Below are 200,882 nucleotides of genomic sequence, written 5' to 3'. Positions count from 1 at the left end.
GTGATCTGAACCAACTTTTGGGGTGGTTGGGTGTGTCGGCCCACCCCCACGCCACATTGGAGCGCTTCGAAGCAGGGCGAGGAGAACCTACCCCGCGGTGCCTACTCCTCCTTGCCCGACTGCAGGCCGGAGGAGATCAGGTCCATCACCGACGAGTCCGCGAGCGTCGTGACGTCGCCGATCGCCCGGTTCTCCGCGACGTCGCGCAGCAGGCGGCGCATGATCTTGCCCGAGCGCGTCTTCGGCAGCTCCGGCACGACCATGATCTGGCGCGGCTTGGCGATCGGGCCGATCTCCTTCGCGACGTGGTTGCGCAGCTCCTGCACGGCCTCGTCACCACCATCGACGGCGTTGCCGCGCAGGATCACGAACGCCACGATGCCCTGCCCGGTCGTCGGGTCGGTCGCGCCGACCACGGCCGCCTCGGCCACCGTCGGGTGCGAGACCAGCGCCGACTCGACCTCGGTGGTCGAGATGCGGTGGCCCGACACGTTCATCACGTCGTCGACGCGGCCGAGCAGCCAGATGTCACCGTCGGCGTCGTACTTGGCGCCGTCGCCGGCGAAGTAGAAGCCCTGGGCGGCGAAGCGCGACCAGTACGTCTCGCGGAAGCGCTCCTCGTCGCCCCACACGCCGCGCAGCATGCCCGGCCACGGCTTGTCGAGCACCAGGTACCCGCCCCCGCCCTTGCCGACCTCGTTGCCCTGGTCGTCCACGACCTTCGCAGAGATGCCCGGCAGCGCGCGCTGGGCCGAACCCGGCTTGGTGGACGTGACGCCCGGCAGCGGCGAGATCATGATCCCGCCGGTCTCGGTCTGCCACCACGTGTCGACGATCGGTGCCTTGTTCGCGCCGATGGTCTCGCGGTACCAGATCCACGCCTCGGGGTTGATCGGCTCGCCGACGCTGCCGAGCACGCGCAGCGACGTGAGGTCGTACTTCGCCGGGATCTCCGCGCCCCACTTCATGAACGTGCGGATCAGCGTGGGCGCGGTGTAGTAGATGGAGACCTTGTACTTCTGCACGATCTCCCAGTGCCGGCCCTCGTGCGGGGTGTTCGGCGTGCCTTCGTACACGACCTGCGTGACGCGGTTGGCCAGCGGCCCGTAGACGATGTAGCTGTGGCCGGTGATCCAGCCGATGTCGGCCGTGCACCAGTACACGTCCTCGCCCGGCTTGTGGTCGAACACGTTGTGGTGCGTGTACGCGGCCTGCGTGAGGTAGCCGCCGGAGGTGTGCAGGATGCCCTTCGGGCGCCCGGTGGTGCCGGAGGTGTAGAGGATGAACAGCGGGTGCTCGCTGTCGAACGCCTCGGGCGTGTGCTCGGCCGACTGACCGTCGACGAGCTCGTGCCACCACAGGTCGCGCCCGTCGGTCCACGGCACCTCGCCCGCGAGGTCGCTGCCGGTGCGGCGGACCACGATGACCTTCTCCACGGTCTCGGCGCCCTCGAGCGCCTCGTCCACATTGGCCTTCATCGCGGCGGCCTTGCCGCGGCGGTACTGGCCGTCGGAGGTGATCACGATCTTCGCCGACGCGTCGTCCACGCGGGCGCGCAGCGCGGTCGGGGAGAAGCCGCCGAACACCACGTTGTGCAGCGCGCCGAGGCGGGCGCACGCGAGCATCGCGAAGATCGCCTCGGGGATCATCTGCAGCTGGATCGCCACGACGTCGCCGGCGGTCACGCCGAGCGAGGTCAGCGCGTTGGCGGCCTTGGAGACCTCGTCCTTCAGCTGCGCGTAGGTGATGTCACGGGTGTCGCCGGGCTCGCCGACCCAGTGGATGGCGACCTGGTCGCCGTGGCCGGACTCGACGTGCCGGTCGACGCAGTTGTAGGCGACGTTGAGCTTGCCGCCGACGAACCACTTCGCGAAGGGCGCATTGGTCCAGTCCAGTACCTGGGTCCACTTCGTGTCCCAGCTCAGGCGCTCGGCCTGCGCGGCCCAGAACTGCTCCCGGTCCGCGTCCGCCTTCTCGTACGTGTCGGCCTTGGCGTTGGCCTGAGCGGCGAACTCGTCGCTCGGTGGGAAGGTGCGGCTCTCGGTGAGCAGGTTGTCCAGCGCTGGGGACTGCTCGGTCATGGTGCAAGGCCTCCTGTAGTGCGAACCCGCGGCTCACGGCACGCTAGCGACGTTAGTCCGCTCACGACAAGGATGCAGCCGTGTGGGCGAGCCCTCAGGCGAGGCGGGCGAGCAGCCGGGCGCGTGCGCCGGGCCATTCAGCTTCCGTCATCGAGTACACCACCGTGTCGCGCGAAGTGCCGTCCGGACGGATCCGGTGGGCCCGCAGCACGCCCTCGCGCAGTGCGCCGAGCCGCTCGATGGCCCGTTGGGAGCGCAGGTTGCGGCTGTCGGTCTCCCACGCCACGCGCTGGGCGCCGAGGGCCTCGAAAGCGTTGCGCAGCAACAGGAACTTGGCCTCGGTGTTGAGCGCCGTACGCTGCCACGGGGCGCCGATCCAGGTGTGCCCGATCGACAGGATCCGGTGCTTCGCCGCGACCTGGTAGTACGACGTGGTGCCGGCGACGAGGCCGGTGGCGACGTCGATCTGCGCCCACGCGCGGCGGTCGGGATCGGCCGTGGCGGCCTCGACGAACCGCTCGGCGTCGGCCGGGGTCTCGAACTGCCGGGTGCTCAACCAGGCCCAGATCGCGGGATCCTGGCCGGCCTCGAACAGGCCCTTCGCGTGGTCCGCGCCGAGGGGCTCGAGGCGCACGTGGGTGCCGGACAGGGTCGGGTGGTCGTTCCAGTCGCTCACGGAACCCAAGCTACGGCGTCAAGTGGTCGTGCTCGATAGCCATTTCTCGATCATTTCTCCAGGCCACTTCCCGGTTGCTTATGCTCGCGGGAACGACCTAGGAGAGGCATGGGCATGGCTGAAGACGGCGCGGCGCGGGAAGAGCTCACCTGGGAGTTGTTCGGCACCGCCAGCAGGGAGCTCGCCGAGCAGGTCGCCGCCGACGGCTTCGAGCCCGACCTCATCCTCTCCATCGCCCGCGGCGGGCTCTTCGTCGCCGGCGCGCTGGGCTACGCGCTGGACGTGAAGAACCTGCACGTGATGAACGTGGAGTTCTACACCGGGGTCGACCAGCGCCTCGACCTGCCGGTGATGCTGCCGCCGGTGCCGAACGTCGTGGACCTGAGCAACAAGCGGGTGCTCGTCGCCGACGACGTGGCCGACACCGGCGCCACGCTCAAGCTCGTGCGCGACTTCTGCGCCGACCACGTGGCCGACGTGCGCTGCGCCGTGATCTACGAGAAGCCGCATTCCACGGTCACCAGCGAGTACGTGTGGCGCCGCACCGACCGCTGGATCAACTTCCCGTGGTCGGTCCTGCCGCCGGTCGTCAAGCGCGCCGGGCAGGTGCTCGACGCATGAGCGACCCGCTCAAGCCGCTGCTGGAGCTCGACGGCGTCGCCGCCGCGGCCAAGGCGGCGCAGGACGCGGTGTTCGCCGTGCACCGCCTGCCCGCCAACCTGCGCGGCGGCGCGGAGACGGCCGCCGAGGCTTCGGTTCGGGCCGCGCGAGCGTCCGCCGGCATCGACGGCGCGAACCCCGAACTGCCCGCCGACGGCGCGGTCGCCGACCCCCTGCTCGCCGGCGCCCTGCGCGTGGCCGAGTCGCTGGAACCGCTCCTGCCAACCTGGCGGCGCGCGCCGCTGCAGGCGCTGGCCCGCCTGCACGTCCTGGCCGCGGCCGACGTCGTCGACGATCCCGACGCGCTCGGCCGGCCCCGTGCCGGAGGCGAGCGCCTGGAGCTGCTGGCCCAGCTCGTCACCGGCGCGACGTCCGTGCCCGGGCCGGTGCTCACGGCCGTGGTGCACGGCGAGCTGCTGGCCCTGCGCCCGTTCGGCTCGGCCGACGGCGTGGTCGCCCGCGCGGCGGCGCGCCTGTCGATGATCGCGACGGGCCTGGACCCGAAGGCCCTGACCGTGCCGGAGGTGGCGTTCTTCCGGCGCGTGCCCCGGTACGTCGAGCTGGCTGCGGGCTTCGCGGCGGGGACGGCGGACGGGGTGCGGGAGTGGCTGCTGTTCTGCTGTGAAGCGTTCGAAGTGGGAGCTCGGGAGGCGCGGAGTATTTCGTCTGCCGCCGGTTAGGGGTGTGGTCCGGCCACACTGGATCTTGCTAAGCTGTGGTGGCCGGACACATGGTCGGCGAGGTGGGCGAGTCCTAACCTCGTAGCCCATGACCAGTGGGGTACGTCACATCTCACGGGGCGACCTTGATGGCCGCGTCGCCCTCGTGACCGGCGGTGCGAGCGGAATCGGGCTCGCCTGCGTTCGCGCGTTGGCCGCGGCCGGGGCGAAGGTGCACATCGTCGACCTCGACGCGCGCGGTGCCGAAGCGGCCGCGGCCGAGATCGGCGGCTGGGCGCACGTCGGTGACCTCACCGACCCCGCGGTGATCGACGCGTTGCCCGCCGAGCTGGACGTGCTCGTGAACAACGCCGGGTTCCAGCACGTGGCCGCGCTGCCCGAGTTCCCGCCCGAGCAGTTCGCGCGGATCCAGGCGCTGATGGTGACGGCGCCGTTCCTGCTGATTCGCCGGTCGCTGCCGGCGATGTACGCGCGCGGCTGGGGCCGGATCGTCAACGTCTCCAGCGTGCACGGCCTGCGCGCCAGCCCGTTCAAAGCCGCGTACGTAACGGCGAAACACGCCCTCGAGGGACTGTCCAAAGTGGCCGCTCTCGAAGGCGCGGAGCACGGCGTGACGTCCAACTGCGTCAACCCCGGCTACGTCCGCACGCCGCTCGTCACCGGCCAGATCGACGCGCAGGCCGCCGAACACGGCCTCGACGCCGACGAGGTCGTGGAGCAGGTGCTGCTACGGCGCGCCGCGATCAAACGGCTCATCGAACCGGCGGACGTCGCCGACCTCGTGGTGTGGCTGTGCGGCGAGCACGCCGGGCACGTCACGGGCGCGTCGCTGCCCCTGGACGGCGGCTGGTCGGCCGCCTGAAACCCCGTCCCCACAACGAAGTGGAGTGTGCAGTGACAACACCAACCCGGGCCGGCCTGCTGCGTGTGGTCGGCGCGAGCCTGATCGGCACCACCGTGGAGTGGTACGACTTCTTCCTCTACACCTCGGCCGCCGCGCTCGTGTTCAACAAGCTGTTCTTCCCGAACGCCGACCCGCTCACCGGCACGCTGCTCGCACTGCTGACCTACGCGGTCGGTTTCCTCGCGCGACCCGTCGGCGGGCTCGTGTTCGGCCACTTCGGCGACCGCATCGGGCGCAAGCGCCTGCTCGTGGTGAGCCTGGTGATGATGGGCGGCTCGACGTTCCTCATGGGCGTGCTGCCCACGTACGGCGCGGTCGGCGTCCTCGCCCCGATCCTGCTGACGCTGCTGCGGCTCGTGCAGGGCTTCGCGCTCGGCGGCGAGTGGGGCGGCGCGGTGCTGCTCGTGTCCGAGCACGGCGACGACCGCCGGCGCGGCTTCTGGGCGTCGTGGCCGCAGACCGGCGTGCCGGCCGGGAACCTGCTGGCCACGGCGGTGCTGGCGATCCTCGCCTCCGTGCAGTCCGACGCGACGTTCAACGCGTGGGGCTGGCGCATCCCGTTCCTGCTGTCGGGCGTACTCGTGGCGATCGGGCTGTGGGTGCGGCTGGCCGTCGCGGAGTCGCCGGTGTTCCTCGCCGCGAAGGCCGCGGCAGGGGAGGAGGAAGCCACGCCGATCGTCGACGTGTTCCGCGGGCACCTGCGCGGGCTGGTCGTGACGTTCGGCGCGCGGCTAGCGGAGAACGTGTCGTACTACGTGATCACGGCGTTCATCCTCGTCTACGTCACCACCGGGCTCGGCCTGCCGAAGGCGACCGGGCTCACCGCCGTGCTGGTCGCCTCAGCCGTGCACTTCGTGACGATTCCCTTGTGGGGCTTGCTGTCCGACAAGATCGGCCGCAAGCCGGTGTACTTGTTCGGCGTGGTCGGGATGGCCGCGTGGGCGTTCGGCTTCTTCTGGCTGCTGGACCTGCGCACGACGGGCGCGGTGATCGGCGCGGCGACCATCGGGCTCGTGGTGCACGGCGCGATGTACGGACCGCAGGCGGCGTTCTTCGCCGAGCAGTTCCCCACGCGCGTGCGCTACACGGGCCTTTCGGTGGGCGGGCAGCTGTCGTCCATCGCGGCGGGCGCGATCGCACCGCTCGTCGCCGTGGCGCTGTTCCAGGCGTACCACTCGACGCTGCCGGTTTCGGTCTACGTCGCCGCGATGTGCGTGCTGTCGGTGCTGGCCCTGCTCGCCGCGCGGGAGACTCGCGGTGAATCGCTGGAGGAGGCTCCCGCCGAACGGCGCTCAGTGACAGCATGACCTGTGTGGATCCCTACCGCCGGTTGCTCGAGCTGCTCGCCGCCGGGGCGAGCAGCGAGCAGCTGGCGCACGCCGCGCGCGAGTCCGGCGCCGATGCGACCGAGCTCGCGCTGCGCGTCCGCGAGACGCTCACCGAGCACCAGCGGCGGGAAGCCGAGCTCACGGCGTTGTTCGACACCGCGAGCGACCTCGCGCGGCTGCGTGACCCGGACGCGGTGCTGCGCTCGATCGTGCGGCGGGCGCGGACCCTGCTCGGCGTCGACGTGTCGTACCTGAGCCTGAACGACGAGGCCGCCGGCAAGACCTACATCCGTGTCACGGACGGCTCGGTTTCCGCGTTGTTCCAGCAGATCGTGCTCGGCATGGGCGAGGGGCTCGGCGGGCTCGTGGCCCAGACCGCGCGGCCGTACGCCACGGCGGACTACTTCGCCGACGCGCGCTTCCGCCACACCTCACCCATCGACACCGGCGTGCTGGAGGAGGGCCTCACGGCGATCCTCGGCGTGCCGCTGGCCATCGGCGGCAAGGTGCTGGGCGTGCTCTACGCGTCGGACCGCGCGCCACGCGAGTTCTCGACGGCGGAGGTCGCGCTGCTGTCTTCGCTGGCCAACCACGCGGCGATCGCCCTGGACAGCGCGCACCTGCTCGACGAGACGCGCCGCTCGGCCGCCGAGCTCAACGCCGTGAACGCGACCATGCGCCGCGCCGACGAAGCCCACGACCGCCTGATGGACCTCGTGCTCAGGGGCGGTGAGCTGCCGGAAGTCGCCGCGGAGGTGGCGGGCGTGCTGCGGGGCGAGATCGCCGTCCACGACGCTTCGGGGGACTTGCTGGCGGGCTCGCTGCTGTCGTTCGACGCGCCGGCGGTGGCTTCTTCACGCGGCAGCGGGCGCGCGGAGTCCACATCGGACACCTGGGTGTGCGCGGTGCGGGCCGGCCAGGAGCTGCTAGGCAGCCTCACGCTGGCGGGCCGGCCGGAGCTGGCGGGCGCGGACCGGCGGTTGTTCGAGCGCGCGGCCGTGGTCACGGCGTTGCTGCTGATGCTGCGCCGGTCCGTGGCGCAGGCCGAGGACGAGGTGCGTGGCGAGCTGCTCACGGACCTGCTGACGGCACCCGCGCGCAACCCGGCCTCGTTGACGGCCCGCGCGCGACGGCTGGGTGTCGACTTGTCGGCGCCACACGTGGTGCTCGTCGCCCACGCGCCCGGGATTTCCCGCCGTGGCCTCGCATCGGCGTGCGCGCGGTACGGCGACCTGGTGGGTGTGCACGCGGAACAGGTGGTCGCTCTCGCGCCGGACGGCGTCGGGGCGGCCAAGGTGGCGCGTGAGCTTCAGTCCGTTGTGGACTGTCCGGTGACGGTCGGTGCCGCCGGCCCCGCGAAGGGTCCCGCCGCGCTCGCCCACGCGTACGCCGAGGCGGTTCGTTGCGTCAGCACGCTGCTCGCCCTGGGCCGCGAAGGCGACGGCGCGGCAATGGCCGAGCTGGGCTTCCTCGGCGTGCTACTCGGTCGCCACGCCGACCTGCCCGCCTACGTCACGGCCGCGCTCGGCCCGGTCCTGGACTACGACTCCCGCCGCGGCACCGATCTCGTCGGCACGCTGCGCGCGTACTTCGCGGCCGGCGGCAACCTGGCGCGCGCCAAGGACGAGCTGCACGTCCACGTGAACACCGTGGTGCAGCGCCTCGATCGCGTCTCCGCGCTGCTGGGCGACGACTGGCGCGAGCCAGAACGCGCGTTGGAGATCCAGCTCGCGCTGCGCGTCGCGCGGCTCAGTGGTCAGTGAGCCGCGCCGACCACTTCTCCTCGATGCGCCCGAACCGCCACACGGCGAGCGCGACCAGCCAGGTGAGGATGAACAGCCCGACGATCGCGAACCCGACGTAGTCGAGGTCCACGTCGGCGATCGCCGCGAGCGGGCCCTGGGTGATGTCGAGCTGGTCGGCGAGAATCGACACGAGCTCGATCGTGCCGATGACCAGCGCCACGGCCACGGAAAGCGCCGTGACCGTGATGTTGTAGTAGATCTTGCGGATGGGCCGCGAAAACGCCCAGCCGTAGGCGAAGTTCATGAACACGCCGTCGGCGGCGTCGAACAGGCTCATGCCCGCGGCGAAGAGCACGGGCAGCACGAGGATCGCGTACCAGGGCAGCGCAAACGCGGCGGCGCCGGCCGCGAGCACCAGCAGGCCGATCTCCGTGGCGGTGTCGAAGCCGAGTCCGAAAAGGACACCCACGGGGTAGATGTGCCACGGCTTGCGCACGGCCTTCGTCGCGCCGCGCAGCAGGCGGTTCATGAAGCCGCGCTTGTCGAGTTGGCGTTCCAGCGCGGCTTCGTCCAGCTCACCGCGGCGCATCCGCGCGAAAACCCGGACGATCCCGACGAGCGCCACGAGGTTGATGATCGCGATCAAATAAAGGAAAACGCCCGAGACAGAGGTACCGATGAGACCGGTGGTCTGGTGCAGCGTCGACGAATCGTCCTGAAGCTGGCCGGCGACCGCGCGCACGCCCAGCGAGAGCAGCAGGCAGAGGCCGAACACGATCGTCGAGTGCCCCAGCGAGAACCAGAACCCGACCGACAGCGGCCGCTGGCCCTCGGCCATCAGCTTGCGCGTGGTGTTGTCGATCGCCGCGATGTGGTCCGCGTCGAACGCGTGGCGCATGCCGAGCGTGAACGCCGTGACCCCCAGCCCGATCCCGAACACACCAGACGCCCCCAGGTCGTAGTGGTGCGGCGCGATGAACAGCACGAGCACACCCCAGCCCACGAGGTTCAGCAGCAGGATCACCGCCGCCATCCCGGAGAGTGACCCCCACTCGCGCCGCGACAGCGGCTGCTTCGCGCGGGTCCGTTCCGTCACCTCGGTCATAGACCTGCCCTCACTCGCAGACAACACCTGAGAGAGTAGGCAGGTGAACAGGTGAACCGCAATAAGCTCAGGTTCACAAAAGAGCCCCTCACCAGGAGATGAGGGGCTCTTGCCCGATTTACGTCATTGGCGTTTGGCCGACCACCACGCGGGATCGCGCCGGCTTCTGGACTGAGCGATGTGCTCGGCCCCTCGGGCCGAGCACATCGGGAGGGAAGAAGCCGGCTTGAAGCGATCTCGCACGCCTCGGCGGAGCCGAGGCCGAAGACTCAGCCCGCGCGCAAGTGCAGCGAGGCGAGTGCCTTGCGGACGTGGCCGCCGCTGGCCGCCAGCGCCGCCGCGGAGCGTTCGACGTCGGAGCCCGACAGCAGGTGCACGAGGGCTGTCTTGAGGTCGCCGCCGGCCTCGGTGAGGGCGTCGGAGCAGTCGGCCATGGTCAGGCCCGTGGCTTCCTGCAGGATGCGGATCGTGCGGCCGCGCAGCTTCGCGTTCGTGGCCCGCATGCTGACCATCAGGTTCGAGTAGGTCTTCCCCAGCTTGATCATCGTGGCCGTGGAGAACGCCGTGAGGATCAGCTTCTGCGCCGTGCCCGCCTTCATCCGGGTCGAGCCGGCGATCACCTCCGGGCCGGTGGCCACGGCGATGAGCACGTCGACGCCGGCCGGCTTCGACGCGCGCGGGTTGGCCGAGACCAGCCCCGTGTGCGCGCCGAGGCGGCTTGACGCCTCGAGCGCGCCGAGCACGAACGGTGTGCGCCCGGAGGCGGCGAGGCCGAGCACGAAGTCGCCCGGCTGCACCACGGCAGCGAGCTCGGCCGCGCCGGCCTCGTCGTTGTCCTCGGCGTTCTCCACCGCCTGCCGCAGGGCCTTCTCGCCGCCCGCGTGGTGCGCGACGAACAGGTCCGGCGGCACGTTGAACGTCGGCACGAGCTCGGCCGCGTCCAGCGTCGCCAGGCGACCCGACGTGCCCGCCCCGACGTAGTGCACGCGGCCGCCGCCCCGCAGGGCTTCCACGGCGTAGTCGACCGCGCGCGCCAGCTGCGGCAGCACCGCGGCCACCGCGTCGGGCACCCGGCGGTCCTCGGCGTTGATGGCGCTGAGGATCCCCATGGTGGACATCAGGTCGATGTCCACCGTGCGGGGGTTGCGCTGCTCGGTCGGCGAATCGACGTGTACCGCCTGCGTGGGGACGGACATCATGCGCCTCGTTTCTCGGTTCACTTACCGGTTTCCCGCGGACGGCGGCGACCGTCGGGCCTGACCCCGAGCCGGTGCGAGCCGACCGCGTCCCTCGTCGCGTCCAGCGCGCTGACGGAGGCGTCCATGTGCCGCTGCGCGACCCCGATGAACAGGCAGTCGATCACGGTGAGCTGCGCGATGCGGCTCGCCGTGGCCCCGGAACGGAAGGTGGTTTCCCGTGCGGCCGTGGTGAGCACGTGGTCGGCGACCTCCGTGATCGGCGAACGCGGGAAGTTCGTGACGGCGACGGTGACCGCGCCGTGCTCGCGGGCGACGCGCAGCGCCTCCACGGTGTCGGTGGTCGCGCCCGTGTGGGAGACGCCGATGGCGACGTCGCCGGGGCTGAGCACCGCGGCCGAGGTGAGCATGATGTGCGTGTCGGACCACGAGAAGCTCACGCGGCCGATGCGGTGCAGCTTCTGCTGCAGGTCGGCGGCCACGAACGCGCTCGCGCCCACGCCATAGACGTCCACGCGGCCGGCCTCGGCCACGAGGTCGATCACGCGCTGCATGGTCGCGACGTCGAGCTGGTCGGCCGTCTCCTCGACGGCGCGCGCGTCGGCGAAGCTGACCTTCCCGATCACGGCCGCGAGGTCGTCGTCCGGAGCGATCTCGCCGCCGAGGTTGCGCGTGGTTCTGGCTTCGGTGCGCGCGGTGTCCGCGGCCAGCGCGATGCGCAGCTGCGGGTACCCGCCGACGCCGACGGCCTTGCAGAACCGCGTGACCGTAGTCTCGCTGGTGCTGGCGGCGAGGGCGACCTCGGTGATGCTCCGGCGCGCCACCGACGCGGGGTCTTCCAGCACGACCTTCGCCACGCGCTGCTCGGCGCGGGCGAGCCCGGGCAGCAGTGAGCGGATGCGGACCAGCGGGCTCGCCTCGGCGTCACGCACAGTGGTCTGAGCTGGGGTTTGCTCGGACGGTGCCGGGATGGTTACGGAATCGGCATCGTCCACCGTCGGAAAGTTACTAACCGTTGGCATTTGCGACAAGGCTACCCACATCCTTCGGCAGGATCGCAACCCGTCCGTGTCTGCGGACTTCGTTTTGCGATTAATCGTTGACCAGAAAGTCGCTAACCAGGTCGACCTTGTTAACGAGCTCAAGCTAACGACTTGGCAACTTAGTGTCGCCCCGCAAAAGGCTTCGGATCGCTGAGTGGGAGGGCCAGTTCGGCGTTGTGCGACAGCCCGGTCACCGAGCGCTCAAAATCCACCCGGTCGCGGTGAGTGTCGACGGATTCCGCTCACCATCGAGAACTGTCCGGCCGCGTTCGGTGACTTTCACACCGTCGACAGAAACTCCGCGTCCGGTGTAACTCGCGTCGGTGTTGTAACGCCAGCGCAGGGTCGTAACGCTCGAGGCCGGTACTTCTGCCGTCACGCGCCACCAGGCACGGTGTCCGTGACCTGAGAGCGACGTCACCTGTCCGGGGGGTGCGCCTGCTCCGTTTGCACGAACGGCGACCGGTTGCCAAGTAACGCCGTCGGAGGACGATTCCAGCTGGAGTGGATCAGTCGGGCCTTCCGTATCCACAAAGGCGTAGAAGGAGACCTGCAACGGGCCTCCGGATCGCGGTGTCAAGGGCTGCGTACTCAGCGTAGCCGCCGACTTGTCGCCGAGGCCCGCGAACCACGCGTCGCGGCCCTGCGCGGGCTTCACCGTCATGGCTTGGGCCAGCGAAGTGGCCCAGACCTGGCGGGCCGTATTGATGGATCCCCAGTTGCGACTCGGGTGCACTCGGTTGGTCAGCAACAACGCGAACGACCGCGATTCCGGATCGATGACCAGGGTCGTCCCGGTGAATCCGGTGTGGCCCGCCGTGACCGGTGAGGAAAGCGCACCCATGTACCAGGGCTGGTCGAGCTCGAACCCGAGGCCGTGGGCGTCGTCGGGGAAGCGCTGGTTGTAGTTGGTCAGCATCGTCTCGACGGTGTCCGGCCGCAGGATGCGCTTGCCCCGGTAAGTGCCGCCGTTGAGGATCGTCTGGCAGAGGATCGCCAGGTCGCTCGCGGTGGAGAACACGCCGGCGTGCCCGGCGACGCCGCCGAGGGACCACGCGTTCTCGTCGTGCACCTGGCCGCGCACGAGCCCGCGTGGCGGGTCGGCCTCGTACTCGGTCGCGGCGACGCGGTTCAGCTTCGACGCGGGCGGGTTGTAGCCGGTGTCGACCATGCCCAGCGGCGCGGTGATGCGGTCGTGCACCACCTTGTCCAGCGTCTGCCCGGTGAGCTTCTCGATGACGAAGCCGAGGGTGAGCATGTTGAGGTCGGAGTAGAGATAAGTGGTGCCTGGCGCGTTCTTCAGCGGGCTGTCGAGCACGGCCTTGCGGCGCGACGGGATGTCCGGATAGCCCTGCCACAGCGACGGCACGGGGTCGGCGTCGAAGCCGGACGTGTGCGTGAGCAGCTGCTCGATCGTCACGGCTTCCTTGCCGTTCACGCCGAACTCGGGCAGGTAGCGCACGACGGGTGCGTTGACGTCGAGTTTGCCCTGCTCCACCAACTGCAGCGCGGCGATCGAGGTGAACAGCTTCGAGACCGACGCCATGTCGAAGATCGTGTCGTTCCGCATCGGGACCTGCTGGTCCTTCGGCAGCTCGGTGCCCGCCGCATCGGCGTACCTCAGCGCGCCGCCGACGGCGTAGCGGTCGACGACCACGCCGTCGTGGGCGAGCAGGCCGACGGCGCCGGAGAAGTGCGGGTGGCCGGACGCGTCGGGCTGCGTCCAGCTCGCCAGGAACTGCTCGGCGGACTTGATGGGGCCGGCGTCGAGCCCGACGTCGGACGGCTTGCCTTCTCGCAACGTCGTCGACGGCGCCGCGAAGCCGTGTCGCACCACGTCGAAGCGCCCGGCGAGCGGGTCGTGCTGCGTCGTGGTGGCGATGGCGGCGGCTCCTGCGGTCGACGTTGCCGCGACCAGCACAACGACCGTCGCGGCGAGCACCTTCCTAGCACGCATGACCGCTCTCCTCAGCGATAGATCAGGTAGGGCCGGCGTTTGCGGTCGAACGCGGCGAGCTCGGCGCGCCAGGCGCCGGTGACCTCGTCGACCCCGGCGCCGGCGTCGATCATGGTGCGCAGCCGGTCGGAACCCGACAGCAAGTCGATGGCGTGGTCGGGCCGCCAGCCAAACGTTTGCGGCGCGACCTGCTTCGCGGTCACGAGCATCGCGACGGCCGTGGTGATCGCGTCGAACGCTCCTCGATCGGTCACGGTGAGCTGCACGCCGCCGCAGGTCTCGTTCACGAACTTGCTGAACGTGGGGACGAAATACGTCTCGCGGAAGCGCGCCCCCGGCAGGTCGAGCGCTTCGAGCTTGTCGCGCCAGTGCCAGTCGACCCCCGGCGCGCCGATGATCTCGAACGGCCGCGTGGTGCCGCGGCCCTCCGCGAACAGCGTGCCTTCGAACAGACAAGTGCCGGGGTAGACGATCGCGGTGTCCGGCGTCGGCATGTTCGGGCTCGGCATGACCCAGTCGAGACCGGTTTCGGCGAAGAGCATGTCTCGCCGCCAGCCGCGGACCTCGACGACGTCCAGCTTCACTGGCTTCACGCCTTCGCCGGGCAGGAACTCGGTGTTGAACAGCCGCGCCAGCTCGCCGACGGTCATGCCGTGCTGCTGCGCGATCGGCTTGCGGCCGACGCCGGAGGCGAACTTCGGGTCGAGCACCGGGCCGGCGAGGCGGCCGCCGATCGGGTTCGGCCGATCGAGCACCACGAACGCTGCGCCGACCTTCGCCGCCGCGACCATCGCCGTGTAGAGCGACCAGATATAGGTGTAGAAGCGGGCGCCGACGTCGGCGATGTCGAACACGACGGTGTCGAGGCCGGCCTTGGTGAACAGTGTCGCGAGCTTCGCCGCGTCGGCGCCGTACGCGTCGTATACGGGGATGCCAGTGCGCGGATCCGTGTAGTCGCCTTCGGAACCGCCGGCCTGCGCGCTGCCGCGGAAGCCGTGCTCGGGGCCGAAGGCGGCGACGGGGCGGACCCCGGCGGCGACCATGTCGTCGACGATGTGGTCGCCGCTCGCGAGCACGCCGGTCGGGTTGGACAGCACGCCGAGCTTGCGGCCGGTGAGCGGGCGCCAGTGCTGGGCGGTGAGTTGTTCGGCGCCGGTGAGCACTTTTTGGTGGTGCGCTGCCGGTGTTGCTTGCGCGACGGCCGAGCCGCCCGCGAGCACCGGGACGGCGAGCGCGGGGACGGCGAGGAACTTCCTGCGGTTGATGTTCACCAGCTCAACCCGTGTCCGAAGGGGTACTTGACGGTGTTCACGTCGGCGCCCGCGGGGACGTCGACGGGCAGCTTGCCGCTCGGCTTCGTCTCGCCGAGCACGACCTTCGCGAGCGCCTCGAGCGACGGCGTGATGTAGCCGTAGGTCGCGAGCCACGTGGGCACGGGGTTGGCGTACCCGGCGTCGTACGGGATCTGCGCGGCGACGGCGACCACGGGCTTGCCGGTGTCCATCAACGCCTGCAAAAGCTTGTTCTGCAAGGGAAATCCGCCGAGGTTGTTCGTGAGAACCACGACGAGGTCGGTCTTCGCGGCGGCCGCGGCGGCCTGGGCGATGAGGTCGTCCGACGGGGTCTGCCCGGTCTGCAGCGCCGTCGCCTTGGTGCCGTGGGCGGTGAGGCGGTCGGCGAGCGTCTGCGTGCTGGCCACGCCCCAGCCGGTGACGAGCGCGGTGGCGGGCTTCTGCTTGAGCGGCAGCACGCCCGCGTCGTTGGCGATCGCGGTGAGCGAGCGGTCCGCGATGCCCTGCGCGGTGGCGAGGTGCGCCGGAGTGCCGACCTTCTTCGCGACGAGCGCCGGGTTGTCGAACGGCGAGGTGAGGATGCCGCGCTTGAGCTTCAGCTTGAGCACCCGCAGCACGCTCTGGTCGATCCGCTGCATCGGCAGGTCGCCGGACTTCACGGCGGAGATCACGGAGTTGATCGCGAGGTCGAGGTGCACCGGCATGAGCAGCTGGTCGATGCCCGCTTTCAGTGCCAGCACGGGGATTTCGGCGTCGCTGTGGAGCTCGCGGACGCCCTGCATCTCCAGCGCGTCGGTGATCACCACGCCGTCGTAACCCAGCTCGTTGCGCAGCTTGCCGGTGATGATCGGCTTCGACAGCGTGGCCGGCTCACCCGACGGGTCGAGGCTCGGGAACTGGATGTGGGCGCTCATGATCGAGTCGATGCCCGCGGCGATGGCGGCCTTGAACGGCGGCACGTCGATCTTGCGCCACTCGTCCTCGGTGCGGTCGATGCGCGGCAGCCCGGTGTGGCTGTCGGTGGCGGCGTCGCCGTGGCCGGGGAAGTGTTTTGCCGTGGAGGAAACGGTTTCGAACGCCGGGCCGGAGTTCTGGTAGCCCTTGACCTCGGCCGTCACGAACTGGCTCGCAAGCCCCGGCTGCCCGGCGAACGAGCGCACGCCGATCACCGGGTTGGCCGGGTTCGAGTTCACGTCGGAGTCGGGCGCGAAGTCCTGGTTGATGCCCACGGCTCGCAGTTCGTGGCCGATGATCGTGGCCGCCTGCGTCGCGCTGTCGGTGCTGCGGCCGGCGGCGATGGCCATGGAGTTGGGGAACTCCGTGGCAGGAGCGCCCATCCGGGTGACGGTGCCGCCCTCCTGGTCGGTGCCGATCTGCAGCGGGATGTGGGCGCCGCTGGAGATCGCGGCCTGCTGCAGGCCGTTGGAGAGCTTCGCGACCTGGGTCGGGGTGTCGAAGTTGTCGCGGGTGTCGTTGTTGAAGTAGATGACGCCGCCGAGGTGGTACTTGCGGACGACCTCGGCGGGCGTGTCGACGCCGAAATCCGTCTGGTTCTTGGGGTTGACCTCATCGGCGGACTTGCCGTTCACCCAGGTGACGAACAGTTGCCCGACTTTTTCCTCGAGGCTGAGGCCGTGGAGCGCCTGCTGGGCGGCGGCGTCGAGGGCGTTGGTGTTCATCGAGCTCGCGGGCGTGCTGCCCGAGGCGGTGGCGCCGAGACCGGCGATGGCGAGGAGCCCCGCGAGGGGGACGGCGAGCGCATGGATCCTCCGCGGGCGCGTACGCGCGAGTCGGGTCGTCACGAAAGGGCCTCCCAGTGTCGTGCGCCGCGGGTGGTGAGAAGTCCACCTGGCGGCGCCGGTATCGGGAAGCTACTCACCGGCTTGGGCGTTGTCCATCGGCCGAGCGCAGGAACGTGGGGGTTGTAGTGCAGGTTTTTAGAAAACAGTCTCTGGAAAAAAGTCTCTGGAAACACTGGCGGCGCCCGTCGGCCGAAGCCGGCGGGCGCCGCCTGCAAGCGCGGAACATCTCGGGCGACCAAGCGTGCAACTCTGGTCGTACCTTCATGGACTCGGCGTCCGGCGTCCCGGTACGCAGTCCCTAGACGACGAGCCTCCCGCGGCGCGCTGCGCGTGGGTACCCGGAGTCCGCGCACGGAGGTTGCCCGGGGTGACAGAGGCTTCTCTTCTACCTCTGCCCTGGCCGGCTCAACGTCCGCACCTACTTTCTACGCCGTGAGCCCGGTCACTTCAAGAGTGTGGACGGGTGCACCGGTAAAAGAGGCTCGATCCGGTGATGCACACACCCTGAGCGACGGCCGATTCCGCTCTACGCTTGAGAAAACGGGTCGCGGTACCGCCGTGTGGGTGCCTAGCGCGGGGGCGTTCGGAACCGTCGGCGACGACTCAGGCTGTACCAGGTGGCGCCCGCGGCGAAGGCGCCCACGCCGAGCGCGACCATGCCCGCGGATCGGGCCGGGATCCGGCTGCGCAGTGACATGGGGCGTTCGAACGCGAGGATCGGCCAGCCGCGTTCGCCGGCTTCGCGCCGCAGGAGCTTGTCGGGGTTCACGGCGTGCGGGTGGCCGACGGTCTCCAGGAGCGGGATGTCGGTACTCGAATCGGTGTAGGCGAAGCACTCGGCGAGGTCGTACCCGTACGTCGCGGAGAGCTGCTTCGCGGCGACGGCTTTGTTGTCGCCGTAGCAGTAGAAGGCGACTTCGCCGGTGTAGCGCCCGTCGGCGATCTCCATGCGCGTGGCGACGCAACGCGTGGCGCCGAGCATCGCGGCGACGGGTGCGGCGACCTCTTCACCGGTGGCGGAGAGGACGACGACGTCGTGGCCGTCGGCGAGGTGGCGGTTGATGAGATCGGTGGCCTCGACGTACACGAGGGGGTCCACCACGTCGTGGAGCGTTTCTCGCACGATCGCGGAAACCTGGGCGACATCCCAGCCGGCGCAGAGCTTCGAAACCTCGGCGCGCATGCGTTCGGTCTTGTCGGCGTCGGCACCCGCTAGGGAGAAGACGAGTTGTGCGTACGCGCTACGTAAAGCGGATCGGCGGTTGATCAGCCCTTCTCTGAGTAATGGTTTGCTGAACGCCAGCGCGCTGGAAGAAGCGATGATGGTCTTGTCGAGATCGAAGAACGCGGCGACGGCTCGCCGGGGTTCTTCGGGGTGGGATTCGCGCGGCGGCGCGGTGCTGGGTTCGGCCACGTGATCAGGATAGGAGAAGCGGCGCCCGCGTACTCGCGTTGATCGAACACCGGCGCGCCCTCCCGGCGGAAAATCCATGACAGGACAGTGCATCCGGCTTTGGATGCCGTTACCGAATCGTAGGTGTCGATTGCGGCGCCAACCGGTGCCCGAGGGAGTTACAGTGTGGGAACCCGGTGTCCAACCGGGCCGGTTCAGTCCGACCCCCCGGGGCTGAACCCACGGCGGCCCTCGTCCCTCCCCCCTGGCGAGGGCCGCCCTCTTTTCTGGGGGTAGTGCATTTTTTCCTCCGCGTTCGCGGATCGCCAGGATGTTTTTCGTGGCAATTACGAGATTGCCTGGAATTCCCCGGTTCACGGGTCGCGGCTGGTCGCGCATTGTGCCTCATCGATCCGACCGGAACTCCGCGCCGAGCCGTTTCGGCGGGAAGTTGTCCACAAGCCACAGGTTGTCCACAGGCTGCGCGGTTGGCCATTGCCGTCGCGTCCGGGCCGGGTGATCTTGGTGGGACCCGGTCCACGTGGCCCGGGTTCCGCTCCGCAAGGGGGAGGCCTTCATGAGAACCGCACGTCCACTTGTCGTCGCCGCCGACGGCGCGGTGCTCGACGAGATCCTGCGCGTCGCCGCGGTCGCCGGCTGCGAGCTCGACCGCGCACCGGATCTCGCGGCCGCGCGTCCACGCTGGACGCGGGCACCGCTGGTCGTGATCGACGAGGACTCCGCCGACGACCTGCACTTACCTCGTCGTGACGGCGTCTTGGTGGTGTCGAAAGGCGCGGTGGACGTCGAGTCCTGGCGCCGCGCGGCCCTCGTCGGCGCCCGGCGGGTCCTGTGCCTGCCCGACGACGAATCAGACCTGACAGTGGCTTTGGCCGACGTCGCCGACGCCCCCGCCGAACACCCCGGCCCGGTCCTCGCCTTGCTCGGCGGACGCGGTGGCGCGGGTGCTTCCGTGCTGGCGGCAGCCACGGCCGTCGAAGCGGACCGAGCCGGCCTGGCGCTGCTCGTCGACTGCGATCCCCTGGGCGGCGGCCTGGATCTCCCACTGGGCTTGGAAAACACCCCCGGCCACCGCTGGCCCGACGTCCGGTTGTCCGGCCGCGTCTCGCTGCCGTCGCTGGTCGACGCCCTCCCTCGCCGCGGCTCCCTGCCCGTGCTGGCCTGCGGCCGCACTGGCCCTGGTCCCGACCCGCGCGCCCTTTCCGCCGTCGTCACCGCCGGCCGCCGCTCGGGCCGCACCGTCGTCTGCGACCTGCCCCGCCACCTCGACGAGGGCGCTTTGGCCGTCGCCTCTCTCGCGGACCTGGTGGTCTTGGTCGTCCCGGTCGAATTCCGCGCCTGCATGGCCGCACGGCAAGTCCTCGACCTCCTCAGGCCCCACACCGACCGGCTCGCCATCGTCGCAAGTGGACACCCCTACGCCGGCGCACCCCCGTCCCGCACCACGGCGCTCCTCGGCCCGCCCCTGCTCGCCACCTTGCCACCCGAACGCCGCGTCGCCGCCACCCTCGAAACGGGCGAGTTCGACCTCCCGTCCAAGGGGGCCCTGGTCACCGCGGCGCGCGCCGTCCTCGCCGAACTCCACCCATCGTCGGCCGCTCTCCCCGCGGCGGCTTGAGATGGGGCCGACGTTGCAGGGGGCGGTCGAGTACTCCGTAGGCGGCGGCGTGCTCGCCCGACGCGATTTGCCGAAATCCGATCTCGGCTCATCTCCGCCTTGGCGCGCGTGCCGTGACCTTGCCGTCAGGTTGAGGCACCCGCTGCGGTGCGGACCGTAGCCCGAGCTGCCGTGTGAAGTAAGTCGTCCTTCGTTCCGGTCGGCGCCCGCTCAGTGCGCCCGACATGGCTCGCCTGCACTCGGCAGATCGCGTGGTCCTTCGCCTTTCCCTTTACCACCAACCCATCCATCGTGCGTCGCCTCTGGAGCCCAGCCATGCCCACTTACCCGAAGCCGCCGACATGACCACCGAATTCGTCGAGCGTGTCCGCAATCGGCTCGCCGGTGAGAGCCGCCTCGCGGACCCCGTCGCCGTCGCGGAGGCCGTGCGCGCGGAAGCCGGCGGCACCCTCAGCCACGACGCGGTCCTCGACGCCGTCCGCCAGGCCCACGACGAGTTTGTCGGCGCCGGTCCTCTCGCGCCGCTCCTGGAGGACCCCACCGTCACCGACGTTCTCGTCACGGCGCCCGACCAGACCTGGACCGACGGCGACTCCGGCCTGACCCGCACCGACGTCCGATTCGCCGACGAAGAAGCCGTCCGCCGGCTGGCGCAGCGCCTCGCCCTCGCGGCGGGCCGGCGCCTCGACGACGCGCAGCCCTATGTGGACGGTTGGCTCCCCGTCCCGGGCGGGCATGTCCGTGTCCACGCCGTCCTGCCGCCGATCGCGCCCCACGGCACCTGCCTGTCCCTACGCGTCCTTCGCCCCGCGACGCACACGCTCGACACCCTGACCGCACTCGGCGTCGTCAACGAAGAAGGCGCCGACATCCTCCGCTCGATCATTACGCGCCGCCTCGCGTTCCTGGTCACGGGCGGCACCGGTGCCGGCAAGACGACCCTCCTCAGTGCACTCCTCGCCGAAGTCAGCCCGCGCGAACGCATCATCTGCGTCGAGGACGCCGGTGAACTGCGCCCCGCGCACCCGCAGTTCGTCAGCCTCGTCGCGCGCCCGGCCAACGTCGAAGGCGCCGGCGCCGTCGAGCTGCCCGAGCTCGTCCGCCAGGCGCTGCGCATGCGCCCCGACCGCCTGGTGGTCGGCGAAGTCCGCGGCGCCGAAGTCTGCTCCCTGCTCAACGCCCTCAACACCGGCCACGACGGCGGCGCCTGCACCCTCCACGCCAACTCACCCTCCGAGGTCCCCGCACGCCTCGAAGCGCTCGCCTCCCTGGGCGGCCTCACCGGCGACGCCCTCCACAGCCAGCTGGCCGCCGCCATCCGCGTCGTCCTCCACCTCCGCCGCGACCCCACCGGCGCCCGCCGCCTCACCGAAATCGCGACCCTCCACCGCACCACCGCGACCACCCACACCACCCCCATCTGGCGCGACGGCCACTGGACCCCCTACCGCCCCCTCTTCGAGGAGACGACCGCGTGATCCCGACCTGCTCGCGCGCGACCAGACCCTTCAGCGCAGAGGAGAGGACCGCGTGATCACCGCCTGGCCGTTCCTGTGCTTCGGCACCGCCCTCCTCACCTGGCCGACCCTGCCGACCCGGCTGCTGGCACCACCGCGGCGACGGCTCACCATCCCCACGCCGCCGCGCCAAGCCGTCTGGGTGTTGCCGACGCTCCTCGCTCTTCCGCTCGCCGGAGTCGGAGCCGCAGTGGCGACCGCGTTGATCACCGTGGCGGCAAGGCAGGAATGGCGCAGCAGAAGGGAAACCTCCGCGGCACTCGCCCGAGCCGAGCAGACCTCGGCCGCCCTCCGCACGATGGTCGCCGAACTGCGGGCCGGCGCTCATCCGGTACTCGCGGCGGAAGCGGCAGCCGAAGCCGTCCCCGCTCTGGCAGGCGAGCTCACCAACCTGGCCACCGCCGCAAGACTCGACGGCGCACTCGAATCCCCGGAACTCCCGGAACTCGCCACGGCCTGGACCCTCGCCCGCAGGCACGGCCTCCCCATCGCCGACACCCTCGACGCCACTCGCCGCGACGTCGACGCCGCCACCATGTACGCCCGGCGGTTGCACGCCAAGATGGCCGGCCCGCGGATGAGCGCGACCGTGCTGACCGGGCTGCCCGTCCTCTGCCTCGCCATGGGGCAGGCCATCGGCGCCGAGCCGCTGACTGTGCTCGCCCAGACCGTCCTCGGGCAGCTGTTCCTGGTGGCGGGCGCCGCACTGCTCTGGGCGGGCACCGCGTGGTCCCGCGTGCTCACCGGCCGCCGGGAGGTCCGATGACGCCGTACGTCCTCGCCGCCGTCGCGCTCCTCGTCTGGCCCAGCGCGCCGAAGCCGCGGAGCCTCGCGTCACCAACCACATGGCGACCGACACTCCCGAGCCTCGGCACGAGACACGTCCTCGCTGCCGCAGTGGCCGGGGCATCGGTAGCCGTAGTCGCCGGAATAGCGGGTGGCGCACTGGCGGGAGCAACAGCCTGGTGGCTCCTCCACCGCTCCCGCCGACCGAAACCCTGCGACGACGTCACCGAACGCCTGAACTCCGCCGCCACCCTCGACCTCCTCGGCGCCTGCCTCCGCACGGGCCTGCCGGTGCCGACGGCCCTCGAAGCCGTCAGCGCCACCGCGCCCGAGCACACGTCGACGGCCATGAAAGCCGCCGCAAACCTCCTCGCCCTCGGCGCGGGACCGGCCGAAGCCTGGGCCCAGCTCAAAACCCGGCCCGGGTTCGAGGAGCTGTCAGTCGCCGCGACCCGTACGGCCCGGTCCGGCGCGGCGCTCGCCGCGACGGCCGACGAAGTCTCCCGCCGCCTGCGCGACGGGATCGGCGTCGAGGCCGAGGAACGCGCGGAACGGGCCGGGGTCGCGCTGGCGCTGCCGGTGGGACTCTGTTTCCTCCCCGCGTTCTTCGTGCTCGGCGTGCTGCCGGTGGTGCTCGGCCTGGCCGAGCGAATCGGGAGTGTGTTGTAGATGAATCCACAATGGACAGAAAGGACCGACCATGCACTTCCTCCCCGGAGACGAGGGCACCACCACGGCGGAGTACGCCATCGGCACGGTGGCCGCGGCGGCGTTCGCGCTCGCGCTGTTCGTGCTGCTCAGCGGCGACTCGATCAGCACGGCGCTGTCGGGTCTCGTGCAGCGGGCCCTCACGGTGGCGACCTGATGGCCGGCCGTCGCCGGGACGGCGGCATGGTCACGGTCGAAGCCGCCCTTTCGCTGGGCGCGCTCACGGCCGTGGTGGCTCTGCTGCTCGCCGGCCTCGCCGCGGTGCTCGGGCACATCCGGTGCCTCGACGCCGCCCGCGAAGCCGCGCGCCTGGCCGCCGCCGGACAGCCCGGTGCGGCCGAGGCCGTCGTGCAGACGATCGCGCCCCGCGGCGCGCGCCTCACCATCCGCCGGTCCGGCGACGGCATCACCGCCGAGGTCACCACCGACACGCTCACCGGCTTCCACCTGGACGCCACCGCCTACGCCGTCGCCGAACCCGGAGCGCAGCAATGAAGGACAACGACGACGGCGTCGCCACCGTGTGGACGGCCATCGTGATCGCCGCGCTCGTCGGCCTCGCCGCGGCGGGCTGCTGGCTCGGCGCGGCCGTGGCAGCCCGGCACCGAGTGGAAGCCGCCGCTGACCTCGGCGCGCTGGCCGCAGCCGCGCACGCCGCCGACGGGCCCGCCCGGGCATGCGACCGCGCTCGCGAAGTGGCCGAGCATGAGGGCGCGGTCGTCATCGCCTGCAGTTGGCACGAGCGCGACGCCCTCGTCGAGGTGCGAGCGGCGAGCCCGCCCGTCCCCGGCTTGCCGCCGCCCTCGGCGCGGGCTCGGGCCGGCCCCGTCGGACTCCCGGAGTGACGCCCGCCACCGCTCGTCCACCCGCCGTTACGACGAGTGGCGCCCGGTGTTGATCATCGCCGGAGCAATCAGACGCACTGTCTCGACGAGCGGCGAACCGCCACGAGCAGCGGTAGCTGACGCACGGCGAGCGGTTAAAGCAGCTGGTCAACGGCCTAAACGACGTGGTGCGCCACAGTGGCCGCGAAGGGCGGTGAAAGTGTCAACCCGCGTGCTGGGGGACCTCAGCGGGGGCTCAACGGCCGATCATCGGCTGTCCGTTATCGGCCGAGCGGTGGGCTACCGGGCGTTCATCGCCCAGTAACCACCGGTTGTCGCGCGGCTCTTCCGCGCAATGTGCAAATTGCCGTTTAGTGAGACGTGCGCCACCAACGGCCCCGACCCGGGTGGCGCGAAACCGGACCTTGAAGGCAGGAAAGCAATGTTGGACGCGAATTGGCCGGACAGCTGGCGGAGCGCCTTCCGCATCGAACTTCGTGCGGAGGCGATCGGCCTCGCCTGGCGCGGCTGGCCGGTGCTCCCGGGGGCGACCCCGGCGCCGATCACCGGTGAGGGCGACGACCTCACGTGGCGCCGGCCGGTGCCGGTGCGGGACGACTGGCGCGAGCTGGTCGGCACCCACGCCCACGAGGTCGCCACCTGGTTCTCCAGCCGCACCCACAGCCTGCTCGTGGCCACGGGCACGGTCGTCGACGCCATCGAGGTCGGTGACGAGCTGGGCAAGCGCGCCGCCCGCCTGCTGCGTGCTCTCGGGCACCCCGCGCCGATCGTCGCGATGCCCAACGGCCGCTGGCTCTTCCTCACCACGCCCGCCGACGGCATCCCGGCCGAGCTCGCCGAGCAGGCGTCCGTGCAGTGGCACGGTGCCGGTAGCTACATCCCGCTGCCGCCGTCGCCGTTCCAGCACGGTGTCGTGCACTGGCGCGTGAAGCCCGAGGTGTGCGGCTGGCAGCTGCCCGACCCGGCCGAGGTGCACGACGTGCTCATGCGCGCTCTCGCCGACGAGCACGCCCCGCTGCTCGCGGAGACCACCGCTGCCTGACCGGTTCGACCCCGGCAAGCAGCGTCGACAACTGAAGAGATTTCACGCACCACCGTGGCCGCACTGCTCCCCGTGCTGACGCAAAGCCCCAAGCACGGTATCCAGTACGGCCACCGCCCCTGCCTTGTCCAGCGGTTCGTTGCCGTTCCCGCACTTCGGCGACTGAACACAGGACGGGCAGCCCGTCGGGCACTCGCAGGAGACGATCGCCTCCCGCGTTGCGGCCAGCCACGGGACAATCGCGGCATAACCGCGGTCGGCAAATCCCGCACCCCCGGGATGCCCATCGTGCACGAACACCGTCGCCTCCCCGGTGTCCTCGTGCCACGCGGTAGACACCCCGCCGATGTCCCAGCGGTCGCACGTAGCGAACAGCGGTAGCAGGCCGATCGCCGCGTGCTCGGCGGCATGCAGGGCACCGGGGACGCGCGCCGGAACCAATCCGGCGCCCCCCGGTGCTCTGCCAGCACCCCCGGTCCCCACCGGCGCCCCACCCTCGGCCCCGACCCGAGCGCCCCCGGTCCCCACCGGCGCGACGGCCCCGGCCCGAGCTTCAGCACCAGCCCCGCCCTCAGCACCCCCGGTCCCCGCCGGCGCGACGGCCGCAGCCGCGACGTCGCCCAGAGCACCCCCGGTCCCCACCGACTCCACGCTCTCGGCCCCGACCCGAGTGCCCCCGGTCCCCACCGGCGCGACGGCCGCAGCCGCGGCTTCGCCCAGTGCACCCCCGGTCCCCACCCGATGCGCAGGGCCGAGCAAGTCGCTCGTCACCGTGTACCAGACGGCGCGCGTGTGCAGGCTTTGTTCCGGCAGGTCCAGCGGCGTGTGGTCCAGGACCTCACCCGACGGCCGGCGGCGCAGGTAGCCGACGACCTGCGACGTCACCGCCACCTCACCCAGGCACACCGTGACACCGCCGTGGGAGCACTGTTCTTGCGTGGACAGCACCGAGATGTCCACGACCTCTCGCGGCGACGTGTGCCAGTCGGGGTCCTCGGCGTGCACGAGGGCGAGGCCGGTCTCGAGGTCGAGCTCGTCGACGACGTACGACGAACCCTGGTGCAGGTACACCGCACCCGGGTGCACGGCGTAGCAAGCCGAACCCGGGTCAACCGTGCCGAGCATGCGGCCGGAATCCGCCTCCACCACCGCGATCTGGTCGCCGCCCGAGCCTCGGATGCCGACTTCCGCGTGGGGGCGTTCGCGAGCGGTCCAGTACCAGCCGCTGGAACGGCGGCGCAGCAGCTTCTCCTCAGCAAGGTCCGCGAGCACGGCGCGCGCGGCCGGACCGCCGAACGTTTCCAGCTCCGGTTCCGTCAACGGCAGCTCCGCCACCGCGCACGCGAGCTGCGGCCCGAGCACATAGGGGTTCGTCGGGTCCAGCACGGCCGTCTCCACCGGACGCTCCAGCAGCGCAGCCGGGTGGTGCACGAGGTAGGTGTCGAGTGGATCGTCGCGCGCCACGAACACGACCAGGGCCTCGTCGCCCGAGCGGCCCGCGCGTCCGGCTTGCTGCCAGAACGACGCCAGCGTGCCCGGGTAGCCGGCGAGCACCACGGCGTCGAGGCCCGCGATGTCGATGCCGAGCTCCAGCGCGTTGGTGGTCGCCACCCCCAGCAATCGGCCGGACAGCAAAGCGGCCTCCAGCGCCCGACGCTCTTCGGGCAAGAAGCCGGATCGGTACGCAGCAACGGTTTCCGCCAACGCCGGGTCCACTTCGGACAAAAGGCGCCGCGCGCCCAATGCCGTGAGCTCCGCCCCGCGGCGTGAGCGCACGAAAGCCAGCGAACGCGCGCCCTCCACCACCAGGTCCGTGAGGATCCGCGCCGTCTCGACACCCGCCGACCGTCGCACCGGCGCGCCGTTCTCGCCCGTCAGCTCGTCGAGCAGCGGGGGCTCCCACAACGCGACCGTCCGCGCGCCCCGCGGCGAAGCGTCTTCAGTGACCGCCGCGCAGGGCAGCCCCGTCAGCCGCGAAGCGAACTCCGACGGCGAAGCCGTGGTCGCCGACGCCAGCACGAACACCGGCGACGCCCCGTAGTGCGCCGCCACCCGCCGCAGCCGGCGCAGCAGCAGCGCGACGTGCGAACCGAACACCCCGCGGTAGCTGTGGCACTCGTCGACCACCACGTAGGCCAGGTTCTTGAAAAACCGGGTCCATCGTGAATGCGAAGACAGGATCCCTCGGTGGAGCATGTCCGGGTTCGTGAACACCCAGTTCGCGTGCGCGCGCACCCAGTCGCGCTCGGTCATCGGGGTGTCGCCGTCGTACGACGCCGACCGCACCCCGGGGACGTCCAAAGAGGACACCGAACGCAGCTGGTCAGCGCCCAGCGCCTTGGTGGGCGAGAGGTACAACGCGGTCGCCGCGGAGCCCGTGGCCAGTGAGGACAGCACCGGCAGCTGGTACGCCAACGATTTCCCCGAAGCGGTGCCCGTCGACACCACCACATGGGACCCCGTGTGAGCCAGCGAAGCCGCCTCTACCTGGTGTTTCCAGGGAGTCTCCACTCCGGAACCCGCGAACGCCGACACGACCGACGGCGCGGCCCACTCCGGCCACGCCGCGAAACCGGCTGCCCGCGCGGGAAGCTCGGCCACGTGCGTGACCGGATTCTCGTTCACCGGGACCCCCGCCGTGACCCGGCTGAGCAGCCTCCGTCCTCGCTCGACCACGTGCCGAAGCTTCGCACAGGGCACCGACAGAACCGGCGCGAGATCGATCAAGTGAGCAATCACACAAGGTCACGGAACGTACCGTGACCGGGACGCGTTGCAGGCCCGCTGAGCACTACCAATACACTCCCGCAATCCACACCCTCTGTGGCGATCGTCATGTGAGACGTGCATTGCCCGCACGGCTAGCGTGTCGCTCGGTACAGATCCATGCCAGTGCAGGCACGCCGGGTACGACGAGTCCGCATTGGCCAACGGCGTTCCCAGGAGGACGAATGTCCCGGCAGTTCCTCGCGGAGGGCGGTCTCACGCTCTCCGGGGGTGGCTACACCATCGTAGGTGTGGTCGCCGTGGTCGCCCTTGCCGCACTCGCCATCGGTTACGTGCTGCTCAGGGAGGTGCTGGCCGCGGGCCAGGGCACCGCCAAGATGCAGGACATCGCCAAGGCGGTGCAGGAAGGTGCGGCCGCATACCTGAAGCGGCAGCGCAACACCCTCGCCATCTTCGGCGTAATCGTGTTCCTGCTGCTCTTCGCGCTCCCCGCCGACGACTGGAACGAGCGCATCGGTCGCTCGATCTTCTTCCTCGTCGGCGCGGTGTTCTCGTTCACCATCGGCTACCTCGGCATGTGGCTCGCGACGCAGGCGAACCTGCGCGTGGCAGCCGCTGCGCGCGAGGAAGGCGGGCGCGAGATCGCGATGCGCGTGGCGTTCCGCACCGGTGGCGTGGTCGGCATGATCACCGTCGGCCTCGGCCTGTTCGGTGCCGCGATCGTCGTGCTCGTCTACACGGGTCAGGCCCCGAAGGTGTTGGAGGGCTTCGGGTTCGGCGCCGCGTTGATCGCGATGTTCATGCGTGTCGGCGGCGGCATCTTCACGAAGGCCGCCGACGTCGGCGCGGACCTGGTCGGCAAGGTCGAGCAGGGCATCCCCGAGGATGACCCGCGCAACGCCGCGACGATCGCCGACAACGTCGGTGACAACGTCGGTGACTGCGCCGGCATGGCGGCGGACCTCTTCGAGTCCTACGCGGTCATGCTCGTCGCCGCGCTGATCCTGGGCAGCTCCGCCTTCGGTTCCAGCGGCCTGATCTTCCCGCTCATCGTGCCGGCCATCGGTGTCATCACGGCCGTCATCGGCGTGTACATCACGAAGGCGCGCGCGGGCGAGGGTGGTCTCGTCACGATCAACCGCTCGTTCTACATCTCCGCGGTGATCTCCGCGGTGCTGTCGGCCGTCGCGGCGTTCGTGTACCTGCCGAGCAGCTTCTCCGACTTCGGTGCGGAGTTCGCGGGCAACACCGGTAACCCGGCGGTTATCGCCACCGTCGCCGTGATCATCGGCATCGTGCTCGCCGCGATCATCCTGAAGATCACGGGTTACTACACCGGCACCGAGCACAAGCCGGTGCAGGACGTCGCCAAGACGTCGGAAACCGGTGCCGCCACGGTGATCCTGTCGGGCATCTCGGTCGGTTTCGAGTCCGCCGTGTACACCGCGCTCGTGATCGGTGCCGCCGTGTTCGGTGCGTACCTGCTGGGTGGCGGCGTCGCGCTGTTCGCCGTCGCGCTCGCCGGCACCGGCCTGCTGACCACCGTCGGCGTCATCGTCGCGATGGACACCTTCGGCCCGGTCTCCGACAACGCGCAGGGCATCGCCGAGATGTCGGGCGACGTCGACGAGAAGGCCGCGCAGATCCTGACCGAGCTGGACGCGGTGGGCAACACCACCAAGGCCATCACCAAGGGCATCGCGATCGCCACGGCGGTCCTCGCGGCCACCGCGCTGTTCGGGTCCTATTCGGACGCGATCACGAAGGCCGTGGGCAGCACGGACGAGTTCATCGCCAACATCGTGAGCCCGAAGACTCTGGTCGGTGTGATCGTTGGCGCGGCGGTGGTGTTCCTGTTCTCGGGCCTCGCCGTGAACGCGGTTTCGCGTGCGGCCGGCGCGGTGGTGCAGGAAGTGCGCCGCCAGTTCCGCGAGATCGCCGGGATCATGGAGGGCACCACGCGGCCCGAGTACGGCAAGGTCGTGGACATCGTCACGCGCGACTCGCTGCGTGAGCTCGCCACGCCGGGTCTGCTCGCGGTGTTCGCCCCGATCGCCGTCGGCTTCGGCCTTGGCACCGAGGCGCTCGCCGGTTACCTGGCCGGTGCGATCGCCACCGGCACCCTGATGGCGATCTTCCTCGCCAACTCCGGTGGTGCCTGGGACAACGCCAAGAAGCTCGTCGAAGACGGCAACCACGGCGGCAAGGGCTCGGCCGGGCACGAGGCCACCATCATCGGTGACACCGTCGGTGACCCGTTCAAGGACACCGCGGGCCCGGCCATCAACCCGCTGATCAAGGTGATGAACCTGGTCTCCGTGCTGATCGCGCCGGCGGTCGTCAGCCTGACGCTGGGCGGCGGCGCCAACACCACGTGGCGCATCGTGATCGCGGTCGTCGCGGTCGCGGTCATCGTCGCGGCGATCGTCGTGTCCAAGCGGCGCGGCACGGTCATCGAGAACGCCCCGGCGGAGGCGAAGGCCTGATCCGCTGTTCACTGCGAAACCCGTCCGGGGCCCGGCGCGCTGCTCGCGCGCCGGGCCCCGGCGTGTCGGGAATTCTTCCCGCACTCCGGTGGGTGACTTGCGAATGATTCTCGGATCGGTACGGTCGGGGGCACCTGGACGTCGACGGGCAGGAGGTGTCGCGGTGCGGCCGCGGTCGACCGTTCTAGCCGCGCTGGTCACGGCACTCGGGATCGGCCTTGCCGCCTGCGGGCAGCAGCCGCCGGTGCCGCAGACCCACAGCGGTGGGCAGGCCGACACCTCCAGCCAGGCCGATCCGGCCGCGAGATGGGCCGACGGCTACTGCTCGGCGGTCACCCACCTCGTGCGCACGCTCGCGAACCTGCCCGAGATCGACCCGAGCTCGCCCGAACAGGCTTCCCGCACGTCGAGCCGGCTCCTGTCTTCTGTCGTCGACGGCATCGACCAGACCGTCGACGGCCTCGACCGCGTCGGCCCGCCACCCCTCCCCGGCGATGACCAGGCACGCGGCGACCTCCTCAAGCAGTTCGCCTCCGTCCGCTCGCGCGCCGACACCGCCCGCGAACGCCTCGACACGGCCACCGACGCCTCCGCCACCAAAACCGCTCTCGGCGACGCCCGGGCCACCCTCGACGACGTCGCCGCCCTCAACGTCCTCCAGGGCCTCAACGCAACGCCGGAGCTCTCGGCCGCGGGGAAGCGGGCGCCGGACTGCCAGCAGCTCGTGGTGCCGCCGGCGCCGCGCTGACGGGGCTTTCAGCGAGGCGTACGGGGAAGTCGGCGGTCAGCTGCTGCTCCGGTCGCGGTGACCTCGTTCAACTTCCGCCGCTGCCACCCGTGCGACACGTCGAGCGGCTCTGGTCCGCTATCGGTGAGCTGCGGCGACGGGCCGTCGACCCTGGCCCAAGGTGTCGTGAGGCGTCACCGGCTGCGATCGCGCGGACGATGCGCCTGGCGCCGAATGTGTGGCGCTGACGGGGTTTTCGGTCAGGCGCACGAGGGAGCCCGGCGAACCGCCGCTGCAGACCTGGTGGTGAGGTCGTTGAACGTCCTGCGCTGCTACGGGGGCGACGTGGCGATGACCTCGCGCCCACTGTCGGTGAGCACCGGCGACGCCCGGCGGCGACGGGACTCGCTAACTCTCCAGGTCGAGCTCGCTCGTCAAGCGAATCAGGTAGCCGGCGAAGCGTTGCCGGTCGGTGGGCGACCAGGTGGCGGTGAGGTCGTTGAACGTTCTGCGCTGCCATTGGTGCGAGGCGTTGAGCAGTTCGCGCCCGGTGTCGGTGAGCTGTAGCGACGCGCGCCGCCGATCCTTGCCCGAGGTGCCGCGCGTGAGGTAGCCGGCGGCGGTCGCGTCGCGGACCATGCGGCTGGCGCCGGAGTGGTCGAGCCCGAGGTGGTGCGCGACGGTCGCGACGGTCACTTCGTCGGTGTGCTCGCTGCTCGTGTCGACGGCCTCGACCGCGAGGATGTGCTGCACGTGGCGCATCTCGCCCGTGAGCTCGGTCGACGTGCGCAGGGTCCAGCGCCGGGACCAGTGCCTGACCAGGCGGAACAATGCGGGGCCGGCTTCGGTGAGGGGTGGCGTCACGGCTTCCACCCTACCTTGACTGTGTGCGATCCGCATGCATAACGTGTGCGATATGCATGTACTTCCCCGCGGTCGCGACGCGGCCTTCGCCGCGCTCGTGCTGGGGCTGCTGATGGCTTCGCTCGATACCAGCGTGGTGGTCGCGGCGCTGCCGTCCATCGGAGCTGACCTGGGCGATCCGGGTGCGGTGGGCGGGGTGACGGCGGCGTACCTGCTGGCGGTCGCGGTCGCCACGCCGGTGCAGGGCAGCCTCGGCGACCGTTGGGGACGGCGGCGCATGTTCGTCGGCTCGGTAACAGCGTTCGCCGTTGGGTCGGTCGCGTGCGCCTTGGCGCCGAAGCTGGCCGCGTTGGTCGCGTTTCGCGCGGTGCAGGGGCTGGGTGGGAGCGGGCTGATCGTGGCCGCGGTGGCGGCGATGGCGGAGCTGTTCGATCGAGCCGAACTGGTGCGGCGGCAAGGCTGGCTGACAGCCGTGTTCGCGTTGTCGTCGATCGGTGGTGCTCCGCTGGGCGGCCTGTTGGCGGCCGTCGCGGGCTGGTGGTCGATCTTTCTGATCAACCTGCCGATTTGCGTCGTGGCTCTGTTTCTCGGGGTGCGTTCGGTGCCGGGCACGTGGCGCGCGGGCCGAATCCGGTTCGACTGGACGGGCGCGGTTCTGGTCGCGGTCGTCGGTGGTTGTGTCGTCGTGCTCAGCAGTGGTGCGGCGCTGGGGTGGGCGCCCGTGCTGGTGGCTGTCGCACTAGCCGCGACGGTTGCCTTCGTGCAGGTCGAACGGCGTGCGGCCGCGCCACTGGTCCCGCCGCGGCTGTTCGCCGACGCCCGCCTCGCGAGGGTTGTCGGCGTCACCTTCCTGTCCGGCGTGGCGCTGTTCGGCAGCTTCACCTATGTCCCACTGGCCATCGGCGTCGCGCGTCCGGCGGCCACGGGCCTGCTGCTCGTGCCGATGAGCGTCGGGCAGGTGCTGGTGACCAGCGGATTCGCGCTGCTCGCCCGCCGATGGCCGTGCGTCACGGTGTGGGGTCGGTTCGGCCTGGCCCTCGGCGTGGCCGGACTCCTTGCCACGGCGGCACTCCCGCTCCTTCAGTCCGGCCCGACGCGGTTGGTCGCCGTCGTCGTGGGGCTCGCGTGCAGCGGTGCAGCGCTCGGGCTGTCCATGCAGGCCTACACGCTGCTGGCGCAGACGTGGGCACCACCGGACATCCTCGGCGCCGGGATGGCCACACTCACCTTCGCGCGCCAGATCGGCGGCTCGCTCGGGATCTCGATCTTCGGCCTGCTCACGCTGCCTGCGGTGTTCCTCGTGGCCGCCGCCGCGATGCTGGTCGCCGTGGTCGCCGCTCCCCGCGCCGCCGACGACCGCGTGGCGGCATGATCGCCCGATCGGCGAAAATCCGCCGCCTAACCCTCGCCTCCGATCGAACTTGTGTTCTATCATGATCCGCGTGGATCGGACGATCTCGCTGTTCTCGGCGGAGGCGAGCGGCCCGGGGCTTGCGGACCTGGCCGGCCTGCTGTGCTGCCAAGGACAGATCACCGGTTTCGGCCGCACGGCAGCGCGGCTGTCCGTGAACGTCGACGAGCAGTGGCGCGCCCGGGTGCTGGCGCGCGAGTGCCGCCGGCGTGGGGCTGACGCGCAGGTGGCGGTGAGGGAGTGCGGGCGGCCGCAGGTGCGCACGTCGTTCCGCGTCGACCTCCTTCCGCTGTCCGTGCAGTGGCTGCGCCGGGGCTGCTCGGGTCCGTCCGAAGACGATTCGGGCAAAGCGCTGCCCGAAGGCTTCCGGCTGAGCGGCGCGATGCTGCGCATGTGGGCCCTGGCGGCGGGGCGGCAGGGGCCGTCGGGCTACCTGCTCGGCATGGACCCGCTGGCGCCGCACCTGCACGACGATCTGCTGGCCGCGCTGGCGCCACTGGGCGTCCACGCGCGGTTGCTGGGGCCGAAGGCCGAGGAGCCCGCCGCGCGGTTGACCGGGCGGCGCAAGCTCGACGGGCTGCTGGAGCTCATCGGCGAGGCGCCCGCGGGCGCGGAGGACGCGTGGCCCGAGCTGCCGGAACTCCGCGAGGAAACGCGGCCAGAACGCACCGAAGGGGACTCACGCCGCGGCGGAGGCGGCGGGAGTCCCCTTCAGTATTTGCTGGGTGACGTCCTTGAGGCAGTCGGTTAGGGCTTCGGCAGCGTGCAACCCGCCCGGTTGAGGTCGATCTCGCTCGCCGTCGTCAGACACGCGGGAATGCCGAACGTCTCCTCGCCGTACTTGGTGCCGGGATGCACGGTCACGTTCCCGGACCCGTCGACCTCGCACGGGTTGTCGAGCGTGCAGCGCTGGCCGTCGTCGTTCGACGTGTTGTTCACGCCGATGACCTTGCCGGTCGCGGTCTCGACGATCGGGGAGCCGGACGTGCCGCCGACGGTTTTGCACTCGGGCGTGTAGCGGATCGAGTCCTTCCACACCCAGCCGTTTTCGTGAAGCTCGTTCACGAACCCGTCGATCGAGCAGGAGTAGATGGTCTTCCAGTAGCCCGAGACCACGTCGATGTGCGTGCCCGCGGTCGGGTGCGCGGAGACGAGCTCGAGCGGGGAGACCCGGTACTTCTGCTTGATCTGGGCGTAGGTGGTGTCGAGCTGGTAGAGCGACACGTCGGTGTCGGTCATGGTCGCGTACACGACCTTCTTGGCCTTCAGCGTCCCGAGTGAACTTTTGCCGTCGGACGACAGAAGGCTGAAGGTGCGAGTGGACCGCTGACCGACGATGACCTCGCCGGGATCGGGGAAACCCGACTCCAGGCAGTGACCGTTGGAAAGTACGAGTGCGGGCGCTGTGTCCGGCGTGCCGGCCGGTTTGACGACCGAGCCGGAGCAGTTGGACAGTGCCACCGTGCCGGAGAACGTGGTGGTCGCGGCGCTCGCCTCAGGGGCGGTGACCAGGGCGAACGCGGCCACGGCCACGGCCACGGCACCGAGCAGACGTCGGGTCATGGTGGTTCCTTTCGGCTCGACGAGGTAGTAAGTGAAGCGGTGCCGACGTCAGGTCCACCACCGTCGAACGGAGGGTATCGGCGTGATCGCGAGATACCCTGCACGGCACGTGTCCGGAATCACGTGCTAGGTGTGGAGAGGAAACATCGCCGAGGTCAAAGGCGATCCGACGGGCAGGGGCCCGGCGGCGTGTCAGGCCACCTAGCCGCTGCGCGGCCGGTGCGGGCGTGCACACTGGCAGGTCGAAGACGCGGGCGCAGCACCCCTCGCGGAGGGGTAAAGGAGTGCCGCAGCCATCGAGGGCGATGGCGCGGGGATGAGTGGAGAGCAGGGCAGCGTGGCAGGAGCACGGACCAAGAAGGACGGCACCGGGACGAACGGCGCCGGGACTCGGCGGCTGGTGATCGTCGAGTCGCCTACTAAGGCCCGCAAGATCGCCCCGTACCTCGGCGGCAACTATGTCGTCGAGTCCTCCGTCGGGCACATCCGCGACCTTCCGCGCGGCGCGGCCGACGTGCCGGCCCAGTACAAGGGCGAGTCGTGGGCGCGCCTCGGCGTGGACATCGACAACGACTTCAAGCCGCTCTACATCGTCACGCCGGACAAGAAGTCCAAGGTCACGGAGCTCAAGGGCCTGCTGAAGGACGTCGACGAGCTCTACCTCGCCACGGACCCCGACCGCGAGGGCGAAGCCATCGCGTGGCACCTGCTCGAGACGCTCAAGCCCAAGGTGCCCGTGCGCCGCATGGTGTTCCACGAGGTCACCGAGCAGGCGATCCGCGCGGCCGCCGACGCGACCCGCGAGCTCGACGTCGACCTCGTCGACGCGCAGGAGACCCGCCGCATCCTCGACCGCCTCTACGGCTACGAGGTCTCGCCGGTGCTGTGGAAGAAGGTCATGCCGAAGCTCTCGGCGGGCCGCGTGCAGTCCGTGGCGACGCGGATCGTGGTCGAGCGTGAGCGGGAGCGCATGCGCTTCACCTCGGCGTCGTACTGGGACATCTCCGCGACGATGGATGCCGGCGAGGACGCTTCGCCGCAGACGTTCCCGGCGCGCCTGGTCGGCGTCGACGGAGCCCGCCTGGCCACCGGCCGCGACTTCGACTCCAACGGCCAGCTCAAGGGCACGGCCAAGGAGATCCGCGTGCTCGGCGAGGCCGCGGCGCAGGCCCTGACGCAGGCGCTGGCCAACCGCGACTTCACCGTGTCCAGCGTCGAGGAGAAGCCGTACACGCGGAAGCCGTACGCGCCCTTCATGACCTCGACGCTGCAGCAGGAAGCAGGCCGCAAGCTGCGCTTCACGTCCGAGCGCACGATGCGGATCGCGCAGAAGCTGTACGAAAACGGCTACATCACCTATATGCGTACCGACTCGACCACGCTGTCGGAGTCGGCGATCTCGGCCGCCCGCAGCCAGGCGACGCAGCTGTACGGCAAGGAGTTCGTGCCGTCTTCGCCGCGGCAGTACACGCGCAAGGTGAAGAACGCGCAGGAAGCCCACGAGGCGATCCGGCCGTCGGGCGAGGTGTTCCGCACGCCGGGCCAGGTCGCGGGCGAGCTGGACTCCGACGAGTTCCGCCTGTACGAGATGATCTGGCAGCGCACGATCGCGTCGCAGATGGCCGACGCGAAGGGCACCACGATGTCGGTGCGCATCGTCGGTACCGCGACGTCGGGTGAGGAGTGCACCTTTGCCGCGTCGGGCCGCACGATCACGTTCGCCGGCTTCCTGAAGGCCTACGTCGAGGCTGTCGACACCGAGGCCGGCGGCGAGGCGGACGACAAGCAGAGCCGCCTGCCGGTGCTGGTGAAGGACCAGGCGCTGACCGCCGCCGACCTGTCGGCCGACGGCCACACCACCTCGCCGCCCGCGCGCTACTCCGAGCCGAGCCTCGTGAGCAAGCTGGAGGAGCTCGGCATCGGCCGCCCGTCGACGTACGCGTCGATCATCAAGACGATCCAGGACCGCGGCTACGTGTGGAAGAAGGGCTCCGCCCTGATTCCCTCGTGGGTCGCGTTCGCGGTGATCGGCCTGATGGAGCGGCACTTCGAACGCCTGGTGGACTACAACTTCACCGCCGGTCTCGAAGACGAGCTCGACCGCATCGCCAACGGCGACGAGCACCGCGTGCAGTGGCTCTCGAAGTTCTACTTCGGCGGCGACTTCGGCGTGGAGGGCTCGGTCGGGCGGCTCGGCGGGCTGAAGAAGCTGGTCGACGGCAGTGTCGAGGGCATCGACGCGCGCGAGATCAACTCGATCCCGCTGTTCAACGACGCCGACGGGCACAAGGTCGTCGTGCGCGTGGGCCGCTACGGGCCGTACCTCGAGCGTGAGGTCGACGGCCAGTCGCAGCGCGCCAACCTGCCCGAGGACCTGCCGCCGGACGAGCTGACGTCGGAGATCGCGGAGAAGCTCTTCGCGACGCCGCAGGAAGGCCGTCAGCTGGGCGTCGACCCGGTGAGCGGGCACGAGATCGTGGCGAAGGAAGGCCGCTTCGGCCCGTACGTCACCGAGGTGCTGCCCGAGGCCGAGCCGCTGCCCGAGGGCGCGACGGCTGCCCAGAAGAAGGCCGCGAAGGCGAAGGCGCCGAAGCCGCGTACGGGCTCGTTGTTCAAGTCGATGACCATCGAGACGATGACGCTCGAGGACGCGCTGAAGCTGCTGTCGCTGCCGCGCGTGGTGGGCAAGGACCCGGAGTCGGGTGACGAGATCACCGCGCAGAACGGGCGCTACGGGCCGTATCTGAAGAAGGGCACGGACTCGCGCTCGATCCAGACCGAGGACCAGCTGTTCTCGATCACGCTGGAAGAGGCGCTGAAGATCTACTCGGAGCCGAAGCAGCGCGGCCGGTCGGCCACGGCGAAGCCGCCGCTGAAGGAGCTCGGCGACGACCCCGTGTCGGGCAAGCCGATGGTGGTCAAGGACGGGCGCTTCGGCCCGTACGTCACCGACGGCGAATACAACGCGACGCTGCGGAAGTCCGACAGCATCGAGGAGCTGACGGCCGAGCGTGGCGCGGAGCTGCTGGCGGAGAAGCGGGCGAAGGGCCCGGCCCCGAAGCGCCGCACCACCACGACGCGCAAGGCGCCGGCGAAGTCCACGGCGGCGAAGTCGGCTTCGGCCACGAAGTCGGCCGCCGCGGCGAAGTCGACGACGGCCAAGAAGGCGCCCGCGAAGAAGGCGAGCGCCGCGAAGGCCAAGTAGCAGGCGGAGTTTCCGTCGGGGCCACCCGAGACGTTTCGGGTGGCCCCTTCTTCGCGTCTGGGGGGCGTATTCGATGCAGGAGACGCGGCGTGCGCGGGCGGCCGTTTCGGTGGTGTTCGCGGTGTGCGGGGCGGCGTTCGCCACGTGGGCCGCGCGGATCCCGGCGGCCCAGGCCCACGCGGGACTGAGCGCGGGGCAGCTGGCGATCGGCCTGTTCGGCCTTGCGGCGGGGTCCGTGGTCTCGCTGGTGGCGGCCGGGCCGTTGCTCACGAAGGTCGGCAGCCGTCGGGGTGTCGTGGTCGGCGCCACGGTGCTGTGCGCGGGCCTGCCGCTGGCCGCGCTGGCAACGAACCTGGTCGCTTTCGTGGGTGCGCTCGTGGTGCTCGGGATGGGCAACAGCCTGCTCGACGTGTCGATGAACGCCCACGCCGCGCGCGTCGAGGAGGCGTACGGGCGGCCGATCTTCGCCGGGTTCCACGCGTTCTGGAACATCGGCGGGCTGCTGGGTTCCGGCGCCGGGGCGCTGCTGGAGCGCGTGCCGATCGGGCTGCACTTCACCGTGACGGGCGTGGTGCTGCTGGTGGTCGCGCTGGCGGCGTCGACGCGGTTCCTGCCGGGCGCCGACCGCGGCCAGGGCGACGCGGCGTTCGCGCTGCCGGGCAAGGCGCTGATCCCGCTCGGGATAATTGCGTTCTGCGGGTTCGTCGCCGAGGGGACGGTGAACGACTGGAGCGCGGTTTACCTGCGGGAGGTCACGGTCGCGTCGGCTGCGTTGGCATCGCTGGGGTACTTCGCGTTCTCGATCACGATGATCGCGGTGCGGGTGGTGGCCGACCGGCTGGTGGAGCGGTTCGGCGTGGTGCCGTTCATGCGGGTGGCGACCTTGGTGACCGTGGCCGGGTTCTTGCTGGTGGTGGCGGTGCCGGTGCCCGGGTTCGCGGTCGCCGGGTTCGCCGTGGTGGGGCTCGGGGTGTCCGGCATGGTGCCCCTGGCGTGGAGCGCGGCGAGCCGCAAGCAGCCTGACGCGCCGGGCCGCGCGATCGCCGCCGTGGCGGCGTGCGGCTACTTCGGCTTCCTCGTCGGCCCGGTCCTCGTCGGTGCCCTGGCCGGCGGCATCGGGCTGCACTGGACTTTGGGCGTGGTCGGGGCGCTGGTGGTGTCGGTGTACTTCCTGGCTCCGACCATGCGGCCGGCCCCGGTTCCGGCCCGCTGACCGACCGTTCGGCGCAACGTCGCGGCGAGTCGAACAAAAGTTCGAAAAATTGTCGGTGCCAGGGTGTTCAATGCAAGGGTGAGTTCAGCGACCGCAGTCTTCGACGTCATCGACGAAGTCATCGCGCCGCTCCGGGCCGAGGTACCGGAGCGGCCGTCGGTGATGGAGTTCTACGACCCGCAGTTCACGGTGCCGCCGGTGCTGGAGGGGGTGGGTGGTTCTGGTTCAGGTGGTTCAGGGCCGCCTGGGGGTCGGGGTCCTCGTGGCTCGGGGTCCCGTGATGGTTCGGGGTTTCCGGGCTCGGGTTCTCGGGGCTCGGGCCCTCGGGGCTCCGGTGGTCCCTTCGGTGGCCGGGGTCCTTCGCGCAGTTCGGGTTCAGGGGGAGATCAGGAGGCCTCTGGAGGTTCGGGCTCCGGTCGATCGGGCTCTCGAGGGGGCTCGAGTGCCGATGGTGGCTCGGGCTTCTTTGGCGGCTTGGAGTCTCAGGGCGGCTCGGGTTCGTCCGGTAGTTCGGGTGGTCGGGGTTCGGAGGGGCCGGGGCCGTCTGGCGCCTGGGACTCTCGGGGCGCCTCTGGACCTGGGGGCAGTGGGGGTTCTCGCGATGGCTCGGGTCGCTCGGGCGAGTCCGGGTCGCGGGGTGACTCGGGAGCTTCCGGGGCCGGCGGCGCTGAGGGCTCGTCGGGTTCTTCGGATTCTTCGGAGTCGGAGGAGCTGAGCCTGGCCGACCAGGTGCGGCAGTCGTTCGGGCCCACGCTGGTGCCGGCGTTGATCGAGGAGATCGAGCAGTACACGCGGTTCGTGGCGGGTATGTCCGAGCTCGGCCTGGTGCCCGAGGGCGAGGTGACGCCGGAGGCCGTCGGGCTCTACCGCGTGCTGCGGGGCGGCTTCATCCGCGGCGTGGTGACCGGCGTCTTCCCAGCGCGCCCGGAGCCGTGGGAAGTCCGCTTCTTCGGCGACGAGGACTACACCACGGTGATGAGCAAGCTGGGCCGTCGCGCGCGGCTGCGTTCCGGCCTGCTCAGCGCCCTGCCGGGCTGGGTGTTCGACGGGTTGCCGGACCGCCCGCCGGGGCCGGGGCCGGCCGTCCGCATCGAGACCGACCGCAGTGGCCTCGTCCCGCGCGCCGCGTGGGGCTCGCTCGACGTCATCCGCGCCGCGGTCGCCCGCCCGCGCCTCGGCACGGTCCTCGTCGACCTGGCCGTCCGCGACGCCGTCCTCGCCGAGTACCCGCACGGCGCCTTCGGCCTCGTCGACAACGACCAGGGCCGCTACCAGTTCCGCGCCGCCGCCCGCCCTGACGGCGGCTGGCTCATGACCTGGCAACCGGCCACTCGCAGCACGGCGGAGGCGTGGATCGTCGAAGCGGTGCGCAACCATGCCTGACCGACACGACGCCCGACCTGGGCATCCGGAGACCGGGAACGGAGGTGATGGCCGCCGGCTTTGAAGGGCGCGTCGCGGCTGAGCCGCTGGAACCAAGCGCGCGCCGCCGCAGCGCTTGGCATGTGCTTCGCGGTCGGCTCGCCGGTGCTGGCCCGGCGGAGTTCGCCGCGCCGGCTCGCGGACGGGCAAGGCGTCCACCTGAACCGGCGCCGCAGAGCCTCGCGGAGCAGGGTTCGCCTGGCGGGCGAGCTCGGCCCCATCGCTGGCCGAACCGGCGGCGCGGACTGGCGTGGAGCGGGGCCAGCCAGGCGGGTCAGCGCGGCCTGATAGCCGGCCGGGACGGAGCGGCCGACTGCCGTCGCGCCGAAAATGGCTCGCCGGGCGGGCGTGCCCGGCCGCATCGTCGGCCGAACCGGCGCTGCCGACCGCCGTCGCGCCTGAAATGGCCCGCCGGGACCCAGTGCGTCAGCCACGATCGATTACGAAGAGTGCCCGATCTCGTGACCGGTATCACCCCTGGACGTCGCTTTCGGCGGTCGACCCGGGTGGCCGTGGCCTGCAAACTGCTGCGGGACCCGTCCGGTCGGTGGCGTGGGCGCGAGCGTTTCTGCGGCCATTGGGCGGATGCGGGAGCCGGTAGTGTCGCCGACACTGGAAGGCGAGGACATTCCGTAGTGAGGTGGTCACCATGAGCACGAGCGGTGGGGCTCCTTTCTTCAATGCCCCCCAAGGCACTCAAAGCGCCCCCGGCATCAATGCCCGCAGCGCCCCGCAGCCGGAGCGCGATGGGACATTGGACGGCAGCATCGGCGGGGAGCGGTTCGCCGATCCGCTCGCCGGGCTGGTCACGGCGGCCGAGGCGGCGCCCGCGGTCGACGAGGCGCGGCCGTTGCCGACCGCGCGGCCCGTGCAGCACGACCCCGAGGCCGTGAAGCGGATGGTCGAGGCCGCGCTGCGGGAGGAGGCCGCGCGTACGCCGCAGCCGATCCGGCCGGCCGAGGAGAAGCCCGACGGTGTGCCGCTCGGGTTGCTGCCGCGGCAGCGGACGTGGCCCACGCGTGCGCCGCAGCTGCTCAAGCGGGTGACGCGGCCCCGGCCGAAGGCGAAAGCCGAGGTCGCCGACGATGACATCGAGGCCGAACTAGCCGAACGGCAGGCCAAAAGGCGTGGTCTGCCGAACATCGGGATGCCGAACCTGGGCCGTCCGTCGACGAGCGCGGCGGGTGTGATCCTCGCGGTCGTGCTGCTCGTCGTGTTCGTCGTGATCGCGCTGTACATGGTGTCGAGCCTGGTCAGCAGTGTGACGGGCCTGTTCAGCTGACGTCGCTCCACCGCCGCCACACCCGGGCCGGTGCCGTGTCCGGATCGGCGATCGGGCTACCCTGACGACACGGTCGGGGGATCCGAAACTGGGTTTCCCGACGCCGCCGTGACGAGTGGGGTGGGCGTATCAGCGAAGGCGTGCGGTCGGTACCCGGCGCCGGATCGGACGGTTCGGCGAGTGCCGAGGCGTCCACGATCCACCGCGTCCGTCGGGTGCTGGCGATCAGACCATTCCGTCGGCTGTGGGGCGTCACGTACCTGTGCAGTGTCGCCGACTGGCTGAACCTGCTCGCTCTCACAGCCCTGAGCACGAAGCTGCTCACCAACTACACCGCGCAGAACTTCGCGTTCGTCGGCGTGGTGCTCACGAACCTGCTGCCCGGCCTGCTGTTCGCGCCCATCGGTGGCCTCCTGGCCGACCGCTTCGACCGCCGCAAGGTGATGATCGTCTGCGACTTCCTGCGCTGCGGTTTCCTGCTGTCGATCGCGATCGTCGGCGCGCCCTGGTGGCTGTTCGTCGCGAACTTCCTCGTCGGCTGCTGCTCGATCATGTGGATCCCGTCGAAGGACGCGGCGGTACCGAACCTGTTGCGCCGCCCGGACCAGGTCGAGACGGCCAACCAGCTCGGCCTCGTGATGACCTACGGCCTCGCCGTGATCACCGCCGCCGGCGCCAACGCGCTCATCCTCGGCGCGAACACCACGTTCCACCTCTTCCAAGGCGCCACGGCCGACCTCTACATCGCGAAGATCGTGGTGGTCATCAACGGCCTGCTGTACTTGACCAGCGGCATCCTCATCGCCACGCGGATTCCCGAGCTGTCGTTGCGCGACGTACACAAACTGCCCGACCAGAAGGTCAAGAACGCCGACGAGGAGAAGTTCGGCCTCGGCGAAATGGTGCGCGACGGCCTGCGCTTCATCAAGAGCACGCCCTTGGTGCGCGGGCTGCTGATCGGCGCGTTCGGAGCGTTCGCCGCGGGCGGGGCCGTGGTCGCTTCGGCCAAGCCGTACTCGTCGTCGCTGCTCGCGGGTGACGCGGCGTTCAACCTGCTGGTCCTCGCCGTGTTCCTCGGCCTCGCCACAGGCATGGCCCTCGCGCCCAAACTCGCGCGGCGGCTGCCGCACGACCGGCTGTTCGGCATCTCGATCGTCGTGGCCGGGCTCTCGCTGGTGATCATCGCGCTGTCGCCGCACCTCGCGATCTCCGTGATCGCCGTGGCGCTGACCGGCTTCTGCGCCGGCATCGCGTTCCTCACCGGCGTCACGATCATCGGCTCGCGGGTCGAAGACGCGATCCGCGGCCGGGTCAACGCGATCTACCAGTCGATGCTGAAGATCGTGCTGTTCGGCTCGACGATCGTCACACCGGCGCTGATCGGCCTGGTCCGGCCGCACCAGATCAACGTGTGGGGCAGCCCCGTCACCATCGACGGCACGCGCCCGGTGATGATCGGCGGCGGCCTGCTCGCGGTGCTGCTCGGCGTGATCGCCTACCGGCAGATGGACGATCGCCGCAGCGAGAAGATCCTCGCTGACCTGCGCAACGCCCTGCGCCGCGCGCCCCGGCGCGTCAACGGATTCCTCATCGCACTCGAAGGCACCACGGCCATCAACACCGCCAGCCAGGCCGCGCGCCTTTCGCGTTGGCTCGGCACCGGCACCCGGCCCGTGGTGCTCGCCGCCGATCCCGCGCTCGACGATCGGCGGTTCCGTTCGCTGATCTCCGACGCGTCGCTCACGGGCGCGCGGGCCCAGGCGCTCGTCGCCGCGGCCGTGCGCGCCGAGCTGGTGGAACGCGAGATCCAGCCGGCGCTCGACGCCGGCTCGGTGGTGGTGATGGAGCGCTTTGTCGACTCGCCGCTGGCGCATCTATGCGCGGTTGCGGGCCTCGACGCCGGCGAGCTCGAAGGCCTGGCCGACTGGGCCACCGGCAAGCTGCGCCCCGACCTCACGGTGCTGCTCGACGCCGAACCGGGCCAGCACGACGAGAACCCGCCGGCGTCGGTCAACGACCAGTGGCGCATGCAGCACCTGCTCGCCGAGATGGCCGCGGCCGACCCCGACCGCTACGTGGTCGTCGACGCCGAAGGCGCCGACGACGAGGTCGCCGCACGCGTCCGCACGGCCGTGCTCGCGGTGTTCGTCGGCCGCCTGTCCGGGCTGGCGCCTTCGGAGCCGGCCGAGCGTCCGGAGCTGGACCACAGCACCCACGCGGTGGCGACGGCCGACGTCGTCGAAGGCGAGTTCGCGGAAGCCGAGCTCGCGCCCGCGCAGGAAGTGTCCGAAGTGGACGCCAAGTGACCGGGCCGATCGGCGTCTGGGCCAAGCTCGTGGGCCAGGAGCCGGCGGTCGAAACGTTGTCATCGGCTTCGACGGCGGCCGCGAAGATCGTGGCGGGGGAGCCTGCTCCGCCGGGCGCGATGACGCACGCCTGGCTGATCACGGGCCCGCCGGGGTCCGGCCGTTCGGTCGCGGCGCGCACGTTCGCGGCCGCGTTGCAGTGCAGCACCGGCACCGGCTGCGGCGCGTGCCCCGGCTGCCGCACGACGATGGCGGGCACTCACGCCGACGTCCGGCTCGTGGTGCCCGAAGGCCTGTCGATCTCGGTCGCCGAGATGCGCGCGCTGGTGCAGGCCGCCGCACGGCGCCCGACCACGGGCGAGTGGCAGATCGTGATCATCGAGGACGCCGACCGGCTCACGGAGGGCGCGTCCAACGCGCTGCTCAAGGCCGTCGAGGAGCCGCCGGAGCGCACGGTGTTCCTGCTGTGCGCGCCGTCGGACCACCCGGACGACGTGTCGGTGACCATCCGCTCACGCTGCCGTGTGGTGACGCTGCGGACGCCGCCGCCCGAGGCCATCGCGCAGGTGCTGGTCGCGCGCGACGGCGTCGATCCCGAGCTCGCGCAGTGGGCCGCGTCGGTCTGCGGCGGCCACGTCGGCCGCGCGCGCCGGCTCGCCACGGACGATTCCGCCCGCCAGCGCCGTGCCACCGTGCTGCGGATCCCGACGGGCCTGCGTCGCCCCGCCGACGTCTTCACCAGCGCCGACCAGCTGATCAGCGCCGCGGAGGCCGACGCCGGCGAGGAGAGCAAGGCCCGCGACGAGAACGAACGCTCCGAGCTGCGCACCGCCATGGGCGGCGACGGCATCGGCAAGGGTGTCGCCGGAGCCAAGCGGGCCGCCGAGGCCGCCGTGAAGCAGCTCGAAAAACGCCAGAAGTCCCGCGCGACCCGCACCCAGCGCGACACGCTCGACCTCGCGCTCGTCGACCTCGCCGGCTTCTACCGCGACGTCCTCGTCACCACCACCCACTCCGGCGCGACCCTCAACCACCCGGACCACGTCGACGACATCCGCGCCGCCGCCGGGGCCTGGACGCCGGAATCCACGCTGCGCCGCCTGGAAGCCGTCCTCGAATGCCGCGAGGCGATCGAGCTGAACGTCAAGCCGCGCATCGCCGTGGAAGCCATGGTGACGACGCTGCGCCAGGGCTGACTGCGCAGCAAACGACAACGGCCGCAGCGGACGACAACGGCCCGGTCACCCACGAAAGGTGACCGGGCCGTTCTCACGAACCCTCGGGGATCAGTCGCGCGGATGTGGTGACGGTTTGCGCGGGGCGTCGTCGGAGTGGAGTTTCACCGGCGCGGTGATCCGGCGGCGGTTGGGGAAAGCCGCGACCATCACGACGCCGAGCAGCAGCATGGCCGTACCCGCCCAGAAGAGCGGCACAGTGTCGTACGCCGTGCCCGTGTACGCGAGGTTCTTGATCGGGCCCTTGGGTGCCGGGCCGCCAGCCGCGGGCGGGGGTGTGGTGGCCGTGCCGCAGACGACGCCGCCGGTGGGGGCGTAGGCGCGGGCGACCTGTTCGCCAAGGGACAGCTGCGCCAGGGACGAAGGGAGGTTGTCGCCGGCGCCGGCGGGGAGCAGGGTCTTCAGGTTCTTCGTCGGGAGCACCTGGAGGTCGAACAGCCGCGCCGAGGCGCCGAGCTGGTAGCCCTTGTACGGCGTCGTCGCGACGGAGCCCTTTTGGTCCAGACCGGCGATCGACAGCCGGAGGACGCCGAGGTCGAGGACGGTGCCCGCGGTGTCGCCGACCTGCTGGATGCCCTTCGTCAGCGTGGACACGAGGCCGCCGACCACGGGGATCGAGTTGAGCTGCCCGAACTTGTCGCTCAGGCCCGCGAGCGGCAGGCCGATCGGGATGTCCTTGGTCGGGTGCGCCGCGTCGAGCGTGTACAGCGTCTTCCCGCCGGCCTCGATGGTCAGCACGGGCGCGGTGTAATCGACCTTCGAGGTCTTCTCGTCGCCGGTCGAGGTGACCGTCAGCGTCGGCTGGCTGGCGACCTTGATCGACAGCTCCAGCGGCGTGCCCTTGAGGATGTCGATGTCGGCGGCCTGCAGCGTCGAGGTCGACTGCACCGCCTTGTTCTTCGACCCCGGAATGTCCACGAGCTTCACCTGCGAACGCGACGCCAGCGTGTTCGGCAGGCTCAGCAGCGAACCGGTGCCGTTGGCCGCGGTCTGGCCACCACCGGACAGCAGGCCGCCGAGGCTCTGCAGGCCCTTGGCCGGGTCGAAGCCCTGCGCGAGCTGCGTGCCCTGCGGCAGGTTCAGTCCACCCTGGCCCAGCAACGGGATCTGCGGCAGCGACGGGATCACGTTCAGCAGCGAAAGGCTCGCCACCGACGTGCTCGCGTCGGCGATCGTGTCCACGCACGGGCCCAGCGAGTCACTCCAGCGGGCGTGCGCGGTGCCGTTCAGCACGCCGATGTTCAGCAGCGGGTTCGACGGCGCGTTGAGCCCACCGGACAGCGGCTGCGGGTTGTCCGGCAGCGCGGTCTGCACCACGGAGCCCGGCGTCTGCGGTGCCTGGCCCCCCACGGCCACCCCGAACGGCGACGCCTGCGCGATCGACTTCTCGTACGCCAGGTACGCCTCGGAGTTCGCCGACGCGCTCGACAGGCCCATCCCGGCTTCCAGCGCAGACTGCTTCGGCAGCGTCTGCCCGTAGCCGGGCAGGATCGTCGACGTCGGCACGGAGTTCGGCAGCAGGCGAAGCACGCCCAGCGCCGTGCCCGCGTCGCCCACCGCGTGGCCGAGCGGCTGCGGCCCGATCGGCGCGGACGCCGGGGGCTGCGACGGGTTCGCCGGCTGCGGGATCGGCGTCGTCGGGATCTCCTGGGCGCTCGCCGGCGCGGCGATGAGCAGCAGCAACGTCGCTGCCGCGGGCAGGGCCACCGTGCGGGGCAGTCTTCGCCGCATGTGCCGAGTCCTCCGGGTAGGCCGATCGGGGAGTGAGACCGAGGTCATAGGACCCTAACGACGCGGCCCCCGCAAGGTGACGCCCACGGCCTCCGCTACACTTGTTCCCGTCGGACGGCGCTAGCCACCCGGCATGCCGCCTTAGCTCAGTCGGCCAGAGCGATTCACTCGTAATGAATAGGTCAGGGGTTCGATTCCCCTAGGCGGCTCCGCAGGTCAGGGCCCATCCGGAACACTTCGGATGGGCCCTGATTCGTTTTCTGGGGACAAAGTGAGGGACTACGGTCCCCGTCGGCCCGATTCGTGAAGTTCACCCGACGAGGTGACGACTAACGACTCCGTTCGGCGAGCAGCTCCAACCCGCCGGGGCCGAGCCGGAGCACCGACGGGACCAGCTCCGTGGTGTCGTGCGGCGAGTTGAGCACCTGCTGCAGCACGTCGTCCGCCAAGCCGGAGTCCTCCCGGACCACGACCATCTCGTCCGGGCAGGTCAGGCCCACGAGCAGGTCACCGGCGCCGAAGTGCGGGGACAGTTGCGAGTACAGGTCGGGCAACGCGACCGCGGACGCGGCCAGCAGCGTCTCCCGGGTCACCGACACCAGCACGTCGTCGCCGGAGGAGCGGACGCCGAGCTTCAGGCCGCGGGTCAGGGCGCCGTACGCGACGTCGAAGAGCTTCTCGACCGGCGCGCCCATCTGCTCCTGCTGGTGTCGGGTCACGTGCTGCATGCCGACCTTGCCCTCCGGCGTCCGCCCCACCGCCGCGACCGTGACCGACAACCGGCCGGGCACGAGCGGCCGGTGCGGCAAGGCGTCGAGCAGCCCGGCGCTGGGCGAGGACGCGCTCCACAGCACGGGCAACAGCTCCTCCGTGCGCTCCTCCTCCTGCTGCTGCCGCGCCGCGTGGGTTTCGGCCATCACGGCGCGAGCTTCGGCGAACGCGCGCTCCCAGCCGTCCGGGCCAGGGCGGGCGAAGCTGTACTTGCAGTCGGCCTTCTTGAAGTTCTTGGCCATGAACTTCTGGTCGGCCGCGGACGGCTCCCATTCGCTGTACACGGCGGAAACCTTCGACGCACGCACCTTGTGCTGCTTGCGCACGCTCGCCCACGCCTGCTCCACGGCGTCGTCGGCCTTCGTGGGCGCGCTCGCCAGCACCGGCTCGGCGAGGCCGGCGACGCGGAAGATGACGAGGTTCTGGGACACGTCGTCGTTCATGGGATCTCCTGGGAGGAAACGGATCTCGGCACGCCGCGTGTGTAGCACGCCGCGGGCCGGCGAGAGGTCGTGATCGGGAAAATGGCGAAGCCGACCACCACGATCTCGAAATGAATAGGTCAGGGGTTCGATTCCCTAGGCGGCTCCAGCACGCAACCAGGGACCTTCCGAACTTCGGAGGGTCCCTGGTTGCGTTCTGTGTCAGCCACCGGGTAGCCGTCCGCCTCGAGCTGATGAAGATATGTCGCGGTCCAGTAGTGCCCTTGCCTGGGTTTTTTCGAGGGGCAGTGTTTCGCGAGTGTCGGCCGTACGGTGGGGAATGCCTGGACCAGGTCGGCCGGATGCTCTTGACCACGTCGTCGTGGTCATGTTCGAGAACCGCTCGTTCGACAATCTTCTCGGGTGTCTGTACGAGCCGGGCGAGGTCGCGGCTTTTGACGGGGTGCGTGGCAAAGGGCTGTCCAACCCGGTTCCAGCGTGGGCCGAGCACCGCGGGGGCGTGGTGCCCTACGGGGTGGCCCAGACCATGGACACCCCGAATCCGGACTCCGGCGAGGAGTATCAGCACGTCAACACCCAGCTGTTCGGGCTCATCGATCCGGCCGGCAACCGCGCTGCCCTGGCCGAGCACATGGTCGCGCCCTACAACGCGCCCGAAGACGGGCGGGCACCCACCATGGACGGCTTCGTCGCGGACTACATCAGCGCGTTTTGGGCCGAGACGGGCCGCGAGCCCAGCTACGACGAGTACGCGCAGATCATGACCGGTTACACGCCGCAGCAGATGCCGGTCGTGTCGGCGCTGGCGCGCGGGTTCGCCACCTTCGACCACTGGTTCGCCGAGGTACCGACCCAGACCTTCGCCAACCGGTCCTTCATGCACGCCGCGACCTCCTCCGGCCTGGTCGTCAACGCCCCATACGCAAATTTCCCGCTGCACAACGCGGCCACGACGGTGTTCGAGCGGCTGGAGTCCGCCGGGCTGTCGTGGCGGGTCTACGTCGATCCGCCGAGCCGGATCCCGTTCACGGGCCTCATCCACGCGCCGCGTCTGCGCGCCCGGTTCGCCTCCCACTTCGCCACCACCGACCGGTTCCTGGAAGACGCGGCGGAGGGGAAGCTGCCGACGTACTCGTTCATCGAGCCCAACCTGTGGCACGGGCACAACGACATGCACCCCCCGATCTCGGCGCTCGTCCCAGGCGCCGCGTTCGATGCGCCCTCCTCGCTTCTCGGCGGTGAGGCGCTGCTGGCGAAGATCTACAACGCGGTCCGCACGGCGTCCTCCCCGGACGGCTCGAACTGCTTCAACACCTTGCTGATGGTCACGTTCGACGAGCACGGCGGGACCTACGACCACGTGCCGCCGCCGGCCGCGACCCCACCCGAGCCGGCCCGCCCGCCGGGGCAGCTGGGCTTCGTCTTCGACCGGCTGGGCGTCCGCGTGCCCGCGATCGCGATCTCGGCCTGGATCCCGCAGCGGACCGTTGTCACCGACGTCCACCACCACACGTCGGTGATCCAGACGCTGCGGCAGCGGTGGAACCTCGGCGCCCCTCTGACCGCACGGGACGCGACCGCGCCGGGCCTGGCGACGGTCCTCAGCCGCGACGAGCCTCGCGCGCCCGAGGACTGGCCCGACGTCCTGCCCCGGCCCGTCCCCGAGTTCCGCGAGAGCCTCGTGCCGGTCGGCGCTCCGCTGTCGCCCCTGGCCAAAGCGCTGTTCCAGGGTTACCTGGCGCTGACCAAACAGCTGGGACAAGCGGTGCCCGACATTCCAGGCGACGCCGAGCTCAGCGGTGGACAGGCGCTGGACATCGTGCACGAGACCGCGGGTGATCTCTTCCCCGGCCTTCGGATGGCGACCAGCCGGTAACCGCGGACCCCACCCTTCACCGGTGTCGAGTGAGCGGGGTCGAAGTCCGTGTTTTGCCGGATGCCCGCCGCCCGCCGCGGCGGTGAGACTCGTGGCGTCCCGGCTCCGGAGCCCCCCGCCAGACAAGACGTCAGGAGCGAACCATGACCACCGATGTGCCCGACGCCGGCACCGACCCGCGCATCGAGCGACGCGTTCGCGAGTTCCTTGCGGAGCTCAACAAGAACCCCGACCCGTTCTGGCTGCTGCCGGGCGAGCAGGTGCGGGCCACGCTCAGCGGACTGCAGGCGACCGTCGACGTCGACCTGAGCGGGGTCGACACCGAGGAACGCGACATCGAGGTCGACGGCGTGCGCACGAAGATCTACGTGCAGCGGCCCGCCGGATCGCAGGAGACCCTGCCCGTGGTGCTGTTCCTGCACGGCGGCGTGTGGATCGCGGGCGACTTCGACAACCACCGCCGCCTCACGCGCGACCTAGTGCTCGCGACGGGGTACGCCGTGGTGTTCGTGGAGTACACCCCGATCCCCGACGCCGTGTTCCCGACGCAGCTCGAAGAGTGCTTCGCCGCGCTGAAGTGGGTTGCGCGCGAAGGCGCTTCGCAGCGGCTGGACGCGTCGCGGCTCGCGGTGGCGGGCAACAGCGTCGGCGGCAACCTGAGCGCGGCGCTCACGATGTACACGCGCGACCACGACGGGCCGCCCATCAAGGCCCAGCTGCTGATGTACCCGGCCACCGACGCGCGCGTCGACACCGCGTCCTACGCCGAGTTCGCCGACGGCCGCTTCCTGCCGCGCGCGTTCATGAAGTTCGGCTGGGACGTCTACGCGCCGGACGAGGCCACGCGCGACAACCCGTATGCGTCGCCGCTTCGGGCCACTGTGGACCAGCTGCGCGGGCTGCCGCCGGCGATCGTCCACACCTCGTCCAACGACGTGCTTCGCGACGAAGGCGTCGCGTACGCGCACAAGCTCGACGAGGCCGGCGTCGACGTGATCTCGGTGCAGTACGTGGGCCAGATCCACGACATGGCCTTGCTGAACCCGATTCACGACGTGCCGAGCACCCGCGCCGAGTTCCGGCACGCGGCCGCGGACCTCAAGCACTTGCTGTCCTGAACCGCACACCTGCCGCCCCTCCGGCGAGGACCGGAGGGGCGGCGCGCGGGTTAGCCTTGCCCTCGGCCGGTCCCCGGACGAGGGAAGTGACCGAGGTGGGCGCACTGCCGGTGGAGGTGACGAGTTTCGTCGGCCGCCGCGAAGAGCTGCGGGCGACGAGGAAGGTGCTCGCCACGGCCCGGCTCGTCACGCTCACCGGCACCGGCGGCGTCGGCAAGACGCGGCTCGCGCTGCGGGCCGCCACCGAGGTGCGCAGCACCTTCGCCGACGGGGTGTGGCTCGTCGAGCTGGCCGCGTTGCGAGATCCGGCGCTGCTCGCGCAGACGATCGGCGCGGCGTTCCGCCTCGGCGACACCGGCGGTGATCCCTCCGCGCGGCTCGTCGACTTCCTGCGTGACAAGCAGCTGTTGCTCGTGCTCGACAACTGCGAGCACCTCGGCCAGGCGCTCGCCGCGCTGGTGCACGAGCTGCTGGTGGCGGTCCCTGACCTGCGCGTGCTCACCACCAGCCGACACGTGCTCGGACTCGACGGGGAACACGTGCTCCCGGTGCCGCCGCTGGCCGTGCCGGCGGTGCGTGACCTCGCGGGCGCGCGGGCGCTCGACGTCGTGAAGCTCTTCGTCGATCGCGCGGCCGCGGTGTGCGCCGGCTTCACCGTCCACAGTGGAAACTGGCCGCAGGTGGTGCAGATCTGCCACCGGCTGGAGGGGATTCCGCTCGCCGTCGAGCTGGCCGCGGGGTGGCTGCGGGTGCTGAGCGTCGACGAGCTCCTGGCTCGGCTCGACGACTTCTTCGCTCTGCTCCGGCGCGGCAGCCCCGTCGTGCCCGCGCGCCATCGGACGCTCGCGGGCACCGTCGAGTGGAGCCACGAGCTGTGCAGCTCGGGCGAACGGCTGCTGTGGGCGCGGCTCGGCGTGTTCGCGGGCGCCTTCGACGTCACGGCCGTGGAGCGCGTGTGCGCCGGCGACGGGATCGAGCGCGACGACGTGCTCGACCTGCTGGCCGGGCTCGTCGGCAGCTCGGTGGTGCAGGCCGAACGGCCGGCCGGCACCACGCGGTTCCGCCTGCTCGAGCCCATCCGGCAGTACGCGCAGGCGAAGCTGCGGGAGCTCGGCCTGTGCGACGAGCTGCGTGACCGGCATCGCGACCACTACCTGCGCCTCGCCGAGCAGGCCGCGCACGACTGGGACCACGGTGCGGAGCAGGCGCTCGTGGCCGCGCGGGTGCGGGCGGACCTGCCGAACCTGCGCGCCGCGCTGGAGCACAGCCTGGCCGGGGAACCGGCCGTCGGCCTGCGGCTGGGGGTGGCGCTGGAGTTCCTGTGGCTGTTCTGCGGGCACGTCGCCGAGGGTGCGCACTGGCTGGAGCGCGCGCTGGCGCTGAACCCCGAGCCGGGTAAGGACCGGGCGCGGGCGTTGTGGATCGTGGCGTCGTCGCTGGCCTTCCGGGGCGGCCGCGAGCAGGCGGTCGCCCTGGGGTGGGAGGCCGAGGCGTGGGCGCTGGAGCACGACGACGCCGACGAGCTGGCCCACGCGCGCCTGGTACTTGGCGGGTGCGCGTTCCTGGGTGGGGACGTCGACCGGGCCGACGAGCTGTTCCGCGAAGCCGAGGTGACGGCCGACGGCGAGGTGCTGCTGCAGATCCTCATGGCCGTCGCGCACACGGCCGTCTGGCGCGACGGCGGCGACGAGGCGCTGGCCGTCGCGTCACGAGGGCTCGCGCTGTGCGGCGAGCAGTTCTCCCGCAGCGGCCTCCTCGGCGTCCGGGGCCTGGCCCACTGGCGGCTTGGTTCGTTCGCGGCCGCCGCCGAGGACCTGACGGCGGCACTGAGCTCGGCCCGGCCGTTCGGCGACGTGCTGGGCGCCGCGAAAGCCCTCGAGTTCCTTGCGTGGACGAGTGCGGCGCTGGGGCAGCCGGACCGCGCGGCCGAGCTGCTGGGCACGGCTTCCGCGGTCTGGCCGCTGGTCGGCGGGCGGCCGATGTACGGGTTCGGCCGGCTGATCGACGTGCACGCGGATTGCGCGGCCGGCATCGCTTCGGCGTTGGGCGCGCGGTTCCGGCCGGCCTACGAGCGCGGTGCGGCCGCGGTGTCCGATCTCGACTCGGCGATCGCGTTCGCGCTGGGCAGCGGGATCCCCGACGAACGCCCGGCCGAGCTGAGCCGCCGCGAGTACGAGGTGGCGCGGCTGGTCGCCGACGGGCTGTCCAACAAGGACATCGCCGGACGACTGGTCATCAGCCGCCGCACGGCCGAGTCGCACGTGGTCCACATCCTCGACAAGCTGGGCTTCCGCTCGCGTTCGCAGATCGCGACGTGGATCACGCGCCGCGCGCGCTGACTCGGCCATCCGGCCTGTGGCTTCGGACCGGAAAGCCGATGCCGGTCGTCCGGGGCCCGGATTGACTCGGTGGCATGAACGAAATCGGGAAAACCGCGATCTGGTTCGCGGCGATCGCGGCGGCATTGGCGACCGTCACCGCGTGCGCGCCGGACGGGCCGGACCACGTCAAGAACGTCTCGTACGACACGGGCGCGATCGGCAAGGCCGACACCGACGCGCGCCTGCCGTCCTGGATCCCCGACGACGCGACGGCTGTCACGGAGGTCATCCGCACCACCGGGTCCGAACGGATCTTGCACTACACCCCGGGTGCCTCGGGCTTGCCCGCGACGTGCGTCAAGGGCCCCGCGGCGGCGACCCGCGCGACCCTGTCGGCCGACTGGTGGCCCGCCGGCCAGGAGCACCGCACCGACCGCGTCTGCGACACCGACTGGCACGTCATCGCCGACCAGGGTCTGATCTACGCCTACAAACCGGAGACGATCGACCAGCGTCGCTGAGGGCCACATAAAAGACGGATCGGGCTGCCGAGGCGTGATGCCCGGCAGCCCGATCCGTGGTGTCCGAAGTGGTCAGTCCTCCGGCGGGGTCAGCTCGATCACCGTGGCGGAGGCTTCGCCGCGCGGGGTGCGGTAGGTGATCTTGTCGCCCGCCTTGGCGCCGACCAGGGCGAGGCCCAGCGGGCTGTCCGAAGTCAGCGAGTCGACGTCCTCGCCTGGGATGGTGACGACGTTGAGCACTTCCTCGTCACCGTCGGCGAAGCGCAGCGAGACGCGCGTGCCGTCGGGGAGCAGATTGCTGTTGTAGGCGCCGTGTTCGAGCTTGGCGGCGACGTCGGAGATCTGGCGCTCCAGCCGTGCGGCGGCCTCGGCCCGGTCGATCACGTCGGCCTGGTCGGCCGCGTCCCCTGTGCGTTCCTGCTCGCCGAGCTGCGGTGCGAGCGCCGCCCGTTGTGCGCGCAGATCGGCTATTTCCTTCTCCAGCTGGCGGCGCGCCGCCTCGCTGAGCCCCTTGTCCCCTGAGATCACCATGCCGGGCATTGTCCGCTGTGCGGACCGGGGTGGCCAATCCGCTTTTTCACCCGAGAGGGCACGATGGGACGTCTGCCCTAGGATTCGGGCCTGTCGTCCTGAATAACGTAACGAGGATCACCGTGACCGCCGTACCCGGCCGCAGCGCGCAGCTGTCGCCCAACCAGCTGCAGAAGCAGGAGCAGATCGTCGAGGCCGCACGAGTCGTGCTCGCCAGAGACGGGCTCGCCGGGTGCACGGTACGCGCGATCGCCGACGCGGGGCCGCTCACGAAAAGCGCGATCCACTACTACTTCGCCGATATCGACGTGCTCATCGACCGCGCGATGGCCGCCCACATCACCACGTTCGCCACGGACCTGCGCGCCGTCGGGGAGAAGTTCGCCGACCCGCGCGAGCGCCTGTTCGAGGTGACCAAGGCGTACCTGGCGGAGTTCGCGGAGCGGCCCAACGGCGCGTTCCTCTGGTTCGAGTACTGGATCGCGGCCGGGCGCGCGCAGCACCCGCAGGCGATCGACGCGATGCTGACGTCGATCACCGAGCTGTTCGCGGAGCTGCTGGCGCCGCTCGACGTCGACGACCCGCGGGCGCGCGCCCGCGCGCTGCTGAGCTACCTGCTCGGCGCCGTGGTGCAGCAGCGGGTGCGGCCGCGGCCGTTCGAGAGCCTGCGCGGCGACGTCGAGGCGCTCTGCTTCGCCGGTTATCGCTGACGCCGCTTAGGGTGCTGGCATGCCTCTGTTCTCCTTCGAGGGCGCCAGCCCGCAGGTCCACCCGGACGCCTGGATCGCCCCCACCGCCACCCTGATCGGCGACGTGACCGTCGAGAAGGACGCATCGGTTTGGTACGGCGCCGTGATCCGCGCCGACTTCGGGCCGATCGTGATCCGCGAGGGCGCGAACGTGCAGGACAACTCGGTGATCCACTGCGGCGGCACGCTGACGGAGATCGGAAAGAACGTGACCGTCGGGCACCAGTGCCTGGTCCACGACTGCACGATCGGCGAGCAGGCGCTGATCGGCAACGGGTCGACGGTGCTCGACAGGTCCGTGATCGGAGCGCGGTCGCTGATCGCTGCGGGCTCGACCGTGACGCCCGGCACGGAGGTCCCCGAGGAAGTGATCGCGATGGGCAGCCCGGCCAAGAAGTTCGTGCCGCTCACCGACTCGGCGCGGATGTGGGTGGAGCACAACGCCGGGATCTACCAGGACCTCGCGCGACGGCACCGGGAGGGCTCCAAGCCCGTCTGACGTGCACTAAACTCCGGCACGCAGCTGCGACTGGCGCCATCAGAGGTGGAGCACCACCGGGAAGCGACGACGAGGCCGGCACCGCGCGCCTGGGTGCCCGGCCGGTTTAGAGCCGGAGACGTGATGACACATCAGCCCGCCCTTTCCACGCTCGCCGCCGCCGACCCGCAAATCGCCGGGCTCGTCGAGGACGAAGCGAAGCGCCAGCACGACAAGATCCGCCTGATCGCGTCGGAGAACTACGTCTCGCGCGCGGTGCTCGAGGCCACCGGCACCGTGCTCACCAACAAGTACTCCGAGGGCTACGCCGGCAAGCGCTACTACGAGGGCCAGCAGTTCATCGACCCCATCGAGAACCTGGCGATCGAGCGCGCGAAGGCTGTGTTCGGCGTGGACCACGCCAACGTGCAGCCGTACTCCGGCTCCCCGGCCAACCTCGCCGTGTACCTGGCCTTCGCCCAGCCCGGCGACACCGTGCTCGGCATGGCCCTGCCCGACGGTGGCCACCTGACTCACGGCTGGTCCGTGTCCGCGACGGGCAAGTGGTTCAACCCGGTCCGCTACGGCGTGCGCAAGGAAACCGGCCGCGTCGACTTCGACCAGGTGCGCGACCTGGCTCTGGAGCACCGGCCGAAGCTGATTTTCTGTGGTGGCACAGCCATTCCGCGGACGATCGACTTCCCGCGCTTCGCGGAAATCGCGCGCGAGGTCGACGCCGTCCTGGTGGCCGACATCGCCCACATCGCCGGCCTCATCGCGGGCGGCGCGCACCCGTCGCCGGTGGGCCACGCCGGTGTTATCACGACCACCACGCACAAAACCCTGCGCGGCCCGCGTGGCGCGATGATCATGTCGGACGCTGCTCACGCCAAGGCGATCGACAAGGCCGTGTTCCCCGGTCTGCAGGGCGGCCCCCACAACCACACGACGGCGGCCATCGCCGTTGCGCTGGGGGAAGCGCAGCAGCCTTCGTTCGCTACTTACGCGCAGACGATCGTGGCGAACGCCGCTGCGTTGGCTTCGGCCTTGCTCGACCGAGGCTACGACCTCGTCTCCGGCGGCACGGACAACCACCTGCTGCTGATCGACCTGACGAACAAGAACGTGGCCGGCAAGCCTGCTGCCCAGGCCCTGGACCGCGCCGGGATCGAGCTGAACTACAACACGGTGCCGTTCGACCCGCGCAAGCCGTTCGACCCGTCGGGCATCCGGCTGGGCACCTCGGCCATCACGACGCGCGGGTTGCTGCCGGAGCACCAGGTGCAGGTGGCGGAGTGGATCGACCGCACGGTGGTCGCGGCAAGTGCTTCTGCTTCTCCGGAGGCGGAGTTGGACCGGATCGCTGCTGAGATCCGGGAGTTTCTGACGCCGTTCCCGATTCCGGGTTACGTCGCCTGACGCTGCTTTCGCTGAGCGAACGGTCCCCTCGCGCGTGGTTGTTGGTGCGGGGGGACCTTTTGCGCTGTGGCGGCGGTGCGAGGGGTGTTTCGTGCGGCGTCGACGGGCGAGGGGACCGCTCGCGTTGTGGGTCTGGTGCGAGTGGGCCTCTGGTGCTGTGTCGGCGCGGCGAGGGGACCATTCGCGCTGTGCGTTCGGTGCGATGCGAGGGGTCCTCTTGTGCCGGGCCCGTGCTGCGACGGGACCTTTCACGCCGCGTGCTTGGCGCGAGAGTGCCTTTCGCGCCGCGGACGTGGCGTGGGGGGATCGTTCGTGAGGGTGTCGGCGTCGCGAGGGGACCTTTCGCGTGGCGAACGGACCCGCCGGCGCCCGAGGGCGGAGCCGTCGCGATCGGGGCGTGGCCGGCTGCGCGCGATGATGATCCAATGTCGCCTCTGTTCCTGCCGACCGAGCTCGTCGTGCGGTACCGCGCCGTCGACCGGGAGCTGGTCGGGTCCGCGTTGGTCGATACGCCGCGCCACCTGGACGAGCTGACCGGGGATATCGCGCGGCGGGGGATTCTGACGCCGCTCAGGCTGGGGTTCAACGAGGAGTTCGGAGTCCTCGACGGCAATCACCGCATCGCCGTGGCGGTGCGGCTTGGGCTTGCCGAGGTGCCCGTGGCGCTGAGGAGCGAGCCCCGAAGCCCCCGGCCGGGCCACGCGCAGCCGATGCGTGAAGCCGACTTCGCCCAGCTTGAGGCCCACCTCTAACTCCCTGCGACCAGCGTCACACCTTATTTACTTGCCTCATGCAAGCTTCCCGGGAACAGTTGCACCCTGAAAGTAGTTGATGGATACAAGCAACTGCTCGACCGGACTTGAGGGAGTACCAAGATGACCGCCACCATCACCGCGGAAGGGGGCACCGGCAAGCTGTCGCACCGGCAGATCCTCACCGTGCTGTCCGGGCTGATGCTCGGCATGTTCCTGGCCGCGCTGGACCAGACCATCGTGTCGTCGGCGATGAAGACGATCGCGGACGAGCTGCACGGCCAGAGCCTGCAGGCGTGGGCCACCACGGCCTACCTGATCACCGCGACGCTCTCGACGCCGCTCTACGGCAAGCTGTCCGACCTGTTCGGGCGCAAACCCATGTACCTCACGGCGATCTCGCTGTTCCTCGCCGGCTCGCTGGCCAGCGGGTTCGCGAGCTCGATGTACGAGCTTGCCGCGTTCCGCGCGTTCCAGGGTCTCGGTGCCGGTGGGCTGATGTCGCTGGCGCTGGCGATCATCACGGACATCACGGCGCCGCGCGAGCGCAGCAAGTACCAGGGCTACTTCATGGCCGTGTTCGGCATCTCGAGCGTGGCGGGACCGGTCGTCGGCGGGTTCTTCGCGGGGCTGGACTCCTTCGCGGGCGTCACGGGCTGGCGCTGGGTCTTCCTGGTCAACGTCCCGATCGCCCTGGCCGCGCTGGTCGTGGTGAGCAAGGTGCTGAACCTCCCGCACACCCGCGTGCAACAGCGCGTGGACTTCCTCGGCGCCGGCGCGCTGACGCTGGGCCTGGTGCCGCTGCTGGTCGTCGCCGAGCAGGGGCGCGAGTGGGGCTGGGGTTCGCCCGCGTCGCTCGGCATGTACGCGATCGGGCTCGTCGGGGTCGTCCTGTTCATCCTGCAGGAACGCCGGATGGGCGACGCGGCTCTGCTGCCGTTGCGGCTGTTCCGCCGGCCGGTGTTCCGGGTGGCCACGCTGGTCACGGTGATCCAGGGCGCGGGCATGTTCGGCGCGATGATGTCGCTGCCGCTGTACCTGCAGATCGTGAAGGGCGCGACGCCGACGCAGGCGGGCCTGCAGATGCTGCCGCTCACCCTCGGGATCATGGTCGCGAGCCTCGGCTCCGGCGCGGTGATCTCGCGGACCGGCCGCTACAAGGTCTTCGCCGTGGCCGGTCTGGGGCTGATGGCGGCGGCGCTGTTCGGGCTGTCGACGATCGGCGCGGCCACGCCGCTGGGCGTCGTGATGGCGATCGCGTTCGTGATCGGCCTGGGCCTCGGCGCCTCGATGCAGACGCTGCAGCTCGCCGCGACCAACGACGTCGCCCCGCAGGACATCGGCGTCGCGACCTCGTCGGCGACGTTCTTCCGCCAGATCGGCGGCACGGCGGGGACCGCGGTGTTCCTCTCGATCCTGTTCGGCACGGTCGGTGACCGGATCGCGGCGGCGGTGCGCTCGGCGATGGCGACCCCGTCGTATGTCGCGGCACTCGCCCAGCACCCGGAGTTCGCGCAGCAGATGGCGAACGGCGGCGTCGACGTGAACGACACCTCGTTCCTCGCCCACCTCGACCCGGTGCTGGCCCGCCCGATCCTCGACGGGTTCGCCGGCTCGATGAGCACGGTGTTCCTGGTCGGCGGGATCGTGCTGACGGTCGGGTTCGCCCTGGTCTGGCTCCTCAAGGAGAAGCCGCTTTCGGACAAGTCGGCGATGGAGCAGCGCTCGGAGCAGGAAGCGCTCGCGCTGGCGCACTGAAATAGATCAACGCTGAGACAGATCAAAGAACGGGCCGTTCACCCCAGCTCGGGGTGAACGGCCCGTTCGCGCGTTCTCGGTCGCTCTCAGTGAGCGGGACCGTCGACCTCTTCCTTCGCCAGCCGGTCCTGCTCCCGCTGGTACGACCGCGAAATCTCGGCCTCGGCCTCCGCACGCCCCACCCACGACGAACCCTCGACGCTCTTGCCCGGCTCGAGGTCCTTGTAGACCTCGAAGAAGTGCTGGATCTCGAGCTTGTGGAACTCGTTGAGGTGGTGGATGTCGCGCAGGTGCTCAAGGCGCGGGTCGTTGGTCGGGATGGCCAGCACCTTGTCGTCCGGACCCTTTTCGTCGGTCATGCGGAACATGCCGATGGCGCGGCAGCGGATCAGGCAGCCCGGGAACGTCGGCTCCTGCACCAGCACGAGCACGTCGAGCGGGTCGCCGTCCTGGCCGAGCGTGTCGTCGATGAAGCCGTAGTCCGCCGGGTACTGCGTCGCCGTGAACAAGGTCCGGTCCAGCTTGATGCGACCTGTCTTGTGGTCGACCTCGTACTTGTTGCGCTCCCCCTTGGGGATTTCGATCGTGACGTCGAACTCCACGGCCGTCCTCGCTGCTTCTCGAATCTCGGTATCCCACACGTCGTGGGCGGCAACCGTAATCACCTCATTGACGTCACTAGTGTGGACTACGCGCTGCCGCCGGGTCCCGTGGATGTCGGCTAGGCAGCATGTGACCTTGGCCCCTTCCGGGCAGGTGAGAAGGAGTGGTGGGTGTCGGACAACGACCAGCCGATGTGGCCCGATGGTGACGAGGACACGTCGTCGCGCGGCGGTGGGGCGACGGCGCGCTTTCCCATCCCCAAGCCCGGCCAGACCGTCACGGACCAGCTCGCCGTGCCGAACGTCACACCTCCCGCGGGTTCTTCACCCGGCGCCGGCGAGCGTCCGCCGGGGTCGTGGTTCAAGCCGAACGTGGCTCCTGAACTGATTCCGGGACTGAACACTCCGGTCGAGCCGCGCCCGGCTGGTAACCGAGGTGGACAGGCGGGGCAACAGCCGCCACAGGGACAGCAGCCGCAGTCGGGGCCGCAGGGACAGTCGGGGCAGCCGAGTCAGCCGAGTCAGCAGAGCCAGCCGGGGCAGTCCGGGCAGATGCGCCAGCCGGGACAGCCGCGGCAGGACCTCGCCGACCGGCTCGGGCCGCGGCCGGGTGAGCAGCCGCGAGTCCGGCAGCCCCAGAACCAGCAGCCCCAGAACCAGCAGGCACCGGGGCAGCAGTCGCAGAGCGAGCGGAGTCAGTCCCAGCCGGGCCAGGGTCTGTTCGGTCAACAGAGTCAGGGCGGCCAGCCCCCGCAGGGCCGGCAGTCGCAGCAGGGGCCCGGCCAGCAGCAGTCCGGCCACGCGCCGTGGGGCCAGCAGCAAGGTCAGGGTCAGCAAGGCCAACAGCAAGGCCCGTGGTCGCAAGGGCTGCAGCTGGACCGCTCGGAGGGCCAGAGGCCGCAGGCACAGAGCCAGCAGGCGCAGCAAGACGGCCAGAGGCCGCAGGCGCAGGCGCAGGCGCAGAACGAGCTGGGACAGCAGGACCGCCCGGAGGGCCAGCGGGCGCAGACACAGAGCCAGCACGGCAAAGAGCAGCCCACGTCGGAACGGTCGCAGGAGACGCCGTCCGACCAGGCCACTCAGCAGCTTCGGGTGCCGCCGCCCGGCGTGCCCTGGGTGCCGGTGGAGCGACCCGCGCGCCCGGGCGACGGTGATCAGAGCCGCAGTGGCGAGAACCGCGGCGACCAGAACCGCGGCGACCAGAACCGCGGCGACCAGAACCGCGGCGACCAGAACCGCGGCGACCAGAACCGGAGCGAAGAGCCGCGCCGCGTCGGGTCGATGTTCGAGTCCGCGGCCGCGGAGCCGCCGGAGGAAGAGGCGAGCGAAGACAGCGGCGCCGCCAACAGCGAGAGCGGCACCGAGTACATCGACGTGTCCAAATGGGACGTCTTCCGCAACGAGCAGAAGCGCGAAGAACCCCAGCGCCAAGAACCCCAGCGCCAGAACACCGAGTCCCCACGCGAAGAACGCTGGGACGTCTTCCACACCGCCCAGGGCGGCAACGAACCCGAAGGCCCCCGGGACGCACCCCAGTGGGACAGCCTCCAAAACCAAGGCCCCTGGTCCCAGGACAAGCCCGACAACTCCCGCGGCCTCCCCGAGCCGCCGCGTGGCGCGGTCCCCTCGGCGTCGGGGATGCAGGCCCGCCCGGTGCGCATCGAACCGTCCGGTGAGCAGTTCCCGGCGGAGGCGACCGTCGGCATCGAGCGCCCCGCCGAAGGCTTTGCCGGCGGCTACGACGACCAGGAGCCGCCCCACATCGAGCCGCAGCGGGACACCCCGCCGAAGGAGCCGAAAGCCAAGAAGGGCAAGAAGAAGTTCGTCGTCCTCGGCGTCGTCGTGGTGCTGGTGCTCGCGGCTGCGGGGGTCGCGTCCGCGATGCCGCAGGTGTCCAACAAGCTCGGCCTGCCGTGGGCGCCCAACGCGCCGAAGGGCGACAGCCCCGACCCCGCGTCCGTGACCCTCGCGCTGCACGGCCCTGACACCTCGGGCCAGGGCCCGTCGGCGAACGGCGTCGCTTCCGCCCTGGCCGGACCCTCTGGCGCGTCGGCGCTCTCGCAGCTCAGCGGCAGCGTGATCGACCCCGCCAACGGCTCCGTCCTGTGGGACCACAGCTCGACCACTCCACTGACGCCGGCGTCGACCACGAAGATCCTCACGGTGTCGGCCGCGCTGCTGTCGATGGACCCGACGAAGCGGATCGTCACCAAGGTCGTGCAGGGCTCGTCGCCCGGCACGGTGATCATCGTCGGCGGTGGCGACCCGTCGCTCACGGCGCTGCCCATTGGCACCGACTCGCCGCTCTACCCGGGCGCGGCCCACGTAGACGACCTCGTCGCCCAGATCAAGAAGGCCGACCCGAACGTCCAGAAGGTGCAGGTCGACGTCAGCGCCTACTCGGGCCCCACCACCGCCCCGGGCTGGGAGCCCGGCGACGCGCCGTCGACCTACGGCGCGCCGATCGTGCCCGCGATGACCGACGGTGGCCGCCTCAACCCGTCGGTCGACGAGACGCCGCGCTCGGGCAACCCGGCGACCACGCTCACCCAGCTCGTCGCCGACAAGCTCGGCGCGCAGGCCGCCGGCACCGCGAAGGCGCCTGCCGACGCGAAGGTCGTCGCGCAGGTGCAGTCGGCGCCGTTGCCGGACCTGGCGTACGCGCTCCTGCAGATCTCCGACAACGTCCTCGCCGACGCTCTCGGTCGCCAGGTCGCCATCACCGCGGGCGCCGAGGCGTCGTTCTCCGGCGCGGCCGCGTCCGTGAAGAAGGTGCTGGCCGACCACGGGTTCGACGTCACGGGCCTGCAGCTGTCCGACACGAGCGGCCTGTCCAACCAGAACAAGGTGCCCGCGCGGCTGCTCGCGCAGGTGCTCGCCGAGGCCGCGGCGCCGGACGGCAAGAACCCGGACACCCCGAAGCTGCGTCCGCTGCTCGCGGGCCTGCCCGTGGCCGGCAGCCCCGCCGGCACGCTCGCCACCCGCTACGCGACGCCGAACTCGGCCGCGGGCAAGGGCTGGGTCCGGGCGAAGACGGGCACGCTCACCGGCGTCAACACCCTCGCCGGCTACGTGCTCGACAGCGACAACCGCGTGCTCGCGTTCGCGTTCATGTCCAACGGCTCGGAGAAGAACCCGGGCCAGGCCGCGCTCGACGTGCTGGCCACCACCCTGCGGAAGTGTGGCTGCAACTAGGCGAATCGGTGCCGGATTCAGTCGGGCAAAGTGCCCTTGTGCAGGTAGCGTCGGACAGGTGAGCCAGGAAACCGAGACCCCACGGCGGCCGATGGTCGACTGGGACCTCGCGGCGTCCACCGGAGCGCGGTTGGTGCGCGGTGGTCCGCAGGTGCCCAAGGAAGAGGCCGCGCGCGCGGTCACCGACCTGCGTGACCTCACGGCCGAGGCCGAGGGCCACGTGCGGGAGCTGACGGGCCTGGGCAAGGACCTGCCGCTGCTGCCGGGCACGGTCGTCGACCGGCCCGGCTGGGTGCGCTCCGCCGCGTCGGGGCTGGAAGCGCTCACGGGCCGCGCGCTGCCCGAAGCGCAGGGCGGCCCGCTCGGCCCGATCCTGGCGTCGGGCGCGGGCGTGCAGACGGGGCTGGTGCTGTCGTTCCTCGCTTCGCGGGTGCTCGGCCAGTACGACCCCTTCGGCGGCCCCGAGCGCGAAGGGCAGCTGCTGCTCGTCGCGCCCAACGTCGTCGCCGCGGAGCGCGCGATGAAGGTGCACGCGCCCGACTTCCGGCTGTGGGTGTGCCTGCACGAGTGCACGCACCGGCTGCAGTTCACGGCCGTGCGGTGGCTGCGCGACTACTTCGCCGACGAGGTCGAGCGCCTCGTCACCGGCATCGCCGGCCATTCCGCCGACGGCCTTTCGGACCTCGTCGGGCGTCTGCCCGAGGCGCTCAAGCAGCGGGGCAAGGGCGGCGGCATCGCGGAACTGCTGCAGTCGCCCGCGGAACGCGCGATCTTCGATCGGCTGCTGGCCCTGTCGACCCTGCTCGAAGGCCACGCCGACTACGTGATGGACGCCGTCGGCCCGCGGGTCGTGCCCAGCGTCGAGGTGATCCGCTCGCGGTTCAGCGCCCGTCGCCAGGGCGGCGGTGTCTTCGACCGCATGCTGCGCGCGTTGCTCGGGCTCGACGCGAAGATCCGCCAGTACGAAGAGGGCGCGAAGTTCACGAAGCACGTGGTGAACGCCGTCGGCATGGAGGGGTTCAACGCGGTCTGGCGCTCGCCGAACACGCTGCCGACCCGGGCCGAGATCAGCGATCCCGCGGCCTGGGTGCGGCGCCTGCACGGATGAGCGCGCTCGCGGCGGTCCGCCGGGCCGTGCGGGAGTTCCTCACGACGCACGCGCCGCCGCCGGAGGTGTGCGTCGCCGTCTCCGGCGGGGCGGATTCCCTTGCCCTGGCGGAAGCCACGGCGTACGTCGCGCGCCATCGGAAGCTGCGCACGCGCGCGCTGATCGTCGATCACGGGCTTCAGGACGGCTCCGCGGAAGTCGCCGCGCGAGCCGCCGCGGCCGTGAAGGAGCTCGGCGTGGACGAGGCGGAAATCCTCACCGTGCACGTCACAGGCAAGGGCGGTCCCGAAGCTGCCGCGCGCACCGCGAGGTACCGCGCGCTGCGCGAAGCGCTGCCCGGCGGCGAAGAAGGACTCGTGCTCCTCGGCCACACCCTCGACGACCAGGCCGAAACGGTGCTGCTCGGCCTCGGCCGTGGCTCCGGACCGCGGTCGCTGGCCGGCATGCGCCCGCTCGACCCGCCGTGGGGCCGGCCGCTGCTGGGCGTCACGCGCGAGCAGACCCGCGGTGCCTGCGCCGAGCTCGGCCTCGAACCCTGGCAGGACCCGCACAACGCCGATCCACGCTTCACCCGCGTCCGCCTGCGCGCGGAAGTGCTGCCACTGCTGGAAGAGGTGCTCGCCGGCGGCGTCGCGGCGGCATTGGCCCGAACGGCCGCACAGCTGCGTGACGACACCGAGGCGTTGGACACAGTGGCGGACAGGATTCTCACCCGCGCGGGCGGGCCAGAAGGGCTGGACGTGACGGTGCTCGAGGGCGAGCCCGCGGCACTGCGCAGACGGGTTCTCCGCAGGTGGCTGCTGGGCTCGGGCGTGCGGGAACTCACCGACGCGCACCTGCGCTCGGTCGACGCGCTCGTGGCCCGCTGGCGCGGGCAGGGCGGCGTCTGGCTGCCGGGCAACTTGGAGGCGCGCCGGTGCCGTGGCAGGCTCTCGCTGTCCGGACTCGAACCCACCACCCGAGGGGAATGACCGTGTACGAGGGCGAGATCGCCTCCGTGCTCATCACCGAGCAGCAGATCAAGGACAAGATCGCGGAGCTGGCGGCCAAGATCGCCGCGGACTACCCCGAAAACGGCCAGGGTGATCTCCTCCTGGTGGGCGTGCTCAAGGGTGCCGTGATGTTCATGACCGACTTCGCCCGCGCTCTGCCGGTGCCGACGCAGCTGGAGTTCATGGCCGTGTCGTCCTACGGCTCCTCGACCTCGTCGTCGGGTGTGGTGCGCATCCTCAAGGACCTCGACCGCGACATCGCGGGCCGCGACGTGCTGATCGTCGAGGACATCGTCGACTCCGGCCTCACGCTGTCGTGGCTGCTGAAGAACCTCGCGAGCCGCAACCCCGCGTCGCTCGAGGTCGTCTCGCTGCTGCGCAAGCCCGAGGCCGTGAAGGTCGACGTGCCGGTGAAGTACATCGGCTTCGACATCCCCAACGAGTTCGTGGTCGGTTACGGCCTCGACTACGCCGAGCGCTACCGCGACCTGCCCTACATCGGCACACTGGACCCGCACGTCTACACGTCCTGAAGCCCGGCGGTGAACCTCGCGGGGCCTTCGAACGTGTCAGAGGTGGTAACGCGCCGGCGGTGTTGCGGCGATCACACACGGCGGGGAACCTGGGGTTCGCCGATCGCGTCATAGGTGCAGACCAGGTGCGTTAACCTATGCGAAGACCTACTGCCAAGCGAGCGGGGAGCTCGCGCGGGGGAACGGAGAGAGGGCAATGGGCAACAGCAGCTTGGCCGATGCCAACGCGTTCAAGAGCGCCGCTGTCAACGGCCAGGTCGGCATCGACCCTGACGCCGCGCAGACCGCGCTCAACAAGATCCGCACGGGCAAGGACGCGGTCGAAGCCCTGCTCAACAGCGCGGGCTCGCTGGCGCAGCCGCCGAAGCTCGGCGCCAACCCCGTCGGTCAGGCGATGGCCGAGAAGTTCGTCCAGCGCGCCGACGGCGGTGGCGACTCCTACTCCTCGGCCCTGCAGAACCTGCTGAGCCAGTACGAGGCGGCGGAGCAGGGCATCCTCACGGCGATGGCGCGCTACCACGAGTTCGACCAGTCCGCGGCCGACCCGTTCCGCAAGGCCTGACGAGGGGGATCACGAAGTCATGGCTGGAAACCAAGACAACAGCTACGGCCAGCAGCCGCCGGCGCAGAACGTGCCCGCCAGCGGGTCCGCGGTGCAGCTCGGCGACAACTCGGTCTCGCAGAACATCGTCGACTCCGCGCGCGGTCGCGCCGGCGGGTTCGAGATGGGCGGCGACCGCGCGATCGCCAACCCGCCCAACTGGAACGCGCAGGAGAGCCACCAGCTCTACAACGGCGCGATCACCGACAACGACCCGGGCACGGCCGAGGCCACCGGGCAGCACTGGACCAAGCACGGCACCGAGCTGAAGACGGCGTCCGACGACCTGTTCAACGCGGTCGCCGAACTCGGCAACGCGTGGGTCGGCGACGGTGCCGCGGGTGCGCAGGGCGCGCTCGTGTCCATCGCCAACTCGGGCACGCAGGCCTCCGACGCCGCGCACACGATGGCCGACCGCCTCGCGAAGCAGGCCGCGGCCGCCGCCGAAGTCAAGAAGATGCCGGCGCCGCTCGACTACGACCCGAAGCAGGCCATGTCCGCGGCGCTGGCAGGCGGTCCCGCCGCGCTGGCCGCCGACCAGAAGGCCCAGGCCGACGCCGCCAACGACGTCAAGGCCCAGCAGGTCGCGTTCTTCAACGCCTACACACAGTCGATGAAAGAGGTCGACAACACGACCCCGAGCTTCGGCCCCGACTCGCTCGGCATGAAGCCCACGCCCTCGCACTTCAACGGCAACGACTTCGGCAACGTCGGCACGATCGCGGCGCCGGTCGGCGCCGGTGCCCTCGCCGCCGGCAGCTACGCCGTCGGCGGTGGCGCGGGCTACACGGGCCACTCCGGCAACAGCGCGGCCGCGGGGGCGTCCGGTGCGGGTGGCCCTCTGGTCACCGGCAACTCGGGCACCTACGGCACGTCCGGCTTCGACGGCGGCATGGCCGCTTCGGCGGGTGCCGGCGCGGGTGCCACGCCCGCCCCGGCCCCGGCTCCTGCCACACCGGCCGTGTCCGCCGGTGGCGGTGGTGGTGGCGGTGCCGCTTCGGCACTCGGCCTGAGCGCGCTGGGCGGCGGTGCCGGCTTCGCGGGCGGCAAGCTCGGCCAGGGCTCGCGCAGTGGCGCGCGCAAGAACGAGGAGAGCACGTCGGCGGCCGCCGAGCACCAGAGTGCCCAGGGCGCCGCGCCCGCGCAGCAGCAGGGCGTGGTCTCGGCCGGCGGCACGATCGGTGGCCAGAACCCGCCGGGCATGAACCCGATGGGCGGTGGCATGGGCGGTGGCATGGGTGCCCACGGCGGCCAGGGCCAGGAGGACCAGGAGCACACCCACGCGTCCTTCCTCATCGAGCCGGACCCGGACGACGCCTTCGGCGCCAACGAGGCCACGCCTCCGCCGGTGATCGGTGCCTGGTCGGACGACGACGACAACTGACGCACTTCCCGCGGGCGCGTGGCCATTCCGGCCGCGCGCCCGCGTTTGTCTCGAACACGGCTGTTCAGAACACGGCTGTTTGGAACACGGCGCAGCACCACCGAAAATGTCTTGAACACAACGTCCTGAACACAAGGTGTGACACGGGGTTTGGGGGTTTGGTCGATGCCGAACGCGGAGCTGCTCACCCCACTCGAGGTGGACTTCCTGTGGGAGTCGGCCGCGCTGGGTGAGCTGCCCTACCCGCTGCGGATCCGTTCGCACGGCGCCACCGTCGACGAGCGCGACGCACTGCGGGCGCGCACGCTCGGCGGCCTGGTCCAGCGGGATCTCGCCGACGGCCGCGGCCGGCCCGCGCCGCACGTCGAGGAGTACTTCGGCATCCTCGCCGCGCCCGACACGAGCCTCGACACGGTGCAGCTGCTCGATCCCAACGCCGAACCGCTGCTGGCCGTCGCCGGCCTCGCCGGCGAGCAGGGCCTGCTGGCCGTACAGGACCAGCGCGGTCTGCACCTGCAGCCGTGCCCGGCCGACGGCTTGGCCACCGCCATCGTCTCGCTCCTGCCGGGCGCCCCGCGCGGCACGGAGAAGTCGATCACGGTTCCGCTGGAGCAGCTCGTGGGCAGCTCCGGCGTCGACTTCATGCAGCGCCGCGGCAACCAGGTCGACGCCTCGGGCCGCGCGAGCGTGGACGAGGACCGCAAGGCACTCGCCCGCCTGCACGCCCAGCCGCGGCTGCGCGGCGGGCAGATCGGCGCCAACGCGCGCAACCGCCTTGGCGGGCGCAGCCGGTCGCCGGTGCTCAGCTGGTTCGACACCGAGACCGGCCGCTACTTCACACAGGCCACCCGAGGCCGCGACGGCCGCGACTGGATCACCATCGCGCCGGCCGACGCCGCGACCCTGCGGCACCGCCTCGGCGAGATGATGGCCGGCGCGGCGGGGCAGGAAAGCGCGGCGGCGTTCTGAGGAGCTGCTGGTAGTTCAGCACTTCAGGCCGTTCCTGCCCGGGGCACGCTCGCGCTACGCTGAGCAAGAGATCGATCCTGGAGGGTGAGCACCACCGCATGCACCAAGAGTTCTTCTCGCCGTTGGCGTTCGACTTCCTCTGGGAGTCCGCGGGACTCGGCGAGCTGCCCTACCCGCTGCGCGTGCGCTCGCACGGTGCCACGGAAGACGAACGCGTTTCACTGCGGCACCGGGTCGACGTCGAGCTCAAGGCACGGGGCGTCCGTGACGCACGCGGCCGCCTCGAACCGCCCGTGGACGAGTGGCTGAACCTGCTCGCCCGCGCGCCGATCACGCTCGACGCGCTGCACATCCCCGAGTTCCAGGCCCACCCCGTCTCGCTGCTCGCGGCGGGTGACGGGCGGGCCGCCGGCGTGGTGGCCATCCAGGACGCCGACGGCATCTGGCTGCGCGAGACCCCCGCCGACGGCCTGGTCTCCACGATCGTCGACCTGCTGCCCGGCGGCCGCCGCGGCAGCGAGGCATCCGTCACACTCCCGCTGGACGAGGCGTTGCACACACGCCCGATCCGCGTGCCCGTCGCGGCCGGCGGCCTCGGCGCGGCGGAGGAGAAGGGGCGGCGGGCGAAGCGCCAGTCGCTGAGCGAGCGCGCGACGGTCGACCCGCGCGAGACGTACGCGCTCATCTCCGGCCAGCCGCGGCTGCGCGGCGGTCAGCTGGCCGCGAACAGCCGTACCCAGCTCGGAGCCCGGCAGCGGTCCCGCGTGCTGGGCTGGTTCGACACCGCCACGGGCCGTTACCTCAGCCTGTCGCGAGCGGGATCCGACGGCCGCGAATGGGTGACGGTGGCGCCTGCGGACCCGATGACGCTGCGCACGCGACTCGGTGAGATGGTGGCTTCAGTGGCCGCCGACACACGCTAGGGTGACGCGAACCGGCACTATCCGGGAACCCTCGTGCTGTATCGCCCGTTGACCTGCGTGAGGCTCACAAGGGTCGATCGTCCGGACGGGCGGTACCCTGGTGGGACTGGCCCGGGCACCACGGGTTGTCAAGATCGTGATGGCGGGTATCACAGGAGCCGCCCAACCAGGGAGGGTCGAGGCCGCAAGGGCCGAGTCGTATGAACCGGAAGAGCGTGCTCAGGAACCCACTGCTGTGGATCGTCGCAGGGTTGCTGGCGTTGTTCGCCTACAACACGATCTTCGACAGCGATCGTGGCTACACCCAGGCTCCGATCTCAGTGGCGAACGCACAGATCAGGGCCGGCCACGTCAAGGAAGCCAGCATCGAGGACAAGGAACAGCAGGTCAAGCTGTCCTTGACGCAGAAGATCGATGTCAACGGCACCCAGACGGACCAGATCGTCGCGCAGTACCCGGCGAACGCGGCCGTGAACATCTACGACGAGCTCAACTCCGCGACGATCGACAAGCAGCCGATCAAGTTCGACACCAAGGTGACGCAGCAGAGCATCCTGACGCAGATCCTCATCTTCGCCATCCCGCTGGCCCTGGTCCTGGGCCTGCTCATGTGGATGATGAACAACGCGCAGGGCGGCGGCAACCGCGTCCTCAACTTCGGCAAGTCCAAGGCCAAGCAGCTGAACAAGGACATGCCGAAGACCACGTTCGGTGACGTGGCGGGCGCGGACGAAGCCGTCGAAGAGCTGTACGAGATCAAGGACTTCCTGCAGAACCCGGCGCGCTACCAGGCACTCGGAGCGAAGATCCCCAAGGGCGTGCTGCTCTACGGGCCGCCCGGTACCGGTAAGACGCTGCTCGCGCGAGCCGTCGCCGGTGAAGCGGGCGTGCCGTTCTACACGATCTCCGGTTCCGACTTCGTCGAGATGTTCGTCGGTGTGGGCGCGTCCCGCGTCCGTGACCTGTTCGAGCAGGCCAAGCAGAACGCGCCGTGCATCATCTTCGTCGACGAGATCGACGCGGTGGGCCGCCAGCGCGGTGCCGGCCTCGGCGGCGGGCACGACGAGCGCGAGCAGACGCTGAACCAGCTCCTCGTCGAGATGGACGGCTTCGACGCCCGCGGCGGCATCATCCTGATCGCGGCCACCAACCGGCCCGACATCCTCGACCCGGCGCTGCTGCGCCCGGGCCGGTTCGACCGCCAGATCCCCGTGTCGGCGCCGGACCTGCGCGGCCGCAAGGCGATCCTCGAGGTGCACTCCAAGGGCAAGCCGCTCGCGCAGGGCACCGACCTCACGAGTCTGGCCAAGCGCACCGTCGGCATGTCGGGTGCGGACCTGGCCAACGTGCTGAACGAGGCCGCGCTGCTCACCGCCCGCCAGAACGGGCACGTGATCACCGACGTCGCGCTCGAAGAGTCGGTCGACCGCGTGGTCGGCGGGCCGGCGCGCAAGAGCCGGATCATCTCCGAGAAGGAGAAGAAGATCACGGCCTACCACGAGGGTGGGCACGCGCTCGCCGCGTGGGCGATGCCGGACATCGAGCCCGTGTACAAGCTCACGATCCTCCCGCGCGGGCGCACCGGCGGCCACGCCCTGCTCGTGCCGGAGGACGACAAGCAGCTGATGACCCGGTCGGAGATGATCGGCCGCCTGGTGTTCGCGATGGGTGGCCGCACGGCGGAGGAGCTCGTGTTCCACGAGCCCACCACCGGTGCCTCCTCCGACATCGAGCAGGCCACGAAGATCGCCCGCTCCATGGTCACCGAGTACGGCATGAGCGCACGGCTCGGCGCCGTGAAGTACGGCCAGGAGCAGGGCGACCCGTTCCTGGGCCGCTCCGCGGGCCGCCAGGCCGACTACTCGCTCGAGGTGGCGCACGAGATCGACGAGGAGGTGCGCAAGCTCATCGAGACGGCGCACACCGAGGCGTGGCACGTGCTCAACACCTACCGCGACGTGCTCGACAACCTGGTGCTGGAGCTGCTCGAGAAGGAGACGCTGCAGCGCAAGGACCTCGAGCGGATCTTCGCGACCGTCGAGAAGCGCCCGCACATCACCGTCTTCAACGAGTTCGGTGAGCGCACCCCGTCGGACAAGCCGCCCATCAAGACCCCGGGCGAGCTGGCGATGGAGCGCGGCGAGCCGTGGCCCCCGCCGGAGAAGGAGAAGCCGGTCCTGCAGCCGGAGCCGACGCCCGTCGGCACCGCCGCGGGCGCGGGTGACCTCCCCGGTGGGCCGCCGTACGCACCGCCGACGCCGCCCGACCCGAACGCCAACCCGTACGCCCCGCCGCCCAACGGCGGCCGGCCGAACGGTGGGCCGAACGGCACGGGTCGCTGGCCCCAGTCGTATGGTGGTCAGCAGCCGGGCGGTCCGGCAGGCGGCTACAACCCGGGTGGCCCGAGCGGTACGCAGAGCGGTCCGCCCAACTACGGGGCGCCTCCGGGCTGGACCCCGGCGACATCCCCGGGCAGCCAGCCTTGGCGCCCAGCCGAAGACCGTCCGCGTGAGCAGGGCTGGTTCGCCGACGGCGCGAACGGCCAGCAGCCGGACGAGGGGCAGCAGCGGCGTGACGTGGACGGACCAGACAAGCACTAGCAACGACGGCCTCCGCCCGGTCCCGGTCTTCGACCAGGACCGGGCGGAGCGCGCTGTCCGGGAGCTCCTGCTGGCCTGCGGCGAGAACCCCGACCGCGACGGCCTGCGTGACACGCCGGCCCGCGTGGCGCGCGCGTACCGCGAGATGTTCGGCGGGCTGTACACCGATCCGGACGAAGTGCTCGCGAAGACGTTCGACGAGGCGCACGAGGAGCTCGTGCTCGTCACGGACATCCCGATGTACTCGAACTGCGAACACCACCTGCTGCCGTTCCACGGCGTCGCCCACGTCGGGTACATCCCGAACGCCAACGGCAAGGTCACCGGGCTGTCCAAGCTCGCCCGGCTCGTCGACCTCTACGCGAAGCGGCCGCAGGTCCAGGAACGGCTGACGTCGCAGGTCGCCGACGCGCTGGATCGCAAGCTGGAGCCGCGCGGCGTCATCGTGGTGATGGAGGCCGAGCACCTTTGCATGTCGATGCGCGGCATCCGCAAGCCTGGTTCGCTGACGGTGACGTCGGCGGTGCGAGGGCTGATGCGGACGTCGGCGACGTCGCGCGCGGAGGCGATCGAGCTGATCAAGGGGCGGCGCCCGTGATCTCGGGCCTGCCCCGGCCCGGGCGGTGCGCCGTGATGGGCGTGCTGAACGTGACGCCCGATTCGTTCTCCGACGGCGGCCGCTACCTCGACCTCGACCAAGCGCTGGAGCACGCGCGCGACATGTGGGCGCGCGGCGCGGACCTGATCGACGTCGGTGGCGAGTCGACGCGGCCGGGGGCGTTGCGCGTGGACGCGGAGACCGAGGCCGCGCGGGTGCTGCCGGTGATCCGGCAGCTGGCGTCCGAAGGTGTCGCGCTGTCCGTGGACACGACGCGTGCTTCCGTCGCGGAGGCGGCCGTCGAGGCGGGGGCGCGGGTGATCAACGACGTGTCCGGCGGGCTCGCCGACGCGAACATGGGGCGAGTCGCCGCGCAGTGCCGCGTGCCGTGGGTGCTGATGCACTGGCGGGGGCACAGCAAGGACATGACCAAGCTCGCGACGTACACCGACGTCGTGGCCGAGGTGCACAGCGAGCTTCAGTCCAGAGTGGACGATGCACTCGCTGCCGGTGTGGACGAAAGCGCGATCGTGCTCGACCCGGGGCTCGGGTTCGCGAAGCAGGCCGAGCACGACTGGGCGCTGCTGCACGGCCTGGATTCAGTGCTGTCACTGGGTTTCCCGGTGCTCGTCGGGGCTTCGCGCAAACGGTTCCTCGGGCGGCTGCTGGCCGAAAAGGACGGTGAGCCGCGGCCGCCGGACGGGCGCGAGAACGCCACCGCCGCGATTTCCGCCCTGGCCGCCGCAGCCGGGGCGTGGGGAGTGCGCGTGCACGAGGTGGGCGCGTCGCTCGACGCGGTCGCCGTCGCGGCCGCGTGGCGGAAGGGGCGGGCCGATGGCTGATCACATCACGTTGACGGGGCTGCGGGTGTTCGGCCGCCACGGCGTGTTCGAGCACGAGAAGCGCGACGGGCAGGAGTTCGTCGTCGACGTCACCGCGTGGCTTGACCTCGGGCCGGCCGCCGCGTCCGACGACCTGACCAAGACGCTGCACTACGGCGAGCTCGCCGAGCTGGCCGCCGGGATCGTGGCGGGCGAGCCGTACGACCTCATCGAGAGCGTCGCGGGCAAGATCGCCGACGAGGTCATGCGCGACTCGCGGCTGAGCGCCGTCGAGGTCACGGTGCACAAACCGTCGGCGCCGATCCCGCTGACGTTCGACGACGTCGCGGTCACCGTCCGGCGCGAGCGGTGAGCCGCGCCGTCCTCTCGCTCGGCTCCAACCTCGGCGACCGGCTGGCGTACCTGCGCATCGCGTTGGACACCGTCCGGCCGGCGCTGGTGTCCGTGTCGAGCGTGTACGAGACGAAGCCGTGGGGCGTCGAAGACCAGCCCGACTTCCTCAACGCCGTGTGCGTCGTCGACGACCCCGCGCGCGACCACTGGGCCTGGCTCGCCACGGCCCAGGCCGCGGAACAGGCGGCCGGCCGCGTCCGCGAGCTGCGCTGGGGCCCGCGGACCCTCGATGTCGACGTGGTGACCGTCGACGCCGTGACGTCCGACGACCCGCGCCTTCTCCTGCCGCACCCGGGTACGCCGGACCGCGCGAGCGTGCTGATCCCGTGGCTGGAAATCGAGCCGGATGCGGTGTTGCCGGGCCACGATCCCGTCGCGGATCTCTTGCGGGCTCGGCCGGAGGAGGACAAAGCGGGTGTCGTCCTCCGGCCGGACCTGCGGCTTCGGTGACTCGGCGCCGTTCGCCCGCCGTTCACCGATTCGGCGGTAACGCACTCACTCAGGTACGCACTCAGCTACGCAGCGTCGCCAGCATGAAGCCGACCTCGGGCTGGGCGCTCGGGATCGGCGGCCAGCCGTTGATGATCGCCAGTAGCTGCCAGTAACGCTCGGCCCGGGGATCGCCGCCGGAGGCGAACTTGTCGGCCAGTGCGCGGCGGAACGCGGGGTCCGCCGGGTCGTCGTCCGGGCCGGCCGAGGCGACGGCGATGGTGGTGGCCAAGGTGCGGCCCTCCGGTGAGTCCGCGCCCAGACCCGCGTCGAGGGCGGCGCGGGCGTCGGCGGACCAGGCGAACCAGTTGTCGCGCTGGGCTTGCGTGACCTCGGTCGACGCGCCGGCGTCACGGTCGGCCGCGTGGCGTTCGCTCATGCCGCGGATCAGGCGGCGGAACTCCGGGTCCTGCACGAGCTCGGCGAACTCCAGCCAGGCCTCCAGCTGCTCGGGCGACGGATCGTCCGGCAGCTCGGGCTTGGCCGAGCCCATGCGCTCGTAGAACTCGGGGTCCACGGCGAGGCCCTCGGTCATCTCGGCCCAGAACTCGTCGACGAGACGCTTGCGCTCTTCGTCGGACATCTGTGCGAGGCGGTTCATCAGCTTCACTTCCTCCAGTTCGGAATCGCGTTTCGCCACCGCCCGCAGCACGGCCCGGCGCAGCCGGAGCCTGCGGATCTGCTCGTCGAGGGCCTCGACGTGGCGCACGGCCAGGTCGCGCACTGACGACTCGCGCTCGAGGGCGCGAGCGACGTCGGCGAGGCCGAGTCCCAGCTCACGCAGCGTCCGCACCAGCTCCAGCCGTGCGAGCGCGTGCGCGTCGTACAGCCGGTAGCCGGCGTCGGTGCGCTCCGTCGGCGGGAGCAGGCCCTCGTCGGAGTAGAAGCGGATGGTCTTGACCGGCAGTCCCGTCCGCCGGGACAGCTCGCCGATCGTGAAGACCGCGGTGGCACCCACACGACGCATGGTGGAGTCTCCAGTCACTGGAGGGTCAAGGCTTCTCGGTACGGTAGACCCCATGCACTTCACCCGGCCCCGTGAGCTGGTGGTGGCCGCGGTCCTCGGCCTTGTCCTGGTCTACGTCGTCTTTCAGCTCGCCTACGGTGACCTGCCCCGACTCCCGACGCTGGCAGGAGTCACGTTCGCAGTACTCGCTGTGATCGAGGCGATCATGGCTTACACGATCAGGTCGAGAATCAAGGCCGGACGGGTGACGGCCTCGATCGGCATTGCACGCTCAGTAGCGCTCGCGAAGGCGTCTTCGTTGGCCGGATCCTTCATGACAGGGGGTTGGCTGGCGGCGTTCGCGTATGTTTTTCCCCGACGTGACGAACTCGTCGCCAGCGTCTTCGACACCCGTGCCGCGGTGGTCGGTGCGGTGTGCTCCGCGATGCTCGTAGCTGCGGCTTTGTGGCTTGAGCACTCCTGCCGGACCCCTCCCGGCGACGAGCGCCAGGACAACCGTCCGACGACCGGTTAACGACCAGATCCTGCCGCTCGAAGTACCGACTAGGTCTCGTTCGGGTCACTAGAAGGTACGGTGTCTGTCATGACCGGCGTGGGTGACGACTCGCGCGGCCGCCTTCTGGGCAGGCCGTGGCTCGTCGTCGGATTCGTCCTCGCCATCGGAGCCACTCTCGCACTGGTGCTCAGCGACGACCTCCGGTTCCTCCGGTTGGGAATCGTCGCAGCCCTTTGGGCCGCCTTGATCGGCGCCTTCCTCGCCGTGAGGTATCGCAAGCACGCGGCGCACAGCGAGGACGCGGTCGCCGAGGCGCAGGCGGTATACGAACTGGAACTGGAACGCGAGATCGCGGCTCGGCGTGAGTACGAGCTGGAGATCGAAGCCGAGACGAGGGAGACCGCGGAGGTCAAGTCGCGCGAAGAGCTCGACGCGTTGCGCGCCGAAGTGTCGGCGCTGCGCGAGAGCCTGCAGTCGCTGTTCGGTGGCGAGGTGCTGCTGGAACGCGTCGCGCTCACCGCGCAGGCCACGCGTATGCGCTCGCTCAACGACGACCAGCGGCTCGTGTCGGCCGGCTCGGAGTCGAAGAACGGCAACGGCAAGAAGCCCGCGCAGCTGATGGCGCCGAAGAACCCTGTGGTCGAGGTCAGCAACGACCGGCCCACCGAGCTGATCGACCGCGTGCTCGACACCCCCGGCACCGACCGGCGGCGCAAGCCCGCCAACGGCTCGGGCCAGCCGGGTCAGCACGGTCCCGGTCAGGGCCAGGGGCCGAACGGCAAACCGCCCGCTGCGCTGAACACCCAGCGCACGCAGCAGCTCGCGCGGCCGAAGCAGAACCGGCCGAAGCCGGCTCCGCAGCCGTCGTCCCAACCTGAGCCCGAGTCGGCCGCCGCGCGCGCCGTGAAGGCCGCCGAGCTGCGCGCCGAAGCAGCGCGTCGCCAGGCCGCCGCGGCCGAGTCGCAGCCGACGCGCACCGTCGCGCCGGTCTCGAAGCCCGAGTCGCTCGAGGAAACGCGCCAGGTGCCGCGGGCCGAGGTTTCGCGCCCGGGCATGCGCCAGGTGGAGCCGCCCGTATCGCGCGCTGAGGTGTCGCGGCCGGACTTGCGTCGCGTCGAGCCGCCGGTTTCGCGCGCCGAGGCGTCGCGACCGGGCCTGCGACGTGTCGAACCCCCGGTCTCGCACGCCGAGGTGTCCCGGCCCGACCTGCCCCGCGTGAGCCGCCAGGACCAGTCGACCGGAGAGTCCACGGGTACGTGGAAGCCGGCGTGGGACGCGTCCGCCGACTTCGGCGAGCGCCGTCGCCCCTCCGGCGACACCCCACCGAAGCCCCGCGAGGCCACCGCTTCGCGCACCGACCTCCCGCCCGTGGCGGAAACTCCGGAGCCGTCGCACGCGGAACCGGGCCAGCGCAAGCCTTCGCGCCTGGAGCAGTTCTCGCGTGCGGACCTGTCGCCCCTGGCCGACTCCGCGCCCTCGACGCGGCACGGGGCTCACTCGAACTCGGGCGACGAACCCGAGGAGCCGGTCAACCCGACCTTGCCGGAGTCGGTCCGCAGCACCGCCGGCAAGACCTCCGGCGGCCGCCGCCGCCGCTCCGACGACGAGCCGGCCGAAACGCCCGGCAGCGGCCGTCGCCGTCGCCCGGACGGCGAGCCGCCCGCGTGGGAAGGCGTGGTCAACGAGCGAGCTTCGCAGAGCCGCCGCAACCTGCCCCCCGTGGAGGCCCCGGAGGAAACCCCCTCCCGCGGCCGCCGCGCCGCCGACGCCGCCCCCGCGAGCGGCTCCCACACGGCGGGCCGGTCGGTCACGGAACTCCTGGCCGCCAATGGCGCTGCGGAATCAGCGCCGCGGCGTCGTCGTCGCGCAGAGGACTGAACGTCCGGGAAAGCCCCGGCTCAGCATGATTGGGCCGGGGCTTTTCGCTGTGTACCAGCCTTCCGCAGGCCTCACGCCGCCGCGCAGTCTTTGCTGACGAGAGAAGCAGCACCGAAACCTCGGTCGCGCAGCGCCGCTGTGCCGGGAGGCGCGGCGGCTGTGGCCGGAACCGGAGAGCGCGGTCGTCGGTTCGAGTCGGATTCGTCACGGCGCAAGAAGCCAAACCTCGGCCGCGCAGTGGCTTCGAACCCGAAGAGCCGCTCGCAGCAGCCGTGGCCGGAGCCGGTGAACGCGGGTGCGGGCCGAGCCGAATTCGGTGCTCGTGGCCCCGTCGGCCGCAAACATCCGGCCGCCGCGAGATGAGCGGCGACACCCGCACAGCCGTTGCCCACCCAGGAAAAACCGCGGCCGCGAAGAGCCACAGCCAGCACCACACACCTCACCCCCGTATGGTGACCGCTCGTGAACGGAACCCTCCCCACCACGAAGGGCTCAGCGGCGAGACCCGGTGCTCGCCTTCCGCGTCGGGTCACGGTGTTGTTGCCCGTGGTCGGGTTGATCGTCGTGGCGTTGTGTGGCCTGTTCCTGTTCGGGCTGGCCACGGCGCGCGTCGGCGTGGGGGCGGTGTCCATCGGGGTGCTGGCGGCGCTCGTGCCGGTCGCGGTGGTGGTCGCGGGGTTCCTGTGGGTGGACCGGTGGGAGCCGGAGCCCGCGAAGTTGCTGTTGCTGGCTTTCGCGTGGGGCGCGTGCATCGCGACGATCACCGCGCTGGTCATCAACAGCGGCGCAGAGGCCGTGGGCGACATCCTGCTCGGCAGTGGCAACGGCTCCAAGGTGAGCGCGCTCGTCTCCGCTCCGCTGGTGGAAGAAGCGGCGAAGGACGCCTTCGTGCTGCTCATCTTCTGGCGCCGCAGCGCGGAGTTCGACGGGGTGGTCGACGGGATCGTCTACGCGGGCTTCTCGGCGGCCGGCTTCGCGTTCACCGAGAACATCTACTATTTCGGCCGCGCGTTCGCCGAGTACGGCTTCGGCAACGGCGCCAACGCGGGCGTGCTCGCCGCGTTCTTCCTGCGCGGGGTGCTGTCGCCGTTCACGCACCCGTTGTTCGCCGTGATGGCGGGCATCGGTTTCGGGGTGGCGGCACGCACGCGGCAGCGGTGGCTGCGGGTCGTCGCGCCGCTGACCGGGTACGTCGCGGGCGTCTGCCTCCACGTGCTGTGGAACAGCGCGGCCACGCTCGGCGGCTCGAAGGCGTTCCTCACCGTGTACTTCCTGATCATGGTGCCGCTGTTCATCGGCGTGGTCTACGTGATCGTGCTGCAACGGCGGCGCGAACAACGCATCGTGGCGGCGGCGTTGCCGAAGATGGTGGCCGACCGGTGGATCGCGAAGTCGGAGGTCAGCCTGCTGGCGAGTCTCCCGGGGCGCCGCGCGTGGCGCAGACAGGCCAGACGCGAGTCCGGCAGAGCGGCGGCGCGGGCGGTCGGGCTGTACCAGGCGAGCGTTTCGGAGCTCGCGTTCCTGGGGCGCAACAGCATCCGCAGTGAAGAGGACCAGCAGCGTCAGGAAGAGCTGCTGCGCACCCTCAAAACTGCGCGGGCCGACGCCGTGCGCCTCGCCACCGCGGGCGAGCCGCGATGATCGTCATCCCCCTCGCGGGGTAGCTCGATCGAGCCGGAAAACGCGTGCTCAGCGGGGGTGTGGCGGCCCTCCGCCACGCAGATCGCCGAGGCGCGATTAAATTACCTCCGCGATTGAACGACCGGGTGAAGCTCGTCACCAGAGCTCCGCCATCCGGACGCGACGGGGCTACTCTCGCGCCGTCGTCTGGTACCCGCGACGGAAGAGCGGGACTGGAACGAGCCAAGGAGTTTCGAGCCATGAGCGTCCACAGGCGCACGCCATGAACCGACCGGCCCGCCTCGCGGTGGGCGTGGTCTCGGCCGGCCGGGTGGGCAGCGTCCTCGGCGCCGCACTGGGCCGGGCGGGGCACACGGTGGTCGCCGCCTCCGGCCTGTCGGCCGAGTCGCTGGCGCGGGCCGAACGCCTGCTGCCCGACGTCCCCCTGCTGCCGCCCGACGAGGTCGTCTGCCGCGCCGACCTGGTGCTGCTCGCGCTGCCCGACGACGCCCTCGAGGGCATTGTCCGGGGGCTCGTGGCGACGGAGTCGCTGCGGCCGGGCCAGATCGTCGTCCACACCTCCGGTGCCCACGGAGTCGACGTCCTGAAGCCCGCCGCGCAGGTCGGCGCGCTGGCGCTCGCGCTGCACCCCGTGCTCACGTTCACCGGCCGCGCAGAGGACCTCGAACGCCTCAGCACCGCCAGCATCGGCGTCACCGCGGCGCCCGACGACGAGGCGGCGTGGAACGTCGGCGAGGCGCTGGCCGTGGAGATGGGCACCGAGCCGGTGCGCATCCCCGAGGCCGCCCGCGCGCTCTACCACGCGGCGCTCTCGCACGGCGCCAACCACCTGATGACGCTCGTCGCCGACTGCACGGAGATGCTCCGCGAAGCCGGAATCGGGCATTCGGAACGACTCGTCGCACCACTGCTGTCGGCCGCATTGGATAATGTGCTGCGCCACGGCGACCGCGCCCTCACCGGCCCGGTGGCGCGTGGTGATCTCGGCACCGTCCGCAAGCACCTCACCGTGCTCTCGGACTCGGAGCCGGCGATCGCCCCGGCTTACCGGGCACTGGCCCGGCGCACGGCCGAGCGGTCCCGCGCCGCCGGCCTGCTCGACGCGGCGACCGCCGCCGAGCTGACCGACCTCCTCGACGACTCCGCCGAAGGGCAGACCCCGTGACCACACCGAAGTTCCAGCGCGCCAAGCTCAACGCGTACCAGCCGCCCGAGCACATCAGCCAGGTGACGCGCGCACTGCGCAGCGTCGGCCACAAGGTGGCGCTCGTGCCCACGATGGGCGCGTTGCACGCCGGCCACCGCGAGCTGATGCGCCGCGCGAAGCGCCTGCCGAACACGATCGTGGCCGCGTCGATCTTCGTGAACCCGCTGCAGTTCGGCGCGGGCGAGGATTTCGAGGCGTACCCGCGGCGCATGGAGGAGGACCTCGCGACGCTGGGCGAAGCCGGCGTCGAGCTGGCCTTCACGCCGAAGGCGAGCGACCTGTACACCGAGAACGCGATGGTCACCGTGCACCCCGGCCCGCTCGGCGACGAGCTGGAAGGCGCCGTGCGGCCCGGGCACTTCACCGGGGTGCTCACCGTCGTCGCGAAGCTGTTCAACCTGCTGCGCCCGGACTACGCGTTCTTCGGGGAGAAGGACTACCAGCAGCTGGTGCTGATCAAGAAGATGGTGGCCGACCTGAACATCGACACCCGCGTGATCGGGGTGCCGACGGTCCGCGAGCGCGACGGGCTCGCACTGTCTTCCCGCAACGTGTACCTCACGCCGGAGCAGCGGGAGGACGCCGTGGTGCTTTCCGCGGCGCTGACCGCGGGGGCGCACGTCGGCCGCGACGGGGCCGAAGCGGTGCTGGACCTGGCTCGCCGGACGCTCGCCGAGCGTCCGCAGGTGGAGGTGGACTACCTGGAGCTGAGGGGAACCGATCTCGGGCCGGCGCCCGTCGACGGTGAGGCACGGTTGTTGATCGCCGCCAGGGTGGGGAGCACCCGGCTGATCGACAACGTGGGAGTGCTGCTCGGACGGGCTGTGGACCATCCGAGTGTGGATCTGGACGCAGGGGAATAGGGAGAGTCCACGATGTACCGCACGATGCTGAAGTCGAAGATCCACCGGGCCACCGTGACGCAGGCGGATCTGCACTACGTGGGGTCCGTGACCGTAGACGAGGACCTGATGGAGGCCGCCGACCTCCTGCCGGGCGAACAGGTGTCCATTGTGGACGTCACGAACGGGGCCCGGCTCGAGACCTACGTGATCAAGGGCGAGCGCGGCAGCGGCGTGCTCGGCATCAACGGCGCCGCGGCGCACCTGGTGCACCCCGGTGACCTCGTCATCCTCATCTCCTACGGCCAGATGGACAGTGTGGAGGCGCTGAACTACGAGCCGCGGGTGATCTTCGTCGACGAGGACAACCAGATCGTCGAACGCGGAACCGACCCGGCCCACGCGCCGGAAGGGTCGGGGCTGCTGAGCGGCACCGTCACGCTGCCCGAGGAGGACACGATCGCCTTCCCCGTCGCCGAAACCGCGGACGCGCGCCGCCTCGACGCGTTGCTCCACGCGGAAAGCTAAGTCATCACTGTGATCCACTGAGTCGGCGGCGAGACCGGGGCCGCAGTAAAGGAAGTCCGCGTTGCTGCTCACCGTCGACGTCGGCAACACCAACATCGTCCTCGGCCTGTACGAGGGGCAGCGGCTCGTCGGCGACTGGCGTATGCGCACCGACGCGCGCATGACCGCCGACGAGCTCGCGCTCACCATGCGCGGCTTGCTCGGCCCGCACGCCGACGCGATCACCGGCATCAGCGCACTGTCCACAGTGCCCACCGTGCTGCGCGAACTGCGGGTGATGCTCGGGCGTTACTACTCGCGGCTGCCGAAGATCGTGGTGGAACCCGGCGTGCGCACGGGCGTGCCGCTGCTGGTGGACAACCCCAAGGAGGTGGGCGCCGACCGGCTCGTGAACACCCTCGCCGCCCACCACCTGCACGCCACGGCGTGCGTGGTGGTCGACTTCGGCACGTCCACGAACGTCGACGCCATCTCCGCCAAGGGCGAGTTCCTCGGCGGCGCGTTCGCCCCCGGGATCGACATCTCCGTGGACGCGCTCGCCTCCCGCGCCGCCGCGTTGCGCAAGGTGGAGCTCGTGCCGCCGCGGTCGGTCATCGGCAAGAACACCGTGGAATGTCTGCAGTCCGGCATCCTCTACGGCTTCGCGGGCCAGGTCGACGGCCTCGTCAAACGCATCGTGCGTGAGCTGCGCAGCGAGGAAACCGAGCCGGTCGCGGTGATCGCGACCGGCGGCCTCGCGCCGTTGGTGATCGGCGAATCGGAGACGATCAAGGAACACGTCCCCGATTTGACGTTGCTGGGCTTGCGGTTGGTCTACGAACGCAACGTGCGCTAGATCTTCGCCAGGAATTCCTCCCACGTGCGGGTGCCGGTTTCCGCGTCGAGGTTGAGGTTGTCGCCCGAGCGGTAGGCGCGGCCGGCCTTGCCCGGCAGACGGATGGGCAGCTTGGGGCGGCGTTTTCCGCTGGCCCGCAAGTAATCCTCGACGAGTTCGCGCATGGCGTAGACCTTCGGGCCCGCCAGGTCGGGAACGCGGCCGGCAGGCGCGCCGAGGGTCAGTTCGGCGAGGCGAGCCGCGACGTCGTGGGCATCCACCGGCTGGAACCGCATGCCGCCCGGCACGGGGACGACGGGCAGTTTCGCGGCGGCGCGCACGGCGTCGAGGCAGAAGCCGTGGAACTGGGCGGCGCGCAGGATCGTCCACGGCAGACCCGAGGCGATCACGGTCTTCTCCGCCTCGAACTTGCGCGTGAAGTAGCCCAGCGGCACGCGGTCCGCGGCGATCACCGAGATGAGCACGAAGTGGCCCACCCCCGCGCGCTTGGCGGCTTTCACCAGGTTCGCGGTGGCCACGTCGTCGCCTTTGGGCCCGCCGGCCAGGTGCAGCACCACGTCCACGCCGTCGATCGCGGCGTCGAGGCCTTCACCGCTGAGCAGGTCGCAGGCGAAGTACTCGATGCCGTCGGCGGGTTCGTGGGCGTGCCGGCTCAGGACGCGCAGCTTCGCGTCCCGCAGCAGCGGGGTGACGAGGGTGCCGAGCGTGCCGGTGCCGCCGGTGACGAGGATCGTGCTCATCGGGTTCCTCCGTTCCGGTCACGTGACCGGGATTGTCGGTGTCTACTTCGGTGAACCCGCGCGACGGAGGAATGTGACACGTGGACGAAAAGGCCTGGTTGGCGCAGCAGTTCGAGGAGAACCGCCCGCGGCTGCGTGGCGTCGCGTACCGGATGCTGGGCTCGCTGAGCGAGGCCGAGGACGCCGTGCAGGAAGCGTGGCTGCGGCTCGACGGCGTGGACTCGGCCGGGATCGAGAGCTTGCCCGCCTGGCTCACCACGGTCGTCTCGCGCCAGTGCCTCAACCAGCTGCGCACGCGCGAACGCCGGCGTGAGGACTCGCTCGACGCCGAGGTCTTCGAGCGCGGCGACGACTTCGACCTCGAGGCAGAAGCGCAGCTCGCCGACTCGGTGGGGCTCGCGTTGCTGGTCGTGCTCGACTCGCTGGGCCCGGCCGAGCGCATCGCGTTCGTGCTGCACGACATGTTCGCGGTGCCGTTCGAGGACATCGCCGTGATGCTCGACCGCACGCCGGCCGCCGTGCGCCAGCTGGCCAGCCGCGCCCGGCGCCGGGTCCGGGGCGAGCAACCGGCCGCCGACGTCACGCGCAGCCGCCGGGCCGTCGAGGCCTATCTGGCGGCCGCGCGCGGCGGCGACTTCGAGGCGCTGCTGCAGCTGCTCGACCCTGACGTGGTGCTGCAGGCCGACGCTGCCGTTTCGGGAGCTCCGGCGCCCGTGGTGCTGCGCGGCGTCCGCAGCGTGAGCAAGGGCGCGCTGCTCGCGTCCGACCGGGCTCGCGGCACGCAGGTCGCGCTGGTCGACGGCCTGCCCGCTCTGGTGCTGGCCCCACGCGGCCGTCTCGAGGTCGTGCTCACGTTCACCTTCGACGGCGACCGCATCACGGCGATCGACGTGATCGGGGATCCGAAGCGGCTCAGCGCGCTGGAGATCACCGTTCCCTAGTTCAGCACCTTCAGGCCCACAACCCCCGCGACGATCAGCACCAGGCATGCGATGCGGCCGATCGTCGCGGGGTCGTGGAGCGCGAGGATGCCGTACAAGCCAGTGCCCACGGCACCGATACCGACCCACACGACGTAACCGGTTCCGAGGGGAATGCTCCGCAAGGCGTACGCGAGACCACCCATGCTGGCGATGAGGGCGACGACGAAAAGAACACTCGGTCCCAGTTTTGTGAAACCCTTGGTGGCCGACAGCGCCGCCGCCCAGACGGTTTCCAGAAAGCCCGCGACAACGAGAACAACCCAAGCCATGATCAAGACCTTTCGCAGTGATGAATCCACTGCGCCGTCTTGTCCTGACCGGGTACGACGCTCTCGTCCGGGACGCCCGAGTGGCGCCGAATCCGACGCTAGCACCACCCAGCGCGCCCGGATGGTGATCTTCGCCGCCACCGACAACTCAGCTCTTGCGCGCGCGGAACACCGTCGTCACCAGGGGGTAGTCGAACTCGCCCGCGCCCGCCTCCGGCACCGCCAGGAGATATTCGCGCGCGGCAGCCAGTGCGGCGTCGCGTTCGGCCGGTTCGGCGACCAGGAAGTTGGAGTGCGTGCTGATGGTCGCGAGCAGCGAGTCGATCGTGCGGCGGTGCGTGTGCGGGAACTCGTGGTCCTCGAACGGCTCGAAGCCGGCTGCCGACAGGCGCTCGTTATCGTCGCGGAACAGGCGGCTCACGCCCGTGCGCACGAGCCTCGCGAACTCGACCACCCACTCCACCGTCGTGTCGTCGTGGTTCCACAGCGCCACGACGACCCCGCCCGGGCGCAGCACGCGGCGGATTTCCGCGAACGCGGGCTCCAGATCGAACCAGTGCAGAGCCTGTCCGATGAACACCGCGTCGACGGACTCGTCGGCCAGCGGGATGTCCTCGGCCTTGCCCATGAGCGCCGTCGTGTCCGGCAGCAGCTTGGACAGCTGGGCGAGCATGCCCTCGTCGGGCTCGACCGCGGTCACGGTGAGGCCGAGGTCGACCAGCCCCTGCGTGAGCTTTCCGGTGCCGGCGGCGAGGTCGAGCACGTCGCGCGCGTCGTGCGTGGCGCCGGCGAGCCCCCATTCCACAGCGGCCTGCGGGTAGTCGGGCCGGTGCTCCGCGTAGGCGGCGGCGTGGCCGCCGAACGACGAGGCGCGGCGGGCGTGGAGTTCCTGGTCATATGTGGGATCGGTCACGAGAACCGAGACTAATACGGGAAAAGGCAGCGCCGGTGCCTCGAAGGGTAATCCGGTTGGCGTCGCCGACCAGCGGGTTCGTACGCTATGGGCCATGACCGAATTCCCCGCGCCCGACGCGCTGCCCGAAGACGACCTGCCCGAACAGATGCGGGTGCGCCGGGACAAGCGCGACCGGATAATCGCGGAGGGTGTCGATCCTTACCCCGTTGAGGTTCCCCGCACTCACTCGCTCGCCGAGATCCGGGCCGCGCACACAGATCTGGCACCCGACACCGCCACTGGTCAGACGGTCGGCGTCACCGGCCGGGTGATGTTTCTGCGCAATACGGGCAAACTGTGTTTCGCCACTCTTCGTGAGGGCGACGGCACGGAACTGCAGGCGATGCTCAGCCTCGCGAAGGTCGGTGAGGGGTCGCTCGCGTCGTGGAAGAGCGATGTCGATCTCGGTGACCACGTATTCGTCGCCGGCGAGGTGATCACTTCCAAGCGCGGTGAGCTTTCCGTGATGGCCGACAAGTGGCAGCTCACGTCGAAGGCGCTGCGGCCACTGCCCAACACGCACTCCGACCTCGCCGAGGAAACGCGAATCCGGCAGCGTTATGTCGACTTGATTCTGCGCGATCGGGCCCGCGATGTGGTGCGCACTCGCGCCGGCGTGGTGCGTTCGCTGCGCGAGTCGTTCCACCGCCGCGGATTCACCGAGGTCGAGACGCCGATGCTGCAGACGCTGCACGGCGGCGCCGCGGCCAGGCCATTCGTCACGCATTCGAATGCGTTCGACCTCGAGCTGTACCTGCGCATCGCGCCGGAGCTCTACCTCAAGCGCTGCGTGGTCGGCGGGATCGAGAAGGTTTTCGAGATCAACCGCAACTTCCGCAACGAGGGCAGCGACTCCTCGCACTCGCCGGAGTTCGCGATGCTGGAGTACTACGAGGCCTACGCCACGTACGACACGAATGCCGTGATGACCCGCGAACTCATCCAGGAGGCCGCGGAGAACGTGCTGGGCACCCAGGTCGTCACCCTCGTCGACGGAACGGAGTACGACCTTTCCGGCGAATGGACGACACTCGGCATGTACGAGTCGCTGTCGGAGGCATTGGGTGAAGAAGTGTCACCCGAGACTCCCGCCGAGCGGTTGCACAAGATCGCCGAGGCGCGCGAGATCGAGGTGGACCCGAAGCTCACCCACGGCAAACTTGTCGAAGAACTGTGGGAACACCTCGTGGGCGACGATCTCACCGCGCCCACATTTGTGCGTGATTTTCCGCTCGAGACATCCCCTCTGACCAGGCAGCACCGCAGCCGGGCCGGGGTCGCGGAGAAGTGGGACCTCTACGTGCGCGGTTTCGAACTCGCCACGGGTTACTCCGAGTTGGTGGATCCGGTCGTGGAGCGGGAGCGCCTCACCGAACAGTCCCTCCTGGCGGCACAGGGTGATAGCGAGGCCATGCGTCTCGACGAGGATTTCCTTCGCGCTCTGGAGTACGGAATGCCGCCGAGCGGCGGTGTCGGAATGGGAGTCGACCGGCTGCTCATGGCTCTGACCGGTCTCGGTATCCGGGAGACGATCCTCTTCCCCCTCGTGCGGCCTGAATAACCCCACCCGACGGTAGGAACCGGCGGGGTTTATCTCAAACGAGATTTGCACGCCGGGGGATGAGCGAGTATTAATGTGAGTGACAAAGACTTCTGTCCCGGGGCTCGCCCCGTAACCAGATCATTCGCGTAAGCCCCGCAGGAGGAATCAGATGGCACAGAAGGTGCTCGTCTCCCTGGTCGATGACCTCGACGGCAGTGAGGCCGAAGAGACCGTCGAGTTCGGTTTGGACGGTGTGACCTACCAGATCGACCTCTCCTCGGAAAACGCCGAAGAGCTGCGCGACGCGCTGGCCCAGTACGTGGAGCACGCTCGCCGCGCCGGCGGCCGCAAGCGTGCCGCGCTGCGCCCGATCGCGGGTGCGAAGGCCTCGGCCCGCCCGGCCACGGTCGACCGCGAGCAGAACCAGGCCATTCGCGCCTGGGCGCGCAAGAACGGTTTCGCGGTTTCCGACCGGGGCCGGATCCCGTCGGAGGTCGTGGAGGCCTACCACCAGAAGAACTGAGGGGCACAACGAGGAGGCGGCCGCCGGATTGTTTCCGGCGGCCGTTTTGCTTGTCCGGTTTCTGTCCGGTCGGATTGATCCCGGGGCGTTCGGCGACTTCAGCGGCTTGTGTTCAGTGCGGCGGAGTGTTCAAGAACGCTCGTTCTGCGCCGGTGCGGCTCGGCGAGCCGACCGGGCGAACTCGCCGGGCGAGGATCCGGTCACCGCACGGAAATCGCGGGTGAAGTGAGGTTGATCGCTATAGCCGAGCCGGGCGGCGAGGTCCGCGAAATCGGGACTTCCGGCGTCGGCGAGGTCGCGCGCGGCGTCGTTCAGGCGGTATATCCGGATCGCCCACTTGGGCGTGCAGCCGACGTGTTCCGCGAAGAGCCGCTGAAGTGCACGTGCGGACAAGCCGGCGCTCGTGGCGAGTTGATCGACGCGCGTGATTTCCGGATCCCCCGCGATTGTTTCCACCATCGCGGCGGCCGTCCGCGCGGCGGGCGGAAGAGCCGAGTGCTTTGCGATCAGCATGTTGTCGACTGCAGCGATCATTTCCTGATCGCCGCTCGCATTTCGCACCGATTCGGCCGCTTCGGTGCCGCCGCGGCCGAAGACGTCCTCCACTGGTACGGAGCGGTCCGTGAGGATCCGCACGGGCGCGCCGAGGAACGGGCGGAAACACCCCGGCCGGAACCGTACGCCGAGGCCGTGCGCGCGGCCCTCGAGCCGGTGCGTGAACAGGGTGTGGCCCGGGCCGTAGACGCCGCACGCGCCGGGGAAGAAGGTCACGTGCACCGCGATGTTGGGCAGTACGTGCTGGTCGTGGAAGCCGTCGAGATCCCAGTGCAGCACCCAATGGTAGTCGACGAATTCTGTGAGCGCGGGCGCCGGCGCGTGACGGGCGAGCGTGAACTTCGTGCGGGCCACGTGCTCGTCGACGATGCCGCGTGGGATCCGGCGCATGCGCTTCACGCTAATGCGTCGCGTTCGTTCAAGACGACCGTCACCCGCCGTGCTTGGCTTCGCGGATGACCGACCACTCAGCCCTGCTGCACCCGGCCGCGGCCGAGTTCCTGCGTGTGGCACCCGCCGCGAAACCGCTCACGGCGCCCACCCCGTGCACCGGCTACGACGTGCGCGACCTGCTCAACCACCTGCTCTACTGGGGCCCCTGGCTCGTGGCCGCCGGCCGGCGCGAGACGTACACGGCGACCGGCACCGAAGCCGACGCCGCCCTCGTCGGCGAAGACTGGCTCGCAACACTGGGGAAGCAGACCGAAGACCTCGTCGAAGCCTTCGCGCCCGCCGCCGCGTGGGAAGGCCTGGTGACGCTCGGCTCGGCCACGATGCCCGCGGCCGTCGTCGGCGACATGGTGCTCGGCGAGTTCGTGATCCACGGCTGGGACCTCGCCCGCGCGGCCGGCACGCCGCTGACCTGCAGCGACGAGGCCGCGGAAGTCGTGCGCGCGTCCGCCGTCGCCATGGGCGAGCAGGCGAGGGCGATGGGCGTCTACGGCCCCGAGGTACCGGTTCCGGCCGGCGCTCCGGCGCTGAACCGCGCGCTGGGCGCGTCGGGCCGCAACCCGGCCTGGCGTGCGTGACCTGCGCTTATCGCGAGCAGACGCGCGGGCATTCCTCGCACTCGGCCTCGCCCGGCAGCAGGTAGGAGAAGCAGCAACTCTCCCGCCGCCGTTCCCAGGCACGGTGCCCTTCGGCGTCCACGGCCATGCGCAGGGTCGAGGCGGAGGTCAGCGGGCGATACCGGTCGTCCAGCACCAACGCGGCGTCGGCGACACCGGCGCCTTCCGCGTCCGGCGTCCCGCCCTGACGGCCGGCCCACCACAGCGAGTTGTCCAGCGCGTCGGTGGCCGCGGCCCACAACATGCGGCGGCCCAGCCGGCTGCTCGGCGCGTACGCGCGCACGAAACGTGTGGCGTGCGCCACGAACTGGGCGCGCAGCACGCCGGCCAGTGCGCGTTCGTCGGCCACGACCGTGGCTTCCGGGCGAGCGGAGCCGGGGTCGGTGGGCAGGCAGTAGAAGCTGTCGCCCAGCACGGCCATGCCCTCGGGGTGCGGACGGTCGTCGCCGAGGCCGAAGGCGAGCTGCTCGGGTTTGAGTGACGGCACCCGGCGTTCGTGGTGCAGCAGTAGCGCGCCGACGTACGCGGGCACGTGCAGGTACCACGACGTGACGTAACTCGCGGCCGTGCGCTCGGGCGCGGCGCCGTGGTTGTGGAGAAGCCACTTTTCCAGCCGTTCACGCCATTCGGTGAAAAGCTCGGGGTGTTCGAGCAGCTCGGCACAGTGGAACCACCCGGTCGGGACGTCTCGCCGCAGCTCACCGCGCTCCTGTAGCCCCCCGACCCGCAGGAGCGAACTGGTGAGGCCGTCTCCGACGTCGCTCGCATCCCTGGAAGACCGCTGCTGGTTCACCGCGGCCTCCTTACCGACCGAGCTGATTAGGCGTGCCTAACCTTACAGAGATTTCGCGGTTGCGCCAATCGGGTGCCCACCTGGTGGAAACGGCCAGCTCCCGGATGTGTTCGCGCTGAGCGGACAGGGGGGTGCGGGCGGAATCCGAACGCGGGGCCGTACGTTCGAGAAGAAGTAAAGGTGCAGGGCAACCGGATGTTGGATGGTGACCGGACGGGTCGCCGGCCGGGTGTTGAAAGGCCACCGCAAGCCGTAGTGGTACGCAAGCGCGACCGCTTGGCTACTACAGTGGTCTCACGGTGCTGTCCGACGCGGGTGTGAATCCGCGCCGGCAACGGGCCGCCGACGCAGCAGTCGAGGGAGTGCGCATGTTTGAGAGGTTCACCGACCGCGCGAGGCGGGTGGTCGTCCTGGCCCAAGAAGAGGCCCGGATGCTCAACCACAACTACATCGGCACCGAGCACATCCTCCTGGGTCTGATCCACGAGGGTGAGGGTGTCGCCGCCAAGGCGCTCGAGTCGCTGGGCATTGCCCTCGAGGGAGTGCGCCAGCAGGTCGAAGAGATCATCGGCCAGGGTCAGCAGGCGCCGAGCGGGCACATCCCGTTCACGCCTCGGGCCAAGAAGGTGCTTGAGCTGTCGCTGCGCGAAGCGCTGCAGCTCGGCCACAACTACATCGGTACCGAGCACATCCTGCTCGGCCTGATCCGCGAGGGTGAGGGCGTCGCCGCACAGGTGCTCGTCAAGCTCGGCGCGGACCTCAACCGGGTGCGCCAGCAGGTGCTGCAGCTTCTGTCGGGTTACCAGACCGGCGAGAAGTCCACCGAGAGCGGCTCGGGCCGCGGCGAGGGCACCCCGTCGTCGTCGCTGGTGCTCGACCAGTTCGGCCGCAACATGACCGTGCTCGCCCGCGAGGGCAAGCTCGACCCGGTCATCGGGCGCGGCAAGGAGATCGAGCGGGTCATGCAGGTGCTGTCCCGCCGCACCAAGAACAACCCGGTGCTCATCGGCGAGCCGGGCGTCGGCAAGACGGCCGTCGTCGAGGGCCTTGCCCAGAGCATCGTCAAGGGCGAGGTGCCCGAGACGCTCAAGGACAAGCAGCTCTACACGCTGGACCTGGGCTCTCTGGTCGCCGGCTCCCGCTACCGCGGTGACTTCGAAGAGCGCCTGAAGAAGGTGCTCAAGGAGATCAAGACCCGCGGCGACATCATCCTGTTCATCGACGAGCTCCACACGCTCGTCGGCGCGGGTGCGGCCGAGGGTGCCATCGACGCGGCTTCGATCCTGAAGCCGATGCTGGCTCGTGGTGAGCTGCAGACGATCGGTGCGACCACGCTCGAGGAGTACCGCAAGTACATCGAGAAGGACGCCGCGCTGGAGCGCCGCTTCCAGCCGATCCAGGTCGGCGAGCCGTCGCTCGAGCACACGATCGAGATCCTCAAGGGCCTGCGCGACCGGTACGAGGCGCACCACCGCGTCTCGATCACCGACTCGGCGCTGGTCGCGGCGGCCACGCTGGCCGACCGCTACATCAACGACCGGTTCCTGCCGGACAAGGCCATCGACCTCATCGACGAGGCCGGCGCCCGCATGCGCATCCGCCGCATGACCGCGCCGCCGGACCTGCGCGAGTTCGACGAGAAGATCGCCGACGTCCGCCGCGACAAGGAGTCCGCGATCGACGCGCAGGACTTCGAGCGGGCCGCGCGCCTGCGTGACGAGGAGAAGACCCTCCTCGGCCAGAAGGGCGAGCGCGAGAAGCAGTGGAAGGACGGCGACCTCGACGTCGTCGCCGAGGTTGACGACGAGCAGATCGCGGAGGTGCTGGCCAACTGGACCGGCATCCCGGTGTTCAAGCTCACCGAGGAGGAGACCACCCGGCTCCTGCGCATGGAGGACGAGCTCCACAAGCGCATCATCGGCCAGGAGGACGCGGTCAAGGCCGTCTCCCAGGCGATCCGCCGTACGCGTGCGGGTCTGAAGGACCCGAAGCGCCCGTCGGGCTCGTTCATCTTCGCCGGCCCGTCCGGTGTCGGTAAGACCGAGCTGTCCAAGGCGCTGGCGGCCTTCCTGTTCGGCGAGGACGACGCGCTCATCCAGATCGACATGGGTGAGTTCCACGACCGCTACACCGCTTCGCGGCTCTTCGGTGCCCCTCCGGGCTACGTCGGCTACGAAGAGGGCGGGCAGCTGACCGAGAAGGTGCGGCGCAAGCCGTTCTCGGTGGTGCTCTTCGACGAGATCGAGAAGGCGCACCAGGAGATCTACAACACGCTCCTGCAGGTGCTCGAAGACGGCCGCCTCACCGACGGCCAGGGTCGCACGGTCGACTTCAAGAACACGGTCCTGATCTTCACCTCGAACCTGGGCACCTCGGACATCTCCAAGTCCGTGAGCCTCGGCTTCTCCTCCGGAGCGGACATCACCAACCGCTACGAGAAGATGAAGCAGAAGGTCAACGAGGAGATGAAGAAGCATTTCCGGCCCGAGTTCCTGAACCGGATCGACGACATCATCGTCTTCCACCAGCTCACGCAGGAACAGATCATCATGATGGTCGACCTGATGATCGGGCGGGTGGAGAAGCAGCTCAAGGCCAAGGACATGGAGATCGAGCTGACCGAGAAGGCCAAGGCCCTCTTGGCCAAGCGGGGCTTCGACCCCGTGCTCGGCGCGCGGCCCCTGCGTCGCACGATCCAGCGCGAGATCGAGGACCAGCTGTCGGAGAAGATCCTCTTCGGCGAGATCGAGGCCGGTCAGATCATCCTGGTCGACGTCGAGGGCTGGAGCGGCAACCCCGAGGACCGCGACGACGAAGCGCACTTCACCTTCCGCGGTGAGAAGCGCCCGTCCTCGGTTCCGGACGCGCCGCCGGTCAGCATCGGCGCCTCGGAGCACGACACCGAGAGCGACTGATCACCCGCAGTATTTGAGAAAGCGCAGTACCTGAGAAGGGCGGTTCCCCCGGGGAGCCGCCCTTCTCCGTATTGTCGAAGTCATGGGGGATTCCCGGCTGACCAAGCACCTTCAAGCGGCCACGGCGCTGTCGCTGCTGAGCGACCGCCAGCTCGTCGAACGCCTCGAAACGGCCGAAGTCGTCTCCCGAGGCATCGGCGGCACCGGCGTGCGGCTCGACGTCGACGGCACACCCGTGTTCGCGAAGTGCATGCCGTTGACCGCGCTCGAACGCGAGCACCCGCACGACACAGCCAACCTCTACGACCTGCCGACGTTCTGCCACTACGGCGTCAGTGGCTCGCCCGAGGGCTCTGCATGGCGCGAGCTGGCGCTGCACACCATGGCCACCGGCTGGGTCCTCGGCGGCGACTGCGAGCACTTCCCGCTGCTGCACCACAGGCGCGTGCTGCCGGTGCGCGCCGGCCGGGTGCCGGACCAGCCGCTCGAAGCGGACGTCGAGTACTGGGGCGGCTCCGCGCCCGTGCGCCGGCGGCTGGAGGACCTGGAGGCCGCCGACACGAGCTTGGTGCTGTTCTGCGAGTACTTCCCGACGACGCTGCACCTGTGGCTCAAGGAGCACCTCGACGAGGCGGACCGCGTCGAGCAGCAGCTGTTCGAGACGGCCGCTTTCCTTCGTGAGCAAGGCGTTCTGCATTTCGACACGCACTTCGGCAACTACCTCACCGACGGCTCGCGGATCTACCTCACCGACTTCGGGCTCGCGTTCGCCACGCGGTTCGACCTCAGCGCCGAGGAGCGCGCGTTCGCCGAGCTCAACGTCGAGCACGACGAGGCGTACCTGGCCATGCACCTGACGCAGTGGCTGGTCACGGAGGTCCACGGCACCTGGGACCGCGCCGAACGGCGCGCCGCGGTCCGCCGCGCGGCCGCCGGGGAGCTGCCGCTGCCGGAACCCGTGGCGTCGGTGGTCGCGCGGCACGCGAAGACGGCTGTGGAGTTCACCGACTTCTACGACCGGCTCCGGGTGGACCGGGAGGCGCCGTTCCCGAGTCTCAGTTCAACGTTCCGGCGCTGACGTCGAGGTCGTCGGCCGTGGTCAGCGCGGCCGTGATCACGGCGTCCAGCGCGGTCGCCGACAGCCGCACGTCGAGTGACGGCCCCGCCTCGACCTGCTCCGGCGCCGACGGCACGTGGACGAACCCGCCCCGCACCGCCGGGAAGTCGTGCGCGAGCAAGTGCATCAGGCCGAAGAAAACCTGGTTGCACACATAGGTTCCCGCCGTGTGCGACACCGCCGCGGGCACGCCCTCGGCCTGGATCGCCGCCACGGCCGCCTTGACCGGCAGCGTGGTGAAGTAGGCCGCCGGCGCGTCGGCGATCACCGGCACGTCGATCGGCTGGGCGCCCGCGTTGTCGGGGATCCGCGCGTCGATCAGGTTGATCGCCACCCGCTCCGGCGTGACGGCGACGCGTCCGCCGGCTTCTCCCGCGCACACCACGAGACTCGGCCGGTGCTCCTCGATCGCCGCACGCAACGCCGGCAGCGAGGCCTCGAACTCCACCGGCAGCTCCACGGAGATCACGTCGTCGCGTCGCGAGGCCACCAGCAGCGCCGCCTGCCAGGAGGGGTTCACGGCGGAACTGCCGAAGGGAGCGAATCCCGTGAGCAACACAGTCATGCCGAAAGACAATCACGAAAATCCGTGAGGGCTTCCCCCGGGTGGTGGGGGAAGCCCTCACGGGTCAACAGATCAAGCAGCCGGTTTCAGGTCGCCCGGGTAGAGGTACTGATCGGACGGCTTGCCCGCGCCGTAGATCCAGGCGTCGAAGAAGCCCTGCAGGTCCTTGTGCGACACGGACTCGCAGTACTTCTGGAACTCCTGCATGCTCGCGTTGCCGTTGCGGTGCAACGAGTTCCACGTCTTGAGCACCTTGTCGAACGCGGCCTCGCCCATGTACTTGCTCAGGGCGTGCAGCGCGACCGGGCCCTTGGAGTACACGTAGGTGAACTCGTTGCCCGGGCCCATGTCGTAGAGCTTGCCGTTCCAGAACCGGTCGGACGCGGTGGCGACCTGCTGCCGGTACTGGTCGTCGAGGTTCACGCCGTTCTTGGCCTCGTCCCAGAGCCAGGTGGCGTAGGAGGCGAAGCACTCGTTGAGGCAGACGTCCTTCCAGTGGTCCACGGCCACGGTGTCGCCGTACCACTGGTGGGCGTTCTCATGGACGATCGTGTCGACGTTGCCCGCGCGGCCGGAGTAGATCGGCCGGCTCATCGTTTCGAGCGAGAAGCCGATGGGCTCGGCCAGGTAGATGCCGCCCGCGGCGTCCACGGGGTACTTGCCGAACTTCGACTCCAGGAAGTCGAGGATCTCCGGCAGTCGCGCGTCGGCCTGCTTGGTCGAATCGGGCGTGCCGGGCGCGAACGCGCTGACGATCGGCGTGCCGTCCTTGCGCTTGCGCTTGTCGAACGTCCACTTGTCGATGGCGACCGTGGTCATGTACGGCACGGCGGGCGTGGTCTCGGCCCACACGTGCGTGGTGCCCTTCGAGGTCTTGTGCGTGCCCAGCTCACGGCCGTTGGCGATCACGCCCCACTCGTCGGGGACGGTGATGGCCAGGTGGAACGTCGCCTTGTCGAGCGGGGTGTCGTTCACCGGGTACCACGTGCTGGCCGACTTAGGCTCGCCCGCGGCGAACGCGCCGCCGTCCTTGGCGTACTGCCAGCCGTTGTTGCCCAGCAACGGGTCGCTGATCGGGGCCGGCACGCCGTGGTAGGTGATCACGGTGCGGAACGGCAGGCCGCGCAACAGTGGCAGCAACGGCGTGATGGTCAGCTCGTGGTCACCGCTGCGGGTGAACTTGGCCTTGAGGCCGTTGACCTTCACCGAGTCGACGGTGAGGCCCTTGAGGTCGAGGTTGAACGAGCTCAGCGTCTGGGTGGCCCGCGCGCTGATCGTCTGCACGCCGGTGAGCTGGTGGCTGTCCGGCGCGTAGGTTACGGCGAGGTCGTAGTCGGCGACGTCGTAGCCGCCGTTGCCGTCTTGCGGGTAGTAGCTGTCGCCCGCTCCGTCGGCACCCGGGGTGCCCCAGCCGTACCCGTCCTGCCCCGCGGAGGCGATGCCGCCGCCCAGGCTCAGCGCGGCCAGCGTGGCGACGACCGTCACTGCCGGGCGACGCCAGCGGTGCTGCAGTCTCATAAACGCTCCTGTCTGCTGCTCGGGAAACCGTTTGCAACGTATCGCCGCGAAGGGCCGTTGATGGCGACTGGTGGTGTTTTGTCCTGAAAGTCCACACTTCCGTCGGTTCCCCTGCGGCCGTTCGGACCCGTCCTCAGCATCCGTCTGGAAAGCTGGTGCCATGCGCGTGGCGCTACTGGGTCCGCTGCGGGCGGCCTGCGACGACGGCACCCCGGTGGACATCGGCGGTGCGCGCCTTCGCATGCTCTTGGCCCGGCTCGCGCTCGACGCCGGCCGCGCGGTGCCGGCCGAGGTGCTCATCGACGGCCTGTGGGGCACCGAGCCGCCGGCCGACGCCGCCAACGCGCTGCAGTCGCTGGTCTCGCGCCTGCGCCGCGCGCTGCGGCCGGCCCAGGCCGAGCTGGAGTCCGGCGCCGGCGGCTACCGGCTCGCGCTGGCCCCGGACACCGTCGACGCGCACCGGTTCGAGCGGCTCGCGGCCGAGGGCCGCCGGGAGCTTTCGGCGGGCCGCGACTCGCGCGCGGCCGAGCTGCTGCGCACTGCTCTGGACCTCTGGCACGGCGCCGCGCTGGCGGACGTGCTCGACGCGCCGTTCGCCGCCGCGCCCGCGACGCGGCTGGAGGAGCTGCGCACGGAGGCCGCCGAGGATCGCTTCGACGCCGAGCTGCGCCTGGGCCGCCACGCCGACGTGCTCGCCGACCTCACCGCGGCCGCCGAGGCCCACCCGTTGCGCGAACGGCTCGCCGGCCTGCGCATCCGCGCGCTGTGCTCGGCCGGACGCCAGGCCGACGCGCTCGCCGCGTACAGCACGATCCGCGCGACGCTGGCCGACGAGCTGGGCGTGGACCCGTCGGCCGAGCTGCAGGAGATCCACCTGCAGGCGTTGCGCGGCGAGCTCGCGCCCGTCGCGACGGTCACCGACCGGCTACCGGTGCGCCTCACGAGCTTCGTCGGCCGCGGCGACGAGCTCAAGCAGCTGTCGGAGCTGCTCGACGGCTCCCGGCTCGTCACGCTCGTCGGCCCGGGCGGTGCGGGCAAGACGCGCCTGGCGACCGAGGCCGCGGCGCGCCACCCGGCGCACGGGCCCGGGCGCGTGTGGTTCGTGCCGCTCGCCGGTGTCCGCGACGCCGACGACGTGCTCGGCGCGCTGCTCACCGCGTTGGGGATCCGCGACATGCGCGCCACCGAAACCGAGGTGCTGCGCAAGCCGATCGACCTGTTCGAGCATGCCGTCGAGGCGCTGAGCGGCGGCGAAACCCTGCTGGTGCTGGACAACTGCGAGCACGTGGTCGAGGTCGCCGCGCAGCTGGCCGACGACCTGCTGCGCCGCGTGCCGGCGCTGCGCATCCTGGCCACCAGCCGCGAACCCCTCGCCATCACCGGCGAGGCGCTGTGCCCGCTCGGCCCGCTGCCCGTGCCGGCCGAGTCGACGCCGCCGGGCGAGGTGGGTGCGCTCGACTCCGCGCGCCTGTTCCTCGACCGCGCCATCGCCGTGCGGCCGGACTTCACGCTCGACGAGTCCACAGTGGACGCCGTGACGCAGATCTGCCGCCGCCTCGACGGTATGCCGCTGGCGCTGGAGCTGGCGGCGGCGCGCCTGCGTTCGATGCCCGTCACGAGTATCGCCGAACGCCTCGACGACCGCTTCCGCCTGCTCACCTCCGGCAGCCGCACGGCCCTGCCGCGGCAACGCACGCTGCGCGCCGTCGTGGAGTGGAGCTGGGACCTGCTCACCGACGCGGAGCTCGCCCTGGCGCGGCGGCTGGCCGTGTTCGCGGCGACGTTCGACGAGGACGCCGTGACCGCCGTCTGCGCCGACGGTGAGCTCGTGGGCGCCGAAGACGTGGTGTACGTGCTGGGTTCCCTCGTCGAGAAATCCATTGTGGACACCGTCGGCGGGCGGTACCGCATGCTGGAGACGCTGCGGGTGTACGCCACCGAGCGGCTCACCGCGTCGGGGGAGACCGAGCGGCTGCGCGCGGCCATGGTGCGCTACTTCGTAGACCTCGTCGAACGCACCGAGCCGCTGCTGCGTACCCGCGAGCAGCTCACGGCCATCACGATCTTCGAGCACGAGAACGACAACCTCACCGCCGCGCTGCGCGGCGCCATCGAGTCCGAGGACGTGGATTCCGCCGGCCGCCTGCTCTACGGCATGTTCTGGTACCTGTCGATCCTGGGCCAGAGCGAACGCGCGGAGCGCTTCGTGGTCGACGTGCTCGCCTTCGGCGACCGCCTGGCGCCCGACGTATCCGCCAGCCTGCGGCTGAGTCAGCTGATGATGCACATGATGACCGGACCGCAGGCGCTGGCGGACGCCGCTGACCTGATCGAGGAGTGCGTGCGCACGGGCGCGGTGAAGGGCAATCCGTGGCTCGCGCTCGCGGTGCCGATGGTCGCGTTCCTCAGCGGCCACCGCGACGTCGCCCGCCGAGAGATCCAGCGCGCCATCGACGGTGACGACGCGTGGGGCCGGGCCGCCGGGAGCTGGGCCGAGAGCTTCCTGCTCGCCGACGAGGGCGACCTGGAGGGTTCTGCCCGCGCCCGCGAGCAAGCCCACGCCGGTTTCCTCGAGATCGGCGACCGCTGGGGCCTGGCGATGACGTTCAGCTTCCGCGCCGCCAGCCTGTCCCAGCGCGGTGACCACGCCGGGGCCATCGCGGCATACACCGAAGGCCTGCGGCTGGCGATGGAGCTCCGGTCGCACGACGACGTCATCCAGCAGTGGTGGCGGCTCGCCGTGGAACGCTCGCGCAGTGGCGATTACGCAGGCGCGTGGCGCGAGCTGACCGCGGCAGAACGCTATGCCGAGAACAGCGGGATCCGGCAGCTGAGCCTGATCCTCGCGTTCGGTCGGCTGGAACTGCTGATCCGCGAGGGCCGGCTCGACGAGGCGCGGACCGTCGGCGAGCACATCTCGCGAAGCCGGGACGACTGGCCGTTCCCCGGCAACTTCGAGGACGAGTGGTTCGGCATGGTCAACGCCAGGATCGCGTTGGCGGCGGATAAACCGGACGAAGCCGCGCCGCACGCCGCGGCCGCCATCCGCTCTACTGTGGAGCGCGTCGACATGCCCGACGTGGCGAGGATCGTGGAAGTCTTCGCGGAGATCCGCTACAAGCAGGGTCACTTCGAGACGGCGGCGCGCGCGTTGGCGCTGACCGCGTTGATCCGTGGCGAGTTCGACCTCGGGAGCCCGGAAGTGCTCGCGCTGATCGCCGGGCTCGAGGAGAAGCTGGGCGCGGATCGTTACGCGGAGATCGTCGTGGACACTCGCGCGATGGATCGAGCCGATGGAATTACCTGGCTCGCCGAGGAAGCCGGCTTCTGACGAGCTCGGCCCCCTCCACCACCCCCGCGGTGAAGGGGACCGAGTGCCCCCATTTTCTGTTGTGGTCCTTTTTCGACAGTCGCTCAGACCCGGCGGCGGTAGGCCCAGGTCGCAAGCGGGAAGAACACCACCACGGCCCCGACCATCCACGCCAGCGCCCCGCCGAGCGGTCCGGCGACCGCGCCGCCGTTCATCAAGCCCCGCAACGCGTTGGCCATCAGGCTCACCGGGCTGATGTCCGCCCAGGCCCGCAGCCACCCCGGCATCGTGGCGGTGGAGACGAACACGTTGCTGCCGAAGGTGAGCGGCATGATGAACACGAACATCAGGCCCTGTGCGGCACCCGGCGACTTCATCAGCATCCCGACGAACACCGAGCCCCAGCAGAAGCACAGCCCGAACGCCAGCACCAGCAGGATCGCGGCCAGGAATTGCATCGGCCCCGTCTCGATGCGGTAGCCCATCACCATCGCGACGACCATCAGCACGGCCAGGCACACGACGTAGCGCACGAGGTCCGCCAGCACCGCGCCGACCAACGGCGCCGAGCGCGCGATCGGCATGCTGCGGAAGCGGTCGAACACGCCCTTGGTGACGTCGGTGTTCAGCTGCACGCCCACGGTCAGGCTGGCCTGCAGGATGTTCATCACGATCAGGCCGGGCACCAGGCTCTGCAGGTAGTTCGAGATGGACCCGCCCAGCGCGTTGCCGAACAGGTAGGTGAACATCAGCAGGAAGATGATCGGCATCAGCGTCACATCGGCCAGCTGCTCCGGGTTCTTGCGGATTTTCAGGATTCCGCGCCAGGCCAGGGAAAGCGCGTGCTGCGTGCCTTTCACCGGGCTGATGCGGCGGGGCGGATCGAGCGCGAGCGTGGTCACGCGAGGCTCCCTTCGAGCTGGGCGTCGGCAGTGGTCGGTTCGGCGGAGTGGCCGGTCAGGGCCAGGAACACCTCGTCGAGGCTCGGCAGCCGCAGCGCGAGCTCGTCGGAGGTGATGCCGGCCTCGTCGAGCTTGCGCACGAGCGTGGACAGCAGCACCGGGTCGGAAACCGGTGCGGTGAGCAGGCCCGTGTCGTTGTCTCGCGTCGGCCGGACGCCTGTGAGCTCGCCCAGGATGCGGGCGACGGCGTCGAGGTCGGCCGGCGACGTCGGGCGCACCTGCAGTGTCTGGCCGCCGACGCGGCGCTTGAGCTCGTCGGCGCGGCCGTCGGCGACCACGTGGCCGTGGTCGAACATGGTGATCTTGTCGGCCAGCTGGTCGGCTTCCTCCAGGTACTGCGTGGTGAGCAGCACCGTCGCGCCGTCGGCGACGAGGCCGCGGACCACGGCCCACACCTCGTTGCGGGCGTGCGGGTCGAGCCCGGTGGTGGGCTCGTCGAGGTAGAGAACCTCGGGCCGCCCGACGAGGCTGGCGGCGAGGTCGATCCGCCGGCGCATGCCGCCGGAATAGGTGCGGATCGGGCGCTTGGCGGCGTCGGACAGCTCGAAGCGCTCCAGCAGCTCCTTCGCCCGGGCCTTGGCGTCGGTCCGCGACAGGTCGAGCAGCCGGCCGATCAGCACCAGGTTCTCGATGCCGTTGAGGTCCTCGTCGACGGACGCGTACTGGCCCGTGAGCCCGATCAGCGAGCGCACCCGCACCGGGTCCTGCACCACGTCGAAACCCCCGACCGTGGCGTGCCCGGCGTCGGGCTTGATGAGTGTGGCCAGGATGCGCACGGCCGTCGTCTTGCCCGCGCCGTTGGGCCCGAGCACCCCCACCACCTTGCCGAACGGGACCTCCAGATCCACCCCGTCCAGCGCCTTGGTCTCCCCGAACTGCTTGACCAGGCCCTCGGCCTTGATCGCAAACGACATGTGGTCCTCCTCCTGCTGTCGCCCTCCGAGCAACACAGTGGACGGCCGACCTGTCAGGGCGCGCACAGCCCGCTGACAGCGCCTGTCGCGGACCTGTCTTCCGCTGTCAGGAGTTGCGGAGGTGTTGTGGAGGTGCGGTGTCCGGGGCGCGCTCGCCCGGTCGGAGTCGGCATACTCGGCCCATGGTGATCAACGACCGGGTGCGGGCGCGGCCACGGAACCAGCTGGTCACGGGCGTTTTGCTGCTGTTCGGCGTGCCCCTGCTGGCGATCGCGGCCCTGCGCACGGTCGGGTACGACGGCGGCTGGTACACGCTCGTGCTGCTCGCGCTCACCCCGTACGCGGTCGTGTACGGAGCGCTGCTGGGCGGTGTTTCGCTGGTGCTGCGCCGGTGGTGGACCGGCGGAATCGCGCTGGCGCTGGCGATTCTGCTGGCCGTGTTCGTGGCGCCGCGCGGGATGGCCGACGAGCAACCGGCCGTGGCGGGGAAATCGCTGCGCGTGATGTCGGCGAACCTGTACCTCGGCCGGGCCGACGCTGCCGCGATCGTGAAGCTGGTGCGCGACAACCGGGTCGACGTGCTGACCCTCGTGGAGATGACGTCGGCCGAAGTGTCCGCTTTGGACAAGGCGGGGCTGTTCGGCCTGCTGCCCTACCGGGTGCTGCACGCGGCGCCGGGCGCGGACGGGTCGGGCATCGTGTCGCGCTACCCGCTCACCGAGGAGAACTATACGGGCGATTCCACCGCGAAGCAGCCCAGCGCGGAAGCCGACCTCGGCGGCGGCACGGTGGTGGAGCTCGTCGCGGTGCACCCGCAGTCGCCGGACACGGGCGTCGACCAGCGGGAACGCGAGACGAAGGACCTTTCGCGCGCCGCCGGCGAGCACGGCCTGCGCATCCTGGCCGGCGACTTCAACGCGACCCTCGATCACGCGGCCCTGGCCACCGTGCTGTCGCGCGGCTACCACGACGCCGCCGACGAACGCGGCGACGGCCTGCAGCCCACGTGGCCCGCCGATGCCACGCCGCTCGTTACGCTGGACCACGTGCTAGTGGACAAGCGTGCGGCCGTCGAGGACTACCGGGTGTTCGACGTGCCTGGAACCGACCACCGCGCCGTGTACGCCCAGGTGCGGTTGCCGTGACGATCTCGCTGCGTCCGGTCTCGGGCCCGGGCGAATACCCGGAGCTGCTGGCGATCTGGCGCAGTGCGGTCGAGGCGACGCACGATTTCCTGACCGCCGCCGACGTTTCGTTCTACGCTTCGCGGGTGCCCGGGTACTTCCCGCAGGTGGAGCTGACCGTGGCCACTGTGGACGGTGTCGCCGCGGGGTTTTCCGGGATCGCTTCCGGGAGCATGGAAATGCTGTTCGTGCACGCCGATCACCGCGGCTCGGGGGTCGGGTCCGCGCTGTTGCAGGCGGCTTTGTCGGCGTCTCCATCGCTGACGCTCGACGTCAACGAGCAGAACTCGCAGGCGCTCGGGTTTTACCTGCACCACGGGTTCGTCATCACCGGCCGCTCGGCGACGGACTCCGAGGGCCGGCCGTTCCCGTTGCTGAACCTCAGGCGAGCTTGAGCAACGACTGCAGCGCGCCGGCCGCGATCGAAACGCCGCGGCCGTGGCGGATCTGCGGCTCGCGCGGGTTGATGCGCACGAGCGCGCCCGTCGCGGCGCTGGCCAGCTCGGCGTAGCGGCGGACGGTCGGCACGGCCTGGCCCGCGCCGACCTCGACCACGGTGAGGTCGCGCCGGCCGCGGCGCCACGCGGTCAGCTCGTCGAGCTGGGCCTGGCTGCGCGTCGGGACCCACTCGAAGTCGCCGAACATCAGGATGTTGGGCCGGGCGAGGCCACCGCAGTGCGGGCAGCTCGGCAGGGGCGGGCGGGCGCGCATGGTCGTTTCGTCGAGGTCGACGTGGACGTCGGTGGCCGGCCAGATGTCGTCCGTGCAGCCGTCGAGGCACTGCAGGTGGTGGATGGACCCGTGGGCCTCGGCGACGTGGCCGAAGCCCGCGACCTGGAACTGGCCGTCCACATTGGACGTGAAGACACGGACCCCGCCGGGCTTCCGTTCGCCCCATTCGCGCAGCAGCTCGAAACCCCGGTGCGGCACCGTCTTCCGGTACAGGTCGAGCCGGTGGCCGTAGAAGCCCCAGGCCAGCTCGGGGTCGTCGGCGAAGTGCCGCGGGTCGGCCAGCTCCTCGAAGCTGAGACCGAGCCCGGCGTATCGCGGGTACGCGCGCCAAAAGCCCTCGTCGCCGCGGAAATCGGGCAGGCCGGAATCGACGCCCATCCCGGCGCCGGCGCACACGAGCAGCGCGCCGGCACCGTGGATCAGTTCGGCCGCTCGGGCGAGGTCGTCACTCACCCGGCTTCGAAGCCTGGACGACCTCGAACTCGAGCAGGCTCGCACCCGACGACACCGGCTTCGCGCGCTCGCCCGCGTGGGCCTCGCGCGCGGGGCCGGCCGCCCACGCCTGGTAGTGCTCCTCCGACTCCCACTTCGTGTAGACGAAGTAGCGCGTCTCGCCGGAAACCGGGCGGAGGAGCTCGAAGCCGAGGAACCCGGCCTGGCTGTCGACGGCGTGCAGCCGCGCGGCGAACCGCTTCTCCAGCTCGGGGCCGGCGCCTTCGGGGACCTCGATCGCGTTGATCTTCACCACTGCCATGGCTCCAGCCTACTTCCGTCTTCCGTGCGAGAAAGTGGTAGTAACTGTCAAATAGTTGTGGCTATCATGTTTGGGTAGGCATTCGTGGGATGGGGGCACACATGCGGGTTCTGATCTCGGGGGCGAGCATCGCCGGCCCGGCGCTGGCGTTCTGGCTGCACCGCTACGGCATCGAGGCGACGTTGGTCGAACGCGCGCCCGCGCCGCGGCCGGGTGGGCAGGCCGTGGACCTGCGCGGCGTGGGGAAAGTCGCCGCGGATCGAATGGGCCTGCTGGAGCAAATCCGCGCCGCCTGCACCGACACGGGTGGCCTGTCTCTCGTCGACGCCTCGGGCCGCCGTCGGGCCACCCTCACCGTCGACCAGTTCGGCGGCGACGGCCCGATCGCGGAAATCGAAATCCTCCGCGGGGACATCGCTCGTGTCCTTCGGGAGGCGACGGACAACGAATACCTCTACGGCGACCGGATTGTCTTGCTCGACGAGCAGCCCGACGGCGTCCACGCCACTTTCGAATCTGGCGGCTCCCGGGTCTTCGACGCCGTGATCGGCGCCGACGGTCTCCACTCAGGGGTGCGCTCTCTGCTGTTCGGCGACGTGCCGTTGCAGCACCTGGGCCGCTACCTGGCGTTTTGGACCGCGCGCAACCACCTGGGTCTGGAGAACTGGTCGCTGGTGCACAACGCGCCGGGCCGCAGCATCGGCGTCCGCACGATCAACTCGAACCAGGCCTTCATGGCCTTCGCGTCGTTCCATGCCGACGACCTGCACCACGACTACCGGGACATCGGCTGGCAGAAGTCTTTGGTGCGTTCCCGGCTGTCGGGCTTGGGCTGGGAGACCACTGAGCTGGTGTCGCAGCTCGACGACGCCGCCGACTTCTACTTCGACTCCGTCAGCCAGGTCCACCTCCCGTCGTGGTCGGCCGGCCGCGTCGGCTTGCTCGGTGACGCCGCCTTCTGCGCCTCACCCTCGTCCGGCCAAGGCACCAGCCTGGCGCTGGTCGGCGCCTACGTCCTGGCCGGCGAGCTCGCGGCCGCGCCGGATGTCCCTGCCGCATTGGCGGCGTACGAGAACCGCCTCCGGCCGTGGGTCCTGGCGAACCAGAAGATGGGCCGCACCAACGCGCGCGCCGGGTCGCCTTCGAGCGCCCTTGGCGTTCGCCTGCAGCAGATAGGCATGCGTCTTCTGCCGCACCTGCCGGAGCGCCTGCTGTTCGGCTCGATGCTCGCGGTGCTGAACGGCTTCGATCTGCCGGACTACTCGCGGTACCTGACGTCGGTGGCCTGACTGGGCGCTAGTCGTCGGCGGCGAGTACATCGCCGGTCTCAGGATCGGTGTCGACCTCTCGACCGTCGTCGCGAATCCACCAGCCCATGTCCGTCACCTCCTCACCTTCGAGGCGAAGCCGGAGGCTTTAGCCGAAGAACCGAGCGAGCAGCATCACGTTGGTGAACGCCGCGTCCATTGCCGCGGGACTGGTCTCCAGGCGCCACAACGCAAGCGTGCCGGTGCCCAGCTCGGCGGCGATCTCGTCCCGGCTTCGCCCGGCGCGCGTGCGCAGTTCGTGCAGCTGCTGCTGCAATCGCCACGCTTCGGCCATTGCGTGCGCGTCGGCCGGATCCTCGCCGTGCGGCATGCGCTGACGCCACGGGAGTTTCCGCGTGCTCGGATCGTCCTCGACGAGCAGCACCCGAACGCCACGGCCCAGTACGCGGGCATACGCGTCGAGCAGCGGCAACGCACTGGTGGTCATCGCTCGTGTCCTGATCCCGAAGATCGCGGCGTGGCCGATGCCCAACACCCGCGCCGCGTCACGGAAAGTCCACCCGTCCGCCTGTCGGATCTCGTCGAGGCGCTCCAGTGCCGCGCCGAGCTGATCGAGAACAGTGGGCTGCTCCGTGGCCGTCAACCACGCCTCCGGAAGCAGGGCCGGCAATCACGCGCCCGGTCTCGTCCGTCGTCCAACTCTTGTGACAGCTCGGACCGAAACGCCCACCGCCCAGGGATCGGGTACCGCTCCCGCGAACACTGTGGTTTCAGTACGTCCAACGCGAGATCCTCGGTCTGCGCTCGCAAGTACCGGTGGTTCCGCGTGTCCTTCGCCCAGAAATGCACCGCGTACACCGCCCGCTCTACCTCGCCGGCCGGCAGCTCACCGCTGAGTCTCATAGCCATGTCGGCCTCACAATCCTGATCCACGCAGCGAGCATGCAGTGACGATCACTCTGTTGCAATAGAATCCATAGAATTTTGAGCCAAGATCATGCGGTCGGCGTACCAGGCGGTCGCAAAAAGTAGCCAAAACTTTGTGATCGACCACCTTCTGATGGTGTCGCAGCGGTGGCCACCTGTGGAATTCTGTAGATTCCACGAAGAGGGCATGGGGGAACTTGATGGAGTTGACACACCTGCACACCACGTCGAAGAACGGTGGCTGTCCCGAGCTGTACGAAACGGACCGCGGCACCTACGTCGTCCAAGGGGCCAAAGTCACCGATCCGCAGGCGCTCGTCGCCCTGAGGGAGCGAGGGTTTCCGGAGCACGAAACAGCAGTCGAGGTGCCGAAGGCATTGCTCCAGTACTTCGTGCAGGGTGGCGTGTGACCCGGCGCCGCCTGAACGCGGGCGACGAGTTCGCCGCACTGCTGCGGTCGGTGCGGCGCTCCTCGTGGCGGTGGGAGTGCCAGGGCGAGTACGCCGTTGACCTTCCGGAGGTCGAGCGGTGGCGCGCCGGGCTGCCCGCCGAGGAGACCGACGACGACCGCGCGTGGCTCGCGCACCTGCGGCGGCTTCGCGACGATGGCATCCCGTTCCGGCGAGTCCGGATGTTCGCCGAGCCTCTGAACGACTACCTCGCGTGGATGCGGCAGGCGATCGGCCCCAACGTCGCCGCCGGGGAAGACGTGCGGTGGCTACCGGAGTCGGCTGCCTACGGCCTGCCCGACTACGACTTCTACCTGCTCGACGACGAACGGGTCGCCATCTTCCAGTTCACCGACGCCAAGGAGTTGACCGGCGTGGTGGTCGACGACGACCTGGCCGTGCTCGCCCTGCACCGCGCGTGGCGCGACACGGCGTGGCCCCTGGCGATACCGCACGCGGAGTACGTCACGATGGCTCTGTGATCGAGCGGCAACTGCAGATCTTCGCCGGCGAGCTTCGTCGCCTGCGTGTCCTCGCCGGGTTCCAGACGGGCAAGGAGTTCGCTGAGCACATCGGGTGGATCGCGTCGAAGGTGTCGCGGATTGAGAACGCGCGCACGCTGCCCGCCGACGACGATGTCGACGCATGGCTCGCAGCTGTCGACGCTGACGAGGAAATCGCCGTGCGGCTGCGTGACGAGCTCGTCGACCTCCGCCTCGAACGCGACCGCTGGAAGCAGCAACTCCGGCATGGACATTCAGAGCGGCAGCACGGCGAGGCAGTCGCCGAGAGGGATGCCGCCCGGATCGTGTCCGTCGAGCTCTTCCTCGTAAACGGCTTGGTCCAGGTTCCGGCTTACGCCCGGTGCGTGTTCGAGCTGGCCGCCGGAATGCACGCCACACCGGCCGACACCGACGACGCCATCCGTGAACGGATCCAGCGACAGGACGTGCTCTACGACCCCGGCAAGCAGATCGAGATCCTCATCGGCGAGTCCGCGTTCCGGTACCCGATCTGCGCTGCTCCGGTGTTGCGTGCGCAGATCGACCGGCTGCTGAACCTGATCGGGCTCGACCACGTCCGCCTCGGCATCGTTCCGATCGACACGCTGCTGCCCACGATCACCATGCACGGTTTCACCATTCACGATGACACCGTCATCGTCGAGGTCAACCACACTGAGCTCACCGTCGTCGAGCCGGACGATGTCGCGCTGTACAACGACATCGTGGGGCGGTTGTGGGAAGTCGCCGCCGAGGGCGAGCGCGCCCGCGCTGTGCTGCAGGACGTGCTCGGCGTACTTTCCCCTGGCTGACGTCGGTGGCCTGACTGGGCGATTCATGCCACTCTGGGGTACATGGGGGAAGATCACGAAGCACTCGCACGCGACCTGCAGCGCATCATCAAAGCCACGGCCGACGCGGTCGGCTCACGGCAGGCCAACGAGCTGATCGACCGCGTCACCGGGCACCTCGGGGTGGCGCTGACGCAGGCGCTGGTGGTGACGCGCAACTACGAGGACTGGGAGCACGCCAACATCCAGGCGGGCGTCGACGCGTACCTGGCCGAGCGCGGTGTGCAGACGGACTGGTTCGGGATCGCGGGCGGGCAGCGCGGCCACGAGGACCTGGTCGGCATGCTGTTCGCCGCGAGGAACCACCAGTTGTACGAGCTGGGGGCCGTCGACTACACGACCGCGACGATCGGGCCCGACGCGGCGGCGGAGGTCGTGCAGCTGGGGCTGGTGGGGACGGCCGCGCCCGACGGGACGCCGGTGATCGTCGGCGTGCGGGGGACGAACCAGCAGTACGGGCAGATGTACTGCCGCCTGGAGGTGATCGCCGGGGAGCGCGCCGCGGCGACGGCCACGCGCGACCGCATCGAGCAGCTGATCACGGAGCACGACGTGTTGCGCGGCCACGTGCTGGCGTTCGGCGTGAGCGAGCACCGCGGCAACGAGCTGCTCACCTTCCTGCCCCGGCCCGCGATCGGGCCGGAAGAGGTGGTGCTGCCCGAAGGCGTGCTCGACGCGGTCGAGCGGCACACACTCGGCATCGCGGAACACGGCGAACGCCTGCTGGCCGCCGGACAGCACCTCAAGCGCGGCGTGCTGCTGCACGGCCCGCCGGGCACCGGGAAGACGCACACCGTCCGCTACCTGATGGGACGGCTGCCCGGCAGCACGGTCGTCATCCTCACCGGCTCGGCGATGCGCTTCGTCTCGAAGGCCGCGACGCTCGCGCGCCGGCTGCAGCCCAGCGTCGTCGTGCTGGAGGACGTCGACCTCATCGCCGAGGACCGCGACCACTCCCGCGGCGGCACGCCACTGCTGTTCAGCCTGCTCGACGCCATGGACGGCGTCGGCGGAGACGCCGACGTCACCTTCCTCCTCACCACCAACCGCGCCGGCGACCTGGAGAAAGCGCTGGCCGACCGGCCGGGCCGCGTGGACCTCGCCGTCGAGATCCCGCTGCCCGACGCGGCCGGCCGCGCCGCGCTGCTAGAGCTGTACTCCCGCGGTCTCAAGGTGACGGCCGATCTCGCCCCGATCGTCGAGGCGACCGAGGGAGTCACGGCGTCCTTCGTGAAGGAACTCCTCCGCCGCGCGACGCTGCGCAGCCTCACCGCCAACCCCGACGCCGAGGCGGTCGTCGGCGATGCCGAGTTGGGCGGTGCGCTGGCGGAGATGACTGACGCGCGTAACGCGCTGACCAGGTCGCTGCTGGGCGCCTCGGCTCAGGGGCGGTAGGGCTAGTGGTTGTGGTCGGCGCGGGATAGTCCGCGCCGGCGACGCTCGGGGTCGGTGTGCGGCGTGGTTGAGGCCATTGGCTGATGCGGGACGACCCGAGCCGGCGAAGCTCGGGGCCGCAGCGTGGCGGCCGGCGGTCATGGCCGGCGCGAGACAAAAGCCCGGCTCAGGGGTGGAGTGTGCCCGGGTAGAGGTTCTCGTCCGACGGGAGTTTCGCCGTGCGGAACCAGTCGTCCAGGAACGGGCTCAGGTCTTGGCCCGCCAGGTGGTTCACGAGTTTCGTGAAGTCGGCCCACGTGGCGTTGGCGTGGCGGTGCTCGGCGGGCCAGTCGCGCAGCAGGGTGGAGAACGGGTCGTCGCCCATGCGGCGGCGCAGGGCGTGCAGGGCGAGGATGCCCTTGTCGTACACGGCTTCGAACTCGTGGCCGGGGCCCGGGTCGACGAGTTTGCGGTTCCAGAAGTCCGTGCTGGCGTGGGTGATTTCGAGGGCCGCGCGGTAGCGGTCGTCGAGGTTTTGGCCCTCGCGTTCGGACCAGAGCCACTGGGCGTACGACGCGAAGCACTCGTTGAGGCAGACGTCCGACCACGAGTCGAGCGACACGGAGTCGCCGAACCACTGGTGGGCGTTCTCGTGGACGAGGGTGAGGACGTCGGCCCACTTCGCGTACGTCGGGCGCGTCTGCGTCTCCAGTGAGAAGTGGATGTCCTCCGCGAGGTAGATGCCGCCGGCGGCGCTCTGCGGGTACGGGCCGAACTTGCTGCTCAGGAACCCCAGGATGTCGGGCAGCCGGTCGCCGCTGGCCTCGAGCGACTCGGCACCCGGCGCGTACGCCGACACCACGGGCGTGCCGTCGGGCAGCGAAGACCGCTTCACCGTGAACTTGTCGATCGCGATCGTCGTGAGGTAGCCGGCGACCGGGTTCGGCTCGGTCCACGTCGTGGTCGTCTTGCCGCCGGCCGAAGAACTGCCCTGCTCACGGCCGTTGGAAATCACCGTCCAGCCGTCCGGCACGTGCGCGGTCACGCTGAACGTCGCCTTGTCACGCGGGGTTTCGTTCACCGGGTACCAGAACGCCGCCGAATGCGGCTCGCCCACCATGAACGCGCCGCCGTCGGCCGAGCGGCTCCAGCCGGTCTCGCTGCCACCGTCGTGCTTGGTCTTCGACGGGTCGCCGGAGTACCGCACGCGCGTGCGATAAGTCGAGCCCGCCCGCAACGGCTGCGGCGGCGTGATCACCAGCTCGAAGTCTTTCTCCCGGCTGAACTTCGCGGGTTTCCCGTCGACCTCGACCGACGCGACGTCGAGCCCCCGCAGGTCCAGGTTGAACCGGCTGAGGTCCTGCGTGGCCTTCGCCGTCACGGTCGTGTCGCCGTCGAGGTGGCCGCTCGCGGGGTCGTAGCCGACGTCGACGTGGTAGTCGAGCGCGTCGTAACCGCCGTTGCCGTCTTCGGGGTAATACGGATCGCCGGCGCCGCTCGCCCCCGCGGACGGATGCAGTGGCGCGGTGTCCGGATTGTCCGCACTGCACGCGGACAGCGCGAGCACACCGGCGAGGGCGAAGACGATGGTCCGGTGGCTGCGCATCGTTTCACCCTATTTCCAACCTTCATCCCCGCCACCACCCGCAAAGGAGTGGCTTCGCCACACTGTGCCTGTTCGGGTGTGATTGGCTACCGGACGAACCGGCAGGAGACTCCATGCGACCTGGGCTGATCCACTTCGGCGGCGACGACGCCACGGGCGTGTCGGTGCTCCTGCTGCACGGCTTGATGGGCCGCGCCCGCACGTGGTGGCCGGTCGCCCAGTGGATCAAGCCCTACGGCTCCGTCCGCGCCCTCGACGCCCGCGGTCACGGCCGCGCGCCGCACACCGGACCGTGGACCACCGAGCAGTTCGCCGAGGACATCGCCGAGGTGCTGGGCGAGATCGGCCCGTCCGTGCTGATCGGCCATTCCATGGGCGGCCTCCACGCCTGGGCGACGGTGGCCAAGTACCCGGAGCTCGTCCGAGGGGTCGTCAGCGAGGACTTCGCGCCCGACCAGCGCGGCCGCACCGTCGAGACCTGGCGCGGCTACTTCGACAGCTGGCCGGTGCCGTTCGAATCACTCGCCCACGTCCGCGAGTTCTTCGGCTCCGCGGGCGACTACTTCACCGAATGCGTCGAGGAACGCGAAGACGGCTACCACCTCATCGCGGACCTGGAAAACCTCTACGAGATCGCCGCCGAATGGGGCCGTCGCGACTACTGGTCCATTGTGGACTCGATGAAATGCCCCCTGCTCCTCGTCGAAGGTGAGCACACGGCCATGCCGGCCGGACAGCAAGCACAGGTCGCCGAACGGGTGCCGGGCGCGACACACCTCGTCATCCCCGGCTCGGCGCACCTGCCCCACGTCGAGGCGCCGGAAATCTACCGCGGTGCGGTGGAAGCGTTCCTCGCCGGACTCTGAGCAAGCCGGCGGGTCACGCGGACCGCCCTCGCCGGCCCGCGTGACCCGCGGGGTCAGTGGGCGAGTTCCACCCGCCACGCGGCGGCGGACCTTCCCGGCGGCACGATGAGCGGCCACACGTCCGAGCCGAAAAACCCCGACTCGTCCGCCGCCCGCGCCGCCGTGCAGCTGTCGCGGGGCAGCCCATTGGAGGACGCCAGAACAGTCACGGCGTCCGTTGTGGACTGTCCAAACACTCCATCGGTCGGCACGCCGTAACCCGAAGCACGCAAGAATCGTTGTGCTGTAAGCACCCGAGGCCCCACGTCGCCGGGCTTCAGCAACGGCCACTCCGGCACCTCCGCCCGCGAAGCCGCGACACCGAGCACCCTGGAAACGGCCGTCCGCAGCTCCGGAAGCCGGTCGTACAGCACCTGTCCGCAGCACTCCGTGGAATTGAAATCCCGGTGGCCCTTGATGAAACTCGGCGAAATCCCGTATTGGTCGGCGATGTAGGCGACCAGCGAGACCAGTGAATTCCACAACGCCACCGGCACGTCGACCGTGCTGTACAGGCCTTCGTTCTCGATCCCGAGGCATTCGCTGTTGTGGTTGCCGACATTCGCGCCCTGCACGTGCTGCTTGCCGCCGCGCAGGATCTCGAGGCTGCGGTGCCGGCCTTCCGTCACGTAGCCGCCACGGCTGTTCGTGAACTGCTGGCCCGTGTCGATCCAGCCGCGGGTGTCCATGTGGAGGTTCTGGATGTCGCGAGAGATCTGCAACGCGTGGGCCAGAGAATAGTTGGTGTTGTTGCCCGGGTCGACGGTGTGGTGCACCACGATGTAGGTCGGCTTGTGGTTCTCCACCACGATCGCGCCCGACGCTGGCCGCGCTTTCCACTCCGGCGTCGGGTGGATCTGCGGCGCGGTCACCGCAGTCACCGCCGTCGCCGTCCGTGCCGCGAGCAGGCCGAACGCGCTCGCCGCGGTGACTGTGAGCCCGCCCTTGAGCACGGCACGGCGAGTGGCTTCCCCCATGTGAATCTCCTCCGCCGGAACAGAGAACGTCGGGGGAAAGCTAACCCGCCACAGAGCTCATGACAACTTTTTGCCGACTTTCGTCGTACCCCGTGAGAACCAGTCCATCAGTGTTCGCCCGGCAGTGCGAACAGCCCGCTGTCCGTCTGCTCCAGCAGGCCGTCGACCAGCAACGAGTCGAGGCACCGGTCGCGCTGCCCGGCCTCATGCCACACGATGTCCAGCCGCGCCTTCTCGACGGGCCCCTCGCTGCCGCGCAGCACGTCGAGCAGCAGGCCGCGCACCTGCCGGTCGGTGCCCGCGAACTTCTGCACGGGCTTGGCCGGCCCCGCGTACTCCGGCCGGCCGTTGTGCTGCCACGAGCAGGTGCCGAACACCGGGCAGTCGGCGCAGCGCGGCGCACGCGCGGTGCAGATCAGCGCGCCCAGTTCCATCAACGCGGCCGACAGCTTGGCCGCTGGCGCGTCGTCGGCCGGCAGCAGCGCCTCGACGTCGGCCATGTCGCGCGTGTTCGACGCCGGACCCGCGTCGCCGGCGCCGTGCACCGCCCGCGCGACCACCCGCCGCACGTTCGTGTCGACGACCGGCGCCCGCTTGCCGTAGGCAAACGCCGCCACGGCCCGCGCGGTGTACGCGCCGATGCCGGGCAGCGCGAGCAGGGTGTCCACATCGGACGGCACGACGTCGCCGTGCTCGGCCGCGATCACCGTGGCCGCCGCGTGCAGCCGCAGGGCGCGGCGCGGGTAACCGAGCTTGCCCCACGCGCGCACGACCTCGCCGGTGGTCTCCGCGGCCAGCGCCGAGGGCACGGGCCAGCGCGCCATCCACTCGAGCCAGATCGGCTGCACGCGCGCGACCGGCGTCTGCTGCAGCATGATCTCGCTCACCAGCACGCCCCACGCGGAGCACTCCGGCTCCCGCCACGGCAGGTCTCGCCCGTGCGTGTCGAACCAGTCGATCAGAACGTCCGCGTCCACAGCCACGCCGACCATTCAAACCGACGCGACTCAGACGACCTCGGTCAGGCTCCCGGTCTTCACGTCGTAGACGAATCCGCGCACGTTGTCGGTGTGTGGCAGGAAGTCGCTGCGGCGCACGCGCTCCATCGACACGCGCACGCTGTCCTCGACATTGCGGAACGCCTCCACCGACCATGTCGGCCGTAGGCCCGTGGCCTGTTCGAGCTCGTCCTTGAAGTCGTCCTCGGTCACGGTCGAGAGGCCGCACTCGGTGTGCTGCACGATCATGACCTCGCGGGTGCCGAGCTTGCGCTGGCTGAGCGCGAGGGAGCGAATCATGTCGTCGGTGACCACGCCGCCGGCGTTGCGCAGCACGTGGGACTCACCTTGGATGAGGCCGAAGATCTCGAACACGCGCACGCGCGCGTCCATGCAGGTCAGGATGGCCACGTGCAACGAGGGTTTGGGCGACGAGCGGTCGCCTGGCACGACGTTGCCGAGTTCCTCGTTGCGCTTGAGAAGAACGTCGATGGAGGTCATGGTCACCTTTCGGCCACGCTTCCCCGACTATGCGGGCGGTCCCTCCCATGGAACCCGTCCGGAGCGCCCGTTACAACGGGATAGGTCCGAAGTCACGGGAAAACAGGGGTCTGTGCCCGCTGTTTCAGCCCCCGAACCACGGCTCCTCGACCGTCCGCGGCGGCGCCGACGTGCGCCCGATCCGCAGCTCGGTGGGCAGTGTGATCACCTTCGGGCCCACGCGCTCGGCCGAGCCGAGCAGCAGCCGCCCCGCGACCTTGCCCTTCTCGAGCACGGGCTGGTGCACGGTGGTGAGCCCGAGGCGCTCGGCCTCGGCGATGCCGTCGAAGCCGGTCACGGTGAGGTCGAGCGGCACGCGCAGGCCCCGTCGTTCGGCTTCGGCCAGCGCGCCGAGCGCGAGGATGTCCGACGTGCAGATCACGGCCGTGACCTGCGGGTACGCGTCGAGCAGCTGGCGGGCGCCGGTCGCGCCGTCGTCGACGGTGTGGTCGAAGCGCTCCACCACGGGCACGGTGGCCCAATCAACACCAGCGGCAGAGAACGCCGTGGCCAGGGCTTCGAGGCGGATGCGCTGCACGTGGAAATGGGCGCTGCTCTGGCGCTGCGCGGTCACGAAGTCGTCGTTGCGCTCGCGCGCCAGGCGCATGCACAGCACGCCGACCTGCCGGTGGCCGAGCGAAACGAGGTGCTCGGCCAAGCGCGTGACGGCGGCCGCGTCGTCCGGGCCGACGCGGTCCACGCCTTCGATACGCGGCTGGTCGATGATCACCGTGGGGACGGGCCGCTCCAACACCGCGGCCAGGTGCGGGTCGTCGTCGGGCACGGAGTAGACGACAAATCCGTCGACGCCGGCGCGGTGTACGGCGGCGACGTCTTCGCGGCCGGGGCTTGCGGGCACCAGGTGCAGGCCGACCCCGGCGTCCTCGCAGGCGAGGGCGAGGCCTTCGAGCACGCCGACCGCCGCCGGGTCACGGAACGCGTACGACAGGTTCTCGGTGAGCAGCAGCCCGACGGCGCCGGCCTTGCGCGTGCGCAGCGAACGGGCTACCGGGTCCGGACCGGGGTAACCGAGGCGGCGGGCGGTCTCGAGGATGCGCCGGCGAAGTTCGGGAGACAGCTGGTCGGGGCGGTTGTACGCGTTGGACACGGTGGTCCTGGACACCCCGAGCTCCGCCGCCAGCGACGCCAATGTCGCCTGCCTCCGGGTGCGAATAGGACGGCCCATCCGCAAACCGTAACGGTTCAGATCGTTTTCCAGAAGCGACACCCCTGTGGTGAGTGTCTCGATCCGCTGAGTGACGACGGGGCCTTCTGCCACCCGGTGGAGTGGGCTCTGTCATTCGGATGGGGTATGTTGAATCTGACAACGGTTTCCATTAGCTGATCGGTTCGACCCAGGAGAGTCTTCGATGAGTTCCCGCCTGAGTACCCGCCGCGCCCGCGGCGTGCTCGCCGCCGCTTCGGCTCTGACCGTGTTCGCGCTCAGCGCATGCTCCAGCACCGACTCGGGCTCCGGCACCGGTTCCGGCTCTGGTTCCACGACGGGGCAGATCAACGTCGTCGCGGCGACGGACGTGTGGGGCAGCGTCGTCACGGCCGTCGGCGGTGACAAGGTGGCTGTCAAGTCGATCATCCACGACCCGACGGCCGACCCGCACTCGTACGAGTCCACGGCCGACGACGCGCTGGCGGCCAAGAACGCGCAGCTCACGCTCGCCAACGGCGGCGGCTACGACGACTTCTTCGGCAAGCTGGCCGACCAGGCGGACGGCGCGAAGAAGCTCGTGGCCTACGACATCGCCGCGACGGGCGACGAGAACGAGCACGTCTGGTTCGATCTGCCGGGCGTGGAAAAGGTGGCCGACCAGGTCGCCTCGGCGCTCAGCGCGATCCAGCCGTCGTCGAAGCAGACCTTCGACGACAACGCCAAGGCGTTCAAGGGCAAGGTCGACGCGTTGGTCAAGAAGACGGAAGCCGTCGGCGCCGCGCACCCGGGCACCAAGGTCGTGGTGACCGAGCCCGTGGCGCACTACCTGCTCGAGACCGCGAAGATCACCGACGCGACTCCGAAGGCCTTCTCCGACGCGGTCGAGAACGAGACCGACGTGCCCGCCACGGCCGTCAACGACTTCACCCAGCTCATCAAGAACAAGCAGGTCAAGGCCCTGATCAACAACGTCCAGACGGTCACCCCGCTGACCCAGCAGGTGGTGTCGGACGCGAAGGCCTCAAACGTCGCCGTGGTCGACGTAGCCGAGACGCTGCCTGCCGACGTCACGGGTTACATTGACTGGATGACCAAGGAAGTGGACTCGCTGTCCGGGGCTCTGAACAGCTGATGTCCGCCGCGCTCTCGACGGTTCGCCCCGCGGTTCGCGTCCGCGGGGCGGGCCTGGCGTTCGGCAGCCGCACCCTCTGGTCCGGGCTCGACCTCGACGTCGAGCGGGGCGAGTTCCTCGCGATCCTCGGCCCCAACGGGTCCGGCAAGAGCAGCCTGCTCAAGGCGTTGCTCGGCATGCAGGGCCTCTCGGCCGGCAGCGTCGAGATCGCCGGCGGCCGCCCGGGCGGCGCCAACCGCAAGGTCGGCTACATCCCGCAGCAGCGCGCGATCGACGACGGCCTGACCCTTCGTGGCGTCGACCTCGTGGGGCTGGGCCTCGACGGGCACCGCTGGGGGACCGGCGTGTTCGGCATGCGCGACCGCCGGCGTCGCGTCGCGGAGGCGATCGAGGCCGTCGGTGGCACGACGTACGCGAAGCAGCCGATCGGGCGGCTTTCCGGCGGTGAGCAGCAACGCCTCCGGGTGGCGCAGTCGCTGGTCGGTGACCCGTCCGTATTGCTGTGCGACGAACCGCTCCTTTCGCTCGACCTCGCGCACCAGCGCGCGGTCAGCGAGCTGATCGACCGGCGCCGGCGCACGGCGGACACGGCCGTGCTGTTCGTGACGCACGAGATCAACCCGGTGCTGCAGTTCGTCGACCGCGTGTTGTACCTGGTCAACGGCTCGTTCCGCGTCGGCAAGCCCGACGAGGTGATGAACTCCGAGACGCTGTCCGAGCTGTACGGCACCCGCGTCGAGGTGCTTCGCGTCGGCGGGCAGATCCACATCGCGGGTTCGCAGAGCTCCCTGTGCGAAGACCAACCGCACCACCACGAGCAGGAAGCAGTGGGCTGAGCCTTGGACGGCATGTTCGACTTCGCCAAGACGTGGGAGCTGATCACCGAGCTGGACGGCGTGCAGACGGCGCTCATCGCGGCCGCCGTGCTCGGGCTGCTCGCCGGCATCCTCGGTCCGCTGATCGTGATGCGCCGCATGTCCTTCGCGGTGCACGGCACGTCAGAGCTGGCCTTCACCGGCGCGGCGGGCGCGCTGCTGATCGGCGTCGGCGTCGAGTACGGGGCGCTTCTCGGCGCGGTGGCCGCCGCCCTGCTGCTGGGCATCCTCGGCACCCGCGACGCCGACCGCGACTCCGTGATCGGTGTGATCCTGTCCTTCGGCCTCGGCATGGGCGTGTTGCTGCTGTCGTTCTACAAGGGACGGTCGGCCAACAAGTTCGGCATTCTCACGGGCCAGATCATCACTGTGGACTCGACGAACCTGACGTCGCTCGTGATCTCGGCCGTCGCCGTGCTGGCCGTGCTGGCGTGCGTCTACCGGCCCCTGCTGTTCGCCAGCGTCGACCGCAACGTCGCCGTCGCGCGCGGCGTGCCGGTAAAGACGCTGACGGTGGTGTTTTCCCTGCTCGTCGGTGTCGCGACGGCGCTGAGCGTGCAGATCGTCGGGTCGCTGCTGGTGGTCGCCCTGATGGTGACCCCCGCCGCGGCCGCCGCCCGCGTCACGGCGAGCCCGTTGCGCGCGACGGTGCTGTCGGTGATCTTCGCGGAGGTCGCGGCCCTGGGCGGCATCATCCTGTCGCTGGCCCCGGGCAAACCGGTGAGTGCCTTCGTCACGGCCATCTCGTTCCTGATCTACCTGATCTGCCGCGCCATCTCCTGGGCGCGCGACCGCCGCACGGGCGTCCGCGTGACCGCTCCGGCGGAGCGGACACCCGTGGTCGTCTGACCTACTTGACGGGGTGAGCGGCCATCGCCGTCTTCACCGCGTTGATGAAGCCGTCGTCCGTGAACGGGACCAGGCCGCCCGCGACGTTGCGTTCCACGGCCTGCAGGACGACCACCTGCGAGTTCACGAACTCGTTCACCGCCTGTGCCTGGGGCGTCTTGTCGGTTGAGTAGGCGAGGTAGGTCAGGTTCGTGAAAGCCGCGGAGAGGTAGCGCGAGGACGCGAGGCTGAACGAGTCGCCGTAGATGAGCGTGGGCTTGGCGATCGTGCCCACCAGCGGGGGCGAGCTGTGGTGCACGGGCTGGTCGATGTTGGCGAGGAAACCCGCCGCGCGGTCGGTGACGCCGTCGGGCTTCAGGCTGTACTGCGTGTTGGACTTGGTGCCCGACTTGCCGATCAGCAGCGGCAGGTCGGCGACGGCGTCGTATACACCGTCCGGAGTGGACAGCCAGCTCGTCGTCACGCCGGGCTGCACGGTCTCGGCGAGGGTCCGCGTGAGGACGAGGCCGCCTTCGTCGCGCCAGTGCGTGTCGTTGGGGGCGTAGATCGGGTGGCCGACGCGGGCGGCGGACGCGGCGAGCGCCGGGCGCAGGTCCAGCGAGTGGCCGACGGTGGTCATCTTGTACCAGTCGTTCGGCGCGGCCGCCTGCGAGCACTCCTTGCCCGGGAAGCTGTCGGGCAGGAACTGGGGCACCATCGTCGTCTTGTCCGGCGTCACCACGAAGATGAACTTGCGCCCAGATGCCTCGACGGCGGTGCGCAGCTCGTTGACCTTCTTCAGCGTCGTGTCGATGTCCTGCGTGGGCGTGCACTTCGACTCGGCGTCGTAGCCGTAGTACAGCCAGCCGTCGAGGCCCTGCACGACCTTGCGGTAGCCGGCCTGGTTGCTGCCCGGCAGGCTCGGCGCGGCCGGACCCTGGTTGGGCGCGCCCGGCTGCTGCAGCGGCGGCGCGGGGATGGGGCCGGAGTCGGACGACGAGCCCTGGTCGAGCGGCGCGTCCTCGCCGAAGATCGCGCGGCTGACGCCGTCGGCCGCGTTGATGGCGCTCGCGCGGAAGGACAGCTGGTCGACGGCCCACGTCGGCAGGCCGGTGAAGAAGCCGAAGCCGTCTCCGATGCTGGGGAAACCCGCGAGCTTGTGGTTCTCGATCTCGGTCGGGCGCACCCCGAACACCCACAGCATTGTGGGCGTGGTGAAGAACAGCAGCGCGCAGATCAGCGCTGTGAGCTGCCGCTTGCCGTGCCGCGGACGGTGCAGCGCGTGCTCGCGGGGCAGGTACGCCTCGTGGACGGCTGGCAGCTGATGGGGTTCGGACGCCACTCGATCACGGTAGCCACTTCGGGTGAACGAGGTGTGGGCAACCACCGAAAAGTCAGCCGAGCATGAGCAGGACCTGCAGCTCACCGACGATGAACCCGATCACGCCACCGACGGCGATCAGCTTCCACTCGTCCTGGCGGAACGCCGGGCGCAGCAGCCCTTCGAACTCCACGGGCGTCATCGCGAGCATGCGCTGCTCGATGACCTTGGCGACGTCCATGGCCTGCGTGAGGTAGCCCTCGGCGTAGCGGACGGTCTGCGGCAGTTCCGCCAGCGCCCGCCGCGCGGCCTCGTGCTTCATCTCCTGGAGCCGGCGCCCGCCGACGGCCAGCGTGAGCACGGGCTTCGCGAGGCTGGCCTGCTCGTCGACGGCGTGGCTCACCGCGCGTTCGACCATCGCCACGAGCCGGTCGGACTTGGGGCCGCGCAGCAGGGCTTCGAGCAGGTTCGCCGTGGTCAGGACTTCGCCGGCGATGAGCTCGCCGTACTGCCGGGCGACCTCCGCGCGGCGGCGCTGGAACTTGCCCTGCAGGATCACCCGGCCGACGCGCACGGGTTCGCGGGGCAGGAAGATCATCTTGATCGCGAGCCAGTCGGTGAACAGGCCGATGCAGCCGCCGAAGATCGGCAGCACGAGCGGCTCGCGCGTCAACGCCCACACGATCGCCTGCACGATGCCGAGGCCGAACCCGAAGAAGATGCCGGCGCGGGCGATGAAGGCCATCTCGGGCCGCGAGGTCTCGCGGATCAGGCGCACGAGCAGGGCCTTATCGTGGGTGAGGCTTTCGACGGTCATGTGCCGCACGTCGAGCACTTCGTCGAGGTTGTCGCGCACGTCCTCCAGGAATTCGCGCACGAGCCGCGGCGCGTTGGCCTGGACCTGCTTGATCAGCAGCTCCTGCGCGAGCGTCGGCAGCACTTCCCACAGGCGCGGGTGGTGCTCCTCCAGCACGTCGCGCGCGATCGCGTCGACGGCCCGCAGCATCGGCTGCTCCAGCTCGCGCGTGACGATGACCGGGTCGATCTTCTCGAAGATCTCCTTGAGGTCGAGCAGGTTCGTGGTCAGCAGTTCGGTGGCGATGGCCGCCATCCGGCCGCCGTGCTTGGGCACCACGCCCTGCCAGCCGAGAAACGGCTTGATCCCGACGAATTCGAGCGGGCGGAACATCATCTCGATCGCGACGCGCTTGGTGACGTAGCCGATGAGCGCGGCGATGAACGGCATCGTGGCGTAGACCGGCCAGTGCCGCGCGAGGTCGTCGAGGACTGCGTCCAAACCGGCCTCCCTCCACTCGCCGGAGAAACCGTATCGCAGTTGTCAGTGCAGCAGGGCCAGCGCCTGGAGCTCGCCGACCAGCCCACCGATGACCGCACCGACCGCGATCAGCTTCCATTCGTCCTGCCGGAACGCCGGGCGCAGCAGTTGTTCGAATTCCAGCGGGGTGAGTTTGCGCATCCGGTCGACGATCGTGTTGCGCACGTCGAGCGCGTTCACGGCGTAGTCCTCGGCGTGGCGGATCGTCTCGGGCACGCGCCGCGCGGCGATCGCGGCGGCCGTCTGCTTCATTTCCTGAAAGCGCTTCGTGCCGACGGCGATCGCGACGAACGGTTTCACCACGCTCGCCTGCGCGTCGATCGTCTTCTGCACCTCGCGCGTGATCATGGTGAACAGGCGGTCGGACTTCGGGCCGCGCAGCACGGCTTCCAGCAGGTTGGGCACGGTGATGATCTCGCGGGCGATCATGTCGCCGTAGTCGGCGGCGACCTGGTCGCGGCGTTTCTGGAACACGCCTTGCCATGTGAAAAGGCCCAAGAACCGTTTCGACTCGCGAGGCAGGAAGATCATTTTCAGGGCGAGCCAGTCGGTGAACCAGCCGATGCCGAGACCGAACAGCGGCAGCACGATCGGCGATTTCGTGAACGTCCACACGAGCAGCTGAACGCAGCCGAGAATGAAGCCGAACACGATTCCTGAACGCGCGATGAATCGCATTTCGGGTTTCGAGATGTCGCGGATCAGGCGGTTGAGGAGCGCCTTGTCGCGCACGAGGTTGGTCACGACCATGTGCTTGAGGTCGAGCACGTCTTCGATGTCGGCCGCGATTTCCCGCATGATCTTGGCGATCGCGCGCGGCGCTTCGGCCTGAACGCGCTTGAGCAGCAGCTCCTGCGCGGTCGTGGGCAGCACCTCCCACAACCGCGGCTGGTAGGTCTCCATGACCTCGCGCGTGACGTCTTCGACGACTTTGAGCAGCGGTTCTTCGATTTCCTTGGCGACCTGCGCGGGGTCGAGGCGCGCGAAAATCTCCTTCGGGTCGACGAGGTTCGTGGTGAGCATTTCCGTCGCGGTCGTCGCCATGCGTTCGGCGTTCGCGGGCAGCACGCCCTGCCAGCCGGGGAACGGTTTGACGCCGGCGAACTCGACGGGCCGGAACATCATTTCGATGGCCACGCGCTTGGTGACGTAGCCGATCAGCGCGGCGACGAAGGGCATCGTCGCGTAGACCTGCCAGTGGTGCACCGCGCTTGCCTCCCCGTGTCGCGCTCACGCGCACGGTAGCGGGCGGCAGGCAGTGCGTCGGGGGGCCGCGTCGGGCGTTCACCGGTTCGGGCCGGCTCGGCTGCGGGGTGGGCTGCGGGGTGGGCTTCGGGCCGGCTCGACTGCGGATCGACGGTGGTGGCTTGTCGGGGCCACGTATTCGCCGGGCTCGTGCTGGTCGGGCCCAAGATCGATCCGGCGCGTTGCTGCGGACTGTCCATTCCGGTCTCCCGCCGTTTCCGTGTTGTTATCCCCGACGTCCCTCCTCGTCTGCGATGCCATGCGTGACCGGGGGTAGCGCATTTTGTAATGCAGCCGTTTGGCGGTACGTAAACACGGACCTGCCCTCACTAAGGTGGCCCGATGGTCGCGCCTGAGAAGTCCGAAGCAACTCCCAAGAGCGCCCCGTTCGCAGTCGCGGTCAGGGGTTACAACCAGCGCCAGGTCGACGAGCGGCTCACCGCGCTCGCGCGCGAGCTGAGGGAGACGTCCCACCGCCGTGATGAGGCCATCGCGACGGCCGGTGAGCTGTCCAAGGCCCTCACCACTACGCAGAACGAGTTGTCCGAGACGAAGGCCGCCCTTGTGCGGCTGAGCTCGAGCCCGTCCGGCGCCGGAGCGATGGCCGAGCGCGTGCGCATGATGATGCAGCTCGCCGAGGAGGAAATCGCCGACCTCCGCGCTGCGGCCGAAGCCGACGCCGCCGCCACCCGCGCCGAGGCGGACAAGTACGCGCACGAGTCGCAGCGGACCGTCGAGCGTCTGGGCAAGGAAGCGGAAGCCGAGCGCGAGCGGCTGCTTACGGAGGCGCAGGCGGACATCGCGTCGCGCATCGCTTCGGCCGAGGCTGACATCGACGAGCGTACGGCTGCTGCGGACGCGGACATCGAGCGTCGGACCCGGACTGCCGACGAGGACATCGCTTCGCGCACGGCTGCGGCGAATGAAGATATCGCTACGCGCACGGCTGCGGCTGACGAAGACATCGCCACGCGCACCGCCGCCGCGGACGAGGACATTTCTTCGCGGACGGCTGCGGCGAATGAAGACATCGCCACGCGGACCGCTGCCGGGAACGAGGACATCGCGACCCGCACGGCCGACGCCGACCGCGCCCGCACCGAAGCCGACGAGGCCGCCGCCAGCGCCCGCGCCGAAGCCGACGAATCGGCCACCCGCGCCCGCGTCGAGGCCGACGCCGCCGCCGAAGCCGCCTCCGCCGCCGCCCGCGCTGAGGCCGACCGTGCCGCGTCCGAGGAGATCGCCGCCAAGCGCTCCCAGACGGACATCGCCCTCGCCGACGCCCTCCAGAAGCAGACCGAGGCCACCGAAGCCCGCACCCTGGCGCTCGACCTGCGCTCGCGGGTGGCGGACCGATTGGCCGCTACGAATGTCGCCGTTCAGGAAGCCCTGCGCCTGCTGAACCCGGCGGACCAGGCGGCTACGGAGCCGGAGTCCGTTGAGGACGCTGCCTTTGGTTCGGAGGACGTCGCCGCTCGCTGACCCCACCCTTCCGCGGGCCCACCACACTTGGTGGGCCCGCTCTTTTTTTCAGCGTCGCCGATTCGCGCCGCACGGATGTTCGCCCCGAGAATGCCGATATCCACCAGCGCCGGTTGCGGAGGTTTTGTCTCTTGATCCTCGAAGACGAACGCGCGGCGCTGTGCACCTACGCCCGCCGCCTGGCGTCGGACGGCCTCGTCGTCGCCACCTCCGGCAACCTCTCCATCCGCGACGGCGCCCTCGTCGCCGTCACCCCCACCGGTGTGGACTACGCGACTTTGCAGCCGGCCGACATCCCGATCGTCGGCTTGGACGGGGAGCTCGTCGATGGCAGTCTCCGGCCCACCAGCGAACTGCCCATGCACCTGACCATCTACAACCACGCCACCGACCCCGACGGCGCCCCGGTGAACGCGGTCGTCCACACGCACTCCGCCCACGCCACCGCCGCGTCGACGCTGGTCGACGAGCTCCCGCCCATCCACTACCTCATCGCCACCATCGGCCCGTCCGTCCGCGTCGCCCCCTACGCGACCTACGGCACTCACGCTCTTGCCGCCCACATCCTCCCGGCGCTGGAGGCTCGCCGGGGCTGCCTGCTGGCCAACCACGGCACGGTGACTTATGGGTCCACACTGGCTGCGGCTTATGACCGTGCTCAGCAGTTGGAGTGGCTCTGCCAGGTGTGGCTGTTGGCCCGCTCGGCCGGCACTCCGGCTTTGTTGCCGGCGGCTGAGATTGAACATGTGGTGGAAAAACTTCGCGGTTACGGCCAGGGCTAAACTCTTATAGAGTTGCTCGCATCCCCTGAATACACCTGTTCTGCTCGGCGAGTGCCCGATGCTTCCGTCGCAAACCTCATCGCCGACCTCGATGCTCTTGTCACGTGCTTGGACAATGCTGGCGAACACGAGTGGAGTCAGTAATTCCGGCGCGCCCGCGTCGATCTTGCCAACAGTGATTCGCACGGACTCGAACGCATCCTGGCTGTCTACGGCGGCATGGGAAGCTTCAACGATCTGGTGATCCTCTCCCGAAATGGCCACGCTATCGATGCCGACCAGAGCGCGGTGAACGAAAAGGTACAAACCCTCGGTTCTCGGATCCGGAGTCAGGCCATCGAACTACGCCACTAGTCGGTGCTCTCCAGGCCTGCTAGAACTGGTAATACAAGAACGGACTGAACGTCCCCGTCGCCACCAGAATCGCGGCATAAACCAACCCCGCCGTCATCACGCCCACCCGCAAAGCCGTCGCCGGACGCGTGCGCGAGGACTCCAGCAACGGCCCCGTAACAGGATGCGCCGGCAGCACAAACACCGTCAGCGCCAAGAGCAAAATCGCCAAGCGCTGGTTCGTCAGCGCGCTCGAAACCACATCGCCGAGTCCGCCGAAGTCCGGCAGGAGCATGTGGCCGATCATGCTCAGCGCGTGCGGCAGGTCGGTGGACCGGAAGAACACCCAGCCGAACACCACGAGGACCAGGGTCAGCACCCGGCGGGCGATGCGGGCGGCCGGGCCGGCCGGGGTGTCGCCCAGGTTGAAGCGGCGTTCGATGACCAGGAGGGCGCCGTGGTAGCAGCCCCAGACCAGGAAGGTCCATTGAGCGCCGTGCCAAAAGCCGGTCAGTACGAAGACGATGCAGAGGTTGCGGTAGGTCTTGCCGGCGCCTGAGCGGTTGCCGCCGAGGGGGATGTAGACGTAGTCGCGGAACCAGCGGGACAGGGACATGTGCCAGCGGCGCCAGAATTCCGTGATGGTGACCGAGGAATACGGCCGCGCGAAGTTCTCCGGGAGGCGGAAGCCCAGCATGCGGCCGAGGCCGATGGCCATGTCCGAGTAGCCCGAGAAGTCGAAGAACAGCTGCAGCGTGTAGCCGATGGCGCCGAGCCAGGCCGTCGCGAAGGTCATCTGTTCGGGGGGCGTGGAGAAGCACGCTTCGACCATCGGGCTGAGCGAGTCGGCGACGATGGACTTCTTGCAGAGGCCCAGTGCGAACCGCGGGAAGCCGGCGGCGATATCGTCGAGGCGGTGCGAACGCTGCTGCGGCAGCTGGTCCGCGATCTCGCGGTAGCGCACGATGGGACCGGCGATGAGCTGCGGGAACATCGCGATGTACGCCGCGAACGACACGGGGTTGCGAAGCGCGCGACGCTCGCCGCGGTAGATGTCCACAATGTACGAAATGTGGTGGAACGTGTAGAACGAGATGCCGATCGGCACCACGATGCTCGCGACGCCGACATCACCGCCGAACCAGTGCGCGACGGCCGCGATCTGCTGCGTCGCGAAGCCGGCGTACTTCCAGATGACGAGCACCAGCACGTCGAGCGTGACGAGGCCGATGAGGATCCGCTTGCGCCGCGCGCTGCGGACGTCCCAGGGGCTGGGTTCGAGCGACGGGCCGGCGAGGAAGTTGACCGCCATGCAGCCGAGCAGCAGGAACAGGTACGGACCGGCGCCGATCGTGTAGAACAGCAGGCTCGCCACCGCGACGATGCCGTTGCGCCAGCTGCGCGGGCACACCAGCACGGCGATCAGCACCGCGGGCATGAAGTACCACAAGAACAGCGGCGAAACGAACGACATCGGTGACGGACCCCCTCGGTTCCGGAGCTGACCTTAGCCCGAGCGGGGGGCCCGGCGGAGTGAAGGCCAGCGGATCCCGACGCGAATCACTGAGGGTGATGGCAGAAGGGGCAACCGGACCGGTCGCACCGAGGGGTTCAGACCGCTGCCGGGCCGCCCGATGACAGGCAGCCCGGCAGTGGTCGAAGAAACGTCAGCTCAGCCGGCCCGCCGCACGGCGACGGCGCGCGACCTCCGCCAGCAGCACGCCGGCGGCCACCGAGGCGTTCAGGGACTCGACGCCCGCCGCCATCGGGATGGACACCGTGGCGTCGCAGGTCTCGCGCACCAGGCGCGACAGACCGCGGCCCTCGGAGCCCAGGACGATGACCAGCGGGTCTGCCGCGAGCTCCAGGGAGTCGATGTCCACGGTGCCGTCCGCGTCGAGGCCCACGATCATCAGGCCCTTCGACGCCCACGCCTTCAACTGGCGCGTGAGGTTCGTCGCGACGGCGATGGGGAGCTTGGCGGCCGTGCCGGCGCTCGTGCGCCACGCGACGGCTGTCATGCCGGCGCTGCGACGTTCGGGCAGGAGCACGCCCTGAGCGCCGAACGCGGCGGCCGACCGGATGACCGCGCCGAGGTTGCGCGGGTCCGTCACGCCGTCCAGCGCGACGAACAGCGGGGTGCTGCCCGAGTCGCGCGCGGCTTCCATGAGGTCGTCCGGGTGGGCGTACTCGAACGGCGGCACCTGAAGGCCCAGGCCCTGGTGCATGGCGCGGTTGGTCTTGCGGTCGAGCTCCTCGCGCGGGATCTCCAGGATGGAGATGCCCTTGTCGGCCGCGAGGCGCACGGCCTCGTTCACGCGGTCGTCGATCTCGATGTTCACCGCGACGTACAGCGCGACGCCCGGGACGTCGGCGCGCAGGGCCTCGACGACCGGGTTGCGGCCGGCGATGAGCTCCGGGCGGTCGGCCTTCTTCTGCCGCGCCTGCTCCCGCGTCTTCGCGGCGTTGGCTGAGCGGTACGCCTTGTGCCCGGGCCGGTCCTCGGCCTTCGGCGTGGGGCCCTTGCCCTCGAGCGCCTTGCGCCGCTGTCCGCCGGAGCCGACGACCTGGCCCTTCTTGGTGCCGGTCTTGCGGACGGCGCCCTGACGCCGTGAGTTGCCTGCCATGTGTAACCGAGTCCTTAATCCACCGCAGTGGAACGGATCAGGAGTTCCTGACCGTCCACTGCGGACCGTTCGGGGTGTCTTCAACCACGATGCCCGCCTGCGTGAGGCGGTCACGGGCGGCGTCCGCGCGCGCGAAGTCCTTCGCGGCGCGCGCCTCCTGGCGTTCGGCCAGCAGGCCTTGTACAAGTTCGTCGAGCGCTTCGCGGACGGGGGTCTCGCTGCCGCCGCCGTCGGCCCAGCGGTCCGAGAGCGGATCGACGCCGAACACGTCGGTCATCGCGCGCACCGACGAAGCCAGCTCGAGTGCCTTGGGGGTATCGCCCGCGTCGAGCGCGGCATTACCGTCGCGCACCGTGTTGTGCACCACGGCGAACGCGGCCGGCGTGGCCAGGTCGTCGTCCATCGCGGTGGCGAAGTCCGGCTGCACGGCGCCTGCGAGCACCTCGCCGGCCGCCGCCGCGCGCCGCAGGAACGCCTCGATGCGACGGTAACCCTGCGCCGCCTCAGCGACCGCGTTGTCGGAGTACTCGACGGTAGAGCGGTAGTGCGGCTGCACGAGGTAGTAACGCAGCTCGGGCGCGCGGTAGCGCTCCAGCATCGCCGGGATCGACACGGTGTTGCCCAGCGACTTCGACATCTTCTCGCCGGACATCGTCACCCACGCGTTGTGCAGCCAGTACCGCGCGAACGGGTCGCCGACGGCGTTCGACTGCGCGCGCTCGTTCTCGTGGTGCGGGAAGACCAGGTCGACGCCGCCGCCGTGGATGTCGAACTCCGCGCCGAGGTAGTTGGTCGACATCGCCGAGCACTCCAGGTGCCAGCCCGGCCGCCCGTCGCCCCACGGCGTCGGCCACGACGGCTCGCCCGGCTTCGCGCTCTTCCACAGCGTGAAGTCGCGTGAATCGAGCTTGCCGCGGGTCGGTGTCTCGCCCTGCTGCACCTCGTCGAGCTGCTGGCCCGAGAGCTTGCCGTAGCCGTCGAACGACTTCACGGAGAAGTAGACGTCACCTTCGGCCGCGTACGCGTGGCCGCTGTCGATCAGCCGCTGCATGAGCGTGATCATCTGCGTGATGTGCCCGGTCGCGCGCGGGTTGACCGACGGCGGGAGGCAGCCCAGGTCGTCGTAGGCCTTCTCGAACGCGCGCTCGTGCTTGGTCGCCCACTCCCACCACGGCCGGCCCGCTTCGGCGGCCTTGGTGAGGATCTTGTCGTCGATGTCGGTGACGTTGCGGACCAGGAGCACGTCGAGTCCACTGTGGAGCAGCCAGCGCCGCAGGACGTCGTAGTTCAGCACTCCCCGCACGTGCCCGATGTGGGGCACGCCCTGCACCGTGGCGCCACACAGGTAGATGGACGCCGTTCCGCTGCGGACGGGAACGAACTCCCGAGAGGCACGGGTCGCGGTGTCGAACAGGTGTAGGGCCACCCATAAAGGGTACGGGGTCGGTGTGGGCGACGTCGCAAGACGTCAAAAGACGTCGTGCTTGCGCAAAGCCCCGAGAAGTGCGTCGGGCCGTTCGGCGGTGGGCAGCGGGTCGACGAGCTCGAACGCGCAGCCCAGTGCGCGGGCGCCGCCGTCGGCTTCGTCGCTGTCGCCGATCATCAGGGTCTCTTCGGCGCCGACGCCCAGCTGGTCGATGGCGGCGCGGAAGATCTCCGGCTGCGGTTTGACGGCTCCGACCTCGAAGGACAGCACGAACGAGGAGACGTGGGTGTCCCAGCCGCGCTGGGTGAAAGCGGGGCGGATGTCGAAGGCGATGTTGCTGAGGACGCCGACCTTGCGGCCGCCCGCGGCGCCGAGTTTGAGGGCGGCTTCGGTGTCGGGGTAGGGCGTCCATTCGCTGGGGGTGATCAGGCGGTTGTAGAGGGCTTCGGCCTGGTCGCGGTGGGGGACGCCGGAGCGGGAGAGGACTTCGAGATAGACCTTGCGGTGGAGGTCGGGGTCCAGGTCTCGGTCGTTCCAGGCCTGTCGGTATTCGGCGTCGAGCTCGACGACCTGGCCGACGGGGGCGGTCATGCGGCGCATGAGCTCGGTCTGGGCTTCGAGGTCGAGGGCTTGGCCGTGGTCGTCGATGACGTCGGTGAGCCAGGAGGAGTCCTGCTCCAGTCGGAAGAGGGTGCCGGAGAAGTCGAAGAGGACTGCGTTGATGGCCACGTGGTCACTTTAACTAGATCTGGTTCTCGCGGGAGCCGGGTTTGCGCGGGGACGAGATTTGGTTCTCGCGGGAGCGGCGTCGGGTTTCGGAGCGCCGTTTACGGGGCCTCGCAGGGCGTGTTGCGTTGGGCGTGCACCCCGAAGCTGGATTGTGTTGACGGCCGGTGAGCTTGTGTCAAGGCGGGAAAGCGTGCCGTGACACAAGCTCGCCGGCCGCAAAGGGGCTTCGGATCGGGGTGCCGGGGAGGGGCTGGGTGCAGGGTTTCGTCGCGTGGGTGGGCGGCGGTTGCGAGGGTCCGCGCGTGGCCTGGGTGGATGGTGAGTCAAGCAGGCGGGTGGCGGTGAGGTGGGGCCAAAGCGCCCCCAATGTGGCGTTCGGTGCGTTGAGCGCAACGAACGCCGCATTGGGTGCGTTGGGTGCAACCAATGCCGCGTTGGGGGCACGGATTGTGGAGGTCAGTCGCGGAGGAGGAGGGCGGTGGCGAGGGCGGCGATGCCTTCGCCGCGGCCGGTGAGGCCCAGGCCGTCGGTGGTGGTGCCGGAGACGCTGACCGGGGCGCCGATGGCCGCGCCGAGGGCGTCTTGGGCCTCGGTGCGGCGTTTGCTGACGCGGGGGTGGTTGCCGATGATCTGGACGGTGGCGTTGGCGACGCGCCAGCCTTCGGCCTCGATCAGGGTGCGGACTTCGGCGAGCATGTCGGTGCCGTGGGCGCCGTCCATGCGGGGGTCGCCCGTGCCGAAGACGGCGCCGAGGTCGCCGAGGCCGGCGGCGGACAGCAGGGCGTCGCAGAGGGCGTGGGAGGCGACGTCGCCGTCGGAGTGGCCGGCGCAGCCGTCGACGCCGGGCCACAGCAGGCCGGCCATCCAGCAGTCGCGGCCGGGTTCGATGGGGTGGACGTCGACGCCGTTGCCCACACGCAGGTCGGTCACAGCGGGGCCTCCTGGTCGCCGCCGGCCACGAGGGCTTCGGCGAGCGTGAGTTCGAAGGCGCTCGCGACGCGCATGGCGTCGGGATCGCCGGGGACTGTGATCGCGCCGGACACGGAGCCGAGGCCCGGGTCCGGGCTTTCGGCGAGTGCCGCGCGGAACGCGTCGAGCGAGAAGCCGACGGGGGTCTGGGCGGTGCGCAGGCCGTCGCGGTCGACGGTGGCGGTGATCAAGCCGGCGTCGGTCGCCTTCACGGTGTCCGCCATCGGGAGCACCGGGACTACGACAGACGCACCTGCACGGACCGTGGTCAGTACATCACGGACAGTCCGTTGTGGAGTGAAGGCGCGCAGGGCGTCGTGAACGAGAACCACCGCACCAGGGGAAAGCGAAGGCTCGACGGCAGGGAAAACCTGCCGGAGCGACGCACCGGGGACGAACCGGCAGCGATCGGACAGCTCGGAAACGAGATCCGAAAGCGCGTCTGAAAGGGCGTTCGAAAACGACTCAGCACACCGAGAAGGGGCTGACACGACCACCAGATCGAGCTCCGGTGTGCCGAGTAGCCCCCGCACGGTGTGCTTGAGAAGAACATCACCGTTCACCGTCGTGAGAGCACGCTCTTCATCGGCGATGTGGTGTGCGACAGTCACGAACGCGACGCTCTGCACCTGCTGGTTCATCGAGTCGCGATCGTAGAGAAGTGGCTGCCCGGTGCCTCCGCCGGGAGCCGGATGACCCAGGGGGTCAGACCGTCGCGGTTTCCAGAACTTCGTCGAGGAGTGTTTCCGCCTTGTCCTCGTCGGTGCCTTCCGCGAGCGCGAGCTCGCTGACCAGAATTTGCCGCGCCTTCGCCAGCATGCGCTTCTCGCCGGCTGAAAGTCCGCGGTCCTTCTCTCGCCGCCAGAGGTCGCGCACCACTTCGGCCACCTTGTTCACATCGCCGGAGGCGAGCTTCTCCAGGTTGGCCTTGTACCGACGAGACCAGTTCGTGGGCTCTTCGGTGTGGGGAGCACGCAGTACGTCGAAAACCTTGTCCAGTCCTTCTTGCCCGACGACATCACGCACACCGACGATCTCGGCGTTGTCAGCAGGCACGCGAACCGTAAGATCCCCTTGCGCGACTTTGAGGACGAGGTACTTCTTCTCCTCGCCCTTGATCACGCGGGTCTCGATGGCTTCGATGAGTGCGGCACCGTGGTGCGGGTAGACGACGGTCTCTCCGACCTTGAAAACCATGTGTCCTCTGCCCCTTTCGCTGATTCCATCTTAGCACGGTCTTCAGATGGCCACCTAGCGGCCCGGGATCGTCGTCGCAGGTCAGCGGCTTGGCGGGGGTTGACAAACCTGAATCGCCCGTGCTCATGCAGGTAATGGGGAAGCCATTGATCAGCAGGTGCGAAATCCTAATTGGACGGTTGATCTTGGGTCGTGGCGCACCCGTTGGGGCCCACCGGTTCCGTGCGCGCGGCGGCGCCCGGCTAGTCTTCGTCATGACGAGGCCGTGAGATGGAAGGACTCCGACGTGAGGCTGCAGAAACGTCGCGTGCTCGGCGCAGGTGTGTCGGCGCTCGGTGCCGCGCTCGTGCTCGCCGGTTGCGGGGCCGGTCAGATCACCCAGACCGACACGCAGCAGCCTGCGGTCAACGGCACGTACGCGCAGGTGAAGACGCTGGTGTTGCGTGACGCCGCCGTCCAGTACCCCGCGCAGGGCGCCGCCTACTCGGCCGGCCAGCCCGCGCCGCTCACGCTCACGATCGTCAACCAGGGCCCCCAGGACGACCAGCTCGTCTCGGTCAGCTCGGAGGGCACGAAGTCGCCGGCGCAGATCAGCGGCGCCACCGACATCGTCGCCGGCCACACGCTGGTCATCGGCCCGGACGACGCCGTCGAGTCGACCAACGAACAGGCGGCGCCGACCACGTCGAGCTCCGCCTCCACGCCGTCCAGCGACACCTCCTCGGGCGCTCCGACCGCCACGAGCAGTGCGTCCCCTGGCGACGGCGGCGCAGCCACGAAGCTGAACCAGGGCACGGTCGTGCTGCAGGACCTCACGCAGCCGCTGTGGCCGGGCATGACGATCAACGTCACCTTCACCTTCCGCAACGCGGGCCCGATCACCGTCGCGATGCCGGTCGCCGCGCCGGCACACGTCGAGCCCTGACGGTTTTTGTCGGTGCCCGCCGATAGCCTCGGCGCGTGGTGAAGAAGACCAACACCGTCTACCGGTGCGCGGAATGCGGGTACGAAGCCGCGAAGTGGCTCGGCCGCTGCCCGGAGTGCCAGGCCTGGGGCTCGCTCGAAGAGCGGGGCGGGGTCAAACCGGCGATCACGCGAGTGGCCGCGGGTGCGCCTAGCGCGCCCGCGCGACCTATTGGCGAGGTCGACGTCGAGACGGCCCGCGCGAAGGCGACGGGCGTCTCCGAACTCGATCGCGTGCTCGGTGGCGGGCTCGTGCCCGGCGCCGTGGTGCTGCTGGCCGGCGAGCCCGGTGTCGGCAAGTCGACCCTGTTGCTCGAAGTGGCGTTCCAGTGGGCCAAAACGGCCGGGCGCTCCCTTTACGTCACGGGTGAGGAGTCGGCCGGGCAGGTCCGGCTGCGCGCCGAGCGCACGGGGAACGTGCACGGCGAGATGTTCCTCGCGGCCGAGAGCGACCTGTCGGCGGTCCTGGGCCACATCGACGCCGTGAAGCCGGGCGTGCTGATCGTCGACTCGGTGCAGACGATGGCGTCACCGCAGGTGGAGGGCTCGCCGGGCGGGGTTACGCAGGTGCGCGCCGTCGCGGCGGGGCTCGTGGCGGTCGCCAAGGAACGTGGGCTGCCCGTGGTGCTGGTGGGCCACGTGACGAAGGACGGCTCTGTCGCCGGCCCGCGCGTGCTGGAGCACCTCGTCGACGTCGTGCTGCAGTTCGAGGGCGACAAGCATTCGACGCTGCGCATGGTGCGCGGCATCAAGAACCGCTTCGGCGCGGCCGACGAGATCGGCTGTTTCGAGCTCACCGAGGGCGGCATCGTCGGCGTGCCCGACCCGTCCGGGCTGTTCATGAGCCGCACCGCCGAACCGGTGCCAGGCACGGCCATCACGGTCGCCATGGAGGGCAAACGGCCACTGCTGGGTGAGGTGCAGGCGCTGGTGTCGAGCACGAGCATGCCGCAGCCCAGGCGCGCGGTGAGCGGCCTCGACTCCTCGCGCGTGGCCATGGTCCTCGCCGTACTGGAGAAACGCGGCCGGCTGAAGCTGGGTGACAAGGACGTCTACGTCGCCACGGTCGGTGGGATGAAGATCACCGAGCCCTCGATCGACCTGGCGCTGGTCCTGGCGCTGACGTCGTCGATGCACGACGTCGCGTTGTCCCAGCGGCTGGTGGCCGTCGGCGAGGTCGGGCTGGCCGGCGAGGTGCGCCGGGTGCCCAACGTCGCGCGCCGCCTCGCCGAAGCCGCGCGGCTCGGCTACACCCACGCCCTCGTGCCGCCCGACTCCGGCAAGCTGCCCGACGGCATCCGTGCCCTCGAAGTCGGCGACGTCGCCAGTGCGCTCAACGCCGCCAACCACGCGAAGTGATCACGAACCGAAATCGCTGGTCACCTCGTAGCTGAACTGCGCGGTGCTCAGGCCGCGGCCCGCCGAGATGCCGTACGTGTCCTTGGTGGCGACGTTGCCCGCACCGAGCAGCTGCGACGTCGAGGTGTTCACGTTGACGATCAGTTCGTGGTTGCCGTAGCCGATCGTGTAGGTGCTGATCTCGCCGTGGTGCTCGGTCGAGGTGGCCATCCCGGCCAGGGTGTTGATGAGCGCGGCTCGCAACGGCCGCGGAGCGAGGCCCGAGCACAGCACGGTGAGCAGGCGCATCTCCGTGGCACCGGGTCCCAGGTATGGCGGCGTGAACGGATCCTGGGTGAGGTGGTTGCCCGTCGTTTCCGGGACCGGCGGCGCCACGTTCAGCGAGGTGGTCAAGGTCGAGGCGGGGGAGTTGTCGGAGGAGCTGGGGAAAGCCGTGTACGGCGCGAGGGGCTGGCCCACCTGGTCGTACTTGGTGTGCAAGTCGTCTCGGGCAAGCTTCTTGAGCGTCGGAGGGTCGGCCGGCAGGGACGCGATGAAGCGCGGGGTCGGCCGGTACCAGCCCTCGGGGATGTTCGTGGTCCAGCCGCCGGGGTGGGGGAAGGCCTCGGTGAAGTTACCGCCCGCCGCGACCTGTGTGGTGGTTGCCGGTCCGGGCAGCGACCCCCCGTCGAAGGGACGTCCTTTCAGGATCACCGCGTCCTTGGGCCGTGTCCACTTGCGCTTCCACACGCCCGACGGGTCGGCGGGGATCCAGTACTCCACCGTCTGCCGTACGGCGAAGGCGCTGGTGGTGCCGCCGACCCATTCGATGTCGGTGTAGGTGTTGGTCACGTGGGTGTACTGGCCGGCAGCCGGCACGGTGTCCGCGGTCGCGGTGGCCGCGGGGGCGACGGTCATGCGGGGCTCGATCGCCTCGCGGGCGATCACGACGCCGCCCGTTACCACCGCGACTGCGGCGGCCACGGCGATCCAGCGCCAGGCGCCTGACCGCTTCTTCTTCGGCGGAGCCGTTGGCACCCGGCCGGTCTCGGCTGCGGCGGCCCGCAGCAGCGTCGCGCGGGCGCGGTCGAGCTCCGCGGGGTCGGTTCGGACGTGGGGGTGCAGGGCGTCGAGGGCTTCGTCGAGCTCGGCGTCGGACCACAGGTGGCGCACATTGTCGTCGTTCACAGTTCCTTCGCCTCCTCGGCGATTTCGATGGTGCTCTGGACGGCCGCGGCGTTGGCCCGAAGCCAGCGCCGGATGCGGTGCAGCCGCGAGCGGATCGTGCCAGGCGGCACACCCAGGGCTTCGGCGACCTCCGTCGGCTCGAGCCCGGCCCACGACACGAGCAGCAGCGTGTCGCGGTCGGCGGCGTTGAGCTTCGCCAGCGCGCCGGCGAGCTGCGCCGCGCGGGTCTGCGCGTCCACCTGCTCGGCGACGCGGCCGTCGTGCCCGGCCGTGGAGTGCTCGCCGACCGCCGCGAGCCGCGCGGTCGCCCTCAGCGCCCGCGTCTCGCTGCGGATGTGGTGGCGCAGCAGGTTCGTCGCGATCCCGTACAGCCATGAGCGCGCCGTGCCCAGGTCCGGCCGGTAGGACTCGCGCCGCCGCAGCGCGACGAGGAACGTCTCGGCCACGAGGTCGTGGGCGGCGTCGTCGCCGACGCGGCGCGCGAGGTAGCGGTGCAGCTGGCGCGAGTGTGCGTCGAAGAGCCGCCCGAACACGGGCGCCGGATCGGGAACGCCCAGGTCGGGACGGTCGAACGAGTCCGGCAACGCCGCCTCCGGACCGTCGTGGATCACCTGCATGCCCAGTGTTGCCCGCAGAGCTCCGCAGCGTTCACAGCGGCGTTCACGGAGTGACCGGACTCACCAGATCGGGTGGTCGCTGAACTTCTCCAGCGTCGTGACGGACGGGCGGACGTAGAACAGGCCCGCCGCGAAGCCGAGCAGGCCCAGAGCGAAGTTGGCGAAGGTGGCCAGCACGTCTGTCGCGCCGAAGCGGTCGTGGTCGCTCCACAGGTCCACGAGCGCTGATGCGGTGAGGGCGAGCAGGCAGGTGACGACGGTAGCCGTGAAGCAGGTGATCAGCGCCGTGCGCGCGGCTCGGGCACGGGCGACCACGAGGTAGTCGCCCCGCAGGCAGCTGCGGCAGGAGAACACCACGATGGCCGTCGTCACCACCGCGAGCGTCGGCAGCAGCAGTCCGATGACGCCGACAGGGGCGTCGGGGAGGCTGTGCCCGTGCAGCGGGCGGTTCACGAACGCGGTCAGGCCGAACACGAACGCGGTGCCGGCCAGCAGCGCGATGCCGGTGACCACGGAGCCGGCGCGCACGCGGCGGGCGAAGAGTGGGGGCAGCGGGGCGTAGTCCGTGGCTTCGCCGTAGTACTGCTTCATCCCGTCACCTCCTGCACCGACCTGCGTCCGAGCGCCGAATGAACGTGCAAATGCTCGTGAAGGTCACCTTAAGGGACGCCTGCTCTCTCAAGGTGACCTTCACGGCACTTGTCACCGACCTGTGCTAACGCGGTTAGGCCGGTGACAGGTGTTCACAGCTTCTCGGCGAGCAGGTTCGCGCACCGGATGAGGCCGATGTGCGAGTACGCCTGCGGGTGGTTGCCCAGCGAACGCTCGGCGATCGGGTCGTACTGCTCCGGCAGCAGGCCCGTGGGGCCCGCCGAGGCGACGATCTGCGTGAACAGCTCCTCGGCCTCGTTGCGGCGGCCGGTGATGAGGTACGCCTCGATCAGCCACGCGGCGCAGATGTGGAACCCGCCTTCGCCGCCGGGCAGGCCGTCGTCGCGGCGGTAGCGGTACACCGTGGAACCGCTGCGCAGCTCGGCCTCGATCGCGGTCACCGTGCGCTGGAAGCGCTCGTCGGCCGGGTCGATCAGGCCGGTCAGGCCCACGAACAGCGACGCGGCATCGAGATCGGTGCCGTCGTACGCCGTGGTGAACGCCTGGACCTCGTCGTTCCAGCCGTGTGCCAGCACGTCGGCCTTGATCTGCTCACGCAGCTCCGGCCACGCGGCCGGCACGTCGCGGCCGTACTCGTGGCCGAGCTTCACCGCGCGGTCGATCGTGACCCAGCACATCACCCGCGAGTACACCCGGTGGCGCGGCACGTGCCGCTCTTCCCAGATGCCGTGGTCCGGCTCGTTCCAGCGCCGCGTGACGGCCTCGGCCATCGCGCGCACCATCTGCCAGTCCTCGTCGCGCAGCTCGCCGCGCGCGTCGGCCAGGGTGACGACGAGCTCCACGACCGGGCCGAACACGTCGAGCTGCACCTGGTGGTTGGCCAGGTTGCCGACGCGCACGGGGCGCGAACCGGCGTACCCGGGCAGCGACTCGATCACGGCCTCGGCGCCGATCACGCTGCCGGCCAGCGTGTACAGCGGGTGCAGGCGCTCCGGACCGGCCAAAGTGGACAGCACGCCGTGCAGCCACTGCAGGTAGCCCTCGGCCTCCTCGTTGGACCCGAGGTGCACCAGCTCGCGCACGGTCATGGACGCGTCGCGGATCCAGCAGTAGCGGTAGTCCCAGTTGCGGACGCCGCCGATCTCCTCGGGCAGCGAAGACGTCGCCGCCGCCAGCACGCCACCGGTGTCGGTGTTGACCAGCCCGCGCAGCGTGAGCGCGGAGCGGCGCACGAGCTCAGCCTGCACCGTCGGCAGCTTGAGCTTGGCCGCCCAGTCGCTCCAGTAGCGGCCCGCGCGGTCGCGACGGTCTATTTCGGACAGTTCGTGGGGGCCGAGATCGGTGGTGCCGCAACGGAGTTCGAGCACCACCGGGCTGTCCGGCGTCGGCTGCACGAGCGCCGTGGCGGTGTCGTGCAGGCCGTCGGACGTGATGGTCCACTCCACGCCCGGCGAGCGGAGCACGAACGGCTCCGACGTGCCGAGGACCCGCAGCCCGTCGCCCTCGGCGACCAGCTTCACGGGCACGCCGCCGAACTCCGGCCGCGGCGCGAACAGCACGTCCGCCGCGGTCTCGCCCGAGATCACGCGCACGATGTCCGTGCGGTGCGAAGGGCTTTCCGGCTCGAGGTAGTCGGTCACGAGCAGGCGCGACCAGCGCGTCTCGACCGTCATCGTGTTCGGCAGGTAGCGCTGGCCCAGCGGCAGGCCGTTGCGGTGCGGCTTGATCGAGAAGGCTCCCGCACCGGGGCCGCCGAGCAGGTCGGCGAACACGGCCGGCGCGTCGGGGCCCGGGTGGCAAAGCCACGTGAGCTTCGCGTCCGGCGTCACGAGCGCGACGGAGCGCTCGTTGGCCAGCATCGACAGCCGCTCGATGGGCGGCGCCGACTCGCCGTAGAGCCAGTTCCGCCGTTCCTCCAGGAGGAACCCGAGAACCAGCGCGACGTCGACGGTGTCGGGCACGCGGTAGGTCGCGAGCGTCTCGCCCTCGCCCACCTTGATGCCCAGGTCGGGGCCCGACAGGCGCGCGAACGCCTTCTCGTCTGTCACGTCGTCGCCAAGGAAGATGGCGGCGGTGGCGCCCACCTGGTGGCGCAGGGTGTCGAGCGCGCGGCCCTTGTCCGTCTGGACGACCGCGAGCTCCACCACCTCCTTGCCGTCGGTGGTCGACACGCCTTCCCAGGTCGACGGGCCTTCGTGCACGTCGGCGAGCACCCGGCGACCGGCCTCGTGCTCGGCTCGGCGCACGTGCACCGCGATGCTCGCGGGCTTGACCTCGAGCGACACGCCCGGCACGTCGAGCACCAGGTTCTCCAGCTCCGCCTCGAGCCGGCGGTGCAGCGCACGCGCCTTCTCGTCGAGGGCGTGGATGAACCCGATGTCGAACTCGGAGCCGTGGCTGCCCACGAGGTTCACTTCGGCGGGCAGGCGCGACAGCGTCGCCAGGTCACGCAGCGCGCGACCCGAGATGACGGCTGTGGTGGTCTCGTGCAGGCCGGCGAGAGATCTGAGTGCACCGACGGACTCCGGCAGCGGCCGGGCCTCGTCGGGGTTGGCGGTGATGGGGGCCAACGTGCCGTCGTAGTCGCAGGCGACCAGCAGGCGCGGGGTACGGGCGATCTGCACGATCGCGCGCCGTAGCTCCGCAGGCAACGCCTCGGCGGTCAACACTCCTCCTCAGGAGGTCCAGCGCGGTACGGGGGAGGTCAGTCGACCGGCTCCGCACCCAGCGCCTGCAGGAACGAGCGCGCCCACCGGTCGACGTCGTGGGTGAGGACCTGTCGACGCATGGCGCGCATCCTGCGTCGGCCCTCGGCGGGGTCGAGCGTAATAGCAGCCACCAACGCGTTCTTCACCCCGTCCAGATCATGGGGGTTGACCAGGAACGCGCTGGTCAGTTCGGCGGCCGCGCCGGCGAACTCGCTGAGCACGAGCGCGCCCCCGAGATCGTGGCGGCAGGCGACGTATTCCTTGCAGACGAGATTCATCCCGTCGCGCAGCGGCGTTACCACCATCACGTCGGCGGCGGAGAAGAAGGCGGCCAGCTCGGTGCGGTTCACGGACTGGTGCAGGTAGTGCACGACCGGGTGACCGACACGCGCGAACTCGCCGTTGATGCGGCCGACCATCTGCTCGATCTCGCCGCGCATGCGCTGGTAGTGCTCCACGCGTTCGCGGCTCGGCGTGGCCAGCTGCACGAAGGCGACGTCCTCGGGCTGCATGCGCTCCTCGTGCAGCAGCTCGTGCAGCGCCTGCAGCCGCAGGTCGATGCCCTTGGTGTAGTCGAGGCGGTCGACGCCGAGCATGACCGCCTTCGGGTTGCCGAGGTCGCGGCGGATCTGCTTGGCGCGCTCGATCACGCCCTTGCTGCGCGCGAGGGTGTCGAGGCCGGCGGCGTCGATCGAGATCGGGAACGCGCCGACGCGCACGGTGCGGTCGCCGACCTGCACCATGCCGGGCCGCGACCGCACGCCGACGGCGCCGCGCGTCGGCTCGAGGCCGACGAGCTGGCGGGCCAGCCACAGGAAGTTCTGCGCGCCGCCGGGGCGGTGGAAGCCGATGAGGTCGGCGCCGATGAGCCCGCGCACGATCTCGGCGCGCCACGGCAGCTGCATGAACAGCTCGACGGGCGGGAACGGGATGTGCAGGAAGAAGCCGATGCGCAGGTCGGGGCGCAGCTCGCGCAGCATCGTGGGCACGAGCTGCAGCTGGTAGTCCTGGATCCACACGGTCGCGCCCTGGGCCGCGACCTGGGCGCTGGCTTCGGCGAAGCGGCGGTTGACCTTCACGTAGCTGTCCCACCACGCGCGGTCGAACACCGGCGGCGCGACGACGTCGTGGTAGAGCGGCCACAGCGTGGCGTTGGAGAAGCCCTCGTAGTAGTCGCGGACCTCGGCGGAGGTGAGGGTGACGGGGTGCAGGACCAGGCCGTCGTCGTCGAACTCCTCGACGTCGACGTCGGGGACGCCGGGCCAGCCGACCCATGCGCCCTTGCGCGAGCGCAGGAACGGTTCGAGCGCGGAGACGAGCCCGCCGGGGCTCGCCGTCCAGCGCTGGCCGCCGTCCGAAGCGCGCTCCAGGTCGACGGGCAGCCGGTTGGCCACCACGACGAAATCGGCGGACGGTGCGGTTTTCTGCTCGACAGTCACTACAGCTGCTCCCTCGTCATCCGCGGGTCGCGGCCCCAGTGAAACCCTAGCGCGCGCCAGGTGACCGGCCGGTGATCAACCGCTTACTCCAGACGCCGCTCCGGCGGCTCCAGCGGTCCCGCCATCCGCGGTCCGGCGAGCTTGCGTTCGAGCCTCCCGAGCCGCATCCGGACGGGTTGCGCGAGGTATTCACCCAGCACAACGCCCGCTGCGAGCGCGAGCCCGATGGCGACGGCGGTCATCAGCGTCGAGATGTTGCCGCCGGGCTCGACCCCCAATTGGTATAGACCACGATAGGTGGACAGGCCGGGCAGCAGGGGAGTGATACCGGACACGGCCACGACGAGGGGGGTGACGAGCAGCCGACGTGCGAGCAGGCCGCCGCAGAAGCCGACGAGCGTGGCCGCGACGGCCGACGAGCTCACCGCGTCGAACTGCGTGAGCATCAGCGAGCCGTACACGAGCGCGCCGATGGCACCCGCCGCCGCGGCGACGAGCAGGGCGCGCAGTGTCGAGTAGGAGGCCAGGGCGAAGCACGCGGCCGCGCCGGCGCCGGTGACGACCACGATGGGCAGCTGCTGCGGGGTCGAGTTGATGACCTCCGGCAGCGGCGTGCTCGGCAGGCCGAGCATCACGGCGAGCTTCAGCGCCAGCACCACGCCGGTGATCAGGCCCGCGGACATCAGCGCGGTCTCCATCGTGCGGCCGGCGGCCGTGACGTTGTAGCCGGTGATCGCGTCCTGCACCGCCGAGACGGTGGACAGCCCGGACAGCAGCACCGTGACGGCCGCGGCGACCACGAGCGTCGGGCGGTCGGTGGTGAGGACGTTGCTGCTCACGATCGCCATCGCCGACAGCGTCGCGACGAGCCCGCCGACGACCTGCTGGAAGAAGAACGGCAGGTGGTAGCGGTTGAGCAGCCGGCCGAGCCGGTCGACGACCGAGGAGATCGCGAACGCCACCACGGCCACGTCGGGGCCGCCGCCGAGCAGCAGCGTGATGAACGCGGCCAGCCCGCCCCACGCGATCGTGGCGACCCAGCGCGGGTACGGGTGCGGCGCGGCCGTGATGCGCTCCAGCTCCGTGTGCGCTTCCTCGGCGCCCATGTTCCCGCGGACGATCTTGCGCACGAGGATCTCGGCCTGCGTCAGCCGCGTGTAGTCGAGGCTGCGCGAACGGACCACTCGCAACGCGGTGACGGGCGCCAGGTCCGTGCCGCGGTGGCACGTGACGGTGATCGACGTGAAGATCACGTCGACCTCGCAGTGGGGCAGCCCGAGCGCGGCGGTGAGCGCGAGGATCGTGGCGGTGACGTCGGACGCACCGGCGCCGCTGGCCATCTGCACCTCGCCGATGCGCAGCGTCAGGTCGAGGACGAAGTTGACCGTCGCGTCGTCGGGCGGCTGCGGGCCCAGCACCTCTTCGTTTTCGACGGCCGGCTGTTCCGCCGTCGGCGCCTCGAGGATGTGCCACGCGCGCCGCCGCAGGAGGTTCGGCCGGTGCCGCTGGTTCGAGCTGGGCCGGGGAGGCTCCAGGATCGGCCATCGTCTGCGGTGAATCCCCTGGTCGGCGCGTTCGTTGATCTTCATGATCGATCCCACCTCCTCGTCCGTCTGGCGTCGTTCTCCTCGACGTTCCCGGGGACCATCGGCCGACACGTCCCGACCGTTGCACTGATCCGGAAGTGGTGTGCACCACGTCTGCCCTCGATCGTCTCGCAGGGTCGTCCGGACCGCTCGTTTTCGGCGGTTGAGCTGGGGGTTCGGGGTGGCCTGGAGCTGGTTTGCGCCGGGTGTGCCGGCCGGCGCGTGCCGTGAGTGCGGAATTCCTGGTGAAACCGGTTCCAAGATGTGCTTCCCGGAATTCCGCTGAGTGAATTTCGCGAGCGGATTTCGGGTGTATCTGCGCTGGTGGGGCGGGTTTTGACTGCCGGTAAATTGCGACTGATACCACTCAGTATTTGCGCCGACCGGCAAGCAAGAATTGTTGATCTGTGCCACTGATCACTCTTTGATGCATTCTCGTATTTCGTTTCGTAATGTGCCCGTGTTCTCGCAGTTACCTGCGATTCGCTCTCCTCCCCCGAAGGAGCTCTACCCCGAAATGGCACTCCACCGATTCGAACCTCGATCCGATGCTGCGCCCTCACGGAAACGGCGCTTCGTCCGCGCCGCCCTGACGGCGACCGCGCTCGCCGCCGCGATGTCGGCCACCGCCGGCCCGGTCCTCGCGAGCACCGCGTCCGCCGCGACCGCGGCCCCGGCCGCCTCCGCGTCGGCCAGCGCTCGGGTTGGCGCCTCTGCGCTCGGCCGCGCGCTGACCCAGCAGGGCAAGCCCTACGTCTGGGGCGCGGCCGGTCCGAACGCCTACGACTGCTCCGGCCTCGTCGTGTGGGCGTTCAAGCAGGTCGGCGTCGCGTTGCCGCACAGCTCGCGGCTGCAGTCGACGGCGGGCGTCGCCGTCTCCAAGGCCGCACTGCAGCCCGGTGACCTGGTGTTCTTCTACACGCCCGTGAGCCACGTCGGCATCTACGCCGGCGGCGGCATGGTCCTGCACGCCAGCCGGCCCGGAGTTCCGGTGAAGCTGTCGCCGCTGGCCTCGATGCCGTTCCACAACGCCCGCCGCGTCTGACGGGTCTCGAACCGCCCGAGATCGATCAGCGACCTGTGGGCGGAAGGAGCCGGCAAGGGGACTTGAACCCCTGACCTACCGCTTACAAGGCGGTTGCTCTACCAACTGAGCTATGCCGGCAGCGCCTGAACCAGGCCGCGAAAGTATATCGGTGTGGTGCCCGGCCTCCGGCCGCGGGAGCGAGCTTCCCGGTCCGGTCACCACGCGCCGCGGCGCTCGCGGGTCCACGTCCCCCGGGCCTCGAGCGCACAGGTCAGTTGTTCACGTCGGCCTCGGCCGGGTTTTCGAACCCGGCCGAGGCCGACGTGATTCTGGTACCTCGCAGTTGTCGAAAGCGGAGGTTCCCGTTTTCCCGCGAGCCCGGGAAGTGAGCCGGGCCACAATGCGATGGTGCGAGCCGGCTGTTGCTTGACCGCGTCCGGGATATTCCCCGCGGCGCGGTGAACCGGTAGAAAACGATGCCCGTCAGCCATGTTCACGTGTACGGACGTGTCGAGCACCGTTGCCGGAACCGGTTTGCCCCAATCCCCGCGGTTACGTTTTCGAGCCGCCGGGGCCGGTTGAGCCGGTCCATGGCAGCGGGCGGCACCCGCCCGCTGCCCTACTTGACCACGATCGGGTTCACCGGAGAACCCGTCCCGCCCACCACCTTCAGCGGTGCCGCCGCGTAGAGGAAGTCCCACTGGCCGTCGGCGCGGCAGTCTGCGACCAGCGCGCGCAGGTCGCAGATCTCGGTGAACACCAGGCCGAGGTTGCGCATCAGTGCACAGTGGACGAGCAACGTGGTGCCGTTGCGCGGATCGATGAGCACCTCGTTGCCGATCGTGTCGGTGGCGAGGTTGGCGATCTCCATGCTCTGGAACCACTCGGCAAGCTCAGGGGTGTAGACCAATCCTGGTTCCTGATAGGACTCGCCGAAGAACTCCTCCCGTGGCACGGAGTAGAAGAACTCGAGCCAGCCCGTGTTGATCAGCAGCACGTCGTGCGGCCGGATCTCCACGCCCTGCGCGGCGGCCGCGGCGGCGAGGTCCTCGTGGGTGAAGGTCTCGTCGCGGTCCAGGTGGCGTTTGCCGCGGAACCCGGCCATGTCCACGAGCACCCCGCGGCCGACGACGCCGCGTTCCGCGATCGGCAGCACGCTCGCCTTGCGCAGGCCGCCGATCGTGGTCGCGGCGTCGTAGCCGTTGTAAAGCGTGTCGTCGTACCAGACGTGGCCGAGCGCGTCGTACTGCGTCGAGCCCTGCAAGTGGCTCACGACGACGTCGTCCGCGTACCGCGCGCCGCCGGGCAGGTCCGGTGGTTCGGGGCCGTACCAGGAACCCTGGTCCTGCACCATGTACCGCCGCGGTGCCGCCCGCGCGGGCGAGGACGGGTCGCCGTTCTCGTGGAACATCGGCGTCTGCAACGTGAACACCCGGCCCTGGCGGACCGTCCCGAGCCCGGCGAGCACCTCCGCCGGGCCGAGGTGGTTGAGGGTGCCCACCTCGTCGTCCTCGCCCCAGCGGCCCCAGTTCCGTGGCGCACCCGCGAGCAGGTGCGCCACGGCCGGGACCTCGTCCGTCACGCCTTGCCCCACAGCGCGGCGTACTGCTTGTCGTAGTCGGCCACGATCGGGAACAGCTCGCTGCCGGCCTCGGCGGGGTAGTTGTCCTTGGTGACGACCCACATCGGCGGGTGGATGGTCGGTACCGCGACGCCGGCGAACTTGCGGGCCATGCTGTCGACGATCGCCCACATGTCGCCGTAGAGGTCGTACGGGATCGCCCCGGCCTCGGTGCCGTTCTTCAGGTAGCCCAGCGAAGCGCCGTACGGGGCCTGGCCGAAGACCTTGACGTCGTCGAGGCCCGCGGCCTTCAGCGCCGCGGGCAGACCGACGCCGGCCGCGTCGTCGGCGAGGACCACGAACTTGGTCTTCGGGTGGCTGCGCAGGTAGGACACCATGCGGTTGGGCGCGTCCTTGCCCAGCGACGTCAGCGGCAGGTCGATCGAGTCGAACGTGCAGCCGGGGCACAGGGTCTTGAGGTTGGTCTGCAGGCCGGACTTGATCGAGCTGAGGATCTTGAAGTCCGGGATGTTCGCGTACAGCACCGAAGCGCTGTCGCCGCCGTTGACCACGGCCCAGGCGGCGTCGATCTTGCCCTTGGGCGAGTTGTCGTCCGGGGTGTCGATCACGTAGGTGATGCCGTCGCCCACCGGGTCGAGCTGGCAGCAGGCGCCGGTGATCGCACCCGCCGACTGCAGCTGACCGAGCTGTGAGCGGATCACGGACTTGTCGATCGCGTTGTAGATGACGCCGTCGACCTTCTGGCGCAGGATCGTGTCGAACGCGTTCTGGAAGCCCTGCGGGGTGCCGTTGGTGTTGATCGTGGTGAGTGACCAGCCCAGCAGGTCCGTCGCCTTCTTGATCACCTCGCCCTGCAGCACGCACTCGGGCAGCCCGCAGCTGACGAACGCGATCTTCTTGCCCGTGGGTACGGGTTTGCCGATCGGGTCGGTGACCTGGATCTTGGTCGGCCGCTGCGACGCGGCGGCGAGGATCTGTTTGGCCTGCGCGAGATCGGCCTTCGCGCCGCTGGTGCCGGCCGACGCGCCGGCGCCGCCCGAGCCGCAGGCCGAGACCAGTCCGGCGACGGCGAGCGCCGCGGCCATGAGCGCGAACATCTTGCCGCGCAAGGGTTTTCCGAGCATGAACGACTCCTTTGTCGACGGGGAAAGCTCAGGAAACGGGCTCGGTGGTGCGGCGCAGGCGGCGTTTGATGCCGCGCAGCGTGCCGCGCTGCTTGCCGGTGACCGCGAGCGCGGCGATCAGCACGATGCCGGTGAAGGTGTTGGACGCCCAGGTGGCGGCGCCGGCCAGCGCCAGCCCGGTGTCGCCGGTGCCCAGCAGCACCACGGCGAGCACGGTGCCGCCCGCGTTGAAGCGGCCCTCCTTGAACTGCGTCGCGCCGAGGAACACCGCGGCGAACGCCGGGAGCAGGTACGGCGTGCCGGACGCGGGGTCGCCCGAACCGACCGACGAGCCCAGCACGATGCCGGTGAACCCGGCGATCAGCGCTCCCGCGACGAGCGAAAGGAACCGCAGCCGGAAGGTCGGCACGCCGGCGAGCCGCGCGGCGCGCTCGTTGAAGCCGGTCGCGTACAACCGGCGGCCGGTCACGGTGTGCTCCTGGACGTGCCAGATCACGGCTGCGAGCACGATCGCGTAGACCACGGGGATCGTGATCCCGGCCCAGCTCGCCTGCGCGATGTGCGCGTAGCCCGGTGCGGTGAGTTTGTCGTCATTGATCGGCGAGTCACCGGTGATGAACGTGTTGGCCGCCTGGATCAGCGAGCCCGTGCCGAGCGTGCCGATCAGTGAGTCGATCTTGAGCACCACCACCACGAACGCGTTGACCAGGCCCACCACGAGCGCCACGAGCATCGCGACGACGATCGCGCCGCCGAGCCCCATTCCCGCGTGCACCACCAGGTACGCGGTGGTCACGCCGGTCAGCGACATCGTGTACGCGAACGAAAGGTCGAACACCCCCGCCGAAAGCGGCACCACGAGCGCGAGCGCGGCCATGGCGGTGATCGAGTAGTTGTCCACGACCTGTTTCACGGTCGCCCCGGCGAAGAACACCCCGCCGAGCTTCACGGTGAACAGCACGATCGCGAGGACCAGCAGGTACACCGCGCCGATCCGCTTGAAGCTCAGGTAGTGGGCCACGCCGCGGCCGTGGTGCGGCGCGGCCGGGAGCGCGCCGTCCGCGGTGCTCGGCGGCGCTTCCAGTTCGGTGATCGGCAGTCTGCTCATCACGGGGCGGCGATTCCTTCCATTGCGAGGACGAGGGCCTTCTCGGTGATCGCCGTCCCGGCGAGCTCACCCACCACGGCGCCCCGGTCGAAGACCAGCACGCGGCTGCACAGGCCGAGCAGGTCGCCGACGTCGGTCGACGACACGATCACGCTGAGCCCTTGCGCGACGCGTTCGTTGATCAGCGCGTACAGCGCGCGCCGGGTGCCGATGTCGACGCCGGCGGTCGGTTCGCACAGCAGCAGGATCGCCGGTTCCTGCGCGAGGCAGCGCCCCACGAGCACCTTCTGCTGGTTGCCGCCCGAGAGCGTGGTGATGGCGGAGTCCCGGCTTTCCGACTTCACCCGCAGCCGGCCGATCCAGTCGTCGGTCACGCGGGATTCGCGTCGGCGTCCGAGTACACCGGCGGAGGCGATGCGCGGCACGATCGACAGCGTCAGGTTCTCCCGCACGGAAAACTCGCCGATGATCCCCTCGGCTCCGCGGTCGGCCGGGACGAGCGAGCAGCTCGGCACCCCACCGCGGCCGAGCCGGTTCCACCCGCTCTCGTCCGACGTCCGGTATTCGCCGGCGACGGGGTACTGCAGCGCCCCGGCCAGCGCGTAGGGCAGCTCGTCGCGACCGGACCCGGGCAGCCCCGCGAGGCCGAGCACCTCGCCGGCCCGCAGCCGCAGCGCGGCCCCGGTGAGGTATCGGCCGGACAGCCCGCGCACCTCGAGCACATCCGGCACCTCGGGGGCCGGTGCGGCGGCGGGGGTGACGTCGTGGGACACCTCGTCGCCGAGCATGAGCTCCACCAGGCCCGGCCGGTCGAGCCCCGCGACGTCGCGGGTGGCGACGCGCCGGCCACCGCGGAACACGGTGACCCGGTCGCAGATCTCGAACATCTCGTCCAGCCGGTGGGTCACGTAGAGCACGCTCGCGCCTTGGCGGCGGACCTCCTCGACGATCTCGAAGAGCCGGTGCGCCTCGTTCGGCGGCAGCACTGCCGTCGGCTCGTCGAGCACCAGCAGGGCCGGGCCGGTCTCCCAGCCCTGCAACGCGGCCGCGATCGCGACCCCGGTCCGTTCGATCGGGGTCGTCTCGGACAGCGGGGCCCGCACGTCGAGCTCGATCCCGAGGCGCGCGATCAGCTCGCGCGCCTCGGCCTCCTGCCGGTCCCACCGGATCGTCCGCAGCCGCGTGCGGGCGAAGCCGGACCGGAGTGCGAGGTTCTCCACGGCGTCGAGCTGCAGCACCAGGCCGAGGTCCTGGTGCACGAACCGCATCCGCGGGTGCCGCGCGCCGCCGGTCGAGGACGTGAGGTCGAGCTCGTCGCCGTCGAGCCACGCACGGGCGCCGCAGCCGGGATCGGCGTCCTGGAACCCGGCGAGGGTCTTGATCAGCGTCGACTTGCCCGATCCGTTGTGCCCGGCGAGACCGTGGATCTCGCCGCGGCCCACGTCGAGGTCGACCTCGCGAAGCGCCCTGGTGCCGCCGAAGGTCTTCGACAGGTCGCGCACGGCGAGCAGAGTGTCCGATGTGGTCATGACGCGTCCGGTCAGCGGCCGGCGGCCACGGGGCCCCGCGTGGCGGCGCCGGCGAGGGTCGCCAGCATCATGCTCACCCACAGCGTGTGCTCGGTGGTCTTCTCGATGGCGTGGCTGTCGTTGGGCTCGGGCACGAGGAATCCGCTCGGTACCCAGCTGCCGTCCTCGCCCTGCGACTCGACGTACCAGCGAGCCATGCGCACCACGTGCTTGAGGTGGTCGCCGGTGGGGTCGATCTCGGCCGCCATCGCCGAGCCCCAGCCGAACTTGCAGATCTGCATGGATTCCCACCAGTTGTACTGGTCCTGGGTTCCGTTGGCCGACAGCTTCAAGATGCCGGTGGCGATCTCCTTCGCCCGCTCGTTGCGCGTGACCATGTAGTAGCGCGTGAGGAACGCCGCGCTGATGCCCGGGGCGTAAAAAGCCTGGCGCGGCTTGCGGAAGTCGATCTTGCTGATGAACTCGTCGTCGTGGTCGGCCACGGTGCGCAGGCCCTGCGGCCCCCAGGAGGCGTAGAGCACGTCCGGCAGCTCCGGCTGCGCGGCCCACAGCCGGTCGAACCAGCCGAACGCGCCGTCGGCCACATCGGACTGTCCACTCGCGAGTGCGGCCAAGCCCATCTGGGCGGTGGGGAAGATGAACTGCCGGCCCGTGCGGGCTTCCGGACGCTCCATGTAGGACCCGCCGGTCTCGGGGTCCTGGAAGGTGGTGCGCACCGTGTCCACGAGCGCGAGCGCGGTGTCGTAGCGCTCCAGCGCCCACGCGCCGTGGGCCAGCAGCGAGTGCGGGTAGGTCGCCCACCGGTGCACGAACGCCTCGCGCGGCACGCCCTCGCGTAGATCTCCCTGCGCGGTCAGGGTGTTGCGCTCGATCCACGACAGCACGCGGGCCGCGACCTCGCGCTCGCCGACGACCGCGAAGACCCACGGCATCCGGTAGTAGCCGTTGCGGATGTCGGCCGCGGCGGGCTTGCCGTCGTCGGCGACGTGGTCGAGCAGCCACCGCACCCCGCGGGCGCGGACCTTGCGCAGGCTTTCCTGCGCCGCCCTGATCTCCTGCTCCGACACGGCGTTCTGGTCACGGGTTTCCTGGGCAACGCTCATCACGAGCCGTCCTCTCCGTTTCCTGGTCTTCCGGTGTGCGTGTTCCGGTGTGCGCGCAGGGCGGATCGCCGGTTCCCGGACGGGGAACCGTTCCTGCGCAAAGATTTTCGGTGGGTCTTACTTGATGGCGACAGGGTTCACCGGGCCACCGGTGGCGTGCACGATCTTGAGCGGCGCGGCGACGTAGAAGAAGTCCCACTGGCCGTCGGCCGCGCAGTCTTCGGCGAGGTCTTCGAGGTCGCAGATCTCGAGGAACAGCACACCGAGGTTGCGCATGAGCGCGCTGTGCACCAGCAGTTTCGCCCCGGTTTCGGGATCGAGGGAGGTCTCGACTCCGATGGTGTCGGAGCCGATGTTCGGAATCTCCCGCTCGTGGAACCACTCGGCGAGCCCGGGTGAGTAGACGAGTCCCGGTTCGGGCCAGCTCTGGTGGAACTCGGCGGTGGGCGTCTCGCGGAAGAAGACCGTGCGACCGGTCCGGACCAGCAGGATGTCGCGCTTGCGCAGTTCGACGCCCTGCCGTTCGGCCGCGGCCTCGAGGTCGTGGTGGGTGTAGGTTTCGCCGCTGTCGAGATAGCGCTTACCGCGATGGCGGGCGAGGTCGATGAGCACTCCGCGGCCGACGACGCCGTGCTCGGCGATCGGCAGGATGCTGTCGTGGACGAGGCCGCCGATGGTGGAGTCGGCGTCGTAGCCGTTGAAGAGCCGGTCGTCGTACCAGACGTGGCCGAGCGCGTCGTAGTTGGTGGAGCCCTGCACGTGGGTGGTGAGGTAGTCGTCGGCGAACCGGCCGCCGCCGGGGATGTCCGGCGCCAGGCCGCCGCGCCAGGTGCCTTGATCTTGGACGTTGACCCGCACCGGCCGCTGCCGGTGCGGTGCGAACGGGTCGCCCGCCGGGTCGCACATGCGGGTTTGGAGGGTGAACACCCGGCCCTGCCGCAGACAGGCCGCGGCCGCGAGAACTTCCTTGGGGCCCAACAGGTTCAGGGCCCCGATCTCGTCGTCCGCGCCCCACCGGCCCCAGTTCGTCGGGGCCCCGGACAGGATCTCGGAAAGCTGTTTCACCGGCTGATCGCTCACGACGGACCACGCTCCTTGACGTTACTGTCGGGCTCGCGCTGGTGCTGTGCAGCGAACATAAGTGGCCGGGGCAGTGATGTCAATAAACTAACATCGGTGTGACAGGAAAGTACCAACCCGAGGTCAGGTGAGGGCGTGGTCCTCGTCGACGGGCACCGTGATGACCTGCACGTGGTGCTCGGCCAACACTTTCTGGTGCATTTCGGACAGCCCGGCGTCGGTCACGAGCACGTCGACGTCGTCGAGGGAACAGGCCCGCACCATCGCCGAGAGGGCGAACTTGCTCGAGTCGGCTACCAGGATCACTTCGTCGGCGGCGTCGACGAGCGCGCGCTTCGACAGGGCGTCGAAGTGGTTGCCGCAGTACACGCCCTCGGCGGTGAGGCCTGACGCGGCGAGCAGCAGGGTGCGCACCCGCAGTTCGCCGATGGCGGCGATCGTCATGGGTCCGGCGAACGACTGCGAGCTCAGGTGCAGGGTGCCCCCGAGGCTGATCACGTCGAGGTTCTCCTTGCCCGGCAAGGTGTTGATGATCGGCAACGACGCCGTGACGACCTGCAGCCGCAGCGTCGGCGGGAGCAGGTTCGCGACCTCGTTGGTGGTGGTGCCGGCGTCGAAGGCGACCGCGCCGCCGTGGGGCAGCAGTTCGATCGCCCGGCGCGCGATCGCTCTTTTCGCCGCTCTGTGGCGCCCGGATCGGGCTTGGAAGTCGGTGCCGCCGATCGCGCTCGCGGGCAGTGTGGTGACACCGCCGTGCACGCTGCGCATTCGGCCCTCGCGGACGAGCAGGCGGACGTCGCGCCGGACGGTCATCTCCGAGACGCCGAGTGCCTCCGAAAGCTCGGCGATCGTGCAGAAACCCTGCTCCTCCATGCGTTCGACGAGGCGGCTGCGCCTCTCCTGGGCGGGCTCAGGGGGCATGGCGCTCCTCCGGACCGGCGCCCCGCGCGCGATCGTGGCACGCGCCCGTCGACCCTGGGTGTGATGTTAGTCAATGTCAATAATCGAACATTAGCCGCGAACGCCGCCCAGGAGCAACCATCAACGTCGGGCCCACCGCCGGTGCGGCTCCGCGACTTCGCGCTGTGGCCGCTCACTAGCCGAACGGGCAGTCGGCCACCGCCCGCCCGGCCGCGAACTTCTGCCGACGCGGCGACCGCCCCGGCTGCTTGACTGCAGCGACCTCGATGACGAGACGGGAGAAACCGTGGTGGCACCTGATCGAACCTCCCACACGCTGCCTGGGCTGACGGCGCCGGCGGAGATCGTGGTCGACCGCTGGGGTGTGCCGCACATCTACGCGGCGAGCACCTACGACGCGTTCCGGGCCCAGGGCTTCAACGCCGCCCGTGACCGGTTGTGGCAGATCGACTTCTGGCGCCGGCGCGGCCTGGGCCGACTGGCCGAGGTCTTCGGGCCCGAGCACGCCGAGCGGGACCGCGCGGCGCGGCTGTTCCTCTACCGCGGCGACATGCACCGCGAATGGCTCGCGTACGGCTCGGACACCAAGCGCGCGACGACGGCGTTCGTCGAGGGCGTCAACGCCTTCGTCGAGCTCACCCGCCGGAACCCCGAACTGCTACCCGCCGAGTTCCGCGAGCTCGGCTACGAGCCGGCACGGTGGGCGCCCGAAGACGTGGCGCGCATCCGCAGCCACGGCCTGTTCTACAACGTCCGCGAGGAGGTCGCCCGCGCGCGCACCCTGCGCGACCTGCCCGCGGACGCCGAGGAGCTGCGAAGGCGGCGCGAACCGTGGCGGCCCGTCGAGGTCCCGGACGGGCTCGACCTGCACGCGATCCCCGACGACGTGCTGCGCGTCTATGACCTCGCGACGACCGCACCCGTGTTCGCGCCGCCCGCGCCCGACGACCCGCAGGGCGACGTGTTGCCGGAGGGCAGCAACAACTGGGTCCTCGCCGGTTCGCGCACGCGCTCGGGCCGGCCGCTGCTGGCCAACGACCCGCACCGCGCGGCCGCCGCGTTGCCCGGCCTGCGCTACATCGCGCACCTCAACGCGCCGGGCTTCAACGTGATCGGCGGCGGCGAGCCCGCGCTGCCCGGCATCTCCATCGGCCACAACGGCCGCATCGCGTTCGGCCTCACCATCTTCGCGATCGACCAGGAAGACCTCTACGTCTACGACACCGATCCCGCCGACCCGGCCAGCTACCGCTACAACGGCCGCTGGGAACCGATGCGGCGCAGCACCGAGACCATCGCCGTGCGCGACGGCGACCCGGTGGAGGCCGAGCTGCTGTTCACCCGCCACGGCCCGGTCGTCTACCAGGACCCGGACAAACACACCGCGTTCGCGGTGCGCGCGGCCTGGCTCGAGGCCGGCATGGCGCCCTACCTCGGCAGCATGGACTACATGCGCGCCGGGGACTGGGACGAGTTCTCGGCCGCGATGAACCGCTGGGGCGCCCCGCCGGAGAACCAGGTCTACGCCGACCCGTCGGGTCGCATCGCCTGGCAGACCGGCGGGCTCACCCCGATCCGGCCCAACTGGGACGGCACACTGCCAGTGCCCGGCGACGGCCGCTACGAATGGGCCGGCTTCTACGACACCGACCAACTGCCCGGCACCCTCGACCCGGACGCCGGATTCCTCGCCACCGCCAACGAAATGAACCTGCCCGCCGACTACCCGCCCGACCGCCACATCACCTACGACTGGTACGCGCCCTACCGCAAACACCGCATCGACGAGGTCCTCGCGCAGACCACCGACGCCACCCCACACAGCATGGTCGACCTGCAAAACGACTTCCTCTCCATCCCCGCACGCCGGATCGTCACGAAGCTGCGGGAACTGAGCGCGGCCATCGACGGGCTGGACCTGCTCACCGACTGGGACGCCGTGCTCGCCCCCGACAGCGCGGCCGCCGCACTGTTCGAAATCTGGTACCGCCGCCACCTGCGACCCGAACTGCTGGCCCAGGCCCTGGAACCGCTGGTCGGGGACCAGGCCGACGCGACGGCCACGCGCATCTCACCCGCCGAGGACCTCCTGGCCGACGCGCGCATCGACATCGAACTGGTCGAGAACTCCGAGGCATTCGCCGAGATCGTCGCGAAGACCCTGCCCGCCGCGGTGACCGAGGTCGAAGGACTCCTCGGCGCCGACCGCGGTGCGTGGGCGTGGGGCCGGCTGCACGTGGCTCGCGCTCAGCACCCGTTGAAGGCCCTGCTGGGAAACCTGCCCGCAGAGCAGCTCGTGACGGAACCGCTTCCGCGTGGTGGCAGCGGCGACACTGTCGGAAACACCGCGTACGGCCCGAATTTCGTCCAGTCGGCCGGCGCGACGTTCCGGATCGTGGTCGACGTCGGCGAGTGGGACTCCTCGCTCGCCATGAACGCGCCGGGCCAGTCCGGCCGGCTCGACGACCCGCACCTGACCGACCTGTTCGCACCGTGGACGCGGGGTGAGGCGTTCCCACTGCTCTACAGCCGCGAACGAATCGACGCGGAAGCCGAAACCGTCATCGAGCTGAACCCGCCCGCCTGAACACCTGCTTTCGAACACAAGAAGCCCGACACAAGAGGAGGACCCATGGGTCACCTGCAACTCCCGCCCGGCAAGAAGATCGCCGTGAACCTCGGCACCGACTTCGACGCGCAGTCGCTGTGGCTCGGCGGGTTCAACCGGCCCAGCCCGTCGTTCATGTCGCGCGGCCAGTTCGGCGCCGAGGTCGGCGTGCCACGGCTTTTGGAGCTGTACAAGCGCTTCGACATCACCACGACGTGGTTCACGCCGGGCCACTCCGTGGACACCTTCCCCGAGCAGTGCAAGGCGGTGCTGGAGGCGGGCCACGAGTTCGGCCACCACGGCTACTACCACGAGATCCCGCCGGGTATCGAGCGCGACACCGAGCGCCGGCTGGTGGACCTCGCGTTCGCCACGTACAAGAACGTGCTCGGCATCCGGCCGACGGGCTACCGCTCGCCGTACTGGGACTACAGCGAGAACACGCTCGACATCATCGAGGAGTCCGGCTTCCACTACGACACCAGCCTGATGGCGCGCGACCTCGTGCCGTATCACCCGCAGCGCTGGCAGATCAACTGGGAGAAGGGCAACGTCGCGGGCAAGGCCAGCTCCGTGATCGAGATCCCGGTCAACTGGTACCTCGACGACTTCCCGCCGCTCGCCTACACCGGCGTGTCGACCGGCATGCAGGACACGGAGACGATCTTCCGCCGCTGGCGCGACATCTTCGACTACGCCTACGAGCGCGTGCCCAACCCCGTGTTCGCGTCGTGCGTGCACCCGCAGATCATCGGCCAGGCGCACAACATGCTCTGGTACGAGAAGCTCGTGGAGCACATCGTCTCCCACGACGGCGTCTGGTTCGCCACGTGCGACGAGATCGCCCGCGCGTGGGTGGACGACGAGGAGGACGAGCGGCTGATGGCGCTGCCGGACGTCCGTGGCGTGGAGCCCCCGCCGGCGGACTCGAGCTGGGCCCGCCAGGGCTGAGCCACCTGCTGAACCAGGGTCGTCGAGACGGCCCGGGCCGGTGAAACGCGCCGGTCCGGGCCGTTTCGGCACGGTCGGAGCCGTGACTGGCCCCGGCGGGTGTGGGACGCTGGCGGGCGAGCAGAGAGGACGAGCGTTCGTGGACTACCTCGTCGACGGTGGTGGCCTGCAGGCGATCGACGCCGCCTTGCGCCCGATCCTCGACGAGATCCGTGAGCTGCTCGCCGCCGACGTCGCGCTGGTCGTCTACGAGGCCCGGCGCAGTGGTCCGCCGCACGTCGTGCTGTCGGGCACCGCCGACTGGTTCCTGCCCAACGAGCCCGTGGTCGTCAACCAGGAGCTGCCGCGGCACGAGCCGGCGTCGTTGGTCGAGCTGGAGATCCGGTCGAAGCTGCGGCGCCATGAGGTGCGGCTCGGTGCGTGTGTGGTGGTGCCGTGGCGGGACGCGTACGGCGTGGGCGCGGTGATCGTCGGGACCGCCGGCGCGCCGGCGCCCGACCCGGCTTCGCTGCCGGACGACGCGCTGCGCAAGCACTACCGCTCGGCGATCGCCCGGGCGTTGCGGGACGCGCGCCGTTCGGGTGCGGTGCAGTTGAACCGCTCGCTGCGAGGTGCGGCGCGGCTGGTGGCGGAGGCCGCGGTGGACGGCCCGAACGTGCCCGCGGTGATGTCGGCGGTGCTGACGTCGGCGCGGGATCTGCTGCGGTCCGAGGTCGCGTACCTCGCTGTGCCCGACGGCGGGCCGGGGACGTTCGTGTTCGACCAGGTGCTGGGGATCCGGACGCCGGCGTTCCGCAGCCTGCGCGTGCAGCTCGGCCAGGGACTCGGCGGGCTGGCGCGGGAGCTGGGCAAACCCATCCGGTCGGCCAACTACGCGGCCGACGTGCGGCTGCAGGCCGCGCCCGTGAGCGAGACGCGTGACGAGGGGATCATCTCGGCGATGGCGGTTCCGGTGCTGGTGGGCCGGGAGATCGCGGCGGTGCTGTACGTCGGCGACCGGCGGATGCGCGCGTTCACATCTGTCGACGAGGACCTGCTGGAGGAGTTCGCGGGGCACGCTTCGCTCGGGTTGCGGCGGCGGCTCAGCGAAGGGCACCGGGCCGAGGCCGTCGAGCGGTTGGTGCGTGAGCGCGTGGCGTACGACCTGCACGATTCCGTGGTGCGAGGGCTGGTGACGATCGGGTTCGAGGCCGAGCAGGCGGGCTTCGCGGCGATGGACCCGGAGACGGCTACGCGGCTGGCGGCGATCGCGCACGCGGCCGAGGCTTGCCTGGCGCGGTTGCGGGGCGAGCTGGGCACCCTGGTCGTCGGGAGCGGCGCGGGCGTGATGCAGGCTTCGGAGGTGCTGGAACGGATCGACGGCCTGCCCGACCGCGGCGTGCCACGCAGCCTGGAGCTCGAGGGCGACGACGTGGACGTGGCCCGGGAGGTGGCCGAGGCGTTGGTGCGGGTGGGCCAGGAGGCCGTGGCGAACGCCGAGCAGCACTCGGGTTGTGATCGGCTCGCGGTTCGGGTGGTGACGGCGGTTTCGCGCGTGGTGAGCCTGCAGGTCACGGACAACGGCACGTTCGACGCCGCCGCCCGCAGCTCCGCGGCCGGCCACTTCGGGATGCGCGCGATGCGCTCGGCCGTCGAGTCGTTCGGCGGTTCGCTCGCCGTGCACCCGGCACCGGGCCGCGGCACCGTGGTCGAGGCGACGATCCCGGTCTGGCCGGTGCCGTCGTGATCCGGTTCTGCGTCGTCGACGACCACGAGGTCATCCACGACGGCCTGCGCGCCATGGCCGAACGCGAACCCGACCTCGAATTCCTCGGCGGCGCCACCACCGTGACCGACGGCGAGGTGCTGGTGGAACAGGTCCAGCCCGCCGTCGCCATCCTCGACCTCCGCATCGGCGAACGCGACGGCGGCAACGGCATCGACCTGTGCCGCACGTTCACCGGCCGGTACCCGGCGCTGTCGGTGGTCATGTTCAGCGCCTACGGCAACGGCGAACTCCTCGCCAAGGCCATCGAGGCGGGCGCCGCGGGCTACCTGCTGAAGGAGACGTCGGTCGGGCGCGTGCCGGGCATCCTGCGGGAAATCACCACCCGGGGGAGCTGGTTCGAACCGCGCATCGCCAGCGAACTCCTCCACCGCCGCGCCCGCGGCGAGGCCGGCGCGCCGGCCTTCAGCGGCCGCGAACTGGACATCGTCCGCGGCATCAGCCGGGGCGAGAACAACCACGAGATCGGCGACCACCTGCACATCAGCCCGCACACGGTGAAGTACCACATCGCGTCCATGCTGCGCCGCCACGACGTCCACCGCCGAGCTGAACTGGTGCGGCTGGCTTCGGACCTGCATTTGCTGGATTGACGGCGGGCCGGCCCGAAGGGACCGGCTCGAACCGTGAAGGGCCGGGGCGTTGCCATTGATCTTGCTGAATCGAATCGTGCTGGACCGACATCCGTCGAATCACCACGTGCGGCCCGGAAACCCGTGGCAACGAAAGCTTTCCGGCCGTCGGGTGTCAGGAAGCGACGGCCAGGCGGACGCGGCGGTCGCGGGCGTAGGACACGAGTTCCCGGACCTCGTCGGTGGTGATGATGCGCACGGCGTCGTCCAGGAGTTCGGCGGTGGCGACCTGCAGGGGCCAGCCCGTGAGCCCAGGGACGGGGACGTGCCAGAACCACTGGCCTTGCGTCAGATCTTCGGCGGCAACCTCGTCCACGGCGTTGCCCATCGTGTTCCCCACAGCGTTCCCCCAAGCGGCGTTTTCGAGAGTGGAGTTTTCCTCGGAACTCATACGCCGAACCCTAGCGACGACCACCGACAAAAAACCGTCCACCGTGGACGAGCGCCTGACCCGCGTTTTTGCGGCCGGGCGCGCGCTGGCCTAGGCTGCGCCGATCACCGGAAGAACAGGAATGGCGAGATGCCCCTGCTTGACTCCGGGTCGTACCGTGATGTCGACCTGCCGACGATCGTCCGCATGGAGCGGAGGCTGCCCTGGTTCGGGTGGCCGCACCTGCCGCTCGGCCTGCTGGTCTGCGTTGCCGCGATCCTGGCCGCGTACCGCGTGCCCGTGTCGTACCACACCACCACGGCGCTGGTCGCCGGCGGCGGCGTGCTGGGCGGCTTCTGCGGCTACGGCTGCGGCCTCGTGATGGTCAGCACGCCCGACCTCGTGAAGACCGGCCGCCTGCGCTGGCGTCGTACGCGCGTACTGCGGGGGCTGCTGTTCGTGCTGGGCGTGCTCTCCGCCGTGTCGCTGGTCCTCGTCGCGGTGTGTCACTTCGTGCTGCTGGCGGGCGCGTCGGGGCTGCACCCGTTCACGCTCTCGCTGCAGGCCGGCGTGTACCTGGTGCTGGCCGTGGTCAACACGCTGCTCGCGGTGCTCGAGATGCTGGCGCTCACGAAGGTCCTCAATGGAGTGTCCATCAAGGACGGTGAGCTCACCGCCGCCGAAGCAGGACTTCCTGCGTGACGGAGGCCACCAGCCGGCCGTCGGTGGTGTAGAACTCGCCGTGGGTGAGGCCGCGCTCGTTGGTGAAGCTGCGGCTCTCCATGTCGAACAGCAGCCACTCGTCGGCGCGGAACGGGCGGTGGAACCACACGGCGTGGTCGAGTGAGGTCAGCTGCGCGCGGCCCGGCTCGTCGCGATGGGGCAGCGCCGCCGTACCCGCGAGGCGGATGTCGGAGATGTAGGTGAGCGCGCACACGTGCGCCAGCGGGTTGTCCGGCAGCCGGCCCTTCGCGCGCACCCAGATGCGCTGGCGCGGCCCGCTGCCGACGTCCGGCAGCCCCGCCGCCGGGTCGCTGATGAACCGCGCCTCGATCACCGACAGCATGATCGGCAGCTCGTCCTCGTCGCGGACCTCGACGTCGTCGGGCGCCGGGACCTCGGGCATGCGGGCCTGGTGTTCGCTGCTGCCGGCCGGTTTCTGGAACGACGCCGAGAGGCTGAAGATCGTCTCGCCGTTCTGGATCGCCGCCACGCGCCGGGTGGTGAACGAGCCGCCGTCGCGCGTGCGCTCCACCTCGTAGACGATCGGCAGGTCCGTGCGGCCGCCGCGGATGAAGTAGCCGTGCAGCGAGTGCACGTGCCGGTCCTCGGGCACGGTCGCGCCCGCCGCCGTGAGCGCCTGCGCCGCCACCTGCCCGCCGAACGCTCGTTGCGGCGAACCCTCGTGGCTGGTGCCGCGGAAGAGGTTGCGCTCGAGCGGTTCCAGCTTGAGGAGCTGGTCGATGCCGGGGTGCACGGGGTCGGTGATCACTCCGTCATCCTAAGCGACCGCTCACTCCGCACGCCTCGTGAGCTGCGTCAACAACGGCAGCAGTGCGGCGGGTTTCTCCACGTGGGCGTTGTGCCCGAGCCCCGCCAATGTGACGGAGTCGGCAGCCAGCGCGCGCAGCTGCTCGGGGCGTGACATCGGGTCGTCGGCGCCGGCGGTGAGCACGACGGGGCACGTCGCCTCGGCCAGGAACCGCGGCATGTCCGGCGCGCCCACGCCGAACGCGGCGGAGTCCAACGCCAGGCGCCAGCCGTCGGCGGTCTCCACCACGCCACCGGGATCGGCGGGCGCCAGGCCGGTGAGCCCGGCGACCTTCAGATACGCGACCTCGGCGTCTTCCCGCGAGGCGAACAACCGCGGCGGACGCTTGGCCATTGCGGCGGCGCGTTCCAGGTCCTCGGCGCTCCACTCCACCTTGACGCCCAGCGCCAGCACCCCGGCGACGTCCAGACCGTGCCGCCCGGAAGCCAGCTCCAGGGCCACCACACCACCCAGGGAATGACCCACGACGACCACCGGCCCGGCGTCACCCAACCCGGTGGCCACCGCGCCCGCCATCGCCGGGAACGAGTAAGCCGGCAACGGCGCCGAACCACCGTGACCGGGCAGGTCGGGCGCGAGCACGCGCCGGTCCAGCAGCTCGGCCAGCCCGTCCCACACCGCGCCGGTCGCGCCCAGGCCGTGGAGCAGCAGCACGGCGGGCTCGCCGGACCCATCGGTGCGCAGCTTCAGCGTTTCCACCAATCGGATCTTTCCCCAGGCAGGGGTTCCGGGGCTAGGGTCCAGACCGTGTCGAGTGCCCTGATCGCCAACCCGGACACCTACGTCGAGGGCGTGCCTTACGACGTGCTCGCGAAGCTGCGGCGCGAGACGCCGGTGACGCGCGTCGGCGATTTCTGGGCCGTGCTGCGCCACTCCGATGTGCGCCACGTGCTGCGCAACCCCGCCACGTTCTCGTCGCAGCTCGGTGGTACGCAGATCCGCGACCCCGCGACGCCCGAGGACCTCGGCTACGTGCGGCGCATGATGCTGAACATGGACCCACCCGAGCACGGCCGGCTGCGCGGGCTGCTGACCAAGGCGTTCACGCCGCGCGCGATCGGCCGGCTCACCGAGCGCATCGAGGGCTGGGCCCACGACCTGGTCGCGGCCGTCGCGGACCGCGGCGAGTGCGATTTCGCCAAGGACGTGGCCGCCGACCTGCCGCTGCTCACGCTGGCCGAGGTGTTCGGCGTACCCGAGCAGGACCGGCGGCTGATGTTCGACTGGAGCAACCGCGTGATCGGCTTCCAGGACGCCGAATACGCGGTGAGCGCCACCGTCCGGCCGGAAGACGTCACGGACCTCGCCCGTGCCGCCCTCGCCGTGCGGCCCGAACCGGGGCCGGACGGCTCGATGCCCGATCCGCGCACGCGCGCCGGGATGCCGGACCTCTACGCATACGCCAACGCCCTCGGCGAGTACAAACGCAGCCACCCCGGCGACGACGTGATGAGCAACCTCATGCTGCACGTAGACGACGAGGGCGGCCGCGTCTCGATCGCGGAGTTCGAGAACCTGTTCTGGCTGTTTTCCGTGGCGGGCAACGAAACCCTGCGAAACGGCTTGCCCGGCGGGCTCGCCGCACTTCTGCAACACCCGGAGCAGTACCGCAAGCTCCTCGACGACCGCTCGCTGCTGCCGGGCGCCGTCGAGGAGATGCTGCGCTGGTGGACGCCCGTCATGCACTTCCGTCGCACGGCCACCGAGGACACCCGGTTGTCCGATGTGGACATCAAGGCCGGCGACAAGGTCGTGGTCTGGTTCTCCTCGGCCAACCGCGACGAGACCGTGTTCGCCGACCCCGACGCGTTCGACGTTTCGCGCGCGCCGAGCGAGCACCTGACGTTCGGCCACGGCTCGCACTTCTGCCTCGGCTCGCACCTGGCGCGCGTGCAGATGCGGGCGCTCTTCGAGGCCGTCCTGGAGCAGCTCGGCGAAGTCCGTCGCGCGGGCGAACCGCGGCGGCTGCGGTCGAACTTCCAGAACGGCCTCAAGAGCCTCCCCATTCAGTGGGGATGACCGCGCGTCAAGACGAGCTTGGCGACGCCGGTCGAGGTGAACCCGAGGAAGATGAACGCCAGGATTCCGTACTGCACCAGGGAATCCCCGGCGAACCCCGTGGACAGCTCCACGATCAGCAGACCCAGCATCACCAAACCGATCACGAGGTACGCCCAAGCCGTGCCCCGCGTGCGGGGAAGCCACCGAAGTCCCATGTCTAGCTCCCGGAGTTGAAGTCGCGGATCAGGTCCTGCACGCTCTGGCGCAGGTGCGAAAGCGTGTCGCGCACCTCGGTCGCGACGCCGCCGGCGTGGTGGTCGACCGGCCCGGCCACGGGGTGCACCTCGTCCTCGCCGGGCAGTGGCACACCGGGGCACGTGGTCGAGGCGGGCCGTGAGTTCTTGGTGAGGAAGGTGTTCACGAGTCCGTCGACGCACGGGTTGCCGTTGATCGCGTACTCGCCGTGGAAGGGCGCGTCGTCCACGGAGATCAGCGGCACGCCGGCCGCACGAGCCCCGGCGCGGCCCTGCTCGTAGCCGGTCTGCGGATCGAACTCGCCCTGCACCACGAGAACGTGGCTCGCGACCGACGCCGGCAGGTCCGGCAGTTCGTGCTGCGGCGCTGGCTCGTGCCGCGGCGCTGGGGACCAGTAGCCGCACGGCTCGCTGAGCCCGTAGGACCAGCCGTACAGCGGGTCGACGGGACCTTGGCGGTCGCTGAGGTTCTTGTACCAAGCCGCCGAACGCGTCGGCTGGTCACCGCAGGCCACGGCGTAGCGGGTGCCGCCCACCGGTGCGTAGTCGGGCGTCGCCGCGACGACCTTCGCCACGGTCAGGTCCGCGGCCGGCACGCCGAACGCGGTGCGCGACTCGGCGTCGAGGTCGGCCGCGAGGTCCTTCGGCGGCGCCGGGTCGGTGCCGTCCAGCGCAGCTTCGCCCTGCGTGAAGACCAGCGCGCCGAGCAGCCACTGCAGTTTGCTGCCGTTGCCGACGAAGATGTGGTCGAAGTTGTCCGGTGACACGCCCTTGCCCGCGTAGTACGCACGCACCTGTTCGTACTTCTGCTTCACGGCTTCCGGGGTTTTGCCCAGTTGGTCGGGAAACTGACGGGAAAGCCACGGCACGTACACGTCGTCGAACTGGCGCTGGTCGACCTCGGGGAACGCCTCGAAGTCGGCCTGCAGGCGGCCTTCGAAGTTCACGCTGGAATCGAGCACGATCTTGCCCGCGTGCTCGGGGAACATCGACGCGTACTTCGCGCCGAGCCAGGTGCCGTAGGAGTAACCGAGGTAGTTGAGCTGCTGGTCGCCCAGCAGCGTGCGAATCAGGTCCATGTCGTGCGTGGTCTGCCACGTCGTGATGTACGGCGTGAGCGCGTCGCTCTGGCAGGCCTCGGCGATCGCACGCGGCGTCGCCTGGTGTGCCGCGATGCTGGCGGCGGAGCGGTCACGGGCGTCGAGGGCGGTGCCGGGCAGCCGGCCCGTGGGCACCTGGCACGACAAACCCTTGTCACTGCTGCCTTCCTGGCCGGTGCCGCGCGGATCCATGCCGATGAAGTCGTACTGCGCGTTGACGGTCGGCTCGAGCCCGGCGAGCTGGCCGGCCAGCGAGGTGCCCTGCCCGCCCGGGCCGCCGGGGTTCACGAGGATCGCGCCGTGGCGCGCACCGGTCGCCGCGACGCGGCTGATCGACACCTTGAGGTCGGTGCCCGCGGACGGGTTCGCCCAGTCGCGCGGCACGGTGATTTCGGCGCATTGTGCGGGTTTCGCCCCGGTGGCCGATTTGAACGCGCAGTCGCCCCACGTGATTTTCTGGCTCGTGTAGGGGTCTTCGGCCGCGGTCGCCACCGCCGGGACCGTGGCGGCCGCGGTGGCGGTGATGACCGCCGCGACCAGTACTGCTCTGGGAGTTCGCACAGGGAAGTCCTTTCGTCCGTGATCCGCTTGCCGTCGAGTCTCGTGTGCGCGCGGAGGCCGGCGATCAGCCTCGGGTACGAACTTCCGGTGCCGCCTCGGCCGTGCGAACGAGGCGGGCCAACGCGCGCGGTGCTGCCGCAGCGGGGAAACTGGCGGCATGACCATTCCCGCGCCCGGCCCCGGCGTGGTGGGCCGACGGGTCGTGCAGCGCGTGCTCGACCAGCTGCTCGCCACCGTGCCCGTGGCGGTGGTCGCGGTGCTCGTCGTGCTCTACGTGCCCCCGCCCGGCTCACTGCTCACGTTCATCAAGATCGTGGCGTTCGCGACGTTCGGGATCTGGATCGCCGCGAGTCTGTACCTCGAGATCTGGTGGCCGCACCGCCACGGTGGGCAGACGCCGGCAATGCGCTGGCTGCGGATCCGTGTGGTGCTGCCGGACGGCGGGCAGCCGCCGTTGCGCGCCTACGTGATCCGCGCGGTGCTGATGGTGGTCGACGGGTTCTGCTGGGGCCTCGCGGGCGTGGTGATCATGCTGGTCAGCCCGCGCCGGCAACGCCTTGGTGACCTGGTCGCGGGAACGCTGGTCGTGCGTGTCCCGGCTCGTGTGCCGGCCTCGGCCTCAGCGGACGAGCCCGGTCTCCCAGGCCCAGATGGCGATCTCGGTGCGGTTGCGAGCCCGCAGCTTGCGCTGGGCGGCCGCGAGGTGAGTCTTCACGGTGGAGAGCGACAGGACGAGTGACTCGCAGATCTCGGCGTTGGTCTGGCCGCCCGCCACGGCTTTCACCACGTCGAGCTCGCGGTTCGTGAGCGGACTGTCCGGTTCGGACCGTTCTTTGCCGGCGCTGCCGACGAAGTGGGCCAGCAACCGCGTGGTGATGGCCGGGGAGACGAGCGCTTCGCCGTGCGCAGCTGCGTGCACGGCTTCGATCAGCAGCGTCGCGCCCGCGTCCTTCAAGAGAAATCCGCACGCGCCCGCGCGCAAGGCCGCGTGGACGTTCTCGTCGAGCCCGAAGGTCGTGACCATCACGACGTGCAGCGGATCGGCGACGTCGGGACCGGCCAAGAGTTTCGTGGCCTGCAGCCCGTCGACGCCGGGCATGCGGATGTCCATCAGAGTGACGTCGGGACGCAGCTGCCGCGCCAGCCGTACGGCGTCCTGACCGTCGGCGGCCTCGCCGACCACCTCGATGTCGGGCTCGCCTTCGAGGATGAGCCGGAAGCCGGTGCGGACCATCGCCTGGTCATCGGCGATCAACACGGTCACCGGCACGGGGTTCCTCCTGCTCAGGCTGTTTCGAGCGGCAGCCGCGCGGCCACCAGCCAGCGGTGCCCGGCCGCCGGGCCCGCGGAAACCGTACCGCCGACGGCGGTGACGCGTTCGGTCATGCCGATCAAGCCGTAGCCGCCGGGACGCGTCGGCTTTGCGGCGCCGTCGTTGCCGACCTCCACCACGAGGTCGCGCTGGTCGCGGCGCACGCTCACGCGCACCTCGGTGGCGCGCGGCGCGTGGCGGCGGACGTTGGTGAGGGCCTCGGTGATCAGGCGGTGGACGGTGGTCACGACCTCGGGCGTCGCGCTGAGGCCGCCGAGGTCGTCGGGCACGTCGAGGGTGACGGTGCCGTCGTCGGGCACCGCGCGGTCCACGGCCGAAGCGAGCCCGGACGGTGGACTGAACAAGTTCTCCCCGTCGGTGCGCAGCGTGCCGACGAGCCGGCGCATCGACGCCAACGCCTCCGCGCCCGCCTGCTCGATCTCGGAGAACGCACTGGTGTCGCCGCCTTGCCGTTCGGTCACGCGGTGCGCGGCCTGCACGCGCACGACGATGCCGGTGATCTGGTGCGCGACCAGGTCGTGCAGCTCGCGCGCGAGGTTCAGCCGCTCCGCCGCGCGCACCTCGACGGCTTCGGCGCGGGCCCGCGCGTCGGCGTCGCGCAGCAGCAGGCCGATCGCGAGCGCCGCACCCCACGCGACGGCCGCGGCGGCGGAGAACAGCGCCGCGGGCGAGCCGATGCCGTAGCGGAACACCGGCGCCGTCACGGCCGCGATCCCACCGAGGACGGACAACGTCGCGGCGGGCGGGCGTTGCAGCCGGTGGCAGCACGCGCCGACGACCAGCGCGATCGCGAGCGCCTCCGCACCGCTGGGCTGCACCGGCAGCCGTTGCCCGAGCGCCGCGACGCCCGCCGTGACGGCCGTGCCGAGCAGCGACAGGCACGAAACCGCCGTCGCCACGAGCGCGACGTGATCCGGGAAACGGCGGCGCAGCACCGCGAGCACGGCCACCACGGGCCCCAGCCCGGGCGCGAAGTCCACGGCGATCAGCGCGAGCGTGCCCTGCGCCGGGCCGGAGCGCGCGAACACCACGGCGTCGAGCACCACGAGCACACCGAGCGCCGCGATCTCGGCGACCAGAGCGATGCGCGGGCCCACACGCTGGGTGGTCATGGTCCTGATCGTCTCGCGCCGGGGCGCGCTTCGCCTCCTGCGCGGGTGCGAAGTGCCTCGGCCGTGAGGCTGAGCCGGGCGGTCAGCCGAAACTCACCAGCGACAGCCAGGTGTCGAGGAACGCCGTGTCGCCCGTGAGCTTCGCGGTGGTGGCGGGCACCCGGGCGTAGATGATCAGCAGCAGGTCGGTCAGCGGCGCCTTGATTGTCACGGCCGGGTTCCCGACGGCGCCGGGGTGCCACGCGGGCAGGTCGCCGGTGAGGTCGACGGTCCACGACGCCGCGTGGTCCGTCGGCGCGAGGTGGATCGTGTGGCCGGGTCCCTGCAGCGCGCGGCGTTCGGGGAAGTAGTCGAACATCACCGGCAGGGAGCCGAGTTCCAGCCACTCGTCCAGGGTGTCGTGGGCGACGTCGCCGTCGAGCGTGAAGCTCTGCCCGAGGGCGAGCGTCACGTCGGCGCGGTGCATGGCCGTCTCGTGCAGGAAGCGGCGGGCGTAGAAGGCGGCCCGCGGCGCGCCGGCGGGGACGGGGGTCCAGACCTCGGCGTCGGGCCCGGCGTCGCGCAAGGTCGTCGCCAGGGCCCGGGCGCCGTCGGTGAGCCAGCTGCCCGGCCGGACCTCGTGGCCCGGGTTACGCAGGTAGTCATCGGCGGGGGCCTCGGACGCGCGCGTGCGCACGATTCCCTCGGCGTACCGGTGCCCCGCGCCGACGTGGTTGAGCAGCTGGCCCAGGCTCCAGTCCGGGCACGCCGCGATCCGCGTCGCGAGGTCGGCGCCTCTCGCCGTGGCCTGCAGCAGTTCGGTCTGCGCCACGATCTCGGCGGCCCGGCGTTCGAAATCCATGGTGGTCGTCCTTTCGGTTCGCTTCACCACGGAGTCGGCGCCGGTGCCGCCGACCGGACACGGTGGCTCAGGATTCTTCCGGCGCCGGGTCGATGGCCACGGACCGGGCGAGCGTCTCCAGCGGCGCGAGGGCGTCGAGGCGGCTCTGCAGCGTGGCGGACAACGCGTCGAAGGCGTCGCTGCCCAGCGGAACCCGCAGCGGCGGGTTCTCCTGGGTGCTGAGATCGTGGATCGCGCCGGCGACCTTGCCGGGGTCGCCCTGGTAGAGGTCGAGGCCGGAAGTAGCCGCGCACGGCCGCGACCGCGCCCTCCTGGTAGGCCGGATTTCCCGCGGGGAAGCTCGCCGCGTGGTGGAAGTCGGTGCGGATGGCACCCGGCTCCACGATGGTGACGCGGATGCCGAACTGGGCCACGTCCTGGGCGAGCGACTCGCTGAAACCCTCCAGACCCCACTTGACCGCGTTGTAGACGGTGTTGCCGGGGAAGGCCATCTGGCCACCGATGCTGGAGATCTGGAAGATGTGCCCGCCGCCGTGCTCACGTAGCGCGGGCAGCACGGCGCGCGTGATCGCGATCGGCGCGTGCAGCATCGTGGTGAGCTGGCTCTGCACGAGCTCGGGGCTCTGGTCCTCGAGGGCACCGATCACGCCGAAGCCGGCGTTGTTCACGACCACGTCGAGCGGCCCGCGGGCCAGCACCCGGCCGAGGACCTCGTCGATCGCCGGGAGGTCGCTGACGTCGAGCTGCTCGACCTCGATCTGCGAGCCGTACTTCTGCTCGAGGTCGGCCACGCTCTCGGGCCGCCGGACCGCGGCGACGACCCGGTCGCCGCGATCGAGCACGACCTCGGTCAGCGCCCGGCCCAAGCCGCGTGAGGCTCCGGTGACGAACCAGCGACGGACAGCCTTCACCTGCAACTCCAGGAACTCGCGCGGTGGGGGAAGCCGAGCGCGAGGCTAGGAGGAGCGGGTTCGCGTCGGCACCAGCGGGGTGGTGGTGGAGGCTTTCGGAAACACGTTGTGTCCGTCGGCCTCGGGCTTTTCCTTTCCCGGCCCGGGAAAGGAACGACTGTGCTACTCACTCGGGCACCGGCAGCTACGCCGTGCGTACGAGAGAGGTGACGCGGTAGGTCAGGTGCGTCATCGTCGGCGTGGTGACGGCGTCGGTGCGCTCCAGTGCCACGCGGTGGTCGGCGAGGTCGTCGAACAGCCGCACGCCGTCGCCGAACAGCAAGGGCACGAGGTGCAGCCGCAGCTCGTCGACGAGGCCGAGGCGCAGGTACTGGCTGATCGCCGAGCCGCTCATCAGCAAGACATCGCGTTCGCCCGCGGCTTCTCGGGCTTGAGCCAGCGCGGCTTCCGGGCCGTCGGTGACGAAGGTGAACGTGGTCTTCCCGCGCTCCAGCGGCTCGGCCGTGCGGTGGGTGAGGACGAACGCCGGCCGCTCGAAGGCGCCGTCCGGGCCCCAGACGTCGATGCCCATGTCGAACGTGGTGCGCCCGAGCACGAACGCGCCGGTGCCGGTGAAAAACCCGGCCATCACGTCGTGGTCGGCCTCGGTGCCGTGGGCCATCCAGGTGTGCAGCAGCTCGCCGTCGCGGCCGAGGCGGTTGTCGGTGTCCGTGCCCGGGCCGGCGACGACACCGTCGAGCGACATGCTGATCTCCGCGACGACCTTCCCCATCGGACTACTCCTTTGTGGTCCCGGTGTTCGTGGTCCAAGCGTCGCCCCATTCCGCGTCGCGCGCGGCGCGGTAGCGGGGGCCGTGGCGCTTGGACACGGTGACGCCGGAAGCGAGGCCATCCACCGTACACAGGTCGAGCTGCACGAAGCCCTTGTGCTTGCGCGGGTGCCGCAGGATCCGCGCGTCGGCGCGGTCGGCCGCGACGCCCGCCGGCGCCGCGACGACGTAGGAGAACTTCTCGTCCTCGAACCCCAGCGTGCCCGCCTTGATGCGCCGGTGCACGCCACTTCGCGGCAGACGCGCGGCGAAGTGGCACCAGTCCTCGCCGGGTTTGACGGGGCACTCGTCGTCGTGCGGGCACGGCGCGAGCACCGTGTGGCCGAGGCCGCGCAGCACGTCGCGCGCCGCGCGGACGCGGGCGAACCCGGCGGGCGTGCCGGGCTCGATCAGCGCCACCGCACCACCCGACGCGGCGAGCCAGCGCACGACCTCGTCGCGTGTGCGTTCCGGCAGCTCACCCAGGACGTACGACAGCGTCACCAGGTCGGCGGCCGGCAGCGGCGACGACGGATCGATCAGCCCGCGCTGCCACGTCGCCCCGCGGACCGCCGCGTCCGCGGCGCTCGCCGCGAGTTTCCGGCCCAGGGTGAGCGCGCCGGCGACCTGCTCGACGACGGTGCACTTTTCCAGCGTCGGCCACGCGCGGGCCGCGGCCCAGATCGCCGCGCCCGTGCCGCCGCCGACGTCGAGCTGCGTGCGCGGCGCGAACTCGGGCGCGGCCGCCGCCACTTCGCTGAGCACGGAGCTGACGGCCGAGTACGTGGCCGGCATGCGGTAACCCGCGTAGGCGGCGACGTCGAGCTCCGAGGTGAGGATCGGCGACGTCGCGGCTTCGCCGGAGCGGTAGCGCGAGCTGAGCTTGTCGACCGCCTGGGCGAGCCGGGATTCGGGGAAGCGGCCGAGCTCGTGGTCGAGGGCGGTTCGCAGGTCGTCGGGGAGGTGCGCCACGACCGAGAATTCTCCCACGCCCGATTTGTCCCCCGGGTAGGTGCCTGACCTGCTAGTTTCGGCCGCGGGGAAAAAGTTCGGGGGCCTTGTCGATCCAGTGGCCGCCCGTTCGACGTAAGCGTGACGGCAAGACCACAGAGAGAGGATCTCCCGATGCGGTTCATGGTGATCATGAAGGCGAGCGAAGAGTCCGAAGCCAACCAGCTGCCGACCACCGAGATGCTCGCCGAGATGGGCAAGTTCAACGAGGAGCTCGTCCGGGCGGGCGTGATGCTCGCCGGTGAGGGCCTCACGTCGAGCGCCGACGGTGCGCGCGTGCGCTTCGCGGGCAACACCGAGCCGACCGTGATCGACGGCCCGTTCGCCGAGTCCAAGGAGCTCGTGGCCGGCTTCTGGATCCTGCAGGTGAAGTCGAAGGAAGAGGTCATCGAGTGGGTGAAGCGCGTGCCCAACACGGACGGCGCGCACCATGAGATCGAGATCCGGCGCATCGCCGAGGCCGAGGACTTCGGCGACAACTTGACGCCGGAGCTGCGGGCGGCCGAGGAGAAGCTGCGCGCGGAAGCCGCGAAGAACGCGTGATGCGCTTCCTCGCGATGGTCAAGGCCAACGCCGACTCCGAGGCCGGCGTCATGCCGAGCGCCGAGCTGATGGCGCAGATGACGAAGTTCAACGAAGAGCTGGCGGCGTCGGGGCACCTCGTGCAGGCCGAGGGCCTCGCCCCCAGCTCGAAGGGCGCGCGGTTGGTCTACTTCGACGGCGAGCCGCAGCCGCAGGTGGTGGACGGGCCGTTCGCGGAGACGAAGGAGCTCGTGGCCGGGCTGTGGGTCCTGCAGGGGGAGTCGGTGGCGGAGATCGTCGAGCTGCTCAAGCGCGCGCCCAACCCCGACCTGCAGGCGGGCGTCGTCGAGATCAGGCCGCTCGTTCCGTGACGCCGCGCCCGCCCGAGGCTTGCTCTCGGGCGGGCCAGCCTGTCTGATGGGCCCGTGGAGACGCACGGTGCCGTGGAGGCGGTCTGGCGGATCGAGTCGGCGCGGGTGATCGCGGGCCTCGCGCGGATGGTGCGCGACGTCGGGCTCGCGGAGGAGCTCGCGCAGGACGCGCTGGTCGCCGCTCTGGAGCAGTGGCCGGAGACCGGCGTGCCGCGCAACCCCGGCGCGTGGTTGATGACCACCGCCAAACGCCGCGCCATCGACCAGTTCCGCCGCAACGAGACGTTCGGCCGCAAGCTCGACGAGCTCGGCCGGGAGCAGCAGGTCTTCGAGCCGGACCTCGACGACTTCGACGCGGTCCTCGACGAGGAACACATCGAGGACGACATCCTCCGGTTGGTCTTCACGGCCTGCCACCCGGTGCTCCCCACTCCGGCGCGCGTCGCCCTCACGCTGCGCATGCTCGGCGGCCTCACCACCGATGAGATCGCCCGCGCGTTCCTCGTCAAGGAATCCACTGTGGCGCAACGGATCGTGCGCGCGAAGAAATCGCTGGCCGACGCGAAGGTGCCCTTCGAGGTCCCCGTCGGCGAAGAGCGGATGGCCCGCCTGTCGTCCGTGCTGGAAGTCATCTACCTGATCTTCAATGAGGGCTACTCCGCCACCCACGGCGACGACTGGCTGCGCCCCGCCCTGTGCGAAGACGCCCTCCGGCTGGCCCGCGTGCTCACGGGGCTCATGCCAACGGAACCCGAGGTCCACGGGTTGGCGGCGCTGCTGGAGATCCAGGCTTCGCGGTCGGCCGCGCGGACCGGGCCGTCCGGGGAACCGGTGTTGTTGATGGAGCAGGATCGGGGTCGTTGGGACCAGTTGCTGATCCGTCGTGGGCTTGCGGCGTTGGCTCGTTCGGAGGAACTGGCCGAGGGTGCTTACGGGCCCTATTCGGCGCAGGCGGCGATCGCCGCGTGTCATGCCCGGGCGCGGGTGCCGGAGGAAACGGATTGGGCGCGGATCGCCGCGTTGTACACGGGGCTTGCGCAGCTGACGCCTTCGCCGGTGATCGAGCTGAACCGGGCGGTGGCGGTGTCGATGGCCGAGGGGCCTGAGGCCGGGCTGGAGCTGGTGGACAAGCTGAAGGACGAGCCGGCGTTGAAGAACTACCACCTCCTGCCGAGTGTCCGGGGGGATTTTCTGGTGAAGCTGGGCCGTCTGGCCGAAGCGAAGGCGGAGTTCGAACGCGCGGCGGACATGACGGGGAACGCACGCGAGCGCACTCTGCTGCTCGACCGAGCGGCGGCTTGCTGATCGGCGTTCTTCACGCTTCCACGAACACGATTCGTTCCGGCGGCACCACCAGTTTCACCGTCTGCCGCTTCACCTCCACCAGAGTCGCGAGCTCCGTCGACTGTCCTTCCGGGACGGTGAACAACCGGTCGTCGCGCGTGTCGAGGAAGTGGGCGAAGCCGGCCAGCGAGACGCCGCCCGTCTCGTCCAGAGCAAGGTAATCGGCCAGTCGGCGGAACAGCTTGGGCAGTAGTACGAGCTCATCCTGCAGCTGAGCCCGCGACCGGAGCCGAAAACCCTCAGTGGTCACGTCCGTTGCCCACACACCGCTCCCCGACGCTCGCGCGGACGAGGCAGCATCGGCCAGCGCCTGGCGCAGATCGACGTACAACAGCGAATAGAACGTCGGATACGTGAGACCCTCCGAAATCAACTGGAAATTCACCGAGTTCTTCAGCGTTTTCGTATCGAGGAACACCTCGCTGCCGTCCACTGAACGGCCGGGCCGCTGACCCGGGAAGGCGAACGCGACCGCGCGGCCGTACTTGTCGGCGAAGCGCGTGAGGATGTGCCCCGCGACTTTCTCCGGCTTCGCCGCCGTGACGATGCCACCTTCGCCCCGCATGACGGACGTGAAACCCAGCAGTGACACGAGCCGGTCGGCCGCGGCGTCGCCGAGCCCGGCGGGCTGGTGCAGCATCTCGCCGCCACGCGGACGGTAGTGGGTCTCGAGCGCGTCGATGGCGTCGAGGCGCAGCTGCATACCGCCACGGGAGTTGAGGCGGACGCGCAGGCCGGCCTTCTTCGTGGCGGAAGGGTCGTCGGGGTAGAACCGGACGGAGTCGCCGTCCGGTGCGGCACCGAGCAGCTGGAACGTGCCTTTGATCAGCGTCAGTGGCATGTGCACCACGGTAGGTCGCGCAGAGCCGGGTGTGTCCGGTTTTCATCCGGACAGCCCAGTCACCGCCTACAGTGGACGGTGACTGGTTGCCCGGAAACGCTGAAACCGTGTCAGGGGATCATGAAACCGAGTATGGTCGCCTGCAGCAGTGAGATCACGCCGACCACGGCGGTGAGGGCGAGCGACCACAGGAACGTCTGGCGCAGCAGTGATCCTTCCTTGCCGCTCTGCCCGATCGCCGTCGCGCCGATCGACAGGTTCTGCGGCGAGATCATCTTGCCCATCACGCCGCCGGACGTGTTCGTGGCGCCGGCCAGCACGGGGTTGAGGTGCAACTGCTGCGCGGAGATCACCTGCATGGGCCCGAAAAGACTGTTGGTCGACGCGTCGGAGCCGGTCAGGAAAACGCCGAGCCAGCCGATGTAGGCGGAGAAGATCGGGAACAGCACGCCGGTCGTGGCCAGCGCGAGGCCGAGCGTCTGCGTGGCGCCGGAGTAGTTCATCACGAACGCGATGGCCAGGATCATGAAGATCGTCGCCAGCGCCCAGCGCATCTGGTGCAACGTGTTGCGGTACGTCTGCACCAGTTGCTTCGGCCGCGCGCCCATGGCGAAGCCGGCGATCACAGTGGCGATGAGCGCGATCGTGCCGGGGGAGAAGAGGAAGTCGACGGTGAACGTCGCCGCGTACGGCGTGTCCTTCGGCGTGATCGGCGCATGCTGGATCACGTGGTTGTGCAGCCCCGGCCACGCGAACACCCAGTCGGCCTTGTGCAGCAGCTTCGTGAGGTCCAACCACACGGGCAGGTGCGCGAAGATCGTGCCGATCCGCGACAGGAAGATCGCGACGATCAGGATCACGTACGGCATCCACGCGTAGAGCGCACCAGGTTCGGACTTCGCCGCGCCCAGGCTCGCCGACTTGACGGGTTCCTCGCCCTCGAAACGCCACACGGTCTTCGGCTGCCAGAACCGCGTGAGCACGTACAGCGCGGCCATCGCGGCGAGGGCGGCGAGCACGTCGACGAGGCTCGCGCTGATGTAGTTCGACGCCGCGAACTGCATGAGCGCGAACGCCAGCCCGGCCGTGACGACGGCGGGCCAGACCTCCAGCATCTTCTTCCAGCCGGCCAGCACGACGATCAGGAAGGCCGGGATGATCACCGCCAGGAACGGCACCTGCCGCCCGACCATCGACGAGAACGCGGCCGTCGCCTCTTCCGGCTTGAGGTGCATGATCGGCCCGGTGAGGCGGCCCAGCACGATCAACGGGTTGCCGAGCCCGCCGAACGCCACCGGCGCGGTGTTCGCCAGCAACGCCAGCACCACGGCCTTCACCGGCGGGAACCCGAGCGCTGCCATCATCGCCGCCGTGATCGCAATCGGCGACCCACCGCCCGCGACGCCCTCCAGCAGCGCCCCGAAACTGAACGCGATCAGCAACGCCTGCAGCCGCCGGTCCTCACTGAACCCGGCGAGCACGCGCTTGATGCTGTCGAAGCGGCCCGTGGTCACCGTGACGTTGTGGAAGTACACGGCGTGGAACGCGATCCACGCCACCGACCACACGCCGAAGACCACGCCCATCACGGCCGAGTCGAGCGCGAGCCCCACCGGCATCCGGTAGAGCAGCAGCGCCACCCCGAGCGCCGTGATGAGCGCCAACGCCGCCGACAGGTGCGCCGACAGCTTCACGACGCCCAGCGCCACCAGCAACACGATGATCGGCAGCGCGGCGAGCACCGCGGACACCCACAGCCCGCCCGCCGGTTGGTAATCCTGGATCCAGGTCACGCGTCAGCCCCTTCGCTGATCCGTCCGGCCCTCCCGACTGCGGCGGTTCCGGGAGACCCAGGGGTTTCGTTTCCTGCCGACCACGGCGGATGCCGAGCCGGCCAACGCTGGCGGCGGGTGTTTCGGCTGCGGCCGGAGCCAAGCCTGGGGTGGGTCGGGTTTACTGGTCACGACGGCGACCGGTTTGGCGTGTGTCAGGCTGGCTCGGGCTGGGGTGCGCGGAGTTGCCGCGGCACGAGCCCGGCGGAGGGTCGAGCCGGTCGCGGTGGCAGCCGGCGCGAGGGCTGTCGGTCGCGGGTGGACCGAAGCCGAGCCGGAGCTGGGCTGGGACGAGACGAGGAGCCCTACCGGCTCCGGACGTACCCCAGCCGAAGCGAAAGCGCCGCAGCCGTCCCCGCCACGGTCGCGCCCAGTTCCTCCACGCGGCGCAGCACCCGGGGCGCCGGACCGGCCACGCTGATCGCCGCGATGGGCCGCCCGGAGTGGTCGCGGACGGCGGCGGCGACGCAACCCACTTCAGGCTCATTCTCGACGTCGTCGATGGCCCACCCGCGGCGGCTCGTGCGGGCGAGGTCGTCGAGGAGCCGGCCGGGGTCGATGATGGTCTTGAGGGTGAGGCTGTCGAGCTTCATGCGGCGCACGCGCTCCACCCGGTCCATCTCCGGCAACGCCGCGAGCCACGCCTTGCCCAGCGAGGTCGCGTGCTGGGGGCGGCGCGTGCCGAGACGGCAGGCGAGTGTGACGGCGCTGGCGCTGCGCTCGGTGGCGACGTAGACCATGGTGTCGTTGTCGGGCACGGCGAGGTAGGTCGTCTCGCCCGAGCGTTCGGCCAGGGACGCCAGGTAGCGCGGCGCGCAGCGGTGCAGGTCGGTCGCGGCCATCGCGCGGGCGCCGAGTTCGACGAGGCGCGTGCCGAGGCGCACGCGGCCGGTCACGGTGTCCGCTTCGAGGTATTCGAGCCGCTTGAGAGTGCCGACGATGCGGTACGCCGCGCTTCGCGAGAGCCCTAGTTGCCTCGCGATCGCGTTGGTGGAAATCTCCTGGTGCTGCCCCACGTGTTCCAGCACCGCGAGCCCTCGCTCCAGCGTGCCGCTCTGGTCCAGCCCTCGTTCCGTCACGTCGTTCGCCCCTTCGCCCAAATTCCCGCTCATCGGCACGTGTTTCCGCTAAGCGGGGTTGGACGCTAACACCTCGGATGTATGGACGGAAGATCTTGACCTACTTTCGTATTATGGCAGGTCAAGGTTGCCCTGAATGGTTCAACCTCCGATCGTTAGGACGACTAACAAATCATTCACAAGTCCGAATAGGACAGCCGCCGGCACCCGGCCCGGAAATCGTTACCCTGCGTACGTGCGAGCGGTGATCGGTGTCCGGATGCGGACCACGGCCGTCGCGGTGGTGGTGCTGGCGCTGGCCATCGCGGTGGCGTGCGTGGTCGTCGTCGTGCTGCTCGAAGAATCGCTCGACCGCAGCGTGACGGAGAGCGCGCGCAGCACCGGCCGGCAGGTCGCCATCCAGCTCGTCCGCGAAGGCTCACGCGACCTCTCCGCCAGCGACGTCGCCAGCACCGGCGACACCGAGGCCGTCACGCAGGTGCTCGACAAGGTCGGCACGCCCATCGCCGGCGACCCCGCCATCACCGGCCACCCGCCGCTGACCGCGAACCGGCCGGAGCCCGGCCGGGAAACCGTCGAAACCCTGCCGCTGGACCTGAACGGCGACGGCGCCGACTACCGCGTCGTTTCCCAAGGCGTCAGGGGACCGGGTGGGCCTTACATCGTCATCTCGGCGAGATCCCTCGAACCCGTCACCGAAGCCTCGACCCGGCTCACCCTTCTGCTGGCCCTGATTTCCCTGCCAGTCCTCGCCATTGCCGGATTCGCCGTCCACCGATCCGTCGGCGCGGCACTGAGGCCGGTGGAACGCATGCGCCGCACCGTCGCCGAAGTGTCCACAAGGGACCTCACCGCGAGAGTCCCGTTGCCACCCGGTAACGATGAGGTCCACCGCCTCGCCGTGACTCTCAACGAGATGCTCACCCGGCTGCACTCCGCCCAAGCCGCGCAACGCCGGTTCGTCGCCGACGCCAGCCACGAGCTCCGCAGTCCGCTCTCGACGATCAGCACCGCCCTCGACGTCTCCGGCCGCCACCCCGAGACGACCGGCGAGCTCGTCCCCGTGATCACCCGGGAAACCGCGCGCCTGCGTGAACTCGTCGACGACCTCCTCATGCTCGCCCGCACCGACGACACCACCGACCGCCCCGCCACGACCGAAGTGGACCTCGACGACATCGTCCGCGCCGAGGGCAGGCGCATCCGCGCGGAAGGTCCCGTCACGATCGAGGTCCGCGCCGGGCCGGCCAAAGTCCGTGGCAGCGAAGCACAGCTGAGACGGGCCGTGCGCAACCTCGTCGACAACGCCCGCGGCCACGCCCGCGAACGCGTCCGCATCGCCAGCTGGGTCCACGAAAACACCGCCGTGGTCGAGGTCAGCGACGACGGCCCCGGCGTCGCGCCCGAAGACCGCGAGCGCGTCTTCGAACGGTTCGTCCGGCTCGACGCCTCGCGACAGCGCGGCCACGGCGGCACCGGCCTCGGCCTCCCGATCGTCGCGGGCATTGCCGCGCGCCACGGCGGCCAAGCGTCCTATGTGGACGTCACCGACCCCAGTTATCCGGGCGCCCACTTCCGGATCGAACTGCCCTGCCTCGAGGAGGACTGACCGTGCGGCTGCTGATCGTCGAGGACGAGCGCGAGCTCGCCGAAACCCTGCGCCGGGGACTCGTCGCGGAGGGGTTCACCGTCGACGTCGTCCACACCGGACCCGACGGCCTGTGGTCGTCCACCGAGCACGACTACGACACCGTCGTGCTCGACATCATGCTCCCCGAGCTCTCCGGCTACGAAGTCCTCAAACGCCTGCGGGCCAAGGAGAACTGGACGCCCGTCCTCATGCTCACCGCCAAGGACGGCGAGTACGACGAGGCCGACGCGTTCGACCTCGGCGCCGACGACTACCTGTCCAAACCCTTCTCCTTCGTCGTCCTCGTCGCCCGCCTCCGGGCCCTGCTCAGACGAGGTGCCCCCGCCCGCCCCGCCGTGCTCGCGGCCGGCGACCTCAAACTCGACCCCGCCGCCCGCACCGTCCACAGGGGAGAGCGGCGGATCGACCTGACCGCCCGCGAGTTCGGTCTGCTCGAGTTCCTGCTCCGCCGCCAGGGCGCGGCGCTGACGAAGAACGAGATCATCGGTCACGTGTGGGACGCGCACTACGAGGGCGACGAGAACGTGGTCGAGGTCTACGTCGGCTACCTCCGGCGCAAGATCGACGCCCCGTTCGGCACCCACACCATCGAGACCGTGCGCGGGGTCGGCTACCGGCTCGTCACCTGAGCGAACTCTTCCTGAACACCCACCACCCCGGCTTTCCTGGTACGACCGTGCCAGTGGATGCTGTGCCCGTGGCTACCGGCACCCTGGTCAGCAGTGCGCCCTCCGTGGAGCAGGGCGAGCTGATCACCTTCACCTACACGACGCCCCAGTCGTCGGTGACCCCGAAGAACTGGGTCGGGCTCTACTCCGACCCGGGCGGCGGTCCCGTCGACCAGTCCTACGTCGGCCCGTCGACGCTGTGGGAGTACACCCCGCTCGCGACCGGCACCGTCTCGTTCTCCACCGGCTCTCTCGGCCCCGGGAACTACGTCGCGTTCTACCTCGCGAACGACGGCTACGCCTGGCTCGCCGAACCCGTGCGCTTCGTCGTGCGCCCGACGCCGCAGACGCCGCCGCCCGTGTACCAGGGCGCGTTCGGGCGCAGCGGCCGCGGACCGTCGCAGTTCAGCAGCCCGGCCGGCCTCACGGTCGACGCACGGGGCCAGATCTGGGTCGCCGACACCGGCAACGACCGCGTGCAGGCCTTCACTCGCGACGGCCGGCTGGTGCGCGTGCTCGCCGGCCGGTTCAAGGCGCCGCAGGCCGTGGCCGTGGACCACGCGGGCAACGTCTACGTGGCCGACACCGGCAACAACCGCGTGGTCCAGTACTCCTGGTGGGGCGGCTTCGCGCGCGAGTACGGCGCCGGCAAGCTCGACAACCCGCGTGGCGTCGCCATCGACACCGCGGGCCGGCTGCTCGTCTCGGACACCGGCCACCAGCGCGTGGCCCGCTTCGACACCCATACGGGCAAGGCGCTCACCGACATCACCGAAAAGGTCAGCTCGCCGCAGGGCATCGTCAGCGACGGCGCGGGCGGCGCGTGGATCGTGCAGAACGGCCGCGCCGCGAGCGGCAGCGTCGCGGTCGTGCACTACTCCGGCGACGGCAAGGCGATCGGCTCGATCGGCGGCGGCCAGCACAGCGAGTTCGGCGGCCTGTCCAACCCCGCGGGCGTCGCGCTCAACACCCAGGGCGACGCGTACGTGACCGTCCCCGACTACGGCTGGGTCGCGCAGTTCCGCACCACCGGCCCGTACCGTGCCGAGTTCGGCACCGACGGTCCCGGCGCCTTGAGCTTCCCGCTCGGCGTGGCAGTGGACGCCCAGGGCCGCATTTTCGTGGCGGACACCGGAAACGATCGTATCGTCCACTTTGGAGTGAGAGCGTGAGCGAGTTCACCCGGCGCCGGGTTCTGGGCGCTGCCGCGGCCGCCGCGGCCGCCGCCGGATCGCTCGCGCTGCCGGCGAACGTCCGCAAGGCGCTGGCCGAGCCCGCGCGCCGGCCGGGGCGGCTCGAGGACATCGAGCACATCGTGATCCTGATGCAGGAGAACCGCTCGTTCGACCACTACTTCGGCACCATGGACGGTGTGCGCGGCTTCGTCGACCCGCACGCGTTGAAACTCGCAGGCGGCAACTCCGTCTTCCAGCAGCCCTACAGCGGCCACCCGGACGGCTACCTGCTGCCGTTCCGCTACAACACGCGCGAGACGAGCGCGCAGGCCACACCCGGTCTCCCGCACGACTGGACCGACCAGCACACCGCGTGGAACAACGGGAAAATGGACCGCTGGATCGAGGCCAAGGGTGCCAAGACCATGGCCTACTACGACCGCGACGACATCCCGTTCCACTTCGCGCTCGCCGAGGCGTTCACGGTCTGCGACCACTACCACTGCTCGGTGATCGGCCCGACGAACCCCAACCGGCTCTACATGTGGACCGGCTGGATCGACCCGCACGGCACCGCCGGCGGACCCGCGAACACCAACTTCATGTCGTCGGACAACCCGGCGCTGTCCTGGAGGACCTACCCGGAGCGGCTCACCGAGGCCGGCGTTTCCTGGCGGATCTACCAGGAGGAGGACAACTACGACGACAACGCGCTGGCCTGGTTCCGCCAGTTCGCGGACGCGCCGAAGTCGTCGCCGCTCCACAAGAACGCGATGGTGAAGAAGTCGGCGGGCTGGTTCGAGCACGACGCCCGCAACGACAACCTGCCCGCCGTTTCGTGGCTGGTGGCGCCCTCGGCGCAGACCGAGCACCCGAACTGGATGCCCGCGGCGGGCGCGCAGTACATCGCGTCGAAACTGGACGCGATCGCCGCCAACCCGGACGTGTGGGCCAAGACGGCGTTCATCCTCACCTACGACGAGAACGACGGGTACTTCGACCACGTCGCCCCGCCGACCCCGCCCGCCGGCACCCCGGACGAGTTCGTCGGCGGCGTGCCGATCGGCCTCGGGTTCCGCGTGCCGACCGTGGTGGTGTCGCCGTGGACGGCCGGCGGGTACGTGAGCTCGGAGACGTTCGACCACACGTCGTTGATCCGGCTGCTCGAAGCGCGGTTCGGCGTGCGGGAGCCGCACATCAGCGCTTGGCGCCGCCGTACCGTCGGTGACCTGACGTCGGCGTTCCGGTTCGACCGGCAGCCTTCGCGCTACCCGCGCGACAACCGCGCGTTGCACTACCCGGCGACGACGGCGGACCTGCTGCAGGCGCAGGTCCAGGTCCGCGACAACCCGGCGCCGTCGGTCCCGACAGGGCCGCAGTCGATGCCGAACTGAGCTGCGCTACTGCGCTGGGCGGCCGAACTCTCCGTAGCAAGTCTCGCCAGAGAGCAGGGCTTGATGCGCCAGTGTCACGCGCCTGGACTTGGACGGCCGCAGCCGTGGCCTGGCCGCGTCCAGGTCCAGGAACTCGAAGCCGCCGAGCTCGTCGCCGGCCGGGTCGATGGCCCGGATCTGCGCGTGGCTGAGGGTGCCGCCGTCGAAGATCAGCTGCAGGCTGTCGCGCCAGACGCCGTGCGTCGGCATCCAGTCGACGAGCAGCAGCCGCCCCAGTTTGAGCTCGAGGCCGAGCTCCTCCCGGACCTCACGGTGGCAGGCCGCGAGCGGGGACTCGTCGTCCTCGACCATGCCCCCGGGGATCTCCAGGAATGGCTTGTAGGTCGGGTCGACGAACAGCACCCGGCCCTGATCGTCGCGCACGAGCGCGCCGGCGGCGACGTTCTTCCGGGGCAGCCGCCCGGAGATGCCGGGGTTGAACTCGGCCTCCGGTTCGCCGTCGGCACGCAGGTCTTCGGCGAAAACGGCCCGGTCGCCGCGGTGATGGGGCTGTTCGTCGGTCACGGTGCCTCGCCGGCCAGGAGCGCGCCTCGGCCGGCGGACGCTGCTACGCGTTGATGATGCCCTAGGCAGGCCGCGATCAGTTCTTCGAGATCGCGGCGACCGCGCGGACCACCGCGGTGCAGCGGTTCTCCACGTACTCGAGCCCGCCCTCCTCCGCGATGCGCTTCGCCTCGGCGGAAACGATGCCCTGCTGCAGCCACAGCGCTTTCGCACCGATGGCGACGGCGTCGGCCGCGATCCCCGGGGCCTCGGCGGCCGGGCGGAAGACGTCGACGAGGTCCACCGGCTCCGGGATGTCCTTCAGGGACCGGTAGACCTTCTCGCCGAGCAGCTCCGTGGCCGACGGGTGCACGGGGATGATGCGGAAACCGTGGGCCTGCAGCGTGGCCGGCACCCCGTGCGCGGCCTTCGCCGGGTCGCGGCTCAGGCCGACCACCGCGACCGTCGTGGCGTTCGCGAGGATTTCTTCAGGTTGCATGTCGATTGAACGCCGTTCGAAAGAGGAGGATTCCGCGTCAGCCGATCTTCGAGCCGTACATCTCACCGAGGTCGTCGGCGATGAGCTCGATGCGCGCACCGTCGGGGTCGGTGAAGTAGATGGACGTGCCGCTCTCCTCCAGGTACTTCACGCCTGCCTTGTCGAGGCGGTCGCGCGCGCCGGCCCAATTCTCCGGCGTCAGCGAGAGCGCGAGGTGGTGCAGGCCGCCGAGGACCTCCGCGTACGGGCCGAGGTCGAGGCCCGGCAGGTCGAAGAAGGCGACCGCGTTGCCGTTGCCGACGTCGAAGAAGAAGTGGCTGGAGCCGGGGTAGTCGCGGTTCTCGATCAGCTCGGTGAGCGGGAAGCCAAGCACGTCCTGGTAGAAGTTGATCGTCCGCTCGACGTCACTGGAGAGCAGCGCGGTGTGGTGGATGCCGCGGCCCGCGGTCGTGGGCCGGACGGCGGCCGGGTGGAGGTGCTTGTCCCGCAGCTGGTCACGGGCTTCGGTGAGCTTCGCGACGTCTGTCTCGGTGGGTGCCATTTCCGGTCACGTCCTCTCTGGGGCTGATGCTTCAAAACCTACTCTTCAAATCTCTCGCGCGCAAGAAGTTTCTGCGCGAGAGACTGTGGCGTGCCGTCCAGTGGAACGAACGCCTTGGCCGGTGCCGGCCGGTCCGGGAGAGTTCGACGGCGTGGAGCACCTGCGCGAAGTCGTCGACAGCCTGGTCCGGGCCCACGAACGGCGAGAGCCCGTCGAGCCGTTCGCGGGTGGGACGGCCGAGGACGCCTACCGGATCCAGCTCGAGCTTGTGCGCCGCTGGGTCGAGGCAGGCGACGTCGTGCGCGGTCACAAGGTGGGGCTCGCGTCGGCCGCGATGCAGCGGCAGATGGGCGTGGACCAGCCCGACTACGGCCACCTCACCGCCTCGATGTTCCACCTTGAACACCAGCCCATCCCAGCGGGCCTGTTCCTGCAGCCGCGGATCGAGCCGGAGATCGCGTTCGTACTCGGCGCGCCTCTGCGTGGGCCGGGTGTGACGGTGGCCGACGTCGTGCGGGCCGTCGACTTCGTGCTGCCGGCGCTGGAGATCGTCGACTCGCGCATCCGCGACTGGCGCATTTCGCTGTTCGACACGATCGCCGACAACGCCTCGTCCGGCGGTGTCCTGCTCGGCAGCCGGCCGACGGCCCTGGCTGACGTGGACCTGCGGCTCACCGGCTGCACCCTGCACGTGAACGGCACGCTCGCCGCGACCGGCGCCGGCGGCGCCGTGCTGGGTTCGCCGGTGAATGCGCTCGTGTGGCTGGCCAACACCGTCGGCCCGCTCGGCGTGACGCTGGAGCCGGGGCACGTGGTGCTGCCGGGGTCGATGACGCGCGCGTTTCCGGTGGGGCCGGGGGACACGGTCGTCGCGACGATGGCCGGGCTCGGCAGTGTGACCGCGGTGTTCGCAGCCGAGGAGGACGCGTGCTGTTGACGGACGAGATGCTCACGGCGCCCGTGGTTCCCGTGGCTGCCCGGATGCGGGTGCAGCCGGTGCTGGTTTTCCGGCTGGTTCAGGGTGTGGTCGGTCCCGGGGTGACCGCGCTCGAAGCCGTCTCGCGTGTGTATGGCGGCGTTGCGCTGCTCGACGACGGTGCCGTCACGGCCGTCCGGCTCGGCCCCGTCGGGATCTCGCCGGACGGACTCGACCTCACGCTGGAAGCCGTGCTGCTGGAAGTCGACGGCCAGATCGTCGACACGGCCACGGGGGCCGCGGTGGGCCACCCGGCGCAGGCGCTGGCCGGTGTCGACGCAGTGGAAGGTCTGCTCGTGATGACCGGTGGCCTCACCGAACCGGTCGAGGTCCGTCCCGATTCCCGGCTGGCCGCGCACTTCACGCACCTGGGTGTGATCACGCTGTAACCACTGATCTTGTCCACTTCGGACGGTGATCAGGCCTGTGCCGCCACCCGCGCGATGCCGTCCAGCACGCGGGGCCACACGGGTTCCGGCAGGTCGTGGCCCATGCCCGGGACGACGTCAAGGTCTGCGCGCAGGGCGCGGGCCGTGGCGCGGCCGCCGGAGACGTGGACGAGCGGGTCGCGCGCGCCGTGGATGACGAGTGACGGGAGTGTGAGGCGGCGCAGGGCAGCCGTGCGGTCGCGGGTCGAGAGGATCGCGGCGAGCTGGCGCGCGGCGCCGCCTGGGTTGACGCCGCGGTCGAAGGTGCGTTCGGCGCGTTCGCGGATGCGTTTCTCGTCGAAGGGGTAGCCGGGGGAGCCGATGAGTCGGAACGTCTTGACCAGCAGCTCGACGTACTCCTCGCGGCTGCGCGGCTGCGGCGCCAGCATCGACGCGGCCGCGCGCGGGCTCGGGTGGCCGATCAAGCGGCTGCCGGTGGTGGACATGATCGACGTCAGCGACCGGACGCGGCCCGGGTGCCGGATGGCGAGCGTCTGCGCGATCATGCCGCCCAGCGACGCGCCGACGACGTGGGCGCGCTCGATGCCGAGGGCGTCGAGCAGGCCGGCGGTGTCGTCGGCCATGTCGGCCACCGAGTACGGCGCCGCGCGCAGAAGGTAGGCGCGCACGACGTCGGCGCGCCCGGTCATGCGCTGCGAGCGCCCGGCGTCGCGGTTGTCGAAGCGGATCACGCGGAAGCCGCGGCCGGCGAGCTGCTCGCAGAAGTCGTCGTCCCACCAGGTCATCGGCGCGGCGAGGCCCATGATCAGCACCAGCGGCGGGGCCGTCGCGGCGCCGAACTCCTCGTGGCAGAGGGTGACGCCGTTGGCCTGGGTGGTCGACTCGCTCATGCCCCTTCTTACCGCGTACGTACGTAGCGGGCGCGGAGGAACGGGCTGAACTCCGCGGCGTCGCCCATCTTCACGTCGATCTCGTGGGTGAGTGTGTCGCCTTCCGGCCGGAGCCGATGCCTCGCGACGCCACGCGGGGTGCGCTTCTCGAGGTGAAGGGTCCCTTCGCGCCACCCGCCGCGCCCGGGCTCGCCGGGCGGGAAGCCGTAGCTGTCGAAGCCGTACCAGAGCGTTTCCTGCGTGGCCGGGTCGACGGTGAAAACGTTGTGGCCCAGGAAGTCGCTGCCGTCCTCCCGCGTCTGGACGTACTCCTGCACCACCGCGAACCCGTCCAGCGCGGCCCGGTACTCGGCCTTCGCTTTTGCCGTCGACGCGGGCGCCCAGGGCGAGGCCTCGAGCTCCTCGACCCCGGCCCAGTCCCCGACCAACGCGCTCAGCGCCTCGTGCGCCTCGCCTCTTCGTGGCATCTCCATGCCGTTCTCCCTTCGACAGGTGCCTGTCAATATGGGACGCTAGCACGCATGACCGACCGGGCGCAGCGCCTCACCCAGCTCGTCAACGACGTCTTCCTGACCAACGGCACCCTCCTCGCCACCGGCGATGCCCTCACCGCCCCGGTCGGCCTCACCGCCGCCCAGTGGCAGGTCCTCGGCTTCCTCGAAGACGGGCCCACCACGGCCGCCGACCTCGCCCGCCGCCGGGGCTTGCGCCGGCAGAGCGTGCAGGAAACGGTGAACCGCTTGCTGCGCAACGGAATGCTCACCCGGGCGCCGAACCCCGCTGACGCCCGCGCGCCCCTGCTCCACCTGACCCCTGCGGCGCGGAAGGCCCTTCGTGAACTGGAGACCCGCCGCGTCCGGTGGGCCGACGCCGTGGCCGCCGGGTTGTCACCCGAAGACCTCGAGATCACGCTGCGCACGCTCCACCGCCTGCGCGAGCGCCTCACCGAGGTGAAAACCGGTTGACCACCCCAGCCCCCACCCGGTTGAGTACCGCCCAGCACCCTCACGAACGGAAAGAAGGTGGACGCCATGTTCGGCTACTCGATCACGCGTTCCCACCTCCGGCTGAGGGTGCCGAGGGCCTGACGGGAGCGCGGAACTCCCGGAAGGAACCTCATGACCGATCTGGTCGTGCGCCCGCTCGTCGCGGGTGAGGAACACCTGTTCACCAATCTCCCTGCAACCCAGTGCGTGGGCAGCGCCCTGCTCGGGCGGGACTACGAAGAAATGGCCCAACACGGCGAATACCGTCCCGAGTGGACCTGGATCGCCGCCCGAAACGGCAAACCCGTGGCACGCGCGGCCTGGTGGGCGCGCAAAAACGACGAAGCGCCCCTTGTCCTCGACTGGTTCGACTTCACCGACTTCGACGCCGGCGTGGAAGTCCTCCGCCAAGCGCCGTTCCGTGCCGAGTACTCCCTGACCGTCCCGCCCGGCTGGCGTGCCGACCCAGCAGTCAAACCCGAGGTCGAAACCCGGATCGAGGCCGCGGAAGCCGCGGGGATGGAGGTGCTCGTCGAGCGCTACCGCTACACCTGGACCGTCGCCGACGGCCTCCCGCAACGACCCCGTCGCCTCGAGTTCCGGGCAGAGCCGCAAGACGACAAGATCCTCGAGGTCTTCCGCCGCGTCCACCAGGGCAGCCTCGACGCGCATGTCCGCCGCACCACCGCCGAGCACGGCCTCGACGCGGCGGCGCAGGAAGACCTCGACCTCCTCCGCCGGCTCCCCAGCCCGCGCGACTGGTGGCGCCTCGCGTACACGCCCGAAGGCGACCTTGTCGGCCTCACCATCCCTGCTCGCAACCCGACGGTCCCGATCGTCGCGTACGTCGGTGTCGTGCCGGAGCAGCGTGGCCATAACTACGCCTACGACCTGCTCGTCGAGGCCACGCACGAGCTGGTCGGGCACGGTGCCGAGACGATCGTCGCCGCCACGGACGTCACGAACAAACCCATGGCGGCGGCGTTCGCGAAGGCCGGGTATCCGGTGAAGTACCACCGCATTGATCTGGTGTGAGCGGCGGACCGGCGTTACCCTTCTCGCTAGAGCGATCTATCAAATCGCAGAGGGGGCGATCGGCAATGCCTGACCGAGGTCTCACCGCACTCCGCGTGATCCTCGCGTTCACGCTGCTCACGACCACGTTCCACTACGCGCACAACGTGATCCGCGCGCAGGACTACCCGCAGATCCCGGGGATCCCCGTGCTCGCGGCGCAGATCGTCGTCGGGTTCGGCTGGGTGCTGTTCACGGGGTTCGGGCTGGCCGGCTACCGCTACTACGTCCGGGGGCGGTACTGGCGCGCGCTCGGGTTTCTGCTGGTCTGCTCGCTGGGTGGCCTGGTCAGCGCGGGTCACTTCCTGGTCGGCGTGCCGCAGATTCCGGCGTTCTGGTTCGCGACGATCTTCACCGACACGGCGGCCGCGATAGCGTTGTGGCTCTTCGTGTCCTGGGCGGCGGCGCAGCTCAACCGGGTGAGTATCGCCGATCAAGCGTCTACACAACATTGACGCTAGTCAGCAATATGTAGACAATCAGGGAGTGACCACCACCACGACTGTGACGTTCGAGCGCCACCCGGACACCTACCGGCACTGGAAGCTCGACGTCGACGGCGAGGTCGCCTGGCTCGAGATGGACGTCGACGAGCAAGGCGGCCTCGTGCCGGGCTACGAGCTGAAGCTGAACTCCTACGACCTTGGCGTGGACATCGAGTTCTACGACGCCACGCAGCGCCTGCGCTTCGAGCACCCCGGCGTCAAAGCCGTGATCGTGACGAGTGCCAAGGACAAGGTGTTCTGCGCCGGGGCCAACATCCGGATGCTCGCGTCGTCGGCGCACGAGTGGAAGGTGAACTTCTGCAAGTTCACCAACGAAACCCGCAACGGCATCGAGGACGCCACCGAGTTCTCCGGTCAGCGGTACCTGGCCGCGGTCAACGGGAGCTGCGCGGGTGGCGGCTACGAGATCGCGCTCGCGTGCGAGAAGATCCTGCTCGTAGACGACAACTCGTCGACGGTCGCGCTGCCCGAGGTGCCGCTGCTGGGCGTGCTGCCCGGCACCGGCGGCCTCACGCGCGTGGTCGACAAGCGCCGTGTGCGCCGCGACCTCGCCGACGTGTTCGCCACGCGGTCGGACGGTGTGAAAGGCAAGACCGCCGTCGACTGGCGGCTGGTCGACGAGCTCGTGCCCCGCGTGGGGTTCCGCGAATCCGTGCTGGCCAGGGCTCGAGAGCTGGCCGCCGAGTCCGAGCGCCTGCCGGGTGACCAGGGCGTGCGGCTCACGCCGCTGAACCCCGAGGTCACCGACGACGGCATCAAGTACCGCTTTGTCGACATCACCTTCGACCGCCCCGCCTCGATCGCGACGATCACCGTCCGCGGCCCCGAGGGCGAACCCGGCGACCTGCACGCCGAGGGTGCCGACGGCTGGCTGCTGCGCCTCACCCGCGAGCTCGACGACGCGATCCTCCGCTTGCGCGCCAACGAAACCGAGCTCGGCACCTGGGTCCTGCGCACCGAAGGCGACCCGGCCGGCGTCTTGGCCCACGAGCAGCAGGTGCTCGGCGCGAAAGACTGGCTGAGCAACGAAATCCTGCACTACTACAAGCGCACGCTGAAGCGTCTCGACGTCACCAGCCGCACGCTCATCGCGCTCATCGAGCCGGGCAGCTGCTTCGCAGGCGTGCTGCTGGAGCTCGCGCTGGCCGCCGACCGTCAGTACATCCTGGACGGTCCGCCCATCGACGACGAAGACAGTGAAGAACGCGCGTCGATCACCTTGTCGGAAGCCAACTTCGGCCCGTTCCCCATGGGCAACGGCCTCACCCGCCTGCAGTCGCGGTTCTACGGCGACGACGACCACCTCGCGTGGCTCGTGCGCGAGCGCGACCACGCGCTGACGCCGGCCGAGACCGTGGAGCTGGGCCTGGTCACCGACGCGCCGGACGACCTCGACTGGGAGGACGAGATCCGGATCGCGCTGGAGGGCCGCGCCTCGCTGAGCCCCGACGCGCTCACCGGGATGGAGGCGAACCACCGGTTCGTCGGCCCGGAAACGATCGAAACGAAGATCTTCGGCCGCCTCACCGCGTGGCAGAACTGGATCTTCACCCGACCTAACGCCTCTGGTCCCGAAGGCGCGCTGCGCCGCTACGGTACGGGCCAGAAAGCGATCTTCGACAGGAAGCGGGTCTGACCGAGATGCCCGAGCGGATCGACTACGACGCCAAGATCCCCAACAACGTCAACCTCGCCGACGACCGGAGGTTGCAGCGGGCGCTGGAAGGCTGGCAGCCGAAGTTCATGAACTGGTGGGGCGAGATGGGTCCCACCCTGCAGACGCACGGCGTCTACCTGCGCACGGCCGTGAGCGTCGGGCGTGAGGGCTGGGCGCACTTCGACCACGTGAACGTGCCCGACTATCGCTGGGGCATCTTCCTCGCCGAACGCGATCCCGACCGGCGCATCGCGTTCGGGGAACACAAGGGCGAGTCTGTGTGGCAGCAGGTGCCCGGTGAGTACCGCGCCGACCTGCAGCGCCTGATCGTGATCCAGGGCGACACCGAGCCGGCGTCGGTCGAGCAGCAGCGGCTGCTGGGCCTGACCGCGCCGAGCCTGTACGACCTGCGGAACCTGTTCCAGGTCAACGTCGAAGAGGGCCGGCACCTGTGGGCGATGGTCTACCTGCTGCACGCGTACTTCGGCCGCGAAGGCCGTGACGAGGCGGAAGGCCTGCTGCTGCGCAACTCCGGCAGCCCCGACGCGCCGCGCATCCTGGGCGCGTTCAACGAGGAAACGGCCGACTGGCTGGCCTTCTTCATGTTCACCTACTTCACCGACCGCGACGGGAAGTACCAGCTCGGGACGTTGAAGGAGTCTTCCTTCGACCCGCTCTCGCGCACGTGCGAGTTCATGCTGAAGGAAGAGGCGCACCACATGTTCGTCGGCACCACGGGTGTCGACCGCGTGGTGCAGCGGTCCGCGGATCTCATCCGCGAGCACGACACGCTCGACATCGCCTCGCACGGTGGTATCCCGCTCGACATCATCCAGCGGTACCTGAACTTCCACTACACGGTGTCGCTCGACCTGTTCGGCAGCGAGACCTCCACGAACGCCGCGAACTACTACACCGCGGGTCTCAAGGGCCGCTGGCAGGAGACTCGCCGCAAGGACGACCACAAGCTCACCGAGGACAGCCGCGACCTCGACCGCCCCAACGGCGACGGCACGTGGACCTCCGACGAGCTGCAGGCCATCCTGCTGCTGAACCTCGACCTGCGCGGCGAGTACACGGCCGACTGCCAGACCGGCGTGAACCGCTGGAACAAGATCCTCGCGGACGCGGACCTCGACTTCCGCTTCAAGCTGCCGCACCCTGGTTTCAACCGCGACGTCGGCATAAACTCCGGCCACCACATCACTCCCGACGGCAACATCGTCGACGAGGCCACGTGGGAGGCCAGCCGGAGCCGGTGGCTGCCGACGACCGAGGATCTGACGTTCGTCCGCTCGCTCATGCACCCGGTGTACGAGCGCGGGAAGATCGCCAGCTGGGTCGCGCCGCCGAGGCAGGGCATCAACGGCAAACCGTTCGACTACGAGTACGTGCACCTCACCTAGAGGGGGCCCCATGAGCAGCGGGTTCAACGCCGCCGAGTACCTGCTGGCCCAGGGGCGTCCCGACGCACCCGCCGTCGTCTCCGCGCGGCGGACCCTGAGCTACGCCGAGCTGACCGACGAGGCCTACCGGGTCGCGTCGGGCCTGCGTTCCCTGGGAGTGCGCCCGGAAGAGCGCGTGATGTTCTGCATGGTCGACGACGTCGAGCTGCTCACGGGCATCCTCGGCACGATGCTGGCCGGCGCCGTCGCGGTGCCGGTGTCCACGATGGTCACGGGCCTCGAGCTGGGCAAGGTCCTGGCCGACTCGCGGGCGCGCGTGCTGTGTGTGTCCGGGGAGTTCGCTGCGCAGGCCGTCGGTGCGCTGGCGGCTGCGCCGGAGGTCACCGACGTGGTGCTGGACCGCGCGGAGGCGGCGGCGTTCCCCTCGGGTGTGGCCACGCACGCGTGGGCCGAATTGACCACTGTGGACGATGTGGACCGGGAACTCGCTCGCACGTGGGAGGATTCGCCCGCGCTGTGGCTGTACACGTCGGGCACGACGGGCCAGCCGAAGGGCGCGATGCACCGGCACGCGAGCATCCGCGCGGTGTGTGAGACGTACGCGCACTCCGTCCTGGCGACGACTTCGAGTGACCGGTTCCTGTCCGTGCCGAAGCTGTTTTTCGCCTACGGCTTGGGGAACTCCGCGTTCTTCCCGCTCGCCGCCGGCGGCACGACCTTGCTGGAACCGGCGCGGCCGACGCCGGCCTTGTTCGCCGCCCGCGCTCGCGCCGACAAGCCGACGTTGTTCTTCGGCGTGCCGACGTTCTTCGCCGGCGTGCTGGCCAGCGACGTGCCGGACGACTCGTTCGCCTCGGTGCGGTACGCGGTGTCGGCCGGGGAACCGTTGCCCGCCACCATTTTCACGCGCTTCCGCGACCGCTTCGGTGTCGAGATCCTCGACGGGATCGGCTCCACGGAAGCGTTGCACATCTTCCTGTCCAACCGCCCGGGTTCGATCCGGCCGGGCAGCACCGGCACCGCCGTGCCGGGCTACGCCGTGGAGATCCGCGACGAGAACGGCGCGCTCATCGAGGGCCCCGGGCAGCCGGGCGAGCTGTTCGTTTCGGGCCCGTCGACGGCGATGGGCTACTGGGCGCGGTACGAGACCACCAAGCGCGTGTTCCAGGGCGAATGGCTGCGCACGGGTGACAGCTACGTTCGCAACGAGGACGGCACCCTGACTTGCCTCGGCCGCTTCGGCGACATGCTGAAGGCGGGCGGGATCTGGGTGTCACCGTCCGAAGTGGAGGAACGGTTGCTGCAGCACCCGTCCGTCGCCGAGGCGGCGGTGGTGGCCGCGCCGGACGCGGACGGCCTCGACAAGCCGGTGGCGTGCGTCGTCGCGGCGCCCGGCTTCGCGGTGGACTCGGACGTGCTGATCGAGTTCTGCCGCGCGGGTCTGGCGGCGTTCAAGCGTCCGCGAGGTGTCGTGGAGCTGCCGGAGCTGCCGAAGACGGCGACGGGCAAGATCCGGCGCAATGTGATCCGCGACCAGGTGCGCGAGTCGCTGCTCGTGGTTCCCGCGAAACCGTGATCGACTGGCCGGCATGATCGACGGTCGCTTCGTGGTCGACGCCCACGTCCACACCCCCCGGCTGCCCACGCTCAAACCGGCCTGGATGGACTGGGCCCGCGACTTCGCCGGCACGTACCCGTGGCGCACGGTCTACGACGACGCGGGTTCGGTGATCCCCGCCGCGATGGACGAGCTGATGGACTCCGAGGGCGTCGACCGCGTGCTGCTGTTCTGCGAGTACAGCCCGCGCGCCACCGGCATCCAGCCGATCGAGGACAACCTGCCGCTGGTCGCGTACAACCCTGAGCGGTTTCGGTTGGTGGCCAACGTGAACCCGCACCTGCACCACCCGTTGCGCGACGAGGTGGCCCGCCAGCTGGACCTGGGCGCGGTCGCGCTGAAGCTCCACCCCGTCCACGGCGGCTTTTCGCCCGCGGACAAGGAGCTGTACCCCGTCTACGAGCTGTGCGCATCCGTCGGCGTGCCCGTCGTTCTGCACTCGGGCCTCTCGGTGTTCCCGGGCGCTCGCGCGAGCTTCGGCGACCCCGCCCTGCTGTCCGACGTGGTCGAAGACTTCCCGGCCGTGAACTTCGTCTTCGCCCACGGCGGCCGCGGCTGGTGGTACGACACCGCGGCCTTCATGGCCCAGTCGCGCCCCAACGTCTGGCTCGACCTCGCCGGCCTGCCGCCCAAGAAACTCCCGGACTACTACGCCCGCTTCGACCTCCTGCGGCTGGCCCGCAAGTGGATCTTCGGCACGGACTGGCCGGGCGTGCCGGGAACCGCCGTGAACGTCCGGTCGATCGCCGGGCTGGGCCTGCCGGAGGAAACGCTGGGGGACGTGCTGGCGGGTAATGCGCTGAAGCTGATGCCGGGGTTGAAGTAGCGCCACGTGCACCGGGGTGACCTGCGGATACGCGCAGTCGCCCGATTCGGCGGTCGTTCCGGTGATCGGGAGCCGGCAGGGGTGGTCAGTTCGTCTGCGTTTGCGGACGAAAGGACGTGGGCATGGCCGAGGACGGGGAGTTGCGCCGGATTTCGGAGCTTGTCGTACGCGTGGTGGCCGCCGACCCGGGGCTGCGCGGCGACGCGGAGGACGCGTGCCAGACGGCGTGGGCCGAGTTCCTCGGGCGGCAGGACGCCGTGCACGACCGCGCACGCCTCGGCGCCTGGCTGACCACAGTCGCCCGGCGCCACGCCATCCGCGCTGTCGGCCGGCGGGCGCGGTCGGCGGAGGTCGAGGCCGCGGTCGCTCCGGCAGGCGCCGAGTCTTCGGAAGTGGCCGCGCTGGACAACGACGTGGCCACCGCCCTGTGGCGCACGGTCGACAGCCTGCCGGATCGCCACCGACGGCTGGTCTGGCTGCTGGCGCATCGGCCGGAGTTGTCGGTGCGTGAGGTGGCGGCTGAGCTGGGGATTTCGCCGAACAGCCTGGGCAAGGTGCGGAGCCGGTGTCTTGCCGTGTTGAGGTATCGGCTCACTGCGCAGGGGTACACCTACCCGTGAGGGAGCCCGCCCGCCTGCGCAAAACCCCAGCTCAACAGCCCAAAATCAATCCAACATCTCATGCAGACACAAAACGTTCCCCTCCGAATCCGAGAACCACGCCGCCCTCTCGTGCCCCACCTGCGCCACGTGGTCGACAGTCTTCAGCCCCTCCACGTCGACATCCTGGAACCGCACCCCCTTCCGCTCCAGCACCGTCATCTCCGCCGGCAGGTCGACGACCTCGAAGCTCAACGCGGTGTTGGGGCTCTGCACCCCCTCGGGCATCAGCCGAAGGCCGATCGTCCCGGCCCCCGCGGCGAAGTACTGAGTCCCGTCCTCGCCGGTGGTCACCGGGGCGAGGCCGAGGGAGTCGGTGTAGAAGTGGGCGGCGCGCGTGGCGTCGGACACCGGGAGCATGGTGGTGATGGTCGAGTCGGTAAGCATGTCAGCAGCATGCGCCGACCAGGCAAAACGTCGGTAGGGCGCGTTTTTCAGCCGTTGGCCGAGCGCAGGGTGCGCATGGCGGCGGCGAGAGCCGCCGCGTCGTCGCCCAGGGGGGTCAGGACGATGTGGCGCAGGATTTCCGCGCAGGCCGAGCGGGCCTTCAGAGCCACGTCGAGGCCGTGCTCGGTAAGGGAGGCGAACGTGACGCGGCGGTCGTCCGGGCTGGGGATGCGGCAGATGAGGTCCGCGGCGACCAGGCGGTCGGCGACCTTGGTGAAGCCGCCGCTCGACAGCGCGGCCTCGGTGGCCAGACGGGTCATCGGCATGCGGTGGTCGGGCGAACGCACGAGCCTGATCAGGATGTCGAACGACGCGGGCGCGAGGCCGAAGCGATCGGCGATCTCGCCCATCAGCTTGTCCTGTGTCGCCAGGTAGCCCTCTATCACGAGGCCCCACCAGGTCACGATCTCGTCGTCGTCCGTGCGCGGATCAGGTGTCACGGCGCACACGCTACCGCACAGTCTCACCGGAATATATCTTGCGCGCGAGAGGTTTTGCGGGTTAGCGTTGAGCAACAGCACCCGAGGAGACCTGATGTCCATCAAAACGAGCGGGTTGCACCACGTCACCGCCATCGGCGGCAACCCGCAGCGCAACGTCGACTTCTACCTCCGGACCCTGGGGTTGCGGCTGGTGAAGACCACCGTCAACTTCGACGATCCGGGCACCTACCACCTCTACTACGGCGACCAGTCCGGCAAGCCGGGCTCGCTGATCACCTTCTTCCCGTGGTCCGACGCGCCCGCCGGCCGCCTGGGCACCGGCCAGGCGACGACCACGGCGTTCTCCGTGCCGGAGACCTCGCTCGGCTGGTGGCAGCAGCACCTGAAGACGCAGGGCGTGGAGACGAGCCAGATCCGCAACGCCGACAACGAGGAAACCCTGACCTTCCGCGACCCCGACGGTCTGCAGATCGCCCTCGTCGCGCACCCGCAGGGCGACCCGCGCGACCCGTGGGACACGAAGCTCGTCCCGGCGGAGAACGCCATCCGCGGCCTGCACTCCGTCACGCTTTCGGTGTCCAAAGAGGACGCCACGGCCGGCATGTTCACGGACGGCCTCGGTCTTTCTTTCCACAGCCAGGACGGCAACCGCTTCCGTTTCGAGGCGGGTGAAGGTGGCCCGGGCGCGCTCGTCGACGTGCTCGTGACACCGGAGACTCCGCGCGGCCTCGTCGCCACCGGCACCGTGCACCACGTGGCCTGGCGCGCGCCCGACGAGCCGACGCAGGCGGCCTGGCGCGAGGAGCTCGTGGACAAGGGCGTCAACGTCACGTCCATTTTGGACCGCCAGTACTTCCGCTCCATCTACTTCCGCGAGCCCGGCGGCACGCTGCTCGAAGTGGCCACGGACGCGCCCGGCTTCGCCATCGACGAGCCGCTGCTCGAACTCGGCCGCGCGCTGAAGCTCCCGCCGTGGCTGGAACCGCGCCGCGACGAGATCGAGCACATGCTGCCCAAGCTGAACCTCCCGAGCGAAAACAACCCGGAGCAGAAGTGAGCACCTTCGAGCACAAGTACGCGGAAGGCGAGCAGGACTTGCCCGTGCTGCTCCTGCTCCACGGCACCGGTGGCGGCCCCGACGACCTGCTCGGCCTCGCCCGCGAGCTGAGCCCCGGCTCGGCCACGCTCGCCCCGGTGGGCCCGGTGTCGGAGTTCGGTGCCGCACGGTGGTTCCGCCGGCTCGCCGAGGGCGTCTTCGACTACGAGGACGTCGTCAAGCGCGCCAACGACCTCGCCGATTTCGTCGAGGCGGCCAAGAGTGAGTACGACCTGAAAAACCGCCGCCTCGTCGCCGTCGGCTTCTCCAACGGCGCCAACATCGCCGCCGCGGTCACGCTCCTGCGTCCCGAAGTCCTCACGGAAGCCGCGCTGTTCTCCGGAATGTCCCCGGTCCCGCAACCGCCCGGCCACGACCTTTCGGGCACCCGCGTGTTCCTCTCCAACGGAGAGCAGGACCCGATGGCCCCCTTGGCTTCCACCGAGGAGTACATCCGCTTGCTCAAGGAGCGGGGCGCCGAAGTGACCACGCACCGCCAGCCCGGCGGGCACCAGATCACGCTCGACGGCGTCCGCGCGGCCCGGGAGTGGCTCGCTCGCTAGGGTCGAGCCCATGACTCCTGGGGCACTCGAACGTGCGACGAACCTGCTGAGCACCACGATCCTGTCCGACGGTCACAACGACCTGCCGTGGGAGCTGCGGCTGCAGGGTGGACCCGACCCCGCAGCCGCGGCCGCGGCGCTCGACCTGACCGTGCGCCAGCCGTCGCTGCACACCGATTTCCCCAAGCTGGCCGACGGAAAGCTCAGCATGCAGTTCTGGTCGGTCTACGTGCCGTGCCAGCTCGCGGGCGACAGCGCCGTGACCGCCGTGCTGGAGCAGATCGAGCTCGTGCACCAGCTCGCGCAGCGCTATCCCGACCGGCTGGAGCTCGTCACCACGGCCGACGAGGCCGAAGCCGCGTTCGCCGCCGGCAAGATCGCGTCACTGCTCGGCGCCGAAGGCGGCCACAGCATCAACGAATCCCTGGGCGTGCTGCGGATCCTGCGCCGCCTCGGCGTGCGGTACATGACGCTCACGCACAACTTCAACACCCCGTGGGCCGATTCCGGCACGGATGAACCGGCGCACGACGGCCTCACCGACTTCGGCCGCGAGGTCGTGCGGACGATGAACGAGATCGGCATGCTGGTCGACCTTTCGCACGTCGCGCCGAGCACCATGCGCGCCGCACTGGAGGTCAGCACCGCGCCGGTGATCTTCAGCCACTCGTCGTGCATCGCCGTGAACGACCACCCGCGCAACATCCCCGACGACGTCCTCGCGCAGCTGCCCGGCAACGGCGGCGTCGCCATGATCACCTTCGTGCCCGCCTTCATCTCCCCGGCCGTCTCCGGGTGGGACGAGCAGCTCAAGGCCGCGATGGCCGCCGCCGGCCAGGAGTTCCGCGACCTCGGGCAGCGCGGGCGCTTCGCCGAGGTGTGGGACGGGCCGCCCAAGCCGAAGGCGACCGTCGCCGACGTCGTCGCGCACGTCGAGCACGCACGCGAGGTCGCCGGCATCGACCACATCGGCCTCGGCGGCGACTACGACGGCGTCGGCACGCTCCCGGAAGGGATGGAAGACGTCTCGAAGTACCCGGTGCTGTTCGCCGCACTGATGGAACGCGGCTGGAGCGACGAGGACTGCGCGAAGCTCGCCGGCCGCAACTCGCTGCGGGTGCTGCGCGAGGTCGACCGCAAGCACTGAAACACCGGTACTCACCCGTTAGGGTTTCAGAACCGGCGATCGGCTGACCGCGGGCGGACAATCAGGGCATGTCCCACGCGCGAAGTGACCACACAACCGGGGGCGTGAACCCCGGGACCCCCGAGGTGCCGGCTGTCGAAGTGCCCGGGACCGATCCGATTCCGACCGATCCGACCACGACTTCCCCACCGACCAAGCCCGGCAAGCGCCCCACGCGGGTCAGCGGGGCCTGGATCGCGGCGGTCGTGGCCATCGTGCTGCTGGCGTTCCTGCTGGTGTTCATCCTGCAGAACCTCGACAGCGTCACGGTGCACTTCCTCGGCATGTCGGGCAGCCTGCCCATCGGCATCGCGATGCTGCTGGCGGCGCTCGGCGGCATGGTCGTGATCGCCCTGGTCGCCGGTGCTCGGATCATGCAGCTGAAGAAGGCGGGCCGGCGCGCCCGGAAGTGACCGGGCGTCGCCCGTCGTGAATGCCGCGGGCCGGCTGTGAAAGCCGGCGTCGTGACATCCCGCTCAGTGGCCTGTGCCCAAACCCTGACCGCAAACGCTTGCGGCCCCGCTTCACGCGATGACCGAGACCATCTCGAGCACCGTTGCGCAAACGCCTTCGTCCCCCTTCACCGCCACGCGGTCCTCGACGTCGGCGGGTTTCACCGTGCGCGTGCAGAGCCGCCAGAACGTGTCCGCATCCGTGGCCACCGAAGCCAGCGGGCTGCGTGAGGTCGGTGCGCCGCGGTCCAGAGTCCAGCCCTTCGCCGACGCGCGAGCGGTCCACTGGCCACCGCTCGAGCCCGTCACGGTGTAGCCGACCTGACGGCCGCTGCGGGCTTCGACGTCGCGCAGCGTGTGCGGCAAGGCGCGCATGAACGTGTCCACCACCGGCGCCCGGAACTCGGGATCGTCGAGCAGCGGCGCACCCACGGCTTCGCGGATCTGCTGCTGGTGGACCCACAGCTCGGTGTACTCACGCGCCACGTCGAGCCACCGCGGCGCCGGCTCCGGGCCCGCCCACGTGACGGGCCCGCCCAGTTCGTCGAGGTCGTGGCGCTTCCACATGTCGGTGAGCTGCGCCGTGCTGTCCACGAGCAGCGCGAACAGCACCTCGGGCGAGAGCCGGCGGCACGCGCGCACCCACTCGTCGTTGATCCGGTGCAGAAACGACGGGAACGGCTCGCCCTCGCGGGGCTCTTCGACGTGGTGGCCGTCGCGGTCCCGGGAAAGCCGCCCGAGCTTGTCGCCCAGGATGTGGGCGGCCACGTCGTGCACGGTCCAGCTGGGGCACGCCGTCGGCGCCGCCCACTGGCCGGCGTCGAGGTCCGTGAGCACGCTGACCAGGGCTTGTTCCTCGCGGGCGAACAGCGGGAGGACGTCGATCGGCGGTCCCCAGTGCGTCGCGGTCATGCGCGCCATCCAACACCACGCCAGATTGGCTACCCGCAGGTAGCATCAGCGCGGAACACGAGGGGAGCACGCCTGTGGACAGTCAGCGACCGAACGGCCGGGGCTCGGCTGAGGACGTGGCCAACCTCGCGCGCCGCGCCGGGCAGCTGGCCGGCTGGGCCGCGCGCGCCGGGTTCGGGCTCACGCGCAAGCTGCCCGGGCTCGACCAGGCCGAGCGCGGAATCCGGCAGGTGGAGCGCAGCCTGCTCAGCGAGCTTCGCCGTCGCCTCGACGAGGTCGACGACCCGTACCACGCGGCGCTCACCGCGGCGTCGGCCATGAACCGCGGTGACGGAGGCGGCCGCCTGGTCGAGTCCACCGTGACGCTCGTGCCCGCCCGCGAGCACGAAGAGCCGCTGCGCGCGGCGATGGCCGAGCTGCTCAACCACTCCATCGGCTTCGGCCGCGAGCGCGCCCGCGAGTACTTCTACGCGATCATCCTGCGCCAGCTCACGCCCGACGAGGCGCGCATCCTCGCCGCGCTGTCCGACGGTTCGCCGTTCCCCGCCATCGACGTCGCCGAGCGCACGAACCTCGGAGGCGCGGGCCGGATCATGCTGCGCAACGCCTCGACCGTCGGCAAGGCGGCCGGGGTGTCGCTGCCCGACCAGGTGCCCGGTTACCTCACGCGGCTGATCGGGCTGGGCCTCGTCGATCTCGACGAAGAGGTGCCGGCGCTGGAGACGCAGTACGAGATCCTCCTGACCGACGAGACCGTGCGTGAGGTGGAGAAGCAGGTGAAGCGGGTGAAGGTGATCCGCCGGACCGTGCACATCTCCCGGCTCGGGGCTCAGTTCTGGCAGGCCTGCGACCCGAGCTTCGGCTAGCGTGGGCGCGTTCCTTTCGGGCCTGCTCGACGACTTCGCCCGCCACTGGCCGCTCTACGTTTCGATCCCCGTCGTCGCCGCCCTCATCGGGTACGGCACGAAGCTCGTGGCGATCCGCATGATGTTCCAGCCCGTCGAGTTCCTCGGGATCAAGCCGTTCCTCGGCTGGCAGGGCATCGTGCCGAAACGCGCGGCGCGCATGGCGAGCATCGCGTGCGACACGATGACCGAGCAGCTGATCAAGCCGGCCGAGATCGTCGCGCGGCTCGACGCCGAGCGGATCGCGCGGGAGATCGAGAAACCGTTGCAGGCGGCGGTCGAGGACATCGTGCGCGAGGTCGCGGGCCACTACCAGCCGGGGCTGTGGGAATCGCTGCCGGTGGGCGTGCAGCGGCTGGTGATCCAGCGCGTGCAGACCGAGTCGCCGCACATGGTCAAGGCCGTGCTGGAGCTCATCAAGTCCGATGTGGACAGTGTGTTCGACCTCAAGGGCATGGTCGTCACCAGCCTGGTGAAGGACAAGCGCCTGCTCAACCGGATCTTCCAGGAGGCGGGCGAGCAGGAGTTCAAGTTCATCGCGCGCTCGGGCCTGGTGTTCGGCGGGCTGATCGGCGTGATCCAGATGGTGGCGTGGGTGCTGTTCAAGTTCCCGCTGATCATGCCGTTGTTCGGGCTCTTCACGGGCTGGTTCACCGACTGGCTCGCGCTGCGCATGATCTTCTACCCACTCGAGCCGAAGCGGTACTTCGGCGTGCCGTGGCAGGGCCTGTTCCTCAAGCGGCGCGCCGAGGTGGCCGAGGCGTACGGCGCGCTGATCGCCAAGGAGATCATCACGCCGCACAACGTGATCGAGGCGATCCTGCAGGGCCCGCTGTCCGACCGGGTGCTGGCGTTGATCCAGCGCCAGCTCGACGCCGAGATCGGCCGCGCGGCTAACGTCGCGAAGCCGCTGCTGGTGTTCGCCATCGGCAGCCGCCGCTACCAGGACGTGAAGTTCGCGATCTCCGAGCAGATCATGGCGCGCCTGCCCGACACGATGCGCTACATCGAGGACTACGCCACCGACGCGATGGACATTCGCAACGTGCTGGTCACCAAGATGAAGGAGCTCTCGCCCGAGGAGTTCGAGCAGCTGCTGCGCCCGGCGTTCCAGCAGGACGAGTGGATCCTCATCGCGACGGGCGCTGTACTCGGCTTTTGTGTAGGAGAGGGCCAAGTTCTGCTGCTGGAACACCTCGCCTCCTGAGTGCGCCGCTAGGGTGCTGCCGTCGGGACGGGACGTCGAGGGGTGCGGCATGGGCGAGGGAGCGGCTCCGTGGCCGCAGGAGATCCGGCTCGCGATGACCATGGTCGGGGGCGCGAGCCTGGCCGTGTGGATGAGCGGGGTGGCCGCCGAGACGTCGGCGCTGTTGCAGGCGTCGCGCTCTTCCGAGCCGAGTGGTGGGTACCGGAAGCTGCTCGACCTGCTGCGCGCGAAGGTCCGCCTCGACGTGCTCACCGGCACGAGCGCCGGCGGCGTCGGCGCGGCGGGGCTCGGGCTGGCAGAGGCGTTCCGG

General features: G+C 70.2%; 185 protein-coding genes, 2 tRNA genes, 1 pseudogene and 1 riboswitch (1 of these 189 only partly in view). Of the genes and pseudogenes, 108 read left to right on the top strand and 80 right to left on the bottom strand.

Annotated elements, in window-relative coordinates; translation table 11 throughout:
- Positions 1–101 precede the first annotated feature (101 nt).
- Together acs and ABZU76_RS11450 are read right to left on the bottom strand one after the other, a co-directional pair.
- Positions 102–2,081: an acetate--CoA ligase gene (gene acs / locus ABZU76_RS11455; RefSeq protein ID WP_354867592.1), complete on the bottom strand. Its 1,980-nt coding sequence runs from the start codon at positions 2,079–2,081 to the stop codon at positions 102–104.
- Between the two features lie 94 nt (positions 2,082–2,175).
- Entirely contained in the window at positions 2,176–2,757 is a 582-nt protein-coding gene (locus ABZU76_RS11450; RefSeq protein ID WP_354867590.1) for a GNAT family protein, read from the bottom strand.
- Between the two features lie 114 nt (positions 2,758–2,871).
- On the opposite strand from ABZU76_RS11450, the gene ABZU76_RS11445 reads away from it, so the two are divergent.
- The 5 genes from ABZU76_RS11445 to ABZU76_RS11425 all read left to right on the top strand — a co-directional run bounded on the left by ABZU76_RS11445 (position 2,872) and on the right by ABZU76_RS11425 (position 8,092).
- Entirely contained in the window at positions 2,872–3,378 is a 507-nt protein-coding gene (locus ABZU76_RS11445; protein ID WP_220244857.1) for a phosphoribosyltransferase, read from the top strand.
- Positions 3,375–4,097 carry an oxidoreductase gene (locus ABZU76_RS11440; protein ID WP_354867587.1) on the top strand — a complete coding sequence of 241 codons (723 nt, stop codon included), beginning with the start codon at positions 3,375–3,377 and terminating at the stop codon, positions 4,095–4,097. The genes ABZU76_RS11445 and ABZU76_RS11440 overlap by 4 nt, the downstream gene beginning before the upstream one ends.
- Before the next feature lie 88 nt (positions 4,098–4,185).
- Positions 4,186–4,959, top strand: a complete 774-nt coding sequence (locus ABZU76_RS11435) for a 3-hydroxybutyrate dehydrogenase (RefSeq protein ID WP_354867585.1) — start codon at positions 4,186–4,188, stop codon at positions 4,957–4,959.
- Between the two features lie 32 nt (positions 4,960–4,991).
- Positions 4,992–6,308: an MFS transporter gene (locus ABZU76_RS11430; RefSeq protein ID WP_354867583.1), complete on the top strand. Its 1,317-nt coding sequence runs from the start codon at positions 4,992–4,994 to the stop codon at positions 6,306–6,308.
- Complete coding sequence (locus ABZU76_RS11425; RefSeq protein ID WP_354867580.1) at positions 6,305–8,092, top strand: GAF domain-containing protein; 1,788 nt, start codon at positions 6,305–6,307, stop codon at positions 8,090–8,092. The genes ABZU76_RS11430 and ABZU76_RS11425 overlap by 4 nt, the downstream gene beginning before the upstream one ends.
- Here ABZU76_RS11425 and ABZU76_RS11420 read toward each other — a convergent pair.
- From ABZU76_RS11420 to ABZU76_RS11390, 7 genes are all read right to left on the bottom strand, one after another.
- Positions 8,079–9,179, bottom strand: a complete 1,101-nt coding sequence (locus ABZU76_RS11420; RefSeq protein ID WP_354867578.1) for a HoxN/HupN/NixA family nickel/cobalt transporter — start codon at positions 9,177–9,179, stop codon at positions 8,079–8,081. The two genes, ABZU76_RS11425 and ABZU76_RS11420, sit on opposite strands and share 14 nt — an antisense overlap.
- Before the next feature lie 269 nt (positions 9,180–9,448).
- Positions 9,449–10,378, bottom strand: coding sequence for an N-acetylmuramic acid 6-phosphate etherase (gene murQ / locus ABZU76_RS11415; RefSeq protein WP_220244851.1), 930 nt, complete (start codon positions 10,376–10,378; stop codon positions 9,449–9,451).
- 17 nt (positions 10,379–10,395) lie between these two features.
- Positions 10,396–11,397 (bottom strand): MurR/RpiR family transcriptional regulator, encoded by a 1,002-nt coding sequence (locus ABZU76_RS11410; protein WP_354867576.1) that lies wholly within the window; start codon positions 11,395–11,397, stop codon positions 10,396–10,398.
- 211 nt (positions 11,398–11,608) lie between these two features.
- Positions 11,609–13,375 (bottom strand): serine hydrolase, encoded by a 1,767-nt coding sequence (locus ABZU76_RS11405; protein ID WP_354867573.1) that lies wholly within the window; start codon positions 13,373–13,375, stop codon positions 11,609–11,611.
- Between the two features lie 11 nt (positions 13,376–13,386).
- The gene (locus tag ABZU76_RS11400; protein WP_354867571.1) at positions 13,387–14,646 is read right to left on the bottom strand and encodes a DUF1343 domain-containing protein; all 1,260 of its coding nucleotides are present in this window, start codon (positions 14,644–14,646) and stop codon (positions 13,387–13,389) included.
- Positions 14,643–16,469, bottom strand: coding sequence for a glycoside hydrolase family 3 N-terminal domain-containing protein (locus ABZU76_RS11395; RefSeq protein WP_354867568.1), 1,827 nt, complete (start codon positions 16,467–16,469; stop codon positions 14,643–14,645). The genes ABZU76_RS11400 and ABZU76_RS11395 overlap by 4 nt, the downstream gene beginning before the upstream one ends.
- Before the next feature lie 568 nt (positions 16,470–17,037).
- A complete protein-coding gene (locus tag ABZU76_RS11390) occupies positions 17,038–17,883 on the bottom strand; it encodes an HAD family hydrolase (protein ID WP_354867565.1) in 846 nt (281 codons plus the stop codon).
- Between the two features lie 556 nt (positions 17,884–18,439).
- Here ABZU76_RS11390 and ssd point away from each other — a divergent pair.
- From ssd to ABZU76_RS11350, 8 genes are all read left to right on the top strand, one after another.
- Complete coding sequence (ssd, locus tag ABZU76_RS11385) at positions 18,440–19,501, top strand: septum site-determining protein Ssd (protein WP_354867563.1); 1,062 nt, start codon at positions 18,440–18,442, stop codon at positions 19,499–19,501.
- 341 nt (positions 19,502–19,842) lie between these two features.
- Positions 19,843–20,979, top strand: coding sequence for a TadA family conjugal transfer-associated ATPase (locus ABZU76_RS11380; protein ID WP_354867560.1), 1,137 nt, complete (start codon positions 19,843–19,845; stop codon positions 20,977–20,979).
- A gap of 52 nt (positions 20,980–21,031) precedes the next feature.
- Complete coding sequence (locus ABZU76_RS11375; RefSeq protein ID WP_354867558.1) at positions 21,032–21,784, top strand: type II secretion system F family protein; 753 nt, start codon at positions 21,032–21,034, stop codon at positions 21,782–21,784.
- Positions 21,781–22,473 (top strand): type II secretion system F family protein, encoded by a 693-nt coding sequence (locus ABZU76_RS11370; RefSeq protein WP_354867555.1) that lies wholly within the window; start codon positions 21,781–21,783, stop codon positions 22,471–22,473. The genes ABZU76_RS11375 and ABZU76_RS11370 overlap by 4 nt, the downstream gene beginning before the upstream one ends.
- Before the next feature lie 31 nt (positions 22,474–22,504).
- Positions 22,505–22,669: a DUF4244 domain-containing protein gene (locus ABZU76_RS11365; protein ID WP_220244842.1), complete on the top strand. Its 165-nt coding sequence runs from the start codon at positions 22,505–22,507 to the stop codon at positions 22,667–22,669.
- Positions 22,669–23,007: a TadE family type IV pilus minor pilin gene (locus ABZU76_RS11360; RefSeq protein WP_354867552.1), complete on the top strand. Its 339-nt coding sequence runs from the start codon at positions 22,669–22,671 to the stop codon at positions 23,005–23,007. The genes ABZU76_RS11365 and ABZU76_RS11360 overlap by 1 nt, the downstream gene beginning before the upstream one ends.
- On the top strand, positions 23,004–23,357 hold the full coding sequence (locus tag ABZU76_RS11355; protein ID WP_354867549.1) for an Rv3654c family TadE-like protein: 354 nt from the start codon (positions 23,004–23,006) through the stop codon (positions 23,355–23,357). The genes ABZU76_RS11360 and ABZU76_RS11355 overlap by 4 nt, the downstream gene beginning before the upstream one ends.
- A gap of 421 nt (positions 23,358–23,778) precedes the next feature.
- Complete coding sequence (locus ABZU76_RS11350; protein ID WP_354867547.1) at positions 23,779–24,399, top strand: bifunctional DNA primase/polymerase; 621 nt, start codon at positions 23,779–23,781, stop codon at positions 24,397–24,399.
- Between the two features lie 42 nt (positions 24,400–24,441).
- Here ABZU76_RS11350 and ABZU76_RS11345 read toward each other — a convergent pair whose 3' ends face one another.
- A complete protein-coding gene (locus ABZU76_RS11345; protein ID WP_354867544.1) occupies positions 24,442–27,075 on the bottom strand; it encodes a DEAD/DEAH box helicase in 2,634 nt (877 codons plus the stop codon).
- Positions 27,076–27,350: 275 nt separating this feature from the next.
- On the opposite strand from ABZU76_RS11345, the gene ABZU76_RS11340 reads away from it, so the two are divergent.
- Both ABZU76_RS11340 and ABZU76_RS11335 read left to right on the top strand, forming a co-directional pair.
- Positions 27,351–29,612: a sodium-translocating pyrophosphatase gene (locus tag ABZU76_RS11340; RefSeq protein WP_354867542.1), complete on the top strand. Its 2,262-nt coding sequence runs from the start codon at positions 27,351–27,353 to the stop codon at positions 29,610–29,612.
- 163 nt (positions 29,613–29,775) lie between these two features.
- Positions 29,776–30,360, top strand: a complete 585-nt coding sequence (locus ABZU76_RS11335; protein ID WP_354867540.1) for a hypothetical protein — start codon at positions 29,776–29,778, stop codon at positions 30,358–30,360.
- 387 nt (positions 30,361–30,747) lie between these two features.
- Here the strand turns inward: ABZU76_RS11335 and ABZU76_RS11330 are convergent, their stop codons facing one another.
- Positions 30,748–31,203 carry a MarR family winged helix-turn-helix transcriptional regulator gene (locus tag ABZU76_RS11330; RefSeq protein ID WP_354867537.1) on the bottom strand — a complete coding sequence of 152 codons (456 nt, stop codon included), beginning with the start codon at positions 31,201–31,203 and terminating at the stop codon, positions 30,748–30,750.
- Positions 31,204–31,255: 52 nt separating this feature from the next.
- Here ABZU76_RS11330 and ABZU76_RS11325 point away from each other — a divergent pair, with 52 nt between their 5' ends.
- Together ABZU76_RS11325 and ABZU76_RS11320 are read left to right on the top strand one after the other, a co-directional pair.
- Entirely contained in the window at positions 31,256–32,575 is a 1,320-nt protein-coding gene (locus ABZU76_RS11325; RefSeq protein WP_354867535.1) for an MFS transporter, read from the top strand.
- A 70-nt stretch (positions 32,576–32,645) separates the two neighbouring features.
- Complete coding sequence (locus tag ABZU76_RS11320) at positions 32,646–33,365, top strand: hypothetical protein (RefSeq protein WP_354867533.1); 720 nt, start codon at positions 32,646–32,648, stop codon at positions 33,363–33,365.
- Here the strand turns inward: ABZU76_RS11320 and ABZU76_RS11315 are convergent.
- Positions 33,362–34,177, bottom strand: coding sequence for a serine protease (locus ABZU76_RS11315; RefSeq protein WP_354867531.1), 816 nt, complete (start codon positions 34,175–34,177; stop codon positions 33,362–33,364). The genes ABZU76_RS11320 and ABZU76_RS11315 overlap by 4 nt on opposite strands.
- Before the next feature lie 316 nt (positions 34,178–34,493).
- On the opposite strand from ABZU76_RS11315, the gene topA reads away from it, so the two are divergent.
- The 7 genes and pseudogenes from topA (at position 34,494) to ABZU76_RS11280 (ending at position 44,801) form a co-directional block, all read left to right on the top strand.
- Complete coding sequence (gene topA, locus ABZU76_RS11310) at positions 34,494–37,382, top strand: type I DNA topoisomerase (RefSeq protein ID WP_354867529.1); 2,889 nt, start codon at positions 34,494–34,496, stop codon at positions 37,380–37,382.
- Between the two features lie 73 nt (positions 37,383–37,455).
- On the top strand, positions 37,456–38,595 hold the full coding sequence (locus tag ABZU76_RS11305; protein WP_354867527.1) for an MFS transporter: 1,140 nt from the start codon (positions 37,456–37,458) through the stop codon (positions 38,593–38,595).
- A 78-nt stretch (positions 38,596–38,673) separates the two neighbouring features.
- Positions 38,674–38,799, top strand: a pseudogene (locus tag ABZU76_RS11300) (ESX secretion-associated protein EspG); the annotation flags it as partial.
- Positions 38,800–39,324: 525 nt separating this feature from the next.
- Positions 39,325–39,978: an ESX secretion-associated protein EspG gene (locus tag ABZU76_RS11295; protein WP_354867631.1), complete on the top strand. Its 654-nt coding sequence runs from the start codon at positions 39,325–39,327 to the stop codon at positions 39,976–39,978.
- A 688-nt stretch (positions 39,979–40,666) separates the two neighbouring features.
- Positions 40,667–41,299 carry a hypothetical protein gene (locus tag ABZU76_RS11290; RefSeq protein WP_354867525.1) on the top strand — a complete coding sequence of 211 codons (633 nt, stop codon included), beginning with the start codon at positions 40,667–40,669 and terminating at the stop codon, positions 41,297–41,299.
- A 140-nt stretch (positions 41,300–41,439) separates the two neighbouring features.
- Positions 41,440–43,605 (top strand): dTMP kinase, encoded by a 2,166-nt coding sequence (locus ABZU76_RS11285; protein ID WP_354867523.1) that lies wholly within the window; start codon positions 41,440–41,442, stop codon positions 43,603–43,605.
- Positions 43,602–44,801, top strand: a complete 1,200-nt coding sequence (locus ABZU76_RS11280) for a DNA polymerase III subunit delta' (protein ID WP_354867521.1) — start codon at positions 43,602–43,604, stop codon at positions 44,799–44,801. The genes ABZU76_RS11285 and ABZU76_RS11280 overlap by 4 nt, the downstream gene beginning before the upstream one ends.
- A gap of 90 nt (positions 44,802–44,891) precedes the next feature.
- Here ABZU76_RS11280 and ABZU76_RS11275 read toward each other — a convergent pair whose 3' ends face one another.
- On the bottom strand, positions 44,892–46,571 hold the full coding sequence (locus tag ABZU76_RS11275) for a hypothetical protein (RefSeq protein WP_354867519.1): 1,680 nt from the start codon (positions 46,569–46,571) through the stop codon (positions 44,892–44,894).
- Positions 46,572–46,706: 135 nt separating this feature from the next.
- Between ABZU76_RS11275 and ABZU76_RS11270 the strand changes: the two genes are divergently transcribed.
- Positions 46,707–46,780 (top strand) — tRNA-Thr (locus tag ABZU76_RS11270).
- A gap of 120 nt (positions 46,781–46,900) precedes the next feature.
- Here the strand turns inward: ABZU76_RS11270 and ABZU76_RS11265 are convergent.
- Positions 46,901–47,785 carry a hypothetical protein gene (locus tag ABZU76_RS11265; protein ID WP_354867517.1) on the bottom strand — a complete coding sequence of 295 codons (885 nt, stop codon included), beginning with the start codon at positions 47,783–47,785 and terminating at the stop codon, positions 46,901–46,903.
- 319 nt (positions 47,786–48,104) lie between these two features.
- Here ABZU76_RS11265 and ABZU76_RS11260 point away from each other — a divergent pair, with 319 nt between their 5' ends.
- The 4 genes from ABZU76_RS11260 to ABZU76_RS11245 all read left to right on the top strand — a co-directional run bounded on the left by ABZU76_RS11260 (position 48,105) and on the right by ABZU76_RS11245 (position 53,621).
- Positions 48,105–49,661, top strand: a complete 1,557-nt coding sequence (locus ABZU76_RS11260; protein ID WP_354867515.1) for an alkaline phosphatase family protein — start codon at positions 48,105–48,107, stop codon at positions 49,659–49,661.
- A gap of 143 nt (positions 49,662–49,804) precedes the next feature.
- Positions 49,805–50,779: an alpha/beta hydrolase gene (locus tag ABZU76_RS11255; protein ID WP_354867513.1), complete on the top strand. Its 975-nt coding sequence runs from the start codon at positions 49,805–49,807 to the stop codon at positions 50,777–50,779.
- Positions 50,780–50,865: 86 nt separating this feature from the next.
- Entirely contained in the window at positions 50,866–53,118 is a 2,253-nt protein-coding gene (locus ABZU76_RS11250) for a LuxR C-terminal-related transcriptional regulator (RefSeq protein WP_354867511.1), read from the top strand.
- Between the two features lie 74 nt (positions 53,119–53,192).
- Positions 53,193–53,621: a hypothetical protein gene (locus tag ABZU76_RS11245; RefSeq protein ID WP_354867509.1), complete on the top strand. Its 429-nt coding sequence runs from the start codon at positions 53,193–53,195 to the stop codon at positions 53,619–53,621.
- A 72-nt stretch (positions 53,622–53,693) separates the two neighbouring features.
- Here the strand turns inward: ABZU76_RS11245 and ABZU76_RS11240 are convergent, their stop codons facing one another.
- Positions 53,694–54,152, bottom strand: coding sequence for a GreA/GreB family elongation factor (locus ABZU76_RS11240; RefSeq protein ID WP_220244822.1), 459 nt, complete (start codon positions 54,150–54,152; stop codon positions 53,694–53,696).
- 122 nt (positions 54,153–54,274) lie between these two features.
- Here ABZU76_RS11240 and ABZU76_RS11235 point away from each other — a divergent pair, with 122 nt between their 5' ends.
- From ABZU76_RS11235 to ABZU76_RS11215, 5 genes are all read left to right on the top strand, one after another.
- The gene (locus ABZU76_RS11235; RefSeq protein WP_354867506.1) at positions 54,275–54,862 is read left to right on the top strand and encodes a TetR family transcriptional regulator; all 588 of its coding nucleotides are present in this window, start codon (positions 54,275–54,277) and stop codon (positions 54,860–54,862) included.
- Positions 54,863–54,881: 19 nt separating this feature from the next.
- Positions 54,882–55,400, top strand: coding sequence for a gamma carbonic anhydrase family protein (locus ABZU76_RS11230; RefSeq protein WP_220244820.1), 519 nt, complete (start codon positions 54,882–54,884; stop codon positions 55,398–55,400).
- Between the two features lie 123 nt (positions 55,401–55,523).
- A complete protein-coding gene (gene glyA, locus ABZU76_RS11225; protein ID WP_354867503.1) occupies positions 55,524–56,798 on the top strand; it encodes a serine hydroxymethyltransferase in 1,275 nt (424 codons plus the stop codon).
- A gap of 425 nt (positions 56,799–57,223) precedes the next feature.
- On the top strand, positions 57,224–57,550 hold the full coding sequence (locus ABZU76_RS11220) for a ParB N-terminal domain-containing protein (RefSeq protein ID WP_354867500.1): 327 nt from the start codon (positions 57,224–57,226) through the stop codon (positions 57,548–57,550).
- A gap of 123 nt (positions 57,551–57,673) precedes the next feature.
- Positions 57,674–59,308, top strand: a complete 1,635-nt coding sequence (locus ABZU76_RS11215) for an MDR family MFS transporter (RefSeq protein WP_220244817.1) — start codon at positions 57,674–57,676, stop codon at positions 59,306–59,308.
- An 86-nt stretch (positions 59,309–59,394) separates the two neighbouring features.
- Here the strand turns inward: ABZU76_RS11215 and ABZU76_RS11210 are convergent, their stop codons facing one another.
- Positions 59,395–59,910: an inorganic diphosphatase gene (locus ABZU76_RS11210; RefSeq protein ID WP_326566764.1), complete on the bottom strand. Its 516-nt coding sequence runs from the start codon at positions 59,908–59,910 to the stop codon at positions 59,395–59,397.
- A 171-nt stretch (positions 59,911–60,081) separates the two neighbouring features.
- Between ABZU76_RS11210 and dacB the strand changes: the two genes are divergently transcribed.
- The 13 genes from dacB (at position 60,082) to folK (ending at position 74,498) form a co-directional block, all read left to right on the top strand.
- Entirely contained in the window at positions 60,082–63,105 is a 3,024-nt protein-coding gene (gene dacB, locus ABZU76_RS11205; RefSeq protein ID WP_354867496.1) for a D-alanyl-D-alanine carboxypeptidase/D-alanyl-D-alanine-endopeptidase, read from the top strand.
- Between the two features lie 91 nt (positions 63,106–63,196).
- Positions 63,197–64,213, top strand: coding sequence for a zinc-dependent metalloprotease (locus ABZU76_RS11200; RefSeq protein ID WP_354867629.1), 1,017 nt, complete (start codon positions 63,197–63,199; stop codon positions 64,211–64,213).
- Positions 64,210–65,184: a tRNA lysidine(34) synthetase TilS gene (gene tilS, locus ABZU76_RS11195; RefSeq protein WP_354867493.1), complete on the top strand. Its 975-nt coding sequence runs from the start codon at positions 64,210–64,212 to the stop codon at positions 65,182–65,184. The genes ABZU76_RS11200 and tilS overlap by 4 nt, the downstream gene beginning before the upstream one ends.
- A gap of 2 nt (positions 65,185–65,186) precedes the next feature.
- Entirely contained in the window at positions 65,187–65,738 is a 552-nt protein-coding gene (gene hpt, locus ABZU76_RS11190) for a hypoxanthine phosphoribosyltransferase (RefSeq protein ID WP_220247209.1), read from the top strand.
- A gap of 196 nt (positions 65,739–65,934) precedes the next feature.
- Positions 65,935–66,300, top strand: coding sequence for a hypothetical protein (locus tag ABZU76_RS11185; protein ID WP_220244814.1), 366 nt, complete (start codon positions 65,935–65,937; stop codon positions 66,298–66,300).
- A 19-nt stretch (positions 66,301–66,319) separates the two neighbouring features.
- Complete coding sequence (locus ABZU76_RS11180; protein WP_354867491.1) at positions 66,320–67,723, top strand: hypothetical protein; 1,404 nt, start codon at positions 66,320–66,322, stop codon at positions 67,721–67,723.
- A 165-nt stretch (positions 67,724–67,888) separates the two neighbouring features.
- Entirely contained in the window at positions 67,889–68,692 is an 804-nt protein-coding gene (locus tag ABZU76_RS11175; RefSeq protein ID WP_354867489.1) for an ESX secretion-associated protein EspG, read from the top strand.
- A 98-nt stretch (positions 68,693–68,790) separates the two neighbouring features.
- On the top strand, positions 68,791–69,615 hold the full coding sequence (locus ABZU76_RS11170) for an ESX secretion-associated protein EspG (protein ID WP_354867487.1): 825 nt from the start codon (positions 68,791–68,793) through the stop codon (positions 69,613–69,615).
- 200 nt (positions 69,616–69,815) lie between these two features.
- Positions 69,816–72,215, top strand: a complete 2,400-nt coding sequence (ftsH, locus tag ABZU76_RS11165) for an ATP-dependent zinc metalloprotease FtsH (RefSeq protein WP_354867484.1) — start codon at positions 69,816–69,818, stop codon at positions 72,213–72,215.
- Complete coding sequence (gene folE, locus ABZU76_RS11160; protein ID WP_220244810.1) at positions 72,187–72,813, top strand: GTP cyclohydrolase I FolE; 627 nt, start codon at positions 72,187–72,189, stop codon at positions 72,811–72,813. The genes ftsH and folE overlap by 29 nt, the downstream gene beginning before the upstream one ends.
- 35 nt (positions 72,814–72,848) lie before the next feature.
- Entirely contained in the window at positions 72,849–73,655 is an 807-nt protein-coding gene (gene folP, locus ABZU76_RS11155) for a dihydropteroate synthase (protein WP_354867481.1), read from the top strand.
- Positions 73,648–74,007: a dihydroneopterin aldolase gene (folB, locus tag ABZU76_RS11150; protein WP_354867478.1), complete on the top strand. Its 360-nt coding sequence runs from the start codon at positions 73,648–73,650 to the stop codon at positions 74,005–74,007. Before folP ends, folB begins: the two co-directional genes overlap by 8 nt.
- On the top strand, positions 74,004–74,498 hold the full coding sequence (folK, locus tag ABZU76_RS11145; protein ID WP_354867475.1) for a 2-amino-4-hydroxy-6-hydroxymethyldihydropteridine diphosphokinase: 495 nt from the start codon (positions 74,004–74,006) through the stop codon (positions 74,496–74,498). Before folB ends, folK begins: the two co-directional genes overlap by 4 nt.
- A 61-nt stretch (positions 74,499–74,559) precedes the next feature.
- Here the strand turns inward: folK and ABZU76_RS11140 are convergent, their stop codons facing one another.
- Entirely contained in the window at positions 74,560–75,495 is a 936-nt protein-coding gene (locus ABZU76_RS11140; protein ID WP_354867626.1) for a MerR family transcriptional regulator, read from the bottom strand.
- Positions 75,496–75,556: 61 nt separating this feature from the next.
- On the opposite strand from ABZU76_RS11140, the gene ABZU76_RS11135 reads away from it, so the two are divergent.
- The 7 genes from ABZU76_RS11135 to ABZU76_RS11105 all read left to right on the top strand — a co-directional run bounded on the left by ABZU76_RS11135 (position 75,557) and on the right by ABZU76_RS11105 (position 82,931).
- Positions 75,557–76,018, top strand: a complete 462-nt coding sequence (locus tag ABZU76_RS11135) for a DUF3180 domain-containing protein (protein WP_220244806.1) — start codon at positions 75,557–75,559, stop codon at positions 76,016–76,018.
- A gap of 69 nt (positions 76,019–76,087) precedes the next feature.
- Positions 76,088–77,878: a DUF6779 domain-containing protein gene (locus ABZU76_RS11130; RefSeq protein ID WP_354867471.1), complete on the top strand. Its 1,791-nt coding sequence runs from the start codon at positions 76,088–76,090 to the stop codon at positions 77,876–77,878.
- A gap of 534 nt (positions 77,879–78,412) precedes the next feature.
- Entirely contained in the window at positions 78,413–79,519 is a 1,107-nt protein-coding gene (locus tag ABZU76_RS11125) for a PrsW family intramembrane metalloprotease (protein ID WP_354867624.1), read from the top strand.
- Positions 79,520–79,781: 262 nt separating this feature from the next.
- Positions 79,782–80,684 (top strand): DUF2520 domain-containing protein, encoded by a 903-nt coding sequence (locus ABZU76_RS11120; RefSeq protein WP_354867468.1) that lies wholly within the window; start codon positions 79,782–79,784, stop codon positions 80,682–80,684.
- Positions 80,681–81,589, top strand: a complete 909-nt coding sequence (gene panC / locus ABZU76_RS11115) for a pantoate--beta-alanine ligase (RefSeq protein WP_354867465.1) — start codon at positions 80,681–80,683, stop codon at positions 81,587–81,589. Before ABZU76_RS11120 ends, panC begins: the two co-directional genes overlap by 4 nt.
- Before the next feature lie 12 nt (positions 81,590–81,601).
- The gene (gene panD / locus ABZU76_RS11110; RefSeq protein ID WP_220244802.1) at positions 81,602–82,096 is read left to right on the top strand and encodes an aspartate 1-decarboxylase; all 495 of its coding nucleotides are present in this window, start codon (positions 81,602–81,604) and stop codon (positions 82,094–82,096) included.
- A gap of 61 nt (positions 82,097–82,157) precedes the next feature.
- Positions 82,158–82,931, top strand: coding sequence for a type III pantothenate kinase (locus ABZU76_RS11105; protein WP_354867462.1), 774 nt, complete (start codon positions 82,158–82,160; stop codon positions 82,929–82,931).
- Here ABZU76_RS11105 and ABZU76_RS11100 read toward each other — a convergent pair.
- A complete protein-coding gene (locus ABZU76_RS11100; protein WP_354867459.1) occupies positions 82,928–83,671 on the bottom strand; it encodes an NAD(P)H-binding protein in 744 nt (247 codons plus the stop codon). The genes ABZU76_RS11105 and ABZU76_RS11100 overlap by 4 nt on opposite strands.
- 80 nt (positions 83,672–83,751) lie before the next feature.
- Between ABZU76_RS11100 and ABZU76_RS11095 the strand changes: the two genes are divergently transcribed.
- Positions 83,752–84,612 carry a sigma-70 family RNA polymerase sigma factor gene (locus tag ABZU76_RS11095; protein WP_354867457.1) on the top strand — a complete coding sequence of 287 codons (861 nt, stop codon included), beginning with the start codon at positions 83,752–83,754 and terminating at the stop codon, positions 84,610–84,612.
- On the opposite strand, the gene ABZU76_RS11090 is transcribed toward ABZU76_RS11095, so the two are convergent.
- The gene (locus ABZU76_RS11090) at positions 84,609–84,923 is read right to left on the bottom strand and encodes an SMR family transporter (protein WP_354867454.1); all 315 of its coding nucleotides are present in this window, start codon (positions 84,921–84,923) and stop codon (positions 84,609–84,611) included. The two genes, ABZU76_RS11095 and ABZU76_RS11090, sit on opposite strands and share 4 nt — an antisense overlap.
- A 28-nt stretch (positions 84,924–84,951) precedes the next feature.
- Positions 84,952–85,014: riboswitch (guanidine-III (ykkC-III) riboswitch) on the bottom strand.
- A 57-nt stretch (positions 85,015–85,071) separates the two neighbouring features.
- Positions 85,072–85,836, bottom strand: coding sequence for a class I SAM-dependent methyltransferase (locus ABZU76_RS11085; RefSeq protein ID WP_354867451.1), 765 nt, complete (start codon positions 85,834–85,836; stop codon positions 85,072–85,074).
- A 94-nt stretch (positions 85,837–85,930) separates the two neighbouring features.
- Between ABZU76_RS11085 and lysS the strand changes: the two genes are divergently transcribed.
- The gene (gene lysS, locus ABZU76_RS11080; RefSeq protein ID WP_354867448.1) at positions 85,931–87,439 is read left to right on the top strand and encodes a lysine--tRNA ligase; all 1,509 of its coding nucleotides are present in this window, start codon (positions 85,931–85,933) and stop codon (positions 87,437–87,439) included.
- A gap of 151 nt (positions 87,440–87,590) precedes the next feature.
- The gene (locus ABZU76_RS11075; RefSeq protein ID WP_220244795.1) at positions 87,591–87,944 is read left to right on the top strand and encodes an Lsr2 family protein; all 354 of its coding nucleotides are present in this window, start codon (positions 87,591–87,593) and stop codon (positions 87,942–87,944) included.
- Positions 87,945–88,073: 129 nt separating this feature from the next.
- Here the strand turns inward: ABZU76_RS11075 and ABZU76_RS11070 are convergent, their stop codons facing one another.
- Entirely contained in the window at positions 88,074–88,853 is a 780-nt protein-coding gene (locus tag ABZU76_RS11070; RefSeq protein WP_354867445.1) for a helix-turn-helix domain-containing protein, read from the bottom strand.
- A gap of 101 nt (positions 88,854–88,954) precedes the next feature.
- Here ABZU76_RS11070 and ABZU76_RS11065 point away from each other — a divergent pair, with 101 nt between their 5' ends.
- Positions 88,955–89,527 (top strand): TIGR03086 family metal-binding protein, encoded by a 573-nt coding sequence (locus ABZU76_RS11065; RefSeq protein ID WP_354867443.1) that lies wholly within the window; start codon positions 88,955–88,957, stop codon positions 89,525–89,527.
- A 7-nt stretch (positions 89,528–89,534) separates the two neighbouring features.
- Here the strand turns inward: ABZU76_RS11065 and ABZU76_RS11060 are convergent, their stop codons facing one another.
- Positions 89,535–90,359, bottom strand: a complete 825-nt coding sequence (locus tag ABZU76_RS11060; RefSeq protein WP_354867441.1) for a (2Fe-2S)-binding protein — start codon at positions 90,357–90,359, stop codon at positions 89,535–89,537.
- A 368-nt stretch (positions 90,360–90,727) separates the two neighbouring features.
- On the opposite strand from ABZU76_RS11060, the gene ABZU76_RS11055 reads away from it, so the two are divergent.
- Together ABZU76_RS11055 and ABZU76_RS11050 are read left to right on the top strand one after the other, a co-directional pair.
- Complete coding sequence (locus ABZU76_RS11055; RefSeq protein WP_354867439.1) at positions 90,728–93,274, top strand: ATP-dependent Clp protease ATP-binding subunit; 2,547 nt, start codon at positions 90,728–90,730, stop codon at positions 93,272–93,274.
- Positions 93,275–93,356: 82 nt separating this feature from the next.
- A complete protein-coding gene (locus ABZU76_RS11050) occupies positions 93,357–94,352 on the top strand; it encodes a hypothetical protein (RefSeq protein ID WP_354867437.1) in 996 nt (331 codons plus the stop codon).
- Here the strand turns inward: ABZU76_RS11050 and pcp are convergent.
- Complete coding sequence (gene pcp / locus ABZU76_RS11045; RefSeq protein WP_354867435.1) at positions 94,330–94,956, bottom strand: pyroglutamyl-peptidase I; 627 nt, start codon at positions 94,954–94,956, stop codon at positions 94,330–94,332. The two genes, ABZU76_RS11050 and pcp, sit on opposite strands and share 23 nt — an antisense overlap.
- Positions 94,957–95,028: 72 nt before the next feature.
- Positions 95,029–96,474 carry a M1 family metallopeptidase gene (locus ABZU76_RS11040; protein ID WP_354867432.1) on the bottom strand — a complete coding sequence of 482 codons (1,446 nt, stop codon included), beginning with the start codon at positions 96,472–96,474 and terminating at the stop codon, positions 95,029–95,031.
- Between the two features lie 160 nt (positions 96,475–96,634).
- Here ABZU76_RS11040 and ABZU76_RS11035 point away from each other — a divergent pair, with 160 nt between their 5' ends.
- Positions 96,635–99,805: a BTAD domain-containing putative transcriptional regulator gene (locus ABZU76_RS11035; protein WP_354867429.1), complete on the top strand. Its 3,171-nt coding sequence runs from the start codon at positions 96,635–96,637 to the stop codon at positions 99,803–99,805.
- 83 nt (positions 99,806–99,888) lie between these two features.
- Here ABZU76_RS11035 and ABZU76_RS11030 read toward each other — a convergent pair whose 3' ends face one another.
- Positions 99,889–100,686, bottom strand: a complete 798-nt coding sequence (locus tag ABZU76_RS11030; protein WP_354867427.1) for an ABC transporter permease — start codon at positions 100,684–100,686, stop codon at positions 99,889–99,891.
- Positions 100,683–101,660 carry an ATP-binding cassette domain-containing protein gene (locus ABZU76_RS11025; protein WP_354867424.1) on the bottom strand — a complete coding sequence of 326 codons (978 nt, stop codon included), beginning with the start codon at positions 101,658–101,660 and terminating at the stop codon, positions 100,683–100,685. The genes ABZU76_RS11030 and ABZU76_RS11025 overlap by 4 nt, the downstream gene beginning before the upstream one ends.
- Positions 101,661–101,842: 182 nt before the next feature.
- On the opposite strand from ABZU76_RS11025, the gene ABZU76_RS11020 reads away from it, so the two are divergent.
- Positions 101,843–102,805 carry an endonuclease/exonuclease/phosphatase family protein gene (locus ABZU76_RS11020; RefSeq protein ID WP_354867421.1) on the top strand — a complete coding sequence of 321 codons (963 nt, stop codon included), beginning with the start codon at positions 101,843–101,845 and terminating at the stop codon, positions 102,803–102,805.
- Entirely contained in the window at positions 102,802–103,239 is a 438-nt protein-coding gene (locus ABZU76_RS11015; protein ID WP_354867419.1) for an acetyltransferase, read from the top strand. The genes ABZU76_RS11020 and ABZU76_RS11015 overlap by 4 nt, the downstream gene beginning before the upstream one ends.
- On the opposite strand, the gene ABZU76_RS11010 is transcribed toward ABZU76_RS11015, so the two are convergent.
- On the bottom strand, positions 103,226–104,029 hold the full coding sequence (locus ABZU76_RS11010) for a Sir2 family NAD-dependent protein deacetylase (protein WP_354867416.1): 804 nt from the start codon (positions 104,027–104,029) through the stop codon (positions 103,226–103,228). The two genes, ABZU76_RS11015 and ABZU76_RS11010, sit on opposite strands and share 14 nt — an antisense overlap.
- Positions 104,022–104,330: an antibiotic biosynthesis monooxygenase gene (locus ABZU76_RS11005; protein WP_220244783.1), complete on the bottom strand. Its 309-nt coding sequence runs from the start codon at positions 104,328–104,330 to the stop codon at positions 104,022–104,024. The genes ABZU76_RS11010 and ABZU76_RS11005 overlap by 8 nt, the downstream gene beginning before the upstream one ends.
- 101 nt (positions 104,331–104,431) lie before the next feature.
- On the opposite strand from ABZU76_RS11005, the gene ABZU76_RS11000 reads away from it, so the two are divergent.
- Positions 104,432–105,619, top strand: coding sequence for an FAD-dependent monooxygenase (locus ABZU76_RS11000; protein ID WP_354867413.1), 1,188 nt, complete (start codon positions 104,432–104,434; stop codon positions 105,617–105,619).
- A 127-nt stretch (positions 105,620–105,746) separates the two neighbouring features.
- Here ABZU76_RS11000 and ABZU76_RS10995 read toward each other — a convergent pair whose 3' ends face one another.
- Positions 105,747–106,241: a hypothetical protein gene (locus tag ABZU76_RS10995; RefSeq protein ID WP_354867411.1), complete on the bottom strand. Its 495-nt coding sequence runs from the start codon at positions 106,239–106,241 to the stop codon at positions 105,747–105,749.
- 484 nt (positions 106,242–106,725) lie between these two features.
- Between ABZU76_RS10995 and ABZU76_RS10990 the strand changes: the two genes are divergently transcribed.
- The 4 genes from ABZU76_RS10990 to ABZU76_RS10975 are packed head-to-tail and all read left to right on the top strand — an operon-like array spanning position 106,726 to position 109,723.
- Positions 106,726–106,935 (top strand): hypothetical protein, encoded by a 210-nt coding sequence (locus ABZU76_RS10990; RefSeq protein ID WP_354867408.1) that lies wholly within the window; start codon positions 106,726–106,728, stop codon positions 106,933–106,935.
- Complete coding sequence (locus tag ABZU76_RS10985; RefSeq protein ID WP_354867406.1) at positions 106,932–107,456, top strand: DUF6879 family protein; 525 nt, start codon at positions 106,932–106,934, stop codon at positions 107,454–107,456. The genes ABZU76_RS10990 and ABZU76_RS10985 overlap by 4 nt, the downstream gene beginning before the upstream one ends.
- Positions 107,453–108,289 carry a helix-turn-helix transcriptional regulator gene (locus tag ABZU76_RS10980; protein WP_354867404.1) on the top strand — a complete coding sequence of 279 codons (837 nt, stop codon included), beginning with the start codon at positions 107,453–107,455 and terminating at the stop codon, positions 108,287–108,289. Before ABZU76_RS10985 ends, ABZU76_RS10980 begins: the two co-directional genes overlap by 4 nt.
- A gap of 42 nt (positions 108,290–108,331) precedes the next feature.
- Positions 108,332–109,723, top strand: a complete 1,392-nt coding sequence (locus ABZU76_RS10975) for an ATP-binding protein (protein ID WP_354867401.1) — start codon at positions 108,332–108,334, stop codon at positions 109,721–109,723.
- Positions 109,724–109,889: 166 nt separating this feature from the next.
- On the opposite strand, the gene ABZU76_RS10970 is transcribed toward ABZU76_RS10975, so the two are convergent.
- On the bottom strand, positions 109,890–111,308 hold the full coding sequence (locus ABZU76_RS10970; protein WP_354867398.1) for a M1 family metallopeptidase: 1,419 nt from the start codon (positions 111,306–111,308) through the stop codon (positions 109,890–109,892).
- 113 nt (positions 111,309–111,421) lie between these two features.
- Here ABZU76_RS10970 and ABZU76_RS10965 point away from each other — a divergent pair, with 113 nt between their 5' ends.
- Positions 111,422–112,174 (top strand): alpha/beta hydrolase, encoded by a 753-nt coding sequence (locus tag ABZU76_RS10965; RefSeq protein WP_354867396.1) that lies wholly within the window; start codon positions 111,422–111,424, stop codon positions 112,172–112,174.
- A gap of 53 nt (positions 112,175–112,227) precedes the next feature.
- On the opposite strand, the gene ABZU76_RS10960 is transcribed toward ABZU76_RS10965, so the two are convergent.
- The 4 genes from ABZU76_RS10960 to ABZU76_RS10945 all read right to left on the bottom strand — a co-directional run bounded on the left by ABZU76_RS10960 (position 112,228) and on the right by ABZU76_RS10945 (position 115,914).
- Positions 112,228–113,190, bottom strand: a complete 963-nt coding sequence (locus ABZU76_RS10960; RefSeq protein WP_354867393.1) for an N-acetylmuramoyl-L-alanine amidase — start codon at positions 113,188–113,190, stop codon at positions 112,228–112,230.
- A 107-nt stretch (positions 113,191–113,297) separates the two neighbouring features.
- Entirely contained in the window at positions 113,298–114,173 is an 876-nt protein-coding gene (locus tag ABZU76_RS10955) for an A/G-specific adenine glycosylase (RefSeq protein WP_354867391.1), read from the bottom strand.
- Positions 114,174–114,197: 24 nt separating this feature from the next.
- Positions 114,198–114,689 carry a carbonic anhydrase gene (locus tag ABZU76_RS10950; RefSeq protein ID WP_354867389.1) on the bottom strand — a complete coding sequence of 164 codons (492 nt, stop codon included), beginning with the start codon at positions 114,687–114,689 and terminating at the stop codon, positions 114,198–114,200.
- A 124-nt stretch (positions 114,690–114,813) separates the two neighbouring features.
- Positions 114,814–115,914 carry a LacI family DNA-binding transcriptional regulator gene (locus ABZU76_RS10945; RefSeq protein WP_354867386.1) on the bottom strand — a complete coding sequence of 367 codons (1,101 nt, stop codon included), beginning with the start codon at positions 115,912–115,914 and terminating at the stop codon, positions 114,814–114,816.
- A gap of 196 nt (positions 115,915–116,110) precedes the next feature.
- Here ABZU76_RS10945 and ABZU76_RS10940 point away from each other — a divergent pair, with 196 nt between their 5' ends.
- Genes ABZU76_RS10940 through ABZU76_RS10930 form a run of 3 tightly spaced genes read left to right on the top strand, consistent with a single transcriptional unit; the run spans position 116,111 to position 118,752 of the window.
- Complete coding sequence (locus ABZU76_RS10940) at positions 116,111–117,028, top strand: zinc ABC transporter substrate-binding protein (protein WP_354867621.1); 918 nt, start codon at positions 116,111–116,113, stop codon at positions 117,026–117,028.
- On the top strand, positions 117,028–117,864 hold the full coding sequence (locus tag ABZU76_RS10935; protein ID WP_354867384.1) for a metal ABC transporter ATP-binding protein: 837 nt from the start codon (positions 117,028–117,030) through the stop codon (positions 117,862–117,864). The genes ABZU76_RS10940 and ABZU76_RS10935 overlap by 1 nt, the downstream gene beginning before the upstream one ends.
- 3 nt (positions 117,865–117,867) lie before the next feature.
- Positions 117,868–118,752: a metal ABC transporter permease gene (locus tag ABZU76_RS10930; protein WP_354867381.1), complete on the top strand. Its 885-nt coding sequence runs from the start codon at positions 117,868–117,870 to the stop codon at positions 118,750–118,752.
- A 1-nt stretch (position 118,753) separates the two neighbouring features.
- Here the strand turns inward: ABZU76_RS10930 and ABZU76_RS10925 are convergent, their stop codons facing one another.
- The 3 genes from ABZU76_RS10925 to ABZU76_RS10915 are packed head-to-tail and all read right to left on the bottom strand — an operon-like array spanning position 118,754 to position 122,567.
- Complete coding sequence (locus ABZU76_RS10925) at positions 118,754–120,073, bottom strand: hypothetical protein (protein ID WP_354867379.1); 1,320 nt, start codon at positions 120,071–120,073, stop codon at positions 118,754–118,756.
- Positions 120,074–120,125: 52 nt separating this feature from the next.
- On the bottom strand, positions 120,126–121,349 hold the full coding sequence (locus ABZU76_RS10920; RefSeq protein ID WP_354867376.1) for a DUF445 domain-containing protein: 1,224 nt from the start codon (positions 121,347–121,349) through the stop codon (positions 120,126–120,128).
- Positions 121,350–121,391: 42 nt separating this feature from the next.
- Positions 121,392–122,567 (bottom strand): DUF445 family protein, encoded by a 1,176-nt coding sequence (locus ABZU76_RS10915; RefSeq protein WP_354867619.1) that lies wholly within the window; start codon positions 122,565–122,567, stop codon positions 121,392–121,394.
- Positions 122,568–122,975: 408 nt separating this feature from the next.
- Between ABZU76_RS10915 and ABZU76_RS10910 the strand changes: the two genes are divergently transcribed.
- Both ABZU76_RS10910 and ABZU76_RS10905 read left to right on the top strand, forming a co-directional pair.
- Complete coding sequence (locus ABZU76_RS10910) at positions 122,976–124,115, top strand: hypothetical protein (RefSeq protein ID WP_354867374.1); 1,140 nt, start codon at positions 122,976–122,978, stop codon at positions 124,113–124,115.
- A gap of 131 nt (positions 124,116–124,246) precedes the next feature.
- The gene (locus ABZU76_RS10905; protein ID WP_354867372.1) at positions 124,247–124,897 is read left to right on the top strand and encodes a class II aldolase/adducin family protein; all 651 of its coding nucleotides are present in this window, start codon (positions 124,247–124,249) and stop codon (positions 124,895–124,897) included.
- Positions 124,898–125,270: 373 nt separating this feature from the next.
- Here the strand turns inward: ABZU76_RS10905 and ABZU76_RS10900 are convergent, their stop codons facing one another.
- The 7 genes from ABZU76_RS10900 to ABZU76_RS10870 form a co-directional block, all read right to left on the bottom strand.
- Positions 125,271–126,704, bottom strand: coding sequence for an MBOAT family protein (locus ABZU76_RS10900; RefSeq protein WP_354867370.1), 1,434 nt, complete (start codon positions 126,702–126,704; stop codon positions 125,271–125,273).
- Positions 126,705–126,897: 193 nt separating this feature from the next.
- Positions 126,898–127,857, bottom strand: coding sequence for a 23S rRNA (guanosine(2251)-2'-O)-methyltransferase RlmB (gene rlmB / locus ABZU76_RS10895; RefSeq protein ID WP_354867368.1), 960 nt, complete (start codon positions 127,855–127,857; stop codon positions 126,898–126,900).
- Positions 127,858–127,894: 37 nt separating this feature from the next.
- On the bottom strand, positions 127,895–129,283 hold the full coding sequence (gene cysS, locus ABZU76_RS10890; protein WP_354867366.1) for a cysteine--tRNA ligase: 1,389 nt from the start codon (positions 129,281–129,283) through the stop codon (positions 127,895–127,897).
- A gap of 42 nt (positions 129,284–129,325) precedes the next feature.
- On the bottom strand, positions 129,326–130,012 hold the full coding sequence (locus tag ABZU76_RS10885) for an HAD family hydrolase (RefSeq protein ID WP_354867364.1): 687 nt from the start codon (positions 130,010–130,012) through the stop codon (positions 129,326–129,328).
- A 456-nt stretch (positions 130,013–130,468) separates the two neighbouring features.
- Positions 130,469–130,933 carry a 2-C-methyl-D-erythritol 2,4-cyclodiphosphate synthase gene (gene ispF, locus ABZU76_RS10880; protein WP_354867616.1) on the bottom strand — a complete coding sequence of 155 codons (465 nt, stop codon included), beginning with the start codon at positions 130,931–130,933 and terminating at the stop codon, positions 130,469–130,471.
- Between the two features lie 5 nt (positions 130,934–130,938).
- Positions 130,939–131,622: a 2-C-methyl-D-erythritol 4-phosphate cytidylyltransferase gene (locus tag ABZU76_RS10875; RefSeq protein WP_354867362.1), complete on the bottom strand. Its 684-nt coding sequence runs from the start codon at positions 131,620–131,622 to the stop codon at positions 130,939–130,941.
- Between the two features lie 64 nt (positions 131,623–131,686).
- Positions 131,687–132,178: a CarD family transcriptional regulator gene (locus ABZU76_RS10870; RefSeq protein ID WP_033294400.1), complete on the bottom strand. Its 492-nt coding sequence runs from the start codon at positions 132,176–132,178 to the stop codon at positions 131,687–131,689.
- 286 nt (positions 132,179–132,464) lie between these two features.
- Here ABZU76_RS10870 and ABZU76_RS10865 point away from each other — a divergent pair, with 286 nt between their 5' ends.
- Both ABZU76_RS10865 and radA read left to right on the top strand, forming a co-directional pair.
- Positions 132,465–133,103, top strand: coding sequence for a hypothetical protein (locus ABZU76_RS10865; RefSeq protein WP_354867359.1), 639 nt, complete (start codon positions 132,465–132,467; stop codon positions 133,101–133,103).
- A gap of 35 nt (positions 133,104–133,138) precedes the next feature.
- A complete protein-coding gene (radA, locus tag ABZU76_RS10860; RefSeq protein ID WP_220244762.1) occupies positions 133,139–134,500 on the top strand; it encodes a DNA repair protein RadA in 1,362 nt (453 codons plus the stop codon).
- Here the strand turns inward: radA and ABZU76_RS10855 are convergent, their stop codons facing one another.
- The 6 genes from ABZU76_RS10855 to ABZU76_RS10830 form a co-directional block, all read right to left on the bottom strand.
- The gene (locus ABZU76_RS10855) at positions 134,501–135,667 is read right to left on the bottom strand and encodes a hypothetical protein (protein WP_354867355.1); all 1,167 of its coding nucleotides are present in this window, start codon (positions 135,665–135,667) and stop codon (positions 134,501–134,503) included. It abuts the gene before it with no gap.
- Positions 135,664–136,284 carry a sigma-70 family RNA polymerase sigma factor gene (locus tag ABZU76_RS10850; protein ID WP_354867352.1) on the bottom strand — a complete coding sequence of 207 codons (621 nt, stop codon included), beginning with the start codon at positions 136,282–136,284 and terminating at the stop codon, positions 135,664–135,666. Before ABZU76_RS10850 ends, ABZU76_RS10855 begins: the two co-directional genes overlap by 4 nt.
- 60 nt (positions 136,285–136,344) lie before the next feature.
- Complete coding sequence (locus ABZU76_RS10845) at positions 136,345–136,875, bottom strand: hypothetical protein (RefSeq protein WP_354867350.1); 531 nt, start codon at positions 136,873–136,875, stop codon at positions 136,345–136,347.
- A gap of 152 nt (positions 136,876–137,027) precedes the next feature.
- On the bottom strand, positions 137,028–139,562 hold the full coding sequence (gene otsB, locus ABZU76_RS10840; RefSeq protein WP_354867347.1) for a trehalose-phosphatase: 2,535 nt from the start codon (positions 139,560–139,562) through the stop codon (positions 137,028–137,030).
- A 38-nt stretch (positions 139,563–139,600) separates the two neighbouring features.
- A complete protein-coding gene (locus ABZU76_RS10835) occupies positions 139,601–141,043 on the bottom strand; it encodes a trehalose-6-phosphate synthase (RefSeq protein WP_354867344.1) in 1,443 nt (480 codons plus the stop codon).
- A gap of 83 nt (positions 141,044–141,126) precedes the next feature.
- Complete coding sequence (locus tag ABZU76_RS10830) at positions 141,127–142,632, bottom strand: threonine/serine exporter family protein (protein ID WP_354867342.1); 1,506 nt, start codon at positions 142,630–142,632, stop codon at positions 141,127–141,129.
- A gap of 514 nt (positions 142,633–143,146) precedes the next feature.
- Between ABZU76_RS10830 and ABZU76_RS10825 the strand changes: the two genes are divergently transcribed.
- Positions 143,147–143,674, top strand: coding sequence for an NlpC/P60 family protein (locus ABZU76_RS10825; protein WP_354867340.1), 528 nt, complete (start codon positions 143,147–143,149; stop codon positions 143,672–143,674).
- A 47-nt stretch (positions 143,675–143,721) separates the two neighbouring features.
- On the opposite strand, the gene ABZU76_RS10820 is transcribed toward ABZU76_RS10825, so the two are convergent.
- The 8 genes from ABZU76_RS10820 to ABZU76_RS10785 form a co-directional block, all read right to left on the bottom strand.
- Positions 143,722–143,794, bottom strand: a tRNA-Thr gene (locus ABZU76_RS10820).
- A gap of 481 nt (positions 143,795–144,275) precedes the next feature.
- Positions 144,276–145,238, bottom strand: a complete 963-nt coding sequence (locus ABZU76_RS10815; RefSeq protein WP_354867338.1) for a cyclase family protein — start codon at positions 145,236–145,238, stop codon at positions 144,276–144,278.
- Positions 145,235–146,362 carry a substrate-binding domain-containing protein gene (locus ABZU76_RS10810; RefSeq protein ID WP_354867336.1) on the bottom strand — a complete coding sequence of 376 codons (1,128 nt, stop codon included), beginning with the start codon at positions 146,360–146,362 and terminating at the stop codon, positions 145,235–145,237. Before ABZU76_RS10810 ends, ABZU76_RS10815 begins: the two co-directional genes overlap by 4 nt.
- 28 nt (positions 146,363–146,390) lie before the next feature.
- Positions 146,391–147,470 carry an ABC transporter permease gene (locus tag ABZU76_RS10805; RefSeq protein ID WP_354867333.1) on the bottom strand — a complete coding sequence of 360 codons (1,080 nt, stop codon included), beginning with the start codon at positions 147,468–147,470 and terminating at the stop codon, positions 146,391–146,393.
- The gene (locus ABZU76_RS10800; protein WP_354867331.1) at positions 147,470–148,999 is read right to left on the bottom strand and encodes a sugar ABC transporter ATP-binding protein; all 1,530 of its coding nucleotides are present in this window, start codon (positions 148,997–148,999) and stop codon (positions 147,470–147,472) included. The genes ABZU76_RS10805 and ABZU76_RS10800 overlap by 1 nt, the downstream gene beginning before the upstream one ends.
- Before the next feature lie 11 nt (positions 149,000–149,010).
- Entirely contained in the window at positions 149,011–150,102 is a 1,092-nt protein-coding gene (locus ABZU76_RS10795) for a hypothetical protein (protein WP_354867329.1), read from the bottom strand.
- A 117-nt stretch (positions 150,103–150,219) separates the two neighbouring features.
- Positions 150,220–151,182 (bottom strand): cyclase family protein, encoded by a 963-nt coding sequence (locus ABZU76_RS10790; RefSeq protein WP_354867327.1) that lies wholly within the window; start codon positions 151,180–151,182, stop codon positions 150,220–150,222.
- Positions 151,183–151,305: 123 nt separating this feature from the next.
- Positions 151,306–152,103: a DeoR/GlpR family DNA-binding transcription regulator gene (locus tag ABZU76_RS10785; RefSeq protein ID WP_354867325.1), complete on the bottom strand. Its 798-nt coding sequence runs from the start codon at positions 152,101–152,103 to the stop codon at positions 151,306–151,308.
- Positions 152,104–152,392: 289 nt separating this feature from the next.
- On the opposite strand from ABZU76_RS10785, the gene ABZU76_RS10780 reads away from it, so the two are divergent.
- The 4 genes from ABZU76_RS10780 to ABZU76_RS10765 all read left to right on the top strand — a co-directional run bounded on the left by ABZU76_RS10780 (position 152,393) and on the right by ABZU76_RS10765 (position 158,020).
- Entirely contained in the window at positions 152,393–154,690 is a 2,298-nt protein-coding gene (locus ABZU76_RS10780; protein WP_354867323.1) for a penicillin acylase family protein, read from the top strand.
- A gap of 45 nt (positions 154,691–154,735) precedes the next feature.
- Entirely contained in the window at positions 154,736–155,662 is a 927-nt protein-coding gene (locus ABZU76_RS10775) for a polysaccharide deacetylase (RefSeq protein WP_354867320.1), read from the top strand.
- 139 nt (positions 155,663–155,801) lie between these two features.
- Positions 155,802–157,388, top strand: a complete 1,587-nt coding sequence (locus ABZU76_RS10770; RefSeq protein WP_354867318.1) for a GAF domain-containing protein — start codon at positions 155,802–155,804, stop codon at positions 157,386–157,388.
- On the top strand, positions 157,385–158,020 hold the full coding sequence (locus ABZU76_RS10765) for a response regulator transcription factor (protein ID WP_354867316.1): 636 nt from the start codon (positions 157,385–157,387) through the stop codon (positions 158,018–158,020). The genes ABZU76_RS10770 and ABZU76_RS10765 overlap by 4 nt, the downstream gene beginning before the upstream one ends.
- 154 nt (positions 158,021–158,174) lie before the next feature.
- Here the strand turns inward: ABZU76_RS10765 and ABZU76_RS10760 are convergent, their stop codons facing one another.
- Complete coding sequence (locus ABZU76_RS10760; RefSeq protein ID WP_354867314.1) at positions 158,175–158,450, bottom strand: hypothetical protein; 276 nt, start codon at positions 158,448–158,450, stop codon at positions 158,175–158,177.
- A 129-nt stretch (positions 158,451–158,579) separates the two neighbouring features.
- Here ABZU76_RS10760 and ABZU76_RS10755 point away from each other — a divergent pair, with 129 nt between their 5' ends.
- Positions 158,580–159,131, top strand: a complete 552-nt coding sequence (locus ABZU76_RS10755; protein WP_354867312.1) for a hypothetical protein — start codon at positions 158,580–158,582, stop codon at positions 159,129–159,131.
- Here ABZU76_RS10755 and ABZU76_RS10750 read toward each other — a convergent pair.
- Both ABZU76_RS10750 and ABZU76_RS10745 read right to left on the bottom strand, forming a co-directional pair.
- On the bottom strand, positions 159,100–159,921 hold the full coding sequence (locus ABZU76_RS10750) for an acyl-CoA thioesterase II (RefSeq protein ID WP_220244742.1): 822 nt from the start codon (positions 159,919–159,921) through the stop codon (positions 159,100–159,102). The genes ABZU76_RS10755 and ABZU76_RS10750 overlap by 32 nt on opposite strands.
- A gap of 21 nt (positions 159,922–159,942) precedes the next feature.
- Positions 159,943–160,680 carry an alpha/beta hydrolase gene (locus tag ABZU76_RS10745; protein ID WP_354867310.1) on the bottom strand — a complete coding sequence of 246 codons (738 nt, stop codon included), beginning with the start codon at positions 160,678–160,680 and terminating at the stop codon, positions 159,943–159,945.
- 48 nt (positions 160,681–160,728) lie between these two features.
- Between ABZU76_RS10745 and ABZU76_RS10740 the strand changes: the two genes are divergently transcribed.
- The gene (locus ABZU76_RS10740; protein WP_354867307.1) at positions 160,729–162,000 is read left to right on the top strand and encodes a cytochrome P450; all 1,272 of its coding nucleotides are present in this window, start codon (positions 160,729–160,731) and stop codon (positions 161,998–162,000) included.
- On the opposite strand, the gene ABZU76_RS10735 is transcribed toward ABZU76_RS10740, so the two are convergent.
- Positions 161,988–162,197 carry a hypothetical protein gene (locus tag ABZU76_RS10735; protein ID WP_220244739.1) on the bottom strand — a complete coding sequence of 70 codons (210 nt, stop codon included), beginning with the start codon at positions 162,195–162,197 and terminating at the stop codon, positions 161,988–161,990. The genes ABZU76_RS10740 and ABZU76_RS10735 overlap by 13 nt on opposite strands.
- Before the next feature lie 2 nt (positions 162,198–162,199).
- Positions 162,200–163,897 carry an alpha/beta fold hydrolase gene (locus ABZU76_RS10730; RefSeq protein ID WP_354867305.1) on the bottom strand — a complete coding sequence of 566 codons (1,698 nt, stop codon included), beginning with the start codon at positions 163,895–163,897 and terminating at the stop codon, positions 162,200–162,202.
- Positions 163,898–164,054: 157 nt separating this feature from the next.
- On the opposite strand from ABZU76_RS10730, the gene ABZU76_RS10725 reads away from it, so the two are divergent.
- Complete coding sequence (locus ABZU76_RS10725; protein WP_354867301.1) at positions 164,055–164,636, top strand: RDD family protein; 582 nt, start codon at positions 164,055–164,057, stop codon at positions 164,634–164,636.
- On the opposite strand, the gene ABZU76_RS10720 is transcribed toward ABZU76_RS10725, so the two are convergent.
- The 6 genes from ABZU76_RS10720 to ABZU76_RS10695 form a co-directional block, all read right to left on the bottom strand.
- The gene (locus ABZU76_RS10720; RefSeq protein ID WP_220244737.1) at positions 164,517–165,167 is read right to left on the bottom strand and encodes a response regulator transcription factor; all 651 of its coding nucleotides are present in this window, start codon (positions 165,165–165,167) and stop codon (positions 164,517–164,519) included. The two genes, ABZU76_RS10725 and ABZU76_RS10720, sit on opposite strands and share 120 nt — an antisense overlap.
- 14 nt (positions 165,168–165,181) lie before the next feature.
- Positions 165,182–166,342, bottom strand: a complete 1,161-nt coding sequence (locus tag ABZU76_RS10715; RefSeq protein WP_354867298.1) for a histidine kinase — start codon at positions 166,340–166,342, stop codon at positions 165,182–165,184.
- A gap of 82 nt (positions 166,343–166,424) precedes the next feature.
- On the bottom strand, positions 166,425–167,183 hold the full coding sequence (locus ABZU76_RS10710; protein WP_354867296.1) for a maleylpyruvate isomerase family mycothiol-dependent enzyme: 759 nt from the start codon (positions 167,181–167,183) through the stop codon (positions 166,425–166,427).
- A 23-nt stretch (positions 167,184–167,206) separates the two neighbouring features.
- Complete coding sequence (locus ABZU76_RS10705) at positions 167,207–168,094, bottom strand: SDR family NAD(P)-dependent oxidoreductase (protein WP_354867294.1); 888 nt, start codon at positions 168,092–168,094, stop codon at positions 167,207–167,209.
- Positions 168,095–168,278: 184 nt separating this feature from the next.
- Complete coding sequence (locus ABZU76_RS10700; RefSeq protein WP_354867291.1) at positions 168,279–168,866, bottom strand: dihydrofolate reductase family protein; 588 nt, start codon at positions 168,864–168,866, stop codon at positions 168,279–168,281.
- Positions 168,867–168,870: 4 nt separating this feature from the next.
- Complete coding sequence (locus ABZU76_RS10695) at positions 168,871–169,893, bottom strand: small ribosomal subunit Rsm22 family protein (protein ID WP_354867288.1); 1,023 nt, start codon at positions 169,891–169,893, stop codon at positions 168,871–168,873.
- Between the two features lie 135 nt (positions 169,894–170,028).
- On the opposite strand from ABZU76_RS10695, the gene ABZU76_RS10690 reads away from it, so the two are divergent.
- Genes ABZU76_RS10690 through ABZU76_RS10680 form a run of 3 tightly spaced genes read left to right on the top strand, consistent with a single transcriptional unit; the run spans position 170,029 to position 172,112 of the window.
- Entirely contained in the window at positions 170,029–170,457 is a 429-nt protein-coding gene (locus tag ABZU76_RS10690) for a YciI family protein (protein ID WP_354867286.1), read from the top strand.
- Positions 170,457–170,807, top strand: coding sequence for a YciI family protein (locus tag ABZU76_RS10685; protein ID WP_354867283.1), 351 nt, complete (start codon positions 170,457–170,459; stop codon positions 170,805–170,807). The genes ABZU76_RS10690 and ABZU76_RS10685 overlap by 1 nt, the downstream gene beginning before the upstream one ends.
- Positions 170,808–170,861: 54 nt before the next feature.
- Positions 170,862–172,112, top strand: coding sequence for an RNA polymerase sigma factor (locus ABZU76_RS10680; RefSeq protein WP_354867281.1), 1,251 nt, complete (start codon positions 170,862–170,864; stop codon positions 172,110–172,112).
- Between the two features lie 10 nt (positions 172,113–172,122).
- On the opposite strand, the gene ABZU76_RS10675 is transcribed toward ABZU76_RS10680, so the two are convergent.
- The 3 genes from ABZU76_RS10675 to ABZU76_RS10665 all read right to left on the bottom strand — a co-directional run bounded on the left by ABZU76_RS10675 (position 172,123) and on the right by ABZU76_RS10665 (position 175,903).
- Positions 172,123–172,992, bottom strand: coding sequence for a nuclease (locus ABZU76_RS10675; protein ID WP_354867278.1), 870 nt, complete (start codon positions 172,990–172,992; stop codon positions 172,123–172,125).
- 110 nt (positions 172,993–173,102) lie between these two features.
- Positions 173,103–174,785, bottom strand: coding sequence for an L-lactate permease (locus tag ABZU76_RS10670; protein WP_354867275.1), 1,683 nt, complete (start codon positions 174,783–174,785; stop codon positions 173,103–173,105).
- Positions 174,786–175,129: 344 nt separating this feature from the next.
- The gene (locus ABZU76_RS10665; protein WP_354867272.1) at positions 175,130–175,903 is read right to left on the bottom strand and encodes an IclR family transcriptional regulator; all 774 of its coding nucleotides are present in this window, start codon (positions 175,901–175,903) and stop codon (positions 175,130–175,132) included.
- 235 nt (positions 175,904–176,138) lie between these two features.
- On the opposite strand from ABZU76_RS10665, the gene ABZU76_RS10660 reads away from it, so the two are divergent.
- From ABZU76_RS10660 to ABZU76_RS10645, 4 genes are all read left to right on the top strand, one after another.
- Positions 176,139–177,512 (top strand): HAMP domain-containing sensor histidine kinase, encoded by a 1,374-nt coding sequence (locus ABZU76_RS10660; RefSeq protein WP_354867270.1) that lies wholly within the window; start codon positions 176,139–176,141, stop codon positions 177,510–177,512.
- A 2-nt stretch (positions 177,513–177,514) separates the two neighbouring features.
- Positions 177,515–178,183 (top strand): response regulator transcription factor, encoded by a 669-nt coding sequence (locus tag ABZU76_RS10655; protein ID WP_354867267.1) that lies wholly within the window; start codon positions 177,515–177,517, stop codon positions 178,181–178,183.
- A 68-nt stretch (positions 178,184–178,251) separates the two neighbouring features.
- Positions 178,252–179,394, top strand: coding sequence for an NHL repeat-containing protein (locus tag ABZU76_RS10650; RefSeq protein WP_354867264.1), 1,143 nt, complete (start codon positions 178,252–178,254; stop codon positions 179,392–179,394).
- Complete coding sequence (locus ABZU76_RS10645) at positions 179,391–180,791, top strand: phosphocholine-specific phospholipase C (protein ID WP_354867262.1); 1,401 nt, start codon at positions 179,391–179,393, stop codon at positions 180,789–180,791. The genes ABZU76_RS10650 and ABZU76_RS10645 overlap by 4 nt, the downstream gene beginning before the upstream one ends.
- A 6-nt stretch (positions 180,792–180,797) precedes the next feature.
- Here ABZU76_RS10645 and ABZU76_RS10640 read toward each other — a convergent pair whose 3' ends face one another.
- The 3 genes from ABZU76_RS10640 to ABZU76_RS10630 all read right to left on the bottom strand — a co-directional run bounded on the left by ABZU76_RS10640 (position 180,798) and on the right by ABZU76_RS10630 (position 182,374).
- Positions 180,798–181,355: an NUDIX hydrolase gene (locus ABZU76_RS10640; RefSeq protein ID WP_354867259.1), complete on the bottom strand. Its 558-nt coding sequence runs from the start codon at positions 181,353–181,355 to the stop codon at positions 180,798–180,800.
- Positions 181,356–181,431: 76 nt separating this feature from the next.
- A complete protein-coding gene (locus tag ABZU76_RS10635) occupies positions 181,432–181,833 on the bottom strand; it encodes a CoA-binding protein (protein WP_354867257.1) in 402 nt (133 codons plus the stop codon).
- 37 nt (positions 181,834–181,870) lie between these two features.
- Entirely contained in the window at positions 181,871–182,374 is a 504-nt protein-coding gene (locus ABZU76_RS10630; protein ID WP_354867254.1) for a VOC family protein, read from the bottom strand.
- Between the two features lie 121 nt (positions 182,375–182,495).
- On the opposite strand from ABZU76_RS10630, the gene ABZU76_RS10625 reads away from it, so the two are divergent.
- Both ABZU76_RS10625 and ABZU76_RS10620 read left to right on the top strand, forming a co-directional pair.
- Positions 182,496–183,311, top strand: a complete 816-nt coding sequence (locus tag ABZU76_RS10625) for a 2-keto-4-pentenoate hydratase (protein ID WP_354867252.1) — start codon at positions 182,496–182,498, stop codon at positions 183,309–183,311.
- A complete protein-coding gene (locus ABZU76_RS10620; protein ID WP_354867249.1) occupies positions 183,302–183,739 on the top strand; it encodes a hypothetical protein in 438 nt (145 codons plus the stop codon). The genes ABZU76_RS10625 and ABZU76_RS10620 overlap by 10 nt, the downstream gene beginning before the upstream one ends.
- A gap of 29 nt (positions 183,740–183,768) precedes the next feature.
- On the opposite strand, the gene ABZU76_RS10615 is transcribed toward ABZU76_RS10620, so the two are convergent.
- Both ABZU76_RS10615 and ABZU76_RS10610 read right to left on the bottom strand, forming a co-directional pair.
- Positions 183,769–184,629 carry an alpha/beta hydrolase gene (locus tag ABZU76_RS10615; protein ID WP_354867246.1) on the bottom strand — a complete coding sequence of 287 codons (861 nt, stop codon included), beginning with the start codon at positions 184,627–184,629 and terminating at the stop codon, positions 183,769–183,771.
- A gap of 8 nt (positions 184,630–184,637) precedes the next feature.
- On the bottom strand, positions 184,638–185,102 hold the full coding sequence (locus tag ABZU76_RS10610; protein ID WP_354867243.1) for a DUF1579 family protein: 465 nt from the start codon (positions 185,100–185,102) through the stop codon (positions 184,638–184,640).
- A gap of 48 nt (positions 185,103–185,150) precedes the next feature.
- Between ABZU76_RS10610 and ABZU76_RS10605 the strand changes: the two genes are divergently transcribed.
- From ABZU76_RS10605 to ABZU76_RS10570, 8 genes are all read left to right on the top strand, one after another.
- Entirely contained in the window at positions 185,151–185,594 is a 444-nt protein-coding gene (locus ABZU76_RS10605) for a MarR family transcriptional regulator (RefSeq protein WP_354867240.1), read from the top strand.
- 153 nt (positions 185,595–185,747) lie between these two features.
- The gene (locus ABZU76_RS10600; RefSeq protein WP_354867238.1) at positions 185,748–186,650 is read left to right on the top strand and encodes a GNAT family N-acetyltransferase; all 903 of its coding nucleotides are present in this window, start codon (positions 185,748–185,750) and stop codon (positions 186,648–186,650) included.
- 65 nt (positions 186,651–186,715) lie between these two features.
- Entirely contained in the window at positions 186,716–187,144 is a 429-nt protein-coding gene (locus ABZU76_RS10595; protein WP_354867236.1) for a hypothetical protein, read from the top strand.
- 31 nt (positions 187,145–187,175) lie between these two features.
- Positions 187,176–188,831 (top strand): 2,3-epoxybenzoyl-CoA dihydrolase, encoded by a 1,656-nt coding sequence (boxC, locus tag ABZU76_RS10590; protein ID WP_354867233.1) that lies wholly within the window; start codon positions 187,176–187,178, stop codon positions 188,829–188,831.
- A 5-nt stretch (positions 188,832–188,836) separates the two neighbouring features.
- The gene (gene boxB, locus ABZU76_RS10585) at positions 188,837–190,258 is read left to right on the top strand and encodes a benzoyl-CoA 2,3-epoxidase subunit BoxB (protein WP_354867230.1); all 1,422 of its coding nucleotides are present in this window, start codon (positions 188,837–188,839) and stop codon (positions 190,256–190,258) included.
- Positions 190,259–190,268: 10 nt separating this feature from the next.
- Positions 190,269–191,834, top strand: a complete 1,566-nt coding sequence (locus tag ABZU76_RS10580; protein ID WP_354867227.1) for a benzoate-CoA ligase family protein — start codon at positions 190,269–190,271, stop codon at positions 191,832–191,834.
- A gap of 13 nt (positions 191,835–191,847) precedes the next feature.
- Complete coding sequence (locus ABZU76_RS10575) at positions 191,848–192,702, top strand: amidohydrolase family protein (protein ID WP_354867224.1); 855 nt, start codon at positions 191,848–191,850, stop codon at positions 192,700–192,702.
- A 122-nt stretch (positions 192,703–192,824) separates the two neighbouring features.
- Positions 192,825–193,322 (top strand): sigma-70 family RNA polymerase sigma factor, encoded by a 498-nt coding sequence (locus tag ABZU76_RS10570; RefSeq protein ID WP_354867221.1) that lies wholly within the window; start codon positions 192,825–192,827, stop codon positions 193,320–193,322.
- Between the two features lie 45 nt (positions 193,323–193,367).
- On the opposite strand, the gene ABZU76_RS10565 is transcribed toward ABZU76_RS10570, so the two are convergent.
- A complete protein-coding gene (locus ABZU76_RS10565) occupies positions 193,368–193,748 on the bottom strand; it encodes a VOC family protein (protein WP_354867219.1) in 381 nt (126 codons plus the stop codon).
- Positions 193,749–193,795: 47 nt separating this feature from the next.
- On the bottom strand, positions 193,796–194,248 hold the full coding sequence (locus ABZU76_RS10560; RefSeq protein WP_354867217.1) for a MarR family transcriptional regulator: 453 nt from the start codon (positions 194,246–194,248) through the stop codon (positions 193,796–193,798).
- A 94-nt stretch (positions 194,249–194,342) separates the two neighbouring features.
- Here ABZU76_RS10560 and ABZU76_RS10555 point away from each other — a divergent pair, with 94 nt between their 5' ends.
- The 4 genes from ABZU76_RS10555 to ABZU76_RS10540 all read left to right on the top strand — a co-directional run bounded on the left by ABZU76_RS10555 (position 194,343) and on the right by ABZU76_RS10540 (position 197,509).
- The gene (locus ABZU76_RS10555; RefSeq protein ID WP_354867215.1) at positions 194,343–195,308 is read left to right on the top strand and encodes a ring-cleaving dioxygenase; all 966 of its coding nucleotides are present in this window, start codon (positions 194,343–194,345) and stop codon (positions 195,306–195,308) included.
- Positions 195,305–195,910 carry an alpha/beta hydrolase gene (locus tag ABZU76_RS10550; protein WP_354867213.1) on the top strand — a complete coding sequence of 202 codons (606 nt, stop codon included), beginning with the start codon at positions 195,305–195,307 and terminating at the stop codon, positions 195,908–195,910. Before ABZU76_RS10555 ends, ABZU76_RS10550 begins: the two co-directional genes overlap by 4 nt.
- Before the next feature lie 10 nt (positions 195,911–195,920).
- Positions 195,921–197,057 (top strand): dipeptidase, encoded by a 1,137-nt coding sequence (locus ABZU76_RS10545; RefSeq protein WP_354867211.1) that lies wholly within the window; start codon positions 195,921–195,923, stop codon positions 197,055–197,057.
- 104 nt (positions 197,058–197,161) lie between these two features.
- Positions 197,162–197,509, top strand: a complete 348-nt coding sequence (locus tag ABZU76_RS10540) for a lipopolysaccharide assembly protein LapA domain-containing protein (RefSeq protein WP_354867208.1) — start codon at positions 197,162–197,164, stop codon at positions 197,507–197,509.
- A 111-nt stretch (positions 197,510–197,620) separates the two neighbouring features.
- On the opposite strand, the gene ABZU76_RS10535 is transcribed toward ABZU76_RS10540, so the two are convergent.
- Positions 197,621–198,469, bottom strand: coding sequence for a maleylpyruvate isomerase family mycothiol-dependent enzyme (locus ABZU76_RS10535; RefSeq protein WP_354867206.1), 849 nt, complete (start codon positions 198,467–198,469; stop codon positions 197,621–197,623).
- A gap of 65 nt (positions 198,470–198,534) precedes the next feature.
- On the opposite strand from ABZU76_RS10535, the gene ABZU76_RS10530 reads away from it, so the two are divergent.
- The 3 genes in view from ABZU76_RS10530 to ABZU76_RS10520 are tightly spaced (at most 49 nt apart) and all read left to right on the top strand, a layout consistent with a single transcriptional unit that may run on beyond the window.
- Positions 198,535–199,326: an Abi-alpha family protein gene (locus ABZU76_RS10530; RefSeq protein ID WP_354867203.1), complete on the top strand. Its 792-nt coding sequence runs from the start codon at positions 198,535–198,537 to the stop codon at positions 199,324–199,326.
- A 1-nt stretch (position 199,327) separates the two neighbouring features.
- Positions 199,328–200,572, top strand: coding sequence for a DUF445 domain-containing protein (locus tag ABZU76_RS10525; protein ID WP_354867201.1), 1,245 nt, complete (start codon positions 199,328–199,330; stop codon positions 200,570–200,572).
- A gap of 49 nt (positions 200,573–200,621) precedes the next feature.
- Positions 200,622–200,882, top strand: partial view of a patatin-like protein gene (locus ABZU76_RS10520; protein WP_354867198.1) — the start only. 3,240 nt of this gene lie beyond the right edge of the window; 261 of the gene's 3,501 nt are visible here — the first part of the coding sequence; its start codon is at positions 200,622–200,624; its stop codon lies beyond the right edge, outside the window.

The organism is Amycolatopsis sp. NPDC005232 (assembly GCF_040607795.1).
Classification (GTDB): Bacteria; Actinomycetota; Actinomycetes; order Mycobacteriales; family Pseudonocardiaceae; genus Amycolatopsis.
The sequence above is the reverse complement of the archived record's forward strand: the minus strand, read 5'-3'. Positions and strand labels throughout refer to the sequence as shown.

Bases quoted from the DNA above. Each gene is read 5' to 3' on its own strand.
- acs (WP_354867592.1), bottom strand. From the start codon at position 2,081: ATGACCGAGCAGTCCCCAGCGCTGGACAACCTGCTCACCGAGAGCCGC.
- ABZU76_RS11445 (WP_220244857.1), top strand. From the start codon at position 2,872: ATGGCTGAAGACGGCGCGGCGCGGGAAGAGCTCACCTGGGAGTTGTTC.
- ABZU76_RS11440 (WP_354867587.1), top strand. From the start codon at position 3,375: ATGAGCGACCCGCTCAAGCCGCTGCTGGAGCTCGACGGCGTCGCCGCC.
- ABZU76_RS11435 (WP_354867585.1), top strand. From the start codon at position 4,186: ATGACCAGTGGGGTACGTCACATCTCACGGGGCGACCTTGATGGCCGC.
- ABZU76_RS11425 (WP_354867580.1), top strand. From the start codon at position 6,305: ATGACCTGTGTGGATCCCTACCGCCGGTTGCTCGAGCTGCTCGCCGCC.
- ABZU76_RS11420 (WP_354867578.1), bottom strand. From the start codon at position 9,179: ATGACCGAGGTGACGGAACGGACCCGCGCGAAGCAGCCGCTGTCGCGG.
- murQ (WP_220244851.1), bottom strand. From the start codon at position 10,378: ATGATGTCCGTCCCCACGCAGGCGGTACACGTCGATTCGCCGACCGAG.
- ABZU76_RS11410 (WP_354867576.1), bottom strand. From the start codon at position 11,397: ATGCCAACGGTTAGTAACTTTCCGACGGTGGACGATGCCGATTCCGTA.
- ABZU76_RS11405 (WP_354867573.1), bottom strand. From the start codon at position 13,375: ATGCGTGCTAGGAAGGTGCTCGCCGCGACGGTCGTTGTGCTGGTCGCG.
- ssd (WP_354867563.1), top strand. From the start codon at position 18,440: ATGAGAACCGCACGTCCACTTGTCGTCGCCGCCGACGGCGCGGTGCTC.
- ABZU76_RS11380 (WP_354867560.1), top strand. From the start codon at position 19,843: ATGACCACCGAATTCGTCGAGCGTGTCCGCAATCGGCTCGCCGGTGAG.
- ABZU76_RS11370 (WP_354867555.1), top strand. From the start codon at position 21,781: ATGACGCCGTACGTCCTCGCCGCCGTCGCGCTCCTCGTCTGGCCCAGC.
- ABZU76_RS11365 (WP_220244842.1), top strand. From the start codon at position 22,505: ATGCACTTCCTCCCCGGAGACGAGGGCACCACCACGGCGGAGTACGCC.
- ABZU76_RS11360 (WP_354867552.1), top strand. From the start codon at position 22,669: ATGGCCGGCCGTCGCCGGGACGGCGGCATGGTCACGGTCGAAGCCGCC.
- ABZU76_RS11355 (WP_354867549.1), top strand. From the start codon at position 23,004: ATGAAGGACAACGACGACGGCGTCGCCACCGTGTGGACGGCCATCGTG.
- ABZU76_RS11350 (WP_354867547.1), top strand. From the start codon at position 23,779: ATGTTGGACGCGAATTGGCCGGACAGCTGGCGGAGCGCCTTCCGCATC.
- ABZU76_RS11340 (WP_354867542.1), top strand. From the start codon at position 27,351: ATGTCCCGGCAGTTCCTCGCGGAGGGCGGTCTCACGCTCTCCGGGGGT.
- ABZU76_RS11325 (WP_354867535.1), top strand. From the start codon at position 31,256: ATGCATGTACTTCCCCGCGGTCGCGACGCGGCCTTCGCCGCGCTCGTG.
- ABZU76_RS11315 (WP_354867531.1), bottom strand. From the start codon at position 34,177: ATGACCCGACGTCTGCTCGGTGCCGTGGCCGTGGCCGTGGCCGCGTTC.
- topA (WP_354867529.1), top strand. From the start codon at position 34,494: ATGAGTGGAGAGCAGGGCAGCGTGGCAGGAGCACGGACCAAGAAGGAC.
- ABZU76_RS11305 (WP_354867527.1), top strand. From the start codon at position 37,456: ATGCAGGAGACGCGGCGTGCGCGGGCGGCCGTTTCGGTGGTGTTCGCG.
- ABZU76_RS11290 (WP_354867525.1), top strand. From the start codon at position 40,667: ATGAGCACGAGCGGTGGGGCTCCTTTCTTCAATGCCCCCCAAGGCACT.
- ABZU76_RS11275 (WP_354867519.1), bottom strand. From the start codon at position 46,571: ATGCGGCGAAGACTGCCCCGCACGGTGGCCCTGCCCGCGGCAGCGACG.
- ABZU76_RS11265 (WP_354867517.1), bottom strand. From the start codon at position 47,785: ATGAACGACGACGTGTCCCAGAACCTCGTCATCTTCCGCGTCGCCGGC.
- ABZU76_RS11260 (WP_354867515.1), top strand. From the start codon at position 48,105: ATGCCTGGACCAGGTCGGCCGGATGCTCTTGACCACGTCGTCGTGGTC.
- ABZU76_RS11255 (WP_354867513.1), top strand. From the start codon at position 49,805: ATGACCACCGATGTGCCCGACGCCGGCACCGACCCGCGCATCGAGCGA.
- ABZU76_RS11245 (WP_354867509.1), top strand. From the start codon at position 53,193: ATGAACGAAATCGGGAAAACCGCGATCTGGTTCGCGGCGATCGCGGCG.
- ABZU76_RS11240 (WP_220244822.1), bottom strand. From the start codon at position 54,152: ATGGTGATCTCAGGGGACAAGGGGCTCAGCGAGGCGGCGCGCCGCCAG.
- ABZU76_RS11230 (WP_220244820.1), top strand. From the start codon at position 54,882: ATGCCTCTGTTCTCCTTCGAGGGCGCCAGCCCGCAGGTCCACCCGGAC.
- glyA (WP_354867503.1), top strand. From the start codon at position 55,524: ATGACACATCAGCCCGCCCTTTCCACGCTCGCCGCCGCCGACCCGCAA.
- ABZU76_RS11220 (WP_354867500.1), top strand. From the start codon at position 57,224: ATGTCGCCTCTGTTCCTGCCGACCGAGCTCGTCGTGCGGTACCGCGCC.
- ABZU76_RS11215 (WP_220244817.1), top strand. From the start codon at position 57,674: ATGACCGCCACCATCACCGCGGAAGGGGGCACCGGCAAGCTGTCGCAC.
- ABZU76_RS11200 (WP_354867629.1), top strand. From the start codon at position 63,197: ATGGTCGACTGGGACCTCGCGGCGTCCACCGGAGCGCGGTTGGTGCGC.
- tilS (WP_354867493.1), top strand. From the start codon at position 64,210: ATGAGCGCGCTCGCGGCGGTCCGCCGGGCCGTGCGGGAGTTCCTCACG.
- ABZU76_RS11185 (WP_220244814.1), top strand. From the start codon at position 65,935: ATGGGCAACAGCAGCTTGGCCGATGCCAACGCGTTCAAGAGCGCCGCT.
- ABZU76_RS11180 (WP_354867491.1), top strand. From the start codon at position 66,320: ATGGCTGGAAACCAAGACAACAGCTACGGCCAGCAGCCGCCGGCGCAG.
- ABZU76_RS11175 (WP_354867489.1), top strand. From the start codon at position 67,889: ATGCCGAACGCGGAGCTGCTCACCCCACTCGAGGTGGACTTCCTGTGG.
- ABZU76_RS11170 (WP_354867487.1), top strand. From the start codon at position 68,791: ATGCACCAAGAGTTCTTCTCGCCGTTGGCGTTCGACTTCCTCTGGGAG.
- ftsH (WP_354867484.1), top strand. From the start codon at position 69,816: ATGAACCGGAAGAGCGTGCTCAGGAACCCACTGCTGTGGATCGTCGCA.
- folP (WP_354867481.1), top strand. From the start codon at position 72,849: ATGGGCGTGCTGAACGTGACGCCCGATTCGTTCTCCGACGGCGGCCGC.
- folB (WP_354867478.1), top strand. From the start codon at position 73,648: ATGGCTGATCACATCACGTTGACGGGGCTGCGGGTGTTCGGCCGCCAC.
- ABZU76_RS11135 (WP_220244806.1), top strand. From the start codon at position 75,557: ATGCACTTCACCCGGCCCCGTGAGCTGGTGGTGGCCGCGGTCCTCGGC.
- ABZU76_RS11130 (WP_354867471.1), top strand. From the start codon at position 76,088: ATGACCGGCGTGGGTGACGACTCGCGCGGCCGCCTTCTGGGCAGGCCG.
- ABZU76_RS11120 (WP_354867468.1), top strand. From the start codon at position 79,782: ATGAACCGACCGGCCCGCCTCGCGGTGGGCGTGGTCTCGGCCGGCCGG.
- panD (WP_220244802.1), top strand. From the start codon at position 81,602: ATGTACCGCACGATGCTGAAGTCGAAGATCCACCGGGCCACCGTGACG.
- ABZU76_RS11100 (WP_354867459.1), bottom strand. From the start codon at position 83,671: ATGAGCACGATCCTCGTCACCGGCGGCACCGGCACGCTCGGCACCCTC.
- ABZU76_RS11090 (WP_354867454.1), bottom strand. From the start codon at position 84,923: ATGGCTTGGGTTGTTCTCGTTGTCGCGGGCTTTCTGGAAACCGTCTGG.
- lysS (WP_354867448.1), top strand. From the start codon at position 85,931: ATGACCGAATTCCCCGCGCCCGACGCGCTGCCCGAAGACGACCTGCCC.
- ABZU76_RS11075 (WP_220244795.1), top strand. From the start codon at position 87,591: ATGGCACAGAAGGTGCTCGTCTCCCTGGTCGATGACCTCGACGGCAGT.
- ABZU76_RS11065 (WP_354867443.1), top strand. From the start codon at position 88,955: ATGACCGACCACTCAGCCCTGCTGCACCCGGCCGCGGCCGAGTTCCTG.
- ABZU76_RS11055 (WP_354867439.1), top strand. From the start codon at position 90,728: ATGTTTGAGAGGTTCACCGACCGCGCGAGGCGGGTGGTCGTCCTGGCC.
- ABZU76_RS11050 (WP_354867437.1), top strand. From the start codon at position 93,357: ATGGGGGATTCCCGGCTGACCAAGCACCTTCAAGCGGCCACGGCGCTG.
- pcp (WP_354867435.1), bottom strand. From the start codon at position 94,956: ATGACTGTGTTGCTCACGGGATTCGCTCCCTTCGGCAGTTCCGCCGTG.
- ABZU76_RS11040 (WP_354867432.1), bottom strand. From the start codon at position 96,474: ATGAGACTGCAGCACCGCTGGCGTCGCCCGGCAGTGACGGTCGTCGCC.
- ABZU76_RS11035 (WP_354867429.1), top strand. From the start codon at position 96,635: ATGCGCGTGGCGCTACTGGGTCCGCTGCGGGCGGCCTGCGACGACGGC.
- ABZU76_RS11025 (WP_354867424.1), bottom strand. From the start codon at position 101,660: ATGTCGTTTGCGATCAAGGCCGAGGGCCTGGTCAAGCAGTTCGGGGAG.
- ABZU76_RS11020 (WP_354867421.1), top strand. From the start codon at position 101,843: ATGGTGATCAACGACCGGGTGCGGGCGCGGCCACGGAACCAGCTGGTC.
- ABZU76_RS11005 (WP_220244783.1), bottom strand. From the start codon at position 104,330: ATGGCAGTGGTGAAGATCAACGCGATCGAGGTCCCCGAAGGCGCCGGC.
- ABZU76_RS11000 (WP_354867413.1), top strand. From the start codon at position 104,432: ATGCGGGTTCTGATCTCGGGGGCGAGCATCGCCGGCCCGGCGCTGGCG.
- ABZU76_RS10990 (WP_354867408.1), top strand. From the start codon at position 106,726: ATGGAGTTGACACACCTGCACACCACGTCGAAGAACGGTGGCTGTCCC.
- ABZU76_RS10975 (WP_354867401.1), top strand. From the start codon at position 108,332: ATGGGGGAAGATCACGAAGCACTCGCACGCGACCTGCAGCGCATCATC.
- ABZU76_RS10970 (WP_354867398.1), bottom strand. From the start codon at position 111,308: ATGCGCAGCCACCGGACCATCGTCTTCGCCCTCGCCGGTGTGCTCGCG.
- ABZU76_RS10965 (WP_354867396.1), top strand. From the start codon at position 111,422: ATGCGACCTGGGCTGATCCACTTCGGCGGCGACGACGCCACGGGCGTG.
- ABZU76_RS10960 (WP_354867393.1), bottom strand. From the start codon at position 113,190: ATGGGGGAAGCCACTCGCCGTGCCGTGCTCAAGGGCGGGCTCACAGTC.
- ABZU76_RS10950 (WP_354867389.1), bottom strand. From the start codon at position 114,689: ATGACCTCCATCGACGTTCTTCTCAAGCGCAACGAGGAACTCGGCAAC.
- ABZU76_RS10945 (WP_354867386.1), bottom strand. From the start codon at position 115,914: ATGGGCCGTCCTATTCGCACCCGGAGGCAGGCGACATTGGCGTCGCTG.
- ABZU76_RS10935 (WP_354867384.1), top strand. From the start codon at position 117,028: ATGTCCGCCGCGCTCTCGACGGTTCGCCCCGCGGTTCGCGTCCGCGGG.
- ABZU76_RS10915 (WP_354867619.1), bottom strand. From the start codon at position 122,567: ATGCCCTTCGTCGCCGCGCTGATCGGCTACGTCACCAAGCGCGTGGCC.
- ABZU76_RS10910 (WP_354867374.1), top strand. From the start codon at position 122,976: ATGGTCGCGCCTGAGAAGTCCGAAGCAACTCCCAAGAGCGCCCCGTTC.
- ABZU76_RS10900 (WP_354867370.1), bottom strand. From the start codon at position 126,704: ATGTCGTTCGTTTCGCCGCTGTTCTTGTGGTACTTCATGCCCGCGGTG.
- rlmB (WP_354867368.1), bottom strand. From the start codon at position 127,857: ATGGCAGGCAACTCACGGCGTCAGGGCGCCGTCCGCAAGACCGGCACC.
- ABZU76_RS10875 (WP_354867362.1), bottom strand. From the start codon at position 131,622: ATGAACCAGCAGGTGCAGAGCGTCGCGTTCGTGACTGTCGCACACCAC.
- ABZU76_RS10870 (WP_033294400.1), bottom strand. From the start codon at position 132,178: ATGGTTTTCAAGGTCGGAGAGACCGTCGTCTACCCGCACCACGGTGCC.
- ABZU76_RS10850 (WP_354867352.1), bottom strand. From the start codon at position 136,284: ATGCAGGTGATCCACGACGGTCCGGAGGCGGCGTTGCCGGACTCGTTC.
- ABZU76_RS10845 (WP_354867350.1), bottom strand. From the start codon at position 136,875: ATGAAGCAGTACTACGGCGAAGCCACGGACTACGCCCCGCTGCCCCCA.
- ABZU76_RS10830 (WP_354867342.1), bottom strand. From the start codon at position 142,632: ATGAAGATCAACGAACGCGCCGACCAGGGGATTCACCGCAGACGATGG.
- ABZU76_RS10825 (WP_354867340.1), top strand. From the start codon at position 143,147: ATGGCACTCCACCGATTCGAACCTCGATCCGATGCTGCGCCCTCACGG.
- ABZU76_RS10810 (WP_354867336.1), bottom strand. From the start codon at position 146,362: ATGCTCGGAAAACCCTTGCGCGGCAAGATGTTCGCGCTCATGGCCGCG.
- ABZU76_RS10805 (WP_354867333.1), bottom strand. From the start codon at position 147,470: ATGAGCAGACTGCCGATCACCGAACTGGAAGCGCCGCCGAGCACCGCG.
- ABZU76_RS10800 (WP_354867331.1), bottom strand. From the start codon at position 148,999: ATGACCACATCGGACACTCTGCTCGCCGTGCGCGACCTGTCGAAGACC.
- ABZU76_RS10795 (WP_354867329.1), bottom strand. From the start codon at position 150,102: ATGAGCGTTGCCCAGGAAACCCGTGACCAGAACGCCGTGTCGGAGCAG.
- ABZU76_RS10785 (WP_354867325.1), bottom strand. From the start codon at position 152,103: ATGCCCCCTGAGCCCGCCCAGGAGAGGCGCAGCCGCCTCGTCGAACGC.
- ABZU76_RS10775 (WP_354867320.1), top strand. From the start codon at position 154,736: ATGGGTCACCTGCAACTCCCGCCCGGCAAGAAGATCGCCGTGAACCTC.
- ABZU76_RS10760 (WP_354867314.1), bottom strand. From the start codon at position 158,450: ATGAGTTCCGAGGAAAACTCCACTCTCGAAAACGCCGCTTGGGGGAAC.
- ABZU76_RS10755 (WP_354867312.1), top strand. From the start codon at position 158,580: ATGCCCCTGCTTGACTCCGGGTCGTACCGTGATGTCGACCTGCCGACG.
- ABZU76_RS10735 (WP_220244739.1), bottom strand. From the start codon at position 162,197: ATGGGACTTCGGTGGCTTCCCCGCACGCGGGGCACGGCTTGGGCGTAC.
- ABZU76_RS10725 (WP_354867301.1), top strand. From the start codon at position 164,055: ATGACCATTCCCGCGCCCGGCCCCGGCGTGGTGGGCCGACGGGTCGTG.
- ABZU76_RS10715 (WP_354867298.1), bottom strand. From the start codon at position 166,342: ATGACCACCCAGCGTGTGGGCCCGCGCATCGCTCTGGTCGCCGAGATC.
- ABZU76_RS10710 (WP_354867296.1), bottom strand. From the start codon at position 167,183: ATGGATTTCGAACGCCGGGCCGCCGAGATCGTGGCGCAGACCGAACTG.
- ABZU76_RS10700 (WP_354867291.1), bottom strand. From the start codon at position 168,866: ATGGGGAAGGTCGTCGCGGAGATCAGCATGTCGCTCGACGGTGTCGTC.
- ABZU76_RS10690 (WP_354867286.1), top strand. From the start codon at position 170,029: ATGCGGTTCATGGTGATCATGAAGGCGAGCGAAGAGTCCGAAGCCAAC.
- ABZU76_RS10685 (WP_354867283.1), top strand. From the start codon at position 170,457: ATGCGCTTCCTCGCGATGGTCAAGGCCAACGCCGACTCCGAGGCCGGC.
- ABZU76_RS10675 (WP_354867278.1), bottom strand. From the start codon at position 172,992: ATGCCACTGACGCTGATCAAAGGCACGTTCCAGCTGCTCGGTGCCGCA.
- ABZU76_RS10635 (WP_354867257.1), bottom strand. From the start codon at position 181,833: ATGCAACCTGAAGAAATCCTCGCGAACGCCACGACGGTCGCGGTGGTC.
- ABZU76_RS10630 (WP_354867254.1), bottom strand. From the start codon at position 182,374: ATGGCACCCACCGAGACAGACGTCGCGAAGCTCACCGAAGCCCGTGAC.
- ABZU76_RS10615 (WP_354867246.1), bottom strand. From the start codon at position 184,629: ATGAGCGAGTCGACCACCCAGGCCAACGGCGTCACCCTCTGCCACGAG.
- ABZU76_RS10610 (WP_354867243.1), bottom strand. From the start codon at position 185,102: ATGGAGATGCCACGAAGAGGCGAGGCGCACGAGGCGCTGAGCGCGTTG.
- ABZU76_RS10605 (WP_354867240.1), top strand. From the start codon at position 185,151: ATGACCGACCGGGCGCAGCGCCTCACCCAGCTCGTCAACGACGTCTTC.
- ABZU76_RS10600 (WP_354867238.1), top strand. From the start codon at position 185,748: ATGACCGATCTGGTCGTGCGCCCGCTCGTCGCGGGTGAGGAACACCTG.
- ABZU76_RS10595 (WP_354867236.1), top strand. From the start codon at position 186,716: ATGCCTGACCGAGGTCTCACCGCACTCCGCGTGATCCTCGCGTTCACG.
- boxB (WP_354867230.1), top strand. From the start codon at position 188,837: ATGCCCGAGCGGATCGACTACGACGCCAAGATCCCCAACAACGTCAAC.
- ABZU76_RS10580 (WP_354867227.1), top strand. From the start codon at position 190,269: ATGAGCAGCGGGTTCAACGCCGCCGAGTACCTGCTGGCCCAGGGGCGT.
- ABZU76_RS10575 (WP_354867224.1), top strand. From the start codon at position 191,848: ATGATCGACGGTCGCTTCGTGGTCGACGCCCACGTCCACACCCCCCGG.
- ABZU76_RS10570 (WP_354867221.1), top strand. From the start codon at position 192,825: ATGGCCGAGGACGGGGAGTTGCGCCGGATTTCGGAGCTTGTCGTACGC.
- ABZU76_RS10565 (WP_354867219.1), bottom strand. From the start codon at position 193,748: ATGCTTACCGACTCGACCATCACCACCATGCTCCCGGTGTCCGACGCC.
- ABZU76_RS10555 (WP_354867215.1), top strand. From the start codon at position 194,343: ATGTCCATCAAAACGAGCGGGTTGCACCACGTCACCGCCATCGGCGGC.
- ABZU76_RS10545 (WP_354867211.1), top strand. From the start codon at position 195,921: ATGACTCCTGGGGCACTCGAACGTGCGACGAACCTGCTGAGCACCACG.
- ABZU76_RS10535 (WP_354867206.1), bottom strand. From the start codon at position 198,469: ATGGCGCGCATGACCGCGACGCACTGGGGACCGCCGATCGACGTCCTC.